235 protein-coding genes, 3 tRNA genes and 1 other RNA gene (1 of these 239 cut by a window edge) are annotated in these 226,953 nt (G+C 56.7%); 99 read left to right on the top strand and 140 right to left on the bottom strand.

All coding sequences use genetic code 11. From position 1 onward, the window contains the following. Positions 1–63: 63 nt before the first annotated feature. From IFT84_RS13745 to IFT84_RS13595, 31 genes are all read right to left on the bottom strand, one after another. The gene (locus IFT84_RS13745) at positions 64–441 is read right to left on the bottom strand and encodes a hypothetical protein (RefSeq protein ID WP_192120301.1); all 378 of its coding nucleotides are present in this window, start codon (positions 439–441) and stop codon (positions 64–66) included. 11 nt (positions 442–452) lie between these two features. Further along, complete coding sequence (locus IFT84_RS13740; protein WP_244651216.1) at positions 453–1,100, bottom strand: glycoside hydrolase family protein; 648 nt, start codon at positions 1,098–1,100, stop codon at positions 453–455. Between the two features lie 439 nt (positions 1,101–1,539). Next, the gene (locus tag IFT84_RS13735) at positions 1,540–2,091 is read right to left on the bottom strand and encodes a hypothetical protein (RefSeq protein ID WP_192120299.1); all 552 of its coding nucleotides are present in this window, start codon (positions 2,089–2,091) and stop codon (positions 1,540–1,542) included. A 3-nt stretch (positions 2,092–2,094) separates the two neighbouring features. After that, complete coding sequence (locus IFT84_RS13730; protein WP_192120297.1) at positions 2,095–2,295, bottom strand: hypothetical protein; 201 nt, start codon at positions 2,293–2,295, stop codon at positions 2,095–2,097. A 10-nt stretch (positions 2,296–2,305) separates the two neighbouring features. Further along, a complete protein-coding gene (locus tag IFT84_RS13725) occupies positions 2,306–3,820 on the bottom strand; it encodes an FAD-dependent oxidoreductase (RefSeq protein ID WP_192120295.1) in 1,515 nt (504 codons plus the stop codon). Then, complete coding sequence (locus tag IFT84_RS13720; protein WP_192120293.1) at positions 3,820–5,403, bottom strand: hypothetical protein; 1,584 nt, start codon at positions 5,401–5,403, stop codon at positions 3,820–3,822. Before IFT84_RS13720 ends, IFT84_RS13725 begins: the two co-directional genes overlap by 1 nt. A gap of 24 nt (positions 5,404–5,427) precedes the next feature. Beyond that, entirely contained in the window at positions 5,428–5,976 is a 549-nt protein-coding gene (locus IFT84_RS13715; RefSeq protein ID WP_192120291.1) for a hypothetical protein, read from the bottom strand. A 10-nt stretch (positions 5,977–5,986) separates the two neighbouring features. Beyond that, on the bottom strand, positions 5,987–7,096 hold the full coding sequence (locus IFT84_RS13710) for a glycine-rich domain-containing protein (protein WP_192120289.1): 1,110 nt from the start codon (positions 7,094–7,096) through the stop codon (positions 5,987–5,989). 15 nt (positions 7,097–7,111) lie between these two features. After that, positions 7,112–7,897 carry a putative phage tail protein gene (locus IFT84_RS13705; protein ID WP_192120287.1) on the bottom strand — a complete coding sequence of 262 codons (786 nt, stop codon included), beginning with the start codon at positions 7,895–7,897 and terminating at the stop codon, positions 7,112–7,114. Next, a complete protein-coding gene (locus IFT84_RS13700) occupies positions 7,887–8,969 on the bottom strand; it encodes a baseplate J/gp47 family protein (RefSeq protein ID WP_192120285.1) in 1,083 nt (360 codons plus the stop codon). Before IFT84_RS13700 ends, IFT84_RS13705 begins: the two co-directional genes overlap by 11 nt. Next, complete coding sequence (locus tag IFT84_RS13695; protein ID WP_192120283.1) at positions 8,953–9,477, bottom strand: phage GP46 family protein; 525 nt, start codon at positions 9,475–9,477, stop codon at positions 8,953–8,955. Before IFT84_RS13695 ends, IFT84_RS13700 begins: the two co-directional genes overlap by 17 nt. Positions 9,478–9,492: 15 nt before the next feature. Further along, positions 9,493–9,939, bottom strand: coding sequence for a phage baseplate assembly protein domain-containing protein (locus tag IFT84_RS13690; RefSeq protein WP_192120281.1), 447 nt, complete (start codon positions 9,937–9,939; stop codon positions 9,493–9,495). Then, positions 9,936–10,976, bottom strand: a complete 1,041-nt coding sequence (locus IFT84_RS13685) for a phage baseplate assembly protein (RefSeq protein WP_192120279.1) — start codon at positions 10,974–10,976, stop codon at positions 9,936–9,938. Before IFT84_RS13685 ends, IFT84_RS13690 begins: the two co-directional genes overlap by 4 nt. Next, a complete protein-coding gene (locus IFT84_RS13680; RefSeq protein ID WP_192120276.1) occupies positions 10,976–11,590 on the bottom strand; it encodes a hypothetical protein in 615 nt (204 codons plus the stop codon). The genes IFT84_RS13685 and IFT84_RS13680 overlap by 1 nt, the downstream gene beginning before the upstream one ends. Beyond that, a complete protein-coding gene (locus IFT84_RS13675; protein WP_192120274.1) occupies positions 11,587–12,048 on the bottom strand; it encodes a DNA circularization N-terminal domain-containing protein in 462 nt (153 codons plus the stop codon). Before IFT84_RS13675 ends, IFT84_RS13680 begins: the two co-directional genes overlap by 4 nt. 53 nt (positions 12,049–12,101) lie before the next feature. After that, positions 12,102–14,036: a phage tail tape measure protein gene (locus tag IFT84_RS13670; RefSeq protein ID WP_192120272.1), complete on the bottom strand. Its 1,935-nt coding sequence runs from the start codon at positions 14,034–14,036 to the stop codon at positions 12,102–12,104. A 61-nt stretch (positions 14,037–14,097) separates the two neighbouring features. Then, a complete protein-coding gene (locus tag IFT84_RS13665) occupies positions 14,098–14,460 on the bottom strand; it encodes a phage tail assembly protein (RefSeq protein WP_192120269.1) in 363 nt (120 codons plus the stop codon). Beyond that, complete coding sequence (locus IFT84_RS13660) at positions 14,460–14,834, bottom strand: phage tail tube protein (protein ID WP_192120268.1); 375 nt, start codon at positions 14,832–14,834, stop codon at positions 14,460–14,462. Before IFT84_RS13660 ends, IFT84_RS13665 begins: the two co-directional genes overlap by 1 nt. A 22-nt stretch (positions 14,835–14,856) precedes the next feature. Beyond that, positions 14,857–16,335: a phage tail sheath subtilisin-like domain-containing protein gene (locus IFT84_RS13655; protein ID WP_192120266.1), complete on the bottom strand. Its 1,479-nt coding sequence runs from the start codon at positions 16,333–16,335 to the stop codon at positions 14,857–14,859. Further along, positions 16,332–16,517, bottom strand: a complete 186-nt coding sequence (locus IFT84_RS13650) for a hypothetical protein (RefSeq protein WP_192120264.1) — start codon at positions 16,515–16,517, stop codon at positions 16,332–16,334. The genes IFT84_RS13655 and IFT84_RS13650 overlap by 4 nt, the downstream gene beginning before the upstream one ends. Positions 16,518–16,533: 16 nt before the next feature. Next, positions 16,534–17,232: a hypothetical protein gene (locus IFT84_RS13645; RefSeq protein ID WP_192120262.1), complete on the bottom strand. Its 699-nt coding sequence runs from the start codon at positions 17,230–17,232 to the stop codon at positions 16,534–16,536. 4 nt (positions 17,233–17,236) lie between these two features. Then, positions 17,237–17,620, bottom strand: coding sequence for a hypothetical protein (locus IFT84_RS13640; protein WP_192120260.1), 384 nt, complete (start codon positions 17,618–17,620; stop codon positions 17,237–17,239). Positions 17,621–17,623: 3 nt separating this feature from the next. Then, on the bottom strand, positions 17,624–18,034 hold the full coding sequence (locus tag IFT84_RS13635) for a hypothetical protein (RefSeq protein WP_192120258.1): 411 nt from the start codon (positions 18,032–18,034) through the stop codon (positions 17,624–17,626). Between the two features lie 12 nt (positions 18,035–18,046). Then, the gene (locus IFT84_RS13630) at positions 18,047–19,084 is read right to left on the bottom strand and encodes a major capsid protein (protein ID WP_192120256.1); all 1,038 of its coding nucleotides are present in this window, start codon (positions 19,082–19,084) and stop codon (positions 18,047–18,049) included. A 6-nt stretch (positions 19,085–19,090) separates the two neighbouring features. After that, positions 19,091–19,465: a head decoration protein gene (locus tag IFT84_RS13625; protein WP_192120254.1), complete on the bottom strand. Its 375-nt coding sequence runs from the start codon at positions 19,463–19,465 to the stop codon at positions 19,091–19,093. Positions 19,466–19,498: 33 nt separating this feature from the next. Beyond that, positions 19,499–20,560 (bottom strand): head maturation protease, ClpP-related, encoded by a 1,062-nt coding sequence (locus IFT84_RS13620; protein ID WP_192120252.1) that lies wholly within the window; start codon positions 20,558–20,560, stop codon positions 19,499–19,501. Positions 20,561–20,572: 12 nt separating this feature from the next. Then, positions 20,573–20,851: a hypothetical protein gene (locus IFT84_RS13615; protein WP_192120250.1), complete on the bottom strand. Its 279-nt coding sequence runs from the start codon at positions 20,849–20,851 to the stop codon at positions 20,573–20,575. Continuing rightward, a complete protein-coding gene (locus IFT84_RS13610; RefSeq protein WP_192120247.1) occupies positions 20,851–22,482 on the bottom strand; it encodes a phage portal protein in 1,632 nt (543 codons plus the stop codon). Before IFT84_RS13610 ends, IFT84_RS13615 begins: the two co-directional genes overlap by 1 nt. Then, positions 22,479–24,449 carry a terminase gpA endonuclease subunit gene (locus IFT84_RS13605; RefSeq protein WP_192120245.1) on the bottom strand — a complete coding sequence of 657 codons (1,971 nt, stop codon included), beginning with the start codon at positions 24,447–24,449 and terminating at the stop codon, positions 22,479–22,481. Before IFT84_RS13605 ends, IFT84_RS13610 begins: the two co-directional genes overlap by 4 nt. Then, entirely contained in the window at positions 24,446–25,060 is a 615-nt protein-coding gene (locus tag IFT84_RS13600) for a hypothetical protein (protein ID WP_192120243.1), read from the bottom strand. Before IFT84_RS13600 ends, IFT84_RS13605 begins: the two co-directional genes overlap by 4 nt. Before the next feature lie 632 nt (positions 25,061–25,692). Beyond that, entirely contained in the window at positions 25,693–26,247 is a 555-nt protein-coding gene (locus IFT84_RS13595) for a phage tail protein (protein WP_192120241.1), read from the bottom strand. 112 nt (positions 26,248–26,359) lie between these two features. On the opposite strand from IFT84_RS13595, the gene IFT84_RS13590 reads away from it, so the two are divergent. Continuing rightward, positions 26,360–26,605 (top strand): BrnT family toxin, encoded by a 246-nt coding sequence (locus IFT84_RS13590; protein ID WP_192120239.1) that lies wholly within the window; start codon positions 26,360–26,362, stop codon positions 26,603–26,605. Next, positions 26,605–26,925 carry a BrnA antitoxin family protein gene (locus IFT84_RS13585; protein ID WP_192120236.1) on the top strand — a complete coding sequence of 107 codons (321 nt, stop codon included), beginning with the start codon at positions 26,605–26,607 and terminating at the stop codon, positions 26,923–26,925. The genes IFT84_RS13590 and IFT84_RS13585 overlap by 1 nt, the downstream gene beginning before the upstream one ends. Before the next feature lie 39 nt (positions 26,926–26,964). Here the strand turns inward: IFT84_RS13585 and IFT84_RS13580 are convergent, their stop codons facing one another. From IFT84_RS13580 to IFT84_RS13525, 12 genes are all read right to left on the bottom strand, one after another. Beyond that, positions 26,965–27,270: a hypothetical protein gene (locus IFT84_RS13580; protein WP_192120234.1), complete on the bottom strand. Its 306-nt coding sequence runs from the start codon at positions 27,268–27,270 to the stop codon at positions 26,965–26,967. 152 nt (positions 27,271–27,422) lie between these two features. Then, on the bottom strand, positions 27,423–27,608 hold the full coding sequence (locus IFT84_RS13575) for a hypothetical protein (RefSeq protein WP_192120232.1): 186 nt from the start codon (positions 27,606–27,608) through the stop codon (positions 27,423–27,425). Positions 27,609–27,778: 170 nt separating this feature from the next. Then, positions 27,779–28,468, bottom strand: a complete 690-nt coding sequence (locus tag IFT84_RS13570; protein ID WP_192120230.1) for an NERD domain-containing protein — start codon at positions 28,466–28,468, stop codon at positions 27,779–27,781. Positions 28,469–28,892: 424 nt separating this feature from the next. Further along, positions 28,893–29,525 carry a hypothetical protein gene (locus tag IFT84_RS13565; RefSeq protein WP_192120228.1) on the bottom strand — a complete coding sequence of 211 codons (633 nt, stop codon included), beginning with the start codon at positions 29,523–29,525 and terminating at the stop codon, positions 28,893–28,895. Next, positions 29,522–29,809: a hypothetical protein gene (locus IFT84_RS13560; protein WP_244651215.1), complete on the bottom strand. Its 288-nt coding sequence runs from the start codon at positions 29,807–29,809 to the stop codon at positions 29,522–29,524. The genes IFT84_RS13565 and IFT84_RS13560 overlap by 4 nt, the downstream gene beginning before the upstream one ends. Before the next feature lie 155 nt (positions 29,810–29,964). Beyond that, positions 29,965–30,426: a hypothetical protein gene (locus IFT84_RS13555; protein ID WP_192120224.1), complete on the bottom strand. Its 462-nt coding sequence runs from the start codon at positions 30,424–30,426 to the stop codon at positions 29,965–29,967. Positions 30,427–30,523: 97 nt separating this feature from the next. Further along, entirely contained in the window at positions 30,524–30,688 is a 165-nt protein-coding gene (locus IFT84_RS13550; RefSeq protein WP_192120222.1) for a hypothetical protein, read from the bottom strand. A gap of 166 nt (positions 30,689–30,854) precedes the next feature. After that, on the bottom strand, positions 30,855–31,700 hold the full coding sequence (locus IFT84_RS13545) for a helix-turn-helix domain-containing protein (protein WP_192120221.1): 846 nt from the start codon (positions 31,698–31,700) through the stop codon (positions 30,855–30,857). Further along, positions 31,697–33,304 (bottom strand): DEAD/DEAH box helicase, encoded by a 1,608-nt coding sequence (locus IFT84_RS13540; RefSeq protein ID WP_192120219.1) that lies wholly within the window; start codon positions 33,302–33,304, stop codon positions 31,697–31,699. Before IFT84_RS13540 ends, IFT84_RS13545 begins: the two co-directional genes overlap by 4 nt. After that, a complete protein-coding gene (locus IFT84_RS13535; RefSeq protein ID WP_192120217.1) occupies positions 33,301–33,606 on the bottom strand; it encodes a hypothetical protein in 306 nt (101 codons plus the stop codon). The genes IFT84_RS13540 and IFT84_RS13535 overlap by 4 nt, the downstream gene beginning before the upstream one ends. Next, positions 33,603–34,424 (bottom strand): hypothetical protein, encoded by an 822-nt coding sequence (locus IFT84_RS13530; RefSeq protein ID WP_192120215.1) that lies wholly within the window; start codon positions 34,422–34,424, stop codon positions 33,603–33,605. The genes IFT84_RS13535 and IFT84_RS13530 overlap by 4 nt, the downstream gene beginning before the upstream one ends. Beyond that, positions 34,421–34,606: a DNA-binding protein gene (locus IFT84_RS13525; RefSeq protein ID WP_192120212.1), complete on the bottom strand. Its 186-nt coding sequence runs from the start codon at positions 34,604–34,606 to the stop codon at positions 34,421–34,423. Before IFT84_RS13525 ends, IFT84_RS13530 begins: the two co-directional genes overlap by 4 nt. A gap of 116 nt (positions 34,607–34,722) precedes the next feature. Between IFT84_RS13525 and IFT84_RS13520 the strand changes: the two genes are divergently transcribed. Next, entirely contained in the window at positions 34,723–35,532 is an 810-nt protein-coding gene (locus IFT84_RS13520; RefSeq protein WP_192120210.1) for an Arc family DNA-binding protein, read from the top strand. Positions 35,533–35,535: 3 nt separating this feature from the next. After that, complete coding sequence (locus IFT84_RS13515) at positions 35,536–36,771, top strand: tyrosine-type recombinase/integrase (protein ID WP_192120209.1); 1,236 nt, start codon at positions 35,536–35,538, stop codon at positions 36,769–36,771. 117 nt (positions 36,772–36,888) lie between these two features. On the opposite strand, the gene IFT84_RS13510 is transcribed toward IFT84_RS13515, so the two are convergent. Beyond that, positions 36,889–37,293, bottom strand: a complete 405-nt coding sequence (locus IFT84_RS13510; protein ID WP_192120207.1) for a host attachment family protein — start codon at positions 37,291–37,293, stop codon at positions 36,889–36,891. 146 nt (positions 37,294–37,439) lie between these two features. On the opposite strand from IFT84_RS13510, the gene dxr reads away from it, so the two are divergent. Further along, positions 37,440–38,615 carry a 1-deoxy-D-xylulose-5-phosphate reductoisomerase gene (dxr, locus tag IFT84_RS13505; RefSeq protein ID WP_192120205.1) on the top strand — a complete coding sequence of 392 codons (1,176 nt, stop codon included), beginning with the start codon at positions 37,440–37,442 and terminating at the stop codon, positions 38,613–38,615. A 4-nt stretch (positions 38,616–38,619) separates the two neighbouring features. Here the strand turns inward: dxr and hemA are convergent, their stop codons facing one another. Continuing rightward, entirely contained in the window at positions 38,620–39,834 is a 1,215-nt protein-coding gene (gene hemA, locus IFT84_RS13500) for a 5-aminolevulinate synthase (RefSeq protein ID WP_192120203.1), read from the bottom strand. Positions 39,835–40,153: 319 nt separating this feature from the next. On the opposite strand from hemA, the gene IFT84_RS13495 reads away from it, so the two are divergent. The 6 genes from IFT84_RS13495 to IFT84_RS13470 all read left to right on the top strand — a co-directional run bounded on the left by IFT84_RS13495 (position 40,154) and on the right by IFT84_RS13470 (position 50,558). Beyond that, the gene (locus tag IFT84_RS13495) at positions 40,154–40,417 is read left to right on the top strand and encodes a glycine zipper domain-containing protein (RefSeq protein ID WP_192120201.1); all 264 of its coding nucleotides are present in this window, start codon (positions 40,154–40,156) and stop codon (positions 40,415–40,417) included. A 206-nt stretch (positions 40,418–40,623) separates the two neighbouring features. Further along, the gene (locus IFT84_RS13490; RefSeq protein ID WP_192120199.1) at positions 40,624–42,543 is read left to right on the top strand and encodes an autotransporter assembly complex protein TamA; all 1,920 of its coding nucleotides are present in this window, start codon (positions 40,624–40,626) and stop codon (positions 42,541–42,543) included. A gap of 62 nt (positions 42,544–42,605) precedes the next feature. Continuing rightward, positions 42,606–46,781: a translocation/assembly module TamB domain-containing protein gene (locus tag IFT84_RS13485; protein ID WP_192120196.1), complete on the top strand. Its 4,176-nt coding sequence runs from the start codon at positions 42,606–42,608 to the stop codon at positions 46,779–46,781. A gap of 227 nt (positions 46,782–47,008) precedes the next feature. Beyond that, positions 47,009–47,938 (top strand): arginase, encoded by a 930-nt coding sequence (gene rocF, locus IFT84_RS13480; protein WP_192120194.1) that lies wholly within the window; start codon positions 47,009–47,011, stop codon positions 47,936–47,938. Between the two features lie 353 nt (positions 47,939–48,291). Next, a complete protein-coding gene (locus tag IFT84_RS13475; protein WP_192120192.1) occupies positions 48,292–50,076 on the top strand; it encodes a methyl-accepting chemotaxis protein in 1,785 nt (594 codons plus the stop codon). Continuing rightward, positions 50,076–50,558: a chemotaxis protein CheW gene (locus IFT84_RS13470; protein ID WP_192120190.1), complete on the top strand. Its 483-nt coding sequence runs from the start codon at positions 50,076–50,078 to the stop codon at positions 50,556–50,558. Before IFT84_RS13475 ends, IFT84_RS13470 begins: the two co-directional genes overlap by 1 nt. 31 nt (positions 50,559–50,589) lie before the next feature. Here IFT84_RS13470 and fdhD read toward each other — a convergent pair whose 3' ends face one another. The 11 genes from fdhD to IFT84_RS13415 all read right to left on the bottom strand — a co-directional run bounded on the left by fdhD (position 50,590) and on the right by IFT84_RS13415 (position 62,679). Next, complete coding sequence (gene fdhD / locus IFT84_RS13465) at positions 50,590–51,432, bottom strand: formate dehydrogenase accessory sulfurtransferase FdhD (RefSeq protein WP_192120189.1); 843 nt, start codon at positions 51,430–51,432, stop codon at positions 50,590–50,592. Beyond that, on the bottom strand, positions 51,425–52,195 hold the full coding sequence (locus tag IFT84_RS13460) for an SDR family NAD(P)-dependent oxidoreductase (RefSeq protein ID WP_192120188.1): 771 nt from the start codon (positions 52,193–52,195) through the stop codon (positions 51,425–51,427). Before IFT84_RS13460 ends, fdhD begins: the two co-directional genes overlap by 8 nt. Positions 52,196–52,226: 31 nt before the next feature. Then, positions 52,227–53,663: a mannose-1-phosphate guanylyltransferase/mannose-6-phosphate isomerase gene (locus tag IFT84_RS13455; RefSeq protein ID WP_192120187.1), complete on the bottom strand. Its 1,437-nt coding sequence runs from the start codon at positions 53,661–53,663 to the stop codon at positions 52,227–52,229. A gap of 110 nt (positions 53,664–53,773) precedes the next feature. Next, entirely contained in the window at positions 53,774–54,181 is a 408-nt protein-coding gene (locus tag IFT84_RS13450; protein WP_192120186.1) for a F0F1 ATP synthase subunit epsilon, read from the bottom strand. 108 nt (positions 54,182–54,289) lie between these two features. After that, positions 54,290–55,750, bottom strand: a complete 1,461-nt coding sequence (gene atpD / locus IFT84_RS13445) for a F0F1 ATP synthase subunit beta (RefSeq protein ID WP_192120185.1) — start codon at positions 55,748–55,750, stop codon at positions 54,290–54,292. A 23-nt stretch (positions 55,751–55,773) separates the two neighbouring features. After that, positions 55,774–56,655: a F0F1 ATP synthase subunit gamma gene (locus IFT84_RS13440; protein ID WP_192120184.1), complete on the bottom strand. Its 882-nt coding sequence runs from the start codon at positions 56,653–56,655 to the stop codon at positions 55,774–55,776. Between the two features lie 27 nt (positions 56,656–56,682). Beyond that, positions 56,683–58,212, bottom strand: coding sequence for a F0F1 ATP synthase subunit alpha (gene atpA / locus IFT84_RS13435; RefSeq protein ID WP_192120182.1), 1,530 nt, complete (start codon positions 58,210–58,212; stop codon positions 56,683–56,685). After that, positions 58,212–58,772, bottom strand: coding sequence for a F0F1 ATP synthase subunit delta (locus IFT84_RS13430; protein WP_342212873.1), 561 nt, complete (start codon positions 58,770–58,772; stop codon positions 58,212–58,214). Before IFT84_RS13430 ends, atpA begins: the two co-directional genes overlap by 1 nt. 242 nt (positions 58,773–59,014) lie before the next feature. After that, complete coding sequence (locus tag IFT84_RS13425; protein ID WP_192120178.1) at positions 59,015–59,401, bottom strand: AGROH133_08824 family phage infection protein; 387 nt, start codon at positions 59,399–59,401, stop codon at positions 59,015–59,017. Positions 59,402–59,415: 14 nt separating this feature from the next. Continuing rightward, entirely contained in the window at positions 59,416–61,620 is a 2,205-nt protein-coding gene (locus IFT84_RS13420; protein WP_192120176.1) for a primosomal protein N', read from the bottom strand. A gap of 156 nt (positions 61,621–61,776) precedes the next feature. Continuing rightward, positions 61,777–62,679 carry a GNAT family N-acetyltransferase gene (locus IFT84_RS13415; protein ID WP_192120174.1) on the bottom strand — a complete coding sequence of 301 codons (903 nt, stop codon included), beginning with the start codon at positions 62,677–62,679 and terminating at the stop codon, positions 61,777–61,779. A 170-nt stretch (positions 62,680–62,849) separates the two neighbouring features. On the opposite strand from IFT84_RS13415, the gene IFT84_RS13410 reads away from it, so the two are divergent. Together IFT84_RS13410 and IFT84_RS13405 are read left to right on the top strand one after the other, a co-directional pair. Next, entirely contained in the window at positions 62,850–63,749 is a 900-nt protein-coding gene (locus IFT84_RS13410; RefSeq protein WP_192120413.1) for a tyrosine recombinase XerC, read from the top strand. Positions 63,750–63,766: 17 nt separating this feature from the next. Continuing rightward, the gene (locus tag IFT84_RS13405; RefSeq protein ID WP_192120172.1) at positions 63,767–64,774 is read left to right on the top strand and encodes a TraB/GumN family protein; all 1,008 of its coding nucleotides are present in this window, start codon (positions 63,767–63,769) and stop codon (positions 64,772–64,774) included. On the opposite strand, the gene IFT84_RS13400 is transcribed toward IFT84_RS13405, so the two are convergent. The 21 genes from IFT84_RS13400 to tsaD form a co-directional block, all read right to left on the bottom strand. Beyond that, positions 64,758–65,210: a DUF2867 domain-containing protein gene (locus IFT84_RS13400; RefSeq protein WP_192120169.1), complete on the bottom strand. Its 453-nt coding sequence runs from the start codon at positions 65,208–65,210 to the stop codon at positions 64,758–64,760. The two genes, IFT84_RS13405 and IFT84_RS13400, sit on opposite strands and share 17 nt — an antisense overlap. Before the next feature lie 82 nt (positions 65,211–65,292). Then, a complete protein-coding gene (gene lpdA, locus IFT84_RS13395; protein ID WP_192120167.1) occupies positions 65,293–66,699 on the bottom strand; it encodes a dihydrolipoyl dehydrogenase in 1,407 nt (468 codons plus the stop codon). 44 nt (positions 66,700–66,743) lie between these two features. Then, the gene (locus IFT84_RS13390) at positions 66,744–67,373 is read right to left on the bottom strand and encodes a LysE family translocator (RefSeq protein WP_192120158.1); all 630 of its coding nucleotides are present in this window, start codon (positions 67,371–67,373) and stop codon (positions 66,744–66,746) included. 9 nt (positions 67,374–67,382) lie between these two features. Beyond that, complete coding sequence (locus IFT84_RS13385) at positions 67,383–67,796, bottom strand: MAPEG family protein (RefSeq protein WP_446737599.1); 414 nt, start codon at positions 67,794–67,796, stop codon at positions 67,383–67,385. Between the two features lie 12 nt (positions 67,797–67,808). Then, entirely contained in the window at positions 67,809–69,080 is a 1,272-nt protein-coding gene (odhB, locus tag IFT84_RS13380) for a 2-oxoglutarate dehydrogenase complex dihydrolipoyllysine-residue succinyltransferase (protein WP_192120154.1), read from the bottom strand. A 68-nt stretch (positions 69,081–69,148) separates the two neighbouring features. Beyond that, the gene (locus IFT84_RS13375) at positions 69,149–72,133 is read right to left on the bottom strand and encodes a 2-oxoglutarate dehydrogenase E1 component (RefSeq protein WP_192120152.1); all 2,985 of its coding nucleotides are present in this window, start codon (positions 72,131–72,133) and stop codon (positions 69,149–69,151) included. 139 nt (positions 72,134–72,272) lie between these two features. Next, positions 72,273–73,175, bottom strand: a complete 903-nt coding sequence (sucD, locus tag IFT84_RS13370; protein ID WP_192120150.1) for a succinate--CoA ligase subunit alpha — start codon at positions 73,173–73,175, stop codon at positions 72,273–72,275. Between the two features lie 3 nt (positions 73,176–73,178). Next, positions 73,179–74,375, bottom strand: coding sequence for an ADP-forming succinate--CoA ligase subunit beta (gene sucC, locus IFT84_RS13365; RefSeq protein ID WP_192120148.1), 1,197 nt, complete (start codon positions 74,373–74,375; stop codon positions 73,179–73,181). A gap of 27 nt (positions 74,376–74,402) precedes the next feature. After that, a complete protein-coding gene (gene mdh / locus IFT84_RS13360; RefSeq protein ID WP_192120147.1) occupies positions 74,403–75,365 on the bottom strand; it encodes a malate dehydrogenase in 963 nt (320 codons plus the stop codon). Positions 75,366–75,590: 225 nt separating this feature from the next. Further along, positions 75,591–76,730 (bottom strand): cell division protein ZapE, encoded by a 1,140-nt coding sequence (zapE, locus tag IFT84_RS13355; RefSeq protein WP_192120146.1) that lies wholly within the window; start codon positions 76,728–76,730, stop codon positions 75,591–75,593. 39 nt (positions 76,731–76,769) lie between these two features. Further along, complete coding sequence (locus tag IFT84_RS13350; RefSeq protein WP_192120145.1) at positions 76,770–77,324, bottom strand: protease inhibitor Inh/omp19 family protein; 555 nt, start codon at positions 77,322–77,324, stop codon at positions 76,770–76,772. A gap of 109 nt (positions 77,325–77,433) precedes the next feature. Beyond that, complete coding sequence (locus IFT84_RS13345; protein ID WP_192120144.1) at positions 77,434–78,213, bottom strand: succinate dehydrogenase iron-sulfur subunit; 780 nt, start codon at positions 78,211–78,213, stop codon at positions 77,434–77,436. Positions 78,214–78,215: 2 nt separating this feature from the next. Continuing rightward, positions 78,216–78,515 (bottom strand): virulence factor, encoded by a 300-nt coding sequence (locus tag IFT84_RS13340; protein WP_192120143.1) that lies wholly within the window; start codon positions 78,513–78,515, stop codon positions 78,216–78,218. A gap of 87 nt (positions 78,516–78,602) precedes the next feature. Continuing rightward, positions 78,603–80,429 carry a succinate dehydrogenase flavoprotein subunit gene (gene sdhA / locus IFT84_RS13335; protein WP_192120142.1) on the bottom strand — a complete coding sequence of 609 codons (1,827 nt, stop codon included), beginning with the start codon at positions 80,427–80,429 and terminating at the stop codon, positions 78,603–78,605. Between the two features lie 4 nt (positions 80,430–80,433). Next, entirely contained in the window at positions 80,434–80,814 is a 381-nt protein-coding gene (sdhD, locus tag IFT84_RS13330; RefSeq protein ID WP_192120141.1) for a succinate dehydrogenase, hydrophobic membrane anchor protein, read from the bottom strand. Positions 80,815–80,828: 14 nt separating this feature from the next. Next, on the bottom strand, positions 80,829–81,224 hold the full coding sequence (gene sdhC / locus IFT84_RS13325; protein WP_192120139.1) for a succinate dehydrogenase, cytochrome b556 subunit: 396 nt from the start codon (positions 81,222–81,224) through the stop codon (positions 80,829–80,831). Positions 81,225–81,417: 193 nt separating this feature from the next. Continuing rightward, complete coding sequence (locus tag IFT84_RS13320; protein WP_192120137.1) at positions 81,418–82,074, bottom strand: class I SAM-dependent methyltransferase; 657 nt, start codon at positions 82,072–82,074, stop codon at positions 81,418–81,420. After that, positions 82,074–82,502 carry an EVE domain-containing protein gene (locus IFT84_RS13315; RefSeq protein WP_192120135.1) on the bottom strand — a complete coding sequence of 143 codons (429 nt, stop codon included), beginning with the start codon at positions 82,500–82,502 and terminating at the stop codon, positions 82,074–82,076. The genes IFT84_RS13320 and IFT84_RS13315 overlap by 1 nt, the downstream gene beginning before the upstream one ends. Before the next feature lie 5 nt (positions 82,503–82,507). Further along, positions 82,508–82,801 (bottom strand): YciI-like protein, encoded by a 294-nt coding sequence (locus IFT84_RS13310; protein ID WP_192120133.1) that lies wholly within the window; start codon positions 82,799–82,801, stop codon positions 82,508–82,510. Positions 82,802–82,815: 14 nt separating this feature from the next. Beyond that, positions 82,816–83,826 (bottom strand): NAD(P)H-dependent glycerol-3-phosphate dehydrogenase, encoded by a 1,011-nt coding sequence (locus IFT84_RS13305; RefSeq protein WP_192120412.1) that lies wholly within the window; start codon positions 83,824–83,826, stop codon positions 82,816–82,818. Positions 83,827–83,837: 11 nt separating this feature from the next. After that, positions 83,838–84,929, bottom strand: coding sequence for a tRNA (adenosine(37)-N6)-threonylcarbamoyltransferase complex transferase subunit TsaD (gene tsaD, locus IFT84_RS13300; protein WP_192120130.1), 1,092 nt, complete (start codon positions 84,927–84,929; stop codon positions 83,838–83,840). 72 nt (positions 84,930–85,001) lie between these two features. On the opposite strand from tsaD, the gene hemC reads away from it, so the two are divergent. The 8 genes from hemC to IFT84_RS13260 all read left to right on the top strand — a co-directional run bounded on the left by hemC (position 85,002) and on the right by IFT84_RS13260 (position 91,560). Next, positions 85,002–85,934 carry a hydroxymethylbilane synthase gene (hemC, locus tag IFT84_RS13295; RefSeq protein WP_192120128.1) on the top strand — a complete coding sequence of 311 codons (933 nt, stop codon included), beginning with the start codon at positions 85,002–85,004 and terminating at the stop codon, positions 85,932–85,934. Between the two features lie 3 nt (positions 85,935–85,937). Then, positions 85,938–86,645, top strand: a complete 708-nt coding sequence (locus IFT84_RS13290; RefSeq protein ID WP_192120126.1) for a uroporphyrinogen-III synthase — start codon at positions 85,938–85,940, stop codon at positions 86,643–86,645. A gap of 81 nt (positions 86,646–86,726) precedes the next feature. Continuing rightward, positions 86,727–87,998, top strand: a complete 1,272-nt coding sequence (locus tag IFT84_RS13285; protein ID WP_192120124.1) for a COG4223 family protein — start codon at positions 86,727–86,729, stop codon at positions 87,996–87,998. A gap of 12 nt (positions 87,999–88,010) precedes the next feature. Continuing rightward, a complete protein-coding gene (locus tag IFT84_RS13280; RefSeq protein WP_192120122.1) occupies positions 88,011–89,564 on the top strand; it encodes a heme biosynthesis protein HemY in 1,554 nt (517 codons plus the stop codon). A gap of 117 nt (positions 89,565–89,681) precedes the next feature. Next, a complete protein-coding gene (locus tag IFT84_RS13275; RefSeq protein ID WP_192120120.1) occupies positions 89,682–90,167 on the top strand; it encodes a tellurite resistance TerB family protein in 486 nt (161 codons plus the stop codon). Beyond that, positions 90,164–90,889 (top strand): glutamine amidotransferase, encoded by a 726-nt coding sequence (locus IFT84_RS13270; RefSeq protein ID WP_192120118.1) that lies wholly within the window; start codon positions 90,164–90,166, stop codon positions 90,887–90,889. The genes IFT84_RS13275 and IFT84_RS13270 overlap by 4 nt, the downstream gene beginning before the upstream one ends. Before the next feature lie 66 nt (positions 90,890–90,955). Continuing rightward, positions 90,956–91,246 (top strand): YggT family protein, encoded by a 291-nt coding sequence (locus IFT84_RS13265; protein ID WP_192120116.1) that lies wholly within the window; start codon positions 90,956–90,958, stop codon positions 91,244–91,246. A 5-nt stretch (positions 91,247–91,251) separates the two neighbouring features. Continuing rightward, a complete protein-coding gene (locus IFT84_RS13260) occupies positions 91,252–91,560 on the top strand; it encodes a DUF167 domain-containing protein (protein ID WP_192120114.1) in 309 nt (102 codons plus the stop codon). Between the two features lie 17 nt (positions 91,561–91,577). Here the strand turns inward: IFT84_RS13260 and ppa are convergent, their stop codons facing one another. The 5 genes from ppa to IFT84_RS13235 form a co-directional block, all read right to left on the bottom strand. Next, positions 91,578–92,105, bottom strand: coding sequence for an inorganic diphosphatase (gene ppa, locus IFT84_RS13255; RefSeq protein ID WP_192120112.1), 528 nt, complete (start codon positions 92,103–92,105; stop codon positions 91,578–91,580). 97 nt (positions 92,106–92,202) lie between these two features. Further along, the gene (locus IFT84_RS13250) at positions 92,203–92,709 is read right to left on the bottom strand and encodes a GNAT family N-acetyltransferase (protein ID WP_192120110.1); all 507 of its coding nucleotides are present in this window, start codon (positions 92,707–92,709) and stop codon (positions 92,203–92,205) included. Between the two features lie 118 nt (positions 92,710–92,827). Then, a complete protein-coding gene (typA, locus tag IFT84_RS13245) occupies positions 92,828–94,651 on the bottom strand; it encodes a translational GTPase TypA (protein ID WP_192120108.1) in 1,824 nt (607 codons plus the stop codon). 128 nt (positions 94,652–94,779) lie between these two features. Continuing rightward, positions 94,780–96,855 (bottom strand): M3 family metallopeptidase, encoded by a 2,076-nt coding sequence (locus IFT84_RS13240; protein WP_192120106.1) that lies wholly within the window; start codon positions 96,853–96,855, stop codon positions 94,780–94,782. A 23-nt stretch (positions 96,856–96,878) separates the two neighbouring features. After that, complete coding sequence (locus IFT84_RS13235; RefSeq protein ID WP_192120105.1) at positions 96,879–98,099, bottom strand: argininosuccinate synthase; 1,221 nt, start codon at positions 98,097–98,099, stop codon at positions 96,879–96,881. Between the two features lie 226 nt (positions 98,100–98,325). Here IFT84_RS13235 and IFT84_RS13230 point away from each other — a divergent pair, with 226 nt between their 5' ends. Then, positions 98,326–98,967 carry a LysE family translocator gene (locus IFT84_RS13230; protein WP_192120102.1) on the top strand — a complete coding sequence of 214 codons (642 nt, stop codon included), beginning with the start codon at positions 98,326–98,328 and terminating at the stop codon, positions 98,965–98,967. A 1-nt stretch (position 98,968) separates the two neighbouring features. On the opposite strand, the gene IFT84_RS13225 is transcribed toward IFT84_RS13230, so the two are convergent. From IFT84_RS13225 to IFT84_RS13205, 5 genes are all read right to left on the bottom strand, one after another. After that, entirely contained in the window at positions 98,969–99,763 is a 795-nt protein-coding gene (locus tag IFT84_RS13225) for an ABC transporter ATP-binding protein (RefSeq protein ID WP_192120100.1), read from the bottom strand. Beyond that, on the bottom strand, positions 99,760–100,641 hold the full coding sequence (locus tag IFT84_RS13220; RefSeq protein ID WP_192120098.1) for an ABC transporter permease: 882 nt from the start codon (positions 100,639–100,641) through the stop codon (positions 99,760–99,762). Before IFT84_RS13220 ends, IFT84_RS13225 begins: the two co-directional genes overlap by 4 nt. A 117-nt stretch (positions 100,642–100,758) precedes the next feature. After that, the gene (locus tag IFT84_RS13215; protein WP_192120410.1) at positions 100,759–101,712 is read right to left on the bottom strand and encodes an ABC transporter substrate-binding protein; all 954 of its coding nucleotides are present in this window, start codon (positions 101,710–101,712) and stop codon (positions 100,759–100,761) included. 197 nt (positions 101,713–101,909) lie between these two features. Continuing rightward, complete coding sequence (gene rlmN, locus IFT84_RS13210) at positions 101,910–103,154, bottom strand: 23S rRNA (adenine(2503)-C(2))-methyltransferase RlmN (RefSeq protein ID WP_192120097.1); 1,245 nt, start codon at positions 103,152–103,154, stop codon at positions 101,910–101,912. Between the two features lie 231 nt (positions 103,155–103,385). Continuing rightward, positions 103,386–103,889, bottom strand: a complete 504-nt coding sequence (locus tag IFT84_RS13205) for an invasion associated locus B family protein (protein WP_192120095.1) — start codon at positions 103,887–103,889, stop codon at positions 103,386–103,388. Between the two features lie 324 nt (positions 103,890–104,213). On the opposite strand from IFT84_RS13205, the gene IFT84_RS13200 reads away from it, so the two are divergent. After that, a complete protein-coding gene (locus IFT84_RS13200) occupies positions 104,214–104,774 on the top strand; it encodes a sigma-70 family RNA polymerase sigma factor (RefSeq protein WP_192120093.1) in 561 nt (186 codons plus the stop codon). On the opposite strand, the gene IFT84_RS13195 is transcribed toward IFT84_RS13200, so the two are convergent. Further along, a complete protein-coding gene (locus tag IFT84_RS13195; protein ID WP_192120091.1) occupies positions 104,771–105,154 on the bottom strand; it encodes a YkvA family protein in 384 nt (127 codons plus the stop codon). The genes IFT84_RS13200 and IFT84_RS13195 overlap by 4 nt on opposite strands. A 63-nt stretch (positions 105,155–105,217) precedes the next feature. Further along, positions 105,218–105,514, bottom strand: coding sequence for a 4a-hydroxytetrahydrobiopterin dehydratase (locus IFT84_RS13190; protein ID WP_192120089.1), 297 nt, complete (start codon positions 105,512–105,514; stop codon positions 105,218–105,220). A gap of 75 nt (positions 105,515–105,589) precedes the next feature. On the opposite strand from IFT84_RS13190, the gene IFT84_RS13185 reads away from it, so the two are divergent. Next, positions 105,590–106,087: a low molecular weight protein-tyrosine-phosphatase gene (locus IFT84_RS13185; protein WP_192120087.1), complete on the top strand. Its 498-nt coding sequence runs from the start codon at positions 105,590–105,592 to the stop codon at positions 106,085–106,087. On the opposite strand, the gene thpR is transcribed toward IFT84_RS13185, so the two are convergent. Beyond that, on the bottom strand, positions 105,997–106,587 hold the full coding sequence (thpR, locus tag IFT84_RS13180) for an RNA 2',3'-cyclic phosphodiesterase (protein WP_192120085.1): 591 nt from the start codon (positions 106,585–106,587) through the stop codon (positions 105,997–105,999). The genes IFT84_RS13185 and thpR overlap by 91 nt on opposite strands. A 99-nt stretch (positions 106,588–106,686) precedes the next feature. Beyond that, the gene (locus IFT84_RS13175; RefSeq protein WP_192120083.1) at positions 106,687–107,340 is read right to left on the bottom strand and encodes an arylesterase; all 654 of its coding nucleotides are present in this window, start codon (positions 107,338–107,340) and stop codon (positions 106,687–106,689) included. 61 nt (positions 107,341–107,401) lie between these two features. On the opposite strand from IFT84_RS13175, the gene IFT84_RS13170 reads away from it, so the two are divergent. The 20 genes from IFT84_RS13170 (at position 107,402) to IFT84_RS13075 (ending at position 127,440) form a co-directional block, all read left to right on the top strand. Beyond that, positions 107,402–108,121 carry an ATP-binding cassette domain-containing protein gene (locus IFT84_RS13170; protein ID WP_192120081.1) on the top strand — a complete coding sequence of 240 codons (720 nt, stop codon included), beginning with the start codon at positions 107,402–107,404 and terminating at the stop codon, positions 108,119–108,121. After that, the gene (locus tag IFT84_RS13165; protein WP_244651214.1) at positions 108,118–110,670 is read left to right on the top strand and encodes an ABC transporter permease; all 2,553 of its coding nucleotides are present in this window, start codon (positions 108,118–108,120) and stop codon (positions 110,668–110,670) included. Before IFT84_RS13170 ends, IFT84_RS13165 begins: the two co-directional genes overlap by 4 nt. A gap of 161 nt (positions 110,671–110,831) precedes the next feature. Next, positions 110,832–111,611, top strand: a complete 780-nt coding sequence (locus tag IFT84_RS13160; protein ID WP_192120079.1) for a Bax inhibitor-1/YccA family protein — start codon at positions 110,832–110,834, stop codon at positions 111,609–111,611. 140 nt (positions 111,612–111,751) lie between these two features. Next, positions 111,752–112,234, top strand: a complete 483-nt coding sequence (locus tag IFT84_RS13155; RefSeq protein WP_192120077.1) for a DUF3597 domain-containing protein — start codon at positions 111,752–111,754, stop codon at positions 112,232–112,234. Positions 112,235–112,298: 64 nt separating this feature from the next. After that, on the top strand, positions 112,299–112,544 hold the full coding sequence (locus IFT84_RS13150; RefSeq protein WP_192120076.1) for a hypothetical protein: 246 nt from the start codon (positions 112,299–112,301) through the stop codon (positions 112,542–112,544). A gap of 252 nt (positions 112,545–112,796) precedes the next feature. Further along, on the top strand, positions 112,797–113,990 hold the full coding sequence (locus IFT84_RS13145; protein WP_244651213.1) for a tyrosine-type recombinase/integrase: 1,194 nt from the start codon (positions 112,797–112,799) through the stop codon (positions 113,988–113,990). 1 nt (position 113,991) lies between these two features. Next, entirely contained in the window at positions 113,992–114,849 is an 858-nt protein-coding gene (locus IFT84_RS13140) for a hypothetical protein (RefSeq protein ID WP_192120072.1), read from the top strand. 137 nt (positions 114,850–114,986) lie between these two features. Next, on the top strand, positions 114,987–115,181 hold the full coding sequence (locus IFT84_RS13135) for a helix-turn-helix transcriptional regulator (protein ID WP_192120070.1): 195 nt from the start codon (positions 114,987–114,989) through the stop codon (positions 115,179–115,181). 216 nt (positions 115,182–115,397) lie between these two features. Then, entirely contained in the window at positions 115,398–115,709 is a 312-nt protein-coding gene (locus IFT84_RS13130) for a winged helix domain-containing protein (protein WP_192120068.1), read from the top strand. Then, positions 115,706–115,891 (top strand): hypothetical protein, encoded by a 186-nt coding sequence (locus IFT84_RS13125; protein WP_192120066.1) that lies wholly within the window; start codon positions 115,706–115,708, stop codon positions 115,889–115,891. Before IFT84_RS13130 ends, IFT84_RS13125 begins: the two co-directional genes overlap by 4 nt. Positions 115,892–115,982: 91 nt before the next feature. Further along, positions 115,983–116,642, top strand: coding sequence for a hypothetical protein (locus IFT84_RS13120; RefSeq protein WP_192120064.1), 660 nt, complete (start codon positions 115,983–115,985; stop codon positions 116,640–116,642). Positions 116,643–116,750: 108 nt separating this feature from the next. Next, complete coding sequence (locus IFT84_RS13115; protein WP_342212872.1) at positions 116,751–118,400, top strand: DnaB-like helicase C-terminal domain-containing protein; 1,650 nt, start codon at positions 116,751–116,753, stop codon at positions 118,398–118,400. After that, on the top strand, positions 118,393–118,671 hold the full coding sequence (locus IFT84_RS13110; protein WP_192120062.1) for a hypothetical protein: 279 nt from the start codon (positions 118,393–118,395) through the stop codon (positions 118,669–118,671). Before IFT84_RS13115 ends, IFT84_RS13110 begins: the two co-directional genes overlap by 8 nt. A gap of 109 nt (positions 118,672–118,780) precedes the next feature. Next, positions 118,781–119,029: a hypothetical protein gene (locus IFT84_RS13105; RefSeq protein ID WP_192120060.1), complete on the top strand. Its 249-nt coding sequence runs from the start codon at positions 118,781–118,783 to the stop codon at positions 119,027–119,029. Next, on the top strand, positions 119,029–119,697 hold the full coding sequence (locus tag IFT84_RS13100) for a hypothetical protein (protein ID WP_192120058.1): 669 nt from the start codon (positions 119,029–119,031) through the stop codon (positions 119,695–119,697). The genes IFT84_RS13105 and IFT84_RS13100 overlap by 1 nt, the downstream gene beginning before the upstream one ends. Further along, the gene (locus IFT84_RS13095) at positions 119,697–121,871 is read left to right on the top strand and encodes a hypothetical protein (RefSeq protein ID WP_192120056.1); all 2,175 of its coding nucleotides are present in this window, start codon (positions 119,697–119,699) and stop codon (positions 121,869–121,871) included. The genes IFT84_RS13100 and IFT84_RS13095 overlap by 1 nt, the downstream gene beginning before the upstream one ends. Continuing rightward, on the top strand, positions 121,868–124,885 hold the full coding sequence (locus tag IFT84_RS13090) for a hypothetical protein (protein ID WP_192120054.1): 3,018 nt from the start codon (positions 121,868–121,870) through the stop codon (positions 124,883–124,885). Before IFT84_RS13095 ends, IFT84_RS13090 begins: the two co-directional genes overlap by 4 nt. After that, a complete protein-coding gene (locus IFT84_RS13085; RefSeq protein ID WP_192120053.1) occupies positions 124,882–125,253 on the top strand; it encodes a hypothetical protein in 372 nt (123 codons plus the stop codon). The genes IFT84_RS13090 and IFT84_RS13085 overlap by 4 nt, the downstream gene beginning before the upstream one ends. A gap of 310 nt (positions 125,254–125,563) precedes the next feature. Then, the gene (locus IFT84_RS13080) at positions 125,564–126,466 is read left to right on the top strand and encodes a macro domain-containing protein (RefSeq protein ID WP_192120050.1); all 903 of its coding nucleotides are present in this window, start codon (positions 125,564–125,566) and stop codon (positions 126,464–126,466) included. Further along, a complete protein-coding gene (locus tag IFT84_RS13075; protein WP_192120048.1) occupies positions 126,457–127,440 on the top strand; it encodes a DarT ssDNA thymidine ADP-ribosyltransferase family protein in 984 nt (327 codons plus the stop codon). Before IFT84_RS13080 ends, IFT84_RS13075 begins: the two co-directional genes overlap by 10 nt. 526 nt (positions 127,441–127,966) lie before the next feature. Here IFT84_RS13075 and IFT84_RS13070 read toward each other — a convergent pair. Beyond that, positions 127,967–128,734 (bottom strand): hypothetical protein, encoded by a 768-nt coding sequence (locus IFT84_RS13070; RefSeq protein ID WP_192120046.1) that lies wholly within the window; start codon positions 128,732–128,734, stop codon positions 127,967–127,969. 151 nt (positions 128,735–128,885) lie between these two features. Next, entirely contained in the window at positions 128,886–129,245 is a 360-nt protein-coding gene (locus tag IFT84_RS13065) for a helix-turn-helix domain-containing protein (protein WP_342212876.1), read from the bottom strand. Positions 129,246–129,247: 2 nt separating this feature from the next. Here IFT84_RS13065 and IFT84_RS13060 point away from each other — a divergent pair, with 2 nt between their 5' ends. Genes IFT84_RS13060 through IFT84_RS13050 form a run of 3 tightly spaced genes read left to right on the top strand, consistent with a single transcriptional unit; the run spans position 129,248 to position 130,686 of the window. Then, positions 129,248–129,580, top strand: coding sequence for a hypothetical protein (locus IFT84_RS13060; RefSeq protein WP_192120044.1), 333 nt, complete (start codon positions 129,248–129,250; stop codon positions 129,578–129,580). A gap of 42 nt (positions 129,581–129,622) precedes the next feature. After that, positions 129,623–130,462, top strand: a complete 840-nt coding sequence (locus IFT84_RS13055) for a hypothetical protein (RefSeq protein WP_192120042.1) — start codon at positions 129,623–129,625, stop codon at positions 130,460–130,462. Further along, a complete protein-coding gene (locus IFT84_RS13050) occupies positions 130,459–130,686 on the top strand; it encodes a hypothetical protein (RefSeq protein WP_192120040.1) in 228 nt (75 codons plus the stop codon). Before IFT84_RS13055 ends, IFT84_RS13050 begins: the two co-directional genes overlap by 4 nt. Here the strand turns inward: IFT84_RS13050 and IFT84_RS13045 are convergent. The 3 genes from IFT84_RS13045 to IFT84_RS13035 all read right to left on the bottom strand — a co-directional run bounded on the left by IFT84_RS13045 (position 130,683) and on the right by IFT84_RS13035 (position 133,622). After that, complete coding sequence (locus IFT84_RS13045) at positions 130,683–131,165, bottom strand: hypothetical protein (RefSeq protein WP_192120038.1); 483 nt, start codon at positions 131,163–131,165, stop codon at positions 130,683–130,685. The genes IFT84_RS13050 and IFT84_RS13045 overlap by 4 nt on opposite strands. Positions 131,166–132,032: 867 nt before the next feature. Further along, a tRNA-Leu gene (locus IFT84_RS13040) sits at positions 132,033–132,119 on the bottom strand. A 78-nt stretch (positions 132,120–132,197) separates the two neighbouring features. Further along, complete coding sequence (locus IFT84_RS13035; RefSeq protein WP_192120036.1) at positions 132,198–133,622, bottom strand: phosphomannomutase; 1,425 nt, start codon at positions 133,620–133,622, stop codon at positions 132,198–132,200. 114 nt (positions 133,623–133,736) lie between these two features. Here IFT84_RS13035 and IFT84_RS13030 point away from each other — a divergent pair, with 114 nt between their 5' ends. Continuing rightward, on the top strand, positions 133,737–134,159 hold the full coding sequence (locus IFT84_RS13030) for a BA14K family protein (protein ID WP_192120034.1): 423 nt from the start codon (positions 133,737–133,739) through the stop codon (positions 134,157–134,159). Here IFT84_RS13030 and IFT84_RS13025 read toward each other — a convergent pair. Further along, the gene (locus IFT84_RS13025; RefSeq protein WP_192120401.1) at positions 134,148–134,513 is read right to left on the bottom strand and encodes a YqaA family protein; all 366 of its coding nucleotides are present in this window, start codon (positions 134,511–134,513) and stop codon (positions 134,148–134,150) included. The two genes, IFT84_RS13030 and IFT84_RS13025, sit on opposite strands and share 12 nt — an antisense overlap. 50 nt (positions 134,514–134,563) lie before the next feature. After that, complete coding sequence (locus IFT84_RS13020) at positions 134,564–134,869, bottom strand: SelT/SelW/SelH family protein (protein WP_192120032.1); 306 nt, start codon at positions 134,867–134,869, stop codon at positions 134,564–134,566. A 263-nt stretch (positions 134,870–135,132) separates the two neighbouring features. Here IFT84_RS13020 and IFT84_RS13015 point away from each other — a divergent pair, with 263 nt between their 5' ends. Continuing rightward, positions 135,133–135,588: a DoxX family protein gene (locus IFT84_RS13015; RefSeq protein WP_192120030.1), complete on the top strand. Its 456-nt coding sequence runs from the start codon at positions 135,133–135,135 to the stop codon at positions 135,586–135,588. Positions 135,589–135,619: 31 nt separating this feature from the next. Here the strand turns inward: IFT84_RS13015 and rnk are convergent, their stop codons facing one another. Further along, positions 135,620–136,021, bottom strand: a complete 402-nt coding sequence (gene rnk / locus IFT84_RS13010; protein ID WP_192120028.1) for a nucleoside diphosphate kinase regulator — start codon at positions 136,019–136,021, stop codon at positions 135,620–135,622. A 321-nt stretch (positions 136,022–136,342) separates the two neighbouring features. Further along, positions 136,343–138,166, bottom strand: coding sequence for a translation elongation factor 4 (gene lepA, locus IFT84_RS13005; RefSeq protein ID WP_192120026.1), 1,824 nt, complete (start codon positions 138,164–138,166; stop codon positions 136,343–136,345). A 116-nt stretch (positions 138,167–138,282) separates the two neighbouring features. Here lepA and IFT84_RS13000 point away from each other — a divergent pair, with 116 nt between their 5' ends. The 3 genes from IFT84_RS13000 to mbfA all read left to right on the top strand — a co-directional run bounded on the left by IFT84_RS13000 (position 138,283) and on the right by mbfA (position 140,534). Next, positions 138,283–138,849 (top strand): helix-turn-helix domain-containing protein, encoded by a 567-nt coding sequence (locus tag IFT84_RS13000; protein ID WP_192120025.1) that lies wholly within the window; start codon positions 138,283–138,285, stop codon positions 138,847–138,849. Between the two features lie 115 nt (positions 138,850–138,964). Then, on the top strand, positions 138,965–139,495 hold the full coding sequence (locus IFT84_RS12995; protein ID WP_192120022.1) for a GNAT family N-acetyltransferase: 531 nt from the start codon (positions 138,965–138,967) through the stop codon (positions 139,493–139,495). Positions 139,496–139,550: 55 nt separating this feature from the next. Beyond that, the gene (mbfA, locus tag IFT84_RS12990) at positions 139,551–140,534 is read left to right on the top strand and encodes an iron exporter MbfA (protein WP_192120020.1); all 984 of its coding nucleotides are present in this window, start codon (positions 139,551–139,553) and stop codon (positions 140,532–140,534) included. Here the strand turns inward: mbfA and IFT84_RS12985 are convergent. Next, entirely contained in the window at positions 140,531–141,514 is a 984-nt protein-coding gene (locus IFT84_RS12985) for a Gfo/Idh/MocA family protein (RefSeq protein WP_192120018.1), read from the bottom strand. The genes mbfA and IFT84_RS12985 overlap by 4 nt on opposite strands. Before the next feature lie 138 nt (positions 141,515–141,652). Between IFT84_RS12985 and IFT84_RS12980 the strand changes: the two genes are divergently transcribed. Both IFT84_RS12980 and IFT84_RS12975 read left to right on the top strand, forming a co-directional pair. Continuing rightward, positions 141,653–142,606, top strand: coding sequence for an aldo/keto reductase (locus tag IFT84_RS12980; RefSeq protein ID WP_192120016.1), 954 nt, complete (start codon positions 141,653–141,655; stop codon positions 142,604–142,606). 141 nt (positions 142,607–142,747) lie between these two features. Further along, complete coding sequence (locus tag IFT84_RS12975; RefSeq protein ID WP_192120010.1) at positions 142,748–143,806, top strand: alpha/beta hydrolase family protein; 1,059 nt, start codon at positions 142,748–142,750, stop codon at positions 143,804–143,806. Positions 143,807–143,861: 55 nt separating this feature from the next. On the opposite strand, the gene pheT is transcribed toward IFT84_RS12975, so the two are convergent. The 5 genes from pheT to IFT84_RS12950 form a co-directional block, all read right to left on the bottom strand. Next, positions 143,862–146,288 carry a phenylalanine--tRNA ligase subunit beta gene (pheT, locus tag IFT84_RS12970; protein WP_192120008.1) on the bottom strand — a complete coding sequence of 809 codons (2,427 nt, stop codon included), beginning with the start codon at positions 146,286–146,288 and terminating at the stop codon, positions 143,862–143,864. A gap of 12 nt (positions 146,289–146,300) precedes the next feature. Continuing rightward, positions 146,301–147,383, bottom strand: a complete 1,083-nt coding sequence (gene pheS, locus IFT84_RS12965) for a phenylalanine--tRNA ligase subunit alpha (protein WP_192120006.1) — start codon at positions 147,381–147,383, stop codon at positions 146,301–146,303. Positions 147,384–147,629: 246 nt separating this feature from the next. Then, complete coding sequence (gene rplT, locus IFT84_RS12960) at positions 147,630–148,034, bottom strand: 50S ribosomal protein L20 (protein ID WP_192120004.1); 405 nt, start codon at positions 148,032–148,034, stop codon at positions 147,630–147,632. Positions 148,035–148,073: 39 nt separating this feature from the next. Then, positions 148,074–148,277: a 50S ribosomal protein L35 gene (gene rpmI, locus IFT84_RS12955; protein WP_192120002.1), complete on the bottom strand. Its 204-nt coding sequence runs from the start codon at positions 148,275–148,277 to the stop codon at positions 148,074–148,076. A 300-nt stretch (positions 148,278–148,577) separates the two neighbouring features. Then, on the bottom strand, positions 148,578–148,931 hold the full coding sequence (locus IFT84_RS12950) for a hypothetical protein (RefSeq protein WP_192120000.1): 354 nt from the start codon (positions 148,929–148,931) through the stop codon (positions 148,578–148,580). A gap of 106 nt (positions 148,932–149,037) precedes the next feature. On the opposite strand from IFT84_RS12950, the gene IFT84_RS12945 reads away from it, so the two are divergent. The 3 genes from IFT84_RS12945 to IFT84_RS12935 all read left to right on the top strand — a co-directional run bounded on the left by IFT84_RS12945 (position 149,038) and on the right by IFT84_RS12935 (position 151,498). Then, the gene (locus IFT84_RS12945) at positions 149,038–149,661 is read left to right on the top strand and encodes a ribonuclease D (RefSeq protein ID WP_192119998.1); all 624 of its coding nucleotides are present in this window, start codon (positions 149,038–149,040) and stop codon (positions 149,659–149,661) included. 305 nt (positions 149,662–149,966) lie between these two features. Continuing rightward, on the top strand, positions 149,967–150,830 hold the full coding sequence (locus tag IFT84_RS12940) for a hypothetical protein (protein ID WP_192119996.1): 864 nt from the start codon (positions 149,967–149,969) through the stop codon (positions 150,828–150,830). A 101-nt stretch (positions 150,831–150,931) separates the two neighbouring features. Continuing rightward, positions 150,932–151,498 (top strand): DUF2268 domain-containing putative Zn-dependent protease, encoded by a 567-nt coding sequence (locus IFT84_RS12935; RefSeq protein WP_192119994.1) that lies wholly within the window; start codon positions 150,932–150,934, stop codon positions 151,496–151,498. On the opposite strand, the gene IFT84_RS12930 is transcribed toward IFT84_RS12935, so the two are convergent. The 4 genes from IFT84_RS12930 to aroA all read right to left on the bottom strand — a co-directional run bounded on the left by IFT84_RS12930 (position 151,488) and on the right by aroA (position 156,869). Next, positions 151,488–152,876 carry a nicotinate phosphoribosyltransferase gene (locus IFT84_RS12930; RefSeq protein ID WP_192119992.1) on the bottom strand — a complete coding sequence of 463 codons (1,389 nt, stop codon included), beginning with the start codon at positions 152,874–152,876 and terminating at the stop codon, positions 151,488–151,490. The two genes, IFT84_RS12935 and IFT84_RS12930, sit on opposite strands and share 11 nt — an antisense overlap. 181 nt (positions 152,877–153,057) lie before the next feature. After that, the gene (gene rpsA / locus IFT84_RS12925; RefSeq protein ID WP_192119990.1) at positions 153,058–154,761 is read right to left on the bottom strand and encodes a 30S ribosomal protein S1; all 1,704 of its coding nucleotides are present in this window, start codon (positions 154,759–154,761) and stop codon (positions 153,058–153,060) included. A gap of 117 nt (positions 154,762–154,878) precedes the next feature. Continuing rightward, positions 154,879–155,511, bottom strand: coding sequence for a (d)CMP kinase (gene cmk / locus IFT84_RS12920; RefSeq protein WP_192119988.1), 633 nt, complete (start codon positions 155,509–155,511; stop codon positions 154,879–154,881). Beyond that, on the bottom strand, positions 155,511–156,869 hold the full coding sequence (gene aroA / locus IFT84_RS12915; protein ID WP_192119985.1) for a 3-phosphoshikimate 1-carboxyvinyltransferase: 1,359 nt from the start codon (positions 156,867–156,869) through the stop codon (positions 155,511–155,513). Before aroA ends, cmk begins: the two co-directional genes overlap by 1 nt. Positions 156,870–157,102: 233 nt before the next feature. On the opposite strand from aroA, the gene IFT84_RS12910 reads away from it, so the two are divergent. The 10 genes from IFT84_RS12910 to IFT84_RS12865 all read left to right on the top strand — a co-directional run bounded on the left by IFT84_RS12910 (position 157,103) and on the right by IFT84_RS12865 (position 165,046). Then, positions 157,103–157,492 (top strand): TIGR02300 family protein, encoded by a 390-nt coding sequence (locus IFT84_RS12910; RefSeq protein ID WP_192119983.1) that lies wholly within the window; start codon positions 157,103–157,105, stop codon positions 157,490–157,492. A 200-nt stretch (positions 157,493–157,692) separates the two neighbouring features. Further along, positions 157,693–157,768: transfer RNA gene (locus IFT84_RS12905), tRNA-Ala, on the top strand. A 156-nt stretch (positions 157,769–157,924) separates the two neighbouring features. Then, entirely contained in the window at positions 157,925–158,905 is a 981-nt protein-coding gene (gene cysP / locus IFT84_RS12900; protein ID WP_192119981.1) for a thiosulfate ABC transporter substrate-binding protein CysP, read from the top strand. A 109-nt stretch (positions 158,906–159,014) separates the two neighbouring features. Next, positions 159,015–159,836 carry a sulfate ABC transporter permease subunit CysT gene (gene cysT / locus IFT84_RS12895; protein ID WP_192119979.1) on the top strand — a complete coding sequence of 274 codons (822 nt, stop codon included), beginning with the start codon at positions 159,015–159,017 and terminating at the stop codon, positions 159,834–159,836. Then, the gene (gene cysW, locus IFT84_RS12890; RefSeq protein ID WP_446737598.1) at positions 159,833–160,726 is read left to right on the top strand and encodes a sulfate ABC transporter permease subunit CysW; all 894 of its coding nucleotides are present in this window, start codon (positions 159,833–159,835) and stop codon (positions 160,724–160,726) included. The genes cysT and cysW overlap by 4 nt, the downstream gene beginning before the upstream one ends. Before the next feature lie 7 nt (positions 160,727–160,733). Further along, positions 160,734–161,756 (top strand): sulfate/molybdate ABC transporter ATP-binding protein, encoded by a 1,023-nt coding sequence (locus IFT84_RS12885; protein ID WP_192119977.1) that lies wholly within the window; start codon positions 160,734–160,736, stop codon positions 161,754–161,756. A 3-nt stretch (positions 161,757–161,759) separates the two neighbouring features. Continuing rightward, on the top strand, positions 161,760–162,551 hold the full coding sequence (locus tag IFT84_RS12880) for a YdcF family protein (RefSeq protein ID WP_192119975.1): 792 nt from the start codon (positions 161,760–161,762) through the stop codon (positions 162,549–162,551). 77 nt (positions 162,552–162,628) lie between these two features. Next, positions 162,629–163,678 (top strand): aldo/keto reductase, encoded by a 1,050-nt coding sequence (locus IFT84_RS12875; protein WP_192119973.1) that lies wholly within the window; start codon positions 162,629–162,631, stop codon positions 163,676–163,678. 27 nt (positions 163,679–163,705) lie between these two features. Further along, positions 163,706–164,341, top strand: coding sequence for a trimeric intracellular cation channel family protein (locus IFT84_RS12870; protein ID WP_192119971.1), 636 nt, complete (start codon positions 163,706–163,708; stop codon positions 164,339–164,341). A gap of 9 nt (positions 164,342–164,350) precedes the next feature. Continuing rightward, positions 164,351–165,046 carry a hypothetical protein gene (locus IFT84_RS12865; RefSeq protein WP_192119969.1) on the top strand — a complete coding sequence of 232 codons (696 nt, stop codon included), beginning with the start codon at positions 164,351–164,353 and terminating at the stop codon, positions 165,044–165,046. Positions 165,047–165,062: 16 nt separating this feature from the next. On the opposite strand, the gene irrA is transcribed toward IFT84_RS12865, so the two are convergent. Next, the gene (gene irrA / locus IFT84_RS12860) at positions 165,063–165,482 is read right to left on the bottom strand and encodes an iron response transcriptional regulator IrrA (protein ID WP_192119967.1); all 420 of its coding nucleotides are present in this window, start codon (positions 165,480–165,482) and stop codon (positions 165,063–165,065) included. A 320-nt stretch (positions 165,483–165,802) separates the two neighbouring features. Here irrA and fabA point away from each other — a divergent pair, with 320 nt between their 5' ends. Genes fabA through fabI form a run of 3 tightly spaced genes read left to right on the top strand, consistent with a single transcriptional unit; the run spans position 165,803 to position 168,404 of the window. Beyond that, entirely contained in the window at positions 165,803–166,318 is a 516-nt protein-coding gene (fabA, locus tag IFT84_RS12855; RefSeq protein ID WP_192119965.1) for a 3-hydroxyacyl-[acyl-carrier-protein] dehydratase FabA, read from the top strand. A gap of 54 nt (positions 166,319–166,372) precedes the next feature. Beyond that, positions 166,373–167,593: a beta-ketoacyl-ACP synthase I gene (fabB, locus tag IFT84_RS12850; RefSeq protein WP_192119963.1), complete on the top strand. Its 1,221-nt coding sequence runs from the start codon at positions 166,373–166,375 to the stop codon at positions 167,591–167,593. A gap of 4 nt (positions 167,594–167,597) precedes the next feature. Then, positions 167,598–168,404 (top strand): enoyl-ACP reductase FabI, encoded by an 807-nt coding sequence (fabI, locus tag IFT84_RS12845; protein ID WP_192119960.1) that lies wholly within the window; start codon positions 167,598–167,600, stop codon positions 168,402–168,404. 71 nt (positions 168,405–168,475) lie between these two features. Here the strand turns inward: fabI and IFT84_RS12840 are convergent, their stop codons facing one another. From IFT84_RS12840 to rpsO, 3 genes are all read right to left on the bottom strand, one after another. Further along, positions 168,476–169,492, bottom strand: coding sequence for a class I SAM-dependent methyltransferase (locus IFT84_RS12840; protein ID WP_192119958.1), 1,017 nt, complete (start codon positions 169,490–169,492; stop codon positions 168,476–168,478). A 115-nt stretch (positions 169,493–169,607) separates the two neighbouring features. After that, positions 169,608–171,752 (bottom strand): polyribonucleotide nucleotidyltransferase, encoded by a 2,145-nt coding sequence (pnp, locus tag IFT84_RS12835; RefSeq protein ID WP_192119956.1) that lies wholly within the window; start codon positions 171,750–171,752, stop codon positions 169,608–169,610. A gap of 319 nt (positions 171,753–172,071) precedes the next feature. Next, entirely contained in the window at positions 172,072–172,341 is a 270-nt protein-coding gene (rpsO, locus tag IFT84_RS12830) for a 30S ribosomal protein S15 (RefSeq protein ID WP_192119954.1), read from the bottom strand. Positions 172,342–172,581: 240 nt separating this feature from the next. Between rpsO and IFT84_RS12825 the strand changes: the two genes are divergently transcribed. Continuing rightward, positions 172,582–172,821 (top strand): hypothetical protein, encoded by a 240-nt coding sequence (locus IFT84_RS12825; RefSeq protein WP_192119952.1) that lies wholly within the window; start codon positions 172,582–172,584, stop codon positions 172,819–172,821. Between the two features lie 281 nt (positions 172,822–173,102). Here the strand turns inward: IFT84_RS12825 and truB are convergent, their stop codons facing one another. From truB to recR, 8 genes are all read right to left on the bottom strand, one after another. Beyond that, the gene (gene truB / locus IFT84_RS12820; protein WP_192119950.1) at positions 173,103–174,038 is read right to left on the bottom strand and encodes a tRNA pseudouridine(55) synthase TruB; all 936 of its coding nucleotides are present in this window, start codon (positions 174,036–174,038) and stop codon (positions 173,103–173,105) included. Between the two features lie 64 nt (positions 174,039–174,102). After that, positions 174,103–174,522: a 30S ribosome-binding factor RbfA gene (rbfA, locus tag IFT84_RS12815; protein WP_192119948.1), complete on the bottom strand. Its 420-nt coding sequence runs from the start codon at positions 174,520–174,522 to the stop codon at positions 174,103–174,105. A 102-nt stretch (positions 174,523–174,624) separates the two neighbouring features. Next, positions 174,625–177,357: a translation initiation factor IF-2 gene (gene infB / locus IFT84_RS12810; RefSeq protein WP_192119946.1), complete on the bottom strand. Its 2,733-nt coding sequence runs from the start codon at positions 177,355–177,357 to the stop codon at positions 174,625–174,627. Positions 177,358–177,461: 104 nt separating this feature from the next. After that, entirely contained in the window at positions 177,462–178,208 is a 747-nt protein-coding gene (locus IFT84_RS12805; RefSeq protein ID WP_192119944.1) for an RNA-binding protein, read from the bottom strand. A gap of 1 nt (position 178,209) precedes the next feature. Continuing rightward, positions 178,210–179,841 carry a transcription termination factor NusA gene (nusA, locus tag IFT84_RS12800; RefSeq protein ID WP_192119942.1) on the bottom strand — a complete coding sequence of 544 codons (1,632 nt, stop codon included), beginning with the start codon at positions 179,839–179,841 and terminating at the stop codon, positions 178,210–178,212. A 57-nt stretch (positions 179,842–179,898) separates the two neighbouring features. Then, positions 179,899–180,522, bottom strand: a complete 624-nt coding sequence (rimP, locus tag IFT84_RS12795) for a ribosome maturation factor RimP (protein WP_192119940.1) — start codon at positions 180,520–180,522, stop codon at positions 179,899–179,901. A 250-nt stretch (positions 180,523–180,772) separates the two neighbouring features. Further along, a complete protein-coding gene (locus tag IFT84_RS12790; RefSeq protein ID WP_192119938.1) occupies positions 180,773–182,011 on the bottom strand; it encodes a lytic murein transglycosylase in 1,239 nt (412 codons plus the stop codon). 11 nt (positions 182,012–182,022) lie between these two features. Next, positions 182,023–182,628: a recombination mediator RecR gene (gene recR, locus IFT84_RS12785; RefSeq protein WP_192119937.1), complete on the bottom strand. Its 606-nt coding sequence runs from the start codon at positions 182,626–182,628 to the stop codon at positions 182,023–182,025. Between the two features lie 51 nt (positions 182,629–182,679). Between recR and IFT84_RS12780 the strand changes: the two genes are divergently transcribed. After that, positions 182,680–183,294 carry an MOSC domain-containing protein gene (locus IFT84_RS12780; RefSeq protein ID WP_192119935.1) on the top strand — a complete coding sequence of 205 codons (615 nt, stop codon included), beginning with the start codon at positions 182,680–182,682 and terminating at the stop codon, positions 183,292–183,294. 170 nt (positions 183,295–183,464) lie between these two features. Here the strand turns inward: IFT84_RS12780 and IFT84_RS12775 are convergent, their stop codons facing one another. From IFT84_RS12775 to ffs, 3 genes are all read right to left on the bottom strand, one after another. Continuing rightward, positions 183,465–183,788 (bottom strand): YbaB/EbfC family nucleoid-associated protein, encoded by a 324-nt coding sequence (locus tag IFT84_RS12775; protein ID WP_192119932.1) that lies wholly within the window; start codon positions 183,786–183,788, stop codon positions 183,465–183,467. Between the two features lie 14 nt (positions 183,789–183,802). After that, positions 183,803–185,677 (bottom strand): DNA polymerase III subunit gamma/tau, encoded by a 1,875-nt coding sequence (locus IFT84_RS12770; protein WP_192119930.1) that lies wholly within the window; start codon positions 185,675–185,677, stop codon positions 183,803–183,805. Between the two features lie 87 nt (positions 185,678–185,764). Then, an RNA gene (ffs, locus tag IFT84_RS12765) (signal recognition particle sRNA small type) lies at positions 185,765–185,861 on the bottom strand. Between the two features lie 127 nt (positions 185,862–185,988). On the opposite strand from ffs, the gene IFT84_RS12760 reads away from it, so the two are divergent. The 3 genes from IFT84_RS12760 to IFT84_RS12750 all read left to right on the top strand — a co-directional run bounded on the left by IFT84_RS12760 (position 185,989) and on the right by IFT84_RS12750 (position 188,678). After that, positions 185,989–186,393, top strand: a complete 405-nt coding sequence (locus IFT84_RS12760; RefSeq protein ID WP_192119928.1) for an HIT domain-containing protein — start codon at positions 185,989–185,991, stop codon at positions 186,391–186,393. Continuing rightward, complete coding sequence (gene nudC, locus IFT84_RS12755) at positions 186,394–187,368, top strand: NAD(+) diphosphatase (RefSeq protein ID WP_192119926.1); 975 nt, start codon at positions 186,394–186,396, stop codon at positions 187,366–187,368. 74 nt (positions 187,369–187,442) lie between these two features. Continuing rightward, positions 187,443–188,678, top strand: a complete 1,236-nt coding sequence (locus IFT84_RS12750; protein WP_192119923.1) for a GGDEF domain-containing protein — start codon at positions 187,443–187,445, stop codon at positions 188,676–188,678. Between the two features lie 549 nt (positions 188,679–189,227). Here IFT84_RS12750 and IFT84_RS12745 read toward each other — a convergent pair. Continuing rightward, positions 189,228–191,501 carry a TonB-dependent receptor gene (locus IFT84_RS12745; RefSeq protein ID WP_342212871.1) on the bottom strand — a complete coding sequence of 758 codons (2,274 nt, stop codon included), beginning with the start codon at positions 191,499–191,501 and terminating at the stop codon, positions 189,228–189,230. A gap of 234 nt (positions 191,502–191,735) precedes the next feature. Between IFT84_RS12745 and IFT84_RS12740 the strand changes: the two genes are divergently transcribed. Genes IFT84_RS12740 through IFT84_RS12725 form a run of 4 tightly spaced genes read left to right on the top strand, consistent with a single transcriptional unit; the run spans position 191,736 to position 197,874 of the window. Further along, on the top strand, positions 191,736–193,532 hold the full coding sequence (locus IFT84_RS12740) for an IucA/IucC family protein (RefSeq protein WP_192119922.1): 1,797 nt from the start codon (positions 191,736–191,738) through the stop codon (positions 193,530–193,532). Next, positions 193,516–195,261, top strand: coding sequence for an IucA/IucC family protein (locus tag IFT84_RS12735; RefSeq protein ID WP_192119920.1), 1,746 nt, complete (start codon positions 193,516–193,518; stop codon positions 195,259–195,261). Before IFT84_RS12740 ends, IFT84_RS12735 begins: the two co-directional genes overlap by 17 nt. Beyond that, positions 195,248–196,528, top strand: a complete 1,281-nt coding sequence (locus IFT84_RS12730) for an AMP-binding protein (protein ID WP_192119918.1) — start codon at positions 195,248–195,250, stop codon at positions 196,526–196,528. The genes IFT84_RS12735 and IFT84_RS12730 overlap by 14 nt, the downstream gene beginning before the upstream one ends. Further along, the gene (locus tag IFT84_RS12725; RefSeq protein WP_192119916.1) at positions 196,525–197,874 is read left to right on the top strand and encodes a DUF6005 family protein; all 1,350 of its coding nucleotides are present in this window, start codon (positions 196,525–196,527) and stop codon (positions 197,872–197,874) included. Before IFT84_RS12730 ends, IFT84_RS12725 begins: the two co-directional genes overlap by 4 nt. Before the next feature lie 126 nt (positions 197,875–198,000). On the opposite strand, the gene IFT84_RS12720 is transcribed toward IFT84_RS12725, so the two are convergent. Together IFT84_RS12720 and IFT84_RS12715 are read right to left on the bottom strand one after the other, a co-directional pair. Next, entirely contained in the window at positions 198,001–198,861 is an 861-nt protein-coding gene (locus IFT84_RS12720; RefSeq protein ID WP_192120395.1) for a prephenate dehydratase, read from the bottom strand. An 11-nt stretch (positions 198,862–198,872) separates the two neighbouring features. Beyond that, complete coding sequence (locus IFT84_RS12715; RefSeq protein ID WP_192119914.1) at positions 198,873–199,628, bottom strand: 3-deoxy-manno-octulosonate cytidylyltransferase; 756 nt, start codon at positions 199,626–199,628, stop codon at positions 198,873–198,875. A gap of 261 nt (positions 199,629–199,889) precedes the next feature. Between IFT84_RS12715 and IFT84_RS12710 the strand changes: the two genes are divergently transcribed. Then, entirely contained in the window at positions 199,890–200,690 is an 801-nt protein-coding gene (locus IFT84_RS12710; protein ID WP_192119912.1) for a c-type cytochrome, read from the top strand. A 92-nt stretch (positions 200,691–200,782) separates the two neighbouring features. Here the strand turns inward: IFT84_RS12710 and IFT84_RS12705 are convergent, their stop codons facing one another. The 5 genes from IFT84_RS12705 to IFT84_RS12685 all read right to left on the bottom strand — a co-directional run bounded on the left by IFT84_RS12705 (position 200,783) and on the right by IFT84_RS12685 (position 205,354). Then, on the bottom strand, positions 200,783–201,727 hold the full coding sequence (locus IFT84_RS12705; RefSeq protein ID WP_192119910.1) for an AEC family transporter: 945 nt from the start codon (positions 201,725–201,727) through the stop codon (positions 200,783–200,785). A gap of 147 nt (positions 201,728–201,874) precedes the next feature. Then, the gene (locus IFT84_RS12700; protein ID WP_192119908.1) at positions 201,875–202,492 is read right to left on the bottom strand and encodes a general stress protein; all 618 of its coding nucleotides are present in this window, start codon (positions 202,490–202,492) and stop codon (positions 201,875–201,877) included. 46 nt (positions 202,493–202,538) lie between these two features. Beyond that, complete coding sequence (locus tag IFT84_RS12695) at positions 202,539–202,967, bottom strand: PepSY domain-containing protein (RefSeq protein ID WP_192119906.1); 429 nt, start codon at positions 202,965–202,967, stop codon at positions 202,539–202,541. A gap of 202 nt (positions 202,968–203,169) precedes the next feature. Continuing rightward, complete coding sequence (locus IFT84_RS12690) at positions 203,170–203,544, bottom strand: CAP-Gly domain protein (protein WP_192119904.1); 375 nt, start codon at positions 203,542–203,544, stop codon at positions 203,170–203,172. Positions 203,545–203,644: 100 nt separating this feature from the next. Then, positions 203,645–205,354, bottom strand: a complete 1,710-nt coding sequence (locus tag IFT84_RS12685) for a sensor domain-containing protein (RefSeq protein WP_206757413.1) — start codon at positions 205,352–205,354, stop codon at positions 203,645–203,647. 383 nt (positions 205,355–205,737) lie between these two features. Between IFT84_RS12685 and IFT84_RS12680 the strand changes: the two genes are divergently transcribed. Further along, positions 205,738–207,417 carry a thiamine pyrophosphate-binding protein gene (locus IFT84_RS12680; protein ID WP_192119900.1) on the top strand — a complete coding sequence of 560 codons (1,680 nt, stop codon included), beginning with the start codon at positions 205,738–205,740 and terminating at the stop codon, positions 207,415–207,417. Positions 207,418–207,609: 192 nt separating this feature from the next. Further along, positions 207,610–207,978: a hypothetical protein gene (locus IFT84_RS12675; RefSeq protein ID WP_192119898.1), complete on the top strand. Its 369-nt coding sequence runs from the start codon at positions 207,610–207,612 to the stop codon at positions 207,976–207,978. A 30-nt stretch (positions 207,979–208,008) separates the two neighbouring features. Here the strand turns inward: IFT84_RS12675 and IFT84_RS12670 are convergent. Beyond that, positions 208,009–208,098, bottom strand: a tRNA-Ser gene (locus IFT84_RS12670). A gap of 222 nt (positions 208,099–208,320) precedes the next feature. Here IFT84_RS12670 and IFT84_RS12665 point away from each other — a divergent pair. From IFT84_RS12665 to IFT84_RS12655, 3 genes are all read left to right on the top strand, one after another. Continuing rightward, positions 208,321–208,641: a hypothetical protein gene (locus tag IFT84_RS12665; RefSeq protein ID WP_192119896.1), complete on the top strand. Its 321-nt coding sequence runs from the start codon at positions 208,321–208,323 to the stop codon at positions 208,639–208,641. A 57-nt stretch (positions 208,642–208,698) separates the two neighbouring features. Further along, the gene (msrA, locus tag IFT84_RS12660) at positions 208,699–209,349 is read left to right on the top strand and encodes a peptide-methionine (S)-S-oxide reductase MsrA (RefSeq protein ID WP_192119894.1); all 651 of its coding nucleotides are present in this window, start codon (positions 208,699–208,701) and stop codon (positions 209,347–209,349) included. A gap of 149 nt (positions 209,350–209,498) precedes the next feature. Further along, on the top strand, positions 209,499–210,485 hold the full coding sequence (locus IFT84_RS12655) for a BMP family lipoprotein (RefSeq protein ID WP_192119892.1): 987 nt from the start codon (positions 209,499–209,501) through the stop codon (positions 210,483–210,485). A gap of 38 nt (positions 210,486–210,523) precedes the next feature. On the opposite strand, the gene IFT84_RS12650 is transcribed toward IFT84_RS12655, so the two are convergent. Beyond that, entirely contained in the window at positions 210,524–210,736 is a 213-nt protein-coding gene (locus IFT84_RS12650) for a SlyX family protein (RefSeq protein ID WP_192119890.1), read from the bottom strand. A 96-nt stretch (positions 210,737–210,832) separates the two neighbouring features. Here IFT84_RS12650 and IFT84_RS12645 point away from each other — a divergent pair, with 96 nt between their 5' ends. Genes IFT84_RS12645 through deoA form a run of 7 tightly spaced genes read left to right on the top strand, consistent with a single transcriptional unit; the run spans position 210,833 to position 217,771 of the window. After that, the gene (locus IFT84_RS12645) at positions 210,833–212,380 is read left to right on the top strand and encodes an ABC transporter ATP-binding protein (RefSeq protein ID WP_192119888.1); all 1,548 of its coding nucleotides are present in this window, start codon (positions 210,833–210,835) and stop codon (positions 212,378–212,380) included. Beyond that, complete coding sequence (locus IFT84_RS12640) at positions 212,377–213,513, top strand: ABC transporter permease (protein WP_192119886.1); 1,137 nt, start codon at positions 212,377–212,379, stop codon at positions 213,511–213,513. The genes IFT84_RS12645 and IFT84_RS12640 overlap by 4 nt, the downstream gene beginning before the upstream one ends. Positions 213,514–213,518: 5 nt before the next feature. Then, a complete protein-coding gene (locus IFT84_RS12635; protein WP_192119884.1) occupies positions 213,519–214,490 on the top strand; it encodes an ABC transporter permease in 972 nt (323 codons plus the stop codon). After that, positions 214,490–214,882 (top strand): cytidine deaminase, encoded by a 393-nt coding sequence (locus tag IFT84_RS12630; protein ID WP_192119882.1) that lies wholly within the window; start codon positions 214,490–214,492, stop codon positions 214,880–214,882. The genes IFT84_RS12635 and IFT84_RS12630 overlap by 1 nt, the downstream gene beginning before the upstream one ends. Before the next feature lie 41 nt (positions 214,883–214,923). After that, positions 214,924–215,676 carry a purine-nucleoside phosphorylase gene (locus IFT84_RS12625; RefSeq protein WP_244651220.1) on the top strand — a complete coding sequence of 251 codons (753 nt, stop codon included), beginning with the start codon at positions 214,924–214,926 and terminating at the stop codon, positions 215,674–215,676. Positions 215,677–215,687: 11 nt separating this feature from the next. Next, complete coding sequence (gene deoC, locus IFT84_RS12620) at positions 215,688–216,461, top strand: deoxyribose-phosphate aldolase (protein WP_192119878.1); 774 nt, start codon at positions 215,688–215,690, stop codon at positions 216,459–216,461. Further along, positions 216,461–217,771, top strand: a complete 1,311-nt coding sequence (gene deoA / locus IFT84_RS12615; RefSeq protein WP_192119876.1) for a thymidine phosphorylase — start codon at positions 216,461–216,463, stop codon at positions 217,769–217,771. The genes deoC and deoA overlap by 1 nt, the downstream gene beginning before the upstream one ends. 4 nt (positions 217,772–217,775) lie before the next feature. On the opposite strand, the gene upp is transcribed toward deoA, so the two are convergent. The 5 genes from upp to IFT84_RS12590 form a co-directional block, all read right to left on the bottom strand. Then, the gene (gene upp, locus IFT84_RS12610; protein ID WP_192119874.1) at positions 217,776–218,405 is read right to left on the bottom strand and encodes a uracil phosphoribosyltransferase; all 630 of its coding nucleotides are present in this window, start codon (positions 218,403–218,405) and stop codon (positions 217,776–217,778) included. Positions 218,406–218,482: 77 nt separating this feature from the next. Next, the gene (locus IFT84_RS12605; protein WP_192119872.1) at positions 218,483–219,703 is read right to left on the bottom strand and encodes a phosphopentomutase; all 1,221 of its coding nucleotides are present in this window, start codon (positions 219,701–219,703) and stop codon (positions 218,483–218,485) included. Positions 219,704–219,757: 54 nt separating this feature from the next. After that, positions 219,758–220,333: a TadE/TadG family type IV pilus assembly protein gene (locus tag IFT84_RS12600; RefSeq protein ID WP_192119870.1), complete on the bottom strand. Its 576-nt coding sequence runs from the start codon at positions 220,331–220,333 to the stop codon at positions 219,758–219,760. 8 nt (positions 220,334–220,341) lie between these two features. Then, positions 220,342–220,920, bottom strand: coding sequence for a TadE/TadG family type IV pilus assembly protein (locus tag IFT84_RS12595; RefSeq protein ID WP_192119868.1), 579 nt, complete (start codon positions 220,918–220,920; stop codon positions 220,342–220,344). A 51-nt stretch (positions 220,921–220,971) separates the two neighbouring features. Beyond that, a complete protein-coding gene (locus tag IFT84_RS12590) occupies positions 220,972–221,361 on the bottom strand; it encodes a pilus assembly protein N-terminal domain-containing protein (protein WP_192119866.1) in 390 nt (129 codons plus the stop codon). A gap of 187 nt (positions 221,362–221,548) precedes the next feature. Here IFT84_RS12590 and IFT84_RS12585 point away from each other — a divergent pair, with 187 nt between their 5' ends. The 7 genes from IFT84_RS12585 to IFT84_RS12555 form a co-directional block, all read left to right on the top strand. Beyond that, on the top strand, positions 221,549–221,746 hold the full coding sequence (locus tag IFT84_RS12585) for a Flp family type IVb pilin (RefSeq protein ID WP_192119864.1): 198 nt from the start codon (positions 221,549–221,551) through the stop codon (positions 221,744–221,746). A 16-nt stretch (positions 221,747–221,762) separates the two neighbouring features. Then, positions 221,763–222,290 (top strand): A24 family peptidase, encoded by a 528-nt coding sequence (locus IFT84_RS12580; protein ID WP_274603610.1) that lies wholly within the window; start codon positions 221,763–221,765, stop codon positions 222,288–222,290. 78 nt (positions 222,291–222,368) lie between these two features. After that, positions 222,369–223,220 carry a Flp pilus assembly protein CpaB gene (gene cpaB, locus IFT84_RS12575; RefSeq protein WP_192119859.1) on the top strand — a complete coding sequence of 284 codons (852 nt, stop codon included), beginning with the start codon at positions 222,369–222,371 and terminating at the stop codon, positions 223,218–223,220. Between the two features lie 4 nt (positions 223,221–223,224). Continuing rightward, positions 223,225–224,772, top strand: coding sequence for a type II and III secretion system protein family protein (locus tag IFT84_RS12570; protein ID WP_446737597.1), 1,548 nt, complete (start codon positions 223,225–223,227; stop codon positions 224,770–224,772). A gap of 11 nt (positions 224,773–224,783) precedes the next feature. Continuing rightward, entirely contained in the window at positions 224,784–225,503 is a 720-nt protein-coding gene (locus IFT84_RS12565; protein WP_244651211.1) for a CpaD family pilus assembly protein, read from the top strand. A 15-nt stretch (positions 225,504–225,518) separates the two neighbouring features. Further along, the gene (locus IFT84_RS12560) at positions 225,519–226,781 is read left to right on the top strand and encodes an AAA family ATPase (protein ID WP_192119855.1); all 1,263 of its coding nucleotides are present in this window, start codon (positions 225,519–225,521) and stop codon (positions 226,779–226,781) included. A 114-nt stretch (positions 226,782–226,895) separates the two neighbouring features. Then, on the top strand, positions 226,896–226,953 hold the 5' portion of the coding sequence (locus IFT84_RS12555; protein ID WP_446737602.1) for a CpaF family protein. It continues 1,319 nt past the right edge of the window; 58 of the gene's 1,377 nt are visible here — the first part of the coding sequence; it begins with the start codon at positions 226,896–226,898; its stop codon lies beyond the right edge, outside the window.

Below are 226,953 nucleotides of genomic sequence, written 5' to 3'. Positions count from 1 at the left end.
GCGGGCCGAAACGGTGCTGTATCCGAATCCAAATGCCCGGACCCACGTTCCCGCCCGGCATACTCATTTCTGCATCCCCGCAAGCACGTCCGGCACTTTCGACAGGATCATTTCATTCAGCGTGCCGTGCGAGATATCGAACCGCTTGAGTGCATCCGGGTTGTTGGCTGTGACATAATCGGCGGCTGCGTTGATGATGACCGTAGACACCGAGTCCGCTTTGAACTTGGTGACAGCGGCTTTCAGTCCGTTGGCGATGGACCGATGCAGCGCGTCGCTCACCGTCTTTTCCAGTTCAGCCTTTCGAGCCTCGCTGTTGATCTTAAGGAAAGCGATAAGCTGTGCTGAAATCCATGTCACCAGAACGGGCCCGACAATGGTGACGAACAGAGTTACCAGCGGCTCCAAAACGGGCCACACATACTGATTGAAGGTTTCCATGGTGGATTGTCCTACTTGGAGAGAAAGAGCGTGCGTTCAGCTTTGCGGCGCTTTGTGAGGCCAGCGAGTACGCGGCCCTTGGCCTTGTTCCAGACAAGGAACTGATCGGCTGCCCCCGCCCAGTCGCCAGCGTTCAGCTTGCGTATCAATGTTGACTTGCCAAGCGCGGTACCGCCGATATTGAAACCCAATGACACCAGCGCATCAAACTCGTTTTGCGTCACGCTGACCTTGAGCAGGTCGCGAACTTCCTTCTCAGTGTTCGCCAGATCGCGCGACAAGATTTCATCGGACTGCGCGGCAGTGATCTTCATGCCCTTGGTGACGACGGGTGCGCCGGCCGCAGAGGTATGGCCCACGCCAATTGTCCAGACACCCACGCTATCCTGATAGGCCGTCAGCATATTGCCTTCGTGTTCAGCGATAAGCTTGCGACCATTGGCGCTGGTCTTCATTTCGCCAGAGACAGGCGTAGGCGCGGTCTCCGGTTTGGCATCCAGCTTCGCGGCTATCTCTATGAAATCGCCGTCCGTGAGCTTCGTTGCCGACAGGAAGCTATAGAGCGCCTTGATTGTCTTGCTGCCAACAATCCCGTCAATGGCACCGACTGGATAGCCGTGTGCCGTCAGCCGGCTTTGCAGCCAGTTGTTGAAATTCATAGCGATGTCCTTTGAGGTAGATAGCCGTGCCCGCTCCCGCTATGCTGGCGAGATGGAACAGCTTTTCCGATTATTGATCAGAATGACCATGATGGTCCGCAGACGCCCCTCTAAGCAAAGGGTGATCATAGTACTTGTGTCAGTAGGCATATCGTTGTTGATTGGCCTCCTGAGCAAAGCTCACTTGTGGCCATCTGCGTTTACCTTAGACAGATTTTAACCCACACGAATGAGGCCCGAAATGGACATTGTTCCCAACTTCGACATGATGAAGCAAATACAGAATGCGGTCGAAAACGGTGACTTAGACGAAGGCCAAAGAGACCACGCTCTAGCGATAAAAGTTGCTCAGTTTGGCCTCACGTCGCTCAGCGAAGATCACAGGATCTATTGGCGACACAGGATCAAGCCCATACTTGATGAATCCGATGAGGACTAACTAATCGCTGATTGTCTTTGTCACATACCCGTAGACAAGGATATCGAACTTGATCGGCTCGGCATTCGGTGTCGTTAGGCTGAGGTAGAGATAAGGCGCTTCCCGTATCGCCATATCAGGCGTGAGCTTGAGGATAGAGTGCGGATCGCCGGTCAAGCCTGCATAACTTTGCGTGGCAGGAATGATTGCAGCCGCAGCACCCTTAGACGGTGCGGCGTAAATCCCACCGGTCATCGCAGACGGAACGGCAGTCGCATTGAGCACGAAGATCGTGTCTATCACATACTGTGCGGCTCCCTTTACATCAAATCGTTGGTCAGTCGTAATAGTGCCATCAGCCCCCACCAAGGCGGCAAGCTGCATGTGGCCCGGTCGAATAGACAAGATTGGCGGGCCTTCAATACCATCGGGGTTGAGGTAGATCAGCGGATCCTTTGCGATGTGCGGCTGTGCGAAAATCTGTTCGCCGTTACCGTAAAGCGGTCCTTTCCCCTGAATAACGACAGGGGTCGAGACTGCGACTTTCTTGTTGAACCCGGGCGATAACTGCATGTTTCACCCGTCTGGATTGGCTGGGTCGTACAGCCGAGTTTCGTCCCACACCCAGCCAATGGCGACCGGCGATTTGCTTTGGATGGGAACACTCATCATGTCAGGCCCGTCATGGAGAGTATCACTGCGCTCGATTTCTTCTATGGAAACAACGGATGGCGGTTCCAGTTTCAGATCAACGATTGCGAATTTGCGGGTAGTCATTGTGTGTTCCTTATGGGTTGAGTTTGGCACCGGCTGCGACCAGTGCAGGGAGAACGGCAGAATACTTGATGTCGCCGCTTGGTATTCCTGCGCTATGCGCGGTTGCTCCGATGATGCCAGCCGCTTCCGCAATAATCATCCAGGTTGTCTCAATCCGGAATGACGTCATGACGGTTCGGGTCACGGACGGGCATCCGACCACTAACAGGTTTCTCACCTGTGACGGGTGCGGCTGTATCGCCCGCATGGGTACCTGATAGTTCCCGGCTACCGCATCAATCGACATCCGGCCCTCGGCGTAGCGTTTCAGGTCACTTGAGGCGTATGTGTTGGCAGCATGTGCATCGGGGTTGTATCCACCGCACCCAATGCTATCCGGCTGCTTGGTAGCCAGATCGCTGCCTGTGATCATGTTGGCTTCGGTCATGATGACGCGGCCACGCATGCGAGACGCTTCCCGGATGTAAAAATGAGCGGACCAACCGGGGTATCGGTAATATTCACCAGGGTTCTGGTTTTCGTCACCAGGAAGGCCCCATAGAGCCATGTCCGCCCGCAAAGCCGCCGGGCTTTCAGGATCATTTGCAGCGGTCCAGTAGCGGCCCGCCATATTGTACTGAACCTTATCCCATTCTGCTAGGCGACCGGCCTTGTCCCGCCTTGCTGGATAAAACCAACTTGTCGGACCCGATACCACGCCACCGTTCGTGCTTCCGAAATCCGTCCCAACCATCTGGTAGCTTGTGATTGAGGACAACTTTGTGAAGTTACGCGTCTTGATCTCATCAATCCAGTCGAGAAAATCCTCGCGGCGATAGTTCGCTGGTTTGGGCCATGGCAGCCGATTTGCCTTGCTCGACACACTCATTCGGAAGCTGAATGCCATCAGCTTTGCATCGGCCTGCCCGTCCAGCTCTTGCGGTGGCATTTGGAACGAACTGAACGTATCGCCACGAAGCGAGGTAGCACGGGCGTTCGTAAGGGTTTGGTCGAGACGATGCACCCCGGCGTGCGGTTCCGCAAAGGTTTGAGTGCTTTCGGCTCTACCCCACGTCATTGAGACGCCTGACAAACGGGCTAGATCGCCTTCATACGAGCAGTCTACAAACTCGGCCGCATAGAAAGTATCAACATCGGTAACAATGGAGGTGATCAGTTTCTGCGCGTTGACGTTGACGGACTGTAGCCAGCAATTGGTGAACACCGTTATGTTGCTGTCACCGTTTAGCATTCCGGCAAGAGCTGCTCTCGCGTGGCTTGGCTTGTAGACTTTTGGAATGCCGAATGAGTTCGCTTCTACATCGGGCGCACCAGCCGCCACAATGGCATTCCAAAACGCTTTGGTCAGCCCCCAAGCCGTGTCACGAACGCCGTCTGTAATACCCAGACCGCCGGTTGCCAAACCTCCGAGTGAGGAGGTCCACTCAATAATGGCGACCCTCTTACCTCGGGTGGAAAAAGCCTTTGCCGCGATTACGCCGAAAGCGGTGCCACCGTAAATGATAGCGTCGAACGTTTGAGCCATCAGACAATCCCCATTTCAGTCTTGAAGGTGGCCCATGCCTGCGCGAACGCAATTTCTTCGGCTCTGGTCATCTTAGTCATGCCAGCGACCATGCGCAGCTTGCCGTTGAAGAACGTTGTCGGGCCGCTTGATCCGTTGGCGCAACCTGCAAGTAAGTGCACGGTAGAGGATAAGCTCCCCGCCGTCCTTGCGATGGTCAGCGTGATATCAGCATTCCTCCAAGCCTCATATTCATCGACGCTTCGGCGAGTTAGGCCAAACAGGCCGCCGGGCGGAAAGCCGGTGGCGATATCGCCGGTAGCAGAAGCCGAATTATAACGAGCTGCGGTAGTGCTGCGATTTGGCTGGATACGAGAGCTTGCATCTCCCAAGGCACAAGCGTTCGTTGTTGCTTGTGTGGCGGTTGTTCCAACGTCAACCATCAACGTGTGATCGGCGTTCGTGCCAATAGCAGCAAGAACACGATTGGTATCCAAGTAGTTGGTGGCGCCGTCGAATGTGAACCCGTCGAAGGCTGAGAAACTCGGAGCATTAACCAGTGTTGCTGCCGCACCGCCTGCCCAGTCCATCAAGCCGTCAGCAGAGTTGGGCGCGATGAACGGCATAAAGAACGGCTTACGGTCTGCTTTCAGCAGGCCCGCTGAATCAAGTGTCTTGAATAGTTTCTTAATCGCGGTCGATTGAGAACTATTGAGCGTCCCCGTGTATCGAGCAATATGAGCAATGGCGCGGGCTTCTGAGTTTGGATCAATGCCGCTCGTGTTTGCAAATCGGCAGGAAACCGGCGTGTTCGCCTCTGAGGATACAACCCATATTTCGCCGGTATTTTCAGAAAGGTCCTTGTCAGAGAAGATAACGCCGCCATCAAACGAATAAGAGCCCAGACCATTAACGGCAGGCATTTTTCCACCGAATGCGACCGCCAGTCGAGCAGTTTCGCTCGGGTGCTGTATCTCGATGCTTTTGATGGTGGGATCTGCTGGAACAAGCCGAACGGGAGACGTGCCAACCACCTGCGAATTATCGAATGAATATCGCTTGGGCATGATCTCTCCAAGAATTTGAGTAAGCAGGTCGGTGAAGGAAATGAGCCCGCTGGTCGCGCCATCTGCGGCGATCACGGCGAACCGATGAGTGGATAGAGACGAAAGGACGGTTCCGCCTGCGAGCCGTTTGACGGCGCTTGCATTCGCCGACACCCAGCGCCAGCCTTGCTGCGCACCACGGTATTCGCCTGCGTTCGGAACGGTGGCGCCTGTAACGGGATCGACGTGAGTACCGGTATCAGTATCCGGGACCGTCGCTGGCTGATATTCACGATCAGGCGCCTTAGCAGACAGTGCGGTCCAAAGCTCGGCTGTCCGATTGCCAGCAGCCGCGCCTTGCAAGGCAGCAGCAAGCGTCGAAACCGCCGAGTTGGTCGTGTCAAGAGAAGAGCTAATCTCGTCCGTCGTAACCTTTGTATCGGCAGCTTTCGTGAACAGTTCCTGGAAGTTTTCGTTCGCCTTGATGAACGCGTCACGATTAGGGTCACCGGTCCCATCGTTGGGTTTGACGCCAACATTGATCGTTTTCATAGCCATGGTTGGGTGTCCTGAATGTTTGGATTACGGCCAGTCAACCACAGCTGCGGCCCGGACTGTCTTTTCGGATTTAGCGGCGCCGATCTTGGCCTTGGCTCCAAGCCGCAAGCCTTCGATCTGCGCGCCGACCTGCTGCCATTGTGCGAAGGCTGCCAGTATGGTTTCACCAACGGCTACCAGCGTCTTTCCGGTTATGCCGACCTCTGCCGACAGCATGGGATAATCCGCCGCCTTTGGTGTACCCTCAGCAGCTTGTAGACGTTTGGCTTCCTCAACCTTCTGCTGGTAGGTCATGGCCTGCCCTGCACCCGGTGTGATGAATTTGAGCCGGGCCACTTCCGCCGCTGCATCAACCGCTGCGGCCAAGTCAGTCTTGAGCTGGTCGAGGTCGAAGCCCTCAACTGTTGGCGGCGCGAATTCGCCGTCGATGTATGACCACCCTTGGTCTACCTCCGCTGGTGCTTCAAACATCGTTTTAACAATGTCCGGGTGAAACAGATCTGTCACCGCCATGTCGTCGGGTAGATCAACCACTTCGGCCACGATGTCATTTGCAATTCTCGCGTACTTCATGACCGTTCCCTTAATACTGAATGATGACTGCGCCGTCCGCGCCATTGCCACCCTTGCCGTTTGCAGCCCAATAGCCGTAGTGCGCACCGCCGCCAGAGCCGGGAGAAACGCCGTTGATCCCGCCGTTTGTGCCGGATCGACCGCCACCACCGAACGCACCAGCGCCGCCGTTACCGCCATACACGCCATTTACGGGCGCACCATCGGTTCCAAACCCACCAGCGAAATTCAGATCACCACCGGAGCCTATGCCCCCGTAACCACCCGCGACGGTGGTGGCACCGGAACCCTGTTCCCCGCCGGTAGCTGAGATAATGGTGCCGTTAGCAGTCAGAGTGGTGCTGCCCCCATTCTGGCCGGGGCTACCATTGTTGTTCACGTTGTTCGGGCTTGCCGCACCGCCAACTCCACCCGCGCCGACAACAGCGCTTACGGTCTGGCCGGGGACAACATCGATCCATTTTTCTGCATATCCGCCAGCGCCACCGCCGCCCGAGCATTTGGCCGATCCGTCTGCGTACTGGCCAACACCCGCTGCGCCACCACCGCCGCCGACAACGCGGGCAAAGATTTTGAAGACGCCTACAGGTACAACGAAGCTGCCCACCCCTGCCGTGGTTTTGGACCACAGGTTACGGCTGGGCAGATCAATGGTTTTGAGACCAGACACCTGAAACGCTGTGCCGGTGCAGATCAGATCGACAACCTGATCGGCAATAAGGTCAGAGCGCTGCAATGGCGAACCGTCAGCGCGCACGATTGGGAGGGTTGCCAGCGTACCAACCCTCAACGTTGCAGGGCCGGTATTGGTTATCCTTACCTTCATGCGGATAAGCACACCGTCCTGATAAGACTCCAGTGCAGGGGTCAAAGCGACAGTCAGCGCATTGGTTGATCCTGCCGCAACCGTGTAGTTCATCTTTTGAGACTGGACGGCTGCAGGCAATTGCAGATCATCCGCCGGATCGATGCCAGACCCAGAAATCACGGCAACGATTTCGCGCTGAACCATCTCTGGCATTTTGGCCGGAATAGCCGAGCCGCGCTGTGCGCCTGCAGTATTGCGGTCAACGTAATGGGCGTCTGGATCTGTTGATCCAAACGGAGGGTAGTATTTCATCGTATAGCCTCTTGGTTAGGCCAGAACGGGAACCGTCCAGGCGGGCGCGATAGAGCGAAGAATGCAAAGCAGGCGTTCGGCCTCGCCCAACGAGAACAACGGGTCCTGTCCGCACTCGCTTTCGCCGCATCGGAAGTAATCGACAGCCAAATCGCGGACGTGAACGATCCAGTAGATTTCCTCACGGGGATCACCAACGGTGTGCTCACCGCCACATTCGGAGAAACCGCATTCAAACACTGCCGGTTCTTCGATCTCGATTTCGAAACCGTAGAAATAGGCGATGCGCAGGAAATCCAGCGGGTGTACCGTCTTCTGCGAAGCGACCTTGGCAGCCAGTGCCCGGATGCGTTCCGAGAACGTGTTTGCGGATGTACCGCACTCGCCCGGAAGGCCGTAGTCCAGTTCCCATTCATCCAGCAGTTCGACAATGCCTTGAACCGTGGATTCGCGGGCCAAGCCAAAGGCACGCGCATAGAGCCATACATACGAGTCCACCAGCACGCGGGTAAATCGTGCCAGCATGGATGTCAGCGGCACGGCCTGCCCGTCAGGCGAGCCCCATGCGGCACCTTGTGGCCACATCGCCAACGCTGCGCCGATAAGGTCATTGTTAACAGGGTTCGCCAGTGCATCCCATGGCGGCGTTTGCGCCACGCTTTGCTCCAGCACCAAGCTTGCGACCTTGTCGGCTGTATAAACCGTGCCATCTGCCGATGCGTTGATCGTGTCTGCAGATGACGGCGTCGGATCAAGCATCGCCAGCTTGGTTACGGTGACTGTGCCGCTGTTACGCGCCATAGGTGATGCTCCCCAAGGTCGGGAACTCTCCGCCGGTCAGCATGATATCCTCAGTTGGCGCAATCAGCTTGTGGCGGTCTTCACCGGAAGCCTGCGATATCGCTTCCGATATCCATGATCTGGAAACGAAGAACGGGTCGCCATCAATGCCGGGTCGGCAACGCTCCAGAAACATGGTGCTGATTGCCAGCGATATGGCCGCACGGACCTCAGGAGAGTCGTTTGCAAGTTCGTTGATCTGAACATTGATCGGCTTCGGGATCGGCGCTACGGCAACGCTATCATCGACCCGGATCAAACGTTCGGCGTCTATAGCGGCTTGAACGGCAGCAACATCAGCGCTGGTTGGAATGAAGTTCGGACGGCCTGCGAATAGAAAATGAACCACAACGCCGCCGGGAGATAGCGGAACGCGAAACGCCCATGCCTTCAAGACGCCCGGAACCGATCTTGCGATCCGCTCGTAATCGGTCAGTGCTCCGCCTTTTGGGGGGTTCTGTTTGCGTTGCAGTCCACGAGAGCGCAAAGACTCGTCATCCTCGACATCCGCGCCGCCACCTATGCCTCCGTCTGAAATGGTCCATTGCGTCGCCAGATCAGGCCACAAGACCGGATCAGCCAACGCCAGCAGACCGCCGCCGTCGCGGTTGAGCAACGCGCCCTTCGCTTCGGACACGACAATGAATGTCAGTGCGCCTTGGTCGCCAGCCGTTGCAGGCTGCAGGGAAACGTAAGCCTGGTTGCCGGACTGAAACCGCACGCCAGAAGGATAGACCTTTCCCGGCGTGCCGGTTCCGGTGATTGATCCACCTGCGACCGATGCCACCTTCCGATAGATGCCGATGTCGGCGCAATGCATGACAAGAAACTGTCCGGTTGCCGTGCGCAGAAACATCTGGCTGCTGAGATACTTCATCCGCAACTCGAACTCGTGAGACAGCGCGGCCAGAACCTTTGCGGTCACCGTCACGAAGTTGTTCTTGAGCGCCGAATCAGTGCCCGGCATGTACTGCCGGAATGCGCCACGCGCGCGGGCCGAGGCATCGCTGAGCGTTCTAACCATCCACGCCATTGGATTGCCTCCACAAGAGTTCATATCGGTTGTTGAAGACCTGCGCGCCATCGCGCCCGTAGAGCGAAACGGTCACGTCCAGTCGGTTGGCAATGCGGTCAGCAGTGACAGTCACGTCAGCCCGAACCACCGCTTGTTGATCGAGCAGCGGCTGCAGCGCTTCACGCACGTAGGACTCGGCCAAAGCCTCTATCCCGTCAGTCAATGCAGACCGGCGCAAAAGCCAGAGACGGGAACCGAGCGGTGTCTCGCCATCCATGGTGTCGAAACTGTCGCCAATCCATCCACGGTTAGTGTCACCATCTCGCAATTCACTGGCTTCGACCCGCCTGTCGGTCATCAGGCAGATCAGCACTTGTGTCGCCAAGGCTTGTTCCGATTGCAGGTCGCCGGGATTGTTAGCATGCAACAGGCTGTTGAGAACGAGATCAGCGGCAACGCCATCAAACACCAGATCGGGCGCGCGATAAGGCTCGGCTGCTTCCGCAACCGGGATAATCTTGAGCATCGAAGCCTCGCCGCGTTAGTGGGTATGGTGGTTCGGATTGCTGCCGCTGCAGGTGATGTTGCCCTGCACATCGAGATTGCCGTTGATCGTGACCGGCCCGTTGATCGTCCAGCCGCCGCCAGCCGTGAATGTGGCAGTGCGGCTACCGAAGTCGAACACGGCGCCCTCACCCACCAGCTTGATGATATTGCCGTTGTGGTCATAGATCGCCGTCCCGCCCGCCGGCAGCCCATTGGGGCGAAGTCCAGCACTTTCACCGCCGAGCACATAAGCTTCATCAGGGTTGCCGTTAGGTGAAAGCAACAGACCTGCGGCACCCTTCACAGGCTGCGATGCAAAACCGTGCGGCTCGATGCGGTGGATTTTGGTGTAGCCATCGCCATAACGCCCGCGGCCACTGACAAACTGTTGACCGGCACGTTCTTCCACATCGCCGGAAAACTCAAAACGTGTCCCGCTCATTCGTCTTCCAGTTCGGTTTCGATAGCACCTGGCGCTGTGTATGCCTTGGCCGTTTTCCCACGCGGGTTCTCACCACCAAGAGCACGCGGATCTGCAAGCGACAGTGCTGCGGTGGTCCCGTCTGGGCCTTGCGCCAGCGTAACCGACTTGATGATCATCAGTCCGTTGATGCCGATCATGTCGTCTTCGACGTGGACAAGATAATTCGGCGACCAGATTTTACCCTTGTCGTCGCGCCAGCCCGTGACCTTGATCTGCGCCGTCACGCTGTTGCCGGCGCCGCGCTTGACCTGCCATTCGGCGCGCTTGCGCATGCGGTCGGGTTCGGCCTCACCCTCATGCAGGATGATCAGCGGACGATCCCGCACAACACTGTCATCCTTGGCAATCGATTGGCTGCGCAGATGTCCTTTGCCTGTGCCTTCGGTCTTTTGCCCACGGACCTTGACCGATGAATGTCGCCCTTTCTCCGACAGCGACGACGAAGCGGCCAGAATGTTGCGACCGAAGACCAAGCCGCCCGCATGCGTCCCCTGCGGCTTGGTGGCGAGCTTAAGCTTTCCTTCCGGCGTGTCGTAAATCAAAATGCCGCGACCGCGTGCACGGCGCTCTATGGAATGAAACAGGCTTTCACCAGTCGCCAGCTTGTGACGCGGCTCTTTCGGCAAATCGCCATCGTCCTCGATGCCGATACCAAGGCCGTCGAACTCACGGGCGATGGTCGCCAGATCCTTGTCCATGCACTCGCCGGTTGGATGGACGACGGAGCATTCCGTTGCGTCCACAGTACGAGAGACCAGCGAGACGCCGAGCGTACGGCTGGTCATGTCATGGCTGGCGTTCACATCGCGGACATACCCGGTCAAAACCAGATCACCGCTTGCCAGTACCCGGGTCTTATCACCGGGCAAGCATGGCAGGCTTTTGCCGGTGAAGGCCAGATCGAGCGTTGCTGTCCGCACGGCCTGCTCTGCCGACATGGTCATGGAGATCGACACATGCGGCGGCAGGCCTTCAATGGTGATGGTTTCCAGCATCAGGATGCAATCGCCTCAAATTCGGTTGGCATAATCATCGACGTTGCCGACCGAGCGATATCGACAACACCGCCTGCCCGGCCAGCATCGCCATAAAGCTGGTAGGCCAGCACGGTTGCAGGCAGAGAAACACCGGTCTGCACGATCACGACCGGCGCGGCATTGGCAGCAATGTCAGACAGAAGCCGAAGGGCAACCTGCAGCAGCGTGGTGAGCCATCCGTACAGATCGGGACCGAGCGGCGAAGCAACAGCCAGTGCAGCTTCACCGAGTTCGGCCAACGCCGCGCGGGCCTTGCGGGCGACTGGACGCGACGGCCACGACACCCGGCCAATCGCCATCGACTGTGCAACCATGATGAGGATGGTCAGAGCATTGCGTGTATCGCCTTCGAGCATGGATTGCGGCAGGCGAAGCGATTGCAGTTGCTCGACGGTTGTGACGCTCTCACCAACGATCCGCGACAATTGCAGGGCTTCAAGCGCGAACGCCTCTGCTGTCAGAGACGGAGCGGCGAGAATGCGGTTTGCCACATCGTTTCTGTCATCAACGTCTGTTACCACCTCGCTGGCGCGGTCAGACAGCCATGCCAGAAGCTCTGAACGATCCGTCATCGAAACAACCCCGCAAGACCAAGGGCAGCCGTAGCTATGCCGCCTGAAAATACTGCGCTGACATCACCAAGCGACAGAACGGACCCCGCAGCTTCCGATGCTGGTACGAACCGCATGTCGAAGCTGATGTAACCAAGCCGATCCCGTTCGCGTGTGCGCGTGAACTCTTCCAGATGCGCCGACATCCCGCCGCCAATAGGCAGCATCAGAAAACCGGGACCGGGTTGCGAGCAAGCGCGCAATAGAGCGGTCGAGCGGATATCGGCAAGATCGCCAATGACATAGGCCGTGACACTAAAGTTCGACGTCAGCCGTCCCATGTCCTCAATCAGCGCGCTTTCGCTACCCGCGTACTCATGGATAACAAGCCGTCGACCACCGTGGACATCATCCGTTTCGACGTGGAAAGGCACTCCCCGGAAAGACGCGGGAAGCAATGTGGTTTGCCAGTTACGCATGATCGAAGCTTTCAGAAATTCAGCGACATGACGCGCTGACTGCCACCATTAGGTCAGGGCATCGAGCCACCGCCATTTGGCAGGCTGAGTGATTGCGGCATTGAACGGCCTGTGTCGGCATTGACTGCAGGCGGCTTGACCGTGCCGCCCATCGTCCCGCCGTTGTTTGCAGCACGCTGTGCATTTTGCACGGCAGCTACAATGCCCGGCGCGACCGCTGCAGCAATGGCCGCTCCGATCGAACCAGCCTGCCCCTGCAAGTTGGATGCAGCCGCATTGCCCAGCGTCTCGCCAGCAGTCTGCCCCGCTGTTTTGATGGCTTCACCCGCCTGCTCGCCGCCTTGGCGCAATTTTTGCAATGCTTCATTTGCTTTGCTTGCCAGATCAGGATCGTTGATCATCTTTTCGATGCGCTGAAACTCTTTGGCAGCTTGCAGCGGATCGGCGGGCGCAGGTCGGTCACGGCGGGTGAGGTCGTCGTCTTCAATTTTTCCCTGCGGCAGAAATTCACCGTAGCCATGTTTCTTGCCATCGGGGCGTTTACGGATCGGATGGTCGGCGCTGGGCAAACCTTGATCACCAGCCACCTTATATTTTCCATTCTTACCCGGGACGTTGACGCCACCGCCGGGGAACTCAGGACGATAGAAATTGTAGGGGGTCGGTGGACCCTGCCTGTGCTTCTTTTCAAGCTCTGGATCTTTGTACCCGCCAGCCATCGCCAGTTTGTCGATATCGTCTTGGGAGCTCATATACATGGCACGATCGACCCACGAATAACCAAGCTTCCTCATGCCTTCCTGAACGGCGGCATCTTTGCTGAAATCCTTGTTCAGGTTGCCCAGAACTTCGGTTGCAGTTGGCAGGACGGCATTGCCGGCCGTAATGGCCAGAGCGTCGAGATTGTTCTTGAACAACTGCATTTGCTTGTTGAACAGATCAAGCTGCGCCTCGGTAACGCCTGCGATGCTGTTCGATGGCTTTTCGTTGTTTTTGCGAACCATTTCGAGGTTGCGTTCTACCTCGTCCAAGCCTGCAACCACGCGGGCGATTTCGTCGCTAAAGCCCTCGCCAAGCAATGCACCGAGATAGGATGCTCGCTTTTGGTTATCGAGCTTTTGAAGGCTTTTCAGAAACGTCATCATCTTCTGGTCGCCGGAAAGCTTGCTGAAAGCTTTCACATCACCAACAATTGCCTTTAGGCCACCTTTGGCCTTTTTGGACAGGTTTTCCGGGGCAAGCAACTTGCTGCTCAGCGTGTTCATTGCACGCGCGGCAACCTCGGCAGGCATTTTGAGGTTCAGCATCGCGGCGCCATAGCCTGCGATTTCCTCCGGCGTCATGCCAAAACCCTTCAACGTCGCGCCAGATCGGTCGAGAAAGTCAGCAATATCTACTTCGTCGGCAATGCCGCTGTCAGCCAGATCGTTGATCAGGCTGGCAAAGCCCATCAGATCCTTGCGCGCAATGCCCATGCCAGCCGTGAAGCCGGCAAAGGTATTGCCTACGCCCTCAGCGGTCGTGTCCCAGGCGTCAGCCACCTGCACCGTGATCTTGGCAAAGTCAGCCAGCTCATCGAGTGGGATACCTGCTGCGGCACCACGTTCGAACGCCGCTGTGATCTCATCAATGCTGACAGGCAAGACACGACCAACTTCGAATATTTCGTCTTTGATCTTCGCCATCTGCTCGGATGTAGCGCCGCTCTTCTTCTGAATGCCAAACAGGTTCTGCTCAAACGTTGCGGCCTGCTTGCCAGCATAAACAAACGCAGCACCAAGAGCCGCAGGTCCTGCGTAACGCGCCGCAGTGACCAGCATGCTGTCGTTCACACCAGATGCAAGGCGCGCTACTGCCATCTGTCTGGTGTTTAAGGCACCAGCGCGTTTGCTCAAGTGATCCATCTTGCCAGCGATCGAACCGAACGCTTTGCCTGTGCGATCGACCGCGTTCATGCGAAGGGTTGCTGTGATTTCCCGATTGCTCACTGGCGTTTACCCTTCAAATGCTCGATGTACTCACCGGCCCAATGGAAGATGTCGTCAACCGTCATTCGCTCGACGGTTGTGGTTTCGAGGCCTGCTCCGAAGACGAGGTGTCGGGCGACGGTGGCGATATTTTCGAAACGAGAAAAAAACCACACACCTCTTTCTCAAGAGCGAGCGTGTCATGCGCACTGAGCTGCCCAATGCACTCGTAACCGGGCGACTTTAACAGACGCTGGACATACGCATCGATGATACCCGGATACGTGGCGACCATTGGTCCGCTTGGCGTATGCTGCAACTCCTGCGGTTTGCCAAGACCGGACATGCAAATGTCTTTGTATGTCGGTTCACGCAAAACGATGGTGTCGAACACGTCCTCGTGGGCCGTATAGGTCCGAGACAATTTGACGGAAACAGTACCCATCAATTGTCTCTCCGATTATAATTTTCCGCCGAACCGGTCAGTCCGCTCACTTCGCCAGTCATCCGGTTGATTTGCGGATCACCAGTCAGAAAAGCGCTGGTGAAGTAGTGCGTCACACCGGTGAACTCTTCATCAAAGGTCACATTGAAACGCGGCGCGCTCATCAGCTTGTCGAGGTTGATGCCACGATCTGCGAACGTGATTTCAAACCGTCGTGCCTGTGGGGTGCCTGTGCGGTCAACACTGCCGTCCTGGTTAACGACAGCTTCACTGGACAAGCCAGATGTGTTGAGGTTCAGCGTTCCGCGCAACGAGAACGATTCACCGGTGGACAGACGCATAGTAATGCGCCCGCCGTAATCATTATTGGCCATGGTGATTGCTCCTTAAAGCGGATTAGCGGAACTGGCTGTAGACACGCGCCAGACCGGCGAAGATGTCGAGCGCGTTGACGAAGTCGAGCGGCAGGGAGACGTTGACGCGGTTCGGGTTATCCGTATCCCGCACCACAACGATCTGCTGCAGCGCCGTATCGGCGTTTTCCAGAACGCCGGGCATGCCCTGATAGGTATGAAACAGAGTGGCCAGGATATCGCGCGGTGTGCTGATTGCAGCCAGATTGCTCGGGTTGCTGTCAGCCAGTGCCTTGTTGCCGTGCTCATACGCCAGCGCCGCCCGGAAGGCCTTGAGCGCGTAGGTGAGCTGGAACGGGCGTTGCAGATCGCGGAACGTGGTATCCGGCGCACCGTTGGTGGTCTGCTGGTGTGTAATCAGCTTGTCGATGGTGACATCGCCGTTGCGATTGACCGCCCAGGTGGACATGCCGTTTTTCAGGAAGGCTTCGCGCGTGGCGTAATCCATCCAGTAGGCGCGATCACGCGGCGCGGAAATGCCTTCGACAATCAGCCCGGTCTGGTTGCGCGATACATCGCCGTTCGAACCGCCGCCCAGCCAACCGGCAACCCGTGCCACAAACGCCGCGACCCAGATGTAATCGGGTTCGGCAAAGCCACCGCTGGCAAAACGCGGAATCATGGTCAGATGCCATGTGTCGCGCGCCCGTGCGGCGGTGGTCAGGTTCGCAGCCGTGTCGGTCTTCGGATAGAACGCATGGCCGTAGAGCTGTTTGGCATAGGACCAGCGGCCCGACACATCGGACAAGAATGCGTTCAGCAAATTGAGGTTGGCCGAGTCCCCGAATGCGCTGACGATCATCTCGAAGGCGTCGTCGTTCAAGGCGGCAAGCACCGCCGAAACGTTCGGAGAACCAGCCCCCGGCGTCGATGTGGCGAAGGTAAGCACGCCGTTGAACACGTTGACCGTGTCAAGCGTCGGGATAAACACATCCAGACCCGAGGCATACACGCCTTTATGGCGCGCGGTCAGTGTGACGACAGCAGCAGCAGCAGTCGCGGTGAATGGCAGAGACATGCCAGTCAGCGGATTGAAATACCCGTTGATAGCAGCCGCCAGAGAGGCCGCTACAGAGGCGGCAGTATCTCCAGCGCTGATTGTCAACGAAACCGGCTCACCGGTCACCAGCAGCACGCCCTGCCCGCCTGCAGGAGGTACAGTACCGACAGTAATGGTGCGGATTTCTGCCGTGCCGGTGTCTTCTGCACGGCCAAGCCAGATTTCCTGCGATGGCGCATTGCGGCGAGCAGCAATGAACATGGCTTCGAGCATGGAGCCAGCACCGGCCAGCGCGCGAGCGTCGGTCCGACTGTTGCAGATTGCAATCCCGCCAGCGGCAAGCGTGCCTGCAGCAAGACCATGTCCCACCAGCAACATGCGGTTGGCGTTTTCGAACTGACCACCCGACTGAACGTCGAAGGCGAAGATAGGGGCTGTCAGATTGCCCGGAATGTTGCTCATGGCGTTTTCCCGTTCTTGGGTTCAGCCTTGTCGTCAGAGACAGGCACAAGGTCGCCGTCGAGAACCAAACGGGTCTCATAGGCACTGTTGGGGTCAATAGCCCTGCCCTCTTCCGGCCAATCGGGCTGGCCACCGGGCATGGGTACGCTGCGGCCACGGACTGGCCTGTAAAGTTGGGTCATACTGTCCTCACGGGGCTTATAGGCCGGATGTGACACCGGCAGTGGTGACGCGGACTTCCCGTAGTGAGGGAAGAAGCTCAGGGGCGAAATGTGCGGAAAGCGTTGCAAGCTGTATCTTGGCGTAGGAGTCAGCGGGCAGCTTGGCGTAAAGCGAACGAATAGGCTCAGGCAGCCCGCCGTCCGTCATTTGGTAGTCGTCGTCTCGGACTTCGCAGTGCATGCGAATGGTGATCCGCTGCCAGCGCAGGCCAAGCTGTGGCACGGCAAACGACTGGTATTCTGTCTTGATGATCCGTTTGACAACGGTGCGCCAAAGCCCACCGGATTGGCTTCGCTCCAGAAGGCGCCGAACCTGAGAGCAGAGCGCGGCCAGCACGAGGCGTGCTTTCGGATCCTCCGCAATCATCGCGTCGGCGATGGTTTCGCCGTCGTCGTCGCTCGACACCGCGAGTTCAGCGACGATATCAAGGACGGCGTCTGCTTCGGTGTCATCGGCCGCTGCCATTGGTCCGCGAAGCGATACGCCGCTTTCGGTGGTGTATAGCGCAATGACAGGGGTAAACGGTGCATCGCCGTCCAAATCCTCAAGAGGCACCGCCCGGCTGTCATACACACGCTTACCGGCCAGTGTTGGATAAGCCGCCTCGCCCCTTGTTGCAGCCGTTGGGCATAGTACCTCAACTGCGGCAAGCCTCATGGCTTCTGCTGCAAGCATTGCACTATCCCTTTTTCAAGAAGAACGCTTGGCGGATCGAACCATCAAGGCGCATCGCAACGATGCTGTACGTCTTGCCAACCGTCAGAACAGCATCACCCCGACGCGGCATATACGGCCAGTCCCCGACATGAGCAGTCAGGACTGCATCATAGGAAACTGTGCCATTCACCACTCCGGGGTCGGCAGGTAGGTGCCGGGTTATCCGGTCGGCAGGCGGCTCCAGATCGATTGTGCCCATGAACTCAAAAAGTGGCCGGGTTACATCGTTCAAAGCGCCATGGTTGACCGACTGCCCGCTCTTTTTAGGCTGCAACCAGCATATGGTAACATCGAAAACGGAGGCGCAAGCCTCATCGAGTTGCGCCTCCGCGTTTCCCCAATCCATGGATCAGGAAGCCGTGAGGGTAGCGAGGTCGGCCTCTGCCTTCAAAAGCAGGTTTTCAGCTGCCTGCTTGGCTTCCTTCTTCTCGCCTGCGGCAACAACCTTAACCTTCGCATCGTTGACGGCCTTGACGGCTGCCTTGATAGAGGAGACTGCGGCGTCGGAAGCTGTGGCGCGCTGTTCAGCAGCAGCGGCAGCAGCCTTTGCCTCCTGGACTGCGGCGTCGGAAGCTGTGGCGTCGATCACGGTTGCCCCTTCGGTTTCGCTAAAAGGCGATCCCGTGACAAAAAGCGCACCAGCGGCTTCGGCTTCACTGGCAATCAGTGAATCCAGTTCGCCAGCCCATCCGCGAGGATAGGTGATCTTGCCGTCCGTGGGGTGATTGAACTCAAAGCTTCGAATGAAACGGTGAAACATGACTGTCGCTCCTTAGTTGGCTTTGAGTTTGACGAGCACTTCGGGCCGCGTGCAGATCGGCAGCACGTTGGACTCCGTGTGGATGTCCAAACCCTTGTTGTGCTTCAACCGTTCAGTCGACACGAACACCTTGTCACCTGGGCGCGGACGGGTGTTCGCATCGGCGATGGTGTCTGGCGGCGCGATGTAGCGCTTGAACAACTGCGTACCGAGCGGAAGCAGAATAGCTTCATCAGCGGCAACGGCTGGTCGAGCAACAAAGGTGCCGTCCGGGCGACGATAGGAGAACTCTTCGTCAATCCGCTCCAGCTTCATGCCTGCGAATGTGAAGGTATCTTCCACGTCATCACGGGACGGGTTTGCCGTTGCACCTGCATAGTTTTTCAGGTTTTCGCGCACATACTGATGTGACACGTACTTGTCGAAGAAGGTGCCGCCAGCCAGCACAACAGCACCACGGGTCGCAGCCCCTCGCAGGTTCTTGCGAAGAATAGACTTCGCTTCGCGGTTCTTGGCCGCAACGTCGGTGCCGGATGTATCCAAGGCGAAGTTTACGACGTTAGCCGTCAGATCGAACTTGTTGTACAAATTGACAATCAACTTGCCTTCGGCGTCGATAACCAAGCCATTCAAGGCACCCCAATCAAGATGGTGGTGCGTGGCATCATGCTTGGAACGAAGGTTCTGCAGTTTGTCGTTCATGACCGACTGCAGCGTTTCAAACACGTAGTCTTCACCGAACGCCATGATGTTCTGCAGATCGGACGGACGGATGGCGTCATCCAGCGGGAAATGCGGGATGTCGATAGTGACGCCGCGCAGATCGTTGCTCATATTGAGGTTGTTCTCACCGCCGCGCTCACGAGCGGGGATGATGGTGATTTCCCCGTCGGTGATAGCAAGACGCACGTAGGTGGTGGCAATGGGCGTATCCGTGAAGATACCCAACTGCGCAGGCCGTCCGGTGCGGTACGGAGGGATGTTGATGCTTTCTGTCAGGCGGCTATCGGCAAACTCGGGCGCCTGCAAAAGGTCGAGAACTGTTGACATCGTGGATCAAACTCCGTTGCGCGCGACAATGCCGCGATTTTCAAGTGCAGCGATGGCTGCGGATTGCTGGGTAGGCGTCACGCCAGCGGGCCAGATCAGCGCCTGCAGAACGACCTGCGCGCGGCGCTTGAGGTTCACGACGAGCTGATCAGCGCTTGTGGCGTCGGCAAACTGCAGGATGATCGCAGCAGCGGTCTGGGTGCCGTCGGTCGCTGCCGGGGCCAGCGGCTTGAACTTTCCGGTGGCTGTGACCTGTCCCAGCACCGTACCGACCAGCACCTTGCCGGAGCCAGAGGCCAGCACATCATCATCACGCGAGTAGCGGTTCTCGCCCTCGTCTTTGACGACATCAGAGGCCGTCTTGTAAGCGTAGGTTTCCATTGTCTGTCTTTGCTCCAATGAACGGGGATGGGGTTAGCTGATGCCGTGGCGGCGCTTCATGTCCGCAACGATGTCAACACGAGCTGTCGGGGCTGGCTTGCCGCCAGTGGGTGTCACCAAGCGCGATGCTTCAAGCCGCGCACGCTCGTAGTCGTTTGTCGGGGGTTGAGTTGTATCGGTGGCAGCAGCTGGCGCAGCGGCCAGTGTCACCTTTGCATCGTCAACGCTCATTCCAGTGTTGAACAGGTGTTCGGCCAGCGTCTCGCGGCCCTTGGCTTCGTCCAGCGCCATAATGGACGTGCGGCGCTCCAGCGCGGCTGTTACTGCTGTGGTAGCCGAGGCTTTCGCCGTTTCGAGGTCAGTTTTCAGCTGGGCATTTTCGGCGGCAAGCTGATCCGCACGTTCTTTATCCGTCATGACAATTTCCTGTTTTGAGCGGGTTGTGGCGGCATGAGCTGCCGTTGCAGTCGCGGCCACTCCGGGCTCTGACCAGTCTTTCCGCTTCGCCAATGCAACAAGCTTTTTGGGCGCGTGAGCAAAGGTGCGGTAGTCGAACGCAGCGACCGGAGCCGCTTTTGTCTCTGTGGTGTCGTCGGCAAAACCTTGATCAACTGCCTCTTCCGGGGTCAACCAACGCTCTTCCTTCATGATCGTGCGGCACTCGTCCGCCGACTTACCGGACTTGGCGGCGTAGACGCGTGAATAAGCCGTCGCCAGCGCTTCAAGGCCCTCGATGGTCTTGGACAGATCCGATGACGTGCCGAACGTGTATGTGCTCGGGTCATGAATCATCATGATCGCGCCGGCTGACATCGTGACGGTCTCACCGGCCATCGCGATCAACGAAGCAGCAGAGGCGGCAATGCCTTCAACAACAACGTTCGTCGTGCCGATACGGGCAGTGAGCATCGCGTGAATAGCAGCGCCGTCCGTGGCAATGCCGCCGGGCGAGTTGATGTGAACGGTCAGTTCGGCGTCGTCCTCGATTTGACCGAGCGCAAGAACCACGTCGGACGCTGTAAACCCATCGTCGAAATAATAGTCGCCGACATAGCCGGTAAGCCGAAGCCTGCCGTCTTCAAGAATTGCAGCCATGTTTAAGTATCCTCAGATGAACCGGAAGCGCTTTGCGAACCGGGTTCGTGGGGCGGTAGGATTGGTTTTAAGCGCGCACTCCGCGCCGAGCTTGGACAGTTCAGCATCGAGGTCCGCCATGCTGCTAGACGCTATCTTCAAGCGTCGATGCGTGACCGGCGAGCGGATCTCTGTTTCCTCAATCTGCTCACCGGCCAGCCGCTTAAGCTTGACCGCGTACAGCGCCTGCCAAAGCGCACACGGATCCTCGGCGTCTACGTCCAGGCCGTTCACTTTCACGAAGACTGGCATCAAACCACCTGCGGGGTTGGGACCGGTTCGTCATCATCGTCAGCGCTTGCCGGATCGCTTGGCATATTGCGCATGAACGGGGACGGCATTCCGGCGTTGATGTAGCGCTTGTGTTCGATCTCGCGCTGCTGAAACACTTCATCGGCATCCAAGCCCAGATCTGCACATTCCTGCGCAAGCGTCGTCGTTCCGTTGCTGATGCGCTCGGTCGCTGCCTTGGCAGCCTTGCCATCGTCAGCAGTTGGCTTGGCCGGTCCCTGCCACAATGCCCAGCAGACGCGGTCACGGTTGGCGTCGAACGCCTCGTAACCGCCTTTGAAGGGGATGCGACCCTCGCCGATCTCTTCGTCCAGCCAGCTTTCGTAAGGCATCTGGTAATGCGGCGCTGCGATCCGCTCACGGCGGCGAAGCACAACAGGCCAAAGCGACGATGTTTCCATTCGCACCGATGAGTATGTCGCCTGCGAATAGTTCATTGTCAGCCCGCCGAACGTAATGCCCAACGCCCGCGCCATGTCTCGAGACAAGCTGTCTGCAAATGGCAGATACTCGCCTCCGGGCACCTTCACGGACTCGAATGACAGCTTTTCGCCGGGCGCGAAATGCGAAACCGTCGGATCACCATTAACGCTGATGCTGGACTCCGCTGCGGCATTTAGCGAGCCCGAGAAGTAATTCAGAAACTCAGTCGCCAGCGGCGAGGCCCCGTCAATTGCCGACAATGCCTCTAGCGCTTCGAAAGCGTCCGCGCTCGGCTTCTCGCTGGTCAAGCAGATAGCGTAGATCGTTTGAAGCACCGCCATTTGCAGCGTGGCGTCGTCCAGGATTTCATGCTGAATGTGTTTGCGAAACGTCGGCGCCAGCAAGGAAATGCCGCGAACGTCTGTTGCATCCATCGGATCGAAAGCGTGAAGCACCAGCGACCGTCCACGAGCGTCGCGCGCTGCGTAATCGGCGGTAACGTTCACACCGGACTCACGCGTGTTGAACCGGTAGTGTGTCGCCCGCCCGTTCTCATCGTGAAATACGCCCTGATAAAGCCCTTCCGTTTCCCGCGTCTCCTGTGACAGCCGGTGTGGTGGCACCATGAGCATTTTCGTGCCTGTGGTGATGCCGTAGCGCCGTCGTTGCGCCTGGCTCATGTAGGATAGAACGCCCGTGCTTTCACCGTATGCGATGAACCAACGGATACCGATATCCGCCATTTGCGGAATAGTCAGCTTGCCGCGCAGGTCGCATTCAGCCGGGTTCCACGCATACATTTTCCAGCGGCGCTTGATCAGGTTGATCAGGTCGGCGCGCTCTTTATCGTCGTAGCCAAGCCCAGTCAGGTCCGGCTGCGGGTTGAGCGTCAGTTCCGTGCCAACCGTATCAGCGATGATCTGGTCGCAAGCGCCTTTCAATCGCCCGCTATTCTGGATTAGGTCCATGGCCAGAGCCGCCGACCGGTCCCACGCTTGGCGAATATCGTCGCGATGCTCCCGAAGGAACGCCGGTCGCGACTGGATCACACCGGACCGCGTGTCGCGCAGGTAGGAGGATGTGGCACGCTGGACACCGCCCGAAGGCTGAATGGCTGCCGGGATAGACTGGCTCCCGGCCTTTCTCCGCACCTTCGGTTTGGTTATCATCGTCGTCTCTTCCATCTGTTTTCCGGTTGTGCCACGGGTTGCAAGACTTCATCCGGCTCGGCCATTGCGCCCTGCGTATCTTGGATGCTTTCGATAGCCGCCGGTGGCAAAGCTGGCGCCAGTTCTGCCCTCAATGCAGCCCATTCTGCGGGCCTCTTGCGTGATAGCCCCAGGTGTTCAGCCATGGCCATCGCGTAAATTCGGCAGTCAAGAAAGTGGTTGTCCTGCCGCCGTGGTATCCACTCTTCGTGCAGCTTGCCTTTGACGAGCTTTTGCGAAAAGTATTCCGCCGTCAGTTGCTGAAAGTATTCTTCCCCAAGCCAGTCGCCAAAGTGGCAGTAGCCGGGAGGGTCTACCGGTTCACCGGCAGCGATACCGGTTTTATGCAGGTTGCCGTAGAACTCAGCTTTCAGCGCCCAAGTGCCGACCGGCCACGACATGATCGAGCCATGACGCTTGCGCTTGCCGCGCTTGTTGACGGACATCTTCTTAGGTGGCGTAATCGCTGGAATACCACGACCAGCCTGCCCCTTAACTGCGTATGTATTCGGGTGGCGACGGCACCACTCGTAAACGTGGTTGGTGCGAAAGCCGCTGTCCACGGCCAATGCTTCCACCTTACGCAGGACCCCGTATTCGTCGGCGTACTCGTCACCCAGCGCCGCTTCCAAGAGCGTCCACGCGCCAGTTTGGACATTGTCTGTCGGCCCTTCCAGCAGTTCGGCTCGCACTGTCCAGCTTTGCCGGTCCTGCCCAAACACCACCACCTCCAGCCAGATGCCGTAGGTCTGCACGTCAGCGCCTGCGACAAGCAGCAATCCGCCTTCCGGTATCATGCGTTCTGGATAGACCTCACGGCGCTCCAAGAGCCGCACATGGTCCGGCGCATCGCCCTTCATCGCGTAGGGAAGCGCCAGCACAAGGTTGTGGTAATCCTTGGCACCCGCCTCGCCCTTGCCTTCCATGTTCATCGCGTCTTCGGCAATGTCGCCGTAGGACATCATCAGGGACATGAACGCATCGACGTGGAAGCCTGGGTGTCGATCTGGGCCCGTGAAGGTTGGGATGAACCGGCCCTCTCGTACCGCCTGCACCCGCTCCATTTCCGAAATCTCGTGGTCGCAGTTGATGCACCGCATCGTCGTCTTGTGCGGGTGTTCGCGATTGATGTTCAGGTTCTCGTTTTTCTGTACCTGCTCGTATTGGCATTCCGGACAAGCGATGTGCCAGAACCGCTGGTCAGAGCGGCGAAACGACCGGTCAATTCGGCAATGGCCGGGATCATCACCCAGCGCGTCGCCGCTATCGAGTTCCGGGGTCGATAACTCCAAAATTTTGTAACTGCGTTGCCGGCGGAACGCTGTGAAGCGACCGAAGAACAGCGTCTCGGGATCGGCACCGTTCGGCAGTTCTTTCCATTTGGACACTTCGTCTTTGATACCGAACCGGCACGTCTTGGCCGAAAGGTCCATGACCGTGTTCGCGTTGGCCAGATAAATGGCGCCGCCGGGAAACTTCTTCTCGTATGTGGTTGACCCAACACCCGACCGGCTGGTCGATGGTGCAATGATCCGCTTGCCTGTCTTTTTCTGCCAAGCGTCAATCATCGGCTGCATCTTGCCGCTGTTGATGTCCTGCAGCGCGTCGATACCCGGAACGCCGTACAAGGCGTTGTCTGGGCATGTCTCAGCGAGGTACAGTGTCCACGCCAACGCCAGAATAGACACGCCCGTCTGTTGCGCTTTGCGCACCGTGACGAGGTTACTCGGATGCTCCTGGCTCAGGCACTCAGCGATTTCCACCAGATACGGCGCGTCCTGTGGCGACCAGAACTCGCCCTTCTTCGGGCCGTCAACCAGAATGATGTTTTCCGTCAACCAGCGGGCGAACGGCGTCGGCGCAGCAGGGCGAATTGCACTGGCTAACCGGCTCGACACAAACCGTATCGCACCGGGGTGTGCATTCATCCGAGATCATCCTCTAATAGCGCATCAGTGCGCGGCGATGCACCGGCCAGAGCCTGCAAAGCGTCTGCAATCTCGTTGCCCATTTCGAAAGCGATCTGGCGCAGAAGAACGCGCGCGCCATGCACGCCCTCTTTAGAAACAGCCACTGCCAGATCATCCGCCCGGTTTGGCAACCGCTTCAAAACAGACTGGATCTGCACGCCGCTTTGATCCGCGCTCTCGCTGACCATGTCTTTACGAAGCAGGTTGCCGGCGTCTTCCTGCTGACGCATTCGCTCACGACGAACAGCGAGCCATTCCTTTGTACGTCGAGCTTCCCCGAATGTTTCGGCGTCGTCAATGTCAGTCTGCTTGCCAGCGGTCCTACCGGCACCGGGCACTCTAGGCTGCACCGCCGCCTTCACTTTCGCAGGGTTGGTGAACCTCTGCCTGTGCGCGTCGTAGTGACTGACCGATACACGAAGCACCTGCCCTTTCGTTCCAAACTCCACCGGCGTTTCAGGCCGGTCTTCAAGCAATTTCTTTACAGCCTTTGATGCTGCCTGCTTCGACACACCATCGCGTTCTGCGATCTGTGAAATGGAGTACATGACCACCGTTTCCTCAGTCATGCAGCCACCTTTCTATGCGCCGTCGTCAACCTGCAAAGCGTCAACCCACGTCAACCGCGTCAACCCAATTTTCCGGACTGCAAAACTGACAGGATTTCGGGCTCGTCCCGACCCGCCAAGGCCCATCGCTAATGTACGGTCCCTTGATGGAGGGGGGGTGTATGAGGGGTCGCTAAGGTAATGAACACCTAATGATACCCCTTTTTTATGAGCAGTATCTTGCATAGAAGAACCATATAAAGGACCTATCGATGCATCTGCCGCCCAACTTATTGAGCACCATCTGATTGTCTCGACAGCCCCGCTAGTGGTCTGCCCCCGCTGGTGAACGCGATGTTGTCGGCCCTAGCGCTACCTTCTCACTGGATTGGGTGGTGCGCCTGTACGGTTGTTGTCGGCTGGCGGGCAGCACGTAGCCGTAGACATCTGCCAGTAGCCCCGACCACCCATGGTCCAACACAATCGTCCCCAATAGGATGCAAGCCACACCCACTCACCGGAACTCATCTGCGTGGGAAAATACGCGTAATACCTACGCCACTTCTCCATGTCGTCGTACTTTTGCTTTGTCGTCTTCCCAGACCATTTCATCACGATCCTCCACGCTGTCGCATGTGCGCCTCTAATCCGCCCTACCGATGCAGCAGCCTCTCCACCTCATGAAGGACACGAGGCGCGAGGTATTCCTCTAGCAGCTCTGCCATGACCTGCAGGTATACGTCTGGGTTGTTCGTTATAGCGTGCGCAGGGTTCGGGCCGAATAGCTCTCGAATTGCGTTGTTGCGCTTGCTCTCATTGTTAAAGCCCCCGGTGTTCACGAACACACCCGCATGGCTGCTTTTCATCTGAGCAAGGAAGGCGCTCTTGTATGAGCCTCGCCCTCTTACCCGCACACCCTTTGACGTCTGGGTAGCGCCAAGCTTGTAGAGCGGTATCCATCCAGACTTGACGATAATGTCTTGTGTGGTTCCACCAGCATTAAAGGCCGCTGTGGTGCGTTTGCGTATCTCACGCTGTGGCAGTTCGGTATGTTCGGCGTTGCGCTTCACGATGCGTGTGCGGGCCATAGAGCGCATACGTGTCATAGCCCGAGCCATTGCCTTGGCCTTGATCTCACCGGGTATGCGCTTCATAGCGCGGCTGAGGCTTTCGAACTCGCTGGCGTCGATCCTGACTTCCATTGACATGGGTCCAAATCCTTTAACGCCGTGTTGTTTTGGTTATCGTACGTACAATAATTATTAAATGTATGTACGTTTATTGTTGCGCCACCGTCGTATTTAATGTACATACAATAACATGAAGATCATCTGGGACGAACCGAAGCGACTGACCAACCTTGCAAAGCACGGTTTCGACTTCGCTGACCTGACACTTGAGTTCTTCCGGGACGCTTCGGTTACCACGGCAAAGGCCGACCGCTTCATCGCAATTGGTGAACTGCACGGTCAGCAAGTTATCGCAGTGATCTTTCGTCCATTGGGCTCGCAGGCTTTATCAGTGATCTCTATGCGCCCGGCAAACCAAAAGGAAAGGAACCGGTAATGGCTATCAAGTTTTCATCCAAACGGCCCTTGACCGACGAAGAAGAAGCAGAAATTCAGCAGATGATTGCATCCGACCCTGATAACCCCGAGCTTACAGACGAGCAGATTGCCAGCTTGAAGCCGTTTCGTGAGGTGTTCCCCGATCTGGCTGCAAGCATTGACAGCGAACTAGCACGGCGCGGACGTCCTAAGCTGGATCAAACAAAGAAGCCTGTTACCATACGGCTTGATCCTGATTTGGTCGATCACTACCGGGCAACCGGTAGAGGCTGGCAGTCACGCATGAATGATGATCTGCGCAAGGCTGCTGGGTTGTGAGCGAGGGCGATTAAACCCCCGCTCTGTCAACTGGCCGCGTTAGCAGCCTCGTCCAGGGTCGATAAATACGTGGCCGTCGGTTTCCAGCGAAGCAAGGTAGACCGGCTTGAGCACGCTGATACTTCGGAAGGCAACAGGCTTGACCGCATCGGGCGAATTGCAAACCTTGGCATGTTCGGGGACGGTAACAGCGTGCAAGTCGAACAGGATGTGTTCGGTCTGGTGCGGACTTACCGCGTAGACGCTGGAGTGATCATACCGGGGCATTGCGCTGGCTGGTGACATAAAGAGTGCAGCGCCAAGCAGCGCCAGACCCATGAAGAAGAAACTTCGGATCGTTTTCATGCGACTTCCTTTCTGTGGTTGGTGATTTCAATGTGATGCACACACCCAAAACAGCCACGGCTCACTGCCGTTAAGCCTGAAATGGTTGCGGGCGCACCGGGTGGTGCCGGTAGTCTCGGAAGCTGCGGGGATACGCCAGTGGATTGGCATGGCTACACCCCGGCTTCGAACACATGCTCCGTCAGGTCTTCAACACGAGCATCACGCCAAGTTGTCGGCGTCTTGGCGTATCGTGACGGGCCAAGAAAATCGGTGTGGTATGTGGCTTCCTGCACTTGCAACACCACAGTGCCATCAGGTGCGGCACGGTAGCGTCGCTTGCCGGTCAACTTGATCATCGGGTGCCTCGCGTTGATTGATCCCGCCTGCCCACTTCATCAGCCTCATATGCCCCTGTCAGGGATTGCGGCGCTGATAGCCAGCGATCTGGCACGAGTGAAAGCCTTGTCATCCGGTCGCGGGTTGGGCCGGTGGAAGAATGCCGCAATTTGGTAAAGCTGGTGCCTGCCTACAGGCTTACGGATTGAGATGTCCCAAACCCCCATGAGGGGGTAACCGATGATGACGAAGCAATACCGGCTGCAATCGGCGGATCGGCCTCGACGCAGTTGCGAGCGCGAAGGGTGGCACAGATAAGCTTGGTGATTTGCTCGCCCGTCATACGCCACCTGATCTGGTCTATGGCCTCGCCCATGGTCAGCTTGGCAACGCTTTTGATACCCAACGACCGGCACACGTTGTGCAATTCCTCACGCCAGAGAACGTGAATGGCATCGTGTGGCAGACACCTTGCCGGCTTATTCCACCCACTGACCTCGTGCCATTCTGTGCCACAATCAACATACCCGGACCTTTCAGCCTTAGGGTAAACCCATGTGACCGCGCCTCGCGCCTTATCTGGAGGATAGAAGCCGCTGCCAGTATTGCTTAGAAACTTCTCGTGCAATGCGGCATACACGAAAGACGTGACCTGCCGCATCGCCTTGACCTGATCTGGCAGCCGGTCCAACTTGTCTTTGGCGCTCTTGATCTCAACTGCGGCAATGCGATCCTCACCCACTGCCAGCACATCAATGCGATTGCCAAACGACTCGGCGTTGATCTCGTGGATGATCCGGCATCCGGGGATCATGGCGCGCAGGCGTTCAACAACAGCAATGCGTATCTCAGCCTCAGCGTTGGACCTGTAAGCTGGCATTGCACTCTCCTGAAACGACAAAGCCGCCCTGCGGTTAACAGGACGGCTCATATTTTACCGTTGGCCGCGTTCGTAGCGCGGTAACGACATACCCAGACTTCACCTAGTTGCTGGCTTCTCGTGACGGGTCCAGCACCCGGACTGCATTTCTTTAAGGTCGCCGCAATTCTGACTGCCCGAAGGCCCGACCCCGGTGCGCCGTCGCGCGGTGGCTTGCATGTCCGGTATTTGGACGATTGTTGTATCAGAACGGGCCGGGCTTGATACCGGCTGTGGCAAGGGGCGGCCGCCCTCAATCTTCACTCCAGTCCACATTAGCGTCCCGGTTCGATACACTGGCGGGTGTAGATGGCCGCCTCGATAGCCGCTTGCGTGTCCTTCCACGCCGCCGTTCTGATCTCTTTCGCCCTACCGGGCGATCTGCTCACCTTGCGCCTTGGCCTTCTGCTCGCGGCGTAGGTGTCTCTGGCTGATTGTGCCGCACCCGGATTACCGGGGGTTCGATTACTCTCCAGCGTGGGAGAGAAGTGTCGATCTGCGGCCTAGCGTCCGGCTGGCGCCAGTTCTTGACGCAACTTTCGGACGTTACCGTTTGTGATTGCGTTTCTCTCTCATTTTCGGACACGGCGCAATCCACCCCATCAAGCCGTACAGTGGCCTTTCGGTTTAGCGTGTCCGCAATCCCCTGGCACACATGGGTTACAGCCCGGCGCAAAGTTCTTTCGTTCATGTCATTTTCTTCTGCAAATGCCGATATTTTCATGCCTTTGCGCACCTTCACCCATGACCAGGCGTAAATCAGCTCGCGATCTGCCTTGTCAGGTAGGGCATTAATCCACGCCCATACCTGTTCCATTCGGTCGATAGCGGCCCCTGTGGCGCGTTTCTTGATCCGGGTGACCTTGGATAGCTCCAACTCGTCATATCGCTTCACAGCCTCCGGCATTCCGTTACCGAACTCTTTCGGCCCCTTCACACCCGGCAACAGCCGCGACGTATCTGCCATTTCAATGATGCGGTCTTCGACGGTTCTGGCGGTCCAGTCCTGAAATTTCATGCTGCATCCTCAATCATGTCGAGCAAATCGCTCTGCACTGGTTTGGAAAACTTGGTGGTAATCAACACCTGCAAGACGTGGCTGTTGGGTATGCCGAAATTTGCGGCTTTGACATTGCGGCGAAGCCTGCCCAGATCGATAGAGTTGAACTCATCAACCAGCGTGCGGCGCTTTTCCAAGCCGGGGTTCGTAACAATCAGCCGGGAAACGGCTTTAATCATATCGGCATACAGTTCTCGGGCGTTTGCCTTTGTGCCGGTCATCAACATGAAGACAAGGCGCAAGTGCCCTTCCCCGTATTCCTCGCCAATTTCGCGCACCGTACGCTTGCAGTAACATTCGAAGGGTCTACGGCTCGCCGGACTATGCTCATGCGCGTCCAGCAGCCTTACAGAGCATTCTCTGGCAATCTTGTGGATGTTGACCCGGTGCCTCAACGTTACGCCTCTCCCCGCGCTGCTTTTTCTGCGAGATAGACAGCGGGATCGATGCGCCGGACCTCGGATGCTGCACCGAACGTACCAAGCTTGTTATCGCGATACGCGCGCTGCGCATTCGGGTCGAATTTGGCCGAGTTGCCGCGGCGAATCCATCCGGGGGCCTTGGCTGCCGCCAGCTTCATTTTGCGACTGACTTTCGAGACTTTCGCCGCTGCTTTGGCTCCCCGGCGCTTGCCATCGCGCGGGTTTGCTTTTGGCGGTTCCGGCGTTGCCTTCATTTTCTTGCCGCGCTTGCGCACCTTGGCCTGCTTCGGAATACGATGTTCGCCGGCCAATTCATCCAGCGCCGCCCATGCCTGCGCATTGGTATCGAACGGACCGCCAACGGCGAAACCGTCAGCGTCCGATACCTGATAATGCCCATCATCGGTCTGGGTTACGGTCAAAGCTTGTTCTGTCATTTCCATGGCCTCCACAGGAAACAGAAAATTGCGTAGGCGGGCAGCACAAAGAGCCACATCACCAGCAGGCACATCATCAGAAATCCGCTCAACTGGCTCATGACTTACCCTCCTTTCGATGCTGCCGGACGCTAACCGGATGCTTTCCAGTTGGTATCAAACGCTTCTTGCGCACCTCGACAATCGGCCACCGCGACGTGTCTTGAAGCAGCTTGCGCTCCATGGCGCGAATTTGCTCGTCGGTCAGTTCGGTATCGTTCATGCTGCACCTCTCGTTCGTATGCTTCCGAACTGTGGGCGTATGACAACCGCCGGAGTGGTATAGACACGGTCTATCTCAGGCATGAGCCGAACAATGATCGGAGTTATGTCAATGATACGGGCAGTCGTGCGATTGTCAGCCCAAACAAACAAGTCGAGTTGCTCACTCATGCAGCAAGCCTCCGCAAATCTTCGGGCGTCATTCGTCGCTCACGCAAGAGCTTCAACGCTTCTCGGTGGCGGGTACGGTCAGGAATGTGTGCATTTATCCAGCGGGAAAAAGCGGCTTCATCATCAGGGATAGATTCGTTTCTCGTGCGCACATGCGTATACGTACCCTCACTACCTTCAGAGCAAGACCCCTTGTTCCCATGTTCATCTTCCCATGTTCTCTTCATATGTTTACCCGCCATTTGTGTCGGTTCATGACCCGCCATTTTTGTCGGTTCGTGATCCGCCATTTTTGTCGGTTCGTGGTGTGAGTGATCCGCCATTTTTGTCGGGTCACTTAATCGGCCATGATGGTACCGACGCTCTTCTCTTTCCTCTGTTCTCCGTTCCTTGAGTGTGGTTGAATAATCAAGAATATGATTGACCTTTGAGACAGGCGCACAAATCCGATAGAAGTTCGTTGTTGTGCGTCCGCGCCGCAATACGAACAGCCATTGAGAAGCAACAATCCTCGGAATGGTTCGCTCAACAGTGCGCACGCTGATACCAATTTCATCGGCAATGAATTGATGCGACGGGTCACATCGACCAGTGTCACAGTTCAGACAATCAAGAATCAGGAGAAGGATAGCCTTTGCCGTCCTGTTCATGCGAGAATCGCGGTCCTTTCGGATCCACGTTGAAAACTCTTTTTTGGCCTGCCAAAATTCCGAATGGCATAGATCGTATGCTTTGCGAAAATCTTCAGGCCACGCTTGTTTATCGCGTGGCATAGCTTTCAGATGGCCCGCCAATTCCCTTGGCAAGGTTGGCATCAAGTAGAAGCCGTTTGCCTGGATCATGCAGCGGCCCTCTCTTCCACTTCATCGTCATAGGCGGCGGCTGTGATGCTCCAGAAACTGCCATTGCGCTCAATGTCAATTGATGCGGGCCTGACAAGCTCGCCGCGCCTCGCGTAGGCCTCTTCAAGGGTTTCAGGGGCAGGCAAGTCACCGAGCAACATTGCCCATAAGTCGCGCCACCAGCGGGTGCTAAGATGCTTGTGCCAAACGCGGATAATTGCTTCACCTCCAAGCCCAACTGAAAGCATACATGATAACCCGCCAGTCGACGGTTTCCGGTAAGCATGCAAAGCAATCGACTCCACAGACAGCCCCCGAAAGCCGCGAACCTCTGTCAGTGCAGTCACTGCTGCTTGCTCAGGACCCCAGTTAATCGACCCGTATTCAAGCTGCTCAGCGGTAACGGCTTTCCGCGCTTTCAGGACACGCTCACAGTGAAGGCACGTATGCGCTTGAACGTGATTGTAAGTTGTGCATGCCGGGCATGGGCGCCAAGGTGCAATCCCTCCAAGCGGCTGCCCTGATTTGTCGAAATGAGGATCATGAACCGGACCAAAAGTTTTTACGTTGCCCGCAAAGTCCAACACTAAGCAGTCGGACTTGCCTTCGTATGGGCGTGTGCCGCGTCCGACAGATTGCGTGTGAATAATTGGCGACATCGTTGGGCGGCACGATGCTATCAAGTCGATGTCGGGGACATCAAAGCCCGTTAGCGCCGCTTGAACTGTCACCGCAACGCGGGTTCTCCCCTGCTTATAGGATTTGACGGAGGCCTCTCTATCTGCCTGAGACATCGCGCCAATGATGAGCGATCCTCTAATGCCGTGACGCCTTAGCGATGCAACATACGCCTCAGCATGATCAACGGTGACAGCAAATATCAGCCCTTTCGACCGGTCTGCCAGCGCGGCAACAAAGATATCAATTTGAGCATCAACTTGATCAAGATTTGCCCGCACAAGCTGGCTTTGGTTATAATCGCCTGCGCTTTTGGAAACGCCTTTCGTTGTCATGCGAGCATCAGGCGCAACATATCGCACCGGGGCTAGAAATCCCCGCTGCACTAACTCATTCACACCGATTTCGAATGGCTGCGAGTTGAACCACGCCTTGCTACCAAAGATCGCTCCATCGGCAGTTCGGAAGGTGGTAGCACTCAACCCGACCCTAGATGTATCCCGCCCCCGTGGAAGTCCCGCAAACAGACGCGCAAACCAAGAGCCCTTGTGAAGCGGCATTTGGTGAGCTTCATCAACAATGATGTGATCGGGATCGAAATTAATGACGCCAGCGAGGCTCTGGGGTGTTCCAACAAGAATACGTGAGCCCAGTTCCTTTCTGCCCAGAGATGCACAGACAACTCCGATATCGGCTGATGGAAGCAGTCTGCGCAACGCCTTCTCGTTTTGTTCAGCGAGTTCCCTGGACGGCACAGTTACAACGATACGTTCATTGCCACGTACCGACAGACGATCAACGATGCCAGCTACTACCATGCTTTTACCTGCGCCGGTCGGAAGGCTGGCAACAGGGTTTTGTCCACTTTGGACAGCGGAAACAATTGCGCTGACCGCCGCTGTTTGATAGTCGCGAAGAGCCGTCATGTCGTACCTCTTTCGCGTGCAGACCGCTGCCGTTGTATCCTCTCCATGACCGCCAAAATCTGGGTGCCAAGTTCTAAGAGTGGGTCAGTCGCTGGATAGTCCGCGCCAGCCATTTCGCTTTTCAACAATTCAATGTCGTTTCGGACGCCCTCTAAGCGACGTCTGCTGGTGCCCAAAATCCACGAAAGGGATTGTTGTGCTTGCGCCCCAGCATCGCCGTTGCCAAGGGTGTGGATGGCGAGGTTCATTACCTCAATGGTGTCGTACAGGTGATCAAGATGATCTTCGGTAATCTTGATCATACCGTCACCTCGGCAGCCTTACTCAGCGTCGCAAGCAAAGTTTCCAGCACGTCCGTGCGTTCATGCAGATAGCTATATTCGTGGTCGGCGTAGACTTGTGAAATCCATCTCGCCTGAGCCCTGACCTCTGCCATATTGTAGGGCGCGTAAGACAGTATTTGAGCTTCAATCGCTTTTACATGATCAGAAGACGCCTGCGCTGCGGCCAATGCAGCAGTGTAACCGGCATCGTCATGTATCTTCTTGTTCGATGCCTTGATGGCATCTAGCTCGGCGCACTTTTCAGCGATCCTCGCTTGGCAACGTTCTACAGATTGCCTTTCGCGATCCGTGGCCGTTGACGAATTGAAATCCACACGTAAACGCAGCCGATTGAGATAATATGCCTCGATGGCTTCTTTTGAGCCTTTGTAGATTGGTGTGCGTGTTGATACGCCATTTTGATCTGCGGCGCCTACTAGCGTTGCAACCTCTACATGTTCAATCCAAGTGTCGCTTAGGGCCGGGTCATCCGCAAAAACCGCGAGGGCGTCCCAAGCATTGCAATCTGCTCTCCACGCCTCAGAATGCTTGTCGAATAGAGTTTGCAAGTGCGATGTGGTGAATACAGGACTTGCAAGCACACCGCCGACAACGGTGGTAGGGGCGACGGAAACAACAGCCATCAAGCCCAGTGCCTTTCTGCGGCTCATTACTGGATTTTTAAGAACTTCGATGTTATTGCAATAATCGTTCATTTTGGTTTCCTTCGCGGGATACTGAGAACCAAGCTCGGCAGAGGGTGCAACCTCTCCGGGCTTTCTCTTTGTCTGGCTCATGCTGCTGGCTCCATGAAAAACGCAATCAATTTGCCGCGTTCGGCAACCCAGCGTCCGCCAACTTTCTTGGCTGGTAGCTCGCCCTTTTCGAGCAAGGAAAATGTTACACGTTGGGTGCGGCCTATAATTTTCGCAATCTCAGCTCCACCCCAGATCAATTCAGTTTTTACGGTATCTGCCATTACTTACAGTCCCTTCGTAACCAGATGTTAACCACGGTGATCACCTAACCACCGTGGTTACTTGAAGTCAAGACCACAGTGGTGCATAACCTTGAGAAATTGTTAAGGAGATCGTTATGGCGAGAGAGGACCCTCAGCTTAAACTGAGACTCACTGAAGAGATGAAGCTCACGGTTACCGAGTCAGCGAGGCAAAATAACCGTTCCGTAAACGCCGAAATCGTGCAGCGTCTTGAACAATCGTTTCGTGGCCTACCTGAACTGCCTGAAGACCTAATGGATCGCATATCGGTCTACGCTCAGCGCCAAGGTAGAACGGCTGGAGAAGAAATTTTACGCCTTTTGGAGCGTGAATATCCCAAGCAGTGGGATATTGATGATCGCATGGAGCACATGGCTAACCTACTTGCTGCCTTGGCTTCCGGCAAATCAGACGGACGAATTAATCAATTCGTTATCGACATGCAGGACACTGTCCAAGGTATCGTAAGTGGCCGCGTCACTGGAGTGGATAGCGAAATACGCGACGAAGTTGCGTCACTCTGGTTTAGTTACCAGAACCGCTTGTCGGAAATTCAGTTCAAAGAGCAAGAGGATCAGTATGAACTGGATGAAGAAGAACAAAAAATGCAAACCCGAACAGGTAAAACCGAAAAATTTGCTGTACCGCGCCCACAAGACGCTGACTCTTATGAAGACGCTCACTTTTTAGCTCGCGTTTTACCTTCGCGTAGCCTTGAAGGCATAGCAGAAAGTATACGGTCAGGAGACTTGGAAGCTGCCGCAAAAATTATTCGTAACATGCCTCAGGACAAGCTCAGGGATCGAGTTAGGTTTGAGCAACTTCCAGAAGAAGCTCAATATCGTTTGCGGGGCGAAGAACCGCCGCAACCAAAAGGTTCTGATCCATTTAGCTTTACCGAGTAACAAATGTCCGTCCGTAAGCGCAAATGGACCACGCCCAAAGGCATCGAAAAGGAAGCTTGGGTTGTCGATTACGTCGATATGGCTGGCAAGCGCCGCCTGAAAACGTTTGAGCGTAAGAAGGATGCGTCCACATTTGCTGCTACGGCATCCGTCGAGGTCAGGGAAGGCGTTCACGTTGCCGACAGCGCCAGCGCTACGGTTGAAGCTGCGGGCAAGCTGTGGATGGCCAGCGCGAGGTCAACGGGCTTGGAGCGTGCGACCATTGCAGACTATGAGCGGCATTTGCGGCTGCACATCGTCCCATTAATTGGATCGGCAAAACTGTCATCGCTATCCATCGCAAAGATACGATCCTTCGAGGATGAACTGCGGGCTGCCGATCGATCCCCCGCTATGGTCAAAAAGGTGCTTGTCAGCCTGGGGACATTGATTGCTGATGCGCAAGAACGCGGGCTTGTTGCCCGCAATGTCGTGCGTGACATGAAAGGGCGGCGAGGATCCGGGGAAAGCCGTCAAGAGAAACGCCAGAAGGGGCGTCTAAAGGTTGGCGTAGACATTCCCACCAGAGACGAGGTCAAAGCTCTCCTCGGGTCGCTGACAGGTCGCTGGCGGGCCTTGATCATGACAGCAACATTTTGCGGGCTGCGAGCGTCCGAACTGCGCGGGTTGCGCTGGCAGGATGTGGATATGGACAAGCGTGAAATTCGCGTCCATCAACGCGCTGACAAGTTTAACGATATCGGCAGACCGAAATCCTTATCGGGTGAACGGACGATACCGGCACCGCCCATGGTCATTAACGCACTGCGCGAATGGAAACTTGCCTGCCCAAAGCGCGACACTGGAAAACTGGACGCCAAAGGCGAAAAGGTCATGGCGTTGGAGCTATGTTTCCCGAATGGCGTCGGCAACGTCGAGCAGTTGAATAACATCCTTCGGCGCGGATTGCATCCAGCATGGATCGCTGCGGGCGTGACCGTGGATACCGGAGAAGTGGATGAAAAGGGTCAACCGATCCTTGCGCCAAAATACACCGGCCTTCATGCGCTGCGCCACTGGTTCGCATCATGGTGCGTGAACCGGAAAGAAGACGGCGGTTTAGGCTTGCCGCCGAAAGTCGTTCAGGAACGCATGGGTCATTCGACAATCGCGCTTACGATGGACCGGTATTCTCACCTGTTCCCGAAAGGCGACGACACCGACGAAATGGCAGCCGCAGAGCGGGCCTTTCTCTCTTGACTGCAACATGAGCGCGACATGGATACAGCAAAGCCCTGCGTTGCAGGGCCTTGTAGCAGTTTCCTAATCTGGGGGCCGCGCGTTCGAATCGCGCCGGAATCACCAGTCTTTCACCCGTTATTGCGCCTGAATAGCTTTTTCAATGTCCTGCAGCGAGTGGCCCGTAAGATCCTTGTTGATTTCACCCACCAGAACCGCCGATAGCGATTTGTGATAATGCTTGCGCAGTTCACCGAGTGAACGGGGAGCGGCAATGACTACCAGCGACGCGATTTTTCCGTTCAGAACCTGTTTGTTCAGCTTGTCGGCCACGCCCGCGGCAAACGTATCTTCGTCCTGCTGGCTGTCGTCGGGGTTGGCGGATGAGCTCTGGTGACGGGCGCCGGCGCTTCGGTTGTTGGAGTCCACATCCGGCTCCGGCAATGCGCTCAGTTGCAGATTGCTTTCGTCTCCGCCATTGCGAAACAGGCGAAACGCCTCACCATCAACAACCGCGATAACCGTACCGTTTGGAATCTGCATAATCTTCTCCATGCCTGTATTTGTGGTTGAATGGCTTTCAACCGTCGTTGCCAAACCCGACAAAGACAGGAAAGGTTCCATTGTCGAGACTTGTTGCCCGTATGTTTGCCCTGTAGACGGAGGACAAGAACAATAATGGACAGACCATGGCACCGGGCACTTCTGACAGACGCAAACTGACCATTCTCGGCTCAACCGGCTCGATTGGCACCAATACGCTGGATGTGATTGCGCAGTTGGGCGGGCGGGAGCGCTTCGACATTCTCGCCCTGACTGGCAGCGGCAATGTCGAGCTCCTGGCCCGGCAAGCGCGCGATGTCGGTGCAAAACTCGCCGTAACGGCAGACGAAACCCTGTTTGCAGCGCTGAAAGACGCGCTCTCCGGCTCCGGTATCAACGTCGCCGCAGGCAAGTCCGGATTGATCGAAGCAGCGGACATGGATGCCGAATGGGTCATGGCGGCAATCGTTGGCACGCCGGGCCTTGCCCCCACCCTGACCGCCGCCCATCGCGGCGCAGATATTGCGCTTGCCAACAAGGAATGTCTGGTGTCGGCGGGTGATCTGTTCGTCAAGGCCGTGAGCGCGGGTGGTGGCAGACTGATCCCCGTTGACAGTGAACATAGCGCCATATTCCAGTCTCTGGAGCGCGATCAGCGCCACGCCGTCGAGCGCATCATTCTGACTGCGTCTGGTGGTCCCTTTCGTACGGCCACACTGGAGGACATGCGAAATGTAACCGTTGAAACGGCCCGCGCGCACCCGAACTGGTCCATGGGTCTGAAAATCTCCATTGGCAGCGCATCTATGTTCAACAAGGCGTTTGAGATGATCGAGGCCAGACATTTGTTCGATGTACGCCCGGAGCAGATAGAAGTCATCGTTCATCCGCAATCGATTATTCATTCCATGGTTGGCTACAGCGATGGCGCGGTAATGGCGCAACTTGGTGTGCCCGATATGCGCACCGCCATCGGCTATGCCCTGACGTATCCCCGTCGCACCGCGCTGGATGTCGAACGGCTGGATTTTGCCAAACTTGCCCGGCTGGATTTTGAAGCGCCGGATGAAACGCGGTTTCCTGCGCTGCGGCTGGCGCGCACGGCATTGGAGCGTGGTGGCCTGCAAGGTGCCGTGCTGAACAGTGCTGAAGAAGCAGCGTTCGATGCCTTTGTCGAAGGCCGAATTGGTTTTCTGAGAATGGCGGAGATTGTCGAGGCGGTTATGGACCGCATGGCCCATCTGCCACCCGCAGCCCATATGGACGACATTGTTGCGGCAGATGAGGAAGCCCGGCGCATTGCCACCGAGCTTCTTTCTTGATCGATCAGGCTACCGCGCGGGAAATCGCACAGCGCGACCACAACTGGTGCAGCGAGCGGACCAGATGGTCGATGTCCGCATCCGAGTGGAACGGCGTTGGCGTGATGCGCAGACGCTCGGTATTCTTCGGCACCGTGGGATAATTGATCGGCTGAACGTAGATACCGCAATTGTCGAGCAACAGGTCCGAAATCCACTTGCACTTCGAAGCGTTGCCAACCATGACCGGTACAATATGGCTTGGATTGTCCATGTGCGGAATGCCATTTCGATCCAACAGGGACCGCAGGCGACGCACGCGCTCCTGATGGGCGAAACGCTCCTGCTGGCTTTCCTTCAAATGCTGGATGCTGGCCGTGGCCGCAGCCGCCAATGCAGGCGGCAGCGCCGTGGTGAAGATGAAGCCGGAGGCAAAGCTGCGAATAAAATCGCACAGTGCTGTCGACGCAGCAATGTAACCGCCCATGACGCCGAACGCCTTGCCAAGTGTGCCTTCAATCACCGTCAGGCGATGCATCAGACCTTCGCGCTCGGCTATGCCGCCGCCCCGCGCGCCGTACATGCCAACGGCGTGCACTTCATCGAGGTAGGTCATGGCGCCGTACTTGTCGGCCAGATCACAGATGTCCTTGATCGGCGCAATGTCTCCATCCATGGAATAAACGGATTCGAACGCGATGATCTTGGGTGCACGCGGATCGGCAGCCCGCAGCTTGGCTTCCAGATCAGCGACCGAGTTATGCTTGAAAATAACCCGCTCGCATTTGGAGTAGCGGATACCTTCGATCATGGAGGCATGATTCCCGGCGTCTGAAAAGACGATGACACCGGGAATCTTCGAACAGAGTGTGCCCAGCGCTGCCCAGTTGGACACATAGCCCGAGGTAAACAGCAGTGCGGCTTCCTTGCCATGCAGGTCTGCGAGCTCACGCTCCAGCAGCACATGATAGTGGTTGGTTCCAGAAATATTGCGTGTGCCGCCCGCGCCCGCGCCACACTGGTCTACGGCCATCTTCATGGCAGTGGTTACCTTGGGGTGCTGGCCCATGCCCAGATAATCGTTGGAGCACCAGACAGTGACTTCTTGAATTCCATCGGCGGTGTGACGGAAAGCTTTCGGGAAATTGCCGCTCTGACGCTCCAGATCAGCAAAAACGCGATATCGGCCTTCTTCGTGCAGTCCGTCCAGCTCGCTTTTGAAGAAACTCTCGAAGTCCATTTTCGTCTCCATAACACGGCTATCTATTTGATATTTCGCCGCCTACCGTCAACCCTTCGGGGCGCTGAAACCGCCACCTGCGTCAAAAGGGCTCATCTTTTAAAATCATTCCAAACTACATACCGCTTTCAAATCATTTCACCTTGATATGTGTCAAGTCACCGGTCGGAATTTCTTGGATTTCGAGAGTTTTTAGCGGCGGCCAGGCGTTGCTTCGGCCAATCCTTCCGATATTCATTGCCTGTTCAGGTCCGTCATGGCATGGCGATTTAAACGTGTGTCCGCGTGCCAGCGGATGCCATTTCAACGGGAGAAGACTATGAAAAAGACTCTTGCCTTCGTGCTGATAGCGCTGTCGCTTGCCAGTTGCTCGCAGACGGAAAAAGGTGCCGGTATCGGCGCTGCCAGCGGTGCCATTCTCGGCGGTGCCATTACCGGCAATGTGCGTGGCGCAGCAGTTGGTGCAGCCTTGGGTGGTGTTACCGGCGCCGTCATCGGCAACGTGAACGAGCAGCCCGGTCAGTGCTACTACCGCGACCGTTATGGCCGTCGCTTTATTGATGATTGCCGTGGCGGCTATTGATATCTCAAGGATCAACCCCGGCTCGCCGGGGTTTTTTTGTGGCTATTATGTTTCATCGGCCAAGTTTTGGGACGGGTGGCTCGAACGCGAAACAATAAAACAGTGCAGATCAAATCGTTATCGTTAACATTTCAGAAAATTGAATCGTGCAAATGTACCATTCGCCATCGAGGCGGGCAAATGTTGAAGAGTAGCCTGAAATCCAGATGCAAAAGTTGCGGCGGTCCGGTTTGAGTATTGCGTATCATAAAGCGGGCACCGCATTTGCGGCTGCAGCGGGCCTTGTTCTGGTGTCCGTTTCGGCTGTGCCTGCCTATGCCTTCAAGATCTTTGGACTATCATTCTTCGAAGGGGAGCCCGAACCTGAGGTCATTGATCCCATCCGGTATGAGCTGACGCTCAACACAACCGGTGGCGACGAGGATTTGAGCGAAACGATCCAGAACAGTTCACTGCTGTATCAGGATCGGGAAAAAGCCGTCTCCGGCAATCTCGGCCTTGCCATCAAGGCACGGGATGATCGCGACCGCATTCTGGCGGCACTCTACGAGAATGCGCGTTATGGTGGGCTGGTCGATATTCGCATCGCCGGCCGTGCGCTGGACGATCTGCCGCCCGATCCGCAGTTTGCCACAGGACAGCCGGTTCCGGTGACTGTGACGGTGACGCCCGGGCCGGTGTTTTCGCTGCGTACGATCCGGTTTACCGGTGACGCCAGCGGGCGCAACCCCGCTGATTACGACCTGAACCCCGGTGATGAGGCCAAATCCACGGTCATCCTGCGCGCCGGTGAGAAAATGGTGGCTGACCTGAAATCGGAAGGCCGCCCGTTCGCCAAGCTGACTGCGCGCAATGCCGTTGCCGACCACGCCACATCGACAGTCGATGTTGAGATCGGTGCGCAAGGCGGCCCGGTTGCAACGCTCGGACCCGTTGCCGTTACAGGAACGAAGACGGTCGACCCCGACTTTGTAGCGGAGTATTCGCGGCTGAATGGGGGACAACCCTACTCGCCTGAGCGGCTCCAGAAGGCGTCTGATCGTTTGCGTCAGCTTTCTGTCTTCTCCAGTGTTACGATCCGCGAAGCCAATCAACTGCAACCGGATGGGTCGTTGCCCCTGACCATTGAAGTCTCGGAAGGCAAGCACCGTTATTTCGGCGCAGGTGCGCAGGTATCAACGACGGAAGGTCTGGGCCTGCTCGGCTATTGGGGCCACCGTAACCTTTTCGGGCGCGCAGAATCCCTTCGTATCGAAGGATCGGTGGATCGCATCGGAGAGAGCAAGGACGTTAACAAACTCAATTATTCCGCAGGCATTGCCTTCGCCAAGCCGGGTGCCTTCGGCCCCGCATCTACCTTTACCGCCAGCGCCAGAGCCGCGCTTCTCGACCCCGACGCCTACAAGGCCACAACCTTTACGGGCGCAGTGGGCGCTTCGTTTGAATTGTCCGAACAGGACACAATATCCGGGGGCGCGGAACTTGCCTATGCGGACATCGAAGACCCGTTTGGCAAAAACAAGTATCTGACCGCGAGCATTCCGCTCGATTACGTGCGCGACACGCGCGACGACAAGCTGAACCCGACGACTGGCTACCGGGCAACGCTCAGTGCCAAGCCAAGCTACGAGACGCGCAACGGCACGCTCTTCAGCACGTTCGAGGCTTCCGGCACCGCCTATAAGGGCTTCGGGTCGGAGAACCGGTTCGTTCTGGCGGGCAAGCTTGCTGCTGGCAGCATTGTCGGCGGGGGTGATCTGTCGAACATTCCGGCTACGAGACGCTATTATCTTGGCGGTGGCGGCACCGTACGCGGTTATGCCTACCAGGAAATTTCGCCCCGCAATGCGCAGAACGAGCTTCTGGGCGGACGCTCCTTCGTGCAGGGTTCGGTGGAAATGCGTGTGGGCATTACCGAGAAAATTTCTGTGGTGCCGTTTATCGATGCCGCCACCGTGTCAGCAGACAGCACGCCGGATTTCAAGGATATCCGCGCCGGTGCGGGCATCGGGCTGCGCTACGCCACACCGTTTGGGCCCATCCGTCTGGATGTGGCCATACCGCTCAAAAAATATAATGGCGGCACGAGCTATGGCATTTACGCCGGTATCGGGCAGGCCTTCTAGCCAGGAATGGTCCCGTCCCGACAAAGATTCCGCTGAACGCGAAGATGCGGTATGGATAGAGCATGAACAGATCGAGTCACTTTCTCACATCCGCCCTTCGCTGGATTGCCTATGCGCTGGGGGCCATTGTGCTGCTGGTCGTCGCAGCCGTTGGTTTTCTCGGCTTTACCAGTCCCGGCGCACGGTTGGCTGCGGGCTGGATCGAGAAACTCGCCTCCACGCCGGATCAGGTGGTGACCATCAATGACCCATCTGGCCTGTTGAGCGGCCACCTGAAGGCAGGCTTTATCTCACTAACGGACTCCAAGGGTGTTTACGCGGAAGTCCGTAACCTAACGGTTGACTGGTCACCTCTGGCGTTGGTCAACGGTACATTCGACGCCAGCAATATTGTTGCGGACACATTCCGGCTGGAGCGCCTGCCCGTTGCTTCGCAGGAGACCGAAGAGGTTCGCTCCGCATTTGCTCTGCCCGTCGATATCAAGATCGCCAACCTTGATCTGCCAGAAATCCTGATCGGCGAAGCGCTTGCCGGGCAGGAACAGAGATTGACGCTGCGCGGCAGTGCCGACGCTACCAATGAACGCATTGCGCTCAAGCTCGCCGCCGCTCAACAACAGCAACCGGAGGCCAACGCGACCGCTAATCTGGTCTATAATCCAGCAGGCAACGAGTTGAAGCTGGAAGCCAAAATTGCCGAACCCAAGGGCGGTGTTCTCTCGAAAATCCTTCGCCTGCCGGGTGAACCCGCGGTTAATCTGGCGGTCACCGGCAACGGTCCCCTCTCCGACTGGAAAGGTTCCTTGACGGCGGCTCTGGATGGGACCGAACGCCTGGCCCTGACCGGCAGCCACCAACTGGCGCAAAGTGGAGAGCGGACCGTGTCACTTCTGGGTGGCGGCGCATTCAGCGATATGATGCCCCCGGTTTTCCGTCCCCTGTTTGAAGGCCAGACGGACATTGATGTGTCCGCTGTTTTCGACAAGCAGAACACGGTACGCATCGAGCGTGGACAGGTATCGACCGGGGCGCTGGCCTTGTCGGCCTCCGGCGTGGTGAGCCAAGTGGCGCAGAACAACCTCAAGGCCACGCTCACCGGTAAAAACGGACCGATCGATTTTCGCTGGCCTCTGGCCGAAGGCGAAGTTCGCACGCTGATCAATTCCGCCCATATCACACTGGTGGGCAACGCCAATTCCGCCATTGTTGATACGACCGCCGATATTGAAAGCGTAGCACTTCCGCAGGGCCAGGTTCAGGGCGTGATGCTGAAGGCTTTCAGCAGCAATTTTGATATGGCACAGCAGAAGGGCAATTTTGCCGTCACGCTGCAAACAGCAACCACGCAATTGACCAATGCGGATATCAACCGCGCCATACAGGGCCCGGTCAAGATTGATGCCACACTTGCCGTATCGCCTTCGAGCCTGACATTCGAGCCGTTGACGCTGGAAAGTGCGCGTCTGGGCGGCAGTGCCAGCGGGACAGTGCAGTTAAGCGACTTTGCTGTTACTACAGACCTGAAACTGTTCGCCATGCCTGCGGCTCTGCCGGACGCAGTCGCCGCGCGCTTCGATAGCACCATCGGGGCTTCGGGGCAGTTGACCCGCACGGGTGACGGCAAGCTGTCCGTCAACGGCCTGAAGCTCACCTCGGACACAATCAACGCCGATGGCACGGTGGCATTCGATGAAACCGGGCTGACAGCGGCGCTGACCGGTTCGTTGCCCAACATCGGCAAACTGTTGAGTGATGCCAGCGGTGCTGTCAACTTTACGGCAAACACATCCGGTCCGGTCGATGCCCTGTCGATACAGGGAACGTTGACCTCCAGCGGGGCGAAGCTCGCTGGCCGCACCCTCAGTGATCTGACCGTGACCATCGACGCCAATGCCGACCCTGCCAGCCCGCAGGCCAACCTGACGGCATCCGGCGCGCTGGATGGGCAGGCAATCAACGTCAAATCCAATCTGGTCTCCAAAGATGGACTGATTTCAATTCCAGTGCTGGAAGCACAGGTGGGGGAAAACCGCCTGAACGGTGCGCTGACGCTGACCGCCGATTACAAGCCCGATGGCAATGTGGACTTCAATTTCCCCGATATTGGCTTGCTGGCCGCAATGGCGGGGCAGAAGGCATCCGGCGATCTGGCGGGCTCGGCGCGCATCAACACCAGCGGTGGCAAGACCGCAATTGCGTTGAAGGCGAACGGGTCCGGCATTCGCAGCGCCGGCATTGTCATCGACAAGCCCGTTGCCGATATCACCATTGCCGATCTGGCGGCGCTGGCGATCAAGGGACAGGTGACAACCGCCCGCGTTCAATCTGGCGAAACCGAAGCCAGCAATCTCAAACTTGCCTTTACCCAGTCGGGACCGGTCACGGTGTTCGATCTGACCGGTCGGTATGATGATGGTCCACTTCTGGCCAAGGGGCAGATTCAGAATGCCAACAGCACGCTGACAGTGCGGCTGGATGCGCTGGCAGCAACACCGCGCGGCATCGCTCTGAAACTCGCATCCCCCTCTACCGTAGTGGTGCAGAATGGCCGCGCGCGTTTGGATAATCTTACCATTCAGGCAGGCAGCGGCAGTGTTGCCGTCAGCGGTGCTGCGGGTGACACGCTGGACCTCGATGTGCGGCTACGCGCCCTGCCAGCGTCCTTGATCAACACATTCTCCCCAACACTGGGTGCGGAGGGTGCTATCTCCGGATCGGTCGACGTGACCGGCAAGGCAAGCGCGCCGGTTGTGGCCTATGATCTCGACTGGACCGGCGCAGCCGTTGCACAGACAAAATCCGCCGGGCTCGGCGCTATCGCCATCAGTGCCAAGGGCCAGTACGCCAACAACCGCGTGACGCTGGATACGAACCTGACCGGCGCTCAAGGGCTTGCTTTCCGGGGTGGCGGCAATGTCGGCCTCGGCAACGGCATTCCGCTGGACCTCAAGTTCAACGGCAATGTACCCTTCGCGCTTCTGGCCTCCATTCTGGCGGAACAAGGCTTTACGCTTACGGGCACCGCTCGGGTGGATGTTGCCATTGGGGGCAATGCCAGCGCGCCTCGGGTCACCGGCACCGTCACCTCGTCCGGTGGACGTCTGGTGGATGTGCGGCGCAACCTCGCCATCAACAATCTGACGACCAATATCGCACTCACTGGCACGCAGGCGCGTATTTCCACCCTGTCTGGTCAGCTGGCAACCGGCGGAACGGTCAGCGCCAGCGGCACCATTGGGATCGGCTCGGGCTTTCCCGCCGATTTGACCGTCCGACTCGGCAATGCTGTCTATGTGGATGGCGATGTCATCACCGCCAATGTCGATGGCACCGTCACGCTGAAAGGCCCATTGACGGCCTCTCCTGTGCTGGGCGGACGGCTTGTCATCAACCGTGCAGCCATCACCATTCCCGAAAAATTGCCATCATCCCTGTCGGACATCAATATCAAGCACCGCAACGCGCCAGCGCGTGTGCGGGCGATGGCCGCCAAGACGAAGGACGGCAAGGCCGCAGCAACGGGGGCAAGCGGAAGCAGTGGCATTGCTCTTGATCTGACGGTTACCTCCCCCGGCCGCCTGTTTGTGCGCGGACGCGGCATCGACGCCGAACTCGGCGGTGATCTGACCATTCGCGGAACGACGTCGGCGCCTGCCGTCTCGGGCGGGTTCTCGTTGCGCCGTGGTCGCATTGCCATTCTCGGAAAGCGGCTCGAGTTTTCCAAGGGCGAAATCGGGTTTGGCGGCAATCTCATTCCCACGCTCGATCTTGTCGCATCCAGTTCGGCCAAGTCCACCACGATCACTGTGAACGTATCCGGCATTGCCAACAATCCCGCGATCACGTTCAACTCCTCACCCGCCTTGCCGCAGGATGAAATTCTGGCACAGTTGATCTTCAACCGTTCGCTTTCCAACCTCTCGGCATTTCAGATTGCGCAGCTCGCCAGCGCCGTCAGCCAGTTGGCCGGTGGCGGATCAACCTCGCTTCTGGAAGGGCTACGCGGCAAGCTTGGCGTCGATGATCTGGATGTCAGCACCGGTGATGATGGCAGCGCAACGGTGCGCGCGGGCAAGTACCTTAACGACCGCACCTATCTGGAGCTTGAGCAAGGCTCTGAGGCGGGCGGCGGCAAGGCCACCATCAATCTCGATGTGGGACGAGGCGTAAAGCTTAAAGGTTCCGCTGGCGGAAACGGCGAAGGCACCGCCGGTGTCTTCTACGAGCGCGAGTACTGATCATTGCTCTTGAGGAAGTTGAAAAACCGGCATCACGCCGGTTTTTTCGTTTCAACCCTATAATAACGATCCACTGAGCGATTCGCGGGTGTGCACCCGCTGACTGTCATATTTTTGAGCTAACCCATACAAACTGTACAATGACGCTGACGGATTCAGCAAATTTCCGGCTGTCCGCCAACACGACAATATCTACTATGCATGAAACGCAGCATCTGGAGCATGTCATGACCGTTCGTAAAATTTCCCTGATTGGCGCACCTCTCGAAGAAGGGTCCGGCCGACGGGGCGCGGCCATGGGGCCGGCGGCACTTCGCATAGCCGGTGTAGACAAGGTCCTTCAGGAGCTGAAATTCACCGTTACCGACCACGGTGATGTGAGCCCGGCCAATACGGATGATCTCACCCCTGTTGCCAATGCCAAGCACTTTTTCATTGTCAGCGGGTTTACCCGTGCCCTTGAAGCCGTAACGTACCAAGCCGCAGCGGATGACAGCATCCCGATCATTTTGGGGGGCGATCACGCCTTGTCCATGGGCAGCGTATCGGGCATGGCGCGCTACGCCGCATCCATCGGCAAGCCGTTGTTTGTGCTTTGGATGGATGCCCACACCGATTTTAACTCACCTGAGACCTCTCCATCCGGAAACATGCATGGAATGCCCGTGGCCTTCTTCTGCGGTCAGGCGGAATTTGCCCCTATCCTGCCCGCAGATCGCCCCATGGTTGACCCGCGCAACGTTTTTCAGGTCGGCATTCGCTCGGTCGATGAGCGGGAGCGGGAAGAAATTCAGCGCAATGGCGTGAATGTATTCGACATGCGTGCCATTGATGAACAGGGCATGGCTAATATCATGCGCGGGATTATAGAGACCGTTGCACAGGCCGGAGGCCTTCTTCACGTCAGCTTCGATGTTGATTTCCTGGATCCCGATGTTGCGCCTGGTGTTGGTACAACCGTTCCGGGTGGCGCCACCTATCGTGAAGCGCATCTGGCCATGGAAATGCTGTGCGATAGTGGCCTGGTCTCATCGCTGGATCTGGTTGAGTTGAACCCGTTTCTGGATGATCGCGGAAAAAGCGCCCGTATTCTTGTTGAAATGACAGCCAGCCTGTTCGGACGGCGCGTTCTGGACCGGCCGACACGCGGTGCATAGAGCAGCGGGAGCGAACTTGCCCGCATGAACCTACGTATACTTTTAGTAGAGTATGATTTTCATAGTACACTTATAAGTAGAAAATAGGCTCTTTATTTGTGACTGTATTGCATGCAATCATTCAATTTAAGCTTTCCTTAAATTATTGAGCAGCTACTGTCCTTCGAATATTAGTGATGTCTGCTGGCTTTACTTCTTCAGGGATTATCCGGAGCTAATTTATCAGCAATGTCATTTCCGGCAGGGTGAACAAATCTATTGTGCACATTGGTGCGTAGTATGGCGTTCATGACCAAGTGTTGATGAATGCCGGGTGGGGTATGCCCGGCAGTTGCGTATATCAGGGGTACAAAATGGTCTTTTTCTTCAAAAGTCGACGGAACAATGCCAAAGCGATTATTGAAGCGCTGGGCAAATCCCAAGGACTGATTGAGTTTTCACTGTCTGGACATGTTCTGTCTGCCAATCCAGCGTTCTGCACTCTGATGGGCTACACGGAGGCAGAAATTGTGGGAAAACACCACAGCATGTTCGTGGATGAGCAGTATGCATCGACCCAGGCCTATTCCGATTTCTGGAAAAAGTTAGGTCAGGGGCAGTTTGATAGCGGTGAGTTCAAGCGTCGCGCCAAAAACGGTCGCGAAGTCTGGATTCAGGCCAGCTACAACCCTGTCTTGTCTTCAGCCGGCCGCCCGCTCAAGATTATCAAGATTGCATCCGATATTACGGCGGACAAGCTGAAAACCACCGAGGATGCCTGCATCATTGAAGCAATTCATCGCGTCCAGGCTGTCATCGAATTTTTGCCGGATGGCCAAATCGTGTTTGCCAACGCCAATTTTCTGAATGTGCTAGGCTATACATTCAGCGAAATCGAGGGAAAGCACCATTCGATGTTCTGTGCGAGCGAATATGTCGCGAGCCCGGGATACACATCCTTCTGGGAGCGTCTTCGCACCGGGCAGTTTATCGCCGATGAGTTTCTGCGCTTGGGCAAGGGTGGTCGCGAGGTTTGGATACAGGCCAGCTACAACCCGATTTTCGACATGGATGGCAAAGTGACCAAGGTCATCAAGTTTGCTACCGATGTGACGGATCGTGTTCGGGCGTGTCAGGAACTGGGCGCGGGCATGCAAGCGCTCGCCGAAGGAAATCTTGACCAGCGTTTCGATACCCCGTTCATTCCCGCGCTGGACGGCCTGCGGGTTCACTTCAATGATTCCGTTTCGCGATTGAAACAAGCCCTTCAAACCGTTGGTATCAACGCGCGTGGGGTTGCCAGCAGTTCCGCTGAAATCCGGGCAGCTGCCAGCGATCTGGCGAACCGTACGCAGCAGCAGGCTGTCTCGGTCGATTCCACCGCAACGTCGCTTCAGGAAGTGACCGAATGGGTCAACGATACCGCTCGCCGGGCGGAAGACGCCGGAGTTCTGGTCAACCAGACGCGCAACGATGCCGAACGCTCCGGCAGCGTTGTGAAGAACGCCGTTGTTGCCATGGCGGACATTGAAGGCTCGTCCCGCGAAATCAGCAATATCATTGGCGTCATCGACGAGATTGCGTTTCAGACCAACCTGCTGGCGCTGAATGCTGGCGTTGAGGCGGCGCGCGCTGGAGATGCCGGACGAGGCTTTGCGGTTGTTGCACAGGAAGTGCGGGAATTGGCACAGCGGTCTGCCAACGCGGCAAAGGAGATCAAGAGCCTCATCACCACATCCTCCAACCAGGTCAAGGCCGGGGTAAGTTTGGTCGGCGATACTGGCCAGGCCCTGCAACAAATCATGACGCAGGTTCAGGACATCAACAAACATGTGGATGCCATCGTGGAGTCGGCTCGCAAGCAGGCTGGTGGTTTAAAAGAAATTAATAATGCGCTGTCTAATATAGATATAGCGACACAACAGAATGCAGCGATGGTGGAAGAGACAACCGCAGCAAGCCACAGCCTGGCCGGTGAGGCAGAAGCCCTTCAAGACCTGCTGGCGCAGTTCAAGGTGGGCGAACGCGCCGCCGTGCCCGCGCACGCGGTCCATGCCGCCAAGCCGGGCTCTGCCCGCCCGCGTGCAGCGGTCGTCAGGCGCCCGGCCCTGCAAACAACGACCGCCGCCGCGGCACAGGACAATTGGGAGCAATTTTAATGTCAAGTTTGAAACCGACAGGCTTTGATGGCGACACGCTAGAAATCATCGCGTTCCGCCTCCATGACCAGGAGTTCTGCGTCAAGACCACAACCATCCGCGAAATTCGCGGCTGGGCGCCCTCAACACCTATCCCCCACTCTCCGCCGGAGGTACTGGGCGTGATGAACCTGCGCGGTACGGTCATTCCAATCATTGATCTCGCCCACAAGCTCGGCATGAAAAGCACGGTTGCCAATGAACGCAGCGCAATTGTTGTGGCCGAAGTCCATAATATGGTCATTGGTTTGGTCGTTGACCGGGTATCGGATATTTTGACCGTGCGCAGCAATCAAGTACAGCCGGTTCCGGAGATCACCACGTCATTCGACAAGAGCTTTGCTGAGGGCATTATCGCCAATGAAAACGGGATGATCTGCTTCTTGAATCTGGCCCGCATGTTCAAAGAACGCGAGACAGAAGAACTGACCGCTTCAGCGTGAGCCGTTCTTGGAACGAACGAAATCCTGACAATCAGACCTGCCCGAAATCGATCCGTTTCGGGTGGGTGAACACTTCGAAGTCTTCGCCCCGCGCCAGCGCAACCACGGTGATGCCGGCATCCTGCGCCACGCGCAACGCAAGAGCAGTGGGTGCCGAAATCGCGATCAGTATCCCACTGCCGATCAGTGCGGTCTTTTGTACCATCTCCACCGACACTCGGCTGCTGACGACGACGGCGCCGTCTCCGCCCCTATGACCAGATGCGAGAAGAGCGCCAGCCAGCTTATCGAGCGCATTGTGTCGCCCCACATCCTCCCGAATGGCAACCATCCCTGCGCCAGGCATGAAAAAGCCCGCACCATGGACAGCACGCGTAATCTGATGAAGTGGCTGTTGAGCATTCAAGGCGGCAGTGGCTTCCGCAACATGATTGGCAGACATATTAAGCGTAGATTGGACAGGCGGAGCCGTGCGCATGGCTTGATCGATGGATTCAATACCGCACAGACCACAGCCAACGGGACCCGCCATATGGCGACGACGTGCAATCAACGCATCCCCTTTTTCTGCCCGCAGCCAGATCTGCACGTCAATGCCGTGATCATCATGGACGACCTCTATACGATCAACATCGTCAATCGTGGACACAATTCCCTCGGTCAGGCTGAAACCCAAGGCGAAATCCATGAGGTCTGCGGGCGTTGCCATCATCACCGCGTGGGTAGAGCCAGCGTATGAAAAGGCAATGGCGACCTCCTCCGGGACATGACGCACGTCGTTAATGCGCCGTGCCTGTCGCCAACGGATTCTGGGAACCGTTACACTGGTCGATCTCTCTGCAAGCGGCTCAGTCTCAACAACCCGCTCAGCCAATGAACTGACCGCCGTTGATCTCCAGCACCTGCCCGGTTACGTAGCCGGACAACGCATGGGCCGCCAGAAACACATAGGCGGGCGCGCAGTCTTCCGCCGTTCCCAAACGTTGGAGGGGAATCGACAGACGGGTAGCTTCCAGTTTCTCTGGCGACGAATAGCGTTCATGAAAATCTGTTGCGATTGTACCGGGTGAAACACAGTTGACGCGGATGCCTGAGGCGGCAAGCTCCCGAGCCAAAGCCTTGGAATAGGTTGCCACAAAGGCTTTGGTGCCGGCGTAGATGGACGAACCCGCGCTTCCGCCCATCCGCGCCGAAATCGAAACGGTATTGACAATGGCAGGATATTGGCCTCGTTGCAGGAGCGGCAAAAGTTCGCGCGTCAGTTCCACCACCGAAGTTTGATTCAGCTGAACAATGGACGCGTACTGGTCGTTCGTGAGGGTTTCGGCAGGAAAACGGCCGACCATGGTTCCGGCATTGTTGATCAGCACGTCTATCTCATGCGTCGAATCACGTACAAACTCTGCGAAACGCGTAACACCGTCAGAGGTTGAGAAGTCCGAATAGAACATCTGCACCCGGCCATCCTGTCGGGCGTCGCTCAATCCGTCTGGCCCACCGGCAGGAGGAGCGCGCCCGCCATGGGCAATGACCCGCGCGCCACAGTGCAGAAACGCCTCTAAGACTGCTGCACCGATACCGCGCCCTGCCCCGGTCAAAACGACCGTGCGTCCTTCAAACAACCGGCTGTCAAACATGATGCGGCCCGCCTCCCTCTCACTAAACGACCTACTCGAACTCCCCGACGGCCATTCCGTTGCCAACGCGCACAATATCATCCTCACCGAAGTATGAGCCGGTCCTGACTTCGATGACCTCCAGCGGCATCTTGCCGGGATTGGACAGCTGGTGTTGTTCACCTTGAGGAATGAACATGGACTCGTTCTCACACAGGAGCTGCGTTTCGCCTCCAATCGTGATTTCTGCGGTTCCACGAACGACGATCCAATGCTCTGCACGGTGGTAGTGCTTCTGAAGGGATATCTTCTTGCCGGGGGCCAGGATCAAACGCTTCAGCTCAAAGCGGTCCCCTTCTAAAAGCGCCGTCTGCGCGCCCCAGGGACGATACGCTGTGCGATGAACGGTGGTAAGCGTCGCGGTTGTCTTGTCTGCCGCCAGCCGCTTGACGACCTTTCCAACAAGCTGGCTGTCACTCAAACGGCCCACATAGACCGCGTCATCGCTGGCGATGACGGCCACGTCACTCAATCCCTGAACGGCAACATGAATGTCCTTCGACAGCACCAACGAGTTTTGCGTATCATTCAGTGTCGTCTGCCCGATGGCTACATTGCCCTGCGGGTCTTTATCCCCCTGCTTCCACACCGCATCCCAACTGCCAAGATCGGACCATGCAAAAGACGATGGTACAACAGCGGCGTTGGCGGTTTTCTCAAACAGGGCAAAGTCGATGGAGATATCCGGTGATTGGGAGAAGGCCGCCTCATCCAAACGATCAAAGTCCAGGTCATGACGGGATTTCTCAACCGCCTTGACCGCCGAATCATAGACAAGGGGTGCAAACTCCCGCAATTCATCCATGAACTGCTGGACCGGCACCATGAACATGCCTGAGTTCCAGGAAAACCGGCCTGTGGCGATCATCTCCTCTGCCCTGTCGGCATCGGGCTTTTCAACAAACCGCTTCACAGTATAGGCGCCATCCGTCAGCGGCTCCCCCCGTTCCACGTAGCCGAAGCCGGTGGCGGGTTCCGTCGGCGTAATGCCGAAAGTCACCAACTTGCCCGCCCGGGCAGCTTCTGCGGCATGGTCGATACAGGTAAAATAAACGCTGCCTGCATCAATTTCATGGTCGCTGGCCAGAACCTGCATGAGAGTATCGGAGCCAAAGTCGCGGATGATGACGGCCGCAGCTGCCGCTAGTGCTGCAGCAGTATTGCGGGCAATCGGCTCCAGAATGATCCTTGCCAACGGCACCCCGGCCTCGCGCGCCTGTTCAGCGACCAGAAACCGAAACTCGGCGTTGGTCACGATAATGGCCGGCTCATAACGCGTAGCGTCGCTTACCCGAACAAGGGTCTTCTGAAAAAGCGACTCGTCATTCAAAATACTGAGAAACTGTTTCGGCGCGGAAGCCCGCGACAGTGGCCAGAGACGAGTTCCTTTACCGCCAGCCATAATAACCGGAACAATTTTTGCAGTCATGAGCCTATCCCCGTTTTCCTTGAACCATAGACTTACCAGAAGTCAGCCCATAAACAAGAAAACGCGCCGCTGTTAACAGCGACGCGTTTCAAATTTCAGAACCATTCTTATTAAGCCGGAATGACAACGCCTTGAAGAGTCGTCAATTCCGAAAGGAACTGCTCCGCACGGTTTCGATGCTCATCTGTCGGTGCGTTATCCAGCGTCGCGCGCGCGTCGGCGATACGCTTGTCAAAATCGGTGCGGTTGATTTCGTCAACATGCACGGCCGATTCGGCAAGCAACGTGCAGCCGGTTGGCAAAATATCGGCAAAACCGCCGAACACAGCATAGCGGTCAACCTTGCCGTCTGCGTTCTTGACGGTCACAACACCGGGCTTGATTGTTGTCATGGTTGGCGCATGCAAAGCCATAACCGTCATTTCGCCTTCAGTGGCAGGCAAAACCACTTCCTGAACGGTTGCCGAAACAAGCAGACGCTCTGGTGAAACGAGTTCGAATTTGAAGCTGTCAGCCATGACAAATCACTTTCCGGCTTCTGATGCTAGGCAACAAGCAGAACCGCTTGTAGCTTTGGTCTCGATGCAGACAAAAGACGGCGCGCTGAACGCGCGCCGCTTTTTCAATTAGGCAGCTTCAGCTGCCAGGCGCTTGGCTTTTTCAATGGCTTCGTCCATCGAACCGACCATGTAGAACGCGGCTTCCGGCAGGTGATCATACTCACCGTTAACCAGACCCTTGAAACCCTTGATGGTGTCTTCAAGAGGGACCAGCTTGCCTGGCGAACCGGTGAAGACTTCAGCAACGAAGAACGGCTGCGACAGGAAGCGCTCGATCTTACGCGCGCGGGCAACTGCCAGCTTGTCCTCTTCAGACAGTTCGTCCATACCGAGGATCGCGATGATGTCCTGCAGGGCCTTGTAGCGCTGCAGGGTTGACTGAACCTTACGAGACACTTCGTAGTGCTCTTCGCCAACAATCATCGGGTCCAGCATGCGCGACGTCGAGTCGAGTGGATCCACAGCGGGGTAAATACCCTTTTCTGCGATCGAACGCGAAAGAACCGTTGTTGCATCCAAGTGCGCGAAGGATGTCGCAGGTGCCGGGTCGGTCAAGTCGTCGGCAGGCACGTAGATGGCCTGAACGGACGTGATCGAACCCTTTGTTGTGGTCGTGATGCGCTCCTGCATCTGACCCATGTCGGTTGCCAGTGTTGGCTGGTAACCCACAGCGGACGGGATGCGGCCCAACAGGGCGGACACTTCGGAACCGGCCTGCGTGAAGCGGAAGATGTTGTCAACGAAGAACAGAACGTCCTGACCTTCGTCACGAAACTGCTCGGCGATGGTCAAACCGGTCAGAGCGACGCGAGCGCGCGCACCTGGTGGCTCGTTCATCTGACCGTAGACGAGTGCGGCCTTGGAGCCCTCACCGCCGCCCAGCTTGTTCACGCCGGACTCAATCATTTCGTGGTAGAGGTCGTTGCCTTCGCGGGTACGTTCACCCACGCCAGCAAACACAGAGTAACCACCGTGCGCCTTGGCGACGTTGTTGATCAGTTCCATGATCAAAACAGTCTTGCCCACGCCGGCACCGCCGAACAAGCCGATCTTACCGCCCTTGGCGTAGGGTGCCAAAAGGTCGACGACCTTGATGCCGGTGACCAGAATTTCGGCTTCCGTAGACTGTTCGACGTAAGACGGTGCTTCCTGGTGAATTGCGCGGCGCGTTTGGGTGTTCAACGGACCAGCTTCGTCAACTGGCTCGCCGATCACGTTCATGATGCGACCCAGCGTTTCCATGCCAACAGGCACGGAAATCGGCGCACCAGTGTCACGCACAGGCTGTCCGCGAACCAGACCCTCGGTCGAATCCATGGCGATGGTGCGAACCGTGTTCTCACCAAGGTGCTGGGCAACTTCGAGAACCAGACGGTTGCCGTTGTTGTCCGTTTCCAGAGCATTCAGGATCAGCGGAAGATGACCGTCGAAAGCGACGTCCACGACAGCGCCGATAACCTGCGTTACCCTGCCTTTAGCAACGGAAGCATCCGTCACGGGAATGTTCGGGTTAGCTGACTCAGCCATAATCCTTACCCTTTTACCTGGTTTCAGAGCGCTTCCGCGCCCGAAATGATTTCAATGAGTTCCTTGGTGATCTGCGCCTGACGCTGGCGATTGTAGCTCAGCGTCAAACGGTTGATCATGTCGCCAGCATTGCGCGTCGCATTGTCCATCGCGCTCATCTTGGCACCCATTTCACCAGCCACATTTTCCAGCAGAGCGCGGAAAACCTGAACGGAAATGTTACGCGGAATGAGATCGGTCAGAATGGCCGCTGCGTCAGGCTCGTATTCATACAGAGCTGCCGCTGCCACTTCTTCGGACTTCACAACAGCCGGTGCGGCAGGAATGATCTGCTGCGCGGTTGGAACCTGCGAGATGACGGACTTGAACTCGGAATAGAACAACGTGCAAACGTCAAATTCGCCCTGCTCGAACAAGGAAATAATGCGCTTGGCAATACCATCGGCATTGTCGAAACCGATACGCTTCACTTCCCGCAGATCAACGCGATCAATAATCAGGGACGCGAATTCACGGCGAAGGATATCATACCCCTTCTTGCCGACGCACAGGATTTTAACCGTTTTGCCTTCCGCAAGCAGTGCGCGGATGTGATCGCGGGCAAAGCGCGCGATCTGGGAATTGAAGCCCCCACACAAACCACGCTCTGCGGTGCAGACGACCAGCAGGTGGACGTTGTCCTTGCCTGTACCGGTCATCAAAGCCGGCGCACTATCGTCCACGCCCACAGCCTGAGCAATGTTCTCCAGAACAATGCCCATACGCTGCGAGTAAGGGCGAGCGGCCTCGGCCGCCTCCTGCGCACGCCTAAGCTTAGCCGCAGCGACCATTTTCATCGCTTTGGTAATCTTCTGCGTCGCCTTAACGGAGGCGATCCTGTTTTTCAGATCCTTAAGTGAAGGCATCCGTTGTCCGTCCTAAATGGAACCCGATCAAGCGAAAGACTTGGCGAACGTTTCGATGGCAGACTTCAACTTGCCCTTAACGTCATCGCTCAAAGCCTTGTCCTTGCGGATAGCCTCAAGAATATCCTTGCCTTCCGAGTGAAGGTAGGACAGGAGCCCCTGCTCAAACTTGCCGACGTCGCTGACGGGAAGCTTGTCCAGATAACCGTTCACACCGGCGAAGATCACAGCAACCTGCTCTTCAGTCTTCAGCGGAGAGAACTGCGGCTGCTTCAACAGCTCGGTCAACCGTGCGCCACGGTTCAGCAGACGCTGCGTTGCCGCATCGAGATCCGAACCGAACTGGGCAAAGGCTGCCATTTCGCGGTACTGCGCAAGCTCGCCCTTGATGGAACCAGCAACCTGCTTCATCGCCTTGACCTGAGCCGCCGAACCCACGCGGGACACCGACAGACCAACGTTCACAGCAGGACGAATACCCTGATAGAACAGATCGGTTTCAAGGAATATCTGACCATCGGTGATGGAGATCACGTTGGTTGGAATGAACGCGGAAACGTCGTTACCCTGTGTTTCGATAACCGGCAGAGCCGTCAACGAACCAGCACCGTTCTCGTCGGACAGCTTTGCAGCGCGCTCCAGAAGACGCGAATGCAGGTAGAAAACGTCGCCGGGATAGGCTTCGCGGCCTGGTGGGCGGCGCAGCAGCAGCGACATCTGACGGTAGGCAACGGCCTGCTTGGACAGATCGTCATAGCCGATCAAAGCGTGCTGACCATTGTCGCGGAAATATTCACCCATCGCGCAACCGGCGAACGGAGCAAGATACTGCATAGGAGCAGGATCGGACGCCGTTGCAGCAACGATAATGGAGTACTGGAGCGCACCACGCTCTTCCAGAACCTTAACGAACTGAGCAACGGTTGAACGCTTCTGGCCAATAGCAACGTAGACGCAATACAGCTTTTCGCTGTCCGGGCCGTTGTCGTGGATGGCCTTCTGGTTCAGAATCGTGTCCAGAATAATAGCGGTCTTGCCGGTCTGACGGTCACCAATGACAAGCTCACGCTGGCCACGACCGACCGGGATCAGCGCGTCGATGGCCTTGAGGCCGGTCGACATGGGCTCATGCACCGACTTGCGCGGAATGATGCCGGGAGCCTTGACGTCGACGCGCGAACGGCGCGACGCATTGATCGGGCCCTTGCCGTCAATCGGGTTGCCGAGCGCGTCAACAACGCGCCCCAACAGTTCCGGACCAACGGGAACGTCAACGATTGCGCCCGTACGCTTGACGGTGTCGCCTTCCTTGATGTCGCGGTCGGAACCGAAAATAACAACACCGACGTTGTCGGCTTCAAGGTTCAGCGCCATGCCACGAATTCCACCGGGGAATTCCACCATTTCGCCAGCCTGAACGTTGTCCAGCCCGTATACGCGGGCGATACCGTCACCGACGGAAAGCACCTGCCCGACCTCGGAGACTTCCGCCTCTTTGCCGAAATTTTTAATCTGATCTTTTAGAATTGCGGAAATTTCCGCGGCGCGGATATCCATCAGCCGACCTCTTTCAGTGCAAGCTTAAGGGTAGATAGTTTTGTGCGAAGGGATGTGTCAATCTGGCGAGAACCGACCTTGACGATCAGACCACCTAATATCGACGGATCGACAGTAACGTTGACCGTCACGTCTTTGCCGGTAACGCCTTTCAGCGCAACCTTCAATTCTTCCTGCTGCTGAGCCGTCAACGCGTGAGCGGACATAACATCGGCAGAGACCTCGCCACGGTGGCGGGCTGCAATTTCATGAAACGAACGAATAATGCCCGGCACGGCAAACAGGCGGCGGTTCTGGGCGACGACACGAATGAAGTTGCCAACAAGACCAGAGATACCGGACGCATCCAGAATGGCTGAAACAGCCTTCAACTGATCTTCTGCGGAGAAAACCGGGCTGACTATCAGTCGCTTCAAATCAGCGCTATCGTCAATCATAGCCTGAAAACGATTTAAATCCGCTGCGACACGTTCAATCGAGCCTGCTTCGGTGGCCAGATCAAACAACGAGGATGCGTATCGTTCTGCAACACCGGAAATAAGCTGGGATGTGTCTGCCACGGGCACAAGCTTCTCTTATTTGAATTCAGAACCGGCGCTCACAAAACGTAAACACAAACTCCTGAATTTGCTGCAATATTTATGAGGGCCCACAAGGCAAACACGCCTTCTTCCTCCTCAATTCGGGGTTCGTCTAGCATAGGACTTTCAGACTCGCAACACGCCAACCGCATGATTGCACAATCCGGGAGCGCATATGGCTCATTTTTTCTGCTTTCCCCGCTTTCCAAACGCCTTTGGCGCTATAGAAGCCCAAACACGTAGGGCAACGGCAGAGCGGCAAGAGCCGCCTGAAGGACCAGCAGCGCAAGGTTTGCCGCCCGGTTTGCACCACCATCCGACAGCATGGAAATGATTCTGCCGAAGAATGAGAGCAAAAATGCGGCACTCAGCGCAAGGTACAGCCGCGTTTCCATCAGCAGTAAGGCTGTCAGGCCAAAACCCAGATAGAACCCGCCGATCGTGGACCGGATTTCAGAAATACCGCCCCGACCCGGTGCGGGCTGCACTCCCAAAAAACGCATCGACAGGCCCGGAGCAAACATCATGATAGCTCCAAGGAGCGACGTGAGCGCGGCGACACAGAAAGCAAGACGTTCACCGGTTTCAGTCGGGATATAGAATTCCATGCTCGTCGTTGTCCCTATAAAAAACTCTGCGGATCAATGTCCAGTTGCACCTGCACGGAGCCGCGTTGCTTCGGCCCTGCCGACAACATTGCCTGCACATAGGCCTGCATATCACTGTTGCGTCGCCCGTGTACCAGCAATCGAAAACGATGACGCCCCCGCACCAACGCCAGTGGCGCTTCCGCCGGGCCCAGCAGCAATATACCTGTGACAGCCGGTGCGGCCTGGCGCAATCCGCGCGCGTGTCCCTCGGCGTCGGCGCGCGTGTCGGCCGAGACGATGATGGAAGCCAGACGTCCAAAGGGCGGCAACAAAGCCTTCTCCCGTTCGTTGATTTCACGCTCGTAAAACGCTTCCGCATCGCCCGATACAATTGCCTGCATAACCGGGTGTTGCGGCTGATAGGTCTGCAGCAGGCCTAGGCTTTTTAATCCGGTGCGCCCGGCGCGCCCCGTCACCTGCGATAGGAGCTGAAAGGTCCGCTCAGCGGCTCGAGGGTCGCCGTTGGCAAGGCCAATATCTGCGTCAACAATGCCAACAAGTGTCATCAACGGAAAATTATGGCCTTTGGCGACCAGTTGCGTTCCGATGACAATATCAGCCTCGCCCTTAGCGATGGCCTCCAGTTCCAGCCGCAGCCGTTTGACGCCCATCAGATCGGAGGACAGCACAATCGTTCGGGCATCCGGAAAATGGCGCTCCACCTCTTCGGCAATGCGCTCGACACCCGGCCCGCAGGCGGCCAGATGATCGAACGTGCCGCATTCCGGGCACACATCCGGCGTGCGCTCGTTGTAGCCGCAATGGTGGCACTGCAACTGATTGCGGAAACGGTGTTCCACCAGCCAGCTCGAACAATTGGGACATTGAAACCGATGGCCACAGACGCGGCACAGCGTCAGCGGTGCATAGCCACGGCGGTTGAGGAACAGCAGAGCCTGTTCGCCGCGCTCGACTGTTTTGCCGACTTCCTTGAGAAGCACAGGAGACAGAAAGCCGCCACGAGCCGGCGGAAACCGCCGCATATCCACAAGGCCCAAATGCGGCAACGCTGCATCGCCAAAGCGGGTGGGCAAATGAATGGGCGTATAGCGACCCAGATCACCATTGACCCTGCTTTCCACTGACGGCGTAGCAGAAACGAGCACAACGGGAAAATCGGCGATGCGCGCCCGCACGACGGCCATATCCCGAGCGTTGTAGAACACGCGGTCTTCCTGTTTGTACGCAGGATCGTGCTCTTCATCGACAATGATCAGCCCCAAGTTTTCAAAGGGTAGAAACAAGGCCGAGCGCGCGCCAGCGACCACGCGCACATCGCCGGTCGAAACCTGCCGCCAGACTTTTTCGCGGGTGCGTGGGGCCAGATCGGAATGCCACTCGGCGGGTTTAGCCCCGAAGCGGCTCTGAAAACGCTCCAGAAAACTGGCGGTCAGCGCAATTTCCGGCAGCAGAATCAGCACTTGCCTGCCTGCGCGCAGCGTTGAGGCGATGGCTTCAAAATAGACCTCGGTCTTGCCTGAACCGGTGATGCCATCAATCAGCGATACGGAAAACCCGGCCTGATCAATTTTTTGCACGAGATCACGCGCTGCTTCTTTTTGCGGACCTTCCAGACGCGGCTGCGTAAATTCAGGATCGGGCAATGCCACCACCGGTGGGGGCGGGATGAAGACATGCTCAAATACGCCTTGCGCCGTCAACCCATCGATAACGCTGGCAGACGTACCGGCGGCGTGGGCAAGGCCACTGCGTGTCCATGCCACGCCGTTGTCGGCGGTTTCGATAACCCGCAGACGGGCGGGCGTTTGCCGGTCCGGGCGCTGTTCTGTCAGGCGCAGGCCGTCGATCATCGGTTCGGGATCGAAAGCGGCGGGCGCGCGGAGTGCCATTCGGGCCACAAGCCCGGGGGGCGAAAGCGTGTAGGCGGCCACCCAATCGAGAAACCGACGCATATCGCTGGAGAGCGGCGGGCAATCGAAAACTTTCTCGATGGCTTTCAGCTTTTGGGGGTCGACGGTATCCGGCTGCTCACTCTCCCACACCACGCCATAGACAAGGCGGGGGCCGAGCGGCACCTGAACGATAGAGCCGGGCTGCACCACCATGCCATCCGGCACACGGTAGGAATAGGGCCTGGGTGCGGGCATGGGCACCAGCACAGAAACAATGGTGTCTGAAAAGAGCGCGGCAAAAAGGCTGGTCGAATCGTTTGTCATCGCCTTTGGTTTTAGCCCTTACCCGCCCATTGTGGAAACCCACCGCGTTGGCGGTTAGGCTCGACTTCGCATATTGCATCGTGTGCGGCAACGGAGGTGTGGGCAGTTGGCCTGACAACACAATCGCCAAAGCCGATTTTGCTGATGGTGACGATTTCACCCCACGCGAAAGACAGCGTCGGCATTCTCTGCGAGATCGAATACCGTATGTTTCTCCAGCGCCCTCGTCACCTCGGCTGCGTCGCCCTCCAGCGCTTCGGGCGGCAGGGGATTGCCGATGATGAACTCGAAGCGGTTGTCCTTCTTGTTCAAAAGTTCATGAAACACGGTCATGTCCCGCAGTTCGACCGAGTGTTTGGCCAGCCAGTAAAACAGGCCGGAGTTACGCGCGGTCATATGCACCGGTACAATCGGCAGGCGATATTTTCGGGCAAAGCCGACTGCGGAGGTTTTCCACGGGCGCTCATTCAGGCGGCCATTTTCCCAGTAGGCAATGCGACCGGAGGGAAACAGCACCGTTGCCTTTTGTTCGGCAATCGCACGGTTGGTGATTTCCAGCGTTTCGCGTGTCTTGAGTTTGCTCTTGTGCTCTTCGCGCCATTCCACGGGAATGATGGTTTCGGCAAAGCGGGGATTGACGCGAACGGCATCGCGGTTGGCAAACACCATGATATCAGGCCGTCGCGTCTTCAGCATGTCAAACACGGCAATGCCATCGGCGATGCCGGTGGGATGGTTGCTGACCAGCAGGAAGCCACCGGTGCGGGGAATACGATCCTCGTGCTGCACGTAAATATCAAGATTGAGCAGACTGCTGATATGCTCAAACGCCTGAAACCCTGAAACATTGGCAATGGCGTCCGCCAGCTCGATGGCCCTGCGGTAATTCAGTAGCGTGTAAAGAAAAGGCCGCATCAGCGGCCAGGCTGGGTGAGATACGATCTTTTGTCCACGCTCGGCAATCAGCGTATCGACAATATGGCCGGGCCGCCCTTTGGAAATGAGCGCCAGGCGCTCCGTCCAGTGGCCAAATCCGGCGGCCGTATCATGCTGTCTCATCGCTGGTTCCGTTCCAAGCCGCATTATCATCTCCACAGATATGCCATTCCCGGCGCCGATTCCAAGCGAAACTTAGGAAATTCATAACCTGAAACAGCGAGAGTTTTGCGACAGTTGGCAGCGGAGCGCAAAAAGTGAACACATTACTCATTATTGGCGATGGCAGGCTGATGGAAGAACGCCAGCGCTGGTTGGCAAGTCTGGCGCAAGAGCGGCGACTGGCGGATAACACGGTGGAAGCCTATGAGCGCGATACGCGACAATTTTTGACCTTCCTGACCAGCCATGTCGGCGCACCGGCCAGCCTTGCCGATGTGGAAGCACTGCGCCCTGCCGATCTGCGCGGATTTCTGGCAGCCAGACGCAAGGGCGGCGCCGGTGCGCGCAGTGTGGGCCGTGGGCTGGCGGGCATTCGGTCTTTTCTGCGCTATCTGGAAAAAAAGGGCATGGCAAACGCCACCGGCGCGCGGGCCGTACGCTCCCCCAAGCAGCCTCGCTCCCTGCCCAAGCCCTTGACCGCCACGCAAGCCTTGTCGGTTGTCAGCGCGCAAGAGCAATTGGCAGACGAGCCTTGGATAGCGGCCCGCAACTCCGCGTTGCTCACCCTGCTTTATGGCTGCGGCCTACGCATTTCCGAAGCGCTGAACCTCACACCGGCAGACTTTGCCGGTGATCCGACCTCGCTGCGCATCACCGGCAAGGGCGGCAAGACACGACTGGTTCCCCTGATTGCGGCAGCAACGGCCAGTGTACAAACCTATATAACGCTCTGCCCTTACGTGCTTGCGCCCGACAATTTCCTGTTTCGCGGTGCCCGTGGCGCAAAGTTGCAACAGGCTATCATCCAGCGGGAAATGCAGAAGATGCGCAGTGCGCTGGGTCTGGCCGATACCGCAACGCCCCATGCTCTGCGGCACTCTTTCGCAACGCACCTTCTGGGAAGCGGCGGAGACCTCAGAACCATTCAGGAATTGCTCGGACACGCAAGTCTATCAACGACACAGGTCTATACCGGGGTTGATTCGGCTCGCCTTCTGGAGATTTATGATAAGGCTCATCCGCGTGCATAGAATCAGGGTCAGCTAAAATGAAGCAATGGATGTTCGCATTCTTTCTGTTTGTGCTTGGTGCGGTGCCGGGTCAGGCACAGGCGGATACGTGCCGTGGCACGAACCTTCTCACCCAACTGCAGAAAAATGATCCGGCAGCGTTCGCAGCGCTGCAAAAAGAGGGCGCTTCTACCCCCAATGGGCGAGGCATTTTCTGGAAAATTGAGAAGGACGGCGTGCCAACATCCTATCTTCTCGGCACCATGCATGTGACCGATCCGCGTGTGCTGGAAATGCCCGCACCTGCCCGTGCAGCGTTTGACGCGGCAACGACGGTTGTGGTGGAAACCGATGAGATCATCGATCAGGAGAAAACCATGGTGGCGCTCCTGTCGCGGCCTGATCTGACAGGTTTTGTCGATGGCCGGTCGCTTCTGGATTTCATGACCCCGGAACAGGAGAAGGATCTGGCCGCCGCCTTGAAGGAGCGCGGTATACAGCTTGCGCTCGTTTCCAAGATGCGCCCATGGATGCTGTCCAGCTTTATGGCCATGTCGGCGTGTGAAATGCAGCGACAGCAATCCGGCGTATCTTTTCTGGACAAGCAGTTGGCGGAAAGCGCCAAAGACAGTGGAAAGACCCTGACAGGCCTCGAAACCCTGATTGAGCAGATGACAGCCATGGATTCATTGCCCATGGACTTTCACATCCGTTCGCTCGTTGAGGTGGCTCGTATGGGCACCCTTATGGCCGATATTCTGGAAACGATGACCGAGCTGTATCTAACGGGTGATATCGGCATGATCATGCCTATGATGAAGCTGGTCTCCGAGCTACCGGCTGAGGGTGATGACGGATACGCTGCGTTTGAAGAGCGCCTGCTGCGCCAACGCAACCACATTATGGCAGATCGTGTGGTCGCAACGCTTGCAAAAGGCAACGTCTTCATGGCCGTTGGCGCATTGCATCTGCCCGGCCCGGAAGGGATTGTCGAACTGTTGCGCCAGCGCGGCTATACGCTGACAGCCGTTAGTTCAAAGTCTTAAGAAGAATAGGCACGATCTTGCGGTGGAATGGACCAACGACGGCTATATAGGCACGGCCAGCCAGCGTCTTGCGATCAACCAAGGTTGTGATACTGACGAACTCACCAGTAGGCCCCTGTAACGCATCAATGACAATGCGGAAATTCAGATGCTTGTCGTCAAAGCCAAGGACAGCACGATCCGCGTCCATACTGACGATCGGAAAGCCGGTTTCGCCCCCGACCTGCATGGTTACCGCCTTCAAACCGAATGGCGCGACCGCGCCGTTTCGCAGCGCCATGAGACTATTCATCCATAAAGGGGTCTTTTCTAATAATTGATCGGCGATCTCGCGCACGGCGCGTTTCTCGCAAACCGGTAGCACGAACGAATCGGCCCAGTCTGCGCCGGGCAAAACGGGATGCGGAAAAGTGACAGGCTGCTGAACAGGTTTCATGCAACCATCAAATCAGAATTACCTAAAATAGAAAAGGCGGCCGTTTGTCACAGCCGCCTTTGTTTTCCCCAATGCCTTCAGCTTACATGTGGATGGGCTTAAAGAAGGTTGCCAGAGCGGCTTCCTTCACGGCTTCCGACATGGTCGGGTGTGCATGGCATGTACGGCCCAGATCTTCCGATGAGCCACCAAATTCCATCAGCACAGCCGCTTCATGGATCATGTCACCGGCACCAAAGCCGATAATGTGCACGCCCAGCACGCGGTCCGTATCCTTGTCGGCCAGAACCTTGACGAAACCATCGGTCGCCAGCATGGCACGCGCGCGGCCATTGGCGCTGAATGGGAATTTGCCAACCTTATAGGCCACGCCCGCAGCCTTCAGTTCTTCCTCGGTCTTGCCAACGGCTGCCACTTCCGGCTGGGTGTAGACCACGCCGGGGATAACATCGTAATTCACATGACCTGCCTGTCCAGAGAGTATCTCGGCCAGAGCCACGCCTTCGTCTTCCGCCTTGTGGGCCAACATCGGGCCACGCACGACATCGCCAATTGCATAGATGCCGGGAACATTGGTCTGGAAATGGTTGTCGATTTCAACGCGTCCGCGGTTATCCAGCGCCACGCCTGCTTCAGTGAGACCGAGGTTTGCCGTATAGGGCTTGCGCCCTGTCGCCACAAGAACGATATCGGCATCCAGCACGGTAGCCTCACCACCCTTTACCGGCTCGAACGTAACCTTTGCGCCGGCCTCGCCCTTTTCAACTGCCGTGACCTTGGCTCCCAGCTTGAAGTCGAGGCCTTGCTTGGCGAGAATGCGGTGGAACTGCTTGGACACTTCGCCGTCCATGCCGCCCAGAATGGTGTCCAGATACTCAACCACGGTCACCTTGGCACCCAGACGGGCCCAGACGGAGCCGAGTTCAAGCCCGATCACGCCGCCGCCGACCACGACCATGTGTCCAGGAACCTTGTCGAGCGCGATACCGCCTGTGGAGGACACAATGACTTTCTCATCAATATCGACGGTTACGCCGGGAATGCCCGCCACATCGGAGCCGGTGGCAATCACGATGTTCTTTGTTTCCAGCACCTGCTCTTCACCGCTGTCGCTGGTCACGGAAACCTTGCCTGCACTGACCAACTTGCCCGTTCCGATGAACGTGTCGATCTTGTTCTTCTTGAACAGATAGGAGACACCATCCACGTTGGATTTTACGGTCGCATCCTTGTGCGCCATCATCTTTTCAAGGTTCAGGGTCGGTGCTTGAATTTCAACGCCCAGCGCGTCCATGCCATGCGCTGCCTGATGGAACATTTCGGAAGCGTGCAGTAAGGCCTTGGATGGAATGCAGCCGATGTTGAGGCATGTGCCGCCGAACGTCGCGCGCTTTTCGATAACAGCAGTTTTCAGCCCAAGCTGCGCCGCCTTGATGGCGCAGACATAGCCGCCGGGGCCGGTTCCGATTACGATCACATCATAAGCCATGTTACTTCTCGTCCTGTCTTGCCCGAGCCGGGCCTTATTGAATCTCAAATACGCTGGCTGGCGAGCTTGAGCCCCAGCGCTATGAAGACCAAGCCGCTGGCCCGGTCAATCCACTGCCCGGCGCGCAGAAAGACGGCGCGCATGCGTGGCGTTGTCAAAAACACACTGACACCGGCAAACCAGCCGATCAGGCAAACAGACATTACCACCCCATAACCAAACTTGATGGCAACCGGTGTGTGTGCAGATACGATGGTCGAAAAAATCGAAAGGAAAAACAGAACCGCTTTGGGGTTCAACGCATTGGCTGCGAAACCGAGACCAAAAGCGCGGGCAGCCGATTGCCGGGGCAAACTTTGCTGAACGTCAATGTTCAATTCCGCTTTTCCGGCTCTGAGGCTCTTGATGCCGATATAGAGCAGATACGCTACACCGCACCACTTCACGATGCTGAACAGAAGCAGGGACTGCGAGATGATCAGCCCCAACCCCAAAATTGTATAAATGATATGCACCATCAGCGAGGTGCCAATGCCAAAAGACGTCAGCAGGGCTGCGCGACGACCGTGCACCAGCGATTGCCGCATCACCATCGCTAAATCCGCGCCCGGTGAAACGATCACCAGTGCGAAAATTGCCATCAGGGACGCAAACTCCAGCCAGTAACCCTGCATCGTGCCCTCTTACCCGACGACTGCAAAAAACATCATGGCCAGCCCCAGCAGAGACACAACCCAAACCAGTGAGCGGATATACGGAATACCGGCGAGATAAAGCGGGATGTATACAACACGGGCGATGATCCAGGTCCACGCGCCCGTCATGCCCCAGCCAGAGGAATCACCCATAATCGCCAGTGCCAAAGCCAGCGCGATGAACGCCGGATAGGTCTCGCGGAAGTTTTCCGAGGCACGGGCCGCACGTCCCGCCAGCGCACCCTTTGGTTTCTTCTCTTCATCCCGAGGACCGGCATTCCATGCCGATCCCAGTTCCAGCGTCGAAAGCGACGCCTGCAAGCTGATGTGAAGAACGAGAATGGCCACGCTCCATCCCACCATTGTCAAAAAAGGTGTTGCTGCAATCGTGTCCATAGTCATCCTCCTACAGGATTAGAGATCCAGAACCAGACGCTCCGGATCTTCCAGGCTTTCCTTAACGCGCACAAGGAACGTTACCGCTTCCTTGCCGTCAACGATACGGTGATCGTAAGACAGAGCCAGATACATCATCGGGCGGATAACGACCTGCCCGCCAATGGCCACCGGACGCTCCTGAATCTTGTGCATGCCGAGAATACCGGACTGCGGCGCATTCAGGATGGGCGATGACATCAGCGATCCATAGACACCGCCATTGGAAATGGTGAACGTGCCGCCTTGCATATCTGCCATGGACAACTGACCATCGCGCGCCGCGCGGCCGAGACGGCCGATTTCCTGCTCGATCTGCGCAATCGACATCTGGTCCGCATCCCGCACGACCGGCACGACAAGACCCTTCTCCGTGCCGACCGCCACGCCGATGTGGCAGAAGTTTTTGTAGATAATGTCGGTGCCGTCTATTTCCGCGTTAACCGCAGGCAGTTCCTTCAAAGCGTGTGTTACAGCCTTGGTGAAGAAGCCCATGAAGCCAAGCTTTACGCCATGCTTCTTTTCAAACAGATCCTTGTAGCGGCCACGCAGTTCCATCACTGCTGTCATGTCCACCTCATTATAGGTGGTCAGCATGGCAGCGGAGTTCTGCGCATCCTTTAGGCGCTTGGCAATGGTCTGGCGCAGACGCGTCATCTTCACGCGCTCTTCGCGCGGTGCGTCTTCGCCGCGCGATGGCGCACGGGCTGCACCCTTGGCAGGCTCGGACGCTGCCGGTGCGGAAACGCCGCCCGAAACACCCTTGGCCACTGCCGCCAGCACATCACCCTTTAACACCTGGCCGCGCTTGCCGGAGCCATCCACCTGATCGGACGACAGATTGTTTTCCGTCAACAATTTCGCAGCAGACGGGGCAGCGGGCATGGATGACGAGGACGATGAGGGGGCCACCGCACCCTGCGATGGTGCCTGAGCCTGAGCGGCGGCCTGCTCGGTGACCTTCTGTGGCGTATCGGCGGCCTTTGGGGCTGCCGGGGCTGCGCCACCAGCGGCGCCTTCGCCGATATTGCCCAGCAGACCGCCGGGCAGAACCGTTTCCCCGACGGCAGCAACTATTTCCGACAGAACGCCCGCGGCCGGTGCCGGCACTTCGATGGTTACCTTGTCGGTTTCGAGCTCACAGAGCGGCTCGTCAGCGGCGACCGTGTCGCCTACTTTCTTGAACCAGGTGCCAATGGTGGCCTCACTGACGGATTCCCCCAATGTGGGGACGCGGATTTCTGTAGCCATGATGTTCAAGTTCCCTTGATTTTGTCGGTGTCGAAAGGCGATCCGGGGCGGCCTCAGCCGCCCGGTCCTCAGCTGCCCAGGGCATCTTCCAGGAATGCATTCAATTGCGCAATGTGCTTGGACATCAAGCCCGTGGCCGGAGATGCCGCTGCCGGACGACCGGTGTAGCGAACACGCTTGTGCTTGGCATCGATATGCGCCAGCACCCATTCCAGATAGGGCTCGATGAACGACCATGCGCCCATGTTCTTCGGCTCTTCCTGGCACCAGACCATTTCGGCATTGGTAAAGCGCGACAACTCGTTGATCAGCGCCTTGGCCGGGAATGGATAGAGCTGCTCCACACGCAGCAGGTAGATATCGTCTATCCCGCGCTTTTCACGCTCTTCCAGCAGATCGAAGTAGACCTTGCCTGAGCATAGAACCACGCGACGGATTTTTCCGTCCTTCTGCAGCTTGATCGGGCCGTCCTTGATCATTTCCGCATCGTCCCACAGCAGGCGATGGAAAGAGGTTTCCCCCGCCAGCTCCGACAGGCTGGAGACAGCGCGCTTGTGGCGCAGCAGAGATTTCGGTGTCATGAGAATGAGCGGCTTGCGGAAGTCGCGCTTCACCTGACGGCGCAGAATATGGAAGTAGTTGGCGGGCGTCGTGCAGTTTGCCACCTGCATGTTGTCCTCGGCGCACATCTGCAACCAGCGTTCCAGACGGGCGGACGAGTGCTCCGGTCCCTGTCCTTCATAACCGTGCGGCAGCAGAACGACGAGACCCGACATGCGCAACCACTTGCGCTCGCCCGACGAGATGAACTGGTCAAACACCACCTGCGCGCCGTTGGCGAAGTCGCCGAACTGCGCCTCCCACAGGGTCAACGCATTTGGACGGGCTAGCGAGTAGCCATATTCAAAGCCCAGAACCGCCTCTTCCGACAGCATGGAGTTGATGACTTCGTAACGGGCCTGACCGGGTGCCAGATTGGCCAGCGGAATGTAGCGTTCTTCGGTCTCCTGATCGTAGAGCACGGAATGGCGCTGCGAGAACGTGCCGCGTTCACAATCTTGTCCCGACAAACGGATTTTTGTGCCTTCCACGCAGAGCGATCCAAACGCCATGGCTTCGGCCATCGCCCAGTCCAGCCCCTCGCCCGTTTCCACCATCTTGGCGCGGTTTTCCATGAAGCGCTGAATGGTTTTGTGGGCGTGGAAGTTTTCCGGAACCTCGGAAATCTTGCGACCGATTTCTTTCAGTGTCTTCATCGGAACGGAGGTCTTGCCGCGACGCTGCTCATCGGCATTGTCGGCTGCCCGCAAACCGGACCAGACACCGTCCAGCCAGTCGGCCTTATTAGGCTTGTAGCCCTGACCAGCCTCAAATTCCTGTTCCAGATGCGCGCGCCAGTCGGCCCGCATCTTCTCCACTTCAGCAGCAGTCAGCAGGCCTTCGTTCACGAGGCGATCGGCATAGATCTGCACGACCGTTTTATGACCGCGAATGGTCTTGTACATTTTCGGCTGCGTGAACGCAGGCTCGTCACCTTCATTGTGGCCAAAGCGGCGGTAGCAGAACATGTCCACGACCACAGGCTTGTGGAACTTCATGCGGAATTCTGTCGCAATCTTGGCCGCGTACACAACCGCTTCCGGATCGTCGCCGTTCACATGGAAGATAGGCGCTTCGATCATCTTCGCCACATCCGACGGATAGGGCGAGGAGCGCGAGAAGGCCGGATTGGTGGTGAAACCGATCTGGTTGTTGATGATGACGTGCATGGTCCCGGCAACGCGGTGACCGCGCAGGCCTGATAGACCCAAAATTTCAGCAACCACGCCCTGACCGGCAAACGCGGCATCGCCGTGCAACAGCAACGGCAGAACCTTGGCGCGCTCGCGCAGCGGAATGATGTCGCCTTCATACACGGTCGCCATCTGGTCCTGCTTGGCGCGGGCCTTGCCCATGACGACAGGGTTGACGATTTCCAGATGCGAGGGATTGGCCGTCAGCGACAGGTGAACCTTGTTGCCATCAAACTCCCGGTCGGACGAGGCACCCAGATGGTACTTCACATCGCCGGAGCCTTCGACGTCATCCGGCGTGAAAGAGCCGCCCTTGAACTCGTGGAAGATCGCGCGATGCGGCTTGCCCATGACCTGTGACAGCACATTCAGACGGCCACGGTGGGCCATGCCGAGAACGATTTCTTTCAGGCCTTCCTGCCCGCCGCGCTTGATAATCTGCTCCAGCGCCGGGATCAACGACTCGCTGCCGTCCAGACCGAAGCGCTTGGTGCCCTTGTACTTGACATCGATGAACTGCTCGAAGCCTTCCGCCTCGATCAGCTTTGACAGGATGGCTTTCTTGCCTTCGGCAGTGAAATCGACGCCCTTATCCTTGCCTTCCATGCGCTCCTGAATCCAGCCTTTCTCAGCAGGATCGGAAATGTGCATGAATTCGACACCGAGCGTCGAACAATAGGTGCGCTCCAGAATGTCGATCATTTCCCGCAGGGTCGCGTATTCGAGACCCAGCACGTTATCGATGAAAATCTTGCGGTCGTAATCAGCCTCGGTGAAACCGTAGGACGATGGCGACAGTTCGTTATAGTCTTCAACCGGCGTTGCCAGCGCCAGCGGATCAAGCTTGGCATGCAAATGGCCGCGCATGCGGTAGGCGCGGATCATCATCAATGCGCGCACAGAATCGCGGGTCGATTGATGCACGTCGGCAGACGATACCGTCGTGCCCTGCACCTCTGCCTTCGCTTTGACCTTTTTTTCAACGATCTTTTCGACGGAGCCCCAGTCGCCGTCCAAAGCCGAAATCAGGTCGCCATTGGCGGAAATCGGCCAGTTCGGCTTTTTCCACGAGGCGCCCTTGGCGGCCTTCACAACATCGTCCGGGCTATCCTGCAAACTCTTGAAAAAGCTCTGCCACTCCCCGGAAACGGACGATGGGTCGCTCTCATACCGCGCATAGAGCTGCTCGATATAGGCCGCATTCGCCCCGTCGAGAAACGACGTCAGCTGGAATTGTTCGTTGGCTTCTTGCCTTGCCATGATGTCACTCGCGGACGTATGCGCCCGCCTCCCGACTTCGTTGAGGAACCGGAGTTTCCGGCGCTGCCGCTGATGCGGCGTTTCAAACAGTTAGAAACCGGCGCGCCTTGTTTCTTACAAGGCGCGCCGGTTGAATGTATCAGCCCTTGAGGACTTCAACCAAGGTCTTGCCAAGGCGAGCTGGCGATGGCGAAACCCGAATGCCAGCGGCTTCCATCGCTGCAATCTTGTCTTCCGCGCCACCCTTGCCGCCGGAAATGACAGCGCCCGCATGGCCCATGGTGCGGCCAGCCGGTGCTGTGCGACCGGCGATGAAGCCGACCATTGGCTTCGCGCGGCCACGCTTGGCTTCGTCCTTGATGAACTGAGCCGCATCTTCTTCCGCAGAACCGCCGATTTCACCGATCATGATGATCGACTTGGTTTCCTCGTCGGCCAGGAACATTTCCAGGATGTCGATGAATTCCGTACCCTTGACCGGATCGCCGCCGATGCCGACAGCCGTGGTCTGGCCAAGGCCTTCATTGCTGGTCTGGAACACAGCTTCGTAGGTAAGCGTGCCGGACCGCGAGAGAACGCCGACCGAGCCCTTCTTGAAGATGTTGCCGGGCATAATGCCGATCTTGCACTCATCCGGTGTCATGACGCCGGGGCAGTTCGGTCCGATCAGACGTGATTTCGACGACTCCAGCCGTGCCTTGACCTTGACCATGTCGGAGACCGGAATGCCTTCCGTGATGCACACAATCAGCGGAATTTCTGCTTCGATGGCTTCCAGAATGGCGGCAGCCGCGCCGGCTGGCGGCACGTAGATCACAGAGGCGTCAGCGCCGGTGGCATCACGCGCTTCAGCAACCGTTGCGAAGATCGGCAGCTTTTCGCCCTTGCCACCTTCCCAGGTCTCACCACCCTTTTTCGGGTTGATACCGCCGACCATCTTCGTGCCGTGGTAGGCCAGTGCCTGTTCTGTGTGAAAAGTGCCGGTCTTGCCTGTCAGGCCCTGAACCAGAATTTTGGTGTCTTTGTTGATCAGAATAGACATGGATCAGGCTTCCTTCACTGCGGCTACGATCTTTTGCGCAGCGTCATCGAGATCATCGGCGGAAATAACGTTCAGGCCGGACTCGTTGATGATCTTCTTGCCGAGGTCGACATTGGTGCCCTCAAGTCGAACGACCAGCGGAACAGTGAGGCCAACATCCTTGACCGCAGCGATTACGCCTTCCGCGATCACATCACACTTCATGATGCCGCCGAAGATGTTGACGAGAATGCCCTTCACCGCCGGATCGGCCGTGATGATCTTGAACGCCGCCGTGACCTTCTCCTTGGACGCGCCGCCGCCCACATCGAGGAAGTTTGCGGGCTCAGCACCATACAGCTTGATGATGTCCATGGTTGCCATGGCAAGACCAGCGCCGTTGACCATACAGCCGATGTTGCCATCGAGCGCTACATAAGCGAGATCGTACTTCGATGCCTCGATTTCCTTGGCATCTTCTTCCGTCGTATCGCGCAGAGCAACGATATCTTCGTGACGGAACAATGCGTTGCCATCGAAGGAGACCTTGGCGTCCAGCACGCGCAGGCGACCATTGGTCATGACGATCAGCGGGTTGATTTCCAGAAGGCTCATGTCCTTTTCGACAAAGGCCTTGTAGATGATCGGAAACAGCGTTTCGCTGTCCTTGCGGGCCTCGCCTTCCAGCTTCAGCGCGTCAGCCAACTTGGTCAGATCTTCAGCCGTCAGGCCTGTTTCCGGGTCAACGGCAACTGTGATGATTTTTTCCGGGGTATGCTCGGCGACGGCTTCAATGTCCATGCCGCCTTCGGTAGACACGACAAAAGCCGGACGGCCGACGGTACGGTCAACCAGCACCGACAGATAAAGCTCGCGGTCGATATCTGCGCCGTCTTCAATGTACAGGCGGTTGACTTGCTTGCCAGCAGGGCCGGTCTGCTGTGTAACCAGCGTGTTGCCCAGCATTTCCTTGGAGTGGGCAACAACCTCTTCGATGGACTTTGCCAGGCGCACGCCGCCCTTGGCATCGGGGCCGAGTTCGGTGAACTTGCCCTTGCCGCGACCGCCAGCATGAATCTGGCTTTTGACCACATAGAGTGGGCCGGGAAGCGACTTTGCCGCGGCTTCCGCCTCGTCTGCCGAAAAGATTGCCACGCCGTCAGCGACAGGCGCGCCAAAGCTCTTCAACAGAGCCTTGCCTTGGTATTCGTGAATATTCATGAGAGGTTTTCCTGTTAAGGCTTGAGCTTATTTCAAGCTTGGAGCAATGGTTGCGCAAGCTTCGCACAAACCCGCAACGGAGCCGACCGACTTTTCAAACGCTTGACGTTCCGTCGCATCCAGATCGATCTCGATGACACGCTCAACACCGCCAGCGCCGATAACCGTTGGTACGCCGACATACATGTCGTTAACGCCATACTCACCAGAAAGATGCGCGGCGCAGGGCAGAACGCGCTTTTTGTCCTTGAGGAAGGACTCGGCCATTTCGATTGCCGAGGCTGCAGGCGCGTAATAGGCCGAGCCGGTTTTCAGCAGACCGACGATTTCCGCGCCGCCATCACGGGTGCGCTGGATGATTTCTTCCAGACGATCCTGCGTGCACCAGCCCATCTTGACGAGGTCCGTCAGCGGGATACCGGCAACGGTGGAATAGCGAGCCAGCGGCACCATGCTATCGCCATGACCGCCGAGAACAAATGCGGTTACGTCCTGTACGGACACCTTGAATTCCTCCGCCAGAAACAGACGGAAACGGGCAGAGTCGAGAACGCCCGCCATGCCAACAACCATGTTCTTCGGCAGGCCGGAAAATTTCTGCAAAGCCCAGACCATCGCATCCAGCGGGTTGGTGATGCAGATGACAAAGGCATTCGGGGCATATTTCTTTATGCCGGCGCCAACCTGCTCCATCACCTTGAGGTTGATACCGAGCAGATCATCGCGGCTCATGCCAGGCTTGCGGGCAACGCCAGCGGTCACGATGCACACATCGGCACCCTCAATGGCGGAGTAGTCGCTAGCGCCGGTCAAGGACGCATTGAAACCCTCAACGGGGGATGACTGGGCGATATCGAGGCCCTTGCCCTGTGGAATACCGTCAGCAATATCAAACAGAACGATGTCGCCGAGTTCTTTCAGGCCTGCCAGATGTGCCAGCGTTCCCCCGATCATCCCCGAACCGATCAATGCAATCTTATTACGCGCCATGAAAATGCTTCCCTCTTGCGATCTCATTTAAAGGCGCGTCGCTGGGCCATCGGCCACAAGCGCGAATACCGGAAACGTCATCCTCCAGCCGCTGCCTTTCGCGGGTAGGAAGTAGCCGCGTATTTGCAAAATATCAACCGATACTTTTGCATCTAGCAATTTCAATCGGTTAGATCAAATTTATCTTACGTAAACGTAAGAAAACGGGTCGAGATTGTGTTCAGATTAAGGCTCTCTTGCTGCAAGAGCGTAGTCCTCACTCTGCATCTCGATCAGACGGGAGACGGTACGGTCGAACTCGAAACCTTCTGTGCCATGCCGGTCAGTCAGCAAATTCTCAGGAGCAGCGACAGCCGTTGCGTACAGTTTCGCACCGCGATCGTACAGCGTATCGATCAACGTGATGAAGCGTTTGGTTTCGTTACGCTTCTCGCGTCCGAGATAAGGAATACCCTCAATAAAAATCGTTTGATACCTGTCCAGTATCGCGAGATAATCGGAGGCACCCAGCGGTCGTTCGCACAGGTCTGAAAACGAAAACCGTGCGGCGTGACCGCTTGCCCGAGGCACAGGTATAGAGCGGCCTTTACGCTCGACCGCTGCTGATTCTGCTGGGCGCCCTTGTGCTGCCCGGTTCCAGTCCGCATCCAGCGCCGCCCGCGTCTGGTCGTTCAGCGGATACCGCCAAATCGGCTGCGCGCCGGTTTTTTCCAAACGGTAATCGGTGACCGAGTCGAGGGGAACAATATTGACATACTGCTTGAGCATGTCAACAAACGGCAGGAACAGGCTTCGGTTCAACCCATCCCGATAGAGATTGTCCGGCTCAACGTTGGATGTTGCCACCAGAATACAGCCGCGCGAGAACAACTCGCCAAACAGACGCGAGAGTATCATTGCATCTGCAATGTCGGTGACTGAAAACTCGTCGAAGCATAAAAGCCGCGCTTCTGCCATCAGGCTTTGGGCAACGGGCGGCACAGGATCGGCCTCTTTGGTTTCGCCATTTTTGAGGCGCTGACGATGGCGATGAATGCGCTCATGAACGTCAGCCATAAACGAATGGAAATGGGCACGGCGCTTCGCTCTGATCGGCACCAGATCAAAGAACAGGTCCATCAGCATGGTCTTGCCGCGACCAACACCGCCGTGAATATATAGTCCTTTGATAACGGGGGCCGGTTTGCGTTTGGCAAACAACCAGCCCAATAGGCTGGATTTCTGCGGTGTTTCGGTGGCGTAGATGTCGTTCAACAGACGGTCGAACAGACCGGCGATTTCCATCTGGCCGGGGTCGGCGCGCAGCTCGCCGCCTGCGACGAGCTGACCGAGCTTACGGGTCACACTGTTTTGTGAATTGGGCAAGGCTGCACCAGGGTTGGGCGGGCGTATGCCCGCTGAACGTTACCGGCTCAGGCTGAGCGTCTGGCCAGAGTTGGTGGAGCCTTCGAAACGGGAATCAGCCGTCTTATAAACGCGCGCCAATGCGCTGCCGTTGCGATCCTTGAGGATCACCTGCTTGCCGGAGACCTCCCACGATCCCATCATCGTGAGTTCACCCGCGCAACCACGTGTGCCGCCGCGCGAACCGCTGCCGAGATTGGTGAGCGTCAGGAACATGTCGCAGGAGCTTGCGCCATTGGCGACACGCCAATTGCCGACCATGGATTCCTTGGTCACATCCAGCGCATTTTCAGCCGATGCGACAGTCGTTGCCGGAGCTGTTGGCTGCGTGGCTGGCGCTGTCGGGAATTGTGATGGATTGGTCGTCGGATCAGGAAGCTGGCTGGAAGAGACCGAAGCAACCGGTTGCGGTGCCAGTGATGCAGGACCGGGGGCCGCATTCGCGCCCATTTGCTGACCACCAAAGCCATCGTTAGAGGTGCGGGTGCACCCCGACAATGCCAGCAAAACGACCAAACCCGTTACTGCCCCGCCGACCGAATGTGTAAACCGCATAGGATGCTCCTGCCCGTCAATGCCACGTTTCAGGCAATATAGGTCAAATTATTGTAAAACCAGACAATAAAATCAAGCGAGTTGAAAATCTTTGTCACACACCACAAACTTAAACGCGGCGCTCGACCATCATTTTCTTGATCTCTCCGATGGCCTTCGCGGGGTTAAGGCCTTTAGGACAGGTTTGTGCGCAGTTCATGATCGTATGGCAACGATAAAGACGGAAGGGATCTTCCAGATTGTCGAGACGCTCCCCGGTTGCTTCATCGCGGGAATCGATCAGCCAGCGGTAGGCTTGCAGCAGCACAGCAGGACCGAGGTAACGGTCGCCGTTCCACCAGTAGCTTGGGCACGAAGTTGAGCAGCAGGCGCATAGAATGCACTCGTAAAGCCCGTCCAGCTTCATGCGGTCGTCGTGGCTCTGCTTCCACTCCTTGGCGGGTGTGGGCGACACGGTCTTCAACCACGGCTCAATTGACCGATGCTGGGCGTAGAAGTTGGTCAGGTCCGGCACAAGATCTTTGACGACGGGCATGTGCGGCAGGGGATAAATTTTAACCGCACCCTTCACGTCGTCCATACCCTTGGTGCAAGCAAGGGTGTTCGTGCCATCGATGTTCATCGCGCAGGAACCACAAATGCCTTCGCGACAGGAGCGGCGAAGCGTCAGGGTCGGGTCGATCTTGTTCTTGATGTAGAGAAGACCATCGAGAACCATCGGTCCGCAATCATCGATATCGATATAGAAGGTGTCAATCCGCGGGTTCTGTCCGTCATCCGGATTCCAGCGATACACCTTGTATTCGCGCACATGAACCGCGCCTTGCGGCTTGGGCCAAACCTTGCCCCGTGTCATCTGCGAATTTTTGGGAAGAGCAAGTTCAACCATTTTCAGCTTTCCTCATCATCGTCAAATGCCATCATCAGGTCATTGTTTTCTTCAATTCGCAGCATTCTTATGTCTTTGACAGAGGGCTGGAACCACGGGTATTTTTTTGCCAATCGCTGCACGACCCGGACGCATCGAACCGCATCGATCGTTTGATCGCCAAAGTAGGTGCTGCCTTGCCGCCATTCAAAGCCACGGGAGGTCAAATAGTTTCTGACATCGGTATAGGCATTGTTCCAGGACGGGTTTGGATACAGTTGTTTGAGAGTCTCTGTGTCCAGATCGAATACGACCGCATACATTCGGTCACTCCTTGAACTGTTGTGGCCTATCTGAGCAGATGTTCGATGAACCGCCATGGACCTATACCTCGAGTGAAACTGTATCGCTCAATAAACACGTGCTTTCGGCTCGATCTTTTTCGGATCGATGCCACCGGTCAATAGGTCGGTATGCACACCGCGATAATCAAGGCGCACATTGCCGGTATCGCTGATCCATGACAGCGTATGTTTGCGCCAGTTCACATCGTCACGTCCTGCAAACGGTCCGCTGGTGTAATCCTCGCGCGCATGGCTGCCGCGGCTTTCCTTGCGGGCTTCCGCGCCATAAACCGTGGCAATGGCGTTGGCCATCAGGTTTTCCAGTTCCAGCGTTTCCACCAGATCGGAATTCCAGATCATCGAGCGGTCGGTCACGCGGATATCGGCCATCTGCTGCCAAATTGCCGACATGCGGCGGCAGCCGGATTCCAGCGATTCCTGTGTGCGGAACACCGCTGCATCTTCCTGCATCGTGCGCTGCATCCGGTCGCGCAGATGGGCTGTCGGCGTTTCGCCCCCGGCATGACGCAAACGGTCGAACCGGTCCATGATCTTGTCGCAGGCATCCACATTGACCTGCGGCGCTGCCGAGGTACGGTCGATCACCTGACCGGCGCGGATTGCCGCCGCGCGGCCAAATACGACAAGGTCGATCAACGAGTTGGAGCCGAGACGATTGGCGCCATGCACCGAAGCACAGCCAGCTTCACCCACAGCCATCAGTCCGGGCGCGATGCGCTCGGGATTGTCGCTGTCGGCGTTCAGCACTTCACCCCAATAATTGGTGGGAATGCCGCCCATATTGTAATGGACGGTCGGCAGAACCGGGATCGGCTCACGGGTCACATCGACACCGGCGAAAATCTTGGCGGACTCGGAGATACCCGGCAGGCGCTCATGCAGGATGGCGGGGTCCAGATGGTCCAGATGCAGGAAGATATGGTCTTTGTTCTTGCCAACACCACGGCCTTCACGGATTTCCATCGTCATGCAGCGCGAAACCACGTCACGCGAGGCAAGATCCTTCGCCGACGGCGCATAACGCTCCATGAACCGCTCGCCTTCGGAGTTGACAAGATAACCGCCTTCCCCGCGCGCACCCTCGGTAATCAGGCAGCCTGCGCCATAGATACCGGTCGGGTGGAACTGAACGAACTCCATATCCTGCAGCGGCAAGCCCGCGCGCGCAATCATACCGCCGCCGTCACCGGTGCAGGTATGGGCCGAGGTCGCCGAGAAGTAGGCACGACCGTAACCACCGGTCGCCAGCACCACCATTTTTGCGGCAAAGCGATGGATTGTGCCATCGTCAAGGTTCCAGGCAACAACGCCCGTGCAACGGCCATCGGATTCCATGATCAAATCGATGGCAAAGTATTCGATGAAGAATTCTGCGTTGTTGCGCAGCGACTGGCCATACAGGGTGTGCAGAATGGCGTGGCCTGTGCGGTCAGCAGCCGCACAGGTGCGTTGCACTGGCGGGCCTTCGCCGTAATTCTGCATGTGGCCGCCGAATGGACGCTGGTAGATCTTGCCCTCCTCGTTGCGCGAGAACGGCACGCCGTAATGCTCCAGTTCGTAGACGGCTTTCGGCGCTTCCATGGCAAGGTACTGCATGGCGTCCACGTCGCCCAGCCAGTCGGACCCCTTGACCGTATCGTAAAGATGCCACTGCCAGCAATCGGGTGTCATATTGGTAAGAGATGCGGCGATGCCGCCCTGCGCTGCGACCGTATGGGACCGCGTCGGGAAAACCTTGGTAATACACGCTGTTTTCAGGCCCTGCTCTGCCATGCCAAGCGTCGCGCGCAAACCCGCGCCACCGGCACCGACGACAATTACGTCGAAGGAGTGGTCCACATAGGTGTAAGCCTTACCATTCATCGAAGCCATAGTATTATCCTGTAAATGCAATTTTCAGGATGGCGAACAGACAGAGCGCGCCAACGATGATCGCAAAAAACGTATTGAGCATCAGCAGCCCAAGCTTCACGGCGTCATTATGGACATAGTCCTCGATAACCACCTGCATGCCAAGGCGCATGTGAATAAGACCGGACAGCACAACCAGCGCCATGACCACGGCCACAAACGGATTGGACAGGGCCGAAACCGCTTCCGCATAGGGCGCACCAGCATAGCGCACAATGAAAAACATGAAAAACAGCATCAATGGCACATTGGACACAGCCGTGACACGTTGATGCCAAAAATGTTCTGTACCGTTCTTGGCAGAACCGAGGCCGCGAACTTTGCCCAAAGGCGTACGCATATCCATACCGTCTACTCCGATCAGAATCGCACGAGATAAATGACGATCCATAGTAATACGGTCAGACAGATCGATCCGATCATATTGCCAATGGCAAGTTTTGTAGAAAATGACTTTTCATAGCCATGTCCCATGTCCCACATAAAGTGGCGGATGCCGCCCAGCATATGATGAAACAAGGCCCAGCTATAGCCAAACAGCACCAAAAGCGCAGGAATGGTGCCAAAAATCCAGCTGATACTGTTGTAACGGGCCTCGCCTGAGGCCACGGCGATCAGCCAAGCAACGACCAGAATGGTGCCGAAATACAGCGCCACGCCGGTAATTCGGTGCAAAATGGACATGACCATGGTTGGAATAGGCTTGTAAATCTGTAGATGCGGCGAAAGAGGCCGGCTTCTAGTGACATTCGCCATCAGAACCTCACGAAAACGTGGGAGAACCCGCCTCCGTTCAGATGACGCTCCTCCCCTCGCACAGTAGAGTGCATAGTTACATGGTGCGACGTTTAATCGCCTCTTCCCGCCACGACAAGTGCGTTTATCAGCAATTGTAAGATTTAATCGATTATAGCCGAAACGCTATAATGGCATGTAAAAACATGAGATTTCAGGTCAAGTCCGATTGGAACGACCAGAAGGTCGTTCGCTTGACGTCGTTGTCTTCCAGCGCGCGGCTGACAGGCACCCGGTAGGTGGCAAGTTCAGTCAGGCGGTCCTTGAGACAGTAGGCCCGTCCGGGATCGCCAACCAGAACGACTGCGCCAGCCGCTGAAAGGCTCGCAAACCACGGCGTCAGCAGTGAAGCGAAGACGCTATCGTAAAAGACATCACCGGCCAGATACATATCAGCCCGACGCGCACCACCAATCAGGTTTTCCGGTGTGAACGTCATCTCAACCTGATTAAGCGATGCATTCAGTGCCACGGCGGTTTTGGCCCACGGGTCGATATCGTCGCAGAGAACCCTAGCTGCTCCGGCCTTGGCAGCAGCAATACCGACAAGGCCGGAGCCACTGGCAAAGTCCACCACCGATTTGCCACGAACGGTTTCCGGGTTGTCCAGAATATACCGCGCCAGTCCCTGCCCGCCCGCCCAGGCAAAAGCCCAGAACGGCGGCGGTAGGCCGATCTCCTGCAACTCATCCTCGGTCTTCAACCAGAGATCATGCGCCTCGGTCGCCAGATAAAGCTGGATTTCCGGCACATGCGGAGGTGAGACCTGTTCCGTATTGGCGAGGATAAAGGTGCGCGGATCGGTTTTCATCAGGTGGGCGGATTTTCCAGCCCGCCCATGCGGCATACCTCGAAATATTCCGCTTCGGTGACGGGTTGGACGGACAGCCGCATGGAGGTGACCAGCGCCATTTTTTCCAGCGCCGGATTGGCCTTCACATCTTTCAAGGTAACAGGCTTCGGCATATCGCAGATGGCGCGGATATGCACGCAATCCCAACGCGGATCATCTGCCGTACTATCGGGTGCAGACAGGGCGCAGACTTCGGTGATACCGACGACTTCCAGCCCTTCATTGGAATGGTAGAAGAAGCCCTTATCGCCAATTTTCATGGCGCGCATATTGTTGCGCGCCGAGTAATTGCGCACGCCCGTCCATTCGGTGCCTGCCTCGCCTGCATCTTTCTGCATGGCCCAGGACCATTTGAACGGTTCGGATTTGTAAAGCCAGAATGCCATCGTCTTTATGCCTCAGGCTTGTTGAAAACCCAGTTCCAGGCTTTCACCTCAACCGTTTCAAACAGCCCTGCCCTAGCGTAGGGATCGGCAGCGGACAGGGCCTGAGCGGCCTCCAGCGTTTCGGCCTCTACCACCACAAGACTGCCCGTGGCTTGCCCGGCGTCATCCAGAAACGGGCCGGCAAACTTCAACTGACCGGCAGCGTTGATCTCGTTCAGCCACGCCACATGCGGCGGGCGGGTCTCCATGCGCAAGGCAAGGCTATCAGGCTTATCGGTGCAAAGAAACGCGTATAACATCAAGACTTCTCCTGTTATTCCTGTGTAATGGGGCGGGACATCAGTTGATGAAGCGCGGTGGCGACGTCCATGTGGCCATCGATAATGGCAGCGACAGCATCGGTCACGGGCATATCAACGCCCAATCGGCGGGCAACATCGGCAGCAATGGCGGCAGCGAATGCGCCCTCCACCAGTTCACCTCCAAAACTTGACTTGGTGCCGCCCACATCACTTTTATAAGTCCGGCCGAGCGCAATGCCGAACCGCAAATTTCGCGACTGATGGCTGGTGGCCGTCAGCACCAGATCCCCGAGACCAGACAGCCCCCGCACCGTATCACCCTCGCCGCCATGGGCCGCGACGAACCGAGACATTTCCGCCAGCCCCCGCGCAATCAGCGCAGCACGGGCTGAATCGCCAAGGCCCGCGCCTTCCACGATGCCGCAGGCAATGGCCAGCACGTTCTTCAGCGCGCCGCCCAGTTGCACACCAATCCGGTCCGCACTCGGGTACAGCCGGAATGTCTGGCCGGACAGCGCCAATGCCAGTTCACCAGCCAATTGCTCATGGCTTGCGCCAAGAGTCATGGCTGTTGGCAGGCCCTTGGCGATATCGGCAGCAAAACCGGGACCGGACAGAACCGCTATCTCATGGTCGGGCAGTTCCAGCGCCAGAACATCCGTCAGCAAACGACCAGAGGCTTTGTCCAGCCCCTTGGCGCAGGTGACGATGGCGGCATGGGCGGCAATCAAGGGCCGCAATTGCCGAGCCGCTTGCGCCTGCGCCTGCGATGGCATAGCGAACAGGACGATATCTGCATCTCGAAGCACGGCTGGATCGGCGGAAAAATTGAGGTTCGGCGATAGATCAATGCCCGGCAATGCCGCCTCATTGCGACGATGCTGCCGGAAGGTTGCGACAACCTCGGCGCGCCGCGCCAGCAAAATGACATGGGCCCGCGCTGTGGACGCAATGACCGTTGCCAGCGCCGTACCAAACGCACCGGAGCCAACAACCACAATATTGCGCTGACGATCCACCATGATACCTTGGGTCATGCCTTCGCGCCACGCTTTCCAGAGCCGAGCAGGGTCTGCGCGCTAGCATCCAGCGGCCAGCGCGACCGGGGAGAGACGCTGAGCGAATCCGGCGCGAAGCCAGCGGCCACACGCTCCGCGCCCGCCCATCCAATCATCGCCGCATTGTCGGTACACAGCGCCAGAGGCGGCGCGATGAACGTGAATCCATCGGTATCGCACAGTGTTTGCAGGGTTTGGCGCAGCACCTGATTGGCCGCAACACCGCCCGCTACCACAAGCGCTGGCGCTTTCGTGTCGGGATACTGTGTTTTGAACCGCGCCAGCCCTCGGCCAATGCGATCCGTCAATGTGCGGGAAACGGCGTTTTGAAACGACGCGCAGATATCGGCCACATCCTGATCATTGACAGGTGCAATACTGGTTGCCGCTTGGCGCACAGCGGTCTTCAAGCCGGAGAACGAAAAATCAAGCCGGGCTTCGCCTACTAGCGGACGGGGCAGAACAAATCGGTCCGTGCGTCCGGTTCGCGCCGCTGCCTCCACGGCGGGACCGCCCGGATATGGCAGACCGAGGAGCTTTGCGGTCTTGTCGAACGCCTCGCCCAGCGCATCGTCGATCGTCGTTCCCCAACGCTCGTAGTCACCCACGCCACGCACCAGCACAAGCTGCGTATGACCACCCGACACCAGCAACATCAGGAACGGAAAGGGCAGGCCATGGGTCAGACGCGCCGTCAGCGCATGGCCTTCCAAATGGTTGATGGCGTAGAGCGGCTTGCCACTGGCCAGCGCCAGCGCCTTAGCCGTCATCAGGCCAACAATAAGACCACCGATCAGACCCGGCCCGCTGGTGGCGGCAATGGCATCCATGTCCCGCAGGTGTTTGCCGGCGCGCATCAGCGCTTCTTCGATCAGCGTATCCAGGGCTTCCACATGCGCCCGGGCAGCAATTTCAGGCACAACGCCACCATAGGCACTGTGGTCATCAAGCTGGCTCAGCACCACCTCGCCGGCTATATGGCCTTTGCCGTCGGCATCGCGGATGACAACGGCGGCAGCTGTTTCATCGCAGCTTGTTTCTATACCGAGAACGGTGATGGCGCTCATGGATTTACTCAATTGTTGCGGATAACCGGTAGACCGGTTACGAGACGTGTCGGTAACAATGGATGACGCCGGATGCAAACAAAACCTTTCCGAATTGGCACACGCGGAAGCAATCTCGCTTTGGCGCAGGCCTATGAAACCCGTGATCGGCTGATGGTTGCCCACGGTCTGCCGGAGGAGATGTTTAACATCGTCGTCATGTCCACCATGGGCGACCGCGTGACCGACCGTGCATTGTCGGAGATTGGCGGCAAGGGTCTTTTTACCGAGGAAATCGAGCAGCAACTCCTGTCCGGTGGTCTGGATTTTGCCGTCCATTCCTCAAAGGACATGCCGACACTTTTGCCCGATGGGCTGGTGCTGGCCGCCTTTCTGGCGCGAGAGGATATCCGGGATGCCTTCATCGGGCGCGATGTGGAAAAACTGATGGACCTGCCCCATGGCGCGACCGTTGGCTCCGCATCGCTGCGCAGGCAAGCCCTTCTGCGGCGTCTGCGACCGGATCTGAACGTTATCATCTACCGGGGACAGGTGGAAACACGGCTGCGCAAGCTGGCGGAAGGTGAAGCCGATGCAACGTTGCTGGCTTACGCAGGTTTGAAACGGCTGGGGCGACCGGAGGTCGCGACCGAGCTTCTTGACCCGGAATCGTTCCCTCCCGCCCCGGCGCAGGGTGCGATCTGCATCGAATGCCGCCGCAATGACGAACGGGTCATGGCGCTTCTCGATGCTGTTAACGACCGGCGAACGTTCGAAGCCGTTACCTGCGAACGCAGCTTTCTTGGCGTCCTTGACGGCTCCTGCCGAACACCGATAGCCGGCTATGCATTTTCAGATGGTGAGGCTATCCGGTTTTCCGGCACCGTGCTGACGCCGGATGGCAGCCTGTACCACACGGTGGAAATCGACGGCAAAGCGTCTGATGCAAAAGCATTGGGTGAGCAGGCAGGCCAGAAGATCCGCACCTTGGCTGGCCCTGATTTCTTTGCCAGCTGGCTGACCTGAACCATGCGCGTGCTGGTGACCCGTCCACAACCGGCTGCCCGTTTGACGGCAGAGCGCGTTGAGGCAATGGGGCATATCGCGACAGAGCTGCCTTTGTTTGAAGCAAGGCATCGGCGAGATGAGGCCTTTGCCGCTTTGTCTCAGCCCCATGCCGCCATTGCCGTTACCAGTGCCGAGGCCATTCGTGCCCTTGGCGACAACGAAGCGATGCTGTCACCTCATGTTGAAACGCCGGTCTATGCCGTGGGGCAGGCAACGGCACAGGCCGCCAGAACCGCTGGCTTTCGCCATGTGGTGACCGGAGAGGGTACAGGCGAAGCGCTGGCGGACATCATCATCGCCGACAGGCCCGGACCCGTTCTTTACCTTGCCGGTACACCCCGCTCGTGCACCTTTGAGATGAAGCTGTCACGCGCCGGTATCGTGCGGACCATTGTCAAATGCTACCGCATGGAACCACTGCATTATGATAGGGCCAAACTGAGCAAGGTTATCGAACTCCCGCCGGACGTTGTCTTGCTCTATTCAAAACAAGCGGCTGTGCAACTGTGCAGGCTTCTAGGGGTTGAGATTGTCGCATCGCTGACCTGCCTGTGCCTGAGCCAAAAGGTGGCGCAGGCGCTGCCTGAAAACTCTGCCAATATCCTTGTCAGTGCGACCCCTGACGAAGCCGCGCTTTTGCAACTGCTGGCCTTCACAGATAAGTTTTAGCCAATTTATACAAAGGCCCTTTCCCAAACGCCCCTCCCCGACTAGTTTTAGCGCAAGGCAATGAAAACGGGGAGAGCCACCATGGTATCGGGTACGCCACCACGCGACACGGCAGACGATCGGGAACCGACGACAATCGAGCTGAGTGCCAATCAGGCAGCGCTTGACGATGCCACAACACCGCACGACACCGACGTCGACTTACCTCCGGCACAAACCCCTGTCGCTGACGATCAGGCAGACGCATCCGGGGAGCGGATAGACCGCGAGGAAGCCGATTATAACGCGGCAACCGACAGCACCGCCTCCGCCTTTGCAGAAGAGCCAGCCCATACAGCACCCGTTGCGGAGCCTGTGCATACGACACGATCAGACACAGGACCATCCCGATCAGGCAGCCTTGCCGCCGGAATCGTCGGCGGTCTGGTGGCTTTGCTGGCGGCCGGTGGCTTGCAGTACGCAGGCGTCCTTCCCGCCGTTTCGCCAGACCGCGGCACCACGACCAGTGCAACCGATCCGGCCATCGCTCAGGAAATCGAGGCTATCAAGGCGCAGCTTGCAGCGCCGGGCGCGCAGGCGCAGCCGGTTGACCTGTCACCGGTTGAAACCCGTTTGAGCGAACTGGAAGCCAAACTTGCCAACGCGGCACCCGCCGGCGAGGCAACGCCATCGCCGGAAATACCGGCCTTGCAATCCTCTGTCGAAAAGCTGATGGGCGATATCGATTCCGTGCGCACCGAACTGCGCCAGAGCATCGACACCCAGAACACATCCAACACCGACTTTGCCAACCGTCTCTATGCAGCCGAAGAAAAGCTCAAGGAAACGGCAAGCCCTGCTCAGGTGGAGCGCGTTGCAGCCGCCACGGCGCTGAAAGCTGCCGTGGAACATGGCGGCTCCTTCCTGACCGAGCTGGATGGCTTGGCAAAGGCAGCCCCCGATGACGAAGCCATTTCCGCGCTGCGCAGCGATGCGGCAAGCGGGCTTGCATCGCGCGCCGAACTTGCACGCGACTTTCCGAAGGCGGCGGATGCCATGCTGTTGGCCATCAACCAGCCCGGGCCGGATCAAGGCGTCATGGCGCGGCTCTGGTACAGCGCAGCGTCAACCGTACGTGTTCGTCCTGTCGGCAATGTCGAAGGCACCGAGCCCGAAGCCGTTATCGCCCGTATTGAAGACAAGCTGAACAATGGCGATGTGAAAGGTGCGGCCCTTGAATGGGATGCCCTTCCGCCAGCCGCGCAAACCGCCGGTGCACCCTTCAAGACGCGGCTCGATCAACGGCTGCGCGTGGAGGAGCTGGTTTCCACCAGCGTATCGCGGGCATTGAGCGGCACAGGCAGCAGAAGCTAGGGAGCGACACGCATGACAACCAGACTTCTGATATTTGCGCTTGCCGTGCTTCTTTTCGGTGCAGGCTTCTCGTGGCTGGCTGACCGTCCCGGTGACATCTCCATGGTCTGGCAGGGCCAGAGGCTGGATATGTCGCTGATGGAAGCAACCACGCTGGTGGTCGCGCTCGTCGCGGCGATCTTGCTGACATGGTGGCTTGTCCGTGCCGTTTGGCAATCGCCCCGCGCACTGACCCGCCATTTTCGCGCCCGAAAGCGGGATCGTGGCTATCAGGCCCTTTCAACCGGTCTGATTGCGGCTGGCGCGGGCGACGCGTCGCTTGCCCGCAAGATGAGCGCCCGCGCACAGGGTCTCCTCAAAGCCGATCAGGAACCGCTTCTGCATCTGCTCGATGCGCAGACAGCGCTGATCGAAGGCCGTCATGACGATGCGCGTCGCAAGTTCGAGCGAATGGCCGATGACCCGGAAACACGCGAACTCGGTCTTCGCGGCCTGTATCTGGAAGCCAAGCGCCTGGGCGCAGGCGATGCTGCCCGTCAATATGCCGAGCGTGCCGCCCAGACCTCCCCGCATCTCTCATGGGCTGCACAGGCCGCCATGGAGCACCGCTGCCAAACCGGCCAGTGGGATGAAGCCATCCGCCTGCTGGATCAAAGCCGCGCTGCCAACGCCATTGACCGGAAAGAGGCCGACCGCAAGAAAGCCGTGCTGCTCACGGCAAAGGCGTCCGAGAAATTGGAAACCGACCCCCATGGCGCGCAGGAAAACGCTTTGGCAGCGTTGAAACTTGCCGATAACTTTGTGCCCGCTGGCCTGATTGCGGCACAGGCCCTGTTTCGCGATGACAATCTTCGCAAGGGCGCCAGCATTCTGGAGAAAATCTGGAAGGTCGATCCCCACCCGGAAATTGCCCGCATCTACGTGAAGGCACGCAGTGGCGATTCAGCGCTGGACAGGTTGAAGCGTGCCGAAAAGCTGGAAAGCCTGAAACCCAACAATGCAGATGCGATGGCCGCTGTTGCGAAGGCAGCGTTGGACGCCCGTGAGTTTACACTGGCGCGGAGCAAGGCAGAATCAGCAGCGCGGATGGTGCCAAGCGAGAGCAATTTTCTGCTGCTGGCCGATATTGAAGAGGCCGAAACCGGCGATCAGGGGCGAATTCGCCATTGGATGAATCAGGCGCTTCGCGCACCGCGTGACGCGGTGTGGACTGCCGATGGTGTAACCTCTTCGGTCTGGTTGCCCGTTTCGCCGGTCACGGGCGCGCTGGATGCCTTCGAGTGGAAGGTGCCCGTAGGACAGATTGCCGGACCGGTAGAAGAAGGCGAACTTCACAAGGCTTTCGACACCCTGCCGCCGCCAGCCAATGAACCAAGACCAGCAGAGCCGGTGCCGCAAACAATCGTTCGCAGTGAGCCTGCTGTGGTCCAACCCGCAAAACCGGCAGAGTCAACACCTGCACAGTCTCAGCCCATTGGACAAGGTGGGCCTTTCTTTGGCCATCCGCCCGATGACCCCGGCGTGAAAAAGTCGCTGGCGGAAACGCAGCCTCTGCGTCTCTATTAGAGCACTTCCGGTGAACACGTGTTCACCGGAAGTGCTCTAACTCCTTGTTTTGTTGCATTGTCCGGACGTGAAAAAGACTCCGTTTTCACCGGAAATGCTCTAGAAGTCTGGAATCGCATGTTTGAACGCTTACAAAAATTCATCTCCAGCCTGACTTCCGAAGTCATGCCATCCACGCTCCAGCCAGATGATCCCCGCGTCGCTGTTATGGCGCTCTGCATTCAGGTGATGGAAGCCGATGGCAAGGTGGAGGATGCCGAGCGACGGACGTTGCGCGCGGTCATCAAAGACCGCTACCAGTTGGACGATGCGGCACTGGCCGAATTGATATCCGCCGGTGAAACGGCGGAAAGTGAGGCGATCGATTTTTATCGCTTCACCTCCGATATCAAGCGTCAGTTGTCCGAGGAGCAGCGCGTCGATCTGGTCGGCATGTTGTGGGAAATCGTCTATGCGGATGGCGAGCGCAGCGAATTGGAAGACCATATGATTTGGCGCATCGCCGATCTTCTCGGCGTGTCCGACCGGGATCGTGTGTTGATGCGTCAGAATGCGGCGCGCCGGTCAGAAACCGCCGTTACGGCGGGGGAAGAGGAGCGTTGACCCCGGACGAACAAACGCCGTCCCTGCCGCCTGTTCTCATCGTGCTGCATCAGGCCACGTCCAGTCCGGGGCGCGTTGGGCAACTGCTTCAACAGGCCGGTTTTTCCTTGGATATCCGGCGCCCGGTTCTGGGTGATCCGCTGCCCAAAACGTTGCGGGCGCATTCCGGCGCAATCGTCTTTGGCGGGCCGCCCAGTGCCAACGATCAGGACGAATATATCCGGCGCGAAATCGACTGGCTTTCCGTTCCATTGAAAGAAAACAGTCCGTTTCTGGGGATCTGTCTCGGTGCACAAATGCTGGTGCGTCATCTTGGCGGCCTGGTGGCACCCCATGGCGATGGTCTCACGGAAATTGGCTGGTATCCGCTCAAGGCCACAGAACGCGGCAAGTCCATCATGACCTGGCCAAAAATGGTCTACCAGTTTCATCTGGAAGGTTTTGACCTGCCGCAGGGTGCCGAACTGCTGGCCGGCAGCGAAAACTACCCCAATCAGGCGTTCCGCTACGGTGAAAATGCCTGGGGTATTCAGTTCCATGCGGAACTCACACGCGCGATGATGCACCGTTGGGTTGTCCACGGCGCACACCGCTTTTCGCTTCCCGGTGCGCAGCCGGGGCGAGCCCATCTGCAAGGACGGTTTGATTACGATGCACCGCTTCGCAACTGGGTTGAGTCGTTCATCCGCCTGATATTCCTGCATCGAAGCCAAAACGGTTAAGACGAACAGCCTTGTCGGCGGGCGCTGTAATGGCTACATGTCAATCCACAACGAATGGAGAGACGCATGCTGGCGATTATTGCAACGCTGAATTTTATCATCAATATCATTTGGTTTCTGGTGATTGCATCCGCCATCTTCTCGTGGCTGTATGCCTTCAATGTTGTCAACACCAACAATCAGGCCATCGCCGCCATTGGTCGCGGTCTCTACAACCTCACCGAGCCTGTCTACCGCCCCATTCGCCGCTTCCTGCCGGATATGGGTGGTGTCGATCTGTCGCCGCTGGTCGTTCTGGTCATCCTCTACTTCCTGCAAATGCTGCTGAACACCACGATTGCACCGGCACTTCTCTAAGATAGATGAGCGACACGGCGCTGACACTCGCAGGCGATCATGTGCGCCTGTCGGTTCGGCTCACACCGAATGGTGGTCGCGATCACATTGATGGCTTTGAAACCGGCGCGGATGGAGGGGCCTATTTGAAAGTCCGCGTGTGCGCAGTGCCGGAGAAAGGCAAGGCAAACGTGGCGTTGATTGCGCTTCTGGCAAAACAGTTGCGTGTGCCGAAATCCGCGATCAGCCTGCTTACAGGCGAGACGCAGCGCAAAAAAATCCTCCGGATCGATGGCGACCCGAAGGATTTAAAAAACAGGCTGGATGAGTTCTAAAACTGCTTGCGCGCAATTTAGCCCTTCGCGCGCTCAATCGCCTCAACGATGAGACGCTTTGCGTCATCAACGTCTTGCCAGCCAAAAATCTTCACCCATTTGCCGGGCTCCAGATCCTTGTAGTGCTCGAAAAAGTGCTCGATCTGCTTGAGCGTGATCTCCGGCAGGTCCTGATAGGTATGAACCTTGTCATACCGTCTGGTCAGATGGGCAGACGGAACGGCGATGATCTTTTCATCCTTGCCGGAGTTGTCTTCCATCATCATCACGCCGATGGGGCGGACATTGATGACACAGCCGGGGATGAGCGGACGCGTGTTGCAGATCAACACGTCAATCGGGTCACCATCATCCGACAGCGTATGCGGCACGAAACCGTAATTGCCGGGATAGGTCATGGGCGTATAGAGAAAACGGTCAACGACAAGCGTACCGGCTTCCTTGTCCATTTCGTACTTGATCGGGTGTCCGCCGACAGGCACCTCAACGATGACGTTGATATCATCAGGTGGATTTGAGCCAATGGCAATCGCGTCTATCCGCATGTGTTCCCCACGCAAAAGTGATTGAAATCTGTCGTTTCGATAGAGGCAAACGCCTATCAGTGCAACAACCTTAGCGTAACTTCGTTAATGGCGCCTGTCACGACCATGCAAACCCTATCTTTTTGAAGGGTTGTCCATCGAAGTCTTCCACACCCTCGGCAATATCCTGCCCGCCACTGCGACGAAAGAATCGGTTGGCATGGTCGCTGTCTTCCAGGCACCACGCCAGAATGCCGTGGCACCCCAAGGATTTCAGCAGCAGGCGCGCTTCGCCGAAGAGGATGCGACCCATGCCAATGCCCTGATATTCCGGGCGCAGATACAGTTCATAGATTTCTCCCTCGTGCGGCAGGGACCGCGCGCGGCTGAGGCCGACCGTCGTATAGCCTGCGACCATGCCCGCGACATCGAGAACCAGAAGGGTTGAGGGACCACCGACTGCCCGGCGCCACCACGCCTCACTGCGCCGTTCTACCATCTGCAGGAGTGCGCGATGCGGAATGAGGCCCGTATAAGCTTGCAGCCAGGATTGCCGGTGGACCTCGGCAATATCAGGGACATCCTGAGCGGTGGTCGGGCGAACCTCTATGGACAGGGTTTTCATAGGCGCACTCTAGGCCTGTGCGATGATAACCGGAATCCCTGCTGGCGTGTCGGTCAGCATTGCCCACACCTTTCTCGCCAAAACAAAACCCCGGCTGTGAGCCGGGGTTCGAGAAGTTTTATGCTGCCGAGTTCTTGGACTTCTCAAAGCGCTTGCGCTCGTTCGGGTCCAGATACATCTTGCGCAGGCGGATGGACTTTGGTGTCACTTCCACCAGTTCATCATCCTGAATCCATGACAAAGCGCGGTCCAGCGTCATGCGGATCGGGGTTGTCAGCTTCACGGCTTCATCCTTGCCGGAGGCGCGGATGTTGGTGAGCTTCTTGCCCTTGAGCACGTTCACTTCCAGATCGTTATCGCGGGTGTGAATACCGATAATCATACCGGCATAGACCTTCTCACCGGCATCGATGATCATCGGGCCACGATCTTCCAGGTTGAACAGCGCGTAAGCGACCGCTTCACCGGACTCGTTGGCCAGAAGAACGCCGTTGACACGACCGGTCAGTTCACCCTTGAAGGGCTGATAGTCATGAAACAGACGGTTCATGATTGCGGTGCCGCGCGTGTCCGTCAAAAGTTCCGACTGGTAGCCGATCAGGCCGCGGGTCGGCGCATGGAAGACCAAACGAACGCGATTGCCACCGGATGGACGAAGCTCGACCATTTCGGCCTTGCGCTCGGACATTTTCTGAACCACGACACCGGAATATTCCTCGTCCACGTCGATCAGAACTTCTTCGATTGGCTCTAGCAGCGTGCCGTCTTCGCCCTTCTGCATGACCACGCGCGGACGCGACACGGCCAGTTCAAAGCCTTCACGACGCATTGTTTCGATTAGAACGGCCAGCTGCAATTCGCCACGGCCGGATACAAAGTAGGAATCCTTGTCGTCGGCTTCTTCAATTTTCAGCGCTACGTTGCCTTCGGCTTCCTTCATCAGGCGGTCACGGATAACGCGTGACGTCACCTTGTCGCCTTCGGTACCCGCCAGCGGGCTGTCGTTTACGATAAATGACATGGTTACGGTCGGCGGATCGATCGGCTGGGCAACCAGAGGCTCGGTCACGGCAGGATCGCAGAACGTATCGGCCACGGTGCCCTTTGTCAGACCAGCAATCGCGATGATGTCGCCTGCCTGTGCTTCTTCAATTGGCTGGCGCTCAACACCACGGAATGCAAGAATCTTGGAAATACGACCGGTTTCGACCAGCTTGCCATGGCCATCCAGAACCTTCACGGGCTGGTTGGTCTTGATGGAGCCAGAGTGAATACGACCGGTGATAATGCGACCGAGGAAGGGGTTGGCTTCGAGCAACGTGCCGATCATGCGGAAAGGGCCTTCGCCCACAGTTGGCTCTGGAACGTGCTTCAGGACCAGATCGAGAAGCGGGCCAAGACCCTCTTCTTTCGGGCCTTCCGGGTTCACGTTCATCCAGCCGTTGCGGCCAGAACCGTAGAGGATCGGGAAATCGAGCTGCTCGTCCGTTGCGTCAAGGGCTGCGAAGAGGTCGAACACCTCGTTGATGACTTCTTCCGGGCGACCGTCGGGACGGTCGATCTTGTTGATTGCAACAATTGGGCGAAGACCAACTTTCAGCGCCTTGCCGACCACGAACTTGGTCTGTGGCATGGGGCCTTCAGCGGAGTCGACAAGCACGATTGCGCCGTCCACCATGGAAAGAATCCGCTCCACTTCGCCACCGAAGTCGGCGTGGCCGGGGGTGTCAACGATGTTGATGCGGGTGTCTTTCCAGACAACCGAGGTCGCCTTGGCAAGAATGGTAATGCCGCGTTCTTTTTCGATGTCGCCGCTGTCCATCATGCGTTCTGCAACGCGCTGGTTCTCGCGGAATGAACCAGATTGTTTCAGCAGTTCGTCAACAAGGGTCGTTTTCCCATGGTCAACGTGGGCGATAATCGCAATATTGCGCATTTTCATTGTGTAGGGTCTCGGAGTTTTGGGGGCGCAAGCAAAGGTCACGCCGCATCTTCAATGAGGCGCTCATACCTTGTTTTCAGCCTTTGCGAAAGGGGGCGACAGAAAAAGTCGCCCACAGAGGTGCAACTTTACGCTGCCAACCCCTTCTTGATCAACATTGCATCCACAGTGGGCATTTTCCCACGAAACGCAATGTAGGCCTCCTCCGAATCGATGGAATCCCCAACGGAATAGATATTATCCTTGAGTTTGCGTGCCATGTCCGGGTCAAATGCATTGCCCGTTTCCTGAAACGCGGCAAAGGCATCGGCATCCAAAACCTCTGACCACATGTAGGAATAGTACCCGGCAGAATATCCGTCACCGGCAAAGATGTGCTGAAAATGCGGACTGCGATGACGCATGGTGATGGATTTCGGCATGTTGAGCTTCGCCAGCGTCTCCGCTTCCACCGCCATCGGGTCAGAAAAAATGGGATCATCCACGCCGTCACGTGTGTGGAACACCATGTCCACCAGCGCCGACGACGTAAACTCCACCGTATTGAAGCCGGCATTGAAGGTCCGTGCAGCCAGAACCTTGTCCAGCAGAGCCTGCGGCATGGCCTCTCCCGTCTGGTAATGCACCGCATAGGTGTGCAGGATCTCCGGTACTGTCAACCAATGCTCGTAAAGCTGCGATGGCAGTTCGACGAAATCGCGCGAAACGCTGGTGCCGGACACCGATGGATAAGTGACATTCGACAACATGCCGTGCAGCCCGTGGCCAAACTCATGGAACAGTGTGCGGGCATCGTCTATGGACAGAAGGGCGGGCTCACCGGCAGCGGGCTTGGCAAAATTGCAGACGTTATAGATGATCGGAATTTCGCCGCGCGTGCCATCGGCCAGCACCAAACGATGCTGCGATTGGAACGAACTCATCCACGCACCGGAACGCTTGGACGCGCGGGCGTAATAGTCGCCCATGAACAGCGCGATCAGCTTGCCCTTGGAATCCAGAATTTCAAACACGCGCACATCCGGGTGGTAGCCGACCACATCGGGCTGCTCACGCGCCGTAATGCCGAACAGGCGACCGGCCACATCGAAACTGGCGGCGATCATCTGCTCAAGCTGAAAATATGGCTTTACCTCGGCCTCGGAAAAGTTGAATTTTTTCGCCCGCAGCTTTTCAGCATAGAAACGCCAGTCCCACGGCATGATGTCGTGGTTCTGACCTTCCTCCGCCATCAGCGTTGCCAGTTGCGTTTCCTCTTCGCTGGCGCGGGCCAGAGCCTTGTCCCAGACCCGGGTCAGCAAATCGTTGACGGCAGCGGGGGTCTTTGCCATCGTATTGTCAAGTTTAAGCGCGGCGTAGCTTTCATAGCCCAGCAGCTTGGCCTTCTCGTTGCGCAGCGCCAGCGTTTCGCGGATGATCTCGCGGTTGTCGGTTTCGCCGCCATTCTCGCCGCGCGCACTCCACGCCCGGAATGCCTGTTCGCGCAGATCACGCCGCTCGGAGAACGTCAAAAACGGCTCAATGATGGAGCGCGACAAGGTCACAGCATACCGTTCCTCATGGCCACGTGCCTTGGCGGCTTCCGCCATGGCCTGACGGACAAAATCCGGCAGACCGGCAAGGTCGTCTTGGCCGTCCAGCAACAGCGCCCAGTTCTTTTCATCCGCCAGCACGTTCTGGCCGAAACTGGCGCCGAGTGTCGCCAGCCGCTCGTGAATGGCAGCCAGACGCTCCTGCGCGCCCCGCTCCAGCTTGGCACCGGACTTCACAAACCCCTTCCAGTGCCCTTCCAGAACACGGAACGCTTCCTGGTCGAGACCCAGCGTATCACGCGCCTCCCACAGCGCGTCGATGCGGGCGAAAAGCTTGGCATTCATGCTGATGGCGGAATAGTGCCGGGAGAGTTTGGGCGCAATGTCGCGCTCCAGCGCCTGAATGGCATCATTGGTATCAGCACCGGCCTTGGTCCAGAACACTGCGCCGACGCGCGACATGGTCTCGCCCGCCAGTTCAAGCGGGATAATGGTGTTTTTAAATGTCGGCGCATCAGGATTGTTCGCAATGGCGTCGATTTCGGCGTCATGCTCGGCCAGCCCGACCTCGTAGGCTGGCGCGAAATCAGTGTCCCGAATGACGTCAAAACGCGGCAGCCCCTCAAATCCATCCCATTTGACCAAGGCGGGGTTGGTGGCTTGCTGTGTCATGACGTCATCCTTTGTATTGTAAATTAGCGGCGGTTGCGGGCCGCCAGCGTGCGCAGACGCAGCGCGTTCAGCTTGATGAACCCGGCTGCGTCCTTCTGGTCGTAGGCACCGTGGTCGTCCTCAAATGTCACCAGCTTGTCGGAGTAAAGCGACTTTGGCGATTCACGACCCGTTACCATCACATTGCCCTTGTAGAGCTTGAGGGTCACTTCACCCTCCACATGCTCCTGGCTCTTGTCGATCAGCGCCTGCAGCATTTCACGCTCCGGCGAGAACCAGAAACCGTAATAGATCAGTTCCGCGTAGCGCGGCATAATGTCGTCTTTGAGGTGCGCTGCGCCGCGATCCAGCGTGATGGATTCAATCGCGCGGTGCGCTGCCAGAAGAATGGTGCCGCCGGGGGTTTCATAAACGCCGCGGGACTTCATGCCGACAAAGCGGTTTTCCACGAGGTCCAGACGGCCAATACCGTTGTCACGGCCGTAATCGTTCAGCTTCGCCAGAAGCGTTGCGGGCGACAGGCGCTCCCCATTGATGGAAACAGCATCACCACGCTCAAAGCCGATCTTGATGATGGTAGCCTTATCGGGCGCAGCTTCGGGAGAAATCGTGCGCATATGCACATATTCCGGCGCTTCTTCCGCCGGGTTTTCCAGAACCTTGCCTTCGGAGGAGGAGTGCAGCAGGTTCGCGTCCACCGAGAACGGCGCCTCGCCCTTCTTGTCCTTGGCAACGGGAATCTGGTGCTGCTCGGCAAATTCCAACAGGTCGGTGCGGCTCTTGAACGACCAGTCACGCCAAGGAGCAATGATCTTGATATCCGGGTTCAGCGCATAGGCCGAAAGCTCGAAACGGACCTGATCGTTACCTTTGCCGGTTGCGCCATGGGCAATGGCGTCTGCCCCGGTTTTGGCGGCAATATCGACCAGATGCTTCGAAATCAACGGCCGAGCGATGGATGTGCCCAGCAGATAGACGCCTTCATAAACCGCGTTGGCGCGGAACATCGGAAAGACGAAGTCACGGACGAATTCTTCACGCACATCTTCGATAAAGATTTCCTTGATGCCCATCATCTCAGCTTTTTTGCGCGCTGGCTCCAGTTCCTCACCCTGCCCCAGATCGGCGGTGAAGGTGACGACCTCGGCACCCAGCTCCGTCTGGAGCCATTTCAGAATAATGGATGTATCGAGACCGCCTGAATAGGCCAGAACGACTTTTTTTACTTGCTTAACCGATGCCATGATGACCGTCCGTTCATTCCTGTGCGCGCGGCGCCCTCAGCACTCTGGGCGCCTTACCAAATCGGAGCGCACTTTAGCGGGAACAGTGCCGGATACAAGGTCTGGCTGAAATTCAGTTGGCAAAACTTCAAGCATTTTCAGTAAAAGCGAGATCGCTTTTACGTCTGGACAATGCGTCGAAACAAGATCACTTACCCCTTGTTTGTTGCAGATCCAAAGGTGCCTGATGTCCTTCATTCCCGATTGGCCAATTCTGGTTCAGTTCGCCATTGCCACGCTTATCCTGTCACTGACCCCGGGGCCGGATATGACCCTGTTTGTGGGCCGCACCCTGTCGGAGGGGCGCGCAGCGGGCTTCGCCTGCATGGCGGGCGCGTGCAGCGGCATCGTTATTCACACCAGCATGGTGGCACTGGGACTGTCCGCCCTGATTGTGGCATCGCCTTCGGCATTTCTGGCCCTGAAGATCGTGGGTGCGGGTTATCTGGTCTATCTTGCAGTACAGGCCATCCGCAAGGGATCGGCCTTCTCGCCGGAGCTTGGCACTGGACGCAAGCACAGCCTGTTTCAGCATTGGGCAACGGGGCTCGGCATCAACCTGCTGAACCCGAAAATCATTCTGTTCAACATGACGTTTCTGCCGCAGTTTGTCTCCGCCGCCGATCCTCATGCGCCGGGAAAGCTGTTTTTTCTCGGCCTGTCGTTCATTCCGCTGTCGCTGCCGATGATCATACCGATGGTGCTGGCTGCCGATACATTTTCAGCGGCCTTGAAAAAGAACCCGACCGTGACCCGCGTGATCGACTGGCTGTTTGCGGGAATTTTCTCCGCCTTTGCGGTGAAAATCCTGCTTGCACAATCCAAGTGAATTAGCCGATCAGCAACTCGTCATCATCAAGCGTCTGGCCCCTGATCTTGCGGAACATGTCGATCAGGTCTTCGACCTGCAAGGTCTTGCGGTGTTCACCGCTCACGTCCAGAACCACCTCGCCACCGTGCAGCATGACCGTACGGGTGCCGAAATCGAGCGCTTGGCGCATGGAGTGCGTCACCATCAGCGTCGTCAGCTTTCGGTCTGCCACGATGGACTTGGTCAAATCCATGATGAACTCGGCCATGCCGGGATCAAGCGCTGCCGTGTGCTCGTCCAGAAGCAGAACGTCCGATCCCGCCAGCGTGGCCATGACCAGCGAAATCGCCTGCCGCTGGCCGCCTGACAGCAAATCCATCCGGTCCTTCATGCGGTTTTCGAGACCCAAATTCAGGCCAGCGATCCGTTCCATGAAATGCACGCGGCGGCTGCCGCTGAGTGCCGCGGCTAGACCACGCTGCTTGCCGCGCAGCAGGGCCAGCGCCAGATTTTCTTCAATGGTCAGGGCACCACAGCTACCGGCCAGCGGGTCCTGAAACACACGGGCCACCAGCCCCGCACGGCTGGCGGTGGGCTTGCGGGTCACGTCGGTCGTGCCGATGGTCACACGCCCTTCCGTCGCCAGCACATCGCCCGCCAGAATACCCAAAAGCGTGGATTTGCCGGCACCGTTGGAGCCGATAACGGTGACGAAGGAGCCTTCATCGATGGTCAGGTTGATGCCGGACAGCGCCTTCTTTTCCAGCGGCGTACCGCGACCAAAGACCACATGGATGTTATCAAGTTTGATCATGACGATGCACCTCCACGGCGCAAGCGGGGCAGAACCAGCGCGATGGTGACCAACAGCGCCGTCACAAAGTTGAGGTCAGACGCTTGCAGACCCAGCGCATCGCTGGACAGAGCCAACTGAATGGCGATGCGGTAGATGACGGACCCTGCGACACAGCCGATCAGCGTCAGCAGAATCCCCCGTGCGCCAAACAGCGTTTCGCCAATAATGACAGCGGCCAGTCCGACAACGATGGTGCCAACGCCGGAGGTGACATCGGCAAAGCCATTGGTTTGCGCAAACAGGGCACCTCCAAGCGCCACCAGTGCGTTGGATAAAGCCATGCCAAGGTAAATCTGACGGTTGGTCTGTACGCCCTGCGCCCGCGCCATACGCGCATTGGCACCGGTTGCGCGCATGGCAAGGCCAATATCGCTTTCCAGAAAACGCCAGACCAGAACGACTGCAAGCGCCACCAGAATGAAGACGAACAGGGGCCGCACATAATATTCCGGCAGGCCCAGACCGTAGAACGGCGTCAGCATCGTATCTTCATTGATCAGCGCGACATTCGGCTTGCCCATAACGCGCAGGTTAACCGAAAAGAGCGCGATCATCGTAAGGATCGATGCCAGCAAATTCAGAATTTTGAAGCGGACATTCAGCGTGGCCGTGACAATACCGGCGACCGCTCCGGCCACCATGGCAATGCCAGCGGCAACCCAAGCGTTCAGCCCCGCAATGATCAGCACAGCGGTGACCGCCGCACCCAGAGGAAAGGAGCCATCCACCGTCAGGTCCGGGAAATCCAGCACGCGAAACGCCAGATAGACGCCAAGCGCCACGAACGCAAAAACTAGGCCGAGTTCTACGGCTCCCCAAAAAGCTATCGGGCTCACGGTGCGAGCATCCTCTCGTCAATTTTCGGTTTTGCAGCGCAATCACAGCAAAAGCGAGCCGCATTCACCTCGGCGAATACGGCCCGAAACAGGTTTTGCCAATAGAAATTATGGATTTTATTCAATAACCTTGGCTGCGCGCTTCAAAATGGCATCTGATAGCGTCACGCCCATTTTCGATGCTGCGGCCTTGTTGACAACCAGTTCAGACTTGCTGGGGTTCTCCACTGCGATATCGCCGGGGTTCTCACCCTTCAACACACGCACCACCATCTTGCCCGTCTGGATACCGATATCATGGTAGTTGAGACCAACAGCAGCCAGAGCGCCCCGAGCAACGGAATCCGTATCAGCGGTGATCAGCGGCAGCTTGCTTTCCTCAGCCACGGCAACAGCACCTTCCAACGCGGATACAATGGTATTGTCGGTCGGCACATAGATAACGTCGGCGCGACCGACCAGCGCACGGGCTGCACCCTGTACTTCAGCGGACTTCGTGGCAGCGGATTCCACGATCTTCAAGCCTGACTTTTCAGCTTCCTCTCGAAAGGCTGCCAGCAACGCCGTGGAATTGGCCTCGCCGGAGTTATAGAGAAAACCTATGGACTTTACATTGGGAACCAGTTCGCGGATCAGTTCAATATGCTGCGACGCTGGCGACATATCGGTGACACCCGTCACATTGCGGCCCGGCTTCTCAAGGTTTTTCACAAGCTGTGCTGCGACGGGATCCGAGATAGCGGTGAATACAACTGGAATATCGCGGGTAGCGGCAACAACTGCCTGTGCCGATGGGGTCGAAATCGGAACGATAACCGCCGGTGCATCGCCCACGAACTGGCGTGCGATTTGCGCAGCGGTCGCGGGATTGCCCTGTGCGGACTGGTAAACGAACTTCAGATTCTCGCCGTCCTTGTATCCAGCCTCGGTCAGCGCCTGCTTTACACCATCGCGCGTGGCATCCAGCGCCGGATGTTCAACAATAGCGGTGACGGCAACCGTAACCGTTTCGGCTTTGACGGGAAGGGCAAGTGCGGTTGCAGCAGCAAGCGCGAGAATAAGCGTACGCATCATATTCCTCCAGAATGATCTATTTCCGCTTGTAGAAAACCATTCCGGTGAAATCAACTGCCAGAGCATTTCCGGCACAAGCGTATTCGCGTTTGCGTCCTGGTAATGCGACTAACAATAAGCAAGCATTTCCAGCACAAGCGTATTCGTGTTTACGTCTGGATAATGCGGCAAACAAACAACGAAAGCGTGTCCGCTTATCGGTCGTCGCTGTCGTCATCCTCACCATGACCAACGATCATCATCGCCTCAAAGGCCATGCGGTCAACCTTGCGCATCCGCTCGGACTCCGATTTCAGCTGACCGCAAGCGGCCAGAATGTCCCGTCCACGCGGCGTGCGGATCGGCGAGGCATAGCCCGCCTGATTGACGAAGTCGGCGAATTTTTCGATCTGCTCCCAATCGGAACACTGGTAATTGGTGCCCGGCCATGGGTTGAAGGGAATGAGATTGATCTTGGCGGGAATGCCCTTGAGCAAGCGCACCAATTCCTTCGCGTCTTCCAGACTATCGTTCACATCTTTCAGCATGACATATTCGAAGGTAATGCGGCGCGCATTGGACAGACCGGGATAGGCACGACAGGCTTCGATCAGCTGCTTCAAGGGATATTTTTTGTTGATCGGCACCAGCATATCGCGCAACTCATCGCGCACCGCGTGAAGCGAGATGGCCAGCATGACGCCGATTTCTTCGCCGGTGCGATAAATTTCCGGCACAATGCCGGAGGTGGACAGCGTAATCCGCCGCCGGGACAGGGACAGCCCGTCACCATCGGATGCAATCAGCAGTGCCGTCTTCACATGCTCGAAATTATAGAGCGGCTCACCCATGCCCATCATTACGACATTGGTGATCTTGCGACCTTCACTCGGCACGATGGCACCCGCAGGCGTATCGCGATCCGGGAAATCACCCAGACAGTCGCGCGCGGTCAGAAGCTGCGCCAGAATTTCTTCCGCCGTCAGATTGCGCACCAGCTTCTGCGTGCCGGTATGGCAGAAGGAGCAGGTCAGCGTGCAGCCCACCTGACTGGAAACGCACAGCGTTCCCCGCCCCTCTTCCGGGATATAAACCGTCTCGATTTCCACCGGACGCCCAGCCCCACGAGCCGGGAAGCGGAACAGCCATTTGCGTGTTCCATCGTTGGAAATCTGATCTTCGACAATTTCGGGACGGGCAATGGTGAAATTGCGGCTCAACAGGTCGCGCAAATCCTTCGAGACATTGCTCATGGCATCAAAATCGGAAACACCGCGCACATACAGCCAATGCCAGAGCTGGCTGACGCGCATTTTCACCTGACGCTCCGGCACTCCGCTGTCGCGCAGCGCCTTGCCCATGTCCTCACGCGACAGGCCGATCAGCGATGGTTTTTCAACACTTGGCGAACGCTGAGACGCGCTGCGCACCGGTCTTTCCAGAGTTTCAATTGCGGCCATGCCAATATTCCCGTTTTCATCGGCTGCAACCGACGCCAGCAGAGTTGCCTAGATAGGTTCGCTTTGATCGCGTTTCAAATCAGCCTTTAAAAAGGTCCAGCGCATCACCAGCGCTCGATTTGATCGTTGCTGGGCGACATATCACGCTTTTTATCCGCCGTCACCTGTTCATCAGCAATGCAAAAAGGCCGGTGCGATGACCGGCCTTTGCAAACATTTCGATAAGAAGGCTTACTTGCAGCTTTCAATGGCCTTCAAGGCCGCCGAAATTCCCTGAAGGGAATAGTTATAGGTGGTCTTGGTGCCACGCTTGGAGGCGGCATCCACACGCATGGCCTTTCCGGAGCGCATGGCAGCGACAAGCGCTGGCTCTTCCGCTGCATTTTCCACCCAGGCGGATTTTTCCTTGGTGAACATAGTGAAGCTGCGCGCGTCGATGGTCACCGTCACCTTCGAATTGGCCTGCAACTCATAGCCCATCATCGCCTGCGGCTCATAGCTGATGTTCTGGCCGGGGCGTTGCGAAATCAGGAAGAAGATATCGCCGTGATCCACCGAAGCCGGGCTTTTGTCCTGCGGAACAGACAGAACGTAGCAGACCTTGCCGCCATTGGCCGGGTAGGAATAGGCACCCCATGCCTTGAACTGCTCGATCCGCGTCGGCGACTGCGCGAGAGCCGCGCTGGATGTGGCCAAGACGAGTGCGAGTACGGTTGCGAGCTTTCTGACTAACATATTTTCCTGCCGGTTTCTTGCTTCTACGCCCAATAGTGTTCAGGCGCGTCCTGTCCTCGAATTGAATTTATTTTGACTTAATTCAGGTTACCAAATCGTCAACGGAAAGCCATTTCCCGGCAACAACCAGTCAATCCTGCTTGTTCAAGCAGCACAAACCCGTGATCGCGTCTGTATTAACGTTCGATTATAGAAGATTTCATCGAGTCCAGTGTTTATGGCAGAAAGAATTGGGCAGGAGTTTGACCTTTGTGAAATCCCATGTACGAGTGACGCATATTTGTGACGATGAACCAGTCTGGCTTGGAGGCCGTTAACCGACCCATGAATGTGGACGACAGAGAGCATTTCGCCCGGCTGGCAAGCGCGGTGGCGAAAGAGCGCGATCAATCGGCGTTCACGGCGCTCTTCGACTTTTTTGCGCCCCGACTGAAATCTTTCCTGATGCGACAGGGCATGGATGCGGGCCAAGCGGAAGATATGGCACAGGAGGTGATGGTCGTTCTGTGGCACAAGGCACATCTTTACGATCCTACCAAATCCTCGCTGTCAACATGGCTATTCCGCATCGCTCGAAACCGGCGGATCGATCTGGCCCGCCGGGATCGTGGCCGCAAGATCGACGAAACAGACCCGCTGCTCCAGCCCTCCGAACCGCCATCGCCGGATGAAGGCCTCGAGCATGACGACCGCGAACAACAGGTGCGCGAAGCGCTGAAAAAACTGCCTCAGGAGCAAACGGAACTGGTGCGCATGGCGTTCTTCTTCGGTCGCACCCATACGGAAATTTCGCAGGAAACCGGGCTGCCGCTCGGAACGGTCAAATCCCGCATCCGCCTGGCCTTCGCCAAGCTGAAAACCATGCTGGACGATAACCGGGCTTAAACGGTCTCTGTCAAGTTTTCGCTAAGTGCTTTGTCGGCCGCCACGTAATGGCGATCCTTGATGTGCCCTTTGATGGCCGTGAAGGCAGCCGTCAAAACGGCAATATCATCGGAAAAGCCAACCACCGCCAGAAAGTCCGGCACCGTATCAATGGGCAGAACGAAGTAGGCCAGTGCACCCAGTAGAATGCCACGCACCCGCAGGGGTGTTTCCTTGTCCAGCGCACAATAGTAGGCGGCTACAAGGTCCCGCGAGAAGGGAATAACCCGCACGGCGCGCTTGATCGTCGGCCAGAAACGCTTTCGGACCTTCGCCTCGCGCTTGGCCTGTTCCTGCTCGTCGCCCGGTAGCAAAATCTCACCAAATTTAATTTCACTCATCCGCATGGGCTCCCGTTATCGCGTTTCATATGGGATGCTTTCCGGCAAAATCAAAGTGACGGTTCAAACGCGCGCCGCTTTGTCCATTATGGCCGCCAGTTTGAAATCCAATGCGGACAGACCCCCTGCATCATGCGTCGTCAGCCGCACATCGACGCGGGAATACACGTTGAACCATTCCGGATGATGGTTCAACGTCTCAGCCGCAAACGCGCACTCCGTCATGAAGGTGAATGCCCGTGCGAAGGTGGTGAAGCGGAACGTGCGGGTAATGCCGCTTTCCTCCGCATCAAGTGCCCAGGAATCCAGTGTTTGCAGCCGGTTGAAGATTTCCTGACGATCAAGCTTTTGCTGTTTCAAGCGGGCATACTCCTGCTATACAGTGTTGTAGCGTATCTGCATGATGAATGCATGATTGAGGGGAGCATAGCGCCAATGAAACCTGCTCGCATTCTTTTCGTCTGCCTTGGAAATATTTGCCGGTCGCCTCTGGCCGAAGGGATGCTGCGGCATCTGGCGCAAAAGGCAAATCTCGATGTCATCGTTGATTCCGCCGGGACTGGCGGTTGGCATATCGGTGAACTGCCGGACCCCCGCGCGATTGCGGTGGCGCACAAGCACGGCATAGACCTGACGGCGCAACGGGGACGCAAGATCGCCGTTGAGGATTTTGACGCTTTCGATCTCATTCTTGCCATGGACAAGAGCAATCTGCGCCATGTACGGGCGCTTGCACCGACAGCAGCACTGCCCAAGGTGCATTTGCTGATGAACTACGCGCTAAGCCGCAACGAACCGGTGCCGGACCCCTATTACGAAGGCCCGGAAGGGTTTGAACTGGTCTACAGCATGCTCTTGGAAGGCTGCACTGCGCTGGTTGAGAAGTTGGCGGAGCCGGTTTCACGCAGTGGAAATATCTCCTCTGTCAGATAGGGGCCACCACCCACCGAATCGCGCGATGACAACAGGACGAACCGCGATGCATGGAACGTCGGCGTTCTGAAGTCGCCGCGGCCGGACAGATAGTGCACCACATCATCCAGCCGAGCGCCGCGCAGGCGGGCGAGCGTTACATGAGGCGTGAATTTGCGCGAGTCCGGCGGCAAACCGATGCGCTGACACAGCCGCTCGATCTCCGCTTGCAGCGCCAGCACATCCGGCGACGGCTCGACGCCTGCCCACAACGAGTGCGGTTTTTTGGTGCCGAAAAACCCGGTGCCGCTCAAGCGAAGCGAGACTTCTGGCCGGTCAATGCGATCCAGCCGATCGACGATCTCATCGGCTGTGCGGTTGTCCACATCGCCGATAAAACGCAGGGTAATGTGGTAATTTTCCACATCAATCCAGCGCGCACCCGGCAAACCACCCCGCAAAAGGGAAAGGCTCATGGCCGCAGATCGCGGAATTTCGAGGGCGGTAAACAGTCTCGGCATCGCCTGCACTCCCCGAACAGGGACGCCAGACATGGCGTCCATCAACATGTACGCTCAACGAATCACAGCAGCCCTTACGGCGCAAGTGACAATTTCTTGTCAGTTGGTGGCTTTGAGCCCCGCGATGAAGCGCTCCGCCAGCGGCAGAAACCGTTCGACCATCACATCGATGCCAGCGGCATTCGGGTGCATTCCATCGTCCAGTTGCAGGTTCCGCTTGGTGACGACCCCGTCAAGAAAGAAAGGGTACAGCATCAGGTCATGCTTTTGCGCCAGCCGCTTGTAGATCGGGTTGAACCGCGTTCCGAAATCGCCACCCATATTGGGCGGCACCATGATGCCCACGAGCAACACGGCAATACCGCGTGCCTTGAGTTTGGTAATCATCTGGTCGAGATTTTTTTCCGTCTGTTCCGGCGGAATGCCACGCAGCGCATCGTTGGCACCCAGTTCGAGTATCACCGCTTTCGTGCCATCCGGCACGGACCAGTCGATGCGGGCCAGACCTCCCGATGTCGTATCGCCGGATACGCCGGCATTGGCGATCACGATATCGTGACCTTTCGCCCGCAACGCTGCTTCCAGCTTGGCAGCGAACGAATCCTGCGCGGGAAGCTGGTATCCCGCCATCAAACTATCGCCAAACCCGACCATCTGGAGCGTCTGAGCACGGGCGGCGCCTGCGCTGACAGCCCCTGTTGTAATAAGGGTGGCGGACAGGAAAAGACCTGTGAGTGCTTTAAATATCAACATGCTCTTCCTAAATCTCGGGTGCTGCGGCAAAACTCATGTGCATGATATAGGATCAATTTTCGTGACAAAAACCATCATCGACCTGAAAAACGCAGACCTCACGCTGGGGCGCGATGCGGCGTCGGTGCATGTGTTGAAAGGCATGAATTTGACGATCGAGACCGGCGAATCCGTCGGCATCGTCGGGCCTTCCGGCTCCGGCAAATCGACCCTGTTGATGGTGCTCGCGGGGTTGGAGCGGCTGGACAAGGGCGAAATCCACATCGCGGGGTCGGCCCTGCATGCGCTTTCGGAAGATCAGGTGGCGGAGTTTCGCGGGCGCACGATCGGCATCGTGTTCCAATCCTTCCACCTCATTCCCAATATGACGGCGCTGGAAAACGTGGCCGTGCCGCTGGAACTCGCCAATGTGCCCAATGCCTTCGACAAGGCCCGCAATGAACTGGTTTCCGTTGGCCTCGGTGAACGGCTGAACCACTACCCCGGCCAATTGTCCGGGGGTGAACAGCAGCGCGTGGCGATAGCCCGCGCGCTGGCACCGCAGCCGAAACTTTTGATTGCCGATGAGCCGACCGGCAATCTGGATACGGAAACCGGCAAGCAGATTGCCGATCTTCTGTTTTCCCAGCAGTCCGGTCGCGATATGACACTGGTGCTGGTTACCCACGACCCGGCATTGGCTGCGCGGTGCTCCCGTCAGGTGCGTGTTCGTTCAGGCCGGATCGAGTCGGGCCAGATTGAAACCGGCAGCGTTCAAGCTGCCGTGGCAGTCAGCGCATGATGCAGTTTCCAACGCGTTTTCAATTCGGCCTGGCGTTTCGTCTGGCCTTGCGCGAAATGCGCGGGGGCTTGCGCGGTTTTTACATTTTTCTGGCTTGTATTGCGCTCGGTGCCGCGGCCATTGCCGGTGTGAATTCCGTTTCTCGCTCCATCACCAGTTCCATAGCCGAGCAGGGCAAAGAGCTTCTCGCTGCCGATCTACGCTTCGAGTTGAACAACCGGTTGGCAACCGATGCGGAATCGGCATTTCTGAATGGCCTCGGGGCGGTGTCGGTATCATCCGGCCTGCGCTCCATGGCCCGCCTGCCCGATGGTTCCAATCAGGCCTTGGTGGAACTCAAGGCTGTTGACAACGCCTATCCGCTGTATGGGACGCTCAAAGCCGAGCCGCAGGCACCGCTGGAGCAACTGTTGTCGCAAAACGGAGACGTTTACGGCGGCCTTGCAGCCGCCCTGCTTCTGGAGCGGCTGGGCATTAAAACCGGTGACGAACTGGCACTTGGCAAGGCTCGCATTCTTATAACCGGCGTTATCGAGCGCGAGCCGGATGCCTTGTCCGATGGTTTCGGCTTTGCACCCCGCCTGATGGTATCGTCGCAAGCATTGGCGTTCTCTGGTCTGGTGCAAACGGGCAGTCTTGTTGAAAACACCTACAAAGTCCGCCTGAACGACGCAACGGTAACGCCCGCTGCCGTCCAGCGGGAAGCCGATGCGAAATTTCCGACTGCCGGATGGTCGTTCCGCAGCAACGAGAATGCAGCGCCATCGCTGACCCAGAACATCACACGATTTTCGCAGTTCCTGACGCTCGTGGGTCTGACGGCACTGATAGTCGGCGGTGTTGGGGTCGCCAATGCGGTCCGCGCCTATCTCGATTCCAAACGGGGCGTGATCGCCACGTTCAAATGCCTTGGTGCACCGTCGTCGCTGGTGGTGTTGATCTATCTGATGCAGATTACGTTGATTGCTTTGGCCGGTATCGTCATCGGGCTTGCGATCGGGGCGGTCATTCCTTTGGTTGCGGCCCATTTTCTGGCGGGCGTGCTGCCGGTGCAAACCGGGTTTCATCTGTATCCCAAGGCGCTGGCTATTGCCGCAGCCTTCGGCATCCTGACGGCGCTGGCCTTCGCTATTCTGCCGCTCGGCCGGGCGCGGGATGTGCCTGCAACCGCACTGTTTCGCGAACAGGGCTTTGAGAACCGCCGTTGGCCGGCCATCAGTTCGGTCATTGTGACTGCGCTTTTGCTGGCGGCGCTTGCCGCACTTGCCATCGCCACCGCGTATGATCGTCGTATCGCACTGACATTTCTCGGTGCCATCACCTTCGCGTTCGTTGTTCTGCGCGGCGTTGCCTTGATAATTGCAGCGCTTGCGCGCCGAAGCCCACGCGTCAATTCGCCTGCCCTGCGGTTGGCGATTGGCAATATCCATCGTCCAGGCGCGTTGACGTCGGCCGTGGTGCTGTCCCTTGGCCTCGGGCTGGCCTTGCTGGTCACCCTTGCGCTGATCGACGGCAATTTGCGGCGCGAGCTGACATCGAACCTGCCGGAGCGGGCCCCGAACTTCTTCTTTGTCGATATTCAGGGCACGGAGATCGAAGGCTTCCGCAGCACGCTGAAATCCGCAATGCCCGATGGCAAGATCATCGAAGTACCGATGATGCGTGGTCGTATCGTTGCCTTCAACGGCGAGCCCGTGGAAAAGCGCAACGTTCCGCCCAGCGGGCAGTGGGTTTTGCGGGGAGACCGTGGCATCACCTACGCCAAAAACCTGCCGGAAAATTCGACGCTGGCTGAGGGTGATTGGTGGCAGCCCGATTATTCCGGTGAACCTCTGGTATCGTTCGCCGCCGAACAGGGCCGCGATCTTGGCCTGAAACTTGGAGATACCGTGACGGTCAACGTGCTGGGCCGCAACGTGACCGCAAAGATTGCCAACTTCCGCAATGTCGAGTGGGAATCGCTGTCGATCAATTTTGTCATGGTGTTTTCGCCCAATACCTTCGCGGGTGCCCCCCATGCGTGGCTGGCAACGATGATCGATCCCAGCGCGACGGCCGAACAGGAAGCCACGGCCTTGCGGGCCGTTACCAACGCCTACCCCACCATTACCAGCGTGCGGGTGAAGGATGCGCTGGATATCGTTAACGAACTTGTCGGCCAGTTGGCGGTTGCCATTCGCGCCGCAGCCTCCATTGCACTGGTTGCGTCGGTCCTCGTCCTGTCAGGCGCTTTGGCGGCGGGCAACCGCGCGCGCATTCACGATGCGGTGGTGCTAAAAACACTGGGCGCCACACGCGCCACGCTCATCCGTGCTTTCGTCTACGAATATATGATGCTGGGGCTGGCAACGGCGATCTTCTCCCTGTTTGCAGGCGGGGTCGCGGCATGGTTCGTGGTGGCGCGTATCATGCATCTGCCCTCGACATTTCTGCCGGATGTCGCGTTGATTACCATTGTGTTGGCATTGGTCATGACGGTAGGCATCGGGCTGGCGGGCACGTGGCGTGTTCTTGGGCAAAAAGCCGCCCCGGTCCTGCGAGAATTATAGGTTGCGCCGATTCATTTTGGGCATCCCCTTGTGAAACCAACGTTTCCGCCTCATATTTATGGCAGGCATGCTGGAGCTCCGCAGCGGCGCCTGGGTCATTCTTGGAAATGATGAGCGACCCGACACCGTAACAACCATCGGAGCACCTACAAGAGGATAATATGGCTGATCTTCGAAACGTCCAAACCCGAATGACGCCTGCGGGCGCGCAAGCGGGCGCGGTGATTGATGAAGGCCTTCGCACGTATATGCTGAAGGTTTACAATCTCATGGCGCTGGGGATGGTGATCACCGGCGTTGCCGCGTTCTTCACGATCATGTTAACAACCACAAACGATCCGGCATCGGCTGCCGCCACGATGGCGAACGGCAAGATGCTGACATCGGCTGGCGTCGCGCTTTACACCTCGCCGCTACGATGGATCGTTATGCTGGCACCGCTCGGCATGGTGTTTTTCTTAAGCTTCCGGGTAAACTCCCTCAGCGTTCCCGCTGCGCGGACGGCCTTCTGGGTTTATGCGGGCCTGATGGGTCTGTCGCTGTCGTCCATCCTGCTGGTTTATACAACGGCCAGCATTGTGCAGACATTCTTTGTGACTGCGGCTTCGTTCGGCGCTTTGTCGCTCTACGGCTACACGACGAAGAAGAACCTGTCGGCCATGGGCTCGTTCCTGATCATGGGTCTGTTTGGCTTGATCATTGCGTCACTGGTCAACATCTTCCTGCAGTCCAGCGCGCTGAACTTCGCTGTCTCGGCTATTGGCGTGCTGATTTTTGCAGGCCTGACGGCGTACGACACGCAGAAGATCAAGGAAATGTACTTCGACGGTGATGATGCACAGGTCATTGGTCGCAAGGCCATCATGGGTGCCCTCACCCTGTACCTCGACTTCATCAACCTGTTCATGTTCCTGCTGCGCTTTATGGGCAACCGCAACTAAGCAAAACTTGAATATTTCGTTCGACCATGGAACCCCGGCAGCACTGCCGGGGTTTTTGTTTGCGGCCTTTTTGTTCAGGGACGGGAACGATTGTCGCACAAATGTGTTTAAGAACCATCTGAAACATCGGAGAGATATTCATGAGCTTTTTCAGCAAAATCAAGAATGCGATTTTTGGCGGCCCCGCAGCAGCAGCTCCGGTGTCTGGCACACCCCAATCCGTTACGCCAACCGCCGGCCCCTCTGCCACACCAGCAGCGTCCGCATCACCGTCTCCAGCGTCTAACCCTGCGGCACCAGCATCAACCGCTCCCGTGACAACGCCTGCTGCTCAGGCATCCGTTTCGCCCGCAGCTCCGGCCACACAGGTCGATATCGCACCTATTCTTGACGAAGCTGTCGCCAAGAGCGGCCAGCAGCTGAACTGGAAAACGTCCATCGTCGACCTCCTGAAAGCGCTAAATATCGACAGCAGCCTGGCAGCGCGCAAGGAATTGGCGGAAGAACTGCACTACACCGGCGACACCAGCGATTCCGCAACCATGAACATGTGGCTGCACAAGGCTGTGATGAAAAAGCTTGCTGAAAACGGCGGCAAGGTGCCTGCCGACCTCGCAGATTGATACTATTTGAACGTGGCGCGGGCAGCACAGCTGCCTGCGTCTTTGCCAGCAGGAAGGATACTCCATGCCCGGCTTGAAAAAACTGATTGTTCTCATGGCGTTTGACGCTGATAGCGACGGAAATCTGCACTCCGCCTTCGAAGCCAAGCAGATGGACACTGAAGCCCACGCAATCCGCGAAGCCAAGGTGATTGCCGATCAGCATTCAGGCGTTATCGCCTGGAGCCGCGAAGCAAACCCAGCCGTCGGCGAATATGGCGCGTCGGTCATCCTGTTTGAACACGGTAACGTTCCCGAACTTGAACCGTAACGGCAAACCTCAATCAATCCCCGTGAGGGGTTACATCATATTTGATTTAGCGATTGAACTGCAACTTGGCTGTTGCAAATGGAATGGTGCCCAGAATAGGCATTGAATTGTTCTATATCTAGATATCAACTCGTCTCGCCGGTGTTGAGAACCCACGTTCTTCGGTAATGTTCTTGTTTCATCTCGTATCATCGTGTATCAGATTGATGCTCCACATACTACATGTCGGGGTGGATACAGAGGTGGATAGATTTGAGCCGATCCCTGAACAAGCTGAGCGCGGTCGCATTGCGGAATGCAGGTCCGGGCAAATATTCGGATGGCGGCGGGTTGTGGCTCATCAAGCGGCCTGACGGCGGCGGTCAATGGGTATTGCGGGTTACCATCCACGGTAGACGCCGCGAAATGGGCTTAGGTTCAATCTCCGAGGTTTCATTGAAGCAGGCCCGCGATGCAGCCGAACGCTGGCGTGGTGTCACGCGCGATAACCTCGATCCAATCAAAGAGCGCGTTCGACTGAAACGGGAAGCAGCCCGCAATCTGCACCTGTTGAAAGATATCGCCAAAGACGCGTTCGAAAGCCGCAAGGCAGAACTGAAAGGCGATGGCGTTGCCGGTCGGTGGTTCAGTCCACTGGAATTGCACATCCTCCCTAAGCTGGGGCGAGTGCCCATTGCTGACATCGATCAGCAGGACATTCGCGATACGTTGGCCCCGATTTGGCACGAGAAGGCTGAGACGGCGCGCAAAGCCATGAACCGCCTAAGCATTTGCCTTAAGCACGGTGCCGCGCTTGGGCTGGATGTAGACTTGCAAGCGACGGACAAAGCCCGCGCTCTTCTGGGCAAGCAGCGCCACAAGGCTGAAAACATCCCCGCATTGCCATGGCTAGAAGTGCCAGCGTTCTATGCTACTCTCAACGATGGGTCCGTTACCCATCTGGCACTACGGCTCTTGATCCTTACCGGGGTTCGATCCGGCCCGTTGCGTTTCCTGCATGAAGAACAACTTGATGGTGATATCTGGACTATCCCCGGCGAGGCCATGAAGGGCCGAAAGGATGCGACAGCCGATTTCCGCGTCCCACTGTCGCCCGAGGCCTTGACCATTGTTGAACTGGCCCGCAGGCACGCCCGAGAGGGATTTTTATTTCCAAGCGTCAAGAGAGGCGTTCTATCGGACGCTACCATGGCGCGGCTGATGGAACGAGCTGATATGAAAGCGCGGCCGCATGGTTTCAGATCCAGTCTACGCGACTGGTTGGCAGAGGCGACCGATACCCCACACGAAATTGCTGAAACCATTCTCGGCCATATCGCAGGCGGTGCCGTGGTGCGCGCCTATCGCCGTACGGACTACTTGGAACAGAGACGCAAATTGTTGGAACGTTGGGCAAATCATGTCACCGGCAAAGGTGGGCAGTTGCTAAAGATGGTGGGTGATTGACATGCGGAAAATGACAACAGAAGAAAAGTGGAAACTGTCAGACGAATTGTCTGTCATTGATGCCGCTATCCTCATTACCGGAAATGACCCAGAGACAAAACACGAAGAGTATGTGGGCGAAGGGTTCTCCCGTGAAACCGTTATGGTTCAAACCACTGAATATGATGGATTTGAAGCTGTTTTCAAAGCGCTGAAAAACGCCATTTTTAGCAACAAATTGCGGGTATCGGCTGTATTCCCGGTTGTTGAAAACCCCGATTACAATTCTCGCAACGGAGGGCACCTTACAGCCATGCTGAGAAACAGTTCTCATCTGTTTGAGATGCGACAACTGAACGTTTGGAAACACGACGCATTGGTTTACTTGAAAGGTGAACCTGATTGGTCTCAGTCAACAATTGAAGTCGAAGACCTGAAGGACTGGTTGAAAAAACGCCATGTATTTCCTTCGATGTTTTTCCCGGTAGGGAATCCAGACATAGAGGCCGATCCCGATAACTTTATGAATCCAAATCACCCAAGGTATTCGGCAAAATTGGCTTGTGCTGTTGCTGCTTGGAAAGCAGTGACAGATGCGGGGAAAAACAAAACCCCAAAGCAAACGATAGAAGCCTGGGTAACAAATAATGGTGTCAGATTTGGATTGCCAGAAGTAGTAGGCGCAACTGCGCTGGAAGAGATTTCAAAAGTTGCAAACTGGCAAACACAGGGTGGGGCAGTTAAGACGGGGGGGCAGGTTGATGAAACCCTCCCCCCATTACCCAAGGCAACCCCGGACAATTATAAGTCGCTTGTGGCGACAAAGGACAAAGATACCGGTGCGACGTGGATTGATCCATTGAGCGGAAGTGATGTTTGAAACTTAGGTTATTGTAATCATTGTTAAATTCTATGTAATTTGAACCGTACCCATAGTAATCGTAGCCCACCCATCTATTTGTTCTGCCCGCGTTCCTGCAAATTCGTCCTCGTACCAACTACAACCGAGGACGAACAATGCAGCAAATCGACCCCCTCCTTACCGCACGTGAAAGCGCGGCCGTCCTGCAAGTCAGCTACGTTACATTTTACCGGCTGATTGCAGGCGGAACGGTGCCCAAACCGATGAAGTTTGGTCAACTGTCCCGCTGGGCAAAATCCGATATCGAAGCTGTGATTGAGGCAGCTAAAGCCCAGCGCGTAGCGGCGTGAGGTGTAGGCCATGACAGTTCAAACAGAAAACCCGGCAGCGCTTGCAGGCGCAGACCGGGCTCTAAACATCAAAGCTCTTGGCAGGGCGCTTGATAGGCAGAACCCTACTGAAATCCCCTCGCAAAGTCTAGCCGCCCGAATGCTGATGTATCGGTTTCGGTTATCCCCGAACCACGCGCGCGTTGTGTGCGAATTGGCGGGCATAGGGGGTGCAAAATGAACGCCCCGGTCACAAAAATGACTGTCCGCGTCTTGCCGGACGGTGACACAATGACGGTAAAGGGGCGCGCTGCTTGGGCGCTGAAAAGCCTCATTCTCGCCGGTCGCGCCGGATGCACACCGATCGATAACCCCGCGCCGAGATGGAGCCACTACGTGTTCCTGCTTCGTGGTCTGGGCCTTTCGATTGAAACCATCCACGAACAGCACGGTGGGGCCTATTCTGGCAACCATGGCCGCTATGTGCTTCACACGCGCTTACAAATCGTTCGTGAGGACGTTTACGAGCGAAAGGCTCGGGCAGCATGAGCGCGCCCGTTTCCCCCGATCCGGTAACCAGCGCCGCAAGATGGCTGGCACAACAGGACAGTGTGCCGTTAACGGTCATTGGCGACTTGAAGGCACAATATGGCCTCTCGGCTCGCCAATGCTGTGAGGCACTTGCCTTGACCCATCGGTTTCGGTTTGCGGGAGCGCAGGCCGATGAGTAGAAAGCCATGGTTCAAATTCTACGGCCCAGATTGGCGCTCGGAAATCACGCTTAAGCGCGTGTCGAGAGCCGCACGGTCACTTTGGCTGGATTTGGTCTGCCTCATTCATGAGGGCGGTGACGGACGCCTGCATTTCGATGGAATCAACCCTACTGAGCGGGATATTGCAGCCGTGCTTGGAGACAATCCACGGACCATAAAAAAGCTTCTGGCTGAGCTGGAAACGGCGGGTGTGTTTTCAAGGGATCAGCATGATTTCATCATTTCTAGACGTGTTATTCGCGAGCTAGAAAAGGTTGAACGAGACACACGAAATGGACGAACGGGAGGTAACCCTGCCCTGTTAAACAAGGACTTAGCCGAAACCGGGGTTAACCCCTCGGTTAAAGCCCATATTCCAGAGGCCAGAAGCCAGAGGCCAGAAGATAAACAACCAATCACCAACTCACCCGGCGTTGTTACCGCTGACGCGGTGCCGCCGCGCTATGCTTTCGAAGGCAAAACCATCAGGCTCAACCAAAAGAATTTTGACCAATGGGTGCAGTCACACCCAAACCTTTCGCTGATGTCGGAATTGTTCGCTCTGGACGAATGGGCAGGCCAACAGAAGGCGGCTGGCAAGAGCTGGTTCAGCGCTGTGGCTGGCGCTCTGGCAAAAAAGCAGCGGGACTTCAACGAGCGAGTTGGCATTGCCAAGGCCAACCGTGAAGCAGGAGGCAGCCCGCGCGCCCGGCCTGATATGCGGATATGAAAACACCTAACGAAATTCTATCAGCCCACGGCATCCGGCTTAGACGCGTTGTGAGCGGCAATCAGAAAACCACCTGCCCGCAATGCTCGGCCACCCGAAGAAACAAGCGTGAACCCTGCCTATCGGTTCAAATCGGCGCGACCGGCGTCCGGTTCAATTGCCACCATTGCGGGTTCCACGGCGGAGATTTTTACGATGAACACACTCGGACCAGCGGGCATACAAGCATTTCAAAACCGGCAGATAGACCCGGCAATCGCAAGTCATTCCGGAATCTATACCGGTAGCAGCGCCACGGACGAAAACGGCGAGAACACGGTTATTCCCGATCCGGCTGGCAACATCATCGTATTCCCGTTTATCGACGGCGGTAAGGCTGTGGGTGCCAAATACCGGGCCTCTGGTAAACGGTTCTGGCAGCAAAAAGGTGGGCGTAAAACCTTCTGGAATGCCGACTGCATGGACATCGAAGCCCTGCATGACGGGCGTGAGCCGCTTGTCATCGTTGAGGGCGAGATTGATGCGCTGACAGCGATTGATTGCGGTTTTCGTTGCACGGTTTCCGTTCCCGATGGCGCGCCGCCGGTACGCGACGGTGAGCGCCCCGAGGATCTGCAAGACGTTGACCCGGAGGCGGACGCACACGGCAAATTCGAGTTCGTTTACAACAACCGGCATCGGATCAAGGCAATCAAGCGGTTTGTCATCGCGGTCGACAATGATGGGCCGGGAAAGCGGCTGGCGGCTGAATTGGTGCGCAGGCTGGGCGCTGCGCGTTGCTCATTCGTGACCTACCCAGATGGGTGCAAGGATTTGAACGATGTTCGGATGCAGCACGGCGTTGATGCAGTTGTTCGCTTGATCCTTGAAGCCAAGCCCTACCCGGTCAAAGGCCTCTATCAGCTTTCCGACTACCCCGAGACGCCGGAGCCAGAAACCTACTCCACCGGTTGGCCGGACCTTGATCCGTATCTGAAAGTTTGGCTTGGAGAATTGCTTGTGATTACCGGCATTCCAGGGCACGGCAAATCGACATGGACCCTCAACCTCTGCACAAACCTTGCTCGACAATACGGCTGGCGCATTGCCATCGCATCGTTCGAAATCCCCACGGTGCCTGCGCTGCGCTACAAACTGCGCCTCGCCGCTACGGGCGTGGAGGCCAAGCTTTGGACCCGCGACATTGTCAGCGAGGCAGATAGGTTCATTCAGGACCATTTCACATTCATTGATGCGGACCCCACAGGGGAAGACGATGACGATATGACCTTGGAATGGTTGCTTGAGAAAGCCGCCGATGCAGTCTTGCGGTTTGGCATCAAGGCGTTCGTGATCGATCCATGGAACGAAGTGGAGCACGCACGTCCGAAGCACGAAAGCGAGACGCAATACATCAACCGCGCATTGCGCCAGATACGCCGCTTTGCGCTGAAACATCAGGTTCTCGCCATCATCCTTGCGCACCCGACGAAAGACCTTGGCAAGGGCGGCGAGGCGCGCACGCCAACACTATACGACATCGAAGGTTCGGCAGCTTGGTACAACAAGCCAGACCACGGCGTGGTGATTGACGTGCCGGACCCGGACGCGAGGGAAACCGCTGTATGGGTCAAAAAAGCCCGCTTTTCATGGTCCGGCCGCAAGGGTGAAGTTACCCTGCAATATCTGCCTGAGATTGAGGGTTATCAGTCGCTCTACGGTCTAGCGCCAGTCTGGAAAACGACCAATCCAGTCAGCAAGGGGGCGCATCATGCATAGTAAACCGATCCTGATGCGCCCAGACGAAGCCATGCCGATCAAGCGCGCGGCGAGCCATGCAGGCAAGCATATCTGCACAATCCGGCGGTGGGTGGAGCAATACGGGATAGGCCGACAATCCGGCAAACACGCCACGGTCGAGGTCACCCGGATTGGGCTGGATATGGTCCTGCAAGGTGATTTCGAGGCGTTGGAACTGCTACGCGCTGGCGAGCGCAATCACCCGGACGTAGTGCGATATTTCGATTTTGCAGGTTTGCCCGCGTCTTGACGGCTTCCGATGCTAACAAACGCTAACATTTGAGTACATTTAGACCGTACCCCAACTTGGAGTTTTCTGGTTTGCTCCTGTTCAGAACTTTACAAGAACAGGATTTGCTATGTCAGTTGTTTCTATCAATCAGAACCAGGATTCGGAGCGCATTGTCGCTGTGATGCTGAACGGCGGGCGGGTGACCTACGGGTTTCGTTCAGCGCTGTTTTCCGCCTCGGCCCGTGCGGGAATTTCAATCAACGAATACGTGCTGCAAGCCGCCGCTGAAAAGTTGGCAGCCGCTGGCGCTACCTTCCCCGGTTTGTTTTCGTCGGGCGATTGCCGGAATGACGCAACTGCGCGGGGGGCGATGTAATGGGGTTCTTTTCTGAGCTTTTGGGCGGCGACGCCGGTAAGGCAACGAAGAAAGCGGCGGTCAAAAACCAAGGCTTGATCAATGCATTCGACACTAAGGGCCAAGGCATCATCGACACCGGTGAAACGCGATCCGAAGGCGCGCTGAACAACGCGTCATCGCTGTTTCAGCCGTATGCAGATACCGGCATCGGTGCGAACACGATGTATTCGAATGCCCTCGGACTGAATGGCGCAGATGGCAATGCCGCCGCCACATCGGCGTTTCAGGCTGGGCCGGGCTACGAGTTCGCGCTCAATCCGGGAACGCAGGCAGCTTTGCGCGGTGCGAGTGCAGCGGGCTCACTTGCCAGCGGCAACACACTCACGGCCCTGTCACAGTTTGGGCAGGGCCTTGCCAATCAAGAGTATGGCACTTGGCTACAGCGATTGCAGGCGCAGGCATCGCAGGGGATGCAGGCAGCCGGAAGCCAGGCACAAACCCAAACTGGCTTGGCTAACCTTTATCAAAAAACGGCCGGTGACCGACTGGGCTTAGGTGCAACCGTTGTGCAGGGCCTTACAAGCAGCAACAACCAGCTTGCCCAAGGTCAGGAAATGCAGGCCAAAGCCAAAAGCGGAATGCTTGGGAACCTTGTCGGGCTCGGTTCGAAGGTGGGGTTGTTCTGATGGTTTCTCTCCCCTCACTGGTCAACAGCACCGTTGCAATCCCGGACTATGATGGATCCTCTTGGCTATCGAGCTTGGGCGATGCTTTGAAGCAGTCCAAAGACAAAGCCTCCCTCAAAAAATCCGCTGATGGATTCATTGCCGTTGAAATCGACAAACAGCCAGCACCCGCACCCCAACAGGAAGGAACGTTTCTTGGCCGCCTGAAAGACAGGCTTTCAGGAACCGCGCAACCATCAGCCGCTATTTTGGGCGGGCCGGTATTCGGGCGGCCACAGCAAGGACAGAGGCCCGGCAACTTCCTATCCCAGTTCGTACCACAACAGGTTCAGCAGCCCATGGGTATCGGTCCAGTGGGCAAGGTCGAGCGGGCCGCATTGCCATCTGGCGACATCTACAAAAACTTCATTGGTACCGTACAGGCTGGCGGTGTTCAAAACCCGTACGCTTTAGCTGCAATCGCATCCACCGGCAGCCGGGAAAGCGGGTTTTCCGCTGACAAGGCAAACGCTACGTGGTCGGACCCGAGCCAAGCAGGTGCAGCCGGTACAGCAGGCGGCATTCTGTCATGGCGCAATGAGCGTCTACAGAACCTCTATCGGTATGCGGCATCGAAAGGCGAACAGCCCGGCGGTATCTCGCCGCAAACACAGGCCGAATACTTCTTGCGCGAAGACCCGGCGCTTATCCAGAAGTTGAACACCGCCGGTAGCGTCGAGGAAGCACAAAACTTGATGAACAATGCATGGCGGTATGCAGGCTATGACCGGCAAGGCGGTGAGACAGCGGCCCGCATGGCGCGCGCTAACGCCTACCTGCCAGAGTTCGCTAACAGACCAGCTCAGGGGCAGCCACAGACAGCCGCTGACGCGATTGAAGCGATTGCGCCGCTGAATGGTGCGCCTAAGCCACAATTCGCGCCTCAGGCCTACGCTGAGCAGCCGACCGCATCGTCCACGCCGGGCGCGATATCGCAGCAAAACTTTGATGACCGTTTCGGCCCGGTGCCGCTTCCGAGCGAAACCCATGCACAGGGCGTCGACGGTCTCCGAGCTGGCTTGGCGCAGCAGCCCGCACCAACGCCCGCCGGGATTACATCGGCTGCGCCAGCGACCTACGCTCCCGCACCACCTGCACCAATGCAGCAGAACCCGCAGGCGCACATGGCGGGAGCATCGGGGCAGGTCAACATGCCTGACTATCAGCAAATCCCGCAAGGCAGAGTATCGAAGGAAACGCTTCGCTACATGCTGTCGGACCCGAACCTACGCGAAATGGGCATGAAGCTCTGGCAGCAGAACGTTACAGGCAGCTCAGGGTCACAGTGGAGCTTTGTGCAGGGTAAAGACGGTACTCTGTTTCGCGCAAATCAGAAGACAGGTTCGGTCGAGCCAATCGGCAACTTTGCGAAGGGTGCGGGCGAGGAAGAATGGGGCCTTAATCTTGTTTACGGCAAAGACCCTGCTACCGGCAAAACTGTCGTCGGTCAGGCGTCCAAAAGTGGCAAGTTCAAGCCCGTAGATGTCCCCGAAGGCTTTCAGGTCACGCCGGGAACATCGAGCATCGATACTGGCACCCATATTATAACCCGTGACAGCAAGACGGGTCAGACTATCAACACTGTCACCAAAGAGAACCGGCAAGAGGCCGCAGACAAAGCGAGCGGCACAGTTGAAGGTCGTACAGCCGCCGAGCGTGCCGCGTCGGCATCTGGTGATTTCCAAGCCGCTCAAAACAACCTCGACCTGATTGAAGACATCAAGAAGGATCCATACCGCCAGTTTGGTACCGGCATGACTTCTATAATGAATCGAGTTCCCGGAACCGGCGGATACGACTTTAATCAAAAGGTCGAGCAAGCCAAGAGCGGCGCATTCTTGACTGCTATCCAACAGATGCGCGGACTTGGTGCGCTGTCGAACTCAGAAGGCCAAGCGGCCACGGCCGCTGTCACCCGTATGGACACGTCAATGTCCGAAGAAGGCTTCCTTGCCGCGCTTGACGATTACGAAAAGATTGTCCGCCAAGCAATGGACCGGGCGAAAGCAAACCTGCCCTCGCAGGAGGCAACAGAAGGCAGCGCGCGCGGCCCACGTCCAAACGGTGCCGCCGGGTTCGATTTCTCAAACATGAGCGACGAACAACTGAGACAGCTGGCAGGAGAACAGCAATGACCCCTGATGAAGTGAAAGCCGCAGCCCGACAGGAACTTATTCGAAGAGGGGCAAAGGCGGAATTAGAAAGGCGTGCCTTGGCCTCGCCCCAGCCAGAGCAAGGCGACGGGATTGCCCTGAATGCGACCGCCGGTCTCAATTCGGGCATTTACAACACGCTCGGCGCGCCGGTTGATCTGGCACGCGGGGCAATCAATCTGGGCATTCGCGGAATCAATGCCGCTACCGGTGCAGACCTGTCCACCATCCCATCGGACTCGTTCGGAGGGAGTGAATCCATTTCCGGCATGTTCGGCGCTGTTGGTGTGCCTGAACCGAAAGATGTCACGGCAGCAACCACCGGTGAGCGCGTTGCACGCGGCCTGGGCGAAGGTGTCGGCTATACCGTCGCACCGGAAGCGGCTGTATCCGGTCTTGCGCGTTCGGGAGCATTCAATCTTGCCCCTCGGGTTGGTGACGCAGCTGGCAAGTTGTTCGGTACCGGCGCAGGCATTGGTTCAACCGTTGCAAATTCCGTTGTAGGAGGCGCGTCAGGCGCTTCTGCGACGGCGGCTATGGAAGCAGCACCGGAGCCGTGGAAGCCCGTTGCTGGGCTTGCTGGCGGCATGGGCGGCAGTTTCGTCGGTGCTCTTGCTGCATCGGTTCCGGCTGCGGCGCGTGGCGTCGGCCGGTTGGCTTCCGATTTCGCCGCCCCAATGACCAATGCAGGCCGCGAACGTCTCGCCGGACAGCAGCTTGCCGATGGCGCAACCGATCTGAACTTGACCAAATCCATTCTGAACGAACAGCCGGAAAATCTTGTCGCTGGTTCGCAGCCGACGACATTCCAGTTGACGGGTGATATGGGTCTCGGCGGTTTGGAGCGTGAAGCACAGACACGCGCACCCGAATTGTTCAACCAGCGGCGCGCAGACCAAAACATGGCACGTGTCAGTGCGGTCGAAGCGGTACAGCCGACCGGCGCGCCTGAGCGCGTTGCAACGTCTGCACGCCAGTTCATGCAGTCGGTAACGGATCGGGCCGAAACCATCTACAACACCACGCTTGAACGCGCACAGGAACGCGCTCGGGGCCTCGGCGAGGGAACCAATCCCAGCCAGACCGGCGATGTCATGCGCCAATCCATTGAGGATGCCCGCAAGGCCGCGAAGTTTGAAGAACAGCGCCTGTGGAGCGCAGTGGACCCAGACGGCACACTTGCACTGCCAGCCTCAAACGCGCGCAAGTATGCAACTGAAACCGTTCGGACCATGCCGAAGTCTGCCAAGCCCATAGAGGGCGAGGAAGCGGCCATGTATCAGGTGCTTTCGCAGTATGGTGATGTCATGCCGTTCAGCGAAATCGCAGCGCTGCAATCGCGTGTGAAGGCTGGAATGCGGGAAGAACGGCTTGCGAACGGTGAAAGCCCGGCCTATCGTCGCCTTGTGCAATTGAATAACGCCGTGGAAAACGATATTCAGGCAGCAGTGGCCGGGAAGATCGAATTTGAGACCCAGGCCGTCGCTCGGGGTGAGATGTCTTACGACGACACCCTAATGGCAAACATGCAGCGGGATGTTAGTGGCTGGTATGGCGAACGACAAGCGGTCGCAGGGAATACGGACAGTGGAACGAGTTCTGGCGGATATGGCCGAACCGGATCGTCTGCCATTTCTGGCGTACGCGGAGCAACAGGCAAAACAGCGCGGGGATCTGGCTTACCTGCGGGCAATCCGGGAATATCGGAACCATCTATCCTCCCAAACTTCGACGCCGGAGCCGCAGGCCGACTAGGCGAAGCACGAGACGCAACACTCGACATTGCCAATCGTTTCGACAACAAGACGCTCGGGCCCATGCGTAAGCGCCCGTCTACCGTGTCGCCCTATGACATGGCATCTGCAAACGTTCCGGGCCGGGTGTTCTACCCCGGGGCCAAGAGTGCAGACGCAATCACGGATTACCGGGCGGCCGTTGGTGATGAAGCCGCCATGCAGCAGTTGCAAGACTATGCCGTTGACCGCCTTCGCAACACGGCTATGGAGCCCAACGGCACGCTTAACCCGGCCAAGGTGGAAAGCTTCCGCCGCAGCCATGCCGACGCTCTACGGGCCTTCCCCGAGCTCGACAGGCGGTTTTCCGATGCGGCGCAGGTGTCGCGCTCGCTTGGTGAGGTCGCAGCTCGTCAAAAGGCCGTGGTTGACGATGCTAATCGGAGTCGTCTTGGCGCGCTCATGAACCTGTCCGATCCGCAGGACGTGACCCGCACCATCGGCGGGATTTTCCAGCGGCAGGACTCGGTCCGCGAGATGGCAAACGTCCGCCGTGCCGTGGGTAATGATCCCGAAGCCATGAAGGGTTTGCGCAAGGCGGTTGTCGATCACATCACCAGCCGTTTTGTTGGCAATACCGAAGCGGCAACAAGCGGACAGGCTCAAATCAAGTCCGACCAGTTCCAAACGTTTGTTAAGAACAACCGCCCGGCGCTGTCGGCGGCTGGCTTCTCACCGGAGGAAATCGGGGTCATGGAAGCGGTCGCAGCGGACTTGCAACGCGCCAACCGATCGATATCGGCAGTCAAGATACCCGGCCAGTCGAACACGGCTCAGGACACGCTCAAAATCCAGAAGGGCGACCGTGTAGGGACCGTTTTCAGCAAAATACTGCTTGCGGTAGGTGCAGGTCTCGGAAGTGCGGGCGGAGGCATGATTGGGGCCGCTGCGGGCGCAATGGGTAGCAAGGCAATCGGGGGCATGCGCGAGACCGGTATCGAAACGGTCAACGACTTGGTGGCCGATGCACTGCTAAACCCGCAACGGGCCAAGGTTCTCTTGCAGAAGGTGCCTGTGCGGCCTGATGAGGGCGTAGCGTCCTACCTCGGCGGAATGTACCGGCATTCAGTCATTCCATCGGCTGGCGTCGCCACAGCGCCGCGTGAGATAGGGCAGGAAAAGCGCAAGCCGCTTGAAATTACCGTAACGCCACCAAAGACCAGCCGTACCTTCCTTGGCGGACTGGCGGAGAGAACCAAATGAGTGACATCGACCCAGAATACATGGAACAATCGGTTACCATCACGGATGAACTGATGGCACTTGCATCGCGAATGCATACGCCGGAAGGCTTCGTAAACCCGTCCGCACTACATCAGTTTTCCAGCATCATTGCCGGATTACCCGGCGACTATGTTACCGCCGACGATGCAACGACGCTTCAAGCTTTGGCTGTCTCACTCGGGTATGCGCTATTCGAATGCGCAGGAAACCCGGACAAGGTGAGGACTATCGCAAACCACCTCATTTTGGTGGTTGAGTCCGCTGGTACGTTCATGGAACTGGCGTCCGGCGTAACTCTGAACGAGCGCCGGTTTTTCGACAACGCCCGCCCGCCCCCGTTGCAGTGAAGGTGGTCAAGAAAGCGCGGATTCATCGCTTTAGTCTCATAACGGCAATTGGTTATACGCTGCGCAATTGATCTTCGTAAGAACAAAAATCCGTGCAAAACCTAGACAAAAGCGACTGGGCATCTTGACCCTCACTCGAAAAAGCGATGCCTAAAAATTGAAATCATGGTCAAAGCGCCACCTCTACCTAGGCGTTTTTTTAATCTAAGCCAAAGTCAGGGATGGAAAAGAGTAGCGGAAATGCCTATGTTCTCATTTTATTCTCGAAGCGAATTCGGGGATATACCAAACAAAACAGGGGGGTATGATCATGCTGGTTTATCGACGCACTGACCTATTTTCATCCCCAGCGCAAACTCTTGTAAATACAGTGAATTGCGTTGGAGTAATGGGGAAGGGAATTGCAAAGGAGTTCAAACAGCGCGATCCCGATATGTTCGATGCCTACAAGCGGCTGTGCGATCAAAAGCTGCTCGCTCCGGGAAAACTTTGGTTGTGGCGTGGCGAAGATTACCTGGCTTTGAACTTCCCAACTAAAATTCAATGGAAAAGTCCATCTAAACTGGAATGGGTTGAGGCTGGCCTCAAAAAATTTGCAGCCTCCTACGCAGATGTTGGAATTGAGGATATTTCATTTCCGCGCCTGGGGTGCGGAAATGGTGGTCTCGATTGGGAAGATGTTCGCCCATTGATGGAGCGATACCTTAAACCGTTGCCGATCAATATCTACATTCATGATTACACGGTCGATGTCGGCCTGCCGGAACATTTAGAAAGCGTCGCAAGTAGTCTGAAAACTACTAAGCGAGAACTGTCATTCGAAAGCTTTCTTGCGGATATCACCCGTGCCGTCGATTTGTCTGGCGACAACTTGATCGATTTGGTGACTGAGAAACAGATACAAGCTCACATCGTTGACGAAAATCTAAGAATTGACACTGACTATGCGTCTTTGACTTTCGAGCGTGATGACCTGCGAAGTGCATGGATTCGTTTGGTTAAAGGGCTTTTGACCAAAGATAATCTTGGAGAGCCAACTGAAGGTAGCCCGCTTTTGTCGTTGTTTAGCGTCCTGCCACAAGTAAGGCCCATTGAAATTCGTCGTCCAGACGAAAGCGCGCCCGAACTCGCAGTCGAGCTCACTCCTGGAAACAGAAGCACATCAATAACGCCCCAACCCCGATCGGGGCAAATGGAGCTGTCATGGCACTAAGCCGGCAACACGTGCAGGCGCATATAGCGACATGGGCGGAAACGCTTGGGAAGTCCTACAATTCGTACCGGCATAAATGGCCGACTTACCTCTTCCACCATAGTCCGCTGCAAAATGCAGTGGAAATACTTTTATCCGGTCAATTGCGTTCTCGTAATGATCCGAACAACCCGCATCCACTCGACGTAGCTGCACCCGGCGTAATTGACGCTCGCCAAGAGGCTCATGCGTTCGTAAGGATGTATTTTAGGCCCTGCACGCCCACCCAGTATCGCATTGAAGGCATACGAAAAGCCGGAGAGGCAAAGTACGGCGACCAATCGCATGCGCCTTTTTTGGTAATGTTTGTTCTTGATGCTAAAGCTATATTGACGCGCGCTGGCACTCATTTCAGTGATAGGAACATGCAGACGGGTGGTGCGGCACACACCGATACCCATCAATTTTTTTCCTCCATCCCTTTCGATAAAGTTTACCATGTCGGCGGAACCAGCCACGACATGTCAATCATCCAACATCGGTGCGCGGAAGTATTAGCATCGTCACCGATGCCGCTGAACGAAACCCTTCAATGGATTTATTGTCGTTCGAACGCTGAACGTGAAACCCTTCTCTATCATCTACGTGGTTCCCGAATTGATTGGGCACCACGGATCATAGTGTCCGACGACTTAAAAGTATTTCAGCGAGAATACACTTTCGTGGAGACCGTACGATTAATCAGCAACGGCGTAATTTTTCAACTGAACCCGCGCTTAGACGGCGGTACAGTCGCCATTGACCTCCGCGTCACGGATGCGAAAGGCCAGCAGGTTGCCGCTTTCATAAAGGGCGATTTCCCGCCTATACCGCCCACAAGTCTGCACTGGAGACATGCTTGCGATTTGAAGCCCGGTAGATATACCGTCCAGATAATGCTGGAGGGCCATTTGGCCTATATAAACGACCTAATGATGGACGCCCCGCTTTTCTAGGCGCAGGGCGAAAGCTAAAACGGTATCCTTCACTGGTGTACAGAAAAAGCCATCCGTCCTAATTTTCTATTGGGTCTACCTCCCAAAATCAGGAAAAGGCTGCTTATTTGAAATGGCCTCGAAACTAAGCGTACCTTTCTCCAACTCATTCCGTTGTTACGATCTGCGTATACCTCAAGGGGTATGCAGATGCGTCCAAGTTTGAACATAGCGTTTGATCAATGAGGAGATCCCACAATAAAGCTAAAGCTACCTACATTGCTGTAACAGCAACTGAGCTCGCCGCTTCCGTCGTTGGCGTAAGTTGAACGTAGCGTGACGGGGGGTAATCTCCCGTATCCGTAAAAAGGGGCGAAATCTGCATTCCAATTAATTGTGGTTTCTGAGATGATAACACAAACTACCGACATTCCGGTAGTGCGCTGGACTCATATTGAGCACAGTAGGTACATCACGTTTGGACAGGTTTTAAGAGAGCGAGATATCTGATAATCATCAAGGTTTAATAGCCAGAGACGACAGGACGCTATTCCAAGACGGTCCCTCCGCCCCTCTCCCAAACCGTCGCCCAGAACTGCTGACCCCAGTTGGTCTCATGTCCGTCAAGGTAGCGTGACTTGCCGAGCGCAGTACCCAGCCGCGCCATCAGCACGCCAAATTCCACGTCTCTTGGATTCGCTGCCAGCCAAATCCGGCCAAGCACATAGGCAAGCAAGGCATGGAAGAGCGTGATGCGGGTCGCCTTCTGCTCATCGTATGCACGTGGCCGCATCTCGATGACCGCGTGCATATCCGCGCCAGGCTCGTTCGTATCGGACAAGCGGTGCAGGCGAAGCTGCCATTGCGCGAGGCCGCGACTGTAATGCGCATAAGGTTGAACCGCGCCAGCGAACTCCCGCATGAATGTTGACCATGGCTCGTTCCAGAGACCGGATCCGTAATTCGACCACAGATTCGCTTGCAACCACACGCGCAGTTTGCCCGGCGTCAAGCCATCCGATTCCCATCTAAGCAACGCCGCCTCGGCATCCGGGTGTCCACATACACCTAGTTCAATGACACTGATTGCCTCTACGCATTGCCGCGTCAGGGCGAGAGCATTGGCGTGCATTCCATCACGGTTTGCCTGATTTGCCAGCAACAGCGTGTCAAGAACGAACCAGTAAGCCAGCATCGATGACGACCTCACTTGCAGCACCATGTCGCTGGCCGTCACGGAGGCGGAGATGCGCATCATGATCTGCGATGTGGCTTCCTCGTTGATCTTAAACCAGTCTGGTATAGAGCGTGTCATAAATCTGATTTACCAAGTAACAGCGATCCCGGCCATCATCGCAATGTTGAAATTATCAAGAAGAGGCGATGTGAGTGCAATCTGAACTCGATTGGCAAGTTTAGCCCCTGCCCGATCTATCGCAAAAAGCCAGCGCCTTTCCGTGCCAGGCTTATCCATTCTTTGCCAGCCTTACGCCTGGGCCGCCTTCTATCATCTCGCTATCTCCCTGAAATACCACGCCAGCCTTTTCGAGAGCGAGCATAATCGCTTGGAGATTGTTGTAGGCCGGTATCCGTCTGCCTTTTTCAAAATCGCGGATTGTTGACAGGCCCAAGTGTGAAGCTTGCGCCAGTTGTTCTTGTGACCATTCGGTGAGGCCGCGCGCGGCTCTGCATTGTGCGGGTGTAATCATGAACTCTGGATAGACCCTGAAACAAAAATTGTCAATATTCAACGATAACCGTTGACCAAGAGCGTTAACAAATGATAAACGTTGAATATTGACGATAATCGTTGTTTTGAGGATCACCAATGTTCAACCTCTCCCAGATCATGAAATCAGCATGGGCACACTATCGTAACATCCATGAGCGGTACTCCCCGATCCAGTTCAAGCGCGGCCTTATCGATGGTTCGTTCTCCCGCTGCCTGCGCATCGCATGGCGTGAGGCAAAGGAAGCTGTGGAAGCCGCCGCAAAGGCTGCAAAGCTGGCAATCATCATGGCGGGCCCGCGGGGCAACACACTACGCGACCTGCAAGCCGCGCTGATTGAAGTTCAATACCTGTCGTTCCGTTACCGCGCCACCGACCGCCGGGCCGCGTTGGAACAGGAAATCGAAACCCTAATATCGCAAGCGGCCTGACCCCCGGCCCGCCTATACCTATCCCAGATTGGAGAATACCCGATGTCGAACGTTGTTCAGGCAGCCGCCGAAGGCATACCCGGAAAATACCCTGTTGGGAGTTCGCTTGCTGAGTTGGTCGCATACCACGCGCCCATTCGGCAAAGCATCCTCGCAATGGATGCACAGATTACGCACCTCGGCAATCAGCCCGATGCGCCGCCGATGGCTTGCGTAACCCTGTCAGAGGTTGACCCCCGCAAATTTCGGGCGGGTATGTCGTTCAACACGGCATCGGCAATCGACGAACATTTTGATACCGAAGTTCACAATCTAAGCGAGTTGACCTCGGACCGGCCCGCAGCCCACTACCTTGAACGGCTGAAAGTTCTCAACGGCTGGCGCAAACATGCCCACGAGTTGTTGGCCGAACGGCAAGGCGCATATGCAGCGTGGGAAGCATCATCGGGCCTGGAACAGCTCCACGATGAGTTCGACCGTCTTAGCGCGTTGGAAAGCGATGCAGATGAAGCCATTCTACGGTGGCAATGCCGGACGATGGATGAAGTGCAGTTGAAAGCGCGCCATATCCAGACAGCCTACAATGGTAAGCTGTCGAGGAACTATCTGAACATGGTGATTGACAGCCTCGCCAATCCACCTGTTGCGCAGCCAGTTGGTGCCCAGCCCGTTGTTGCGGCGCCCGTCGTCTCAGACCCGGCCATAGACAAGATGGATTTGGCTATCGACCTGCTTCAAATGACTTGGCTGGCAGTGAACACGGACGGCGGCCCCTCGGATAGCGACATACGCTCTTTGAGCAATGCTGTCGCACACGTCATTGAAATCTTGACGCCGGTTCGAAGCGTGGTCAACAGGCTACATCAGGAGGATCAGGCTTGAACAACGAAACGACAGTCACCAATCAGGACCTTGAGCGGTCCTATGAAACGCTGGCTCTCTTGGAGGTGTGCCAGTTCGCGATTGCCAATCTTGAAGAAGCCGGGGGTGCCGCCTCACAATTGAGCGGGAACATAGCCCATTGCATTCGCCTGGCTGAACGGTTGGCAAGCGGAACCCATAGCGCTCTTGAACGCGCTGTACGCAGTTGTGGAAATTCGACTTAGACCCACGGGAAAATCAAGGCAATGATGCTCTTCAAGAGGCGTGTAATAACCGGAGGTATGGTGGGGACGGCTGCGCTGTCTGTTAGTGAGAGCGCCATTTGAACCACACCTACTATGAAACAGAATAGGGAAAAAATAGCTATACCGAGTGCCACGCTGGCATATCGGTCTCCTGTCGACCATTTGATCTTTGTTGGATTATGAAGGTGGTTAGCGTACGACTGATTTGCCTTGTAGGCAGGTATACAGGCCAAAACCGCCAGTCCAGCGCCGGATGCAAACCAAATTAGCGAATGGGTGGCGACGTTAATCAACGGCACAAATTCAGGTCTTAGGGAAGAGCTGGTAGCAGTGCTGCCAACGAATGCGAGTAACGCAACACAAGCCCCACCATTTAGCAGCAGCAGACCCTTGAGGCCTTGATCTGCGCTTTCTATGGCCGCAGCTTCTAAAGTTCTCCGTCTATCCTCATCCACCATTGCGCCCCCAACAGGTTACCGGTGTGCACCAGCGCACTACTCAACATTCAATTAACGCTTCCAGCAGAGCAAGTCACCATGACCGACAAAACGGAAACAGCATTAAACCATATGGCTGTTCCGCCCGCTAAAGGGGGGAGGACCTCGGGGTTTACGCAAGCACAGGCCGACATCATCTGCAAACGAATAGCGTGCGGGGAAGCGCTCGATCGGTTTGCTCTGACAAGATTATGTTTGCTATCTGTAACTTGAAGTTTTCGGAGCAATACGCGCGTACGCGCGAGGGAATGAGCTGCGCATGGCCCTGAGAACGCTCGCTGCGCTTCCTGAACAGGCATGGCGTAGTTTTGTGACCAATACGCGCGCGCACGCGAGGCTACCTTATCTTTATCCCTTTGCTCCCCTTCAAAGCCTTCCTCAATTTGTCCTTAAAATCGGTTGCTACGATATCGCGCGCCTTCTGCTTCACCTCGCCCCAAGTGCCGAACTGCTTTTTGCAAGTCGAGCAATAAACAGGCGAGTTATCGTTAGATGGGTCGTCAACTTCTGGTGAAGTATGACACTTAGGGCATTTGAACTGAACTGTAGCTTTGCTTTTTGACAAATGATTTCCTCCGACAATCAAGCTCGAGCTTCTTATCAGGGGTAAGCTTTGTCAACGCGCTTTGGTGATTGGTTACCAGCGTGGTTTCCACCCAGGTTACCACCCCCTACGCGCATGATGGCTTCCAATAAGAACGAAAAAGCCAACTGGCGTGCTAGGAAACCAATGATTTCCACCGAACGCGTTAAGGTGGACTACGAGGGGGATTGATAAATCAAAGAAAATGCTAACGACATGTTATCATTAGCTTTTCTTGAATGGAATGGTGCCCAGAAGAGGACTCGAACCTCCACACCCTTTCGAGTACCAGCACCTGAAGCTGGCGCGTCTACCAATTCCGCCATCTGGGCGACGAGGCGGTTTCTAAGGGGAGGATGGCCTGCTGTCAACAGGCTTTTCCAACAAACCTCAAGAAACCGAAAATAATCTTAGGCTTGCGGTTTTTCCCAGGCCGCAATTGTCTTAAGCCCCTGCGAAATCAGCGCTTTTGCAGCATCCTCCGTTTCGGCTTCCACATAGCACCGCATCTCGGGGGCGTTGCCGGATGGACGCAAATGAATGATGCGGTCATCGGCCAACGTTACCCGCAGTCCATCCAGATCGCTGACCGATTTCACCGCACCAATCCCGCTTAAAAACGCTGACAGATTGGCAGGGCTGGCGCGCAGATGCGTCATCAAGGCCCCGCTGGTTTCCAGCGGGAAGTTCTCAAGCCGGTCGCTTAAGGCGATAGGAAGCGCAACCGATGCCGCAACCTCCGACAGCGGTGCACCCTGCTGTACGGCTGTATAGAGTGTCGCCAGTACCGGCAGGAAGCTGTCGCGGGTTGGCAGCGCGGCCACGCGCCTGCCGTTGACTTCAAACACACTGGCCGTCAACAATCCGCCATTGGCCTCAAAGCCCATGACCCCATCCGTTTTGGCGTCCATCATGCCGGAGATAACGTAGGGTGAGCCAACCCGCGTCCGCACCACCGTCAACTCCGGCGAACGCTCCAGGCCGGAATTGGAGGTAATGGGAGTAACCGCGACCTTCGCTTTCAGGAAACGAGCGGTGATCAGACCGAGGAGATCGCCACGCAACGGCTCACCGGTTTCATCGGTTACCAGCGGCCGGTCGCCATCGCCATCGGCGGACACGATAGAATCAAGCGGCTGCTCCTTCGCCCATTGCTTGAGAAGAGCAATGGTCTCCGGCGAAACCGCTTCGGTATCCACGGGAATGAAGTGTTCGGAACGCCCGAGCGGCACCACGGTCGCTCCATAGGACTGAAGAACGGTTACAAACAGATCTCTTGCGACAGTGCTGTGCTGGTAGACGCCAATGGTAAGGCCGGCCAAGGCGTTTTCTGGCAAAAGCCCTGAGTTTCGCTCGATGAACAGTGCCTCGACCGTGGATTGGCGGTCCTCGGCCTGCCCTTCCTGCACGGAAACGGCATCCTGATCCGCCATCAGTTCCTGCGCGAGCGCCGCGATTGCGACTTCATCTGCCTTGTCAATTTCACCGTCGGGACGGTAGAACTTGATTCCGTTGCGGTCTGCCGGAATGTGGGAGCCGGTTATCATCAGCGCCGCGACCTTCAACTGCAACCCGTAGAGCGCCAGTGCCGGGGTCGGCACTGTACCGCAGTGAATCGGCACCAAACCGCTGCGCGACAAGGCACCGGCCACCACGGCGGCGACCTCGGCGCTGGAGTCGCGAAAATCCTGCCCGATCAGAATGTCATCGCCCTGTTTCGCCATGCCCGTCTGCAACAGGTATCTGGCAAAAGCTGTCGCGTAGATCGCGCAAGCCTTGCCCTTGAGATCCTCAGACAATCCACGAAGCCCGCTGGTGCCGAATTTCAAGCTCATTTTACCCTCGTCGGTTTCTGCATGTGTGTTTATGGCAAGTCGGTCAGTGCTGTACAACCGCATTCATGTTAAAACCCCATAATTGCGACTGCATCTTAAAACAAGGAAACGTCGATGCGCTTTATTTGCTATCTGGTTGTCAGCATCACTCTTGCTGCCAGCAGCGTCGTGCAGGCAGCGCCCTTGTCTCTAGAGCGCCCAGCGACAACAGAACTGACCGATGCTCAACAGGCCCGCATCATCTGCGGCCCCAGTGGGTGCCAGAACGACAATCCACCCGTGTATGATCTGAACAGGAACCGGAGCGGCTACAGTCCCTACCGGCCCAGCTACACTGGACGACAACCCTATCAGCCCGGCTATTCCGGAACACGCCCCTATAGTGATATCCACCGCTCGCCGCTGCGCGCTGGCCGAGCCCATCAGAACTGGTGCCAGAGCCGCTATCGTTCCTACAATGCGGGCACCAATCGCTTTTCCAACAACGATGGTTATTCCGTGGTCTGCCGCTCACCCTTTGATCAATCAGGATATTAGCCACAGCAGAACCGCGTACCGCGCAGCCTTGCCAATTGCAACCAGAACAAGAAACAGGGCAAACGGCATGCGCAGAATACCTGCCGCGACCGTCAACGGATCTCCGATGATCGGAAGCCAGGACAAAAGCAGCACCGGATAGCCAAACCGGGCGAACACCCGCTCAGCCTTCTGGCGAGAGCGGCTGGAAACCGGAAACCATCGGCGACCTTCAAAACGCAGTGCCCATGCGCCCAGCGCGTAGTTAACCACAGCGCCCAGCACATTGCCCGTGGTAGCCGCCGCAAACAGTGCCAGCTTGTCGCTCGTACCGTATCGCGCGGCCGCAATGAGCGCCGCCTCGGATACGCCCATCAACAGCGTGGCAGACAGAAACGCGGCGGCGAACACACCCCACAGGGTGCTCAAACGTCAATACCCTCATCCGGCCCCGATGTGCGGTCATTGTGACCGAGATCACGATCCGGCGCGATGACATCGCGTACGCGGCGTTTCAATTCTTTTGCTTCGGGAAATCCACCATCGCGCTTGCGCTCCCAGATCATCACATCATCGACATGAACAGCGAAATTACCGCCTGTCCCTGGCAGAAGCGCCACCTCGCCCAGATCCTGCCCAAAGGTGGAGAGCAACTCCTGCGCCATCCACCCGGCGCGTAAAAGCCAGTTGCACTGGGTGCAGTAGAGAATTGTAATCCGTGGTTTGCGCATAGCTGCTCCAGTTGACGGCTTCATAACAATTTTACAGCATGTCGTTATTACAAAACCGCTGAACACTTTTGCTAGAGCACTTCCAGTTAACGCGTGTTCACCAGAATTGCTCTAGCTCCTTGTTTTGTCGCATTGTCCGGCCGTGAAAACGACTCCGTTTTCACTGGAAATGCTCTAGACATGCTTTAACACCACCTTATCATGATTTTCTGGCATGCTATGACCGGAGCACACGTTCCGTCGTTCAAAATCAGGAGAGCCGTATGAAAGAACCGATCCATTTTTCCCGCCCCCCGCTGATCATTCCGGGCCTCGGCAAGATTTACGCGCCATTGGATACATTTGCAGAAACGTTGTTGCGTGTATTGGCCGGTCTGCTGTTGTTTACGCTTCACGGCTACGGCAAGATTTCCAACCCCATGGGCGCGGTGGGCATGGTGGAAGGGCTGGGCTTTTATCCTGGCGTGTTCTGGTCGCCGCTCCTGGCGGCAACGGAATTCTTTGGTGGCATTCTGGTGGCTATCGGCCTGTTTACGAGACCTGCAGCTTTCGCCTCCATGATCGTGTTGCTGGTAACGGTTTACTTCCACTGGATTTTCAAGGCGGAAGGCATTGCCGGGGCGGAAAAATCCATCCTTTGGGCCGCAATCTTCTTCTTCTTCGCCATTCGCGGCTCCAACCGCCACTCGGTGGATGCGCTGCTGGGTCGGCAGATTTAGTCATGAAGAGGGCCGCAATCGCGGCCCTTTCCTATTGCGGTAAAGAGACACTCTGAATGGTCATGGAGTGTTTCTTGCCGTTGCGATCTGTCCAGTCGATCGAGTGCCCAACGGCCATGCCGATCAATGCCACGCCGATCGGCGTCATGACGGATACCTTGTTCAGCTCAATATTGGCCTCACCGGGATACACCAGCGTCACCTGCTTGGCCTCCCCGCTATCGGCAGCGTATGACACCGTGGAGCCAATCTGCACCGTATTGTCCGGCACCTTTCCCGCTTTCACGACTTTGGCGCGCTCTAATTCGCCCAGCAGCGTTTCCGCCAGTTCCGGCATCGTATCCAGCGCGGCATCGGCCAGCGCCAGCAGGCGTTGATGGTCGGCTTCGTTGACAACGAGCGGAGCCAGTTTCTTGCGGGATTTTTCCGCCATGATATTGCCCTGTGGTAAAGCCCGAGCACGGCGCTCAAGCACATATTTGAAATTCAGGATGATGCGCTTCGACAAAAAGCCGGAAGATAAGGCATGGTTCGTGTTGTCGCTCCCCGTACCCGGAAAGCGCAAAAACCGGGCAAGGGGTCACTGTCCTGCGATTGGGCAGATCCGAAAACTGGCGTTGAAGCCTATGTGAACCCGTGTTTTCATATTTCAGAGCATTCCGAACTTCGGGGCAACTGTCAAGTGAAACCGAAAAAAGCAAAGCCGCCGATCACGGTTGAACGGCGGCCCCAATAAAAAAAGATGTCGACGAATCTAGTCGTCACTCATCTTCAGGGCCGCGATAAACGCTTCCTGCGGAATTTCCACCTTGCCGAACTGGCGCATGCGCTTTTTACCGGCCTTCTGCTTGTCCAGAAGCTTGCGCTTACGCGTGGCGTCGCCGCCGTAACACTTGGCTGTCACGTCCTTGCGCAGCGCAGAGATGGTTTCGCGTGCAATCACATTGCCGCCAATGGCCGCCTGAATTGGAATTTTGAACATGTGCTTGGGAATCAGCTCTTTCAGCTTCTCGCACATTTCACGGCCACGCTTTTCCGCCGCCGTACGGTGCACCATCATGGACAGCGCGTCCACCGGTTCGCCGTTGACCAGAATCGACATCTTGACGAGGTTGCCCTCACGATGATCGGTGATCGTATAGTCAAACGACGCATAGCCTTTGGAAATCGACTTCAAGCGGTCGTAGAAATCGAACACCACTTCGTTCAGCGGCAAATCATAGGTCAGCATCGCGCGGGTGCCGACATAGGTCAGTTCCACCTGCAGACCACGGCGATCCTGACAGAGTTTCAGGATCGAGCCGAGGTAATCATCCGGCGTCAAAATCGTTGCGCGTATCCACGGCTCGCGGATCTCGGCGATCTTGACTACATCCGGCATATCCGCAGGATTGTGCAGTTCGCGCTCGGACCCATCGGTCATCGTCAGTTCGTAGACCACAGACGGCGCGGTTGCAATCAGGTCAAGATCGAACTCTCGCTCCAGCCGCTCCTGAATAATTTCCAGATGCAGCAGACCGAGGAAGCCACAGCGGAAGCCGAAGCCGAGCGCAGCCGACGATTCCATTTCAAACGAGAAGGAAGCATCGTTCAGGCGCAGCTTGCCCATGGCAGCGCGCAAATCTTCAAAATCGGCGGCATCAACCGGAAACAGGCCACAGAACACCACCGGCTGCGCCGGTTTAAAGCCCGGCAGCATTTCCGCCGTCGGTCGCTTGTCTTCCGTGATCGTGTCACCAACGCGGGTATCAGCCACTTCCTTGATGGAGGCGGTGATAAAGCCGATTTCACCTGGTCCGAGTGCATCGACGGTCAGCATTTTGGGCGTGATAACGCCGACACGCTCAACCTGATACTTCGCATCCGTGCCCATCATCCGCACGGTCATCCCGCGCTTCAAAGTGCCATCGAGAATGCGCACCAGAACCATGACGCCGAGATAGGTATCGTACCAGCTATCCACCAGCAGCGCTTTCAAAGGTGCTGTGTCCTCACCGCCCTTGGGGGCGGGAAGTTTGGTGACAATCGCTTCCAGCACATCGGGAATGCCAAGGCCTGTCTTGGCCGAAATGAGCACCGCATCGGAGGCGTCAATGCCGATAACTTCCTCGATCTGCTCCTTGATCCGTTCCGGCTCTGCGGCGGGCAGATCGATCTTGTTGAGCACCGTTACGATCTCGTGGTTATTGTCGATGGCCTGATAAACGTTGGCCAGCGTCTGCGCTTCCACGCCCTGTGATGCATCCACCACCAGCAGCGAGCCCTCGCAGGCCGAGAGCGAACGTGACACCTCATAGGCAAAGTCGACATGGCCGGGGGTATCGATGAGGTTCAGCACATAGCGCTCACCATCATTCGCCTGATAATGCAGCCGAACGGTCTGCGCCTTGATGGTAATACCGCGCTCGCGCTCGATATCCATATTGTCCAGCACCTGTTCCGACATTTCACGATCAGCCAAGCCACCGCACGCCTGAATCAGACGGTCGGCCAGCGTAGACTTGCCGTGGTCGATATGCGCCACGATCGAAAAGTTACGGATATGCGATAGCGGCGTTTTTGAAGGTGTTGTGCTCATGTGCGCGCATATAGCAGGGCCGCACGGTTGCGCAAAGCTTAAAAACAACGGAGCGACAGCGCGATAAACGCTTCGTACCGCTTAACTCTACTATGATGGAAATTTATAGTCTGATAATGGAAAACACCGTTGATAGCACCATTGCCGAACGCTTGAAGCTGCTGCGTAGGCAAGCCGGTTACTCATTGGATACGCTGGCGATCCGCTCGGGTGTCAGCCGCGCGATGATCTCCCGGATCGAACGCGCCGAGGCAAGCCCAACGGCGGCTTTGCTCGCCCGCCTCGCCAATGCCTTGGGCGAGAGCCTGTCCAGCTTTTTTGCGGCCACCGCCCACGAACCGAGCCCGATGGCGCGGCACGCCGATCAGCCATTGTGGCGTGATCCCGATAGCGGATATCTGCGCCGGTCCGTCTCGCCTCCGGGCCTCGGTTCGCCGGTGGATATCGTCGAGGTCGAGTTTCCGCCCAAAGGCCGGGTCGTGCTGCCGCCGCAACCGCATCTGCACAGCATGACACAGCATATCTGGCTGCTGTCCGGCGTGTTGGTCATGACAGCCGGCGAAGACATCTGGCAGATGGCGGCGGGCGACTGCCTGTTTATGCCAATCGGTGTGGAGACTGTCTTTGCCAACCCCTCGCCAGACCCGGCGCTGTACGCCGTTATCATTCATCGTAGCGCTTAGAGCGCTATTCGATCTGATTGAATCACATCGGCGCTCTAAGTCATTTATTCGTAAGCATACTCTTTTCGATCCTCGCTTCGCTCCGGTCGGATTATGCTCTAAAGGATACAATAACATGCCAGACATTCGTCTTTTGGGCGCCGGTGAGGCCAGCGCGCACATGGAAGCCCTCTGCGACGTTCTTAAGGATTGTGTCGAGGATGGCGCATCAGTCGGCTTCATGTCGCCATTCAGCCCTTTGCAGGCGCAAACGTTCTGGGACAGTACGATCCAATCCATCAGCGACGGTAGCATGTTGCTGTACGCGGCGTTTGAAGATGCGCGACTTGTCGGCACCGTGATCGTCGCCTTCGCGCAGGCACCCAACCAGCCGCACCGAGCCGATATTCGCAAGCTACTGGTACACCGCAACTTTCGGGGCCGTGGACTATCGCGCCACCTGATGGCAGCGGCCGAAGCCGGAGCGTGCGACCATGCGCGCCACGTGCTGGTGCTGGATACAGCCACCGGCAGTGCAGCCGAAGCGATTTATCCGCGTCTTGGCTGGCAGCGGGTCGGGGTCGTCCCCGAATATGCCTTGTTTCCCGATGGCAGCTTTTGCGGGACGACAATTTTTTACAAGCATATCCCTACAAACAGGGGTTGAAGCCAAAATTGCGGTGCCCTATCTTTAGAATTATTCTAAAGAAGGTTTCTATCCGATGTTGCCCAGAATTTTCCGCGGCCCGAAGCGGTCATTCCAGTCCTTGAGCGAGCAGGAGATTCTCGCGCTCGCCATATCGTCCGAAGAGGACGATGGTCGTATCTATCTGGCCTATGCCGATGCGCTGCGCGAACATTATCCGCACTCCGCGATGGTCTTTGAGGATATGGCGGAGGAGGAAAGCCACCACCGCCAGGCGTTGATCGACATGCATGTGGCGCGCTTCGGCTCCCGTATCCCCCTCATCCGCCGTGAGCACGTGCGTGAATTTCCCGAGCGCAAGCCAGACTGGTTGATCGGCCAGCTTTCGGTCGAAAAGGCGCGCGAACAGGCCGAAGCGATGGAAGAATCCGCCTATCGTTTTTATCAGGAGGCGCAGACGCGCGCGACCGACGCCGCCACACGCAAGCTGCTGGGTGATCTTGCTATTGCCGAAAAAGGTCACGAGTCCCTCGCCCATCGCTTGGGCGAAAAGCACCTGCCGGATGATGTGAAGGAAGACGAGAACGAAACCTCCAAACGCCAGTTTTTGCTGACCTATGTTCAGCCGGGATTGGCAGGCCTGATGGATGGCTCCGTCTCCACACTCGCACCCATCTTCGCCGCCGCTTTTGCGACGCAGGATACCTGGCAGACCTTCCTCATCGGCCTGTCCGCGTCCGTCGGGGCCGGTATTTCCATGGGCTTTACCGAAGCGGCCCATGATGATGGCAAGCTGTCGGGTCGTGGCTCACCCATCAAGCGCGGATTAGCATCCGGCATTATGACAGCGCTTGGCGGCCTTGGCCATGCGCTGCCCTATCTCATTCCGCATTTCTGGACGGCAACCGCACTCGCCATCGCCGTGGTGTTCGTGGAACTCTGGGCCATCGCCTTCATTCAGAAGAAATACATGGATACGCCGTTCCTGCGGGCCGCTTTTCAGGTGGTGCTCGGCGGCAGCATGGTGCTGGCGGCGGGTATTCTGATCGGCAACGCCTAAACTTCTACCCAGCCATCGGCTTCACCGGCGCGGTAAATCGCGTCGATGAACGCCTGATTGCTGCGTGACTGCTCCAACGAATATACTGTTCCCTCACCCGCCACCGCTTTTGAAAACGCTTCGATCTGCCGCTTGTACTGGCGGCTGTCGGGAAAGCGGAACACGGTGGATTGCCCATGGCTCTGGTTGCTGAGTTCCACCTCCTCGGCGCCATAGCGATTGGCATTGAAGGGCGATTTCACTTCGATCACGCCCTCATCGCCATGAAACACCATGACCTGACGCTGCGCCAACTGCGTGGAGATGTAAAAACTCAATTCGAACGCACCGAAATCCGCACGCACGCTGGCGTAGCTGTCCGTGCCGAACTCCGGGTCGCGATCAACCGTCGCTTGCACCCGCAGAGGTTCGGCCCCGGTGGCAAAGCGCGTTGTGACCGTGGGGTAAACGCCGATATCCGGCAGGCCACCACCGCCCAGTGAGACCTGATTACGCATATTGCCCGGGTCGCGGTTGAAGTAGCTGAATGCCCCCTGCACATGGCGCAACCGGCCGATGGCCCCTGCCGCCAGCAGGTCTCGCACCTTCATCCAGACAGGGCTGTAGGTCACCATAAAGGCCTCGCTCACCACCACGCCGTTGCGGTCTCTGGCGGCAATCAGGCTTTCAAACGCGCTTGCCTCAAGCGCAATCGGCTTTTCGCACAACACATGCTTGCCAGCATCCGCCGCTTTGATAGACCATTCCACATGGTGCGATGTGGGAAGCGGAATGTAGACCGCATCAATGGTATCCGACGCCAGCATCTCTTCATAGGAGCCAAACGCGTGTGGCGCGCCAAAACGCTCTGCCAACTCTTGCGCACTGGTGGTTGAGCGGCTGGACACCGCTGTGAGCACAGAGCCTTCTGCATCCTGAATGGCAGGCAGCACATTGTCCCGCCCGATTTTTGCTGTCGATAAAACGCCCCAGCGCAGCATGCTCATCTCCCTTTTGTTCGCATGAGCCTATGTCGTCTCACTGTGAGAAAGCAAGGCGGTAAAAACACCGTGAACCGGTTTCCATTGCTTGCCGAGCGACTATGTTGCTCCTATCGGGTGAAACAGGAAGACATGATTATGGAAAAGCGTGCGCTTGGACGAACCGGACTTGAGATCGCCCCGCTGGTATTTGGCGGCAACGTGTTTGGCTGGACAGCGGATGAAAAAACCTCGTTCGAACTGCTCGACGGCTTCACGGATGCTGGCTTTAACGCCATCGATACCGCCGATGTGTATTCATCCTGGGCGCCGGGCAATAGCGGGGGTGAATCCGAAACGATCATCGGCAAATGGCTGAAGAGCAAGCCCTCCATGCGCGACAAGGTGGTGATCATCACCAAGGTCGGCTCCGATATGGGCGACGGCAAAAAGGGTCTTTCCCCTAGATGGATTGCGACGGCGGTGGACGACTCCCTTCGGCGCTTGCAGACTGACCAAATAGACCTCTACCTGTCGCACTGGCCTGACCCTGAAACGCCCTATGAAGAGACGCTGGGTGCCTATGATACTCTTTTGAAGCAGGGCAAAATTCGCGCTATCGGCGCATCCAATCTGGACGAGGATCAGCTCGCTGCCTCAATCGAGACGGCCAAGAAAGCTGGCGTTCCGCGTTACGGCGTTTTGCAGCCGGAATACAATCTTCACGATCGCAAAAGCTTTGATGGTCCGCTGGCAGCGCTCTGCCGACAGGAAGAAATGGGTGTGATCACCTATTTCAGTCTGGCCTCCGGCTTTCTGTCCGGCAAGTACCGCACCCAAAAGGATCTGGAAGGGTCCAATCGTGGTGATGCCGTCAAAAAGTACATGAATGAACGCGGCACAAAAATTCTCGATGCCCTCGACACGGTGGCAAATGAAACCGGCGCCAAACCCGCAGAGATTGCTTTAGCATGGATCATGGCCCGCAACGGGGTGACAGCACCCATCGCCAGCGCGACAAGTCTGGCGCAACTGGAGAGCCTCACAAAATCCGCCTCGCTGAAACTGAGTGACGAGGCGATGGCTTTGCTGACTAAGGCCAGTGATTATTAAGGACACCACAGAGTTAACACGCTCAGACGTGTGATCAAGAACGACCTTTATCACGATTAAGGTCGCGATTGGACATCCTCCTCACATGTTAACGCAGTCCATTCACCTCATGAGCGGACTGCTTTAACACAGGAGATGAATATGTATCGCAAACTGAGAGTGAGCGCCCTTTACGCCATCACCATTTTATTTGGAATGATGCAAATAACTGCGAATGCCGGTGAAACGGTTGGTGTCCGCCAAATTCAAGCTTTATCCAAAGAACGAGGTACGCCACTCGACATCACGATATGGTATCCCGCGAAGTCAGGAGGGGTATCGGTTACGCTTGGAGATACTGCATTTTTTTCAGGTACATCGTCCGTTCAAGATGCCCGGTTCTCTGACAGGAAACACCCTTTGGTATTACTTTCCCATGGCGCTGGTCTAGCAGGAAACGCTCATTCATTGAGTTGGATCGCGGCGCCCTTGGCAAAGAAAGGGTTTATCGTGGCGGCGCCCACACATCAGGGAAACACAGGGCTTAAGAAATCAGCCTCTGAAACAATGAAGCTGTGGCTAAGGCCCCGTGATATCACCGAGACACTGAACAGTCTGCAGACAGACAGACTTTTTGACAGCGTCATCAGCTACAATCAAATCGGTATACTCGGTCTATCAATGGGAGGTAACACCGCATTGGCCGTTGCTGGTGCTCGTTTGGAGTCAGAACGCTTGGCTCATTATTGCGATACAGACGCCTTAAACCAGTCGCTATGTGGATGGGTTCGCCAGAGCGGTGTCGACCTCCAAACAATGGACCTTCGAGCTGCCGACCGCAATAACGTGGATAAACGCATTCGTTTTGCCATGGCAATAGATCCTGCACCTGCCGATCTCTTCAACTTGAAGAGTTTAACCCAAATTTCGATACCGGTCACGCTCGTCAATCTTGGCAGACAAGAAACAATCCCGATCACCGCTCAGGCGTCCGATATCGCGAAGGCAATTCCGAACGCAAGATATATAACGATTGAAGACGCAAGCCATTACAGCATGTTTGGTGAATGTAAACCTGGCACGTTTCATCATTCAGAAGCGCAAGTTGGCGAGCCTATTTGTACCGATGGCGGCACACGCTCACGCAACGAGATTCATCGGCAATTGATTGATCTGATCGGCAACGCGTTCGCCAGGGGTCTAAGCGTATCGGTTGACTGAAAATGGCACCGGTATGAAGTTGGGCAGGGGCAAAAACTACCCCTACCCTTATGCTTCATGCGCGAAGCGTACCACCCGTCGATTTCGTTACATTGGCGATAATCTTCGCCGTCAGCGCTTCGAAATCTTCGTCCGTCAAGGTGCGCTCCACAGGCTGAATGACAACCTCGATGGCAATCGACTTCCTGCCCTCACTGAGCGAGGCACCTTCAAAGACATCAAAGACGCTGACGCCCGTTACTAGTTTCCGGTCTGCACTCGCTGCAGCCTTCAACACCGCACCAGCTTCCACGGTGGAGTCCACAATGAAAGCAAAGTCCCGCTTCACGGCCTGAAACGGTGACAGTTCCAATGCAGGCTTGGTTTTCGTGGCCTTTTTCTTCGGCTCGGACATGGCATCCAGATAGATTTCAAATCCGGCCAGCGCACCAGATACATCCAGCGCTTCCAGCGTGCGGGGGTGAAACTCGCCAAAAGACCCAAGTACGATTTTCGGGCCCATTTTGATGGTGCCGGAACGACCGGGATGATACCAGCTTGGCCCACCCTGCTCGAACTGAACATTGCTCATCGGCACGCCGCAGGCTTCCAGAACGGCGATGGCGTCAGCCTTCGCATCGTACACATCCACTGGCTTGCCACCGCCCTTGGCCGCATTGGACCAGAGGCGACCGGCACCGGCCAGTGTCGCCGTTCCACGGCGCACGCCGCCCGCAACCCGGCGCTGGCCTTCCGGCCTGTCATTGTCATAGGTGCCCGACACTTCAAAAATTGCGACATCGCCAATGCCCCTGTCAGCATTGCGTTGCACTGCCAGCAACAGGCCCGGCAGCAGCGAGGGCCGCATATCCGACATGTCAGCCGCAATCGGATTTGCGAGAGACAGGCTTTCTGCGCCGCCGCCGAAGAGTTCGGCATGCGGCTTGGCAATAAAGGACCATGTTACCGCTTCCATCATGCCACGCGCCGCCAAGGCACGCTTTGCCTGACGGGTGCGTATCTGGATGGTTGTCAGAATCCGGCTATTGACCGAAGCCTGCCGTTCCAAGGGTTGCGGTGCAACCTTATCAACACCATGAATGCGCAGCACTTCTTCCACCAGATCGGCCTTGCCATCCACATCCGGACGCCAGGATGGCACGGACACCTGAAGCTCAGGCGCTGAACCCTCGACTGCAAAGCCCAGCCTGTTCAGGATTTCGATGCTGTCGCTATCCGAGACGTCAATACCGGTCAGGCGTTTAACTTCCGAGAGGGGAAAGGCAATGCGCTTGGCCTCGGGCTTTTGGTAGCCGACCACATTCACAGCCGCAGCAACGCCACCGCACAGATCCAGCACAAGCTGTGTTGCCCGCTCCAGACCGGACACCATCGTTTCCGGGTCGACACCGCGCTCAAACCGGTAGCGTGCATCGGTGATGATGCCAAGGGCTCGGCCTGTCTTCGCGATATTCAACGGATCCCAGAGAGCCGATTCGATCAGCACGTCCGTCGTGTTCTCATCGCACCCCGATGCTTCCCCGCCCATGACACCAGCAATCGACTCGACGCCATTGTCATCCGAGATGACGACATTGGCCGGGGACAGCGTGTAGGTCCGTCCATCCAACGCCAGAACGGTTTCGCCGCCCTCGGCGCGCCGCACTGTGAGGTTGCCGCTGACCTTGGCCGCATCGAACACGTGGAGCGGACGGCCCTGATCGAACGTCATGTAATTGGTGATATCCACCAGCGCATTGATGGGACGCAAACCAATCGACAAGAGCCGTTTCTGCAACCATTCTGGGCTTGGACCGTTCTTGACGCCGCGAACCAGACGCAATGCGAAACCGGGGCAGAGCTCCGGCGCATCGCCGAGTTCAAGCTGGACCTTGACCGGCGTTTCGCCGTCCACCTTGATCGCTGGTTCGTCCAAACGCTTCAACGTGCCGAGGCCCGACGCCGCGAGATCACGCGCAATACCATAGACGCTGGTGCAATCCGGGCGATTGGGCGTCAGGTTGATTTCGATCAGCGGATCGTCCAGCCCGGCATAGGCGGCAAAGCTCGTCCCCACCTCTGCCGTTTCCGGCAACTCAATAATGCCTTCATGGTTGTCTGACATTTGCAGCTCACGCTCGGAGCACATCATGCCGTGGCTTTCCACGCCGCGGATCTTGCCGACGGACAGCGTCACATCAATCCCCGGCACATAGGTTCCGGGCGCTGCAAACGCGCCAATCAGCCCCGCCCGCGCGTTGGGCGCGCCACAGACCACCTGCACAGGCTTGCCCACGCCGGTATCAACGGAAAGCACTTTCAGCTTGTCAGCATCCGGGTGCTTCTCCGCCGTCAGAATTTTTGCGATTACGAACGGCTTGAATGAAGCACGGTCGTCAACGTCTTCAACTTCCAGACCGATGCTCGTCAGGCGCTCGCAGATTTCATTCAGGCTGGCATCGGTATCCAGATGCTCTTTCAACCAGGAGAGTGTGAATTTCATGGGCGTCTCTCCTTAAAGGCTCAAGCCGGAAAACAAGGTCGGCATATCCAGCGGACGGAAGCCGTAATGGCTCATCCACCGCACATCCGCGTTGAAGAAATCCCGTAGGTCCGGCATTCCGTATTTCAGCATGGCAATGCGATCCAGACCCATGCCCCAGGCAAAGCCCTGATAAACATCCGGGTCCAGTCCGCCAGCGCGCAGCACATTCGGGTGCACCATGCCACAGCCCAGAATTTCCATCCAATCGCGGCCTTCGCCAAACTTGACGATGGGACCAGACCGGTCGCACTGGATATCCACCTCGAAGGATGGCTCGGTGAACGGGAAGAAAGAGGGCCGGAACCGCATCGTGACGGATGATACCTCGAAGAATGCCTTGCAGAATTCTTCCAGCACCCAGCGCAGATTGGCAACATTCGCCGTCTTGTCCACCACCAGACCCTCGACCTGATGAAACATCGGCGAATGCGTCGCATCCGAATCCTGTCGGTAGGTTTTACCCGGAATCACGATGCGGATCGGCGGCTCCTGATTTTCCATCGTGCGCACCTGCACCGGCGAGGTATGGGTACGCAGCACCTTGCGCTCGCCATTCTCATCGGGCTTGAAAAAGAATGTATCGTGCATTTCACGCGCCGGGTGACCATCCGGAAAATTCAGCGCCGTGAAGTTGTAGTAATCCGTTTCTATATCCGGACCTTCGGCAATGGCGAAACCCATATCGCCGAAGATGGCGGTGATTTCGTCTACGATCTGGCTGATCGGGTGGATACGACCCCGCTCCGTGGGTGATGAGCGCACCGGCAGACTGACGTCGAGCGTCTCGCGCTTCAGGCGTTCGGCAATCGCCGCCTCTTTCAGCGCTGCCTTGCGCGCGCTGATGGCATCGGTCACACGGGTTTTCAGCGCGTTGATCGCGGCACCGCGGGTCTGGCGCTCCTCCGGCGACATGCCGCCCAGCGTTTTCAATAGCTCGGAAACCGAACCCTTTTTTCCCAACGCAGCAACACGCACCGCCTCGATTGCGGCCTCATCGGCCGTCGCATCGATTTCGGCCAGCAGGGTGCTTTCCAGTGTCTCAAGTTCGCTCATAGTATCCTGCCCTGATGGCTTCCAAAGCATGTCAAGTTTCAACAGAAACGCTCTGGTTTGTGTTTGACGCAGTGCCGCACGGAAAACCGCTTCGCACTTTTCCTCGAACTGCTCTGGCTTTTGTTTGACGCAGTGTCGGGCGGAAAACCGCTTCGCACTTTTCCTCGAACTGCTTTGAAACGAAAAACCCGCGCAGGCTGTGCCAGCGCGGGTCCCAATTCAATCTTACTCGTGGGAAACGCTGGCTTAACGAACAGCGCTTTCAAACTCGTTTGCAGTGCCGGTGTCCTTGAGGTAGTCCAGCGCCTTCTTGGAAGCATCGACCAGTGCGCCGAATGCTGCAGGCTCATGGATTGCCATGTCGGACAGAACCTTGCGGTCCACAACAATGCCAGCCTTCGTCAGGCCATCAATGAAGCGGCCATAGGTCAGGCCAGATTCGCGCACCGCAGCGTTGATACGTTGAATCCACAGAGCGCGGAAGTTACGCTTGTTGTTCTTGCGGTCGCGATAAGCGTACTGTTTCGAACGATCCACCGCAGCCTTTGCAGCGCGAATGGTGTTCTTGCGACGACCGTAAAAGCCCTTAGCGGCCTTCAAAACTTTTTTATGCTTGGCGTGGGCAGCTACGCCTCTTTTTACACGTGCCATGTCATGATCTCCTTAAAACAATCCAAAATGCGAAGCGGCTTACAGGCCGTTAGGCAGGTAATTCTTGATAACCTTGCGACCATCTGGCTCAGCCAGAACCATGGTGCCGCGGGCATCGCGAATGAACTTGTTGGAACGCTTGATCATGCCGTGGCGCTTGCCAGCAGCAGCAGCCAATACCTTGCCGGTACCGGTGATTTTGAACCGCTTTTTAGCGGACGACTTCGTCTTCATCTTGGGCATTTTGCTCTCCATTGTTTTTATTGAAGTCATCTGACGAGGATGACTTCCAGCGTAAAGAACAGCCACGGCATGCCCTGCCGGACCGTTCGGACGCGCGCTATGTACCACATATGCGCCAAAGCGCAACGGGATTCACGGCCGTTGGGTGGTGATTAGCGCATAATCCGACCGGAGTGGAACGAGGATCGAACAGCGTACCAGAGCATTTCCAGTGAAAGTGGAATCACTTTCACGCATGGACAATGCGACAAAACAAGAGATTAGAGCACTTCCAGCGAACACGTGTTCGCCGGAAGTGCTCTAATACCCCAGGCCGCGCAATTGCCGCTCGTTTGATGGACGCGGGTGCGTACTTTCAAACGTTATGCCGTTTTCATCCGTACAACTATAAACCACGGTTGCCGTACCATAGCGGTCATAGCGCCAGCTTCGGCCAAAGGGGCGCTCGGCCAACCGCTGCGAGCACTCCAGTTTCGCCTCGGGCTTGTCCTTCGGCTCTCCACTGATCTGCGGCTTGACGCCCGGGAGATCGCGGTAGCCCTCTTTTTGAACGGACCGCAAATCAAGAGGCGCGGGAGCTTTCTGCGCATACGCATGGGCGACGCCAAGGCTCACAAGCAGGGCCGCCAGACCGAAACGGAAAAGATGGTGCATGTCGCCCCCTGTTGTATGACGCCTGATCCTGTGCAAATCAGTACCGCATGGGGTCTTGATATTGTATAGGGCGCGCAAGCAAGACACGATTATTTGAGGACGTTTCATGGCAACGACAATCCGGCTTCACGAAGGCGACATTTCCACCGCAGATGCTGCGCGTTACACCGGTGCCATTGCGATTGACACGGAAACGCTCGGCCTCGTCCCCCGTCGTGACCGCTTGTGTCTTGTGCAGCTGTCACCGGGCGATGGGTCAGCCGATATCATACGCACTGCGCGCGGACAGACAACGGCCCCCAATCTTGCGGCACTTTTGGACAACGATCAGGAAAAAATCTTCCATTTCGGCCGTTTCGATATTGCCGTGCTGTTTCACACCTTCGGTGTGACCACCACACCGGTGTTTTGCACCAAGATCGCATCCCGCCTGACCCGAACCTACACCGACCGCCATGGTCTGAAGGAAAACCTGAAGGAAATGCTGGAAGTCGACATTTCCAAGCAGCAGCAGTCATCCGACTGGGCAGCCGAGACGCTGACTCAGGCACAACTTGAATACGCTGCGTCCGATGTACTGCACCTGCATGCGCTGCGGACCAAGCTGATGGCGCGCCTTGTGCGCGATGATCGGCTGGCACTGGCTCAGGCCTGTTTTGAATTTCTGCCCACGCGCTGCAAGCTGGACCTTCTCGGCTGGGACGATACGGACATTTTTGCGCATAGCTGACCTTCGTTAACCCTTGCACAAGGATGTTCTTATACAATTTCTGGGTGAGATCGATTTCACTACCCTGGAGATGGATGATGCTGCCTTCTGTTGCGGGAAATGCCAGAGTCGTGACGGCGTTGATGCAATCAGCGTTGAGTGACGTAGAGAAACAGCGTGAGGCTGAAGAAGCAAGGCTCGCTCAAAAGCGGGGCCTCGCTGCTCCGGTGATCCAGCCGGATGCGAACGCTGCGAAGGCAAAATCGAAAATCATATCCGGCTTGTTCGGTCCGGATCGTATCGACGCAGACCCCTTGGTGAAGCTTGTGGCCCATGCCGCCAGGGTTATGGGTATTGAGCTGAAGGAAGGCGAGCCATCCTATGCGCTTGCCGCCAAAATGACCAACGCAGTTCAATTCATTGAGCTGGTTGATCGCCCGGCCATGATCTTGAGGAATTACAAACTCACACTTGAATCGATTGATCTTGATTTAAAAATGGTCATGGAAGCGCAGGCCAAAGGCGGAACCGACAACGGTCTTGCTGGCGTCATCTCCCGTATTGCAGCAGACGGCGGTGTAACCCGCAACGCTCTTGAGTCTGATGGGGATTACCTGAAAAGACTGGAGGCGTTTCTGACCGAAAAACGCAAGGCCCTTCCCGATACGCTCCTGGAGCTTGAAAAAATGACAGGCCTGTGGGATCTCGGTGTCACCATCCACAACCTGATCGAAGCAACCAGAAATCCGTATGGTGAGGATGCAAAACGCATCCGATCGGCTCTCGATGACGCGCGGATCGAACCGCTCGCGGATACCATAACCAATGAAGACGGCACTGAAAGCCTCGAATTCCAGCCGGACCGCAAGGCGATTGAAAAGAAGCGTACCTTGGATGACGCTCCCCGGTTGTCGGATAATGAAGTCGACACCGAACGGGCAAAAGAGCTCAACAAAAGGGAAGCGCTGGGTAATCTGGAAACGATTGGAGATATCCTGGATATCGTATCTGATCGGATCGAACCAATGGGTGCCGGTTCAACGCCAATTGTTTCGGAGGCGCTGACTGTCTTGACCGCTACGGCCAAGTCGCTGCCGAATGATGCGAAGGGTTCTGCAACACCAGAAAGCGTTGTCGGTATTGACGAGAACGGCGTCTATGACCTTCGCAAGAATCGTGCGTCCGTATGAAACTTGTTCGGCATTACCTTGAGGCAGCCGGTGCGCTTGGCACGTGGCGGTCTGCCATAGATGCTGAATTTGATAAAACAGCAACGTATTTGGAACAGTGTTTGCCTGCGAACGCACAGGACAGCGTCGATGTCATCGTAGAAAATGTGCCTGGCGCGACCATCCCCGAATACGGCCTTACCGGCAGTTGCTTTCGCAGCAGTCTGATAACGTTGACCGTCGACAGCCTTAATCAGAACTTCCCGACAAGCCTGACGACTGGGGAACTATCGCGTATTCTCACACATGAAGTGCACCATGCGTTGCGTTTCAAGCTGTGCCCAAACGGTTACGGTTTCACCTTGTCGGAAGCATTGGTATCCGAGGGGCTTGCGGACTGTTTCGTCGATGAGGTTTGGGGAAAGCACCCCTCCCCCATAACGAATGCCCTCCCGCCAGCGCATTGGGATGAGACAGTGGCCTTGGCCGGCAAACATCTGTCTTCCGATTGCTACGATCATGCCGAATGGTTTTTTGGCATGGGCAGACTGCCGCGCTGGGCCGGTTATGCTCTTGGGTATCGGTTGGTTAAACAGTATCTTCGGCAGAACCCCGATGTAAGACCGACTGGGTTGGCCGGCGTCGACGCATCATTGGTTATCGATCAGAGTTGGCCGCCTACACTGTGAGAGCGGTTAAGCGAACCCGTTCAAAAGAACAGTCTTGCAGCAGTTCTCCATTCCGCCATACCGGAATCAAATGATTCTCGCGGCTCTCGATGTGATCAAGGCGCACCGCCTCCAGACCACCTAAACCAGCGACGACAGCTTGTCGGCCGGGCTTGGAGGCTTTGACATTCATGGTTGCCGGGCGTTTGTAGATGTCGTGCCAACGGCCGCTGGCATCCAGCCGCGCATTTGCCTTCATGGCGAAGGCGTAGGTGTCGCGGTTGACCTTCTGGAGAAGACCGGCACCGACGCCGAATGAAATGTTCTCGGCTGAAAAACCAAAAGCCTCCAACCGTGTCAGGATCAGGCCAATATCGTTGAACGAAACGCCATCGCCCTGCAATACCCTCACGCTGTCATCCAACACCTTGTAGCCCTTGGTGTTCAGATGTGTCCCGAAATGATAGGCCAGTTGCTTGATGACATGCACCGGTGTTTCTACCGGATCACCGCTGTCAGGCCGTACGATAAGGCGACCACCGGCGGCACGGACCTTTTCGCGCAATTGCTTGCCCCAGATGTCCGAAACCGCGTTGTCGATATCGTAATTGTCCGAGACAACAGCGTAAGTCCCCTGTCCGCTGAACTGCTCAACCATATTGCCAAACGCATCCGCCTCGTGATCTGCACCCCAGGCCGTCATGGTCGAATGCTCGGATGCCGGATAGGACCGGCCCGCCATCTCCGCGCCATAGAAGGTTCTGGCGTAAAGCACCCCGGTTACGGTGTCTGTTCGGTCAAAATGCAGGAGATGGGCAGCGCCACCAATCCCCGCCATCTCCATGGACCCAACGCCGCGCGCGCCAAAATCGTGAACGCTGCTTGCGATCAATGCATGAGGATCATCCGCTGTTTTTTCCAGCATGGGCAGAATGATGTTGCGCAGCCGCCGCGCATTGCTGGCAACCGATGACGGATACCAGACCGCCCGCAACAAGGCTGTTTCGATATGCGAGGTCAGCCAGAACGATTCGGGGTCGGTGTTTCGCACTTGCACCACAGGCACGCCCCGCCGCACCAATGTTCCCTCGGCCAAAGCTTCGATTTCCAGCGGCAGGAAACCGCCGAACTTTTCCACGATCCGCACCCAGCCGGCGCGGTTGAACGGCAGCCCATGCGCCAGCACGAACGCTTCCGCCTCATCCACATCGGCCATGGAGACCGGCTTTGAGAGCACCGATTTCAGAAACATCTGCAACCCGAAGAAAATGACATCGGGCCGTTCGGAATGGCCACGCGCCTCGATATAGGAGGAGATGCCATGTGTGTCCGGTGGATACTGTAGGAAATGGCTGAATTTGTAGCTGTCGGTGTTTAGAATCAGGTTCGACAGATTCATGAGGTACGCTCTCCCACAGTATCGGCACAAAATCGGTATCGATTTTGGTCAGTCCGATACGTACAATCACAGAGTGTTATTGCCACCTCTTAACTGCCCATCCTTACGCGAAGCGGGTGGGCAAAGAAAAGCCCGCGCGGATCGCTCCGCGCGGGCTCAAAACTATCCAAAGCAGGACAGATTAGTCGTTGTTGCGGTTTTTCAGAGCCGCGCCAAGGATGTCGCCGAGCGATGCGCCGGAATCCGACGAACCGAACTGAGCAACGGCTTCCTTCTCTTCGGCGATTTCCAGCGCCTTGATCGAAAGCATAACCTTGCGGTCCTTCTTGGAGAAGTTGGTGACGCGGGCGTCAACAACCTGGCCAACCGAGAAACGCTCTGGGCGCTGCTCGTCACGGTCACGCGACAGGTCTGCACGGCGGATGAACGATGTGATGTCTTCGTGGTTCACGAGCTTCACTTCGATGCCACCGTCGTTGATGGCGAGAATTTCAGCCGAAACAACAGCGTTCTTGCGCAGTTCGCCGGATGTAGCAGCTTCGCCGACCGAATCCTTGCCAAGCTGCTTGATGCCGAGCGAGATGCGTTCCTTTTCGACGTCTACATCGAGAACGACGGCCTTGACCATGTCGCCCTTGTTGTATTCCTCGATGACCTGCTCTCCTGGACGGTTCCAGTCGAGATCGGACAGGTGAACCATGCCGTCAACGTCGCCTTCGAGGCCAATGAACAGGCCGAATTCGGTCTTGTTCTTGACTTCGCCTTCAACTTCCGTGCCAGCCGGGTGGCCGTGTGCGAAAGCTTCCCATGGGTTTTCAAGCGTCTGCTTGAGGCCCAGCGAAATGCGGCGCTTGGATGGATCGACTTCGAGAACGACGACGTCAACGTCCTGTGTTGTGGACAGGATCTTGCCGGGGTGGACGTTCTTCTTGGTCCAGGACATTTCGGAGATGTGGATGAGGCCTTCAATGCCTGGCTCCAGCTCAACGAATGCACCGTAGTCTGTGATGTTGGTAACGGTACCGGAAATCTTCTTGCCGACCGGGTACTTCGCACCGATGCCATCCCAAGGATCGCTTTCGAGCTGCTTCATGCCGAGCGAAATGCGGTGTGTTTCCTGGTTGATCCGGATGATCTGAACCTTGACCGACTGGCCGATGTTCAGGATTTCGGATGGATGGTTCACACGACGCCATGCCATGTCGGTAACGTGCAGCAGACCGTCAATACCGCCGAGGTCAACGAACGCACCGTAATCGGTGATGTTCTTGACGACGCCGTCAACAACCTGACCTTCTTCAAGGTTCTGAACGATTTCCGAACGCTGTTCAGCACGCGACTCTTCCAGAACCGTGCGGCGAGAAACAACTATGTTGCCACGGCGCTTGTCCATCTTGAGAATTTCGAAGGGCTGCGGGTTGTGCATCAGCGGTGTCACGTCGCGGATCGGGCGGATATCTACCTGAGAGCGCGGCAAGAAGGCAACTGCGCCATCCAGATCGACGGTGAAGCCACCCTTGACCTGATTGAAGATAACGCCTTCAACGCGTTCGCCAGCTTCGAACTTGACTTCGAGGCGAACCCAGCTTTCCTCGCGGCGAGCCTTCTCGCGCGACAGAACAGCTTCGCCCAACGCGTTTTCGATGCGCTCGACGTAAACTTCGACTTCGTCGCCGACCTTCAGCGTGCCGTCCTTGGATTTTGCACCGAATTCCTTCAGCGCAATGCGACCTTCAACCTTGAGGCCGACGTCAACGATAGCAACGTCTTTTTCAATGGCGGTCACGATACCCTTGGTAACGTAGCCTTCAGCAAGATCCTGCGTAGCAAAGGATTCTTGAAGGAGGGCTGCGAAATCCTCCCGGGATGGGTTGGTGTCAGACATACAAACTCCTGAGTGTGCCGGTAAGGGCACGGGCGCCGGTGGTTGGTGTTGAACAAGCTCAAAACGCATCCGCTCTTCTCTCAAGAGCAAATCCGGCGCGGGGATGGCATTTTGAACTCAAGTCCGCAAAGCGGAGTCTATGACAGTTTTGGCTGCCGAAAACGCCGCCTCTATACGCATTTTCGACGTGTCTAGCAAGTGCGCATCGCGCGCAGGTCGCAAAGGGCTATCAGCCCGCCCCATATCCCGTTCATCGCGCTGGATAATATCGCTGAGAACGGACTGGAAATCTTGCGCGCCGCCGCGCTCAACGATCTCGTCCAGACGCCTTTGCGCGCGAATCTCCGGGTCTGCGGTCACATAGAATTTGACCTGAGCCTGCGGGCAAACCACCGTGCCGATATCGCGCCCGTCCAGCACCGTTCCCGGCTCCATGGCAGAGAACGCCCGTTGCGCTTCCACCAGTGCACGCCGCACGGCGGGCATGACGGCCACGCGTGAGGCCGCTTCGCCGATATCATGGCGCGATAGCTCGGCTCGATCCAGACCGGCAAGATCAAGCGTCAGCGCCACCCTTTCGGCAACGGCCTCATCATCCAGCGGCAACCCGGCATCCATCAGCGCCTTGGCGGTGGCGCGATAGGTGAGCCCCGTATCCAGATGGTGAAAGCCGTAATGCTGCGCGATCAGCCGCGCCAGCGTGCCCTTGCCCGCTGCCGCTGGTCCGTCCAGTGCAACGACGAACGCCATCAGGCCGGTCCGTTCCCGTCGATCTGAGCACCAAGCCCGGCCATCAAATCCATGAATTCCGGGAAGGAGGTGGCGATCATGGTCGCATCATCGACCGTTACCGGATGCTCCGATGCCAGCCCCATGACGAGGAAGCTCATGGCAATGCGATGATCAAGGAAGGTTGTCACGGCTGCGCCCGCTGGGTTGCCGAGCTCCTTGCCGCCGGGACGACCCCGCACCAGCAGGGATGATTCGCCTTCGTCGCAATCCACGCCATTCAGCTTCAGTCCGCTTGCCACCGCCGCCAGGCGGTCAGACTCCTTCACACGCAGTTCTTCAAGACCGTTCATGATGGTTACACCATCGGCAAAGGCCGCAGCCACCGCCAGCACCGGATACTCATCGATCATCGACGGAGCACGATCTTCCGGCACCGTCACACCTTTCAACTCGGACGAGCGCACACGCAGGTCCGCCACATCTTCGCCACCGGCCAGACGGGTATTCAGCACGTCGATATGCGCACCCATTTCCTGCAATGTCAGGATCAGGCCGGTGCGTGTCGGGTTCATCAACACGTTCAAAATCGTGACATCCGACCCCGGCACCAGGAGCGCCGCCACCAGTGGAAACGCGGTGGAGGATGGATCGCCGGGCACATCGATCGTCTGCCCCGTCAGTGTTCCCCGCCCTTCCAGACGAATGGTCCGCACACCGTCCGCGTCGGTCTCGACCGTCAGGTTGGCACCAAAGCCTTGCAGCATCTTTTCCGTATGATCGCGGGTCATGACCGGCTCGATCACTGTGGTGATGCCGGGTGTGTTCAGGCCCGCCAGCAGAACGGCGGATTTGACCTGCGCGGACGCCATTGGCACGCGGTAGGTAATGGGGTTCGCCGTTTTAGGGCCGCGCAAAGTCACCGGCAGGCGGTCACCCTCGGCAGCCTTGACCTGCACCCCCATCTCGCGCAGCGGGTTCAGCACGCGCCCCATCGGGCGGCTCGTCAGCGAGGCATCGCCGATGAAGGTGGAGTCGAAATCATAAACGCCGACAAGGCCCATGGTCAGGCGGCAACCGGTTCCGGCATTGCCGAAATCCAAAGGGGCCTCCGGTGCCAGCAATGCGCCATTGCCCACGCCGTCAATGATCCAGGTGTCGCCGTCCTTGCGCACCCGCGCACCCATGGCCTGCATAGCGCGGCCTGTGTTGATGACGTCTTCACCTTCCAGAAGGCCGGTGATGCGCGTCTGTCCGCTTGCCAGCCCGCCGAACATGAAGGAGCGATGCGAAATGGATTTGTCGCCGGGGATGCGAACAGTCCCGTTCAGGTTTTCGGATTTGCGGGCGGTAGCGGGTCTTTTTACGCCATGTGACACGGGGAACAGCATCCTCTATATAAAGCCAGTCAAGCTACAAATTGCGGCGTGCCTAACATAAAGTGTGCGGGCGGTCATCCACTGTCGCTGAAAAACCACGATTCGTTCATCATAAAGTTAGCCTTTGACAGACGTCATCAACACGATTATGGGGTCGCCCACATCATTTTGACGTTTAACCGCCGTTTTGCGGCTAAAGCTGGAATAGTCCGGCGATTCAAGAGGCTTTGACTGTGGCAAAACCGGAACTTGGAACCAAGCGCATCGACCCGGAAACGGGCCGTAAATTTTACGATCTTAATCGGGATCCCATCGTCTCGCCTTACACCGGCAAGTCCTATCCTCTGTCTTTCTTTGAAGAGACATCCGTTGCCAAGGTGATGGAGAAGGAAGAAGAGGAAGAAGTCGCCGAAGTCGATACAGAGAGCACGGAAGTCGAACTCGTATCGCTCGAGGACGCCGACGAAGAAGCATCGGGCGGCGACGACATTCCCGATATCGGTGATGACGACGTGGAAATCGACGATGACGAGGACGATACCTTCCTCGCGCCCGACGAAGACGATGAAGACGACGACATGAGCGACCTGATCGGCGTGTCGGACGACGACGACGACGTTTAAGGCAATTGCAGTAAAAGTGTGGAGCGGTTTTGCGTCCGCAATTGCGTAGAAACAAAAATGCATTGCGGCCTGCTGACAAATTATTTTAAGCGGGCCGTCACTTTCCATCTTGCTATCTGCAAAATGGGCAAGTAATAAGCCGCCACTGCCGGGGAACACTCCACGGCAAATCACGAACCGGACATCTGCGGTTCGTTCCCGGGGCCATAGCTCAGCTGGGAGAGCGCTTGCATGGCATGCAAGAGGTCAGCGGTTCGATCCCGCTTGGCTCCACCAAATATCCAAAGCAAAATTTGGTTCTTCCTGCGGTAGATCACTGCTGTTGTCGTATTTTAGAATTTTTTTCCCTTTTGCATCCAAGGTTTGGTTGGCTGTCACTCGTGTCACACGGTGAGAGGGTTATGGTGATTTAAAATTGCCTGAGGAGCCATAATGAAATCCCTGATTCTTGCCGGTGCGCTTGCCGCCCTTCTTGCCCCGCTTTCGGCCAATGCCGCTGACAAAATTCTGAACGCGTCCTACGATATTTCCCGTGAGCTGTTTGAAGCGGTCAACAAGGAATTCGTAGCCGCCCATCCGGGCGTCACGGTCGATCAGTCGCATGGTGGTTCATCCAAGCAGGCACGCGCAATTCTGGAAGGTCTTGAAGCCGATGTCGTGACCTTCAACCAGATCACCGATGTCAATGTTCTCGTCAAAGGCGGCTTTGTATCCGACGACTGGAAGAGTGATTTTCCGCACAATGCTTCGCCTTACTACTCGCTGCCTGCCTTTCTTGTGCGCGAAGGCAATCCAAAAGGCATCAAGGATTGGAGCGATCTCGTTCGTGATGACGTGAAGGTCATCTTCCCCAATCCTAAAACCTCAGGCAATGCCCGCTACACCTATCTGGCAGCAACCGCCTACGCCAAGGAAGCGTTCAAGGGCGACGATGCCAAGGTCGATGAATTCATTGGCAAGCTGTTCAAGAACGTGCCCGTGTTTGATACCGGAGGACGTGCCGCGACCACGACCTTTGTCGAGCGCGAGATCGGCGATGTGCTGATTACGTTTGAAGCTGAAACCCGCGGCATTGCCAAGGAGTTCGGTGAAGACAAGTTCGATATTGTCGTGCCGTCGGTCAGTCTGCTGGCTGAGTTTCCCGTGGCAATTGTGGATAAGGTCGTCGATAAGCGTGGCTCGCGCGATCTGGCGAAATCCTATCTCGATTTCCTCTATTCACCTGAAGGTCAGACCGTGCTTGCTGAGAACGGTAACCGTGTCAACGACCCAAAGGTCGCCGAAACTTTCAAGGCAGACTTCCCTGAGGTTCGGCTGGTGACGGTCGAAGACGTCTTCGGCGGTTGGGACAAGATCACGTCGGAGCACTTTGCATCCGGTGGCAAGCTGGATAAAGTTCTCAACACCCGCTAATCGTTCATCCCAGAAGGTGCGCGCTTCGTGTCGTGCATCAACAGTTTCCTCCCCCTCAATCGGGACCGGTGCGCCGGGCCCGATTGTTGCCGTTTGTAAAGGTGTTCGTTTGGCGCGTCGTGTTCTACCCGGTCTGCCGTTGTCCCTCGGCATCACCCTTGTCTATGTCTGCCTGATCGTGGCGCTGCCGCTGGGCGCGCTTGTGTTCAAGGCTGCAAGCCTTGGGCCTGAGGCCTATTGGGAGATCGTCTCGTCGGACCGTGCTTTGGCAAGCTACCGTGTCACCGTTCTCTGCGCCTTTGCGGCAACGGTGTTCAATCTCGTTTTTGGCTTTGCGCTCGCCTGGGTGCTGGTGCGGTATCGCTTTCCCGGTCGGCGCTTGATCGACGCCCTCGTGGACCTGCCGTTTGCGCTGCCCACGGCGGTGGCGGGTATCGCGTTGACCACGCTGTTTGCGCAAAATGGCTGGTTCGGTGCGGCTCTTGCCGGGGTCGGCATCAAGGTTGCCTATACGCCGCTTGGTATTATCGTGGCCATGGCGTTCACCAGTCTGCCCTTTATCGTGCGCACCGTGCAGCCGGTTCTGGAAGAGCTGGACCCTGCTCTGGAAGAAGCCGCACAGTCGCTCGGCGGCAGCGACGGGTCCATCTTTGTGCGTGTAATTCTGCCGCTGCTGGCACCGGCGATACTCGCCGGTGTATCACTGTCCTTTGCTCGCAGTCTGGGTGAATTTGGTGCCATCATCTTTATCGCGGGAAACCAGCCATTCGAGACGGAGATCACCGCCTTGCTCACCTTCATACGGCTGGAGGAATATGATTATCAGGCGGCTGCTGCCATTGCCTCCGTCCTGCTGATCACGGCGTTTGTCATGCTGGCGGTCACCAATCTTTTGCAGGCACGGGCGCTGCGCTATACGGTGAAGGCATGAACAGTAAGGAAATGACTAGGCCGCGCCGCAAACAGCCGCCGCGCGTGGGGGATCATCCGGCGTTTCGTCGCTCGCTTCTGGCCGTTGTCATTCTTATCACGCTGCTAATGGTGGTCGCGCCCCTGCTGGTGATCGGCGTTCAGGCCTTCTCGCTTGGTATCGGATACTTTGGCGAAACCATTGCCAATTCGGATACACGCCACGCCATCCTGTTGACGGCGCTGACCGCATTGATCGCCGTGCCGATCAACACCGTTTTCGGTATCGCGGCTGCTTGGGCCATTACCAAATTCGACTTTCCGGGACGCCGGTTTCTGCTTGTCGTCATTGAAATCCCGTTTTCCATATCGCCAATTGTGGCAGGCGTTTCCTACCTCTTCGTCTACGGGCTTCAAGGCCTGTTCGGCGATATGCTGCAAAGCGCAGACGTCAAAATCCTGTTTGCCCTGCCGGGCATCGTGCTGGCCAGCCTGTTCGTGACCGCGCCCTTTGTGGCGCGCGAGTTGATACCGTTAATGCAGGCACAGGGCCGCGATCTGGAAGAAGCGGCAACGTCGCTGGGAGCGAGTGGTTGGCGCACGTTCTTCTCCGTGACGCTGCCCAATATCAAATGGGCGATGCTCTATGGCATCGTGCTGTGCAATGCCCGTGTGATGGGCGAGTTCGGCGCGGTCTCGGTTGTCTCGGGCAATATTCGTGGGCAAACCAATACGCTGCCGCTGCACATTGAACTGCTCTACCACGATTACAATACGGTCGGCGCGTTTGCCGCCGCCAGCATTCTGGCGCTGCTAGCTGTGGTTACCCTTATCGCCAAGGTGGCGCTGGAACGGCGCGGCGCAGGCCGCCGCCCGACGCTGGCCGCCCCGGCGCCACAAACGGAGATTTGATCCTTCCATGAAAATCAGCCTTCACAATGTGGTCAAGACCTTTGATACGTTCCGCGCCGTCCATGGCATTTCGCTGGAGGTGGAGAGTGGCGAACTCGTGGCCCTGCTCGGGCCCTCCGGCTCCGGCAAAACGACTATTCTGCGCATGGTGGCGGGCCTCGAATTTGCCGATGGCGGTAACATCTATTTCGGGGCGGAAGACGCGACCGACATAGCCGTGCGAGACCGGGGCGTGGGCTTCGTGTTTCAGCACTATGCGCTGTTTCCGCATATGACTATTGGGGAGAACATCGCCTTTGGCATGAAAGTCTCCAAGGTCAAGCGCGAGAAAAGTGCCATTGCTACCCGCGTCACGGAACTGTTGCGCCTTGTGCAACTGGATGGCTTACAGGACCGCTTTCCCGCGCAGATTTCCGGCGGACAGCGCCAGCGCGTGGCCTTGGCCCGGGCGCTGGCCGTAGACCCCAAGGTTCTGCTGCTCGATGAGCCCTTTGGTGCGCTGGATGCCAATGTGCGCCGCGATCTGCGCCGCTGGTTGCGCCAGATTCACGATGAACTGGGCATTACCACGCTGTTCGTGACCCATGATCAGGAAGAAGCGCTCGATCTGGCAGACCGTGTGGTGATTCTGGACAAGGGCAGGATCGTGCAGAACGGCACCCCAGAAGACGTCTGCCGCAACCCTGCCAATGCTTTTGTCATGAACTTTCTGGGCGACGCCAATCGCTTGCCCGCAACCATTCAGGCCGGCACCGCCCATGTGGAGGGTGTCCCGTTTCAGGCACCGGATATGGTGGATGGCAAGGGCGAACTTTTCTTTCGCCCAACCGATATCGACTGGCGCGAACAGGGCGAAGGCATTCCCGCCACAATTCTGCGCGTGATCGACAGGCCGGATAACCGCCGTGTTCTGGCCCGCACGGACGGCGGGCATGCAGTGGAGTTTGATGCTCCGCCGGAGTTCAGCCACGGGATTGGTGCGGCGGGCCATTTGGCAATCCAGCGTGCCCGCGTGTTTGCAGCGCCCTGAGCTATGTTCTTTCTGCTCTCCAAGCTGTTCTGGCTGGTCGCACAACCGCTGTCTCTGGCGTTTATCCTGATTGTCCTGTCCGTCAGCGCGGGCCTGTTCGGCTGGCGGCGCTTGCAGATGGTATGGGCGGGTACTGCGGGTCTGCTGCTGTTTGTAACCCTGTTCACCACGACCGGGGAGCGGCTGCTGGCGGTCCTGGAAGACCGGTTTCCAAATCCGCCCGCACTAACCCAGCCTCTGTCCTGCATGATCGTGCTTGGTGGCGCATTCTCCAACGAGGTCACCACATCCCGTGGGGGAATCGAGCTCAATCAGGCCGGAGATCGCTACGTTGAGGCACTGCGGCTTGCGCAACTCTACCCGCAAGCCAGAATTGTCATTTCCGGCGGTGATGGCTCGCTGAGTGGCAGCTATGAGGGCGATGCGGCCATATCGCAGCGCTTCTTTCAAGCGTTCGGTATTGCACCGGAGCGGCTGGTTCTGGAATCCACATCCCGCAACACGGTTGAAAACGCAGCGAACACCAAAACGCTGCTGGACGAGAATGGTCTGGCAAACTGCGCCCTGATTACATCCGCCTTCCATATGCCCCGCTCCATCGGCATATTCCGCAAGCAGGGCATTCCTGTTCTGCCTTGGCCGACGGATTACCGCACGCAAGCCGATACCCGTCTTGGATTCGATTTCACCCAGCCATCGCGCAACGCGCAACTGATGACCACGGCCCTGCGCGAATGGATCGGCCTTCTAGCCTACTCTATTAGCGGGAGGACGGCTGCGCTATTTCCCAAGTAATATAACTTCCAATTGCGTGTGATAGTTCTATCTGAATTCGTTCATCCCAGATCTACCGATGTTCAAAGGAGCACACCATGCAGTATAATCAGCTTGGTAATACCGGCCTTTTCGTCTCGCAATTGTGCCTTGGCACCATGACGTTCGGGCAAGCGGGTGGTCACTCCACCTGGGGTTCCATTGCCGATGTCGATCAGGACGCAGCAGATATTATCGTCGAGCGGTCACTGGCCGCTGGCGTCAATTTCTTTGATACCGCCGATGTGTACTCTCACGGCGACTCGGAGCGTATTCTCGGCCAGTCCCTGCTCAATCTGGAAGTGCGCAGGCAGGATGTGGTGATTGCCACCAAATTCTTTGGCGAAATGGGCGATAAGCCCAATGATCGCGGCGCATCCCGCGGCCATATCATGGACTCGGTTGAAAACAGTCTGGAGCGGCTGCAACTGGACCATATCGATCTCTACCAGATGCATGGTACCGATACGATCACGCCTATCGACGAGACCCTGCGTGCGCTGGACGACCTCGTTTCCAGCGGGCTGGTCCGCTATGTCGGCGTGTCCAACTGGCAGGCGTGGCGTATTGCCAAGGCATTGGGCATTTCAGAAAGACGCGGGTTTGCGAAATTCGAGACCATACAGGCCTATTACTCCATCGCGGGCCGGGATCTGGAACGTGAAATCGTACCCTTGATGAATGAGGAAAAACTGGGCCTGCTGGTCTGGTCCCCGCTGGCCGGTGGTCTCCTGTCTGGCAAGTATGGGCCAGGCGCGGCGGAAGGCAGCAATGGCCGCCGGGATACCTTCGACTTTCCGCCCGTCAACAAAGACCGCGCATGGGAATGCGTCGCCGTAATGCGTGAGGTGGCGACCAAACACAGCGCCAGTGTAGCCGAGGTAGCGCTCGCGTGGATTCTCGCCAAGCCGTTTGTCACCAGCATCATCATTGGCGCAAAACGTGTGGAACAGCTCGATCAGAACCTTGCCGCCGTCAAACTCAAGCTTGATTCCGAAGATATGGAAAAGCTAAACAAGGTCAGCGCCATTCCCGCCGAGTATCCCGGCTGGATGCTGGAGCGGCAGAATACACTGCGCCGCCCGAAACCGTTTGAACCGAAGGCCTGACGCTTTACAAAACTGTCGGGAGTGTGAATGCCGATCCTCGAAATTCTTGATTATGCCGGTGTCGCGGTTTTTGCCGCCACCGGTGCCCTATCGGCATCGCGCAAACAGTTGGATATCATAGGCTTTCTGTTTCTGGCTTCTATCACCGGTATCGGCGGCGGTACGTTCCGCGATGTTATCCTCGGATTGACACCGGTATTCTGGGTGCTGAACCCCACCTATATTCTCGTGTGCGTGGGGGTGGCGCTTCTGGTTTTCTTTGGCGCACATCTGGTGGAGTCCCGCTACAAGCTTCTCTTATGGCTCGATGCAATCGGGCTTTCGGCCTACAGCGTCATGGGCGCGGCCAAAGGGTTTGCCGCAACGGGCTCTGCCACTGTGGCGGTGATCACCGGTGTTCTGACGGCCACCTTCGGGGGGATTATGCGCGATCTGCTGGCCGGTGAACCCTCTGTTCTCCTGCGTCCGGAAATCTACATCACCGCTGCTCTCTCCGGCGCTCTCGCCTTTACGCTCGCCACGGAAGCGGGCCTGTCGCTGCTGGTTGCATCCATCATCGGCGCATCCTGCGCCTTTATCGTGCGGGGTGGCGCATTAAAATTCGGCTGGTCCATTCCATCCTACAGAGCACGTCCCGGACGCCACCCGGACGATATTCCATAGGGTGTTGGATTGAACACGCCGTATTTCCGAAAGGATCTGCATCCAACCACACTCTACTTATCCGCCGACTGGTGGGAGAGTCATGCATGCGAGACGGGATACGCTCCCCGTCCGCTTGCCAATGACCTGCAGAACATCCAGCGGCTTCGCCTATGTCTGCCCACGGGCGTACAGCCACCAAAGGGCTGGAAGCTGTGCAAGACCACCAAGCTCGGACAACTGGCTGTCTGTGACAAACCGCCCGTCCCTGACGTATCCGGTTTCGCGGTGCGTTGCCTGCCCAGAAACACAGATGAGTTTGCGCTTTGGCTCCGCCTGCATGCGGAGCTCTACGCCGAAACGCATCAGGACAATCCGGTCGCGTCGATTGACGAAGCGCGATATGCGGAACTCTTCGATAATGGCGATCTTCACGCCAATGGTATTATCGGCGGCTTTCACGGTAACCAACTGAACGGCATATCCAGTTTGAGGACTGGCCCGCACGACCGTTTGGAACTCGGCTGGAGTGGCGTGCCGAACAACAAGGCTCCAATGGAAACAATCCATTTGATTGCAAAGGCAGCCGCCCTCGCCAAATCATTGGGTCATTTGTCGATTGGCGTTGAGGCCGACAGTACTGATTCCACGCTGACCATAGCCATGAGCTACTTTGAGATCACTTGGCAGGAAGAGTATCTGACATTCGAGCAGCGGCTTTGCTGAGCTCGCAGGGCAGATATCAGTTCCGCTTGGCGCGCAACCGGATTACCACGTCCACATGGGCAATTTCCATGCCCTCCGGTGGTTCGGGGATATTGTCGATCACCAGATCGTTGATCGGAATATCCAGAACCTCGTTCTCACCCTCCACGAAGAAGTGGTGGTGGTCAGAGGTGTTGGTGTCGAAATAGGTCTTCGCGCCTTCCACAGCCAGCACGCGAATGAGCCCCGCCTCGGTAAACTGGTGCAGCGTGTTGTAGACGGTGGCAAGCGACACGGGAACACCGGCATCGACTGCCTCTTCGTGCAGTTCCTCGACAGTCAGATGGCGATCGCCTTTTGCGAACAGCAGATCGGCAAGTGCCGTGCGTTGGCGCGTTGGGCGAAGCCCGAACTCGCGCAAACGCTCCTGCGTACCCACAAAAATTTCAGTGCCCATGGCAAGCTTTCCAGTCTGACTGCGCTTGAACTGTCATCATTCTCAACCGATATAACTTTTACCGCGAGTGCTTTCAATAGATTCAATCGGGCGGAGCTGCCCAATTTCATACAAAACAAGCGTTTTTTTCCGCTCGGTCCCTTTTCTCTCTGGTCGCAAACATGTCATTCATGTATGCGACGCTTCATTCCTGCAGCCAATGGGGCTGCATATGTTGCAGATAAGAGTGAGGAAACCGGTCAGTATCACGCTTGGTGTTTGTGAACCTACGAATGAAGCCAAGCGTGTGAACAAACCGTCGATCGGGGAAAAGATTGAGAATGAGCACCAAACAGTCCAGCTTCAATTATGAGGAACTTCTGTCCTGCGGTCGTGGCGAATTGTTCGGCCCCGGCAATGCCCAGCTACCGCTTCCTCCGATGCTGATGGTCCACCGCATCACCGAAATTTCCGAAACCGGTGGCCCGCATGACAAGGGCTTCATTCGCGCGGAATATGATGTTCGTCCGGACGACTGGTATTTCCCCTGCCATTTTCAGGGCAACCCGATCATGCCCGGCTGCCTCGGTCTGGATGGCATGTGGCAGTTGACCGGCTTTTTCCTGGGCTGGCTGGGTGAGCCCGGTCGCGGCATGGCGCTGTCCACCGGCGAGGTCAAGTTCAAGGGCATGGTTCGTCCCGATACGAAGCTGCTCGAGTACGGCATTGATTTCAAGCGCGTCATGCGGGGCCGGCTGGTTCTGGGCACCGCCGATGGCTGGTTGAAGGCCGACGGAGAGCTTATCTATCAGGCAACCGACCTGCGCGTGGGTCTGTCCAAGGAACAAGCGGCGTAAGCGCAAGCGCTGCCGTTTCAGATTTACTGAGAAGTTTTAGAAAAGGTCGCAAACATGAGACGGGTTGTTGTTACAGGTCTCGGCGTTGTTTCCTCCATTGGAAATGACGCTGCGGAAGTTACCGCCTCGCTGCGCGATGCCAAGTCCGGCATTTCGTTTTCAGCCGATTTTGCCGAGCACGGCTTCAAGTGCCAGGTCTGGGGTGCACCCACGCTGGACCCGACCGATCTGGTAGACCGGCGCGCCATGCGCTTTCTGTCCCAGGGCGGCGCATGGAACCATGTCGCCATGAAGCAGGCCATCGCCGATGCCGGCCTCGAAGAAGCCGATATCAGCCATGAGCGCACCGGTATCATCATGGGTTCGGGTGGTCCATCCACCCGCACCATCATCGAAGCGGCTGATATCACTATCAAGAACAACAGCCCCAAGCGTATTGGCCCCTTTGCCGTACCAAAGGCGATGTCGTCCACCGCCTCGGCAACGCTTGCCACATGGTTCAAGATTCACGGCGTCAACTACTCCATTTCATCGGCCTGCTCCACCTCGGCCCATTGTATCGGCAATGCCGTGGAAATGATTCAGTGGGGCAAGCAGGACGTGATGTTCGCCGGCGGTCACGAAGACCTCGACTGGTCCATGTCCAACCTGTTTGATGCCATGGGCGCCATGTCGTCCAAGTACAACGCTACGCCGGAAACGGCTTCCCGTGCCTATGACGCAACCCGGGATGGCTTCGTGATTGCCGGCGGAGCCGGCGTGCTGGTTCTGGAAGAACTGGAACGCGCCAAGGCGCGTGGCGCAAAAATTTATGCGGAAGTTGTGGGCTATGGCGCAACATCCGATGGCTACGACATGGTTGCACCATCGGGCGAAGGTGCCGCGCGCTGCATGCGGCAGGCGCTGGCGACCGTGACCGGCGAGGTAGATTACATCAACACCCACGGCACCTCGACGCCGGTGGGCGACTCCAAGGAAATCGGTGCGATCCGCGAAGTGTTTGGCGACAAGATCCCGCATATCCAGTCCACCAAGTCGCTGACAGGCCATTCGCTGGGTGCCGCCGGTGTGCAGGAATCCATTTACGGCCTGCTGATGATGCAGGCAGGCTTCATCGGGGAAAGTGCGCATATTACCGAACTTGACCCCGAGTTTGAGGGCGTTCCGATTGTGCGCAAGCGCATCGACAACGCCAAGATCGACACCGTCCTGTCCAACTCCTTCGGCTTTGGCGGCACCAACGCAACGCTCGTCTTCCAGCGCTACAACGGATAAATCCATGACCGGAATTATGAACGGAAAGCGCGGGCTCATCATGGGCGTCGCGAACAACCACTCCATTGCCTGGGGAATTTCCAAGGCATTGGCAGCACAGGGCGCGGAACTGGCCTTTACCTATCAGGGTGAAGCACTTGGCAAGCGGGTGAAGCCGCTTGCGGCTGAGTTGGGTTCCGATTTTCTGCTGCCTTGCGACGTGGAAGATATTGCCTCCGTGGATACCGTCATTTCGGCCATTGAGGAGCGCTGGGGCAAACTGGACTTTATCGTTCACGCCATCGGCTTCTCCGACAAAAACGAGCTGAAGGGGCTTTATGCGGATACCACGCGGGATAACTTCACCCGTACCATGGTTATCTCCTGTTTCTCCTTCACCGAAATTGCCAAGCGCGCCGCAGGCTTGATGAACGAGGGGGGCTCCATGCTCACCCTCACCTATGGCGGCTCGGTGCGGGTCATGCCGAACTACAATGTCATGGGTGTTGCAAAGGCTGCACTGGAAGCATCCGTGCGGTATCTCGCCGCTGATTTCGGCCCGCGTGGCATTCGCGTCAACGCCATCTCCGCAGGCCCGATCCGCACACTGGCAGGTGCCGGCATTTCCGATGCGCGCGCCATGTTGTCCTGGCAGCAGAAGCATTCTCCCATGCGCCGCACAGTCACCATCGATGATATCGGTGGCTCGGCACTCTACATGCTGTCCGATCTGTCCAACGGCGTTACCGGAGAGATTCATTACGTCGATTCCGGCTACAACATTACGTCCATGCCGGTCGTGGAAGCACTGCGCAAGGCAGACGCCGAGTAAGTCATTGCATTGCGAAAAAAAGGGCGCGAACCCTGCGGTTCGCGCCCTTTTTTGTTTCATGCTTCCAGCGTTTAACGCTTGCCCCACAGCACCTTGAAGCGAGCATTTCGGCAGGTTTCACCAAATTCCTTGAAGCTGGTTTCCAGCACAGGCTCGTAAGGAAGTCCACGATTGGCGACCAGCATCAGCCGTCCACCAATTTTTAGGGATTTCGCAGCCGCCTTGATCATGGCCACACCCAGCGAATGCTCGGTTGAATGTCCCTCATGGAACGGCGGGTTCATCACAATCAGGTCAAACTTGTCGCGGGTCTCTTCCGACGTCATATCCTGCCAATGGAAACGGGCAGGAACGCGCGGCGCATTCTCTGCCATATTGGCGCGTGCCGCCTCCAGCGCTTCGTAATCGGCTTCAAACAGATCGATACCCTTGACGCCGGGAGCCTTCTTCGCCAGTTCCACGGCAAGATAGCCCCAGCCAGCGCCGAAGTCCGCAGCGTGACCCCGGAAATCCTCCGGCAGACGTGACGCCAGCAGCTCAGAGCCGCCATCGATACGGTCGTGTGAAAACATGCCCGGTGCAGCCGTAAAGCGACCATCGACACGCACGGCCTGCTTTTGCAATTTTGCAATCACATCATCGACATTCTCAGGACGCCCGAACCAGAACACGACGCCGTGGTATTTTGGCAGCGAGTCCCCGCCCCAGCCAAACCGCTCGATCCGCTTGCGCAGCGACTGGATGCCGTCTTCCTTGCCGCCGGCGACCACGATCAAACCACCGAGCTTCACACGCTTTAGCGCTTCGGCAATTCGGTCTTCATTCTCGCCCTTGTGCTTGCCGCAGAGAATAAAGGCGGCATCATAGGCCTCACCCTCAACGACCGGCTTCACAGCGGCACGGGAGGCCTCGAGAGCGCGATAGAGCGGGCGAAACGGCTGCACAGCCTCAATCGTGGCTTCAAAGCCCGGGGGTAGAATATATCCCGCTTCCGCGCCGAGAAACAGCACGCGCTCGCCAGCGCCAAGCGGGGGCAGAACCTCACTTGCGAAGGGGTGGAAAAGGGTTTTCAGTGCGTCTCGGCTCATTCACTCTATCCTTGGCAACATGGTCTCTTGGCTTTGCCGTGTCGCGACCTTTTTAAGGAACAAAAGGCGCGGAACAAACCTGTCCCGCGCCTCCTGTCTCAACCTGTGTGGAGCTTCAAGCTTCGGTTTCGCCTTCGGCCTTCTTTTCGGCCACGACTTCCTTGCCGGTTGCCTGATCGACAACCTTCATGGACAGGCGAACCTTGCCGCGCTCATCAAAGCCCATCAGCTTGACCCAAACCTTATCGCCTTCCTTGACGACATCAGAGGTCTTGGCGACGCGCTCACCAGCCAGCTGCGAAATGTGCACCAGACCATCGCGAGGACCAAAAAAGTTGACGAAGGCGCCGAAGTCCGCCGTCTTGACAACGGTGCCTTCGTAGATCTGGCCAACCTCAGGCTCGGCAACGATGGAGTGAATCCACTTCTTCGCCGCTTCGATTTCCTTGCCCGAAGACGATGCGATCTTGACCGTACCGTCGTCTTCGATATTCACCTTCGCGCCCGTCTTTTCAACGATTTCGCGAATGACCTTGCCACCCGAACCGATAACTTCACGGATCTTGTCGACCGGAATGTTCATCACTTCGATACGGGGCGCAAACTCGCCCAGTTCTGAACGGCTGGATGTGATGGCCTTGGCCATTTCACCAAGAATGTGCAGACGCCCACCCTTGGCCTGTTCCAGCGCGATGCCCATGATTTCTTCGGTAATGCCGTCGATCTTGATGTCCATCTGCAGCGACGTGATACCAGCTTCAGTACCGGCCACCTTGAAATCCATGTCGCCGAGGTGGTCTTCGTCACCGAGAATATCGGACAGAACTGCGAAACGCTCGCCTTCCTTGATGAGACCCATGGCAATACCGGCAACCGGCTTTGCAATCGGCACACCGGCATCCATCAGCGCGAGCGAAGTGCCGCACACGGTTGCCATGGACGACGAACCATTGGATTCGGTGATTTCCGATACCACACGCACGGTGTAAGGGAATTGGTCGGCAGCAGGCAGAACAGGGCGAAGCGCACGCCATGCCAGCTTGCCGTGGCCGATTTCGCGGCGACCCGGAGAGCCCATACGGCCAGTTTCACCTACCGAATAGGGAGGGAAGTTGTAGTGCAGCATGAAGCGTTCTTTGTACATGCCCGTCAGGCTGTCCACGTACTGCTCGTCTTCGCCCGTACCAAGTGTTGCAACCACGATCGCCTGCGTTTCACCACGGGTGAACAAGGCAGAGCCGTGTGTGCGCGGCAGAAGACCGACTTCCGACACAATCGGACGAACCGTTTCAAGGTTACGCCCATCGATACGGCTCTTGGTGTCGAGAATGTTCCAGCGAACGATCTTGGCTTGCAGCGACTTGAAGACCGCAGCAACTTCTTCCGAGGTATATTCAGTCGGCTCCGTACCTTCCGGCAGGAACTGTGCCTTCACCTTGGCCTTAACAGCGTCGACAGCGGCGTAGCGCTCAGCCTTGTTGGTGTTCTTGTAGGCTTCGCGCAGTTCCGCTTCGGCAAAGCCAAGCATCGCTGTTTCCAGCGGTGAATGGTCTTCCGGGCTGAAATCGCGCGGCTCTTTCGCAGCCACTTCGGCAAGCTTGATGATCGCATCGATGACTGGCTGGAAGCCGTTTTTGCCGAACACGACCGCGCCCAGCATAACGTCTTCCGGCAGTTCCTTGGCTTCCGATTCCACCATCAGCACGGCGTCCTGCGTACCGGCAACAACCAGTTCCAGCGTGGACTCGTCCATCTCGTCGATATGCGGATTCAGAACGTACTGGCCGTTGATGTAGCCAACGCGCGCGCCACCGACCGGGCCCATGAAGGGAACGCCGGAAAGCGTCAGCGCAGCCGATGCGGCAACCATGGACAGAATGTCCGGGTTGTTTTCCAGATCGTGCTGCATGACGGTAACAACGACCTGTGTGTCGTTCTTGTAACCATCGGGGAACAGCGGACGGATCGGACGGTCGATCAGGCGGGAAACAAGAGTTTCGTTTTCGCTCGGACGACCTTCGCGCTTGAAGTAACCACCGGGAATTTTACCGGCAGCGTAGGTCTTTTCCTGATAGTTGACCGTCAGCGGGAAGAAGTCCTGGCCCGGCTTTGGCGACTTTGCCGAAACGACTGTGGCCAGAACGACAGTTTCGCCGTAGGTTGCCAGAACAGCGCCGTCAGCCTGACGTGCGATTTTGCCGGTTTCGAGCTTGAGCGGGCGTCCGGCCCATTCGATTTCGACCGTGTGAGTATCGAACATATATTCGTCCTTCGTGTGTGCCGTACCGCACCCGCAAGCGCCTGAAACGGCGCGGGGATCGGCTTGGCACGGGTGCGACACATCACGGGCAAGACAACGGGATGCTTCACTCTCAGCATGTCCAGTAAAGCGGAACCGCTTATATCCGGATTGCTGCAACACGAGGTCAAGCACCCAGCAATCCTGCCCCATGACAGGTCACCGGTTTGTTTTTCAGCAAACCGGCCCATCCGGTCTGCCTGACATTCATGGCGCTGTCGTTGACAGCGCAAAATAGAGTTTCGGCGAACGATCTACAGGATCGTCCGCCGAAAAAACCTTAGCGGCGAATGCCCAAGGCACCAATCAGCTTGGTGTAACGGGCTTCTTCCTTCTTCTTCAAGTAGTCCAGCAGCGAACGGCGGCTGGAAACCATGGCAAGAAGACCACGACGCGAGTGGTTGTCTTTCTTGTGGCTCTTGAAGTGCTCGGTCAGATTGTTGATCCGCTCGGTGAGAATTGCCACCTGAACTTCCGGAGAACCGGTATCGCCTTCGGTTGTTGCATATTCTTTCACGAGTTCAAGCTTGCGCTCTGGAGTAATCGACATCGCAATATCCCTTCTATGTTAGGATTTTAAGGTCGCCAACAGCCGAGATGTCGTCCAGCTGCAGCCATGAGTGCTTTGTGACAGGTGCAAGACCCGTACAGCGCAGGCTGCCTATAAAGCAATTTTGTGGGAAAAGAAAGAGGCGGTAGTTTGGTGTCACATCTGCCCGCTTCGTTGCCAGCGTTGACAAGACAAGCTCCAAAGATACATATTAGATATAAATAAATTGACGAGGCTAAAATGTTTCGGAAGAGATGGCGTGCAAATGCACAAGGTATTCATCTTCTGCTGGTACATGAGACAGACTGGCGGATGCGGACGAAAGCTTCCATCTTTCTGGACGACACCCTTATTGCTTCATCGTCCTATCGGTACAACCTCATCCCCATCGTATTGAAGGCGGACTTGCCTGAACACGGCACTACGCTGGAAGCCACGTTTGGCTACAGCCAAACAGGATTGTCGCGCATTCATCGCTGACGCTGAATCGACAGCATGTAAGCGCGGTTACGACCGTTCCCGACACACTCGGGAAGCAATATCCACCGATGCCGTTATGGAAGGCACTTTTGGTCCATGGCGTTCCCGGAGCACTGATCTATTCAACATTTATGATCGTGTCCGGGACATTCAAAACCAGTCAACCTCTTACGATCATCGGTGGCTTCACAATGTTTGCCGTTCTGACTAGCATGACCGGTTGGGGTGTTGCAAAACTCGTTGAACGTCAAAAACGAGGGTAATGTGCAGGGGCAGAAGGTTCACTGCCCGTTAAACACCCGTTTGGGGCGGAACTCACCGCTGACGATTTCACCGATTGCGATCAGCTTGCCGCGTGCCGTGGCGTAGGCTTCCTGTTCCGCCACGGGCGCGTCACGGCCACGCACCAGAATGGGGTTGCCCATCTGCAGGCGGTGGGCCTGATCGTCGGTAATGACGAGATGCGGCAGACTGGCCAGCGCCTCGCCCGTTTCAATGATATACGCGTCAAGGGCGGCCAAACGTTCGGCCTCGTCCTCAATGGATTCCAGAGCAATCAGATCAGCCAGAGGCACCATGTCCCCTTCCCCGAACGGCGCAACGAAGGTGCGGCGCAGCGAGGAAATATGGCCGTAGCAGCCGAGATCGCGGCCGAAGTCCCGCGCCAGCGAGCGCACATAGGTGCCCTTGCCGCACTCAACTTCGAAATGCGCTGCGTTTTCGTCAGAACCGAGCAACGTCAAGCGATGGATTTCCACCTCGCGGGACGGTATCTCAACCACCTCGCCTTCGCGCGCCAGATCGTAAGCGCGGTTGCCGTCGATCTTGATGGCCGAGAACTGCGGTGGAATCTGCTGGATCGTGCCGGTATAGTTCGGCAGCAGTGCCTGAATATCCGCGTCCGACGGACGGTTTTCGGACGACTGCGTGACCTCGCCTTCCAGATCGTCGGTCGAGCGCTCTTCGCCCCACGTCACCGTGAATTCATAGACTTTGCGCCCATCCATAACGTAGGGTACGGTCTTTGTGGCATCGCCCAGGGCAATCGGCAACATGCCGGACGCCAATGGATCCAGCGTACCGGCGTGGCCGGCTTTCTGGGCTTTCAGCAGCCACTTGATTTTAGAGACGGCTTCGGTCGAGCCGAAATCCACCGGCTTGTCCAGAATCAACCAGCCGGAAACCGGACGGCCTTTTACCTTGCCACGTCGTGCCATGTCATACTCTTGATTTGCTGCGCGATAGGGTATGCCTTAAAGGCACCCCGGCTATGGGCAGGTTTTAAACTTGTTCGTCGGTGTCGTTGTCCGTGCCAGCGGCCAGGTCGCGCTGGACTTCGGGCGAGCGCAACAAAGCATCGATCTTCTTGTAATTGTCGAAGCTGGTATCGTCGCGGAAACGGACTTCCGGCATGTATTTCATCTGCCGCAGTTGCGCACCCATGCGCCCGCGAATGAATTTGGCATTGCGGTTGAGAGCGTCAATCACACCCTGATGATCGGCAACGCCGAGAGGGGTTACGTAAGCTGTTCCAATTTTCAGATCCGGCGACATGCGTACTTCGGAAATGGAAATCACGGTCTTTTCCAGCAGTGGATCGCGAACCTCTCCGCGTTGAAGCACCTGCGTTACGGCGGCGCGCACCTGCTCACCAACGCGCAACATACGCTGCGAAGGGGCTGATGATGTGGATTTCGTCATTCTTTACCTCAAGCGTCTAACTGCTCAAAAGGCAGAAGGCTTTTAAAAAAGTCGAGCGCCGGAAAACCGGCGCCCGTTGTCGTGTTTTGAGCGGCTGCGATCTTACAGCGTACGCGTGATATGCTCGACGCGGAAGCACTCGATGGTGTCGCCTGCACGAATATCTTCGTAGTTCTCGAACGCCATACCGCATTCCTGACCGGTCTGTACGTCCGACACTTCATCCTTGAAGCGCTTGAGCGTCTTGAGCTTGCCTTCGTGGATAACCACGTTGTCGCGCACCAGACGCACCCCGGCACCACGCTCCACCTTGCCTTCGGTAACGCGGCAACCCGCAACCTTGCCGACCTTCGTGATGTTGAACACCTCGAGGATCTCGGCATTGCCCAGGAAGGTCTCGCGGCGTTCCGGTGACAGCAGGCCGGACATCGCTGCCTTCACGTCATCCACCAGATCGTAGATGATGTTGTAGTAGCGGATTTCGATGCCCGAGCGATCCGCCGCCGAACGAGCCTGCGTATTGGCACGAACGTTGAAACCGATGATCGCGGCGTTCGAGGCTTCCGCCAGCGAAATATCCGACTCGGTGATACCACCTGCGCCCGAATGAACGATGCGTGCGCGCACTTCGCCCGTGCCCAGTTTTTCCAGCGCGCCGATAATGGCTTCGATGGAACCCTGCACGTCGCCCTTGATGACCAGCGGGAATTCCTTAACGCCGGACGAAGACAACTGCGTCATCATCTGCTCCAGCGAACCACGCTGACCGGATTGACGTGCAACGGCCTTGTCGCGCGTCAGGCGCTGACGGTACTCGGCGATTTCACGTGCACGGCTTTCGTTTTCGACGACGGCAAAGCGGTCACCTGCCTGCGGCGTGCCGGAAAGACCCAGTACTTCCACCGGTGTTGCCGGACCTGCGGACTTCACATGCTCGCCCTTGTCGTTGACAAGCGCGCGCACGCGACCCCACTGATCGCCAGCCACGATGATCTGGCCCGGCGTCAGCGTACCTGTCTGCACCAGAACGGTGGCAACGGAACCACGACCACGGTCCAGCTCGGCTTCCACGACCGTACCTTCGGCCGTGCGGTTCGGATTGGCCTTCAAGTCCAGAATTTCGGCCTGCAGCAGAATGGCTTCCAGAAGCTTGTCGAGGTTGGTGCCCTGCTTTGCGGACACTTCCACGTCCAGCACTTCACCGCCCATGGATTCCACGAACACTTCATGCTGAAGCAGTTCGGTGCGTACCTTCTGCGGATTTGCTGTAGGCTTGTCGACCTTGTTGATCGCCACGATAATCGGCACATTGGCCGCCTTGGCGTGGTTGATCGATTCAATTGTCTGCGGCATCACGCTGTCGTCAGCCGCAACCACCAGAATGGCGATATCGGTTGCCTGCGCACCACGGGCACGCATGGCCGTAAAGGCGGCGTGGCCGGGGGTGTCGATGAAGGTGATCTTCTGGCCGTTCTGCTCAACCTGATACGCACCGATATGCTGCGTAATACCACCGGCTTCGCCCGACACCACATTGGCGTGACGGATCGCATCGAGAAGCGAGGTCTTGCCGTGGTCGACGTGGCCCATGATGGTGACGATGGGCGGACGCGAAATCAGCTCACCGACCTCATCCGTCACGTTGAAGATACCAGTTTCGATATCGGACTCCGCAACACGGCGAACCGTATGGCCGAATTCGCCAGCGATCAACTCCGCCAGATCGGCGTCGATGACGTCGCCCGGCTTCATCATCTGGCCTTCCTTCATCAGGAACTTGATCACATCCACAGACCGTTCAGCCATACGCTGCGACAGTTCCTGAATGGTGATGGTTTCCGGCAAAATGACTTCACGCGCAATCTTCTCGCGGGTTTCCTGCATCTGGCTGCGGCGGAATTTTTCCTGACGGCGGCGCATGGCGGCCATGGAGCGGCCGCGCGGCGTACCATCATCGTCCAGGGCTGCGGTCAGCGTCAGCTTGCCACGGCGGCGATCTTCCTCGACCTTCGGACGGGCGGGCGCAACCTTGGCAGGCTCGGGGCGAACGACCTTGCCGCGTGCCGGGCTTCCGGCGTTGCGGCTGCGGGTTTCTTCGTCATCGCCTTCGGTCTTGCGGCGACCGGGCACTGCGGCTGCCGGAGCGGCAGCCGCTGTCCGATTGACTGTCGGGCGCTGGCGATCCCCAGTCGGGGCTGGGGCGGCAGCGGCAATCGGCTCCGGTGCGGCGGCAACCACTTCCGGCTCCACGACTGGTGCGGGTGGCGGTGTCGGGTTGGCAAGCTCTTCAGCGGCGCGGCGAGCGGCCTCTTCCTTCTCACGAAGGATACGGGCTTCTTCCTCCACCTTGCGGCGAGCTTCTTCCTCAACCCGGCGCTTTGCATCCTCGGCGTCGCGCACCTGCGCTTCGGCCAGCGCACGGCGGCGGGCTTCGATTTCACCGGCCGACAGATGGTTCAAAACGACGCCAACGCGCGGCTTGGGAGCCTCGGCACGGGGTGCAGTGTTCTGAACCTGCTGGCGAACAGGCTGTTGCGGACGGTCTGTCTGCTGCAAGCGATTGGGCTGCTGCGGACGCTGCTGGCCTGAAACCGGCTTTTGCGGCTGGGGTGCAGCCGCCGTCACAGGAGCCTTGGCAACCGGCGCTACTGGTGTAATCGGCTTTTCGTCTTCCGGGCGCGACGGGCGCCGCTTGCGGGTCTCGACCACAACGGCCTTCGTTCTGCCACGACCCATGTCCTGGCGAACGGTTCCCTGATTAACCCCGGTGGGTTTCAAGGTCAGCGTCTTTTTGCCCGCTACGCTGATTGTCTTGTCGTCGTTGTTGTCCGTCATTCCGTTCCCGTTCCTAAGATCGGGGTCGGATGCGTATCAGCAGACCCCGTCGTTCAAATCATCATATCCAATGCACGTGCAGCCGGCAAAGCCGGTCGCCGAAATCATTGTGCTGGCTGGCTGGCGTCGAGCGCCTGCGCCTGCGAATTGCCACGATAGGTGGCAAGTATGGTTGCGCGTTTCACTACACCCTCACCCGCCTGCCCTGCAAGCGCTACGGCGTGGATAAACGCATTCTGGCCCAAAAGCCCCTGCATTTCCGCCTCGGTAAAGAACCGGTAGGCGGGAATTTCATTGTCAGCGTCCGTTCCGAGATGAAAAGCCTTGCGGGCCTGATCAATCTTGCGAACACCATCGGCTGCCGCGTCCACCGCGTGAAACACAGCGAGCGCCTCGCCGCCGCGCACAGCCAGATCGACTTTCGCCGATCCGGTAATGAACTGGCCAGCCTTGCGCGCCAGATTCATCATGCCCGAAAGCTGCATCACCAACAGCCGATCAACCTCATCGGCCAGGTCCGGCGTCGCCTTCGCATCGGCCTTGAGGCTGCGGGCGAACAGCTTTTTGGCAATTGCTTTTTCCAGCACCGGTCGCTCGGCTTTCACCCAGCAACCACGTCCGGGCAGCTTGCCCTTGATATCGGCCACCACACGACCGTCCGGCCCTGCAACGAACCGGATCAGATCGTCCTTGCTGCCGCTCTCGCGCGTAACGATGCACATGCGCTCAGCGTCGGCCGCGCGTACCCGCGATGCCGCCAGTCCGGGGAAAGGCGGTGTTGCCACCGCTTGCCCATCGAGCACAGGTTCATCGCTGGCCGAATTATCGGCCTGGCGGGCGGACAAGGTCATATCAGGCGTCCTGCTTGTCGGTTTCTGCAGCCTCGGCGTCCTCGCCATCAGCGTCTTCGACTGCCGCACTCTGTTCAGCCAGTTCTTCCTCTGTAATCCAGCCAGCCGACAGACGGGCTTGCAGAATCATGCCTTCCGCTTCGGTGCGCGACAGGTCGAGTTTGGAGAACAGGCCTTCGAAACGCTTGGTTTCACCGTCCTTGCGCTCCGACCAGCCAATCAGATCGTCAGCGGCACAGCCGGCAAAGTCTTCAATCGTCTTGATACCGTCTTCACCGAGCGCCACCATCATCTGGGTCGTCAGACCATCGATCTGACGAAGCTCGTCTGAAACGCCCAACTCCTTGCGCTTGGCATCCAGCTCGGCCTCACGCCGATCCAGGAACTCACGGGCGCGTGTCTGGATTTCATTGGCGGTATCGTCGTCGAAACCGTCGATGCCGGCAATTTCCTCAAGCTCTACATAGGCAAGCTCTTCGACTTGTGCAAACCCTTCGGACGCCAAAACCTGACCGACCATTTCGTCCACATCAAGCGCTTCCATAAACAGGTTGGTGCGCTCGTTGAATTCCTTCTGGCGACGCTCGGACTCTTCCTGCTCGGTCAGAATGTCGATATCCCAACCGGTCAGTTGCGAGGCAAGGCGCACGTTCTGGCCGCGACGACCAATGGCCAGCGACAGCTGCTCATCGGGCACCACCACTTCAATGCGCTCTGCATCTTCATCCAGAACCACCTTGGCAACTTCAGCAGGCTGAAGCGCATTGACGATGAAGGATGCCGGGTCCTGACTCCAAGGAATAATGTCGATCTTTTCGCCCTGAAGCTCGCCTACAACGGCCTGAACGCGTGAACCGCGCATACCGACGCAAGCGCCGACGGGATCAATCGAGCTATCGTTCGAGATCACGGCAATCTTGGCGCGCGAACCGGGATCGCGGGCCACCGAGCGAATTTCGATAATACCATCGTAAATTTCCGGCACTTCCATGGTGAACAGCTTCACCATGAACTGCGGATGGGTACGCGACAGGAAAATCTGCGGACCGCGCTGCTCGCGGCGCACATCGTACACGAAGGCCCGAACACGGTCGCCATAGCGCATGTTTTCGCGCGGAATCATCTCGTCACGGCGAATGATACCTTCACCCCGGCCCAGATCAACGATGACGTTGCCGTATTCGACACGCTTGACGGTACCATTGACAATCTCGCCAACGCGGTCCTTGAACTCATCGAACATGCGGTCACGCTCGGCTTCGCGTACTTTCTGCACGATTACCTGCTTGGCGGACTGGGCAGCGATACGGCCGAAATCCATGGGCGGCAACGGATCGGCGATGAAGTCGCCGAGGATAGCATCCGGGTTGCGGTCACGGGCCAGTTCCAGAGCGATCTGCGTGGCGTAATCTTCGACTTCTTCGACCACTTCCAGCAAGCGCTGAAGGCGAATTTCGCCGGTCTTGGAGTTGATGTCGGCGCGAATGTTGGACTCCGAACCGTAGCGCGAACGAGCGGCCTTCTGGATCGCGTCGGCCATGGCGGCCAGAACGATCTCGCGGTCGATCACTTTTTCGCGTGCAACGGCATCTGCAATTTGCAGAAGCTCAAGCCGGTTAGCACTCACTGCCATCTCTTGTTACTCCGTATGCTGCATATCTTGCGGGTTTGGCGTTTATTCGCCCAGTCTTTATTCGCTATCGGTATCGTCTTCGTCTTCAAAATTTTCATTGGCCGCATCCCGGGCGGCCTTGGCCTTCTTGTCGGCCTGCAAGGCTTCGCGGATCAGGTCATCCGTCAGAATCAGCCGCGCTTCGGCCAACGCGGTAAACGGAATGAACACCGTCGGCGTTTCGCCTTCTGCCGGCTGCTCGCGCTCCAGCGTAAAGCCTTCGTCCTCAACGCCCGCAATCGTCCCTTTGAAACGCTTGCGGTTGTCCACCAGAATGGATGTCTCGCACTTCAACAGATGGCCGTGCCACCGCGTAAAATCAGAAATACGCACCATGGGGCGGTCGATACCCGGCGATGACATTTCCAGATGGTATGCCTTGTCGATCGGGTCGTCCACATCCAGAACCGGCGAAATTGCCTTCGACAGTTCTTCGCAGTCCTCAACGGTCATCGTACCATCAGGCCGCTCGGCCATGATCTGCAAGGTGGCACCATTTTGCGCCGAAAGACGCACGCGCACAAGCTGAAAACCGAGCTGAACGATGGTCGGCTCAATGATATCGGCCACACGGCGATCAATACCGGTTTCAACAATAAGGCGCGGCTCTGGTGCGTCTGGTGTGAGCGGCGTATCGGACATGAAGTCTCCCGGATGTTTAAAACGTTAAAACCGTCCGGCTAACAAAAAAGAGCGGGTCCGGTGGGACCCACTCTTCATCAACCGATCAAGAATTTGAATGTCATATACAAGCTGCACAGCCGAAATGCAAGGCTGCAAGATCATGTCTGGCGAATACGTGTTTGCCAGACATGATCTGGCCTCTTACTGTGCCGCATTGTCCAGACGTAAAAGCGATCCCGCTTTTACTCGAAATGCTCCAGAACAATGACTATTTCAGCACCGTTTTCAGGCTGGCATCCGGATAACAGGTCACAGCACGCCCCGTGCTCTTCTGCCAGATGCCCAGCGCCCGGCGGGTTTTGTAGCCCGGTAGCCCGTCAGAACCACCGACGTCATGGCCTTTGGCCTCCAGCGCGCGCTGCATGGCCGATACATCCGAACGCAGCATTTTGCCGACATTACCCCATTCGCCGATGAACGCTCCACCATTGCTGCCGATCCGGTCGGCAAGATTGCCGATAAACAGCGCGTACAGGTCGGAGTTGTTATACTCCTTGATGACATAAAAGTTTGGCGTAGCGATGAACTCCGGGCCGTAGCGACCGGCTGGCACCAACATCATGGCCGAGGCATTACGCTCATTTGCCGGAAAGGCTTTGCCGTTCACACGCGCAATGCCCATCGCTTCCCAAGCGGAAACGGGCTTTGCAAGGTCTGGCCCTTCCTGCGCGCAGGACAGCGTTTCAGGAATGCGCACCTCAAAACCCCAATCGCGGCCCCGCACCCAGCCTTTGACCGCCAGATAGTTGGCAATGGAGGCGAGGGTATCCGGCACGGAGGTCCAGATGTTGCGGTGTCCGTCCCCATCGAAATCCACCGCATATTGCAGATAGCTTGAGGGCAGAAACTGCGGCTGCCCCATGGCACCAGCCCAGGACCCTTTCATGCTGCCCGGCGCGACATCGCCCGATGCGACAATCTTCAGCGCCGCGATCAATTCCTTGCGAAACAGGTCCTTGCGGGTGGACATGAAGGCCTTGGTCGCCAGAACATCCAGCACCGGGTGCGGAATATTGGCACGGCCAAAGCCCGATTCCCGGCCCCAGATGGCCAGAAGCACCGGCCCCGGCACGCCGTATTTCTGCTCGATGGCGCGTATCGTACGGGCATGGGTGCGTGCCAGTTCGCGGCCCGTCGTTGCCAGCCCGGCCAGCCGTTTTTCGGAAAAATAAGAGGACGGCGACGAAAATTCCGCCTGACTCTGCGGGCGTTCCTTCGGTGGCTTGGTGCCGGGCGGCACCAGATCGGGAAGATCCCAGTTCAGCTTGACGCTGCTCATGGCGGTGCGAAAGACGCTTTCCGAAATCCCGGCCTTGCGTGCATCCGGCTGCAAATCGCTGACGATCCATGTGCGGAAACTCTTTTCCACATCTGCCTTGGACGCTGCAAATGCAGGGGTAGCAAGCAGAATGGTCAGGGCAAATGCCTTCAGCAATGTGAGCATCATCAACCTCATTATCAAATGGCTGTGCGGGCGCGAAGCGCCGCGTTCAGCGTACCTTCATCCAGATAATCCAGCTCGCCCCCCACCGGCACGCCATGGGCCAGTCGAGTGATTTTGACATCCAGACCATCGAGTTGATCGGTAATGTAATGAGCGGTTGCCTGCCCCTCCACCGTGGCATTGACCGCGATGATGAGTTCGCGCACTCCGCCCGCTGCCACGCGCTCAACCAGTTTGCGGATGTTGAGATCGTCAGGCCCGATACCATCAAGCGGCGAGAGCGTCCCGCCGAGCACGTGATAGGCTGCATTCATCGCGCCCGCCCGCTCCAGAGCCCACAGGTCGGCCACGTCTTCCACCACGATAATGATGGATTGATCACGCCGATCGTCAGTGCACACAGTGCAGGGGTCCATGGTATCGACGTTACCGCAGCACGAACAGATGCGTACATTGCGGTAGGCTTCACCCATGGCATCGGCCAAAGGCCCCATGAGCTGGTCTTTCTTCTTGACCAGATGCAACGCCGCCCGCCGTGCTGAACGCGGCCCTAGCCCCGGCACTTTCGCCAGAAGCTGGATCAGTTTTTCAATTTCAGGTCCGGTGACTCGCTTTGCCATAGGCGCCTTCTACTGCATAATTACCAAAACAGGAATCAGGAAACCGCGCCGATGCACATTCACGCCATCTGCCGTGGCACAGCACGGGCGTTATCCGGGAAAACCGCAAAAACCGGAATCTTCAAAACCCCGATGCAGGGCTCCGTCATGATCGACAGCGCGGGCATTGTCGGCGATGCCGTTTGCAACAAAAAGCATCACGGCGGACCGGATCAAGCGATATACGCCATGGGGTCTGCCGATCTCCTTTACTGGTCAAATACTTTGGGATTTCAGGTCGAAGCCGGCTTCTTTGGCGAAAACCTTGTGGTCGATGGCGCTGACAGCGCCACCATCCACGTCGGTGACCGTCTTGTGATGGCGGAGGTAACGCTGGAAGTCACCGCCGCCCGCATTCCCTGCGCCACACTATCGGCCCGCGTAAACGACGCCGATTTTGCCTCGCGCTTCCGCGCCGCCGGACAGCCCGGCTTTTACTGCCGGGTGCTGAAGGCTGGAATGCTGGTTGCGGGTGAGGCGGTGACATTCGAGCCTTATGAAGGCTTCAAAGTATCAATGCCGCTGATATTGCAACGGTTTCGCGCGCGGTCGCTCACCGACGAAGAGCGGGCTGCATGTTTGACAACACCCCTTGCTACTCGCTTCCGGGCAATGCTGGAGGGGTAAACGTTCATACTTCCCCTCCCCCTCATCATTCCTGTGCTCGTCACAGGAATCCACCAGGACGGGGAGAAGCAACGAAACGCCACCCGTAATGAAACCATGGATTCCTGTGACGAGCACAGGAATGAAGGAGGAGAGATAGCGGTGCCTGTCGCTTGACTTCCAGACAAGGCTTAAAACGGCAGCTTCATTCCGGGTGGAATTGGCAGGCCTGCTGTCAGCTCGCGGGTGCGCTCTGCCGTCATCGCTTCGGCCTTGTCCTTGGCATCCTTGTGGGCCGCAACGATTAGATCTTCGAGAATTTCGATATCGTCTTCCTTGAACAGGGAAGGATCGATTTTCAGGCTACGAAGGTCGCCCTTGCCCGTCAACCTCACCGTTACAAGGCCGCCGCCAGACTGGCCATCCACTTCCATGGAGGTGATTTCCTCCTGAAGCTTCTCCATCTTGGCCTGCATTTCCTTGACCTTGCCCATCATACCCATGATGTCGCGCATCGCCGTCTCCTTGTTTAAAATTCGATGTCGTCGCCGGGAAGTATATCGCCTTCTTCCGATTCTGCGGTCGATGCCGCGACAGGCTCTGCCTCTTCCAGTGCAGGCGCCTTAATGCGGACATCGGTGATTTTGGCACCGGGAAACATCGCCAGAATCGCCGCAACATCCGGGTCGGCGCGGGCATCCACCACGCGCTGGGCCTGTGCCTGCGTTTCGGCCTCTACCAGCGTGGCTTCGCCCTGCTCACGGCTGACGATGACCATCCAGCGCTCGGCTGTCCACTCTTCCAACCGGCGTTGCAGATCGCCCACGAGCGAGCGCGGTGCATCGTCCGACAGGCTCATCTCAAGACGGCCCTGCTCCAGATTAACCAGCCGCACGAAGCCGCGCACCAGCGCCTTCAACTTCGCATCGCGGTTCTTCGAGCAGAGATCGACAATATCCTGAAGCGTTGAAACATTAACTTTCGGCTGCGGCTTTGCGTCCGGCTGCGCATCCACCTGTCCCAGCGGCACGGGGGATGGCTGCACATCAGGTGCTTCAACCGGAACAGCACGCAGCATGGTCGCGCCGTTGCCGGATGGCCGTGCCTGCGGCACATCCATACCGCGTGCGGTGAGGGTTTGACTGACAGGGGCAGACCCGTTCCCATTTCCAATAGCAGGCGCTGTAGACACAGGGCGCTGCGGGGTTTCCCCGGCAAACTCCATTAGCTTGCGGGCAGCATCCTCCGGCGACGGCAGATGGGCAGCATGGGCGAGGCGTATCAGCACCATTTCAGCGGCCCCGGCTGGCCGGGACGAATTTTCCGTTTCGGTAATGCCCTTCAACAGCATCTGCCAGATTCGCGACAGCGTGGTGACCGCAACGCCCGTGGCAAACTCGCCACCGCGAATGCGCTCCACTTCGCTCAGCGACTGGTCGCCCGAAGCATCCGGCACATATTTCAGCCGGGTGACAAGGTGGGTGAAGTCGGCAAGGTCGGTCAGCACCACCGAGGGGCTGGCACCGGCCTCATACTGCGCGGCAAATTCATCCAGCGCCGCCGCCACATTCCCTTGCACTATATGGGCAAAAAGATCGACAATGCGCGCACGATCAGCCAGCCCCAGCATGGAGCGCACCGCTTCCACCTCGACAATACCGCCGCCATGGGCAATGGCCTGATCGAGCAGGGATAGACCGTCGCGCGCCGAGCCTTCGGCGGCACGGGCAATCATCGCCAGCGCGTCAGCTTCGGCCTGAATGCCTTCCTTGCCCAGAATGGTGGTGAACAATCCCACCAGATCAGACGCTCCAATACGGCGCAGATCGAACCGCTGACAGCGCGACAACACGGTGATCGGGACCTTGCGGATTTCCGTCGTGGCGAAAATGAATTTGACGTGCTCGGGCGGCTCTTCCAGCGTTTTCAGCAGACCGTTGAATGCCTGCGTGGAGAGCATGTGCACTTCGTCGATAATATAGACTTTGTAACGCGCCGATACAGGGCGGTAGCGCACCTGTTCGATGATCTCGCGAATATCGTCAATGCCGGTATGCGATGCCGCATCCATCTCGATCACGTCGACATGGCGACCTTCCATGATAGCCTGGCAATGTTCGCCGGGAATACGCAGATCAATGGTCGGCCGGTCGATCTCCGCTGTTTTGTAATTCAGTGCGCGCGCCAGAATGCGCGCCGTCGTGGTTTTGCCCACACCGCGCACACCGGTCAGCATGTAGGCCTGCGCAATGCGCCCGGTATCGAACGCGTTTGTCAGCGTACGCACCATCGGCTCTTGCCCAACCATCAGGTCGGAAAAGTCCTTGGGACGGTATTTGCGCGCCAGCACACGGTAGGCGGCGGGCTTGGTATCGCTGGAAATGGCTGTTGTATCGTCGCTCATGATTCCCTCTGTTTGCCCGATATGTCCAACAGGACCACGCTGCCGCGCAGCAGGGGAATTCGGCGCCGTTGAACGGCGCACGAAAAGGTGGGAGGCTGGCACGATGACCCGTGCCGGGCTCGTTAGGGCTGCTTCCTTCCGGACCTGACCCGGTTGGCGAGTGGCTCGTCCACCACCAACCTCCCGGCTTCCATATCGGAAATTTGCGCGAAGAATGCAAGACGGCGTTTGGAAAATTTCCGCCTATCCATACACCTGCTTTTGCGCCAGAATGAAAAAGAGGCACTTCCCTGATCAAAGAGGTTTCACGCGTGACTGACTTCGTTCTGGACCCGACGCTTGCGCGCGACAGCACGCCGATCACCACCCTGGGCCTGTGCGCACTGCGCCTGATCAACGACAGCCGCTGGCCCTGGTTGCTGCTGGTGCCCAAACGTCCTTCGATCACCGAGGTCTTCGAGTTGTCGCCCCTTGACCAGACCATGCTGACCTTTGAGACCTGCATGGCTGCCAGCGCGCTGAAAAAAGTGACGGGAGCCAAGAAGATCAATATTGGAGCGCTGGGAAACCGTGTGCCGCAATTCCATATGCACATCATCGCGCGGGACCCGGGCGACGACAACTGGCCGGGGCCTGTCTGGGGTTTTGGGCAGGCTGAACCTTGGGATGATGACCGGCGCGCGCAGTTCATCGACCGTATTATGGACACGCTTTAAATGACCTCTTCCATTTTCGACCACACCGGCCCGCATCCCGAGCCAAGCACCCTTGTTGCCTTTGCGGAAAATCATCTGGACCGCCAGTCCGAACACCGCGCCGACGATTGTCTGGAGGTCGCCTTCAAAACGGAGGGCGTCCATGCCTACGCCTTTTCCAGCGGCGGCATCATCGTCAAGCATGACGAGCAGGTGGTCGATCCATTGTTTGCGCCCTATGAACTGGCGGGCCTTGATCCTGTGCTGGACGATAGCATTCTGCTGGGCTTCGACCGCAATGGCGCGCCGCATATGGCTGTGCCCGTGCAAATAGCCCCTGAAAATCTTCCAGAACCCTTCAAGGTTGCCACCGTCCGTTCCCTTTACCAGCAGCGCATGGTGCCGGATTCGCTTTTGGGCGAGGTGGCGCAAGCCTCAAGCCTGCTGTCCTGGAATGCGGCCAATCGGTTCTGTGGCAAGTGCGGCGCACCCACCATTGCCAAGGGCGGCGGTTACCGGCGCATCTGCTCGGCCTGCGATCATCAGATGTTTCCACGCACCGATCCGGTCGTCATCATGCTGACGATCGATCTGGAGCGCGATCTATGCCTGCTTGGGCGTGGCGCACATTTTCCCGAAGGCATGTATTCTTGCCTTGCCGGGTTTCTGGAACCGGGCGAAACCGTGGAAAACGCCGTACGGCGCGAGACGCTTGAGGAATCGGGCATCCGTGTCGGTCGCGTGCGCTATCATGCCTCCCAGCCATGGCCCATGCCCCATACCCTCATGATCGGCTGTTTTGCCGAAGCACAGTCGCGAGAGATTACGCGTGACGCGCAGGAACTTGAGGACTGCCGCTGGTTTACCCGCGCTGAAACCGCAGAGATGCTGGAGCGCGCCACGGGTGTGGGCACGGATGGCACCTTGACTGTATCCCCGCCGAAAGGTGCCATTGCACACCGCTTGATGCGGGACTGGCTGGAATGGGGAAATTGACCGTTGTCTATTTCTTTAATGTATGGTCAATAATTAAGGAATATTGATCATACATTGTTCAACGGTAATTTTTTATGCCCGGCTCATCTGCGACCAGTGTCGACACTGCCATTACGCCTGAAGGGATCGAAGCAGAACTGGCATCGGGTTTTCCGCGTATGCGATTTTCCCAGTCGCTGGAAGATCATTTCGAGACTGAAACCTCCGAGGAACGGGGACGCTCAAACGCGGTCAAACTTGCCGTCGGACTGCTGTTCTTCGATCTGTTCATCATCACCGATTTTTTAATTTTTCCCGACATCATTCAACTTGCATTCCTCATGCGGTTTGCTGTGGTTACCCCGGTAATGCTGGCAACCATCTACATTGCGCTCAGGCATCCGCGCCCGTTGACGCGCGAATTGCTGCTCGTCTTCAATCTATGGGTTCTATCATCGGGGGTGGGAGTGTTGATCATTTTCGGTCAAAATCCGCTCAAAGACGTCTATTTGAACTCGTTCGTGCTGATTATTCTCTTTGCAACGATGATCGTTCGAATCCAGTTTCGTTCCGCAGTTCTGGGAGCGGTGATTTTCACCGTCAATTACGCGATCATCATTTATTACAGTTCCATGGCTGATATTCCTCGGGTTATCGCATTAGCGTTCCTGTATATTGCGGGAATCATATTCACCCTGTTTGCAGCCCATAATCTTGAGCGTGAGTACCGTACGAACTTCCTGCTTGCACGCCTGCAAAACATGCGGAATCAGGAATTGAAATCCGCCAGCGTCCACGACGCGCTGACCGATCTTTTTAACCGGCGGGGTCTTGAAGAGGATTTGTTACGGCTGCAACGCCGCGTCAGTGCAGGCATGGGCAAGCCCTACCATTTGGGGGTTATCATTCTTGATATTGATCACTTCAAGAACTTCAACGACCGGAGCGGGCATCAGGCGGGTGATGAATGTCTGCGGGCGGTTAGCCGGGCACTGACCGAGACCCTTCGTAGCGGGACCGATCGTGCCTACCGGTATGGCGGAGAAGAATTCATGATTCTGATGGAAACAAGTGATGACAACCAGATCATGGCAGCGGCGGAGCGTATCCGGCTGTCCGTACTGAACGCAACAATTGCCCATCCAGACAGTTCAGTTGGCCCCCACGTGACCGTGAGTGTAGGGGCAGCACATGCTCCCATCGGCGTGGTCCCCGCCAAAGCCATCATCGAAGCCGCCGATTCCGCGCTGTATCTATCGAAAGCGAACGGCCGAAACCGCTCGACGCTCGGCACCGTAACGGAAGACCTTGTTCAGCAAATTGCTTCTTAGACCAGACCTAGGCGAACGGGCGTCGGTTGCGATCGCACGCACAATCATCTGCTAAGCTGACGCCGGCTGATCGCGACGCGCGTCTAAGGTGAACGTTTGGTCGTACCTCTTCTCGCGCTGTCGCAGTTCTGCTGTAGGTTATGGGTCTTAGTCGATAAAGGTTAAGACCGCCGTGCGAGATATATGCGGCGGACACCGATCTAGGCGTTGGCGATCTCGAACGCAGCTTCGGTGAACTGACGTGATACGCCATGCGACGCTTCTTTCATGCTTAAAGTCAGCCCAATTTTGTCTATCAAGAACTATAGGCTAGCAGGCCCGCTTCTCTTCGACATAGTTGCGTACGATATCCTGAGGACCGTAGCCGTATTACGTAATTTGGCTCTGAGTAGCGACACCAATTTCAGATTGGCAGTTCAAGCTGTCCCTTGCTTGATGTTTGGGGCCTTCAAATCGCACCCCGTTTCAACATCATTATGTTAAGGGACAGCCACTGATTTCGCTAGGGTCTCCTAAGAGACCAACCACTATAGTCTTTAAATAGCTGCTTTAAAAATCAACCGAGGCGGAAAGCATAAACGTTCTTGGTGCACCACCAATGAGATGGTCTCTTGCTGACGAAGCCCAGTAAGCTTTATCGAAGACATTCTCTACGTTTGCTTTCAAGACAACCGGCTTGTTTTGAGGACTTGTGAACACATACCGCAAACCAGCATCGAACCGGGTCCAGTCTTTAACCTTCTGGGTGTTGGCCGCATCATACCACGTGCTGCTTGAATGGATCATACGACCGGTCATGGTCAGTCCCGATATAAGCTGATCAACATCATATTCCGCGTAGAGATTAATGGCCGTACGCGGGACACCACTGACTTCATTGCCATCAAATCGGCCGTCTCTGGTTTTTGCAGTCTTCGCATTGAGGAACGTCACACCACCCAGCAGGCGAAGGTCGTCTGTCAGTTCGCCAAACACATTGACTTCAAGACCGCGATTGATCTGCAAACCACTGGCCGAGTACAATTTGATATTGCGGTCGAAGAGTAAACTGGGTCTCCTGATCTCAAACAGTGAGGTCGTTAAGACGAAATCACCAAACTCCTGCTTGAGCCCAATCTCCTTTTGTTTGTTGACAGAAGGCGGAAGTACATCCCCGTTGTTGATCGCACGCTCGTCGTTGACGGTCTCTCCAGCTGTCAAGGCTTCGACGTAGTTCCCGTAAACGGAAAGCTTGTCCGTAATGCCGATCAGCCCGGCAATAGCAGGGCTGAAGCGGCTATCCGTATAGCTGTAACCTCTGCTCGGAAGGCTCGATTCAATATTTTGGAAACGACCACCGATTGTCAGTTGATACCGATCGTTGTCGAAGGAAAGCGTATCCGACACAGCAATGCTGCTTTCACGTCCTTTGCTGAAAAGCCAGGCGTTGCTCGCTCGCGGCACAACAGAAAAGTCTATTTTATTGCTATCAAGCTGCGCCGGATTGTAGATATTTGTCGTTTCCGTCAGCAATTTCAGCTCGCGGCCTCGAGATTTCTGGGTGCGATAATTCTCAGTTCCAGCACGTGTATAGGCAATATTGAGCTGGTGATCGACAACTTCGGTTTCGAGTTTGGCTCTCAAACCAACTTCAGCTGAAAATCCTTCGTGCTGTTGGGGATTGGTGGAAACGATAATGCCCGCATCCCCCAGAATATTCTTGATATTATAGTAGGATCCCACAAAGTTTTCCCGGTAGCGGCGTACGCCACCGGCGGCATAGACGGTGACGTCCTCCGTCAAGTCGTATTCCACTCTCGCTGCCGTCATGATGTTATTGGTATCATAGTATTCAAATGGACTTGCGGTATTTCGGCGACCATTGGGAGCATCGGGAATGGCTACACCGGCGGGTAGTTCGGCATAATTGAACAGTGACGTTGCCGCGTCGACCTTTTGGTCGTCGGTTGTCACATCCAGCGATGCGCGCAGACGATCACCGCGATAGTCCAGACCAATCGTACCGACAAAAACTTTGTTCGCATTATTATCAAGGACCGTATCCCCGCCACGATAGGAGCCATTGACACGAACACCCCACTCATTGTCCGCACCGAACCGGCGACCAATATCGAAATGGGGTGAAAACTGCGACTCACCCATATAGGTCGTCGTCAGTCGTGTCAGAGGTTCGTCAGCGGCCCGCTTTGGTACGATATTGATTGTACCGCCGATCCGGTCCTGACCTCCGGAAATGAGAGCACTCGGCCCCTTCAATACTTCAACGCGCTCGACCCCTTCGGTGAAGACCCGACGCGAATTGGTGAGATTTTCCAGGCCATCAAATAATGTGTAGTCGGCGTTGAGTTCAAACCCACGGATCATGAAGCGATCGCGCTCGCTGAACGTTGATGCGTCGTTGCGCACGGAGGGATCGTTCAAGACAACGTCCGACACATAGCGCGCATTCTGATTGCGAATGAGTTCCTCCGTGTAAGACGTAATATTGAATGGTGTTTCAAGCACGGACCGGTTCCCGAGCATTCCGAGACGAGCGCCAGAACCGACCTGCCCTCCAGCATAAGGCGTTGGCGGCTGACCAATTGTTCCCGTTGCCGGAGGCTGACCATCACTGGATTGGCCTCGAACAACGACAGCGTCGAGAACTGTCGGCGTAGATGCATCAACACGTTGAACGCGACTTTGCTTCGCAGTCACCTCGGAGCGCTTATCCTGACCAAGCGCTGAAGCGGTGGTGAGCGAAAGAAGTGAAACCCCTGCCAAAGCTACATAAACACACCGAGATGTCGCAAATGGTAATTTTTCATTAAACCTAATCAACACGTCTACCCCCTGAAATTAGCAACTGCTGAGGGATATTATTGCCGTGCACAACATTCAAGTTTAAACATTAGTATCTTTTCATTAAGTTTTAAATGTTGTATTTCTAACACTAGTATCTATGCGATGCCAACTTCAGCAGCGACATTAGCGTTCGATGGCGTGCAATCTAGGGTAGATAAGTATGGAAAAGACGTTTATGCGCAAGTTTGGGTGGTCGCAGGGACTTCAGCGGGCATGAGTGAAACAACAAAGCCAGCTAGCTGGGTGGCCGAGCACGTCACATTTTCCTGCTTTGCCGCCTCCTTCATGAACGAGTTTGATACAGGAGTACGCGTTAACCATCACATTCATGGCGAAAGTGTTTCGGCAGTCGAATGGTCGATCGGTTTCCAAAAACTTTTCATACGAGCTGAATTAATATCAACATCCGTGTGCGGACCACAGCACTTTGGCAGGATATGGTCACGGCTGAGTACTGATGTTGTCTGGGAACCCGTCCCGCCGTTAACGGCTGTCATCGCTTTGGTTCGTTATGCCTATACGCAAACGGAAGGCGGGCACCTGGAGGCTGTGCGTGTCCGCGAGGTTGAGCTTCTCGCACGAATTATCGATAGCTATCAATTGATGGCGACCTATATTGAAACAGCCATTCGGACACCGATAGCTCCTGATAACTTTATCCAAGCAGAGCAGTCTCTGATTTATGGCCACTGGCAACATCCGACCCCAAAGAGCCGGCAAGGCATGGCATTCTGGCACCAGCAGCGATATGCACCTGAACTTGGCGGGACGTTTCAACTTCAGTATTTCGCCGCGCATCAATCCATTGTGAGGCAAGCCTCTGCAAACACCGTTTCAGCCAGCGACGCTATTCGGCAAATGCTCGGTGAAGCTCAGCACAATCTCATCATCGGCCCGGGAGAGGTCCTGATACCACTGCATCCGCTCCAGGCGGAAGCGGTGTTGATGGATCCTGATATCATCACTTTACTGGAGAAGGGTGATCTGCGTCATCTGGGGCCAGCCGGCAGTACATTTACAGCAACATCATCGGTCCGAACGGTCTTCAACTCAGATGCTGAATGGATGCTGAAGTTCTCATTGCCGGTCAGGATTACCAACTCCATTCGTATCAACCGCCGCCATGAGCTTGAAGCTGGCATCGTCATGGCCAAGCTCGTGCAGAGTATCGGCCTTACGAGTACAAGCGGAACGTTCCGTATCATTCAAGACCCCGCTTACATCACACTCGATCTGCCTGGACGCGAGGAAAGCGGTTTTGAAATTATATTCAGGGAGAATCCGTTTCGGGGAACTCGCGGCGATGGTATTGTAACAACCGCAGCACTAGCGGCCGCCCCCCTCCCTGGCGCACTGTCTTACCTTTCTCAGCTCATCCATAAACTTGCTTATGCATCTGCGGAAGATATCGCTGCAACGTGCGTCAAATGGTTCAACCGTTATCTTCAATGTGCAGTTGAACCGCTGATCCGGCTGTATGATGACTTCGGTTTAGCTCTGGAAGCTCATCAGCAAAACAGCCTGATCGATATATCCTCGGGTTATCCAAGCGTTGGGTACTACCGGGATAACGAAGGGTTTTATTTGTCAAAATCCTATCGCAGCTTGATCACAAAGATGGTTCCCGAAAGCCATCACCAAGACGCGCTCTTCTACGAAGACGCCGAAATACGGGACTGCTTCGCCTATTATCTAATCGTTAACCAGGTTTTCTCGATCATAAGTCGCATGGGGCATGATCGGCTTTGCAATGAAACCGTTCTGCTTCAAATCCTTCGCAGTCATCTGCATGCAGCCGCTGGAACGATGTCGGGCGCCGGAAGAGACTTCATACGCCACATCCTCGATCTACCAACGATCGCATCCAAGGCCAATTTGACAACCCGTCTTCACGATGTCGACGAGTTGCAAAACAATGGAGCGCAATCCCTGTATCACGCCATTCGCAATCCCCTCATGGACCCCGGCGCGATTGCTGTCACGAGGACAAACAATGTCATTGCCTCTTGAAGAAACGGCGTTTTCTAGTGACCGTGTCCTGCGACAACTGATATCAGCGCTGTTGTTCGAAGGTATTGTGCAGGCAATAGAAGAGCTGATTGATGGCGTACCGCACTTGCGGTGGTCGCTTGGGGGCAACGATTTTTGTGGGCTGTGCAAGATCGGTGTATTTGGTCGGGTGCGTGTTGCGCCGCAATCGATCAAGGTCCGTCGATCAAACGGCACCTGGGAGCTTGCATCGCTTGGGGACATTGTTCCTTTCCTACCGGGCAATGGCATCAACCGAGGCAAATTGTTGCACGAACTGCAACAGACGGTCGCATTCTCCAATTGGAACCAGCAAAATTTACCAGCTAAAAATCGCAGGCGTATGGCTTTTCGCGAACTGGACGGTGCATTGGATGAGGGGCATCCTTATCATCCTTGCTATCGGGCACGCCTGGGTTTTTCAACTATCGATCATATACTGTATAGCCCGGAGTCAGGTCGACCTTTTCAGTTGGTTTGGCTTCTGATTGCGCGAAAGCATCTTTCCCAAAACCTTCCCATGGCGGACGAGCCGTTTTGGCGCAATGAATTAGGCGACAATGCTTGGGTCGCTCTTGAACAACGGCGAATCGCTTTTAAGCTAAGCCTCGACGATTTTGGTTATGTACCGATGCACCCTTGGCAGTGGAAAACGCTGCGTGACCATGAATTGGTCCCTTGGATCACAGCCGGTGAGCTTCATTATCTTGGACTGTTTGGGGATAGCTATATCGCCACGCAGTCGGTGCGCTCTTTGTTCAGTATAGACCGGACAGGCGCATCCAGCATTAAACTACCCCTTAATATTATAAATACCTCCTCACGACGAACGCTCGAACCCCATTCGGTTTGTACGGCACCGGCGTTGTCTCACTGGATCTCCGGTGTTGTTGCAGGAGATGCACTGTTTACCGATACTTACCCTCTGACAATATTAAAAGAATACGCGGGAATTATTGCCGATCCAGAGGGACCGCTTGCAGGGCAAATCGGCGCACTATGGCGAGAGAACGCCGAAGCCACCTTGTTGCCTGAGGAGGCGCTGATTCCTCTTAATGCGACTATGATGATTGAGGCTGATGGAAAGCCGTTCGTCTCAGAGTGGATTGAACGGTTCGGCCTTGAAGACTGGACCAGCAGATTGCTGGAGATCGTCATTCTGCCCATTTGGCACCTTTTGGTGTTTCATGGTATTGCCGTCGAAGCCCACGGTCAGAACGTCCTACTCGTTCACAAAAACGGTTGGCCGGTCCGTATCATCCTTAGAGATTTGCACGAGAGCGTAGAATTTTCCTATGCTTTTTTACGGAGACCGCAGGATGCACCGGATTTTCAGTCGCTGAACCCAATCTATCGGAATGCCCAGCCTGACCAATATTACTGGGTCGAAAGTGTTGAACCATTGCGCGAACTGGTGATGGACACCCTGTTTGTGTTCAACCTTACCGAAGTCTCTCATTTGCTCCATACCAGCTATGATTTTTCCGAATGTGATTTTTGGGCAAGGGCTCGAGGTTTGCTGACAAACTACGCCGATACACACGAAATGCACGCGCGCCAAGCACTTCTTGACACCGAAAGCGATACCATCGCGACGGAATCCCTTCTCACCCGAAAGCTTCTTGCAGACAAACCTGAGTACCACCACAGGATCCCAAACGATCTGTCACTAACGCCGCAAACAATAAGGGACACTCATGATCCACATTGACGGGCAGCTATACGACCGCGCTTCAATTCAAGACTTGGGCAATCGCATGTCTTCGCAACTCGGCTTGGACACAGACGTCAAGCGCCGCTATGCCCTATGTTTCGGCAGTACCATCGAATGGCTGTCTCTTTTCTTCGCTATCCGCAAGAGCGGTGCCAGTGTTTTACCGATTCACCCAAGTACTCCCTATTCAGCGGCACGGAGACTTGCCGAAACGGCGCAATGCGAGCGGCTAATCTACCGCAACTATCCAGAGGAAAAACTGATCCCTTCGGAGAGCCCTTCTTCTACCGGACAACTTTTGCAGATGAGTTCAGGTACGACGGGTGCGGCAAAATGCATCGCGAGAGACTGGACCGAAATAGACTGCGAAGTCGAGACTTACGTTAAAACCTTTCGTGAGCCGGACACGATGACGCCTGTTATCGCATGCCCGACGACCCATTCCTACGGGTTGATCTGCGGCATACTTGTAGCATTAGCACGAGGGCAGGTGCCAACCCTTGTGGACACCGGAAATCCAAAACATCTTCTTGCCATCCTTCGCGACACCGAGCGCCCCCTGCTGTACTCTTCACCAGCCATCCTGCATACTTTATCTCGGTTACTGCCGGAGGACGAAAAACTGTACGCGACCATGACCTCGGGCACCCTTCTACCCGAGCCCTGGTTTGCCCGCATCCGCGACAAAAGTCAGCACATGTTTCAGCAGTATGGCTGCTCGGAAACCGGTTGTATCGCTATCAACCCAGATGTTCGCGCGTCTGACGAGATGGGTTTCGTATTGCCGCACCATGCGGCAATAACCGGGAACAGCCGGGAAACCGCAAGCGAAATCATCATCCAGTCCAGAGACGGCCGTGCCATCAACACCCGTGATCTTGGTTACCAACGCGCAGATGGCATGCTGGTTTTCATGTCGCGTATGGACGACATGATCAATGTTTCAGGCTTGAACGTGTATCCAAAAGATGTCGAGGATACGGTGATGGCCATGGCAACAATCCGGGATGCTGTTGCCTTTCGCAAATCTGACCAGTTTGCCGGCGAACGGGTCGTGCTGCTGTACAGTGCAAGTCAATCGGTTCCCCCAAAAAATATTCGTGATTGGTGCAGCAACCACCTCGCCAGCCATCAATTGCCATCGGACCTGGTGCAGGTCGAAGAAATCCCACGTCAGGCAAATGGAAAAATCAATCGTCGAGATATCGCTGCACAATATGAGGCAGGCAAACTGATCAAACGATCGACTGGAGCCACCCTATGAATCCTTCCGAAATATATGACGCTGTGCGCACGATACTCAGCACAACCATGAACAATGTTCATATGGATGGGTTCTCTCTCAACGCGCGTCTTAATGAAGATCTCTATCTCGATTCCGTCCTACTTCTGGAAGTATTTCTGAATCTTGAGCTAGAATACGGACTATCGATGCCTGAACAGGCCATCGCGGAGCAAGACCTCAATACAGTGTCCGATCTGATTGCGTTATTCGCGCCCAGAACGAAACTACCTGATTTTGCTTTGACAGGCGGAACTGTGGATGAAGGTGTGCACGGTGAAGCTTACTACGATCTTAAAGTCCATTGCTTCATCAGTTGCTTATGTGACGGTCTCAAGAAATTCGGCATAGACCATCGCCCTTTCTATTTTGGTGTCTGGGATGCCAAATTCGCTATCAGCGACCAGTTTGGGCTGCAGTATCATTCACCAGACATAACGCAGGATTTTTTCCGTGATTGGTTCACTCGTCTTTATAAGGTTCCTATTCATCAATGGTACGATCCACACCGCTCTAAGACAGAGAATCTTGAGACACTGATAGAGCTCGTAGACAATCGATCGGAATCAGTTTCTGTCATGGTTATGCTGGACATGTTCCACCTGCCGGAACGTGAAAACAAGTTCAACCAGAACCCATTTCCCCATTTCCTTATGCTCCGCACAACAACCGATCCGGACACATGGTTCGTGCATGACCCCGATTTTCGCTGGGAAGGTGTAATTGCTCGGAACAAGGTTGCGCATGCGATTATGCAGCCAACGGTTGGCGGAGGCTATGTTTTCGATAACGCCACGGCTCAAAGTCCAAACCCAGACGATATCAGCGCTTTTTTTGAAGCCTGCTTTATTCGTGATCGCAATCCACTCGTGGATGCGGTCTGCACTATCGTTAATGCTCATGTTGAACAACGGAACGGCCTGAGGATTTCAAATCTAGCAGTCGCGGTTCGCGAACTGCCGGTCATCATTATCCGTAAATACGCCTACGAACACGGGTTCGCTTTCTTCTGGCGTGCGTTGAAACTCCCTGCTGCTGAATTTGAAACATGGTGCGAGGTCATCGATTCGTTGGTGCAAGCACTAAAAAGTCTGCACTATGCGTGCATGAAACTTAGTCAGACCCAGGATTTAAGTCACGTGTCCAACGTTCACGACAAAATCCAAGAAGCCAACGATCTGGAAAAGAGGATAAAGGACAGACTTGGCGAGATCTTCTTGCAATGGAAAGAATCGCACATCCGCATGAGTGATCACGAAAATCATGCGGAAACTTCAAATTCTCCGCATGAGCCTTCCCTGAAAAAAATTCCGTTGCAGGCAACTTGATGCAGCAGACTGCTGTCTCTGAATCCAAATCCAATCTCCGTGGTGCCGGATAAGCCGCCATCTGTGCGGAGATGCCCCTGTCTGTTGCTGCAGCAACAGCCATGGGCCAGCGCACGATGTGGCGACCTAGTTGGCTAAATTTTTTCGCATCGGGTGAGCATAATATGTCCCGAGTATACGAACCTTCTCGGAAAAGAAGGCAAGTTCCTCCAGCGCGCGGCGCAAATTTTCATCCTCCGGGTGCCCCTCCACATCGGCGTAGAACTGGGTAGCGATGAACTTGCCGCCGATCTGGTAGCTTTCCAGCTTGGTCATGTTGATGCCATTGGTCGCAAAGCCGCCCAGTGCCTTGTAGAGCGCTGCTGGAATGTTGCGCACATTGAAGACGAACGTTGTTACAATCACGTCGTCCGGCTGCTGACGTGCCATCGGCACAGCAGTGCGCGCCAGAACGACAAAGCGCGTTACATTGCTTTCCATATCCTCAACATTTTCGGCCAGAATACTGAGACCGTAGAGGTCTGCGGCCAGACGCGGTGCCAGGGCGGCCATGCTGGGGTTTCCGGTCTCGCTTACCAGCTTGGCGGCCCCGGCGGTGTCACCGGCCACAACAGCCTTCCAGCCATTGGCCCGCACGATCTTCCGGCACTGGCCCAGCGCATGGATATGGCTGTGAACCGTCCTGATCTCATCCGCTGTGACGCCCGGCAGCACCATCAGTTGAAACCGGATCGGCATGAAATATTCACCGATAATATACAGCCCGCTGTCGGGCAGAAGGTGGTGAATATCAGCGACCCGGCCTGCAATTGTGTTTTCGATCGGAATCATCGCCAGATCCGCCTCTCCGGACTGTAACGCCACGAAGGCATCTTCAAACGTCTGGCAGGGCAGCGGCTCCATGTCAGGAAACATGTCGCGGCAGGCCATGTCTGAATTGGCACCAAAATCACCTTGAAAGGCAATGCGGTTGGTCGTCTTGTCTATCATGGCGAAGGTCAGGCTTTCTGTTTGGCGAGGATAACCCGCGCTTTTTCAAGATCGTCGGGCGTATCTACGCCAAGCGGTACGCCATCGACAATTTCCACGTCGATACGCATCCCCGCTTCCAGCGCGCGCAACTGCTCCAGCGATTCGCGCTTCTCCAGCGTGGAGGGCGGCAGGGCAACAAAGCGCGCAAGTACGCTGCGCCGATAGGCATAAAGACCGATATGATGGTAGAGAGGCCCGTCGCCAAACGGCGCTGTCGTACGGGTAAAGTAAAGCGCGCGCAACCGGCTTTCGGTCAGCGGTGTGCCCACCACCTTCACCACATTGGGGTTCATCCTGTCGGCATCATCGGCGATTTCCACCGTGAGCGTGGCTATATCTGTATCTGGATTGCCCAGCGGACGGAGAGCAGCGCGGATTGTCTCAGGCTCAATAGTCGGCAGATCGCCTTGCACGTTCAGGATCGTTTCAATTTCCCCATCCGGGTCCAGTTGGCGCAGGGCTTCAAAAATCCGGTCCGAACCGGACTGATGATGGTTGCCAGTCATGACCGCTTCAAAACCGGCAGCGGTGACAGCATCCAGAATATCCTGATGGTCAGCGGCCACGACGACACGACCGACATCAGCCTCGCGGGCGCGCATGGCCACCTGCACGATCATCGGCAAGCCCGCAATATCGGCCAAAGGCTTGCCCGGAAGACGGGTGGAGGCCAGGCGAGCGGGGATCAGCACCAACCTTTTGCTAAAATGCTGCTCGATCATGCTTTTTCCTTCAAAAGCTGGCAAAAAAAGTGTCAAGTGCTGGCTACAGCGCCGCGCGTCAAACACCACGCACAAAGGACGCTGTAGCACTTTATATCTGCTGCATAATTCTTCTTTAAACCGATTCCGATTTAAAGAATTATGCAAAAGGCAACTGCGGGATGATCGTAGTTGTCACGCGCTGCCAAAAGACATAGGTTTCACGCGATTTCAAGATGGGGCCGGGCGACAATCGCGACGGCTGTAAGGGAGCGTTTGCACATGAACTCATATGTGAACATGGGGGCGGGCGCCCTTCTTGGCACAGTTTTTGTCCTGATGTCGGTTTCGATCGCATCCGAGGGCATATTCCATTCACCGGTGCCCGAGAAGGAAGGCTTTGCCATTGTCGCCGAGGAGAACCCGGCAGAAGCTGCTGGTGAGGCCGGAGGAGAGGCTGCGGAAGTTGCCATCGGTCCGCTGCTCGCAAATGCCGATGCCGATGCCGGACAGGGTGTTTTCAAGAAATGTGCGAGCTGTCACACCGTAGAGAAGGGAGGGCCCAACAAGGTAGGGCCTAACCTATGGGGGGTCGTCAATCGTCCAATCGCCTCGCATGAAGGCTTCAGCTACTCTGCTGGCATGGTCGCATTTTCGCAGGGGCAAAAGGTTGTCTGGGACTTCGATCACTTGAGCTACTTTATCGAAGCACCAAAGAAGCATGTGCCGGGCACAGCCATGGGTTTCGCCGGCATCAAAAAACCGGAGGAGCGGGCGAACCTTCTGTCCTTCCTGCGCACGCAATCGGACTCACCGGCGCCCCTGCCCGATCCGGCTGCCGCTCAGGCAGCGCCTGCCGAGGGTGTTGAGCCCGCTGCGGCCCCAGCCGCCGCCGCTCCAGCCACCGGCGATGCGCCTGCACAGGCACCTGTCACCACGCAAGAGCCGAAATCAGCAACCACACCACCCGGTGCGGCCACCACACAGGAACCGGATGAAGCTGGCAAATCCACCAGCGCTCCACCCTCCCCACAAGGTGACCAGCCAGCCCCCGCGCCCGAGCAGACGCCTGCAAAGCCTTAGAGAGCTTTTCGTTCTGATTAAAAACAGAACGGCGCTTTAACGGCATCATGTGTTAACCCGGGCAGGCTTTGCCCGGGTATTTTCGTCAGCGTCTACATTAGAAAATACGTCCATGCGGAAACGGAGACCACGCCCAGCATGGTCGTCATTGTAATGGTGCTGGATGCCAAACCGTGCCCCACATTAAAGTGATTGGCAATCAACCAGGCATTCACGCCTGTTGGTACCGATGCCGTCAAGACAAGCGCCGCTGCCCATTGAGGCGACAATCCGACAACCGTACTGAAAGCGAACACAGCCGCGGGCAGCACAATGAGTTTCAATGCCGTGGTTACGGTTGCCAACCCCAGATTGCCTGATACACCGTATTTAACCAGTGCCATGCCGATGGACACCAGCGCCGCCGGTGCGGCGACAGCCGTGATCTGGTCCGTGACGATCTTGACCGTGCCGCCAAACGGCAAACCGCTGATATTGACCAGCGCACCACAGCTGAGACCGATAATCAGGGGATTGCGTATCAGGTTTCGCCCGACATCGAGCATTACCTGAGGCACACTCTTCCCCGCCCGTCCTGTGGCTTTTCGCTCGGCGCGCTCCATCAGAATTGTGCCTGCAATCATCATCACCGGCAGATGCACGGAGAGCAGAACCGACAGCGCAACAATTCCGTCCTCGCCCACCACTCTGGTGACCAGCGGAAGACCAATAAAGATGTTGTTGGCAAACGAGGATGATACGCCTGCAAGAACGCCGATGCGCGCATCACGCTTGAACAGACGGGTGGCAATCAATTCACCCAGAGCCCAGGTAACAGCCACACCACCAAAATAGGCCACCCACAACAACCATGGGGAGCCGGACTGGAAATTCGCTTGCGCAATCGTGCCGAACAGCAACACCGGCACAGCAATACGAAACACAAAGTCTCCGAGACCATCGCCGACGCTTGGACTGAGATATCCGATACGAACAACGCCCCAGCCTAAAAATATAAGGATAAAAACAGGCAGAACGTTCAAAGCAATCTCGGACATACGCAACCAATCATCGTTTCATCAAGCGTAACGCCAACAGTGATGTTTCTGCAATGGGGTTGCTACCGAACAGGACGCGGTTTTTGCGCTACCTCAAAACGCAAAAAGCCGACCCTGAGGCCGGCTCTTTACAACTATAATCCGAGATTACAGAACGTTCGTGTAGCGATTGCGCTCTTCACGTGCCTGTTCAGGCGTGTAAGGCGTTGCCGACTCATCGAAGCGATCCCAACCGGATTCCGAGTACGAACGGCGGCGATCTGCGAGATCAACCCGGCGCGAGCGCTGCAGAATGTCTTCCGCAATCGAAGCATGGGCTTCGTTGACCTTGGCCGTGACCAGCGTACCGCCACGGCGCACGCCTTCAGCGTACACATGCGCATCTTCTTCAGATACACCAGCGTCCGTCATCGCGCCGATAATACCACCGGCTGCACCGCCAACGGCTGCACCAGCAATGGCGCCGACAGCTGTGGCTGCGAGCCAACCAGCTGCTACCACTGGGCCCACGCCGGGGATGGCCATAATACCGAGGCCTGTCAGAAGACCACCAGCGCCACCAGCCAACGCGCCGAGACCGGCACCGGTGCCTGCTCCTTCGGCGGCTCCGCTTTCGTCAACGTCGGCACGATCGCGACCGTACCATTCGTCGGAGTTGTTGGCGACAATGCTGATGTCGTCGCGGGGAATACCTGCGGTTTCCAGTTCATTTACCGCACGGCTTGCGTCGTCATAATTGTCAAAAAGACCTGAAACAGTAGCCATTGATCATCTCCAAAATTGTAGTGGTTTCGAAAGCCTGAGGCCCGAATTACTGGTTAACGATGTTGCCCTGATAATCGAGCGCTACGGAATGGCTCGCGCCGTCCTTCTTAGCCGTTGTTCTCCAGATACCACTGTCGTCCTTGGTCAGCGGACCGACATCCGTGTAACCAGCGTCGGTGATCCGGCTGCGGGCCTGATCTTCGGTGAAGGAATTCGCACCAGCAACGGGAGCAGCAGAGTTCGTTGTTTCCGGCGTTGCAACGGCAGGTGTGCTGGAATCAGCATCGGTGCTCGTTGTCGTGTCCATGCCGGTTGCGGGTGCTGTCGTTGTTGTATCAGCAGGCGCGGGTGCCATGGTGTCTGCGGGAGCAGTCGTTGTTGCGGGGGCAGGTGTCTGGGCAGGCGTTTCAGTCTGCGCCATTGCGAAAGTCGTGGATGCGGCCAACAGTGCCGCAGACATGATAATCTTTTTCATCTTTACCTCGCTCTATGTTCTTGAAACCAGATCGCTGGTCTGCTGGTCAAGAAACGTGCACACCCCGTTTAGGTTCCGTAATAACCCGAACATAAAGCGGCATCTGAGCTAAAAATGATCTTTTTTAAGTCACTTGCGGCAGGCAGACGCACAGTTCTTAGGCGTGGAAAACAACCATTATCAAAGAACCGTGCGACTGATTTCAAACCTTCTGATCTTCCTTTTCCTTGACGCGCCGTTTTGGCTCTTCGGGCGCGTCCGGCTGATAGGGTTGCGACCCATCCGGCTGGGGTGCGGTAAGATTGCGCAAGCTGGCCAACCGGTCCTCTACTAACGGGCGGAAGCGGGTGGCGCGGTACGGCATATCGTCGTAGCCATATTCCTTGTCGGCACCGCGATGAATCTCGGCAACCTTGATACCAATAAATTCACCGTCGAGATAATGGGTAAAAGGCCCAAGCCAGCGAATGGTGTAGATTTGACCTTCCACCAGTTCGATCGCCAGGGAAACACGCTGCTGCTTGGTGTATTTGGCATCGATACACACCACCTTCTGGCCGACATAAAATTCGTTCATCGCGCTATCCGTTTGAATGAGCCTGCAACACGCTATCGTGTTCCGTTAAAAGCAGGCAGACGGCGTTTTGTCAAAGGTCAGTCGCCTTATTCGGTGCGCCCTACTCTGATTCGATACTATCATGATCCATCTGCCAGTTATCCTTACCGGCTGCCTTTGCCTCATAAAGCACCGTATCGGCATGGGCAAGAAAGGTATCAAGATCTCCATTCCAGGACGCGGTCCACGAGGCCCCGACACTACCGCTCAAGGCGAGATCGGCAATGCCGATGCGATAGGGTTCATGGAGGGTGGCGACGACCCGTTGCGCGAGCGAGCGCAAATGATCCCGTCCTGCATCCATCAGAAAGACTGCAAACTCGTCGCCACCCAGGCGGGCAATCATGTCCCCCGTCCGCACACAACTGCGCAAGCGGTTTGCCACCTCTATCAGCACCAGATCACCTGCCTTGTGTCCAAGCCGGTCATTCACCTCTTTAAAACTGTCGAGATCGATGGCCAGAATACCGCAAGTCCGCCCCTTGGCGCCTTTTTGCACACGCCGCGTAAAGCCACGCCGGTTCAGCAGCCCGGTGAGGCTATCGGTATCGGCCTCCTCTTCGGACTGGATCAATCGCTGGCGTTCGTCCGAAATATCGGTTGTCATGCCGACAATCAGTTGCGGGTCACCCTTGGCATCGCGAAGCAGGCGCCGGTCACAGCGCATCCAGCGAGATCCATTGACGGTTTCCAGCCGGTATTCGTCCGAGGAGCGATCGACCTGCCCGCTGAGAAGCGGCAGAAGGTTGGTGGCACCATAATCCTCGGGGTTGATCTTCTTCATGTATCCCTGAAGATTGAAGACGGATGCGTCCGGTCCCGCAATGAAGCGAGCCAGTTGTTGCGAGGTCGTAAACTCACCGGTCGCAACATCCATATGCCAGAAGCCACCTTGCACGGCATCGATTGCCAACGACAATTGTGCGTTGTTTTCCCGAAGGCGCCGTTCGGCCGCGCGTTGCTCTGTCACATCCTCGATTTGGGATACAAAGCAGATTGGCTCGCCCGTATCATCACGCACAGCGGAGACGGACAATATGGTTTCGACCACATTGCCTGTGAAATTGATGTAACGTTTTTCTATTCGGTAGCCATCGCGCAGACCAGCCAGCACCTGCTTGAACAGGAGAACATCGGCATCCCGGTCATCCGCATGGGTAATATCGCGAAAGTCCACGCCCTCCAGCGCGACCGGATCGCAACCAAGCATGGCTGCAAAGCTTTCATTCACCCGTGCAACACGACCGGTCGTTTCAACCACCGCCATGCCAATGGGCGCATTTAGGAACGTATCCTCGAACAAGGCGTCATTGCCGGTTAGAGGAAGCAACCCGCCTTCGTCCGAACTGATATCGGTCAACATAGCGAAGACGCCGACGACCACGCCATCCGCGCCGGTGTGCGGAAGATAACAAGCGTGGACACGGCGTTTGCGACCGTTTTGCAGCACGGCATAGTCATAAGAAACTGCTTTACCGGCCAACGCCTGCCGCAGCCGCCGTCCCACCAAGGTAAAGTTGGCATTGCCGACCACATCACGACAGTGTTGCCCTATAACCTCCTCCGGCGTCTTGTCACGCCAAGCGGCATAAGCCTTGTTGGCATACACGAACCGATACTCGCGATTGATATAGGCCACCAGCGCCGGAAGACGGTCCAGTAACGGCGCGGATGCAAACAAGACATCCGGACCTGGCACCGCCCCTGTCTGGACGCCGCCCGAAGAGGAAGGCACCGCTTCGACTGGTCCTTCGTTGTCATTCATTCCCATGCGGCCACCTGCGCCATAAGGGTCGAACGCTCTGTTCCAAGCCCGTTGACCCGCCCTCAAGGATTTGAGGTAGGCCATAACCGTGGATAGTAAACCACCGATTAGCGATTAGGGTTGAGAATCTCGGGGTCCATAGCAATTCCCCTTACGATTTAGTGAGAGTTGCGACAGCTGGCCTTAACAGTAAGAAGCGTTAGGACCAGTCTTGAACAATACGGAACTGCATCTTGCTTTGACGTTGCTCACACCTGCAGCGGACTGCAAGATCAATTCTGCGAAAAAACAATAGCGATATTTCATGAAATTATTACATAACTTATAATTGCATAGAATCGATTCCTGCTATCTTAAGTATTAAATACCAAGATGATCAGGAGGTAGCTTTGCCCAGAACTTGTGTTTCCGTCATCACACGCATGATCGAGTCTTTGAACGTAACCCACGTATTTGGCATATCAGGTGGCCCAATCGTTCCGTTGGTGGTGGAGTTCGATCAAAGCAAACTGAAAACGGTTCTTGCCAAACATGAGCAAGGCGCTGTCATGATGGCAGACGGCTATGCGCGTGTCAGCGGCAAGATTGGCGTCACTTTTGCGACCTCAGGTCCCGGTGCCACAAACTCTGTCACCGCTATGATGACCGCGCACGCGGACTCCTCACCCATTCTGCTGATGACGGGCCAGGTTTCACAGAAAGTGTTTGGCAAAGGGTCACTTCAGGAAGGCAGCGGTGCGCTCCGCACGCCGGATATTGTCGGCATGTTCAAAAGCATCACGAATTATTCGGCCATGCTTCCGGGGTCCGAGCTCACCAGACAATATATGAAGATGGCTCTGCGACACGCCCTTTGTGGACGCAAGGGAACGGTTCATCTCTGCCTTCCCGCCGATGTGCTGAAAGGTGTGGCTGAGGACGATACCGACGACACATTTGAACAGGAGATCGGTGAACGCTGGTTGCCTGACGCAGAAAAGCTCCAAACCGCTGCGCGCCTGTTACGCCAAGCGCGCCGTCCGGTCATTTTGGCCGGTCATGGCATCAATCTGTCCCGTGCATGGCAACCTTTGCAGGACCTTGCGGAAGCATTGGGTGGCAACGACATTGAAGGGAAAGGGCACGTTTCCCGAACAGCACCCCTTTCCCTCGGTGTTTTCGGCATGGCGGTCAGTCAGATCGCCGATGACACGCTTTTAGGTCCCGAGCCGGATGTTCTGTTTGTCGTTGGCTCCAGTCTGGGCGAATGGCAAACCAGCGGATGGAACCCGGCCCTGCGCAAAGGGCGCACCTTCATTCATCTTGATATCGATCCGACAGAACTGGGAAAAAGCTATATCCCGGACGTGGCGCTGGTCGGTGACACCAGCCTTGCTCTATCCAACTTGACGGAGCTTGTGGGCGCAGGCAAAGCCGAACCGAAATGGCCCGCACGGATCAACACGGTCCGGAGTGCGCGCACACTACAAGGCGATGCTCCTGTCCTCAAACCCCAGACAGTGGCAGCCAGCCTATCGGAAATGGCCGAGGACTCGACGATCCTGTTCGTCGATATCGGAAATTGCATTAGCTGGTCGGCTGATTTCTTTCAGGCCGCGCCCGGCACGTACCACGTAGGCATCGGCATGGGAACGATGGGGCATGCCGTAGCCGCTGCTATTGGCGGAAAACTTGCGGCACCGGATAAAACGGTCGTGGCACTGGTGGGAGATGGCGCGTTTCTGATGACGGGCACCGAGGTCCATACAGCAGTGGAATACGGTATCGCAGTGATCTGGATCATCCTGAACAATTCGGGCCACGGAATGGTCTACAATGGGGAAACACTGATCTTCAGCCAGTTTGAAACCCGAGTCGATTTCGCTGAATTTGCAAGGTCTCTGGGTGCCAGGGGCAAAACGGTGCGCACCCTCGATGAGTTCGAGACTGCTTTCCTTGACGCGAGGCAGGCAAATTGCCCGTACGTGATCGATGCTCATGTCGATCTCGAAGAGGTTCCAACAATCCTCCTGCGTCGTGTTGGCATGTTGAAAAAGTACTTCTCCGCAGACGATGCACAGACATCCTGAACGAACAGAGTGCACAGATGACAAAACCCTATTGCGATATCGGCATTCTCGGCTGCGGCATGGCGTTGCCGGAAACAATACGCCGGTCAGACGATCCGATCTTCTTGGCCATTCACCGTCAGGCCAGTGAGGCAGATGTTGCGGAAGCAGATCTGTTCAACGGGATCGAAGAACGACGGATTTTGACCGAATTTGGAAGGGGCCTTACTCAGCCCCATCGCCTATCCCAACCTGCACACCATCATCTACGCTTACGTTAGCACGCTTGAGATCATCGATCTTTTCCTGACGCCCACGGACGAAATGATCCTTGCGTCCGCTGCCCCCATAACAGCGCCAAAAACCTGCTCCACGCATCCCGCACCACAGAGTCTGATACCGCAAAGTATCGAGCGGCGGTTTGTCACCAGCAACGCTCAGGCCGCCCATGATTGCTATTGCGGCCTCAGCGACTGCTGCCTGACAACGGCCACCCTCGTCGACAAGCTCGGTCTTCACCGGTTGCAAAGTTTCGGAAAAATCCCGATGGGGTTTTCCATTCATGGCAGAACAAGGCAATAGGATAGCAACTGAAGGCTGTGACGGACAGACTGGCGGACAGAGCGGGATTCGAACCCGCGATACGCTTTCACGTATACACACTTTCCAGGCGTGCGCCTTCAACCACTCGGCCACCTGTCCTGACGCCAATCGCCGGTGGTTGCTTCCGGCGATAGCTGCGGCTCGGTTCGAACCAGCAGACCGGCGCGATATATACCGATCATCCGCGCTTGATCAACCTGTATTGCGCAAGTTTTTTGCGTTCGCTGACAATAACTTCGCTGAACGCACATTGTCGTTGGCTATCACAGCAACTATTTATCGAGACAGGAGTGATAAACCGGCTGTTTCGCGGAGAACGTCATGCGGTTCCTGTTTAAACTGGCCAGTTTTCTGGCGTTGATTGTCGCAATCCTGGCAGCATCGGTGGATGACATTCAATCGGTTGCGGCGTCAGAGCCGACATTGACATCCCTGCAAGCAGGCTGGAGCACGTTGAGCCCCGCAAGCTTTCAGGCCACTGCCCAGACACTGGAACAAAGCCTCCCGTCATTCCTCTATGACACGGTTTTTGCGTGGATCCTGTCGCAACCGGCCTTTGCCGTGTTTGCAATGGTCGCATTGTTGTTCTGGGTTTTTGGGTATCAGAGCAGATCGCGCAGTCGCGGCCTTGCTCTTTCCTGAACATCGTACCGGCCCGAAGACCGGCCCGAAATCAATAAGTATTCATAGGAGTTCGCGATGTTTCTCAATGAACTGTTTCACAAGAAGACGGCCAAGCCAACTACGGAGAATGCGCTTCCCGGACGCGCAACCGCGCTCGAGACGGCAAAGACCCATTATGTCAATGGCAAGTCCTTGAAAGGACCCTACCCGGCCGGCACAAAATCCATTCTCTTGGGCATGGGTTGTTTCTGGGGCGCGGAGCGCCTGTTCTGGCAGATACCCGGCGTGTATGTCACTGCCGTGGGCTTTGCGGGTGGCATAACACCCAACCCAACGTACCGGGAAACGACCACGGGCCTGACCGGCCACACGGAAGTGGTGCTGGTGGTCTACAATCCTGATGTCGCACCCCTGTCAAAACTGTTGAAAACTTTCTTTGAAGAGCACGACCCCACGCAGGGTATGCGGCAGGGCAATGACGTGGGCACCACCTACCGTTCGGCAATTTACACCTATGACGACGAGCAATTGTCGGAAGCGGAGGCTGCGCGCGATTCGTTCCAACAGGCGCTGGATTTCGCCGGTCACGGGGAAAAAATCACCACCGAGATCGAACCAGCCAGCGAATTCTACTTCGCGGAGGCCGAGCATCAGCAATATCTGGCCAAAAACCCTGGCGGCTATTGTGGGTTGAAAGGCACGGGCGTGAGTTGCCCGATCGGCTGAATGACACCTTTGCTAAACCGGCCATTTGGCCGGTTTAGCATTCTTAACCACGCCTAAAATTTTGGATGAATTTTGCTTGAAGCCATGCAAGGATAGATGACCGGAGTGCGGCATGTCTCCAGGGTCCGTATCAACCAAAGGCTTTATCCATGAAGAAAACCATCCTCACACTGTTTGCGACGGCTGCTCTGTCGGCCACAGCCTTTGCGGCGGATATCAAGCCCGCGATCATTTACGATCTCGGCGGTAAGTTCGACAAGTCGTTCAACGAGGCGGCCTACAATGGCGCGGAGCGATTCAAGAAGGAAACCGGTATTGAATACCGTGAATTTGAAATCGCCAACGATGCCCAGCGCGAGCAGGCGCTGCGCCGCTTTGCGCAGGATGGCAACAACCCGATCGTAATGGCCAGCTTCAGCTGGGAAGCCGCTTTGGAGAAGGTGTCAGCCGAATTTCCGGATACAAAATTTGCCGTTATCGACATGGTTCTCGACAAGCCGAACGTGAAGTCCATCGTGTTCAAGGAGCAGGAAGGCTCCTACATCGTCGGTGTTCTGGCCGCCATGGCGTCCAAGAACAAGACCGTCAGCTTCGTCGGCGGTATGGATGTTCCGCTGATACACAAATTCGCCTGCGGCTATGTCGGTGGCGCGAAGGCCTCCGGGGCAAAGGTTTTGGAAGCCTACACCGGTAGCACCCCAGACGCCTGGAACGACCCGGTCAAGGGTGGCGAAATCGCCAAGTCGCAGATGGATCAGGGTTCGGACGTGGTCTATCATGCCGCTGGTGGCACCGGTGTGGGTGTCCTGCAGGCAGCCGCTGATGCGGGTAAGCTCGGCATCGGCGTGGACTCCAACCAGAACAACCTGTTTCCCGGCAAGGTGCTGACCTCCATGGTCAAGCGTGTAGACGTTGCCGTCTATCAGGCGTTCATGGACGCAAAAGACGACAAGTTCACCTTTGGCCCGTCCAACCTCGGCCTGAAGGAGGAAGGTGTCGGCTACGCCGTTGACGACAACAACAAGGCCCTGCTGACACCGGAGATGATTGCTGCCGCCGACAAGGCAAAGGCTGCCATTCTCGATGGCTCACTGGTCGTTCACGACTATATGTCGGATGAAGCCTGCCCTTACTAAGCATCGTTAAAGCGGCGGGCATCACCCGCCGCTTTTCTTTAATAATGCGGGGGGCGGGTAATGGCTGGTGCTTCCAACCCCTGTTCTTCCAGAGTCGAAAAGCGCTCGGCCAGCATGTCCAGCTTTGTGCGCATCCGCTCGACCACTTTCCATTGCTCGGCCAACTGATCGGAAAGCTCTTCAATTACACCGCTCTGGTGGGCAATAGTTTCTTCCAGCCGAATGATACGGTACTCATCTTGACTTGCCACAAAATTCTCCTTTGAAGAGCAACCCAGTAAGAGGGGATTACGCCATTCGATTTTGGTGATAAACCCGAAATACAAAAATGATAAAAGCGGGATATCATGCACGGCACTGCCATTGAACTCAAAGGCATCGAAAAAAGCTTCGGGTCCGTGCGCGCCAACCGGAATATCAATCTGGCGGTGCAAAAGGGAACCATCCACGGCATTATCGGCGAAAATGGTGCAGGCAAATCCACGCTTATGTCCATTCTGTACGGCTTCTATCAGGCCGATAGCGGTGAGATTCTGGTGGATGGCAAACCCGTCACCATACGTGATACCAACGCAGCCATTGGCCATGGTATCGGCATGGTGCACCAGCACTTCATGCTGGTCGAAAATTTCACCGTGCTGGAAAACATTATGCTCGGTGCAGAAGACAGCCAGATCCTTAACACCAGTATTTCCAAGGCACGCGCCGAGTTGAAGCGGCTGGAACGGGAGTATGCGCTGGAGGTCAACCCGGATGCGTTGATTGAAGACCTACCCGTGGGCCTGCAACAGCGTGTGGAAATTCTGAAAAGCCTTTATCGCAAAGCCGATATCCTGATTCTGGACGAGCCCACTGGCGTGCTGACCCCACCGGAAGCCGACCACCTGTTTCGCATTCTCGGGCGGCTGCGCGACGAGGGCAAGACCGTTATTCTCATCACCCATAAGCTGCGCGAAATCATGGCAATAACCGATAACGTCTCGGTCATGCGCCGTGGTGAAATGGTGGCGACACGCAAGACCTCTGAAACCTCGGTGGAGGAACTGGCGGAACTGATGGTGGGCCGACGCGTGCTGTTACGCGTGGACAAGACACCTGCCGTTCCCGGCGCGGTCAAAATGACGGTTGCCAACCTCACCGTGCGCGACAGCCGGGGCGTGACGATGGTGGACAATGTCTCGCTCACTCTGCGGGCTGGCGAAATCGTCGGCATTGCCGGGGTAGCGGGCAATGGCCAGTCCGAGCTTCTGGAAGCCATGTCCGGCATTCGCAAGGCCGCCTCTGGCACTGTGTCTCTCAATGGCAGCACAGTGGATGTGACAGGTGTTGCAGATCCGGCGGAACTGCGCAAACGCGGCCTTGCCCATGTGCCGGAAGACCGGCACCATGTGGGCCTTGTGCTGAAATTTGAAGAGAGCGAAAACTTCATTCTCGGTTACCATCGGGATCAGCGCTATCTGAACGGCCCTTTCCTGAATGTGGATGCCATCCGCAAGGATGCCGCCGACAAGATCAGCCAGTATGACATTCGCCCTGCCGATACGCGCCTGAAAACCGCCAACTTTTCCGGGGGCAACCAGCAGAAAATCGTGCTGGCGCGGGAGATGGAGCGGAACCCCGATGTGCTGATCATCGGCCAGCCCACACGCGGCGTGGATGTTGGCGCTATCGAATTCATTCATCGCCGCATTGTGGAAATGCGCGATGCAGGCAAGGCCGTGCTTCTGGTCTCGGTCGAACTGGATGAAATCCGCGCACTGTCCGACCGTATTCTTGTGATGTTTGCAGGGCGCGTGGTGGGCGAGCGCTCGTCTGACGCCACCGAACAGGAACTCGGCCTGCTGATGGCCGGGGTTGAAGCCGACCAGAGTCCTAAAGAGCGGACCGCGCCATGAGCAATCCTTACGCCAAACTTCCCGGCTGGGCCGAATACGGTCTCATTCCGCTCATCAACCTTATCGTCGCCTTTCTGGTCGCCGGTCTGGTGGTGCTGCTGGTGGGCGAAAACCCGCTGAACGCGGCCTATCATATGATCAATGGTGCTTTCGGGCGGGGCGAGTATATCGGCTTTACACTCTATTACGCCACGACCTTCATCTTCACCGGCCTGTCGGTTGCCGTCGCCTTCCATGCGGGCCTGTTCAACATCGGCAGTGAAGGTCAGGCCTATATTGGCGGCATTGGCGTGGCGCTCGCCTGTCTGTGGCTGGACCGCATTGCGCCATGGTACGTGGTTTTCCCGCTTGCGATCCTCGGATCGGCGTTTTTCGGCGCCCTTTGGGCGTTTCTGCCCGGTTGGCTACAGGCCAGGCGCGGCAGCCACATCGTCATCACCACCATTATGTTCAACTTCATCGCATCCAGCGTGATGATCTATCTGCTGACGCGGGTGTTGAAGCCCATGGGCTCTATGGCCCCGCAAACCCGCACCTTTGCCGAGGGCGGACAGTTGCCCAAGCTGGATTGGCTGCTGTCGATATTCGGGATGAATATCGGCACTGCCCCGTTCAATATCTCCTTCCTGCTGGCCCTTCTGGCCGCATTCGGCGTGTGGGTGCTGATCTGGCGCACACGCTTTGGCTATGAAATGCGCACCATGGGCCATAGCCCCGGTGCCGCCCGCTATGCCGGTATCAGCGAAGCGCGCATCACCATCATCGTCATGATGCTATCCGGCGCACTGGCGGGCATGATGGCTCTGAACCCGATCATGGGTGAACAGTTTCGCATGCAGCTGGATTTCGTACAGGGCGCAGGTTTCGTCGGCATCGCGGTCGCGCTTATGGGACGTTCGCATCCAGCGGGTATTATTCCTGCCGCCATACTGTTTGGGATGCTGTATCAGGGCGGCGCGGAAATCGCGTTTGAAATGCCAGCCATTTCGCGTGACATGATTGTCATCATTCAAGGTCTGGTAATCCTGTTTGCGGGTGCGCTGGAAAATATGTTCCGCCCTGCCATTTCGCGTCTGTTGGCGCGCCGTCGCTCATCGTCGCTTGCCCCTCAGCCGCAAAATTCGGGAGCGTGATTGTCATGGACCTCTATCACACCCTCATCGTCCTGCTGGAATCCACCATTCGTGTGTCCGTACCGCTGATTTTGGCGGCGCTGGCGGGATTGTTTACCGAGCGGGCGGGTGTCTTCGATATCGGGCTGGAAGGGAAAATGCTTGGGGCCGCCTTTGCCGCCGGTGCGGTGGCTGGCGTCACGCAGTCTGCCTTTCTGGGGCTTGGGGCGGGCGTGCTCGTGTCCATTGCCCTGTCGCTGGTGCATGGATATGCCTCCATCACGCAACGCGGCAACCAGATCGTTTCGGGCGTGGCCATCAACTTTGTGGTGGCCGGTGCCACGGTCATTCTCGGCGAGGCCTGGTTTCGCCAGGGCGGGCGCACACCAGCGCTGTCAGAAACCGGGCGCTTTCAGGTTATCAACCTGCCGTTTGCCGATGCCGTTCGGGAGGTGCCGATCCTCGGGCCCATTTATTCCAACATTCTATCCGGCCAGTTCGCGTTGACCTATCTGGCCTTCGCCATGGTGCCCTTCAGCTGGTGGGTGCTGTATCGCACCCGCTTTGGTCTGCGCCTGCGCGCCGTGGGTGAAAATCCGGCGGCGGTCGACACCGCCGGGATTTCCGTGATCTGGCTGCGCTACCGTGCGGTGATTTGCTGCGGAATTTTGTGTGGACTTGCTGGTGCCTATCTTTCGCTGGCGATGACGGCGGGCTTCGTCAAGGGCATGACGGCGGGCAAGGGCTATATCGCGCTTGCTGCGTTGATCTTCGCCAAATGGCGTCCCGTGCCGGTCATGTTCGCCTGCCTTCTGTTCGGCTTTCTGGACGCCTTCGCTATTCGTATGCAGGGCACACCGCTGCCTGTTATCGGGCAGGTGCCGGTGCAGTTGATGCAGGCGCTGCCCTATATTCTCACCGTCATCCTGCTGGCGGGTTTTATTGGCAAGGCGACGCCGCCCAAGGCGGGCGGCATACCCTACGTAAAGGAGCGGTAATGGCTCACGATCTGTTTGAGGCGGCGCGCACCGCCATGGCCAGGGCCCATGCGCCCTATTCCAAATTTCCCGTTGGCGCAGCTATCCGCACGGATGATGGCTCTGTCTATAGCGGGGCGAATATCGAGAACATCTCCTTCCCGGAAGGCTGGTGCGCTGAAACCACCGCCATCAGCCATATGGTAATGGCTGGCCAGCACAAAATCCGTGAGGTCGCGGTTATCGCCCAAAAGCTGGCGCTCTGCCCGCCCTGCGGCGGTTGCCGCCAGCGTCTGGCGGAATTTTCCGATGCCGACACCAAAATCTATCTCTGCGACGAGGCTGGCATTCAAAAGACCATGACCATTGCCGACCTGTTGCCTCACAGCTTCCAGACCGAGGCCATCGGTTGAAAACACTGATTGATCTGCTGATCGCTGAATTGAACGGCCTGATGCCCCGCACCGGTATCGTGCTTGGCTCCGGCCTTGGCGCTCTGATCGATGCGGTGCGTGATCCCATCCGCATTCCTTATGCCGATCTGCCAGGCTTTCCCGTCAGCAGCGTCTCCGGCCATGCGGGGGAACTGGTCGCAGGCTATCTCGGTAATACGCCTATTATCATGCTGTCTGGCCGCGTTCATTATTATGAAACGGGCGACGCGCGTGCCATGCGCATTCCCATTGAAGCCCTGAAAGGGCTGGGCGTTCAAAATTTTATTCTGACCAATTCTGCCGGGTCGCTGCGTCCCGACATGCCCCCCGGCTCCGTTATGCAGATCAGTGACCACATCAATTTTTCCGGTCACAATCCTCTAATCGGTGAGCCGAGCGACGACCGCTTTGTGGGCATGACCAACGCCTATGATGCGGAGCTGGCGCACCGCATGACAACCGCAGCCACGAACCTCAACATCCCCTTAAGCAGTGGCGTCTACATGTGGTTTTCCGGCCCGAGCTTCGAAACCCCGGCGGAAATTCGCATGGCGCGGGTTCTGGGCGCCGATGCGGTCGGCATGTCCACCGTGCCGGAGGTAATCTTGGCGCGCTACGCGGGCTTGCGTGTCGCCGCAGCCTCCGTCATCACCAATTTTGCAGCTGGCATGACAGGCGCAGAACTCAGCCACACGGAAACGAAAGACATGGCTCCCATCGGTGGAAAGCGGCTTGCCGCAATTCTAACTGCAATGCTGGCGAGCCCGGAATAAGGAACTGGACGATGACGGACGCGACCCTGCAACAGGCGGCCAAAACGGCCCTCTCCCTTCTGGACCTGACCGACCTGACCGATACGTGCGACGATGCCGCCATCGAGCGTCTTTGCGCCCGCGCTATCACGCACTATGGCAGTGTTGCCGCCATCTGCATCTGGCCGCGCTTTGTTGCCAAGGCCCGGCACTTGCTGGGTGTGGATAGTCCGGTACGTATTGCAACGGTCGTCAATTTTCCCCGCGGTGATCTGCCCGTTGAAACCGTTGTTGCCGAGACAACCACCGCGCTTGCCGATGGGGCTGACGAAATCGATCTGGTCATCCCCTATCGCGCGTTGATGGCCGGAGATGAGGACGCCGTGCGGACCATGATATCCGCAGTCCGCGCCGCCTGCCAAGCGCCTGTTACGCTGAAGGTGATTCTGGAAACCGGAGAGCTGCAGGATCGCAATCTGATCCGCAACGCGTCCCACATCGCCATTCGCGAACACGCGGATTTTATCAAGACCTCCACCGGCAAGGTCGCCATTAATGCCACGCTGGAAACAGCCGACCTGATGCTAACCTCCATACAGGAAAGCGGGCGTAAGGTTGGCTTCAAGCCCGCTGGCGGGGTGCGCACGGTGACGGACGCCAAAGCCTATTTCGATCTCGCCAGCACCATTTTCGGGCAGGACTGGGTGTCGCCCGCGACATTCCGCTTCGGGGCCTCCGGTCTGCTCGACGATATCCTCGCGACACTGGATGGCACAGACAACACGACGGCGGAAGCCGTTTACTGATGATCCCACAAGACCTTATCCGCCGCAAGCGCGACGGAGAAACCTTGGAAATTCAAGAAATTGCCGCCCTCGTGCACGGCATATCCAACGGGTCCCTGTCGGATGCGCAGGTGGCGGCTTTCGCCATGGCGGTTTGGTTCTCAGGCATGAGCCGTGCCGAAACCGTCGCATTCACGCTTGCCATGCGCGATTCAGGAGCGGTTTTGAACTGGGCGGGATGGGACCGGCCCGTTGCTGACAAGCACTCCACCGGCGGCGTGGGTGACAATATCTCGCTGATGCTTGCCCCCATCGCTGCCGCCTGCGGCATGGTCGTGCCGATGATTTCCGGCCGGGGGCTGGGCCACACGGGCGGCACACTGGATAAGCTGGAGTCGCTACCCGGCTACACAATCACGCCCGGCACGCCGCAGTTTTGTGACGTGCTGAAACAGGCGGGATGCGCCATCATCGGACAAACCGAGGATCTGGCCCCTGCCGACCGCCGCCTCTATGCCATCCGCGATGTCACCGCGACAGTCGATTCCCTGCCCTTGATCGTCGCCTCGATCCTCTCCAAGAAGCTTGCCAGCGGATTGCAGAGCCTTGTCATGGACGTGAAGGTTGGCAACGGCGCGTTCATGAACACCGTGGAGGATGCGCAGGCACTGGCCCGCTCGCTGGTGGACGTTGCCAACGGCGCGGGCGTTAAAACCACAGCGTTGATCACCGATATGAATGAGCCGCTGGCCGATGCTGTCGGCAACGCCTTGGAAATGCGCCATTGCATTGCGTTTCTACGTGGCGAGAAAACAGGCACACGCGCGCATAGCATCATCATGGCGCTGGCCGCAGACATGCTGATCGCATCCGGCCTTGCTGCAGATCACGCAGATGCGAGCGCGCAGGCAGAGACGGCGCTTAACTCAGGTCGTGCTGCGGACCATTTCGCCCGGATGGTCCAAGGGCTCGGCGGTCCTGCCAACATTATCGAAAAGGCGGATACAATTTTACCATCTGCTCCGTTCTTCATGCCCATACAAGCAGAACACGATGGTTTTCTAACGCATTGCAAAACGCGGGACATTGGCGTGGCGCTGATCACACTGGGGGGCGGGCGCCTTCACCACACTGACACTATAGACCACAGTGTCGGCTTCGACGCCCTTCTGCCGCTCGGCACGCCCGTCAGTCGCGGCCAGCCCATCGGCTTCGTCCACGCGGCAACAGAAGATGCCGCGCTGAGCGCTGCATACACGATGCGGTCTCTGTATACGATTTCTGATGAGCCGAAGGTTGACGGCCCCTTGATATGGGACCGGATAGAGTAAGTCGCTATTTCGTACCGTACATCCTGTCTCCGGCGTCACCCAGACCCGGCATAATATAACCCTGCTCGTTCAAATGGCTATCGATGGCCGCCGTAAACACCGGTACATCGGGATGCGCGTCCTGAAAATTGCGCAAACCTTCGGGTGCCGCCAGCAGGCACAGGAAGCGCAGATTGCTGGCGCCCCGCTCCTTCAGCTTCTCGATTGCTGCAATGGCAGAATTGCCCGTCGCCAGCATCGGATCCACCACAATCACCAGCCGCTCATTGATATCATCCGGTGCCTTGAAAAAATACTCGACTGCTTCCAGCGTATCGTGATCGCGGTACACGCCAATATGCGATACACGGGCCGAAGGCACCAGTTCCAGCATGCCTTCCAGCAGGCCATTGCCTGCACGCAAGATCGAGGCAAACACCAGCTTTTTACCTTCCAGCACTGGAGCTTCGATGGTCTGCATCGGCGTTTCGATGGTTTCCGTCGTCAGTTCCAGATCACGCGTGACCTCGTAGCACAGCAGCGTGGAAATCTCACGCAGAAGACGGCGAAAACCGGCGGTCGAGGTTTCCTTCTTGCGCATAATGGTGAGCTTGTGCTGCACAAGCGGGTGACTGATAACCGTTACACCATTCATGGCCGTTCCTTCGTGTCAAATGTCGATCATCTTTTTCACAGAACCACTGCGCACTGCAAGCTGTTCCGCGCTCAAAGTCACAGGAAGCTATGCCCATGTGGCCCTGCGGGGATGCCGAGAACCTTGGCGACGCTTTCTCCGATATCGGCAAATGTTGACCGTATCCCAATCGATCCGGGCTTCACCTTCGGCCCGAACACCAACACCGGCACCCGCTCCCGCGTATGGTCCGTACCGCGCCATGTGGGGTCACAGCCATGGTCTGCGGTCAGAATCATAATATCGTCCTCGCGCAGCTTATCGCGCAACTCCGGCAGGCGACGATCAAAAGCCTCAAGCGCTGCGGCATAACCCGCTACATCCCGCCGATGACCATACACCATGTCGAAATCGACAAAATTGGTGAAAACCAGATCCCCCTCTTCCGCTACATCTGCCGCCGCCAATGTAGCATCGAACAGCGCCATATTGCCATTGGCCTTGATGATATGGCTCACGCCCTGATGCGCAAAAATATCGGCAACTTTCCCCACCGCATGAACGGACCGCCCAGCCTCCACAAGCCGGTCCAGCAGCGTGGGTTCTGGCGGAAGAACAGAGTAGTCGCGCCGGTTTCCTGTGCGGGTAAAGTTGGAGGAATCCGTGCCGACAAAGGGCCGCGCGATTACCCGCCCAATGTTCTCACGGTCCAGCAATGCGCGCACCACCTCACACAATGCCAACAGACGATGCAGCCCAAATGTTTCCTCATGGGCAGCGATCTGAAATACGGAATCGGTCGACGTGTAGCAGATAGGCTGCCCGGTCAGCAGATGCTCCTCACCAAACTGCTTAAGCACATCCGTTCCTGATGCGTGACAGTTTCCCAATATCCCCGGAACCTGCCCCTCACGACAGATTGCCTTGACCAGCTTGGGCGGGAACGGCAGCCCGTCCGTGCTGAAATAGCCCCAGTCAAACGTGACTGGAGTGCCCGCAATCTCCCAGTGCCCGGACGGTGTATCCTTGCCCCGCGACACTTCGCTGGCTGCACCATAAAGCCCAGTAGGCGCCTCCGGCGGCGCCATACCCACCGGAAAGTCACCGCTCGCAAGCTCCGCTGCCTGCAAAAGCCCCAGCGCCGCAAGATTGGGCAAAACCAGGTGCCCGGCGCGCAAGCCAGCGCGATCACCTGCACCGGTCGCGCAGAACTCAGCAATATGGCCAAGCGTATTGGCCCCCATATCACCAAAGTCCGCCGCATCCGGCGCGCCGCCTATGCCAAAACTGTCCAGAACTGCCAAAAAAACCCGCGCCATCGCATTTACCTCTAACGATGGAATAGAATGCCCACCAACACATTGCAAACGATGTCATTTGCACACGGAGCAAACCGGAGCGGTTTCCGACGTCGTCGCAACGATTTGATTGCCCTTAAGATTCATACTAGGCAACATGCCGTCTTTTTCCAAAAGCCATGGACCCAGCATTCTGTAGGGCACTGATACCTCCGTCAGGATATAAAAACCTTTTCCGATGATACGTTTGTCATTGGCGTACTTTTGACCTTTCTGGTTGAGTGCAGGATTTTTGCTGTCACGCGACCACACATAAGTACCCTCGCCTGACCCTGATGCGTTTATCGCTGAAATTTTATAGGTCGCACCATCAGGTACATACGGTGCCAGCCGTATATTGATTAGGTTTAGAACACCCTTGAAATCTTCTTCTGTAAACGATGTCTGAGACGCGAATATATCGGACACTGACCGTGCCGCGCTGTCCGTCTTTACGGCAACAATAGCGCCAATGGAAAAAGACAGAGTAAAAATATAGGCAGCGATGATCATCGGTACGACCAAGACGAACTCGACTGCACTTGCACCTCGCTCATCCCGCGCAAACAGCGACCACCGACTCCCGAACTGCAGTTTTCCCAATTTAGGCATGGACGCTATCACCCATCGGACGGCATTCGAAAAACCTCATTCACCATCATGACATAGGTAAAATTGTTCCCGTTCTCATCTTGGGCAACACCGGACATGAATGGCCGCACGAGTTCCAGTTTCATTTCCCAGCGATAATAAATGCGCAATACATTGATCGTACCGGGTCCGCCGGGATCGAACTGAAAATTTTGTTTTTGCGATCGCGGATCGGTCCCTTTTGCCAGTAGTTCAAGAGGAATTTTATCCAAACGGTCATAAACAACACCGTCGGTTGAGTGCCGTAGATCAACGAAAAAATTCTGCTTCCCGGACACCATCGAGCAGTCAAATAACGTTCCTAGTCGTTCACAGATTTTAAACTGTACCCCGGAAGCATCGGACTTCGTTATTTGACCAGTCATCAATTCACGTACAACAACGTTGGCCTCTTTGATGAGCCTGTACTCGGCAACCGATGTCAGGACCGAGTCAACGGAAGCAAATATGAGAGCAAGAAACGGCACCACCAGCAGCGCGAACTCCACCGCAACGGAGCCGCGACTATCTGTCCTGAAGCGATCGCACCAGTGACGAAAAAAGCCCATGATCCCGACTTGCCTTAACAATTTGTAAATTCCAAAAACAACTTATACGTGTCACTGTGAACGCCGGTGCTGCTCACACGAAGGTGTGCAGGATAAAACAGTTCGCCCGGTTGACTGATACAATCGCACCGTATTGCCCTCATCGATTGACACAAGTACCCGCTCGTCTAGCAATGTGTTTCCATCGCTGTCGATGATAACCAGATTGGTTGCACCATAATTTTTGCCCGTCACCACCACCGTTTGAGGATCGGCCACAGCGACATCGGCCACCTCGGAACTTCCGACAATGACGCGCAAAGCAGGGCGATCCAGCTTCAAGATGCGGGACTGATCCTTGTAAACCCGTAAAATACCATGATCTCCGTCGTTGGCCTGAATAGCCGTACCGGATAAACTAAAAGCTAAGGATGCTAATATAAGAACAATTATCTTGATCATCTTTTCACTCCACTGCGTAGACGCGATGTACACCAAATTCATGAATTCTTCATTAGCGCATGAAATATTTCAATTGCCTTATCAATTTTTTGGCTGTATGCGAATAATCATAAGCAACTTTTTGCAATAGCAACCCATGGTTGCTTAGCTATATGGCGAATTAGCATCCCAAGATAAGGATATCAAAATGAAACATGCAGTAACGAAATTTTTATCGGACGAGTCTGGGGCAACAGCCGTTGAATACGCTTTGATTGTAGGTCTTGTCGGGGCAGCCGTTTTAGCTCTGGGCGATACTTTCAAGAAAGCTTTGGTCGACCTCTACGGTGAACTGGCGGCATTCTTGGAATCGATTGAATTTGATAAAACTAACGGCGTAAAGTAAAATATACTAATGCAGCATGGAATCTAAATTGATATTTCCTTTAGCCTTCGTGCTGCCTTTCTGTCTTATCGTCGCGTCCTTGAGTGATAGCTACAATATGACGATACCCAACATTGTTTCTGTAACTTTATTGGGTGTTTTTCCTTTTGCGGCATATCAGTCTAACTTATCAAGCCAAGCGGTTATATTTCACATAACTGCTGGCTTGTTGATACTGTCAGTCGGGTTTTCCCTCTATGTAACAAGTCAAGTAGGCGCGGGAGATGTAAAGCTTCTATCAACGTCCGCCCTCTGGTTCGGCTTAACCCCATCGTTGTTAGAGTACATCGTACTTGTTTCGGTTTTTGGAGCGGTTCTGGTACTGTTAATATTTTTAGTGCGGCTTTTATATTCCAACAATATCGTTGCGAATTCTCTACTACCCAACTACGTCTTCCGCGGAAAAAAAGTCCCTTACGGCATTGCTATTGGCCTTGCAGGCCTTCTGACTTATCCAAATACCGAAATTATGAGGTTCGCGATCTCACAAATGGCCGGTCAATAGGCAGGCGGCCGTTAACCATAATTTCACATATCATTGGTTAGTTTATTATAACGTAGACCGTTAAAATTAGAGATCCATGTGAAAACGACTCGTTCGATTATCTTGTTGGTTGCAGTTATAGCAGCACTCATAGCTGGATTCCTTGCGGTACAATTGTCACAACCAGCGGTCGTGACAACCGCCCCTGTGATTGAACGGGAACCCGTCGTTGACATACTCGCTGCGGCAAGTGATCTGGCAGTTGGCGACCGGCTTATAGAGCGTTCTTTCCAGTGGGTGAAATGGCCAAAGGCGAATGTGCCTGATGGCTTTATTCGCAAGGAAGATCGACCGAACGCGACACAAGAGTTAGCCGGATCTATTGCCCGTTTACCCATATTTGCTGGTGAAGCCATCCGACAGGAAAAGATAGCTGATCCCAGTTCCGGCGTTTTGTCAGCGCTTCTTCCCGCTGGCAAGCGAGCCCTTTCTGTCGATATTTCGGCATCCAGCGGCGCAGGTGGTCTTATTCTCCCAAACGATCGAGTCGACGTGATCACAGTGCGTGACACCAACGGTGCGCAACTTTCAGAGGTTGTCTTGTCAAATATCCGTGTCCTCGCCGTTGATCAGGCAACTGCCACCGGCAAAAAGGACGAAAAGCCGACAATGGGAACAACGGCAACTTTAGAACTGACCGAGGACCAAGCCCGGATCCTGACAACTGCAAAAGCCTCGTCACAGCAGCTCACACTCGGTCTGCGCAGCATAGCTGATGCAGGTGAATCGGATACGACTGCACCCGCGCACCTGCTCGGCACAAAGGCAAATGCAAGCCTTGTGCAAGTTATTAAATCTGGCGCTATCCAGTCAGATGATGGTCAATCACCTGCAGCAGATCTCGGTTCCGCAGTTGCAAACCTGGCCGCAACATTACCGCGAGTAAGGTAGGATCATGGCAATGCGGATTTCCAAGCTATTACGTCAAGCTATTGTAGGACTTACGACGCTATCGTTTGCGACAACAGGCGGGTCTTTAACAGTACTTGCTGCGGAAAATCTTGGCAATCAGCCTTCGATTCTGCGCATAACGTCCTCCGGCCCCGGTGCGAAACGCACCATCAACGTCGGTCTGAACAAGGCAATGGTCATCGATCTTCCGGTCGATGCCCATGATATTCTGGTTGCGGACCCGGAAAAGGCTGACGCAGTTACCCGCACATCCAGACGCATCTACCTGTTCGGCAAGACTGTCGGTCAGACCAATATCTTCATTTTTGGTGCCAATGGAGCGGAAATCGTCAGTCTGGATGTCAACATCGAGCGCGACATCGGTCCGCTTGAAGCGCAACTGCGCCGCTTCATTCCTGACTCGAATATTTCCGTCGAAATTATTTCCGACAACATTGTTCTGTCTGGAACTGTGAGTACGCCGCAAGATGCCAGCCGTGCTTCCGATTTGGCTCAGGTTTTCCTGCGCGGTGGTGAGGCGACGACACGCAATATTACGGCACAGGGCACCAATGGCGATGCCGACATTTATGCGGAGCGTCGTCAGCAATCGCAAATTGTTAATATGTTGAAGATTGATGGCGAGGATCAGGTCACACTAAAGATCACCGTTGCAGAGGTTAGCCGTCAGGTACTCAAGCAACTGGGGTTCAACACCTCGGCTGCCGGCTCCGGCAATCAGATCAATTTCGTCAACCCCACCAATCTCGGAGGTTCGGCAAGCTGGGCGGCAAATGCTGCCCTGAATGCGACAGCCGGGAACTACAACATCAATACCTATATCAATGCCATGGAACAGGCGGGTGTTATGCGTACGCTTGCCGAGCCAACGCTAACTGCAATTTCTGGTGAAGAGGCCAAATTTTACGTGGGCGGCGAGTTCAATATCGTCAACGAGCAATCGATCAGCTACGAAGATTCCGAAGGGAATTTTACCGGACGGCCAACGATCGACCGTAATACCAGAAGCGTGGACTATGGAATTCGCCTGAACTTCAAACCGATTGTGCTTGGTCCCGGCCGTATCAGTCTAAAAGTCGCGACCGAAGTTTCGGAACCGACATTCGAAGGCTCAACGGCGAGCCTTGCAGGACCCGGCATTCCCGCGTCCACAATCTTGTCCATCCGCAAACGCGAAGCCTCTACCAGTGTTGAACTCCCCTCAGGCGGCTCCATCGTTATCGCCGGTCTGGTCAAGGACGATATTCGTCAGGCCATGTCCGGCGTTCCAGGACTGGCAAAAATTCCGATCTTCGGCACATTGTTCCGCAGCAAGGATTTCGTCCGCAATGAAACCGAGATGGTGATCATCGCGACGCCCTATCTCGTGCGCCCCGTTGCGCGCAATGCACTGTCGAAACCGGATGATAACTTCAATCCGACGAATGATGCAGCCAGCTTTTTTCTGGGCCAGGTCAACCGTGTTTATGGCCGGCAGGACAAAGCCGTGCCCGGCCCGTATCACGGCAATGTGGGGTTCATCTACAAATGAGGCAGGTTGATATGACACGTTCCAGAAGGTTTATGCGCCGTGCCGCGGTCACTGCTTCCCTGACATTGGCAGCATCCATCCTGTCATCCTGCGCCGGAAGCCGCGATGGACTGGCTACCAATGCCTTGCCGGACGACTATCGCACCCGTCACCCGATCACCATTGCTGATGCGGAGAAAACGCTGGACGTGCCAATCTCCGCCGGGGACCGGAAATTAACTGCTGGAACACGAGACGTCGTGCGCGGATTTGCAACCGAGTATCGCCGATCTGCCTCATCGTCCGTGGAGATCCTGCGGCCTGTGGGGTCCTACAACGAGCATGCGGCACGCGTGATGACAGGCGAAATTGCAGCTCTGTTGCGCTCGCGGGGTGTTCCCGCCAACCGTATCCAGCAGACACAGTATCACGCTGCTGTCAGTGATGATGCGGCACCCGTGCGCCTTCGTTACGTGGCCACCACTGCGCAAGCCGGTCCCTGTGGACAATGGCCCAAGGATATCACGGCATCGACATTCGACAACACCAACTATCACAATTTCGGTTGCGCAACCCAGTCGAACCTTGCCGCACAACTGTCCAATCCGATGGATCTCGTCGCTCCGCGCGAAATGTCGCCCATAGATGCGACACAGCGCGGGCGTGTCATTCGTGATTATCGGGGTATCTCAACCTCAACCGATGCAAACAGCGGTGGCTCGGACAGAACCGTCACGCTTCAACTGAACTAATACGGGAGCGAGCACATGCGAACGAACATGGAAGCGGCCCCTATTCCGCCAGAGCGATCCAGTAGAAGCATTGAAGCATTGCGTCCGCTTCCGCGCATTTCCGTCCATGGGTTCTATGAAACGGAAACCGTTCATCAAACGATGTCACTGGCGGCGGCAGACCGGCGTATGGCAAAGGTCGCCATGCGGATGACACGTGGGACGATTGAGGACGCGGCCTCCCTGTTTTCGGCCTCGCCTACGCCCAATCTCATTGTGCTGGAAACATCGTCTGATCCGGCTACGCTGCTTGTTCGGTTAAAACCGCTGGCAGAAGTTTGCGATGCCAGCACACGCGTTTTGATTGTTGGTCACCATAATGATGTGCAGCTTTACCGCGATCTGATGCGCAACGGCATTTCAGACTATATTGTCGCACCGGTCGATATGGGTGACCTCGTCAATACGCTTGCCGGCATTTTCGTGGATCCTGGAGCGGCCCCACTTGGCCGCACCATCGCATTTATCGGTGCCAAAGGGGGCGTGGGCGCCTCGACCTTGTCACACAACGTTGCATGGACCATGTCGAACCTGTTTCAGGCAGAAACCGTTCTGGCCGATATGGATATGCCATTCGGCACAGCCAATATCAATTTTGATCAGGACCCCCCTCAAGGAATATCCGAGGCAGTCTTTTCGCCGGAACGCCTCGATGAGATGTTTCTGGACCGGTTGCTCACCAAGTGCTCGGAACACCTGTCGCTGCTAGCCGCACCATCCATGCTGGACCGCCCGTACGATTTCAGCCGCACGTCCTTCGAGCCGGTGATTGATGTGCTTCAACGCAATGCCCCGTTGGTGGTACTGGATGTTCCACATGGCTGGAATGAATGGACACGCAGCGTTCTGGCAGATGCTGATGAAATCGTTGTATGTGCAACGCCTGATCTGGCCAGCCTGCGCAACACCAAGAACCTGTTTGAGGCCATCCGAAAACTTCGTCCCAATGACAAAATGCCGTATCTGATCCTCAATCAGATCAACATGCCCAAGCGGCCAGAGATAGCCCCGGACGATTTCTGTGAGCCGCTGACAACGTCCCCTCTGGCTGTGATCTCCTTTGATCCAGCGTTGTTCGGCAACGCCGCCAACAGTGGACGGATGTTGCAAGAGGTAGACCCCAAAGGACAAATCGTGGACATACTGGCGGACGTTTCGCATGTGCTGGCAGCGCGAACACCGCCCAAAAAGGCGCGAAGCGGACCGTTTGCAAAGGTTCTGGAAAAGCTCGGGCGATGATGGCTGATGTCATAGCGGCAGCGGGCCGCCAAACTGGAAAAGACAATGTTCGGTAGACGAGGATCTGAGGCAAGCGGGAGCCGCACACCCCTGACACAGTCCGATAGCGGACTGATGGAACGGCCATTGGCGCCGTCAACGGGCACCAACTCCGACGAGCCTGTGTCACGCG

Origin of the sequence: Rhizobium sp. CFBP 8762 (genome assembly GCF_014841565.1) — a bacterium.
Classification (GTDB): Bacteria; Pseudomonadota; Alphaproteobacteria; order Rhizobiales; family Rhizobiaceae; genus CFBP-8762.
This window is presented reverse-complemented; position numbering and strand designations above follow the sequence as displayed.

Bases quoted from the DNA above. Each gene is read 5' to 3' on its own strand.
- IFT84_RS13745 (WP_192120301.1), bottom strand. From the start codon at position 441: ATGGAAACCTTCAATCAGTATGTGTGGCCCGTTTTGGAGCCGCTGGTA.
- IFT84_RS13740 (WP_244651216.1), bottom strand. From the start codon at position 1,100: ATGAATTTCAACAACTGGCTGCAAAGCCGGCTGACGGCACACGGCTAT.
- IFT84_RS13735 (WP_192120299.1), bottom strand. From the start codon at position 2,091: ATGCAGTTATCGCCCGGGTTCAACAAGAAAGTCGCAGTCTCGACCCCT.
- IFT84_RS13730 (WP_192120297.1), bottom strand. From the start codon at position 2,295: ATGACTACCCGCAAATTCGCAATCGTTGATCTGAAACTGGAACCGCCA.
- IFT84_RS13725 (WP_192120295.1), bottom strand. From the start codon at position 3,820: ATGGCTCAAACGTTCGACGCTATCATTTACGGTGGCACCGCTTTCGGC.
- IFT84_RS13720 (WP_192120293.1), bottom strand. From the start codon at position 5,403: ATGGCTATGAAAACGATCAATGTTGGCGTCAAACCCAACGATGGGACC.
- IFT84_RS13715 (WP_192120291.1), bottom strand. From the start codon at position 5,976: ATGAAGTACGCGAGAATTGCAAATGACATCGTGGCCGAAGTGGTTGAT.
- IFT84_RS13710 (WP_192120289.1), bottom strand. From the start codon at position 7,096: ATGAAATACTACCCTCCGTTTGGATCAACAGATCCAGACGCCCATTAC.
- IFT84_RS13705 (WP_192120287.1), bottom strand. From the start codon at position 7,897: ATGGCGCGTAACAGCGGCACAGTCACCGTAACCAAGCTGGCGATGCTT.
- IFT84_RS13700 (WP_192120285.1), bottom strand. From the start codon at position 8,969: ATGGCGTGGATGGTTAGAACGCTCAGCGATGCCTCGGCCCGCGCGCGT.
- IFT84_RS13695 (WP_192120283.1), bottom strand. From the start codon at position 9,477: ATGCTCAAGATTATCCCGGTTGCGGAAGCAGCCGAGCCTTATCGCGCG.
- IFT84_RS13690 (WP_192120281.1), bottom strand. From the start codon at position 9,939: ATGAGCGGGACACGTTTTGAGTTTTCCGGCGATGTGGAAGAACGTGCC.
- IFT84_RS13685 (WP_192120279.1), bottom strand. From the start codon at position 10,976: ATGCTGGAAACCATCACCATTGAAGGCCTGCCGCCGCATGTGTCGATC.
- IFT84_RS13680 (WP_192120276.1), bottom strand. From the start codon at position 11,590: ATGACGGATCGTTCAGAGCTTCTGGCATGGCTGTCTGACCGCGCCAGC.
- IFT84_RS13675 (WP_192120274.1), bottom strand. From the start codon at position 12,048: ATGCGTAACTGGCAAACCACATTGCTTCCCGCGTCTTTCCGGGGAGTG.
- IFT84_RS13665 (WP_192120269.1), bottom strand. From the start codon at position 14,460: ATGGGTACTGTTTCCGTCAAATTGTCTCGGACCTATACGGCCCACGAG.
- IFT84_RS13660 (WP_192120268.1), bottom strand. From the start codon at position 14,834: ATGGCCAATAATGATTACGGCGGGCGCATTACTATGCGTCTGTCCACC.
- IFT84_RS13655 (WP_192120266.1), bottom strand. From the start codon at position 16,335: ATGAGCAACATTCCGGGCAATCTGACAGCCCCTATCTTCGCCTTCGAC.
- IFT84_RS13650 (WP_192120264.1), bottom strand. From the start codon at position 16,517: ATGACCCAACTTTACAGGCCAGTCCGTGGCCGCAGCGTACCCATGCCC.
- IFT84_RS13645 (WP_192120262.1), bottom strand. From the start codon at position 17,232: ATGCTTGCAGCAGAAGCCATGAGGCTTGCCGCAGTTGAGGTACTATGC.
- IFT84_RS13640 (WP_192120260.1), bottom strand. From the start codon at position 17,620: ATGGATTGGGGAAACGCGGAGGCGCAACTCGATGAGGCTTGCGCCTCC.
- IFT84_RS13635 (WP_192120258.1), bottom strand. From the start codon at position 18,034: ATGTTTCACCGTTTCATTCGAAGCTTTGAGTTCAATCACCCCACGGAC.
- IFT84_RS13630 (WP_192120256.1), bottom strand. From the start codon at position 19,084: ATGTCAACAGTTCTCGACCTTTTGCAGGCGCCCGAGTTTGCCGATAGC.
- IFT84_RS13625 (WP_192120254.1), bottom strand. From the start codon at position 19,465: ATGGAAACCTACGCTTACAAGACGGCCTCTGATGTCGTCAAAGACGAG.
- IFT84_RS13620 (WP_192120252.1), bottom strand. From the start codon at position 20,560: ATGGCTGCAATTCTTGAAGACGGCAGGCTTCGGCTTACCGGCTATGTC.
- IFT84_RS13615 (WP_192120250.1), bottom strand. From the start codon at position 20,851: ATGCCAGTCTTCGTGAAAGTGAACGGCCTGGACGTAGACGCCGAGGAT.
- IFT84_RS13610 (WP_192120247.1), bottom strand. From the start codon at position 22,482: ATGATAACCAAACCGAAGGTGCGGAGAAAGGCCGGGAGCCAGTCTATC.
- IFT84_RS13605 (WP_192120245.1), bottom strand. From the start codon at position 24,449: ATGAATGCACACCCCGGTGCGATACGGTTTGTGTCGAGCCGGTTAGCC.
- IFT84_RS13600 (WP_192120243.1), bottom strand. From the start codon at position 25,060: ATGACTGAGGAAACGGTGGTCATGTACTCCATTTCACAGATCGCAGAA.
- IFT84_RS13595 (WP_192120241.1), bottom strand. From the start codon at position 26,247: ATGTCAATGGAAGTCAGGATCGACGCCAGCGAGTTCGAAAGCCTCAGC.
- IFT84_RS13590 (WP_192120239.1), top strand. From the start codon at position 26,360: ATGAAGATCATCTGGGACGAACCGAAGCGACTGACCAACCTTGCAAAG.
- IFT84_RS13585 (WP_192120236.1), top strand. From the start codon at position 26,605: ATGGCTATCAAGTTTTCATCCAAACGGCCCTTGACCGACGAAGAAGAA.
- IFT84_RS13580 (WP_192120234.1), bottom strand. From the start codon at position 27,270: ATGAAAACGATCCGAAGTTTCTTCTTCATGGGTCTGGCGCTGCTTGGC.
- IFT84_RS13575 (WP_192120232.1), bottom strand. From the start codon at position 27,608: ATGATCAAGTTGACCGGCAAGCGACGCTACCGTGCCGCACCTGATGGC.
- IFT84_RS13570 (WP_192120230.1), bottom strand. From the start codon at position 28,468: ATGCCAGCTTACAGGTCCAACGCTGAGGCTGAGATACGCATTGCTGTT.
- IFT84_RS13565 (WP_192120228.1), bottom strand. From the start codon at position 29,525: ATGAAATTTCAGGACTGGACCGCCAGAACCGTCGAAGACCGCATCATT.
- IFT84_RS13555 (WP_192120224.1), bottom strand. From the start codon at position 30,426: ATGACAGAACAAGCTTTGACCGTAACCCAGACCGATGATGGGCATTAT.
- IFT84_RS13550 (WP_192120222.1), bottom strand. From the start codon at position 30,688: ATGAACGATACCGAACTGACCGACGAGCAAATTCGCGCCATGGAGCGC.
- IFT84_RS13545 (WP_192120221.1), bottom strand. From the start codon at position 31,700: ATGATCCAGGCAAACGGCTTCTACTTGATGCCAACCTTGCCAAGGGAA.
- IFT84_RS13540 (WP_192120219.1), bottom strand. From the start codon at position 33,304: ATGACGGCTCTTCGCGACTATCAAACAGCGGCGGTCAGCGCAATTGTT.
- IFT84_RS13535 (WP_192120217.1), bottom strand. From the start codon at position 33,606: ATGATCAAGATTACCGAAGATCATCTTGATCACCTGTACGACACCATT.
- IFT84_RS13530 (WP_192120215.1), bottom strand. From the start codon at position 34,424: ATGAGCCAGACAAAGAGAAAGCCCGGAGAGGTTGCACCCTCTGCCGAG.
- IFT84_RS13525 (WP_192120212.1), bottom strand. From the start codon at position 34,606: ATGGCAGATACCGTAAAAACTGAATTGATCTGGGGTGGAGCTGAGATT.
- IFT84_RS13520 (WP_192120210.1), top strand. From the start codon at position 34,723: ATGGCGAGAGAGGACCCTCAGCTTAAACTGAGACTCACTGAAGAGATG.
- IFT84_RS13515 (WP_192120209.1), top strand. From the start codon at position 35,536: ATGTCCGTCCGTAAGCGCAAATGGACCACGCCCAAAGGCATCGAAAAG.
- IFT84_RS13510 (WP_192120207.1), bottom strand. From the start codon at position 37,293: ATGCAGATTCCAAACGGTACGGTTATCGCGGTTGTTGATGGTGAGGCG.
- dxr (WP_192120205.1), top strand. From the start codon at position 37,440: ATGGCACCGGGCACTTCTGACAGACGCAAACTGACCATTCTCGGCTCA.
- hemA (WP_192120203.1), bottom strand. From the start codon at position 39,834: ATGGACTTCGAGAGTTTCTTCAAAAGCGAGCTGGACGGACTGCACGAA.
- IFT84_RS13495 (WP_192120201.1), top strand. From the start codon at position 40,154: ATGAAAAAGACTCTTGCCTTCGTGCTGATAGCGCTGTCGCTTGCCAGT.
- IFT84_RS13490 (WP_192120199.1), top strand. From the start codon at position 40,624: ATGCAAAAGTTGCGGCGGTCCGGTTTGAGTATTGCGTATCATAAAGCG.
- IFT84_RS13485 (WP_192120196.1), top strand. From the start codon at position 42,606: ATGAACAGATCGAGTCACTTTCTCACATCCGCCCTTCGCTGGATTGCC.
- rocF (WP_192120194.1), top strand. From the start codon at position 47,009: ATGACCGTTCGTAAAATTTCCCTGATTGGCGCACCTCTCGAAGAAGGG.
- IFT84_RS13475 (WP_192120192.1), top strand. From the start codon at position 48,292: ATGGTCTTTTTCTTCAAAAGTCGACGGAACAATGCCAAAGCGATTATT.
- IFT84_RS13470 (WP_192120190.1), top strand. From the start codon at position 50,076: ATGTCAAGTTTGAAACCGACAGGCTTTGATGGCGACACGCTAGAAATC.
- IFT84_RS13460 (WP_192120188.1), bottom strand. From the start codon at position 52,195: ATGTTTGACAGCCGGTTGTTTGAAGGACGCACGGTCGTTTTGACCGGG.
- IFT84_RS13455 (WP_192120187.1), bottom strand. From the start codon at position 53,663: ATGACTGCAAAAATTGTTCCGGTTATTATGGCTGGCGGTAAAGGAACT.
- IFT84_RS13450 (WP_192120186.1), bottom strand. From the start codon at position 54,181: ATGGCTGACAGCTTCAAATTCGAACTCGTTTCACCAGAGCGTCTGCTT.
- atpD (WP_192120185.1), bottom strand. From the start codon at position 55,750: ATGGCTGAGTCAGCTAACCCGAACATTCCCGTGACGGATGCTTCCGTT.
- IFT84_RS13440 (WP_192120184.1), bottom strand. From the start codon at position 56,655: ATGCCTTCACTTAAGGATCTGAAAAACAGGATCGCCTCCGTTAAGGCG.
- atpA (WP_192120182.1), bottom strand. From the start codon at position 58,212: ATGGATATCCGCGCCGCGGAAATTTCCGCAATTCTAAAAGATCAGATT.
- IFT84_RS13425 (WP_192120178.1), bottom strand. From the start codon at position 59,401: ATGGAATTCTATATCCCGACTGAAACCGGTGAACGTCTTGCTTTCTGT.
- IFT84_RS13420 (WP_192120176.1), bottom strand. From the start codon at position 61,620: ATGACAAACGATTCGACCAGCCTTTTTGCCGCGCTCTTTTCAGACACC.
- IFT84_RS13415 (WP_192120174.1), bottom strand. From the start codon at position 62,679: ATGAGACAGCATGATACGGCCGCCGGATTTGGCCACTGGACGGAGCGC.
- IFT84_RS13410 (WP_192120413.1), top strand. From the start codon at position 62,850: ATGGAAGAACGCCAGCGCTGGTTGGCAAGTCTGGCGCAAGAGCGGCGA.
- IFT84_RS13405 (WP_192120172.1), top strand. From the start codon at position 63,767: ATGAAGCAATGGATGTTCGCATTCTTTCTGTTTGTGCTTGGTGCGGTG.
- IFT84_RS13400 (WP_192120169.1), bottom strand. From the start codon at position 65,210: ATGAAACCTGTTCAGCAGCCTGTCACTTTTCCGCATCCCGTTTTGCCC.
- lpdA (WP_192120167.1), bottom strand. From the start codon at position 66,699: ATGGCTTATGATGTGATCGTAATCGGAACCGGCCCCGGCGGCTATGTC.
- IFT84_RS13390 (WP_192120158.1), bottom strand. From the start codon at position 67,373: ATGCAGGGTTACTGGCTGGAGTTTGCGTCCCTGATGGCAATTTTCGCA.
- IFT84_RS13385 (WP_446737599.1), bottom strand. From the start codon at position 67,796: ATGACTATGGACACGATTGCAGCAACACCTTTTTTGACAATGGTGGGA.
- odhB (WP_192120154.1), bottom strand. From the start codon at position 69,080: ATGGCTACAGAAATCCGCGTCCCCACATTGGGGGAATCCGTCAGTGAG.
- IFT84_RS13375 (WP_192120152.1), bottom strand. From the start codon at position 72,133: ATGGCAAGGCAAGAAGCCAACGAACAATTCCAGCTGACGTCGTTTCTC.
- sucD (WP_192120150.1), bottom strand. From the start codon at position 73,175: ATGTCTATTCTGATCAACAAAGACACCAAAATTCTGGTTCAGGGCCTG.
- sucC (WP_192120148.1), bottom strand. From the start codon at position 74,375: ATGAATATTCACGAATACCAAGGCAAGGCTCTGTTGAAGAGCTTTGGC.
- mdh (WP_192120147.1), bottom strand. From the start codon at position 75,365: ATGGCGCGTAATAAGATTGCATTGATCGGTTCGGGGATGATCGGGGGA.
- IFT84_RS13350 (WP_192120145.1), bottom strand. From the start codon at position 77,324: ATGCGGTTTACACATTCGGTCGGCGGGGCAGTAACGGGTTTGGTCGTT.
- IFT84_RS13345 (WP_192120144.1), bottom strand. From the start codon at position 78,213: ATGGTTGAACTTGCTCTTCCCAAAAATTCGCAGATGACACGGGGCAAG.
- IFT84_RS13340 (WP_192120143.1), bottom strand. From the start codon at position 78,515: ATGTATGCGGTCGTATTCGATCTGGACACAGAGACTCTCAAACAACTG.
- sdhA (WP_192120142.1), bottom strand. From the start codon at position 80,429: ATGGCTTCGATGAATGGTAAGGCTTACACCTATGTGGACCACTCCTTC.
- sdhD (WP_192120141.1), bottom strand. From the start codon at position 80,814: ATGGATATGCGTACGCCTTTGGGCAAAGTTCGCGGCCTCGGTTCTGCC.
- sdhC (WP_192120139.1), bottom strand. From the start codon at position 81,224: ATGGCGAATGTCACTAGAAGCCGGCCTCTTTCGCCGCATCTACAGATT.
- IFT84_RS13320 (WP_192120137.1), bottom strand. From the start codon at position 82,074: ATGAAAACCGATCCGCGCACCTTTATCCTCGCCAATACGGAACAGGTC.
- IFT84_RS13315 (WP_192120135.1), bottom strand. From the start codon at position 82,502: ATGGCATTCTGGCTTTACAAATCCGAACCGTTCAAATGGTCCTGGGCC.
- IFT84_RS13310 (WP_192120133.1), bottom strand. From the start codon at position 82,801: ATGTTATACGCGTTTCTTTGCACCGATAAGCCTGATAGCCTTGCCTTG.
- IFT84_RS13305 (WP_192120412.1), bottom strand. From the start codon at position 83,826: ATGGTGGATCGTCAGCGCAATATTGTGGTTGTTGGCTCCGGTGCGTTT.
- tsaD (WP_192120130.1), bottom strand. From the start codon at position 84,929: ATGAGCGCCATCACCGTTCTCGGTATAGAAACAAGCTGCGATGAAACA.
- hemC (WP_192120128.1), top strand. From the start codon at position 85,002: ATGCAAACAAAACCTTTCCGAATTGGCACACGCGGAAGCAATCTCGCT.
- IFT84_RS13290 (WP_192120126.1), top strand. From the start codon at position 85,938: ATGCGCGTGCTGGTGACCCGTCCACAACCGGCTGCCCGTTTGACGGCA.
- IFT84_RS13285 (WP_192120124.1), top strand. From the start codon at position 86,727: ATGGTATCGGGTACGCCACCACGCGACACGGCAGACGATCGGGAACCG.
- IFT84_RS13280 (WP_192120122.1), top strand. From the start codon at position 88,011: ATGACAACCAGACTTCTGATATTTGCGCTTGCCGTGCTTCTTTTCGGT.
- IFT84_RS13275 (WP_192120120.1), top strand. From the start codon at position 89,682: ATGTTTGAACGCTTACAAAAATTCATCTCCAGCCTGACTTCCGAAGTC.
- IFT84_RS13265 (WP_192120116.1), top strand. From the start codon at position 90,956: ATGCTGGCGATTATTGCAACGCTGAATTTTATCATCAATATCATTTGG.
- IFT84_RS13260 (WP_192120114.1), top strand. From the start codon at position 91,252: ATGAGCGACACGGCGCTGACACTCGCAGGCGATCATGTGCGCCTGTCG.
- ppa (WP_192120112.1), bottom strand. From the start codon at position 92,105: ATGCGGATAGACGCGATTGCCATTGGCTCAAATCCACCTGATGATATC.
- IFT84_RS13250 (WP_192120110.1), bottom strand. From the start codon at position 92,709: ATGAAAACCCTGTCCATAGAGGTTCGCCCGACCACCGCTCAGGATGTC.
- typA (WP_192120108.1), bottom strand. From the start codon at position 94,651: ATGAAAATGCGCAATATTGCGATTATCGCCCACGTTGACCATGGGAAA.
- IFT84_RS13240 (WP_192120106.1), bottom strand. From the start codon at position 96,855: ATGACACAGCAAGCCACCAACCCCGCCTTGGTCAAATGGGATGGATTT.
- IFT84_RS13235 (WP_192120105.1), bottom strand. From the start codon at position 98,099: ATGGCATCGGTTAAGCAAGTAAAAAAAGTCGTTCTGGCCTATTCAGGC.
- IFT84_RS13230 (WP_192120102.1), top strand. From the start codon at position 98,326: ATGTCCTTCATTCCCGATTGGCCAATTCTGGTTCAGTTCGCCATTGCC.
- IFT84_RS13225 (WP_192120100.1), bottom strand. From the start codon at position 99,763: ATGATCAAACTTGATAACATCCATGTGGTCTTTGGTCGCGGTACGCCG.
- IFT84_RS13215 (WP_192120410.1), bottom strand. From the start codon at position 101,712: ATGCGTACGCTTATTCTCGCGCTTGCTGCTGCAACCGCACTTGCCCTT.
- rlmN (WP_192120097.1), bottom strand. From the start codon at position 103,154: ATGGCCGCAATTGAAACTCTGGAAAGACCGGTGCGCAGCGCGTCTCAG.
- IFT84_RS13205 (WP_192120095.1), bottom strand. From the start codon at position 103,889: ATGTTAGTCAGAAAGCTCGCAACCGTACTCGCACTCGTCTTGGCCACA.
- IFT84_RS13200 (WP_192120093.1), top strand. From the start codon at position 104,214: ATGAATGTGGACGACAGAGAGCATTTCGCCCGGCTGGCAAGCGCGGTG.
- IFT84_RS13195 (WP_192120091.1), bottom strand. From the start codon at position 105,154: ATGAGTGAAATTAAATTTGGTGAGATTTTGCTACCGGGCGACGAGCAG.
- IFT84_RS13185 (WP_192120087.1), top strand. From the start codon at position 105,590: ATGAAACCTGCTCGCATTCTTTTCGTCTGCCTTGGAAATATTTGCCGG.
- thpR (WP_192120085.1), bottom strand. From the start codon at position 106,587: ATGCCGAGACTGTTTACCGCCCTCGAAATTCCGCGATCTGCGGCCATG.
- IFT84_RS13175 (WP_192120083.1), bottom strand. From the start codon at position 107,340: ATGTTGATATTTAAAGCACTCACAGGTCTTTTCCTGTCCGCCACCCTT.
- IFT84_RS13165 (WP_244651214.1), top strand. From the start codon at position 108,118: ATGATGCAGTTTCCAACGCGTTTTCAATTCGGCCTGGCGTTTCGTCTG.
- IFT84_RS13160 (WP_192120079.1), top strand. From the start codon at position 110,832: ATGGCTGATCTTCGAAACGTCCAAACCCGAATGACGCCTGCGGGCGCG.
- IFT84_RS13155 (WP_192120077.1), top strand. From the start codon at position 111,752: ATGAGCTTTTTCAGCAAAATCAAGAATGCGATTTTTGGCGGCCCCGCA.
- IFT84_RS13150 (WP_192120076.1), top strand. From the start codon at position 112,299: ATGCCCGGCTTGAAAAAACTGATTGTTCTCATGGCGTTTGACGCTGAT.
- IFT84_RS13140 (WP_192120072.1), top strand. From the start codon at position 113,992: ATGCGGAAAATGACAACAGAAGAAAAGTGGAAACTGTCAGACGAATTG.
- IFT84_RS13135 (WP_192120070.1), top strand. From the start codon at position 114,987: ATGCAGCAAATCGACCCCCTCCTTACCGCACGTGAAAGCGCGGCCGTC.
- IFT84_RS13130 (WP_192120068.1), top strand. From the start codon at position 115,398: ATGAACGCCCCGGTCACAAAAATGACTGTCCGCGTCTTGCCGGACGGT.
- IFT84_RS13125 (WP_192120066.1), top strand. From the start codon at position 115,706: ATGAGCGCGCCCGTTTCCCCCGATCCGGTAACCAGCGCCGCAAGATGG.
- IFT84_RS13110 (WP_192120062.1), top strand. From the start codon at position 118,393: ATGCATAGTAAACCGATCCTGATGCGCCCAGACGAAGCCATGCCGATC.
- IFT84_RS13105 (WP_192120060.1), top strand. From the start codon at position 118,781: ATGTCAGTTGTTTCTATCAATCAGAACCAGGATTCGGAGCGCATTGTC.
- IFT84_RS13100 (WP_192120058.1), top strand. From the start codon at position 119,029: ATGGGGTTCTTTTCTGAGCTTTTGGGCGGCGACGCCGGTAAGGCAACG.
- IFT84_RS13095 (WP_192120056.1), top strand. From the start codon at position 119,697: ATGGTTTCTCTCCCCTCACTGGTCAACAGCACCGTTGCAATCCCGGAC.
- IFT84_RS13090 (WP_192120054.1), top strand. From the start codon at position 121,868: ATGACCCCTGATGAAGTGAAAGCCGCAGCCCGACAGGAACTTATTCGA.
- IFT84_RS13085 (WP_192120053.1), top strand. From the start codon at position 124,882: ATGAGTGACATCGACCCAGAATACATGGAACAATCGGTTACCATCACG.
- IFT84_RS13080 (WP_192120050.1), top strand. From the start codon at position 125,564: ATGCTGGTTTATCGACGCACTGACCTATTTTCATCCCCAGCGCAAACT.
- IFT84_RS13075 (WP_192120048.1), top strand. From the start codon at position 126,457: ATGGCACTAAGCCGGCAACACGTGCAGGCGCATATAGCGACATGGGCG.
- IFT84_RS13070 (WP_192120046.1), bottom strand. From the start codon at position 128,734: ATGACACGCTCTATACCAGACTGGTTTAAGATCAACGAGGAAGCCACA.
- IFT84_RS13060 (WP_192120044.1), top strand. From the start codon at position 129,248: ATGTTCAACCTCTCCCAGATCATGAAATCAGCATGGGCACACTATCGT.
- IFT84_RS13055 (WP_192120042.1), top strand. From the start codon at position 129,623: ATGTCGAACGTTGTTCAGGCAGCCGCCGAAGGCATACCCGGAAAATAC.
- IFT84_RS13045 (WP_192120038.1), bottom strand. From the start codon at position 131,165: ATGGTGGATGAGGATAGACGGAGAACTTTAGAAGCTGCGGCCATAGAA.
- IFT84_RS13035 (WP_192120036.1), bottom strand. From the start codon at position 133,622: ATGAGCTTGAAATTCGGCACCAGCGGGCTTCGTGGATTGTCTGAGGAT.
- IFT84_RS13030 (WP_192120034.1), top strand. From the start codon at position 133,737: ATGCGCTTTATTTGCTATCTGGTTGTCAGCATCACTCTTGCTGCCAGC.
- IFT84_RS13025 (WP_192120401.1), bottom strand. From the start codon at position 134,513: ATGGGCGTATCCGAGGCGGCGCTCATTGCGGCCGCGCGATACGGTACG.
- IFT84_RS13020 (WP_192120032.1), bottom strand. From the start codon at position 134,869: ATGCGCAAACCACGGATTACAATTCTCTACTGCACCCAGTGCAACTGG.
- IFT84_RS13015 (WP_192120030.1), top strand. From the start codon at position 135,133: ATGAAAGAACCGATCCATTTTTCCCGCCCCCCGCTGATCATTCCGGGC.
- rnk (WP_192120028.1), bottom strand. From the start codon at position 136,021: ATGGCGGAAAAATCCCGCAAGAAACTGGCTCCGCTCGTTGTCAACGAA.
- lepA (WP_192120026.1), bottom strand. From the start codon at position 138,166: ATGAGCACAACACCTTCAAAAACGCCGCTATCGCATATCCGTAACTTT.
- IFT84_RS13000 (WP_192120025.1), top strand. From the start codon at position 138,283: ATGGAAAACACCGTTGATAGCACCATTGCCGAACGCTTGAAGCTGCTG.
- IFT84_RS12995 (WP_192120022.1), top strand. From the start codon at position 138,965: ATGCCAGACATTCGTCTTTTGGGCGCCGGTGAGGCCAGCGCGCACATG.
- mbfA (WP_192120020.1), top strand. From the start codon at position 139,551: ATGTTGCCCAGAATTTTCCGCGGCCCGAAGCGGTCATTCCAGTCCTTG.
- IFT84_RS12985 (WP_192120018.1), bottom strand. From the start codon at position 141,514: ATGCTGCGCTGGGGCGTTTTATCGACAGCAAAAATCGGGCGGGACAAT.
- IFT84_RS12980 (WP_192120016.1), top strand. From the start codon at position 141,653: ATGGAAAAGCGTGCGCTTGGACGAACCGGACTTGAGATCGCCCCGCTG.
- IFT84_RS12975 (WP_192120010.1), top strand. From the start codon at position 142,748: ATGTATCGCAAACTGAGAGTGAGCGCCCTTTACGCCATCACCATTTTA.
- pheT (WP_192120008.1), bottom strand. From the start codon at position 146,288: ATGAAATTCACACTCTCCTGGTTGAAAGAGCATCTGGATACCGATGCC.
- pheS (WP_192120006.1), bottom strand. From the start codon at position 147,383: ATGAGCGAACTTGAGACACTGGAAAGCACCCTGCTGGCCGAAATCGAT.
- rplT (WP_192120004.1), bottom strand. From the start codon at position 148,034: ATGGCACGTGTAAAAAGAGGCGTAGCTGCCCACGCCAAGCATAAAAAA.
- rpmI (WP_192120002.1), bottom strand. From the start codon at position 148,277: ATGCCCAAGATGAAGACGAAGTCGTCCGCTAAAAAGCGGTTCAAAATC.
- IFT84_RS12950 (WP_192120000.1), bottom strand. From the start codon at position 148,931: ATGCACCATCTTTTCCGTTTCGGTCTGGCGGCCCTGCTTGTGAGCCTT.
- IFT84_RS12945 (WP_192119998.1), top strand. From the start codon at position 149,038: ATGGCAACGACAATCCGGCTTCACGAAGGCGACATTTCCACCGCAGAT.
- IFT84_RS12930 (WP_192119992.1), bottom strand. From the start codon at position 152,876: ATGAATCTGTCGAACCTGATTCTAAACACCGACAGCTACAAATTCAGC.
- rpsA (WP_192119990.1), bottom strand. From the start codon at position 154,761: ATGTCTGACACCAACCCATCCCGGGAGGATTTCGCAGCCCTCCTTCAA.
- cmk (WP_192119988.1), bottom strand. From the start codon at position 155,511: ATGGCGTTCGTCGTTGCACTGGACGGACCAGCGGCAGCGGGCAAGGGC.
- cysP (WP_192119981.1), top strand. From the start codon at position 157,925: ATGAAATCCCTGATTCTTGCCGGTGCGCTTGCCGCCCTTCTTGCCCCG.
- cysW (WP_446737598.1), top strand. From the start codon at position 159,833: ATGAACAGTAAGGAAATGACTAGGCCGCGCCGCAAACAGCCGCCGCGC.
- IFT84_RS12885 (WP_192119977.1), top strand. From the start codon at position 160,734: ATGAAAATCAGCCTTCACAATGTGGTCAAGACCTTTGATACGTTCCGC.
- IFT84_RS12880 (WP_192119975.1), top strand. From the start codon at position 161,760: ATGTTCTTTCTGCTCTCCAAGCTGTTCTGGCTGGTCGCACAACCGCTG.
- IFT84_RS12875 (WP_192119973.1), top strand. From the start codon at position 162,629: ATGCAGTATAATCAGCTTGGTAATACCGGCCTTTTCGTCTCGCAATTG.
- IFT84_RS12870 (WP_192119971.1), top strand. From the start codon at position 163,706: ATGCCGATCCTCGAAATTCTTGATTATGCCGGTGTCGCGGTTTTTGCC.
- irrA (WP_192119967.1), bottom strand. From the start codon at position 165,482: ATGGGCACTGAAATTTTTGTGGGTACGCAGGAGCGTTTGCGCGAGTTC.
- fabA (WP_192119965.1), top strand. From the start codon at position 165,803: ATGAGCACCAAACAGTCCAGCTTCAATTATGAGGAACTTCTGTCCTGC.
- fabB (WP_192119963.1), top strand. From the start codon at position 166,373: ATGAGACGGGTTGTTGTTACAGGTCTCGGCGTTGTTTCCTCCATTGGA.
- fabI (WP_192119960.1), top strand. From the start codon at position 167,598: ATGACCGGAATTATGAACGGAAAGCGCGGGCTCATCATGGGCGTCGCG.
- IFT84_RS12840 (WP_192119958.1), bottom strand. From the start codon at position 169,492: ATGAGCCGAGACGCACTGAAAACCCTTTTCCACCCCTTCGCAAGTGAG.
- pnp (WP_192119956.1), bottom strand. From the start codon at position 171,752: ATGTTCGATACTCACACGGTCGAAATCGAATGGGCCGGACGCCCGCTC.
- rpsO (WP_192119954.1), bottom strand. From the start codon at position 172,341: ATGTCGATTACTCCAGAGCGCAAGCTTGAACTCGTGAAAGAATATGCA.
- IFT84_RS12825 (WP_192119952.1), top strand. From the start codon at position 172,582: ATGTTTCGGAAGAGATGGCGTGCAAATGCACAAGGTATTCATCTTCTG.
- truB (WP_192119950.1), bottom strand. From the start codon at position 174,038: ATGGCACGACGTGGCAAGGTAAAAGGCCGTCCGGTTTCCGGCTGGTTG.
- rbfA (WP_192119948.1), bottom strand. From the start codon at position 174,522: ATGACGAAATCCACATCATCAGCCCCTTCGCAGCGTATGTTGCGCGTT.
- infB (WP_192119946.1), bottom strand. From the start codon at position 177,357: ATGACGGACAACAACGACGACAAGACAATCAGCGTAGCGGGCAAAAAG.
- IFT84_RS12805 (WP_192119944.1), bottom strand. From the start codon at position 178,208: ATGACCTTGTCCGCCCGCCAGGCCGATAATTCGGCCAGCGATGAACCT.
- nusA (WP_192119942.1), bottom strand. From the start codon at position 179,841: ATGGCAGTGAGTGCTAACCGGCTTGAGCTTCTGCAAATTGCAGATGCC.
- rimP (WP_192119940.1), bottom strand. From the start codon at position 180,522: ATGTCCGATACGCCGCTCACACCAGACGCACCAGAGCCGCGCCTTATT.
- IFT84_RS12790 (WP_192119938.1), bottom strand. From the start codon at position 182,011: ATGATGCTCACATTGCTGAAGGCATTTGCCCTGACCATTCTGCTTGCT.
- recR (WP_192119937.1), bottom strand. From the start codon at position 182,628: ATGGCAAAGCGAGTCACCGGACCTGAAATTGAAAAACTGATCCAGCTT.
- IFT84_RS12780 (WP_192119935.1), top strand. From the start codon at position 182,680: ATGCACATTCACGCCATCTGCCGTGGCACAGCACGGGCGTTATCCGGG.
- IFT84_RS12775 (WP_192119932.1), bottom strand. From the start codon at position 183,788: ATGCGCGACATCATGGGTATGATGGGCAAGGTCAAGGAAATGCAGGCC.
- IFT84_RS12770 (WP_192119930.1), bottom strand. From the start codon at position 185,677: ATGAGCGACGATACAACAGCCATTTCCAGCGATACCAAGCCCGCCGCC.
- nudC (WP_192119926.1), top strand. From the start codon at position 186,394: ATGACCTCTTCCATTTTCGACCACACCGGCCCGCATCCCGAGCCAAGC.
- IFT84_RS12750 (WP_192119923.1), top strand. From the start codon at position 187,443: ATGCCCGGCTCATCTGCGACCAGTGTCGACACTGCCATTACGCCTGAA.
- IFT84_RS12740 (WP_192119922.1), top strand. From the start codon at position 191,736: ATGAGTGAAACAACAAAGCCAGCTAGCTGGGTGGCCGAGCACGTCACA.
- IFT84_RS12735 (WP_192119920.1), top strand. From the start codon at position 193,516: ATGTCATTGCCTCTTGAAGAAACGGCGTTTTCTAGTGACCGTGTCCTG.
- IFT84_RS12730 (WP_192119918.1), top strand. From the start codon at position 195,248: ATGATCCACATTGACGGGCAGCTATACGACCGCGCTTCAATTCAAGAC.
- IFT84_RS12725 (WP_192119916.1), top strand. From the start codon at position 196,525: ATGAATCCTTCCGAAATATATGACGCTGTGCGCACGATACTCAGCACA.
- IFT84_RS12715 (WP_192119914.1), bottom strand. From the start codon at position 199,628: ATGATCGAGCAGCATTTTAGCAAAAGGTTGGTGCTGATCCCCGCTCGC.
- IFT84_RS12710 (WP_192119912.1), top strand. From the start codon at position 199,890: ATGAACTCATATGTGAACATGGGGGCGGGCGCCCTTCTTGGCACAGTT.
- IFT84_RS12705 (WP_192119910.1), bottom strand. From the start codon at position 201,727: ATGTCCGAGATTGCTTTGAACGTTCTGCCTGTTTTTATCCTTATATTT.
- IFT84_RS12700 (WP_192119908.1), bottom strand. From the start codon at position 202,492: ATGGCTACTGTTTCAGGTCTTTTTGACAATTATGACGACGCAAGCCGT.
- IFT84_RS12695 (WP_192119906.1), bottom strand. From the start codon at position 202,967: ATGAAAAAGATTATCATGTCTGCGGCACTGTTGGCCGCATCCACGACT.
- IFT84_RS12690 (WP_192119904.1), bottom strand. From the start codon at position 203,544: ATGAACGAATTTTATGTCGGCCAGAAGGTGGTGTGTATCGATGCCAAA.
- IFT84_RS12685 (WP_206757413.1), bottom strand. From the start codon at position 205,354: ATGGGAATGAATGACAACGAAGGACCAGTCGAAGCGGTGCCTTCCTCT.
- IFT84_RS12665 (WP_192119896.1), top strand. From the start codon at position 208,321: ATGCGGTTCCTGTTTAAACTGGCCAGTTTTCTGGCGTTGATTGTCGCA.
- msrA (WP_192119894.1), top strand. From the start codon at position 208,699: ATGTTTCTCAATGAACTGTTTCACAAGAAGACGGCCAAGCCAACTACG.
- IFT84_RS12655 (WP_192119892.1), top strand. From the start codon at position 209,499: ATGAAGAAAACCATCCTCACACTGTTTGCGACGGCTGCTCTGTCGGCC.
- IFT84_RS12645 (WP_192119888.1), top strand. From the start codon at position 210,833: ATGCACGGCACTGCCATTGAACTCAAAGGCATCGAAAAAAGCTTCGGG.
- IFT84_RS12640 (WP_192119886.1), top strand. From the start codon at position 212,377: ATGAGCAATCCTTACGCCAAACTTCCCGGCTGGGCCGAATACGGTCTC.
- IFT84_RS12635 (WP_192119884.1), top strand. From the start codon at position 213,519: ATGGACCTCTATCACACCCTCATCGTCCTGCTGGAATCCACCATTCGT.
- IFT84_RS12630 (WP_192119882.1), top strand. From the start codon at position 214,490: ATGGCTCACGATCTGTTTGAGGCGGCGCGCACCGCCATGGCCAGGGCC.
- IFT84_RS12625 (WP_244651220.1), top strand. From the start codon at position 214,924: ATGCCCCGCACCGGTATCGTGCTTGGCTCCGGCCTTGGCGCTCTGATC.
- deoC (WP_192119878.1), top strand. From the start codon at position 215,688: ATGACGGACGCGACCCTGCAACAGGCGGCCAAAACGGCCCTCTCCCTT.
- deoA (WP_192119876.1), top strand. From the start codon at position 216,461: ATGATCCCACAAGACCTTATCCGCCGCAAGCGCGACGGAGAAACCTTG.
- upp (WP_192119874.1), bottom strand. From the start codon at position 218,405: ATGAATGGTGTAACGGTTATCAGTCACCCGCTTGTGCAGCACAAGCTC.
- IFT84_RS12605 (WP_192119872.1), bottom strand. From the start codon at position 219,703: ATGGCGCGGGTTTTTTTGGCAGTTCTGGACAGTTTTGGCATAGGCGGC.
- IFT84_RS12600 (WP_192119870.1), bottom strand. From the start codon at position 220,333: ATGCCTAAATTGGGAAAACTGCAGTTCGGGAGTCGGTGGTCGCTGTTT.
- IFT84_RS12595 (WP_192119868.1), bottom strand. From the start codon at position 220,920: ATGGGCTTTTTTCGTCACTGGTGCGATCGCTTCAGGACAGATAGTCGC.
- IFT84_RS12590 (WP_192119866.1), bottom strand. From the start codon at position 221,361: ATGATCAAGATAATTGTTCTTATATTAGCATCCTTAGCTTTTAGTTTA.
- IFT84_RS12585 (WP_192119864.1), top strand. From the start codon at position 221,549: ATGAAACATGCAGTAACGAAATTTTTATCGGACGAGTCTGGGGCAACA.
- IFT84_RS12580 (WP_274603610.1), top strand. From the start codon at position 221,763: ATGGAATCTAAATTGATATTTCCTTTAGCCTTCGTGCTGCCTTTCTGT.
- IFT84_RS12570 (WP_446737597.1), top strand. From the start codon at position 223,225: ATGGCAATGCGGATTTCCAAGCTATTACGTCAAGCTATTGTAGGACTT.
- IFT84_RS12565 (WP_244651211.1), top strand. From the start codon at position 224,784: ATGACACGTTCCAGAAGGTTTATGCGCCGTGCCGCGGTCACTGCTTCC.
- IFT84_RS12560 (WP_192119855.1), top strand. From the start codon at position 225,519: ATGCGAACGAACATGGAAGCGGCCCCTATTCCGCCAGAGCGATCCAGT.